Raw genomic sequence first — 174,941 nt, forward strand, 5'->3', positions numbered from 1 at the left:
GAGAGAGACGTCTTCTCGAAGCGGAGGGCCTCGGCGTGAGGCGTGCGGAGGGCCTGGGCCTCGAAGAGGGAGTGGAGGGTGGCGTCCTCGGGGTAGCGGACGTGCTCGCCCTGGAAGTCGGAGAGCAACTGGACGTGCTCATCCTGGGTGAGCAACGGCAGCTCGGACAGACGGGTGTCCGGGTTGGCGGCCACCGCGCCGAGCAGCGTGTAGAAGTGCCCACGCAGCCGCTGGACCGTCGTCACGTCGAAGAGGTCAGTGTTGTACTCGAGCCAGCCGAAGATCTCGTCCGGTCGGTCCTCGCGCAGCTCCAGCAGCAGGTCGAACTTGGCCGAGCCCGGGTCCACGAGCAGATACGTGGACTGCAGCCCCGGCATGGACAGGTCCTGGCGCGGGGTGTTCTGGAAGCTGAACATCACCTGGAACAGCGGGTGACGGCTCAAATCGCGAGGGGGCTGCAGCTCCTCGACGAGCTTCTCGAAGGGCAGCTCCTGGTGCGCGTACGCCGCCATGCACACGTCCTTCGCGCGGCGCAGCAGCTCGCGGAAGGTGGGGTTGCCGCCCAGGTCATTGCGCAGCACCAGCGTGTTGACGAAGAAGCCGATCAACGACTCCAGCTCCGGCACGTTGCGGCCGGCGATGGGTGAGCCGACGGTGATGTCCGTCTGCCGCGAGTGACGGTGCATCAGCGTCTGGAACGTCGCCAGCAACGTCATGAAGAGGGTGGCGCCCTCCTGCTGGCTCACTTCCTTCAACGCGCGCGTGAGCGCCACCGGGAGCGTGACGAACTGACGCGAGCCCCGGTACGTCTGACGCACGGGACGCGGCCTGTCGGTGGGCAGCTCCAACGGCGCGGGCAGCGTCTTCAGGTGCTGCTTCCAGAAGTCGAGCTCGACGCGCAGCCGCTCGCCCTGCATCCGCTCGCGCTGCCACTCCGCGAAGTCGGAGTACTGGATGGCGAGCTCGGGAATCGCGGGCGACTGCCCGGTGACTTCCGCGGCGTAGAACGCCATCAGCTCGCGCACGAAGACGCCCAGCGACCAGCGGTCCGTCACCAGGTGGTGCATGGTGACGAGCGCCACGTGGTTGTCGGGCCCCAGGCGCAGCACCTTGCCTCGCAGCAGCGGGCCCTTCGCCAGGTCGAACAGGCGCTGGGACTCCTCGCTGGTGCGGCGCTCCACCTCCGCGTCCTGCTCCTCCTTGGCCAGCGCGGAGATGTCCTCCACGGGGATGGTCAGCGTCAGCTCCGGCAGGACGACCTGCACGGGGAGCCCATCGTCGCGCGCGGCGAACACCGTGCGCAGCGACTCGTGCCGACGCACCACCTCGTTCACGCACCGCTCCAGCAACGGGACGTCCAGCGTGCCAGTGAACTGCACGGTGATGTGGACGTTGTAGGCGAACGCCTGACCGCCCTCGAGCTGGTCCACCACCCACAGTCGCTGCTGCGGGAAGGACGCGGGCGCGGGCTCGGTGCCGGCGCGACGCGGAATGGTCCGCTCGAGCGCCTGGGCCGACGAGGCCTGCAGCTGGCCCTTCTTCTCCTTGAGGAGCAACTCGTAGAGCGCGCGCTGCTTGGGAGTGAGCTTGTCGAGGTTCTTGGAACTACCGCTCATTGCTGGACTCCGGGTCCTCCGGCCGCTGGGGATGGCCCAGGGCGGAGGGAAGTTCGAGGGGGCCGGGCGAGCAGGGCTCGCCGGTCCATGAAAGGTTCAGGGCCGGCTAGCGCGAGCGACGCGCGAGCTCGGCTTCGATTTCTTCGTCACTGAGGTTGGCCAGCTCATCGAGCGCGGCCTGACTGGCGGCCTCTTCCAGCGCCGCCTGATGGTCCGCCACCAGCTTCGCCAGCGAGGCCACCGTGGCGGCCTCGAAGAGCTTTGCCAGGGGAATGTCGAGGTCGAACTGGGTGCGCAGCCGCCCCGCCACGCGCGTGGCCAGGAGCGAGTGTCCACCCAGGTCGAAGAAGTTGTCGTTGAGGCCCACGGAGTCGACGCCGAGGATCTCCTGCCAGAGCGCCGCGAGCTGCTTCTCCAGCTCCGACGCGGGCGCGACGAAGGGCGTCTTCGAACGCCGTGGTTTGCCGGCCGCGCGTGCTCCCGCGACGGGCTGCGACGTCTCGCGCTGAATCCACAGCCGCCAGCGCTGCGCCAGGTCCCCGGTGGCGACCACCACCTGGCCATCCACCCCGAGCGTCACCAGCCGGCGCACTGCCTCCGCGCCCTCCGCGGGCGTCATGGCGTATTGGTCCATGCTGGTGCGCACGTTGGTGTGCTTCGTCTCCTCGGGCCACGGGTCCCACGACGCGCTCACCCAGCGCGTCCCCACCCGGCCCGCGCGCGCCTGCGCGAATGCATCCATGAAGAGGTTCGACGACGCGTACGTCAGGTAGCCCAGGCCGCCGAGCACCGCGGCGTTGGACGAGAAGAGCAGCACGAAGTCCGCCGAGCGGCGGCTCAGCACCTGCTCCAGCGCATACGTGCCATGGACCTTGGGACCGAACTGCGTCTCGGATTCGCTCCGGCCGATGTCCGTCAGCGGGTTGTAGAGCGACGGACCCTGCGTGACGCCCGCGCAGTGGAGCACGCCATTCAACGCACCGAAGCGGGCCTCCACCTTGGCGACGGCCGCCTCCAGTTGCGCCGCGTCCGCGACGTCCGCGTGGACCACCATCACCTGCGCGCCCGCCTGCTCCAGCTCCCGCACGCGGAGGATGCGGCGCGCCACGGCGTCGTCCTCGGGGTGCGTGGCCAGGTAGCCGTCCCACTCGGAAGGCGCGGGCAGCGCCGTGCGACCCAGCAGCGCGATGCGCGCGTGGAGCGTGCGCGCCAGGTGGTCGGCCAGCATCAAGCCGACGCCGCCCAGGCCGCCGGTGATGAGGTACACGCCCTGCTCACGCAGCGGCGTGGGGGCCTCGCCCGCGGGCTCAAGGCGCAGCGGCGAGTGCGTCTGCGCGTAACGGAGGCTGCCGCGCCATGCGACCACGGCGTCACGCGAGCGTTGGCTCAACTCCGCGAGCAATCGCTCCGCGAGCTTCTCCACCGCGGCGCTCCCGGGCGCGGGGGCGACCACGTCGAGGCAGCGCGTGGAGACGTGCTCCTGCTCCTGCGGAATCACCTTGCAGGGACCCAGCAGCGTGGCCTTCTCGGGGAGAGCCGTGCCCTCGCCCGCGACGTCCCGCACGCGGTCCGTCACCACTTCGACGCGCACCGGGCGCGACGTGTCGCCCTTCGCGAGCGCCTGTCCCAGGTGCAACAGGCTGTAGTAGCCCGTGTCCTGGACCTTGCGGAACAGCTCGGGGCTGGACGCCTCCTCGCCCGAGGAGCCCAGGCTCCACAGATGCACGACCACGGAGGGACTCAGGTCCTGGTCGGCCAGGTCCTTCCACAGCGTCGCGTAGTCACCACGCAGCCGGGCATCCAACGCGTATCGCTTCGCCGCGTCGCGCATGAAGGCGCCACCCTGGCGCACGCGCACCACGTCCTGTCCTGCCTCCTCCAGTCGACGGGCCAGCGCCTCTCCGACGCCCAGACCATCGACGAAGAGCACCCAGCAGCGGCGCTCCGACAGCGCCTTGCGGTCCAGTGCGATGGGCGCCGTGCGGTGCCACGCGGGGACATGGAACCAGTCCGCGACGTCCGTGAGCTTTCCTTGCGGCGCCTGGGCCGACACGGCCTGAGTGGCCTCGACGCGCGCGGCGGGCGCCACCCAGTAGCGCTGGCGCTCGAAGGGGTAGGTGGGCAGCGGCACGCGGCGAAGGCCACGGTCCTCGTTCACGTCGTCCCAGTCCACCTCCACGCCATCCAGCCAGAGCTGGCCCAGCGTGCTCAGCACGGAGGCCAGCGCGGGCTGAGCGTCCGCGAGGCTGGCCCTGACCGCGCGCGTGCCGGTGGTGCCGGCCAACGCGCGAGCGCGCTCGACGAGTGCTCCCGCGGTGCCCATCGCGAGGACGACGCGGGTGGACTCCTTCACCAGCTCGCGCAGCGCATCGTCCAGGCGGGACGTGTTGCCCGCCGCGTCCAACCAGGTCTCCGGGCGCACGGCCTCGGCGTCCGTCACGAAGGCGCCCGTCGCGGCGGAGAGCAGCGGCACCTCGGGAGACTTCAGATTCGAGCCCGTCAACCCTCCACGCTGGCTGCTCGGGTCGCCGAGCAGCGCCATCGTCAGGGCCTTCTCCAGCGTGAGCGCACCCGAGATGCTCGCCGCGACCCACGCGCCGATGCCCTCTCCGAGCACGGATTCGGGCACCAGGCCCCAGGACATCCACAGTCGCGCCAGCGCGTACTGCTCGACGAAGCGCGCCATCGTGCCCAGGGGCGCGGTGAGCGAGGGCCGGCTGCCGTCCTCGGGATACATCGCGGCGCTCAGGTCCAGGTCCAACGGCGAGCGGAGCAGCTTCGCGCAGGCGTCCACCTCCGCGCGGAAGACAGGCTCCGAGCGGTAGAGCGACTCCAGCGGAGCACCGACGCCCGCATCGGAGAAGAGGAACGACACGGGGCGCTGGCTCGTCTCATGCGTCGCCGTGAGGACGCGCTGGGGCTCGGCCATGCGCAGCACGCGCACGGCGTCCTGGACGTCACGGGCGACGACGACCCGGCGGTGCGAGTGCGCCTTGCGGCCCACCTGGAGCGTGTGGGCCACGTCCGCCAGGGACAGCCCGGGCTGGGCCTCCAGATGCTGCGCGAGCCGCGCGGTCGCCGTGTCGAGCGCCGTGTGGCTGCGCGCCGACAGCACGAGCAACTCCCAGGGCCGGCTCGCGGACGACGCGGTTGTGGCGGGCGCCTCCTCGAGGATGACGTGCGCGTTGGTGCCGCCGATGCCGAACGAGCTCACGCCCGCGCGCCGGGGCGTGCGCCCACGGGGCCACGGCTGGAGCGCGGTGTTCACGTAGAAGGGACCGCTGTCGAAGTCGATCTGCGGATTGGGCGACTCGAAGTGGAGGCTGGGCGGGAGCTGCTGGTGCTTCATCGCGAGGATGGCCTTGAGCAGGCTCGCGCTGCCAGCCGCCGCGTCCAGGTGCCCCACGTTCGTCTTCACCGAGCCGATGGGGATGGTGCGCCGCCCCTTCGTCTTGCTGCCGAAGGCCTTCGTCAGCGCGCGCACCTCGATGGGGTCTCCCAGCGCGGTGCCGGTGCCGTGTGCCTCCACGTAGTTGATGCTGTCCGCGGACACCTCGGCGGCGGCGAGCGCGTCCTTGATGACGGTGGCCTGGCCCTGCACGCTGGGCGCGGTGAAGCTGGCCTTCACGGCGCCGTCGTTGTTGATGGCCGAGCCCTTGATGACGGCGTGGATGGTGTCCCCGTCGGCGAGCGCGTCTTCCAGTCGCTTGAGCACGACGAGGCCGATGCCGCTGCCGAAGATGGTGCCCGCGGCCTTCGCGTCGAACGCGCGGCAGTGGCCGTCCGGCGAGGCGATGCCACCGTACTGGTACAGGTATCCCACGTTCTGAGGGACGTTGATGGCCACGCCGCCCGCGACGGCCATCCGGCACTCGTCGGCGAGCAGCGCCTGTCCGGCCAGGTGCAACGCGACCAGCGCGGTGGAGCACGCGGTGTGCACCGAGTACGCGGGGCCGCGCAGGTTGAGTCGGTGCGCCACGCGCGTGGTGAGGAAGGCCAGGTCGTTGCCCAGGCCAATCTCGAACGGGTCCAGTCCACCCAGCGCGGCGGGGTTCGAGAAGAGGTTGAAGACGTACGTGTCCGTGCGCGCGCCGGCGTAGACGCCGATGCGGCCCTTGAAGCGCTCGGTGTCGTAGCCCGCGTTCTCCAGGGCCTCCACGGCGCACTCCAGGAAGACGCGCTGCTGCGGATCCATCACCTCCGCTTCCTTGGGGGTGACGCCGAAGTAGCCCGCGTCGAACAGGTCCGCGTCCTCGAGGACGGCCGCGGCCTTCACGTAGTTCGGGTCCGAGCGCACGGCCGCCGTGTCGAGCGCGCTGGGCTCCAGGTCCGCGTCCTCCAGGAAGCGGATGGACTCCACGCCGTCGCGCAGGTTCCTCCAGAAGGCCTCCAGGTCGCGCGCGCCCGGGAACCGCCCCGCCATGCCGATGACGGCGATCTCCAGTCCGGTGGTGTCCGCGTTGGACGAATCCGTGGCCATGTCTCTCTCCCGAGTCTCGCTCAAGTGTCGACCTTCCTCGCCCGCTGCTGCTTCAGCGCGCTCCTGCGCCGCTGACGCCGCCCCTCGTCTTCCGCGTCCTCATCGCCCTCGTCCCCGCTCACCGGGTCCGAGGCGAGCCCCACCCGACGGACCAGGTCCTCGATGTGGTGACGCGCCTTCGTCGTTCCGTGCTCTTCGCGAAGCTGCTCGCCCAGCCTCGCCGCCGTGGCGCGCGGGCCCGTGTGCTCGTGCGCCGCGCGCAGCGCCGCCGCGAGTCGCTCCACGCTCAGCTCGCCGATGGGAATCGCCGGTCCACCGCAGCCGCGCTCCTGGACGACCTCGCCCCAGGTGAACTGGTCATACGTGTGCGGCACGACGACCTGGGGAACTCCCGCGCGGAACGCCGCGCCCGTGGTCCCCGCGCCGCCGTGGTGCACCACACACGACACCCGCGAGAACAGCCACGAGTGCGGCACCTGTCCGAGCGCGTGCGCCATCGCAGGCAGGGCGCGCTGGCCCAGGCCGCTCCAGCCGTGCTGGATGAGGACCCGTCGACCCGCGCGCTCGGCGGCGGCCACCAGCGTGTCCGTCAGCGCCGCGGAGTCCGTGTGCGTCATGCTGCCGAAGGTGATGCACACCGGCGCCTCGCCCTCCGCCAGGAACGCGGCCAGCTTCGCGTCCGGCGTGAAGTCCGGCTCGTCGAGCAGGCAGTAGCCGACGGTGTGGTGGTGCGCCGGCGCGTCCGACGCGGGCGGGCGCACGTGCCGGCTCAGCGCGGTGAGGACGAGCTGGGGTGACAGTCCATCCACCAGCGGGTTGTCGAGCGGAGGCAGCCGCAGGGACTCGCGCAGCGGGTTCACCAGTCCGCGCACCGCGGCCTGGAAGGCCGGGCTTCCGCCACCGCTGCCGCTGTGCTCCACGAGCACCGTGACGAAGGGCAGGTGCGTGAGGTCGTGCACCATGCGGGCGGCGGGCTGGACGCGTCCACTGACGAGGACGTCGGCGTTTCGGCACGCGGCGCGCAGGTCCTCGAGCATGAGGGGCACGGCCTCGGCGAGCGGTTGGAAGAGCTGGAGCATGCCGCCGGCGGAGTGGGCGACCGCGGGGTTGCCCATCATCGCCTGGGTGATGCCGCTCTGGGCGTCCCGGAGGTCCGGGCCCACGGGCGCGAACTCCAGGCCGTGGTGTCGCGCCAGCGCTTCGTACGAAGGCGCGGCGGCGAGCACCGGCTGGTGGCCGTGTCGCTTGAGCTCGACGGCCAGGGCCACGAAGGGCTGAACGTCACCGAGGGACCCGAAGTTGGTGAGGATGACTCGCATGGTGCGCGGGCAGGGTCGACTTGCGGGCCGACTCAGCCCTCGTCCTCCGCGTCCTCGTCATCGGAGCGCCGACGGGAGCGCTGCCGCTGGACGTTCTGCTTGCGACGCTGCACCGTGGACTCGCGCTCGTCCGTCTCCGACTGCACCGCGCCGGCCTCGGGAGGCTGGAGCAGGGCGGCCAGGGCCTTCACCGTGACGCCTTCGTAGAGGCTGGAGGCGGGCACGCTGATGTCCAGGCGCCGCTTGAGCCGATCACTGAGCTGCACGGCGATGAGCGAGTCGCCGCCCAGCTCGAAGAAGTTGTCCTGGATGCCGATGGGCGCGACGCCGAGCGTCTGCTGCCACAGCTCCGTGAGCGTGCGCTCCATCTCCGTCGTGGGCGCGACGTAGGCGCTGCGCAGGTTCGACGGCCGGGGATGCTGGGTCCGCGCGGCCGGGGTGACGGAGTCCACGGCCTCGACGGCACGGGGCCGCGCCTGTCGCGTCACCGGGTCGTGCGTGGACACCACCCACCAGGCGCCCTCGGTCTGCGCGAGCACGCGTCCGAGTGCTTCGGCGCCTTGCTCGGGAGAGATGGCCAGCCGGTCCAGGGCCTCACCGCGTGCACCTGGGTGCGCGCCGTAGTCCTCCACGCGCACCACGTCCCAATCCAGGCTCACCCAACGCCGACCCGCGCGAGTCGCCGCTTCGGCGAACGTGTCCTGCCATGCGCTCGCCGCCGTGTGCGCGACGGTGGCCATGCCGCCCAGCACGGAGGAGATGGAGGACGCCACCACGCGGAAGTCCAGGGGCCGATCGCCGAGCACCTGGTCGAGCAGCGCCAGTCCCCGCACGCGCGCGTCGAAGTGCCACGCGCTCTCCTCGGGCCCTGTCTCGGAGACGAGTCGTGCCACCTGCTCACGCGGCAGCCAGGCCCCGTACACCGCGCCGTGCAAGGCACCGAAGCGCGCCAGCGTCGTGTCCACCGCTTCGCGCAAGGACTCCTGTCGCGTCACGTCGACGGTGAGGACGACGACCTCGGCGCCCAGGGTCTCCAGCTGACGAGCCCGACGGATGCGCTGCGAGACGGGATGCGCATCGCCGTGCTGGGACAGGTGCGCGTCCCAGTGCTCGCGGGACGGCAGGTCCGCGGGCTCCAGGCACACCAGCTTCGCGCCGGGCGAGATGTTCGCGAGGGCGCGTGCGTTCATCGCGCCCACGCCGCTGAGGCCATGCACCAGCAGGTACACGCCACCCGCGCGCGAGAGGACGTGTGCGCCCGCCGCATCATGCAGCGGCAGCGGCTCCAGCGTACGGACCCACCGGTGGGGGCCGCGCAGCGCGACGACCGTGTCCGAGGCCGTCGAACGAAGCTCGGCGCGCAGGGAGTGGAGGCTCGCGGGGGCCAGCTTGAAGTCCGCGTCCGTCACCACATCGATGTGACGCAGGCGCAGGAAGGGCTGCTCTTGCGAGACGACCTGGCAGGGGCCCAGCACCGTGGCCTTGTCCGGAGCGAGAACCTCATCGCCCGTCACCTCGTGGACGTGGTTCGTCACCACCCAGATGGAGCAGGGGCGCTCGGGGGCATGCTCGACGAGGGCGCGCGCGAGGGCGACGAGTGAGTGGAACCCGCTCGCCTGTGCCTGCGCGAAGGACGTGGGGAGCCCGGGCGTGAGGCCCCACAGGTGCACCACGGCGTCGGGGAGGAGGGCCGCGTCGCGCAGTACACCGAGCAGCGCGCGGAAGTCCGACAGGGAGCCGGGCGCGACCGTGAACTCTGAGTCGCCCGTGCGACTGAAGGCGGTGCCAGGGCGAACGTGGAGGACTCGCCGCTCCTCGCCGGGGGCGGCGGCCAGGAGCGCGTCGGTGGGCGAGGACGCATCCTCGAACACCATCCACACCCGAGGCGTGTTTCCACGAGCGACGAGCGCGGGTGCCAGCGGGGCGCGCTTCCAGGACGGAACATGGAACCAGCGCTCCATCGACTCCTGGACGAGCGCGGTCTCCGGGGTGACGGGCGCGCTCGTCGCTTCGGACGCCGTGCTCCGCGCCTCGGGCTCCACCCAGAAGCGCTGACGCTCGAAGGGATAGGTGGGGAGGGGGAGCCGGTGGCGTCGCTCCTCGCCGTGGAAACCCTTCCAGTCCACGGTGACGCCCGCGAGCCAGAGTCCGCCCAGCGTGGTGTACGCGAGCGGCGGTGTGCCCGGCGCCACGGTGTCCTGCGACGTCGGCATGGACGCGAGCACCGGACGCGCCGCGACGGTGTCGGGGTGCCTCCGCGCGAGCCTGCTGAGCACCTGTCCCGGTCCGCACTCGAGCAGCGCGCGCTTCGGGTCCGACAGCAGGGCGTGGAGCCCATCGGCGAAGCGCACCGCGCCGCGCAGGTGCTGCGCCCAGTAGCGCGGGCTCGTCGCCTGCTCGGTGGTGATCCACGTCCCGGTGACGTTGGAGACGAAGGGCAGGGTGGGCGGCCGCAGCGGCATGGCCGCCGCGCGCGCGGTGAAGGCGTCGAGGATGGGGTCCATCATCGACGAGTGGAACGCATGCGACGTGGCCAGCACGTGGCTGCGCACGCCGGCCTCCTCGAGCTGGCGGCGCACGCGCTCCACCGCTTCATGCGGCCCGGACACGACACACTGCATGGGCGAGTTCACCGCGGCGAGGCTCAGCTCGGTGCCCAGGTAGGGGCGCACCTCGTCCTCGCTCAGCGGCACGGCCAGCATCGCCCCGGACGGGAGCGACTGCATCAGCCGTCCACGCGCCGCCACCAGCTGGAGCGCGTGCTCCAACGTGAAGACACCCGCCAGGCACGCGGCCACGTACTCACCGATGCTGTGGCCGAGCATCGCGGCGGGCTTCACGCCCCAGGACATCCACAGCCGCGCGGTGGCGTACTCGAGCGTGAAGAGCGCGGGCTGGGTGAGCTCCGTCCTCGCCAGCGTGCGCTCGTTCTCCTCGGGCGTGCCAGACTTCGGATACAGCACGTCGCGCAGGTCCTTGCCGCCCAGGTGCGGAACGAGCAGCGTCGCGCACCGGTCCACCTCGGCCCGGAACACGGGCTCTGAGTCGTACAGCGCGCGGCCCATGCCCACGTGCTGCGAGCCCTGACCGGGGAACAGGAACGCCACCGGCCGGTCCACGCTGTCCTGGGCCTCGGGGGCGGACTGCTCGGCGGGAGCCTGGGTCAACGCCTCCACCGCGTCGCCTGCCTCGCGCGCGAGGATGACGCGTCGATGCGAGAAGCGCTGACGCCCGGCCTGGAGCGTCCATGCCACGTCCGCGAGCTTCGCGTCGGGCAGGCTCTTCAGTGCCTCGGCCAGTCGTCGCGAGCTCGCCTCCAACGCGGAGGGCGTGCGGGCAGACAGCGGGAGCACCTGCCACGCCCGGCGCGGCGCCGCGCTGTCCAGCGGACGCGGCGGCTGTTCCAGCACGACGTGTGCGTTGGTGCCGCCCACGCCGAACGAGCTCACCCCGGCGCGGCGAGGCATGGCGGTGGCCGGCCACGGCTTGAGCGTCGCGTTGACGTAGAAGGGGCTGTTGTCGAAGTCGATGGCCGGGTTGGGCCGCTCGTAGTGGAGGCTGGGCGGCAGCTCGCCGTGCTTGACCGCCATCGCCGCCTTGATGAGCCCGGTGACTCCGGCCGCGGCGTCCAGGTGGCCCAGGTTGCCCTTCACCGAGCCGAGCGCGCAGTAGCGCCGACGCTGCGTGGACGCACGGAAGGCGCGCGTGAGCGCCTCCACCTCGATGGGGTCTCCCAGCGGCGTCGCGGTCCCGTGCGCTTCCACGTAGCCGATGTCGTCCGCCTCCAGCCCCGAGGCCGCCAGCGCCTCGGCCACGACCTGGGCCTGCCCCTCGACGCCCGGCGCGGTGTAGCCCGCCTTGAGCGAGCCGTCGTTGTTGATGGCCGAGCCCTTGATGACCGCGTGCACGGTGTCGCCATCGCGCATCGCGGCCTTCAACTTCTTGAGCACCACCACGCCCGCGCCGCTGCCGAACAGCGTGCCCCGCGCCTTCGCATCGAAGGGCCGGCAGCGTCCATCCGGGGACGCCATGCCGCCCTCCACGTGCCGATATCCGTGGAGGAAGCTCACGTTGACGGAGGCGCCGCCCGCGAGCGCCATGTCGCACTCGCCGTTGAGCAGGCTCTGGCAGGCCAGGTGCACCGCCACCAGCGACGTCGAGCACGCGCTCTGCACCGCGTGGCTCGCGCCCCGGAGGTTCAGCTTGTACGAGACGCGGGTGGCCAGGAAGTCCGTGCCGTTGCCGATGTTCACCTGCACCGGCTCCACCGACTCCAGCACACGCGGGTTGCGCGCCAGGTTCATCAGCAGATACGTGTTGAGCGTGGCGCCGCCGTACACCGAGACGGCGCCCGGGAAGTCGCGCGGCGAGTAGCCCGCGTGCTCCATCGCCTCCCAGCAGACCTCCAGGAAGACGCGGTGCTGCGGGTCGGTCAGCTCCGCCTCACGCGGTGGCATGTCGAAGAACGCGGCGTCGAAGGCCTCGGGCTCGGGCATCACCGCGGAGGCGCGCACGAAGTCCGGGTCCTCCACCTGCTCCGGAGCGACGCCGGCGGCGAGGCTCTCCTCGGGCGTGAAGAAGCGGATGGACTCCACGCCGCCGCGCAGGTTCGCCCACAGCTCGGCCGTGCTCCGCGCGCCGGGAAAGCGCCCGGACATGCCGATGATGGCGAGGTCCGCGTCGTCGATGTCTGACGGCTGCTTCACGTCCACGGCGTCCGCTCCTTCAATCCATCACTCACGGCGGCTGCGCCGCTCGCGTCGCGCGGCTCCACGGTTCTGACTCGACTCGAAGCCGGGCGGATCCGACGGGGCGTTGAGCGCGCCCAGCTTCTTCGCCAGCGCGGCCACGGTGGGCGCCTCGAAGACGGAGGTGAGGGGAACCTCGCGCCCCAGCTCCCGCTTCAGTCGTCCGACAATCTTGAGCCACAAGAGCGAGTTGCCGCCCAGGTCGAAGAAGTTGTCGTGGATGCCCAACCGCGCCAGCCCGAGCTGCTCCTGCCACACCTTCGTCAGCGCCAGCTCCAGGTCATCGGTGGGCGCCACGTACTCGGTGCCCAGCTGCGGCCGCTCGTGCGTCGCGCCACCCGAGGTGTCCTGGCTCTTCTGAACGCCCTCGCCCTTCAACCAGCGCGCCACGCGCGCCTCCAGGTCGCCGGTGGAGACGACCACCTGTCCCCCCAGCGAGGACTCCGCGACGCGGCGGAACGCCTCCACCGCCTCGGCCTCCGTCATGGCGAAGGTGTCCAGGCTCGTCTTGGTCTCCCGCGACTCCTCGTCCACCGAGGGCCACCCGTCCCAGTTCGTGCTCACCCAGCGCGTCAGCCCCTGCTTCGAGCGCGAGGTCGCGAACGCGTCCAGGAAGGCATTCGCCGCGCCGTAGGCCGCGAGCCCCAGACCGCCGAGCACCGAGGCGTTGGACGAGACCAGCATCACGAAGTCGAGCTCACGACCCGCGAGCGCGAGCTCCAGCGCGTACGTGCCATGCACCTTCGCGCGGAAGTGGGGCTCGCACGCGGCGGCGTCCAAGCCGGAGAGCAGCGCCACGGCGCCTTCGCCCGCGAGGCCCGCGGCGTGGATGACGCCGTGCACCTCGCCGAACTGCATCGCGCCCTGGGTGATGGCGACGCGGAGCAGGATGTCATCCGCCACGTCCGCGCGAGCCAGCAGCACCTCGGCGCCCGCCGCTTCCAGCTCCTTCACCGCGCGGCGCTTGTGGCCGCTACGGTCCATCTCCAGACCCCACCGGCTCACCAGCACGAGCCGCGCCTGATGCTGGCGCGCCAGGTAGCGGGCGATCATCAAGCCCACGCCGCCCAGGCCACCGGTGATGACGTAGACGCCGCGCGTGCGGAAGGGACGCGCGGGCTGGGTGTCCGCCTCCAGGCGCACGGGCTCGTGTGTCTGCACCAGTCGATTCGTCCCGCGCCAGGCGACGACAGGCTCACGAGTCCCGGGGGCCGTGCTCGTCATCTCCTGCACCAGCGCCCGCGTGTCGAGCGCGACGGGACCGCGGCCAAGGTCCACGTAGCGGCAGGAGAGGAAGTCGTGCTCCTGCGGGATGACCTTGCACAGGGCGGGCAGCGTGGCGCGCTCGGGAGCGACTTCATCCGAGCTCTCCACGTCGAGCGCCTGCCGACCGACGACCGTCAGCTCCACGGGGCCAGGCAGCTCCGCCTCCGTGAGCGCCCGCGTCAGGCGGAGCAGCGGATGGAACCCACGCGCCTGGGCCTGGTCGAAGCGCTCGTTGCCGAACGCGTCCTGCTCGCCTTCGCGCGAATCCAGGCTCCACAGGTGGACGATGCGCTCCACCTTGAAGTCCTTCGACTTCAGCGCGAGCAGCAGGAAGCCCGGCTCGTCGGCATCCGCCGGGTCCAGGCTGAAGTGGTTCTCGCCCCGCTCCTCGAGCCGCGCGCCTGGAGTCACCCGCGCGACGCGGTGGCCTCGCTCCTCCAGCTCCGTCGCCAGGGCCGAGCCCACGCCGGTGGAGTCGACGAACACGACCCAGTCCTTCGGCGTGACGGCGCCAGCGCGCGGCGGCGCCAGCGGGGCGCGCTTCCAGGAGGGCAGATAGAACCAGCTCGAGACATCGGCGCTCTTGTTCGCCGCGGAACGACGCCGTGCGGACGGGGCCTCGGGCGCGAGCCAGTAGTCCTGTCCCTCGAAGGGGTACGTCGGCAGCGGGACGCGCAGCCGCCGCGCCTGGCCTCGCACGGCCGTCCAGCCCACTTCGACGCCCGCGGCCCAGAGCTTCCCGAGCGTCGCGGTGAGGTGCTCCTCGTCCGTGACGGGGTCCTGAGGATGGCGCAGGGAGGAGAGCACCGCCGGCGCGGAAGGTCCGTTGACCTGGAGCCGCGCGAGCGTGCTGAGCGTCCGGCCCGGACCGACCTCCAGATAGACGTGCGCGGGGTCCTTGGCCAGCTCGCGGATGCCGTCCCCGAAGCGCACCGTCTGCCTCAGATGCCGCACCCAGTACGACGGGTCCATGGCGTCATCGAGGTCGATCCACGTGCCGGTGAGGTTGGAGAGGAACTGCACGTTCGTCGGCGGGTTGAGCTTGATGGTGCGGATGAAGTCGCTGAAGCGGTCCAGGATCGGGTTCACCACGTACGAGTGCGCGGCGACGTCGATGGGGATGTGACGGAACTCCACCTCGCGGCGCGTCAGCTCCGCGGCCAGGGCCTCCACGGCCTCCACGGTGCCCGCGACGACACACTGCGCGGGGCCATTCACCGCCGCCAGGGACAGCGTCTCCCCGAGCAGCGGACGGACCTCCGACTCGGGCAACGGCACGCTGAGCATGCCGCCACCGGGCAGCTCCTCGAAGAGCTTGCCGCGCATCACCACCAACGCGAGCGCGTCCTCCAGCGAGAAGATGCCCGCGAGGTGCGCCGCCATGTACTCACCCAGGCTGTGGCCGATGACCGCTTCCGGCTTCACACCCCAGGACTCCCACAGCTTCACCGTCGCGTACTCGATGGTGAACAGCGCCGGCAGCGCCAGGGAGGTGCGCTTGAGGCGCTGTCCCGCGCTCGCCGCCGAGTCCGCGTCCGGGTACATCACGGGCTTCAGGTCGAAGCCCAGCCTGGGCCGCAAGAGCTTGCAGCAGTGGTCCACCGCCTCGCGGAACGCGGGCTCGGCGTCATAGAGGCCGCGGCCCATGTCCGGATACTGCGCGCCGCCCCCGGGGAACATGAACACCAGCGACGCCGTCGTCGTGCGGGGCGAGAGCGTGAAGAGCCGCTGCGGATCCCGCGTCTCCAGGACCCGCACCGCGTCCTCGCGGTCCTTGCACACGATGACCCGACGTAGGTCCAGGTGCTTGCGGCCGGTCTGCAGCGTCCACGCCACGTCCGCGAGCTGCTGCTCGGGGTGCGCCTTCAGGTGCGCGAGCAGCGCCGAGGTCTGCGCCTCCAGCGCCGTCTGCGTCCGCGCGGAGAGCACGAGCGGCTGCCAGGCGCGAGACGCGTCGCCCGGCTCACTGAACGGCGGCTCCTCCACGATGAGGTGCGCGTTGGTGCCGCCGATGCCGAAAGAGCTCACGCCCGCGCGGCGCGGCGTCGGACCCTCGGGCCAGGGCGCGAGCTTCGTGTTGACGTAGAAGGGGCTGTTCGCGAAGTCGATGCGCGGATTGGGCTTCTCGTAGTGGAGGCTCGCGGGCAGCTCCGCGTTCTCCAGCGCGAGCACCGTCTTCACGAGGCCCGTCACGCCGGCCGCCGCGTCCAGGTGTCCGACGTTCGTCTTCACCGAGCCCAGCCCGCAGAAGCCGCGCTTGTCGGTGCCTCGGCGGAACACCATGTCGAGCGCCTGCACCTCGATGGGGTCGCCCAGCGGCGTGGCCGTGCCGTGCGCTTCCACGTAGGTGATGGAGTCCGGCGGCGTCTCCGCGAGGCTCTGCGCCCGGGCGATGACCTCGGCTTGTCCGCTCTGGCTCGGCGCGGTGAAGCCGACCTTGAGGGCGCCATCGTTGTTGATGGCCGAGCCCCGGATGACCCCGTGGATGGTGTCACCGTCCGCGAGCGCGTCCGACAGGCGCTTGAGGACCACCGCGCCCGCGCCGCTGCCGAAGAGCGTGCCTTCTCCCCGTTCGTCGAACGCGCGGCAGTGCCCATCCGGCGAGGTGATGCCACCTTCCTGGTAGTGGTAGCCCGTGCGCTGCGGCATGTGCACGGAGACGCCACCGGCGATGGCCATGTCGCACTGGTAGCCGAGCAGCGACTGGCAGGCCAGGTGCGTGGCCACCAGCGAGGTGGAGCAGCCCGTCTGCACCGTCAACGCGGGGCCGCGCAGGTCCAGGTGGTAGGCGACGCGCGTGGCGAGGAAGTCCTTGTCGTTGGCCACCATGGCCGGGAAGGTGTCCTCGGCCCGCTGGAACTCCTCGCGCGACAGCACGTTGAAGAGCAGGTAGCTGCTGAGGCTCGAGCCCGCGAAGACGCCCGTGGAGGTGCCCGGAATCCGTCCCGTGGAGTAACCGGCGTGCTCCATCGCCGTCCACACGCACTCGAGGAAGACGCGGTGCTGCGGGTCCAACAGCTCCGCTTCCCGAGGGGCGTAACCGAACAGCCCCGCGTCGAAGCGGCCCGGGCGCTCCAGCACCGCTCCGGCGCGCACGAAGTTCGGGTTGGCCAGGAAGGAGGGGTCGACCCCGAGGGACCTCAGCGCGTCGTCGGAGAAGAGGGTGATGCCCTCCACACCGTCGCGCAGCATCCGCCAGAACGCATCCACGTCCGCGGCGCCGGGCACACGCACGGCCATGCCGACGATGGCCACCGCCAGCCCCGAGTCACCCTCGTACACCTTGTGACGACCCATGACGGACCTACCCCTGTTTCCTTGCCCGTTGCTGCTGTCGCTTCAGGCTCTCGAGCTGGCGTTTCGCGCGGTCCTGCGCCGTCTCCACCGGGCTCGCCTGCGCGGTGGTCCCCTGGCGCATGTGGCGCGCGAGCGCGCTGACGGTGGGGTACTCCAACAGCTTGAGCAGCGGCAGGTCCCCACCGGGCACTGCCCTGAGCCGCGCGTGGACCTGGACCATGAGCAGTGAGTGCCCACCCAGGTCGAAGAAGTTGTCGTTCACGCCGACCTGCTCGACCTTGAGCACCTGCTTCCAGATGTCGGCGATCTGCTGCTCGAGCTGGCCTTGCGGCGCGACGAAGGCCGCGCGCGAGGTCCGCGCCGCGCTGGGGGCGGGCAGGGCCTTGCGGTCCACCTTGCCGTTCGGCGTGAGCGGCAGCACCGGGAGGTCCACCACCACGGAGGGCACCATGTGCTCGGGAAGCTTCTGCGCCACCGCGTCGCGCAGCGCCGTCCCGTCCACCGTCTGCCCGTCGCGCGCCACCACGTAGGCCACCAGCCGCACGTCGCCCGGTGAGTCCTCGCGGGCCACGACCACGGCCTCGCGCACCTCGGGCCGCGCGCTGAGCACCGCCTCGATTTCGCCCGCCTCGATGCGGAAGCCGCGCACCTTGAGCTGGTGGTCCACGCGGCCCAGGAACTCCACCGTGCCGTCATCGCGCCAGCGGGCCCTGTCTCCGGTGCGGTACAGCCGGGCTCCCGGCTCGGAGGAGAACAGGTCCGGCACGAAGCGCTCGGCCGTCAACTCCGGACGCGACAGGTAGCCGCGCACCACGCCCGCGCCGCCGATGTAGAGCTCGCCCGGTACGCCCACGGGCACGGGCCGCAGCCGCGCGTCGAGCAGGTAGAACCGGGTCCGGAGGAACGGCGTGCCGATGGACACCACCGGCCCCGCCTCGCCGCGCACGTCGTGCGTGGAGGACCAGATGGTCGTCTCGGTGGGGCCGTACATGTTGAGCAGCCGCGCGTCCTCGGGGAGCGCCTGCCGCAGCGACGTCGCCAGGGAGGAGGGGAGGGCCTCGCCGCCCACCATCCACCGCTTCAGGCCGCGCAGCGCCTCGGAGGACTCGGAGTCCGCGAGCAGGGCGCGCGCCAGCGAGGGTGTGCACTGCAGATGCGTCACGGCGTGCTCGCGCAGGTTGAGCGGGATGGAGCGCGCGGTGCGCTGGCGCGCGCCGTCCCGGTCCGCCTGGCACTTCACCTCGTGCAGCAGCGGCAGGCTGGCCAGCACGGTGTCGGCGGGGATGCCGAAGTCGATGAGGCAGCCCACCTCGTCCACGCCCAGGGCGCGCAGCTGCTCCATCCGCTCGCGCACGGAGCGCGGCGTGCCGAAGAGTCCGCTCGTCTCGAAGTAGCGCTCGAAGGCCTGCGCGGCCAGCCGGTCCAGGTCCGCCTCGGTGGCGGTGTCCAGGTCCACGCCCAGCGTCCGGCCCAGTCCGCGCATCAGGTCCGCGGAGCTGCGCAGGTAGTTCCGGAAGGGCTTCTCCACCACCGAGCGCACCGTCGCGGCGTCCTCGCCGATGAACGTGTGCAGCATCAGCGTGACGTGCCCTTCGCCCGCGTGTCCAGCCGCGCGCCAGGCCTCACGGTAGAGGGCCAGCTTCTTCTCCAGGTCCTCCCACGTCTGTCCCAGCAGGTGGGTGAGGACGTTGCAGCCCAGGCGCCCCGCGGAGACGAACGTGTCGGGGTTGCCCGCCGCCGTCAGCCACACCGGCAGCTCCTTCTGCACCGGACGCGGCCGCAGGGTGACGTCCACCTGGGTGCCCGCGCCTCCCGGGAAGCGCAGCGTGTCGCCGCGCCACAGGCGGCGCACCGTCTCCAGGCCCTCCAGCATCAGCTCGCGGCGCTGCTCGTAGCGTTCGGGCGCGAAGACGAAGTCGTTCGCGTGCCAGCCGGAGGCGACGGAGATGCCCACGCGGCCCCGCGACAGGTTGTCCACCAGCGCCCACTCCTCCGCGACGCGCACCGGATGGTGCAGCGGCAGCACCACGCTGCCCGCGCGGATGGCCACGCGCTCCGTCACCGCGGCGATGGCCGCGCCCGCCACGGACGGGCTTGGGTACAGCCCACCGAAGGCGTGGAAGTGACGCTCCGGCGTCCACACCGCCGCGAAGCCGTGACGGTCCGCGAACTTCGCGCCCTCCAGCAGCAGCTTGTAGCGGTCGCCGGCAGAGGCCTCCGCGTCGTCCGCGAAGTAGAAGAGGCTCATCTGCATCGGCGTGGCGCGCGCCGCCGAGGCCCGGGCGGGCGCCTTGATGGACGCGCCCTCGCCCTGCACCACCACCTTGAAGCCGCGCGTGAGCGTCCACAGCAGCTCCAGCACGGAGATGTCGAAGGAGATGCTCGTCACGGCCAGCCACGCGCCCGAGGGCGGATGGCCGATGCGCGTGTCCATGGCCGAGAAGAAGTTGGCCACGCCCCCGTGCGGCACCATGACGCCCTTGGGGCGCCCCGTGGAGCCGGACGTGTAGATGACATACGCGAGGTGCCCCGCGCCCGTGTTCGACGGCGGAGGCGTGTCCCGCTGCGCGCCATCCGTCAGCGAGAGGTCCTCCAACGCGACGACGCGCGCGCTCCCCGTGGGGATGACGCCGCGCAGGTGCGTCTGCGTGAGCAACACCGGAGCGCCCGAGTCCTCCAGCATGTACGCCAGGCGCTCGCGGGGATACTCGGGGTCCAACGGCACGTACGCGCCGCCGGCCTTGAGCACGCCCAGCATCGCCACCACCATCGCGGCCGAGCGCTCCACGCACAGCCCCACGCGCGTCTCGGCGCCGACGCCCTGGGCGCGCAGGTGCCACGCCAGCGCGTTGGAGCGCGCGTCCAGCTCCGCGTAGGTCAACGTCGCGTCGTCACCGGCCACCGCCACCGCGTCCGGCGTCCTGGCCACCTGCGCCCGGAACTGCGCGTGGATGGAGGTGTCCTCGGTGCTCGCGGGCGTGAGGTCATTCCAGTCCACCAGCAGCCGTCGCGTCTCGTCCGCGCCGAGCAGCGGCAGGTCGTCCACCCGCGTCTCCACGGTGTCGACCACCGCGCGCAGCAGCGTCTCCAGGTGGAGGGCCAGCCGCGCCACCGTGGCGGGCGTGAACAAGTCCGTGCGGTACTCGAGCGCGCCGGTGAGCCCGTCCGCGCCCTCCGCGAGCGAGAGCTGGAGGTCGAACTTCGACGTGCCCTCCACCGCGCCATCCGGCACCGGGAGCACCGGCCGCCACTGCATGCCGGGCACCGACAGGTTCGTCGGGGGCAGCGCCTCCAGCAGCAGGGCCGTCTGGAACAGCGGGTTGTCCGCGCCGCCCCTCGGAGCCCGGGCCGCGCCCACCACCTCCTCGAAGGGGAGGTCCGCGTGGGACAGCGCCTCGTGGAAGGTCTGTCGCGTGCGGGAGAGCAGCTCGTGGAAGCTCGGCGCGCCGGAGAGATTCGTGCGCAGCACCAGCGTGTGCGCGAAGAAGCCCACCACGTCGCGCAGCTCCGGGCGCTCGCGGTTCGCCACCACCGTGCCCACGGCGAAGTCGGCCTGTCCGCTGTAACGGTGCAGGAGCGCCGTCCACGCGGCTGTCAGCGTGACGAAGAGCGTGCAGCCCTCACGGCGGCTCAGCGCGCGCAGGGACTCGACGAGCGGGCGCTCCAGCGTGAGGTGATGCAGCGCGCCCTGGAACCCGGGCTCGCGCGGACGCGGGAAGTCGGTGGGCAGCTCCAGCCGGGGCAGGCCCGCCAGCTGCTTGCCCCAGTACGCGCGCTGGGTGTCGAGCAGCGGCCCCAGGCCCTGCTGCCATCGGGCGAAGTCCGTGTACTGGAGCTTCACGGCGGGCAGCTCGGAGGCCTCGCCCGTCAGCTGCGCGCGGTACAGCGCCGCCAGCTCATGCGCCAGCACACCGATGGACCAGCCGTCGGTGGCGATGTGGTGCTGCGTCATCAGCAGCACGTGCTCGTGCTCGCCCAGCGTCACCAGGGACGCGCGCACCGCGGGGCCCTCGACCAGCCGGAAGGGCTCACGCGCCTGCTCCAGCGACAGCCAGCGCAGCTCCGCGTCACGCGCCTCGGGCGCGACGGAGCGCAGGTCCACGACGGGGAATGACAGCTTCACGCCGCCGCGCACCACCAGCCGGGGCTGGCCGTCGACCTCCGGGAACGCCGCGCCCAACACGGGGTGACGCTCGACCAGCGCGTCCAGGCTCCGCGCCAGGGCGCCGGTGTCCAGCGCTCCGGTGAGCCGGAGCTGGAAGTGGAGGTTGTACAGCGCGCTGTCGGGGACCAGGCGGTCCAGGAACCACAGGCGGAGCTGACCGGAGGAGAGGGGATGCTCGCCCTCCCGAGGCCCCGCGCTCAGCGGCGGCGCCACCAGCGAGTGCTCGGGCCGGACGCCGCGCCACGCCTCCAGGAGCCGCAGGGCCGCGGCCTCCAACGTGGGGCTCACCCAGAGGAACGCGGCGGGCAGCGCCACGCCCAGCTCCGACTCCAGCTGACCGTGCACCTCCAGCACCATCAGCGAGTCGAGCCCCAGGCCCGCGAGCTCCGTGTCGCCCGGGAGCGTCGACGCATCCAGCCGCAGCGCCCGCGCCACGGCCCGCCGCAGGAAGTCCTCCACCAGCGCGAGTCGCTGGCTGTCCTCCGCCGTGGCCAGCTGCTCCTTGAGCGGGATGGTGGACTCGGGGACGCTCGGCGAAGGCTCCGCCGCGGCGACCGAGGCCTCGACGATCTCGAGCTCACCCGCGAGCCACGCCGCCTTCGTGGCGCGGCGCTGAATCTTCCCGCTCGACGTCTTCGGGATGCTGCGTGCCTGGAGCAGCACGATGGCGTGCGCGTGCACGGCGTGCTGCTCCGCCAGCGCCTTGCGCACGGCGCCCACGACGACGCTCGCGTCGAAGCCGTCACGCACGTCGACCTCGGCCGCGAGCACCAGCCGCTCCTCGCCCTCCACCTCCACGCTGAAGGCCGCGCAGCAGCCCGCGCGGATGGCGCGATGCGCGCGCTCCGTCTCCAGCTCCAGGTCCTGCGGATACAGGTTGCGGCCGCGGATGATGAGCAGGTCCTTCAGTCGGCCGGTGACGAACAGCTGCCCCGCCTCCGACAGGAAGGCCAGGTCTCCGGTGCGCAGGAACGGGCCCTCGCCCGTCGCGAGCCGCGCGTCGAACGCGTGCGCGCTCTCCTCGGGACGCTCCCAGTAGCCCGTCGCCACGCTGGGGCCGCGCACCCAGACCTCGCCCACCTGGTTCGCGCCGAGCCGCTCGCGCGTCTCCGGCTGGACGATGAGCACCTCCTGGTCCAGCGCGCTCACGCCCGAGCCCACCAGCGTCCGCGCCCGCGTGTCACCGGTCTCCGGCGCCTTGGCGCGACCCTGCTCCAGCGCGTCCGCGGAGAAGTCGCCGTGGACGAACATTTCGCCCTGCGTGCCTCCGGTGACGATGAGCGTGGCCTCCGCCAGACCGTAGCAGGGGTAGAATGCCGTACGCTTGAAACCACAAGGCGCGAAAGCTTCCGCGAAGCGCTCCAACGTCTCTCGCCGCACCGGCTCCGCGCCGTTGAACGCCAGCTCCCAGCTGCCCAGCTTCAGCTTCGCGCGGTCCTCGTCGGTGGCCTTCCGGACGCACAAGTCGTACGCGAAGTTGGGCCCGCCGCTGCACGTCGCCTGGTAGTGGGAGATGGCCTCCAGCCAGCGCAGCGGACGCTGGAGGAACGAGATGGGCGACATCAGCGTGCACGGGAAGCCCAGGTACAGCGGCTGGAGCACCTTCCCGATGAGCCCCATGTCGTGGAACATGGGCAGCCACCCCATCCCCGACGAGCGCGACGCATCCAGGCCGAAGCCCCGGGTGATGAGCGCCTCGTTGTGGAGGATGTTGGCGTGGCTGACCATCACCCCCTTGGGGTTGCCCGTCGAGCCGGAGGTGTACTGGAGGAACGCCGTCGTGCCGCCCTGGAGCTCCGGACGCCGCCAGTCCGCCGCCATCGACTCCGGCACCGCGTCGCTGGCCAGCCACTGCAGCGCCGCGAGCTCCGGCGCCTGCGGCTTGAACAGCTCCGACATCTCCAGGATGAAGCTCGTCGTGAGCACGTAGCGCGCGCCACAGTCCTGCGCGATGGCCCGCAGGCGGGGCAGGGTGCGCTCCAGCCGCGTCGGGTCTGGCGGGTAGCACGGCACCGCGACGACGCCCGCGTACAGGCAGCCCATGAAGCCCGCCACGAACTCCATCCCCGGCGGATACAGCAGCAGCGCACGGTCTCCCGGTGAGCCCGAGGCCCGCAGCAGCGCGCCCAGCGCCCGCGCGCGCGCGTCCAGCCGGGCGTAGCTCCACTCCTCCACCGGGCCATCCACGTCGCCCGTTTCGAGAAAGCGATACAAGAGCGCGTCGCCCTGGGTGCTCGCCCGATGGCACAGCAGGTCCACGAGGTGGTGGAAGTCACCCGCGGACGTCTCATGGTGCTGTTTCATGCGTGCTCCCCGGCGGACGACTCGCGATGGTGGTACGGCGGCCCGGGAGATGGCCGTCCCGGTACCGCCTCACGTCCTGGTGGCTGATGGGGTCCTGGCGTCTAACAGCGACGACACGAAACGCCGCGACGCCTCAGGGGGGACCTTGTCCCGATGCTCCCCTGGAACTGTCGCGAGTGGCCCGCTACCGCACGCCGGCACGGCACCGTCGTCCGGAGCCGTGAGTGAGGAAAATTAGGTCGAAGGTGAAGCATGCCCTCTGCCTTCATCCCTTGTTTTATCTGGAATGTCTAGTCAGCCACGAACCGCTCTAACTCCTTGGTTTGTCAGGGGGTCAGGCTCTTCTGATAAACTGGAGAACTTCGCTCGCGAGACCTCATGGCATCGACTCCAGCACCTTCGTCCGCCCCCGGCCCCCGCGGTCTCCCCATCTGGCTCAACGTCCTACGTCAGGAACACGACCCATTGGGTTACTTCACCCAGGGTTTCCGCAAGTATGGCGACGTGGTCCGCTTCGACATGGGCGCCTCGGCGACCTACATGGTGAGTCACCCGGACTCCATCCGGTACTTCCTCACCGAGAACGCGGGCAACTACTCGAAGGAGGCGCTGTCGGAGGACCCCTTCCTGGGCAACGGGCTCTTCGTGAGCGAGGGGAACTACTGGCGGCGCCAGCGGCGGCTCGTCCAGCCCTCTTTCCACCGGGACCGCCTGGCGGGCCTGCTGGGCGGCATGGTGGACCTGATCCAGCGCACGCTCGGCGCGTGGGACGCGGACGCCACCTCGCGGCCGTTCGACATGGCGGCCCAGATGGGGAGCCTGTCGCTGCGGATGACGACGCGGGCGGTCTACTCGGAGGAGCCGGACGCGGCGGCGGCGGCGGCCGTCGGGCGGATGATGGGCATCATGAACGACCGGGGGACGTTCGTGTCGCGGCTGCTGCGGCTGGAGCGGCTGCCCATCTACAAGAAGAAGTGGGCGGACTTCTTCGGCACCCTCCGGATGCTCAACGCCAAGGCGAAGGAGGTCATCGCCCAGCGCAAGGCCGGCGGCCCCCAGGACGACATCATGGCCATGCTGGTGGCGGCCAAGGACCGCGACACCGGCGAGTCGATGACGGACAAGGAGCTGCGCGACGAGTTCATGAACCTGTTCTCCGGCCACGAGGGGCCGGGCGTGGCGCTCACCTGGGCGTGGCACCTGTTGTCCCAGAACCCGGACGTCGAGGCGCGGCTCGCGTCGGAGTGCGCCGCGGTGCTCGGGGGGCGTGCTCCGACGCTCGAGGACCTGCCCCGGCTGCGCTACGCGACGCAGGTGTTCGAGGAGTCCATCCGCCTGTATCCCCCGGCGTGGCGGCTCTTGCGCATGGCGAAGGACGCGGACACGCTGGGCGGTTACCCGGTGGAGCCGGGCTCGGCCGTGCTCGCCGTGCCCTACGTGCTGCACCGGCACCCGGAGTTCTGGCCCCGTCCGGAGGTGTTCGACCCGGACCGCTTCACGCCGGAGCAGAAGGCCGCGCGGCACAAGTTCGCCTACCTGCCGTTCGGCGCGGGCCAGCACATCTGCATCGGCAACAACCTGGCGATGATGTTCGGCGCGCTGGTGCTGGCCATGGTCTCCCAGCGCTACCGCTTCCACGCCATCCCCGGCCGGCGCGTGGACATCTACCCGGGCATCGCCCTGCTGCCCAAGGGCGGCATGCCCATGCGTCCGGAGCGGCGCGGCTGAGACGGCTCGACGGGGCGCCGCGCGTGGCTCAACCCACGGCGCGCGTGGCGTCCTGCTCCTTGGCGGCGTAGAGCGCCTGGATGTTGGCGCCGCCGAAGCCGCGCGCCTGGTGGCGCTGGATGACCTCGAAGAACAGCGTGCGCCGCGCGTGCTGCGAGCGGGTGAAGACCTGGAGCAGCAGGCCCCACGCGTCGCGGTCCATCAGGATGTTGCGCGACTGGAGCTGCTCGCGGCGGAAGGGCCCCAACGAGCCGAGCCGCGCCTCCAGCGCCTCGTAGTAGCCCCGGGGCGCGTCGAGCAGGCCCACGCCGCGCTGCCCCAGCGAGTCCACCGCGTGGACGATGTCGTCCGCCAGGAAGGCCAGGTGCTGCACGCCCGCGCCGCCATGGGCGTCCACGAAGTCCTCCAACTGCCCCCGCCGCGTGCCGTTGACGGGCTCCTGCAAGGGGAAGCAGATGCGTCCGCCGGCCGCCTGCACCACGCGCGAGCTCATGCCGCTGTACTCGGTGCGCACGTCCTCCTGGTGGGTCTGCTCGAAGCCGAGCACGTCCACGTAGAAGGCCACCGTGTCCAGCAGCGTGCCCGCCCGCAGCGCGAAGGCGAAGTGGTCCACGTCGCGAAACAGCGCCGCGCCGCCAGACGGCCCCGCGTCCACGGGCAGATAGAAGCCCGGGAGGAACGCACCCGAGGGCGTGTCCCGCTGGATGAGCGAGTGCACCCAGCCTCCGGGCCCGGCGAGCGTGGCCTTCACCACGCGCTGTCCGTCCGCCTCGAAGACCGCGGGCTCGGCCACCGGACTCGCGCCCCGGCGCACCGCCTCCTCGAACGTGGCGACGACGTCGGGGGTGCCCAGCGCGATGTCGCGCACGCTGTCACCGTGTTCCCGGACGTACGCCGCCACCTCGCCCTCGGAGCCCAGCGCCGAGGTGACGACGAGCCTCGCCGCGCCTTGCTCCAACACGAAGGAGCGCCGTCCCTGGAGCCCCGACTCCGGCCCGCCGCTCGCCACCATCCGGAAGCCCAGCGCATGGCAGAAGTAGTAGGCCGACAGGACGGCATCGCCCACATACAGCTCCGCATGCTCCACGTTCGTGAGCACCACTCGCAGAACCTCGATTCAGGGGGCCGAGCAAACGGTGCTCAGCCCGGTGCACGCGCCAGGTGGTTACTCCGTTACAAAAACCATTATCACGGATTGCCGATGAACGCGTGACACTCCGGTATCCGAGTGAAGTGTCGGAGTCTGTATCACCGTGTGTTCACGCGGGCACGGCCGTCATCAGGGGCGCGGAGGAGGGCACGAGCTGCCCGGCCTCGAGCTTGAGCACACGGTCCGCCAGGTGGAAGTAACGGTCGTCGTGGCTGATGACGAAGACGAGCTTGCCCTGGTCCCTGAGCGCCGGGAGCATCTCGCGGTAGAACAGCTCGCGGAACACCGGGTCCTGGTCCGCGGCCCACTCGTCGAAGACGTAGATGGGGCGGTCCTCCAGGAACGAGGTGAGCAGGGCCAGGCGCTTGCGCTGCCCCTGTGACAGCGCCACGGTGGACAGCTTGCCGTCCTCCACCCGGACCTTCCGCTCGAGCTGCAGGCGGCTGAGGTACTCGCGCGCCTTGTCCTCCATGCCGGGGTGGTCCAGGCCGAGCATCCGCTCGAAGAGGTGGAAGTCGAAGAAGACGGCGGAGAACAGCTGACGGTAGGCGCGTCGGGTGGCGGCGGTGACGGGGACGCCGTCCACGCGCAGCTCGCCCTGCTCGGGTGCGTAGAGTCCGGTGAAGAGCTTGGCCAGCGTCGTCTTGCCGCTGCCGTTGCCGCCCACCAGGAACACCAGCTCCCCGCGCCGCAGCGTCGCGTCGATGGGGCCCAGCGTGAAGCTGGCGCCGTCGAGCTCGCGTCGGTAGGTGTGGCTGAGGCCGACCAGCTCGATGCGCTGGAAGTCGCGCGGCAGGCTGTCGTCCAGCGCGGGGGGCTCGGGGTCCGCCAGGGACAGGCCCAGCTTCTCCAGCTTCTTCATCGCCACGTGGCTGCGCGACAGGTTGGGCCACTGGTTCATCAGCCCGTCGAGCGGCTGCTGCAGGTACAGCACCACCAGCGCGTACGCCGCCAGGGTGGACATCTCCACCTCCTGGAAGCGCGGCACGCCGAAGAGGATGAAGCCGATGACGGCCATCACCATGAAGCCGCCCCAGCTGCCGGTGATGATGAAGAGCTTGCTCGTCGTCAGGGAGATCTTCGAGACCTCCTCCGCCGTCGGCTTGAGGTCCCGATTGAAGAAGTCCTCGCTGCGCGCGTGGTGGAGCTGCAGCTCCTTCGAGCCGTCGATGAGCGTGCGAAAGCCGCTGTACATCGCGTCGTGGGTCTCACGCCGCTTGAAGAACTGCGCGTAGGCATAGCGGTTGGGCAGCGCCACGCTCGCCATCACCACCGCGATGACGCCCAGGATGAGCCCCAGCAGCGGCCCGGACAGCCACGCCAGATACATGAGACATCCGACGAGCGTCGCCAGACAGATGATGACGCCGGGGATGACGGCGATGGTGCTGTTGATGACGCCGATGTCCTCGGTCAGCGCGGCCAGCAGCTTGTGTTGCCCGGCCTCCTCCAGCTTGCGCAGGGGCGCCTCGAGGATGCGACGACACAGCGACAGCCGCAGCTCCAGCAGCGCCTCCTGCTGCATGGAGGCCAGCTGGAGCTGGGAGATGATTCGCAGCACGAGCACGGCCACCGCCAGCCCCACGAAGACGGGCATCAGCGGCATCGCGTCCGCCACCGTCCGGGACGTCAGGGCCTGATTCATCGCCGCGACGAGCGCCGCGCTACAGGCGCCCGTGAGGATGCCCAGCAACGCGGCGAGGATGATGGGCAGCTTCGACTTCTTGAAGAGCAGGGCGAGCAATGACACGACGGCTCCAGGAGACCCGGAGGGCTCTGATAACCGAGCCCTCCCGGCTCTCATATGTCATCGCCGCGCGAAGTGATACCCGGGGGCAGGCGGCTTCTCCGGAGAACCGGGTGGACCCGACGGCCAGGGTGGCGGTGGACGGCGGGGCGAGGAATACTGGGGACATGCGATTCTCCTCGGGGGCCTTCAACGTCATCACCGCGCTCGTCGTCCTGGGCGGCACCGGCTGGGCCGCGCTCGCGCTCGCGCTGACGGGGGCCGGACCGGAGGGGCCGCATTGGGTGCGGGCCCTGGGGGCGCTGGTGGTGGCGGGGCTGGCCCTCTTCGCCTGGAAGGAGGGCTCCCGGCTGGGCGCGGTGGGTGTGGTGGTGGCGGCGAGCGCGGGCCTGCACTTCTGGGCCTTCTCCCACGCGCCGTCCAACCAGCGGGAGTGGGCGCCGGACCTGGCGCGGATGGCCCGGGCGGACGTGGAGGGCACCCGCGTGACGATTCACGACGTGCGCGACTTCCGCTACCGCAGCACGACGGACTGGGATGCGTCCTGGTACACGGCCACCTACGACGCGAAGGAGCTGACGGGGGCCTGGTTCATCGTCGAGCCGTTCTCCGGCTTCTACGGCGCCGCGCACACCATGGTGAGCTTCGGCTTCTCGGACGGGCGCTACGTCGTCTTCTCCGTGGAGGTGCGCCGCGAGAAGGGCGAGACGTTCTCCGCCGTGGGCGGCCTGTTCCGCCAGTTCGAGCTGGTCTACGTGGTGGGGGACGAGCGTGATTTGGTCCAGCTGCGCTCCAACCACCGCAAGGACGACGTGTATCTCTACCCGGTGAACGCGTCGAAGGAGCGCATCTCCGACTTCTTCCTGGACATGGTGGCGCGGATGAACGCGCTGCACGAGCACCCGGAGTTCTACAACTCCGTCTACAACAACTGCACCACCAACCTGGTGGGTCACTTCGAGAAGGTGAGCGCGCTGAAGGTGCCGTACGACCACCGCACGCTCCTGCCCGCCTTCTCCGACGAGCTCGCGTACGAGCTGGACCTCATCGACCGCGACGCGCCCCTGGCGGACGTGCGCGCCCGGCACCTCATCAACGCCCGGGCCCTGGAGGCCGCGGGGCAGGCCGACTTCTCGCAGCGCATCCGCGAGGGCGCGGCCCGCGCGAACTCAAGCCCCTGAGGCGGCCTTCATCTCCGGGGGCGGGGCGGGCGTCGTCAGGTGGCGCGCGTAGTGCGCCTCCAGCGTCGTGAAGTAGCCGCGCTCCTCCCAGAGGATGGCGAGCAGGCGCTCCGACAGCGACTTCACCTCGGTGCCCTCGCCCGGCTCGGGCGTGCGCGGACCGACGTCGCCGGGGTTTCGGAACACGCGCGTGGCCTCGGCCAGCAACACGCGGCTGCTCGCGAAGAGCCGGCGCAGGGCCTGGTTGATGGGCCGGGCGTCCACCTCCGCGCAGGCCGCCAGGATCGCCGCGTGCACCGCCACGGGCCGGTCGCCCTGCAGGCTCAGCGCGTCCAGGTCTCCCCGCTCCAGCGCGTGGTGCAGCAGGTAGCCGTGGTGCAGGGACACCGAGGCCACGTCCACGCAGTCCTTCACCCACAGCACGAAGAAGACCTTGCGGAACACCTTCTTCACCGGCAGCAGCATCAAGCCCTTGAGGTAGCTGGCCAGCCGTCCGCCCAACGTCCGCCCCAGGCTGGAGCCCGCCAGCGCCTCCACGGCCTGGGTCGACGCGCGCAGGCCGCGCTCCTCCAGGAGCGAGCGCACCAGCTGCTCGCGCACCTGGTAGAGCGCGTAGTCATCCAGGAATGGCACCGGGATGAGGGGCGTGAGCCCCGCGGCGACGGCGTGGAGCGCCACGCGCCCCAGGGGAGGCGACGACGGGGCACCGGGCGGTAGACGGGGGTTCGGCTCGCTCATCGCTCTCCTCTATGCGCGAAAGGGCGAATCATTGCATCCGGGCCGGTCACCGCGCCTGCTCGCCCGGGGGGCTGGCGGGATTTCAGCTCCGACGCGTGCCCTTCGCGTGCGGCAGCAACACGGAATACAGGGTGCTCATCACCGGGGTGGGGACGCCGAGCGCATGGCCTCGCCGCGCGACCGTGCCCTGCAGGTACTCGACCTCCAGCGGCTTGCCCGCGTCGAAGTCCACCATCATCGAGGGACGTACCTCCGGGGGGACGCCGTCCATGTAGTTCAGCACGTCGTCCGGCCGCGTGGTCGTGGACACACCCTCGGCGGCGGCGACGCGCAGCACCTCGGCGGCGGCCTCGCGGAACGTCTCCCGGAAGAAGGGGCCCTCTCTCAGCGGCCCCACCGTGCTCCTCGCGGCGGTACAGAAGCCCGCCATGGGGGCCAGGAACGCGAGCTTCTCCCAGAGCGGCGCGCGCGCGTCCGCTACCGCCTCCGCGTTGAGCCCCGCCTGGGCGAGCACGTCCCGCACGGCCTGCACCCGCCGAGAGACGCGCGACGTGTCGCCGAAGGCCTCGCCCAGCACGATGCGGTGCTGCGTGCCCGTCTGCTTGATGACGCCCGGCTCGCTGATGGCGGTGGAGATGTACGTGGTGCCGCCGATGACCGCCGCCTCGCCCACGGCCGCGGCGACCTCGGACGGACTGTCCACGCCGTTCTGCAGCGTGACGACCACCGCGGTGGCGCCCCCCAGCGCGGGCTCCTGGGACGCGGCCAGCAGCGTCTTCACCTGGGGCAGCACGCTGGCGACGTCGTAGTTCTTCACGCCCAGGATGACCACGTCCACGGGACCCAGGCGGGCGGCGTCCTCCTCGGCGCGCACGGGGACGGTGAAGTCCCCCTCGGGGCTGAGGATGGTCAGGCCCTTCCGCCGCAGGGCGGCCAGGTGCGCCCCCCGCGCGAGGAAGCCCACCTCATGGTCCGCGCGAACCAGCCGCGCGCCGTAGTAGCCGCCCACTCCTCCCGAACCGACGATGGCGAATCGCATGGTCCGGGAGGATAGCGAAGGCCCGCGCCCGCGCCACGACGCTTTCTGGGCGTCGCTCAGCCCGCCAGCGGCCGGATGCGCGTGCCCGTGTCCCAGCCCAGCGCGCCCGTGGCCGCCAGCACCTCGGCGCTCGGACGGCCCGCGTTCATCACGAACTCCGCGGTGGCCTCGGGAGAGGCGCACGCGCCCAGGATGCGCTCGGGAATCATGAACGCGGTGGCGATGGCGTCCGCCACGCGGCTGTCGCGGCTGCCCGCCACCAGCAGGTCGATGACGTGCGGCGGAGGCGGCTCGAGCAGCGCGTTGGTCCATGTCGTGGCCGGCGCCACGGCGGTCCACATCCGGGCCTCGGTGTCTCGGCAGAACGTCTCGTCGAAGGGGCGCTCCGACAACAGCGTGTCGTGGATGGCCACCGCCAGCGTGAAGGCGGACGCGGAGGCCGCGTTGGCGCCCTGGCCCGCGATGGGATCATTCGTCACGTGCGTGTCGCCCACCGCCATCACATAGCGGCCCTCGCCCAGCTCGGCCCACGCGCGGCGCACCGTCGGCGTGAAGCCGCCCTGCAGGAAGTCCAACGGACCGCGCACGCCGAACTCCGTCGGGTCGATGCGCTCGTACGTCGCGGGCGCGTGGCGGCGCATGATGTCCAGCAGGCCCACGTCGAACGCGGCCGGGTCGTCGTCGCGCTTGCGGGAGATGAGCGCCGCCAGCTCCGTGCCGGGAATCGCCTCGATGAGCGTGCTGGGCACGCGGCCCTGTCGGGTGATCATCTGCGACTCGAAGACCTCGCCCTGGCCGGGCACCAGGTTGGCGTGCATTCCGAGCGGCTCCGGCATGCGCAGGCCCTTGAGGATGGCCGCGAACAACACCCGCGGAGGCTTCGTGTGCGGGGACAGCTCCGGCACGCGCGGGAACAGCGCGTTGAGGCCGTGGCGCCCGGTGGCCACCACCACCAGCGTGTGCCGCCTCGACAGCGCCTCCAGCTCCTTGGCGTCCACCGGGCGGACCTCCAGGTGGCCCCCGCGCTCCACGAAGGCCTCGGCGAGGCGCGGCTGGTACAGCCGGTAGTCCACGCACAGGCTGGGCTCGGCCACCCGGCCCCACAGGCTGATGAGCTGGGGCCCGTGCACGTGGATGGCGCAGCGGTTCATCGCCAGCTCCGGCGCGCCCCAGAAGTCCACCCACATCTCCCGCTCGCGCGTCCGCGTGGGCGCGTGGTGCGTCACCGTGTTCATCAGGCGACCCGCGCGCAGCGCGTCCGGCTCCTGCTCCGCGTAGATGCTGACCGAGATGCCCTGCGAGAGAAGCTTCAGACCCAGGTGCAGACCGGCAGTGCCGGCGCCGACGATACCGATGCTCGCCATCTGTCTCTCCTTCACTTTTCCCGAGCCGGAAAAATCAGGGTCGGGAAGGCCCCCCCAGGGGATGTGGGGTTCCCCGGGTGTTCCGAGGTACGCAGGGCTCCATATCACAATGCGAATGGAGTTCTTCAGATTGGACATACCCAGAGTCTTAGAGTTGAGGGGGTCCGGGTGGCCTCGTTGGCGAATGGACCGTTGGGTCGGACTTTGGGCCAGCCCGCCCGGAGCCCTACAGTCCGAGGGATGAGCGCGGCTCTCGACGTGGTGCTGGAAGTGGGGGACGTCACCGAGGCGACGGCCGACGTCGTCTTGTTCAAATTTGCACAGAGGTTGTACGGCGCGGCGGGAGTGGCGGCGCGGCGGCTGGAGGTGGTGGGCGTGCCGCCGGCGCAGGTGGAGGTGATGCCCGGGGAGCACCGCTTCCTGGAGTCGCACGGCGCCCTGGGCTCGCCGCTGGCGCTCTTCATCGGCACGGTGCGGCTGGGCGAGTTCGGCTACCACGAGATCCGCCAGTTCGCGCCGCGCGCGCTCAAGGCCCTGGAGTCCAAGCCCGGGATCAAGCACGTGGCGAGCACGGTGCACGGCCCCAACTACGGGCTGGACGAGGACGAGGCGGTGCTCGCCTTCGTGGGCGGGCTCATCGAGGCGTTCCAGCGAGGCTCGGGGCCCAAGGGACTGGAGCGCTTCACGGTGGTGGAGCAGGACGAGCGGCGCGCGCTGCGGCTGCGCAGAGCGCTGGAGCGCGGGCTGGGTGGCACGCCCGGGGTGGAGCCGCTGCCCGGTGGAGGCTTCCGGGTGCGCCGGGAGCGCGGCTTCGTGCAGGCGCCCCCCATGGCGAGCGCGGGCATGGTGTCCATGACGAAGCCGCACGCCTTCGTGGCGATGCCCTTCACTCCGGAGCTGGAGGACACGTTCCACTACGGCATCCAGGGGCCGGTGAAGGCCGCGGGCATGCTGTGCGAGCGCGTGGACCAGGCCGTGTTCGACGGGCCCATCATCCAGCGCATCAAGGAGCGCATCGACACGGCGAAGGTCGTCATCGCGGACCTGTCGCTGGCCAACCCCAACGTGTACCTGGAGGTCGGCTACGCGTGGGGCAAGGGGCGGCCCACGCTGCTGCTGGTGCGCGACGTGCGCGAGCTGCGCTTCGATGTCGCGTCGTACCGCTGCATCGTCTACCGGAACATCCGCGAGCTGGAGACGCTGCTGACGCGGGAGCTGGAGCGGCTGGACGCGGTGCGCGTGACGGGCTGATTCACCAGCCTCGCGCGGCGACCTCCCAGGTCTCCGTCACGGTGTCCCCGCGCAGGACGTGCAGCCGCTCGTGCAGGTTGACGGCGGCGCAGACGTGGTTGGGCACCACGCGCACGCGCTCGCCCACGCGCGGTCGCCAGGGCGTGGACGAGACGTCGAGCAGGCCGTGCTCCTCGGAGACGGAGCGCACCACCAGCTCCGGCTTGTCCAGCAGCGCGCCGTAGCCTCCCGAGGGCGCGAGCCCCTCCTCCTTGGCCAGGGCCTTGGAGCCCGCGTCGATCACCACCTGTCCGGGCACGGCGGTGCTCACCACGGTGGCGAGCACTGAGAAGGCGCAGTCGCGCCACGCGCACGCGCCCAGCGAGGCGGTGTTGCGGTCATTGAGCACGTTGATGCCGGGGCGTATCTCCGTCAGGCCCGGCACCTCGTGCGAGCGCCACAGCATGGGCGTGGAGCCGCCGCTGACCACCTCGGGCTTCAGCCCCACGGCCGACAGCGCGTCCAGGAAGGCGCCCAGCCGCGCGCGCTGGTCCGCGAGCGCCGCGTCCTGCTGCTCCACCGGCGCGCGCACGTGGCCCGGATAGAAGATGACGCCGCGATACGCTACGGACGTCGTGTCCGCCACCGCGCGCGCCAGCGTCACCGCGTCCGCCGGCGTCTGCACGCCCACGCGCCGCATGCCCAGGTCCAACTCCACCAGCACGCCCACGGTGCGCCCGGCCTCTCGTGCCGCGCGGCCGAGTCCGTCGAGCGCCTCGGTGGAGTCGAGCGCCACGGTGAGGCGCGTGCGCGCGGGCAGGGCCATCAGCCGCGACAGACGCGCGGGGCCCACGGGCGGGTAGGCGAGGAGCACGTCGTCGGCGACGGTGGCCATGACCTCGGCCTCTCGCACGGTGGCCACGGTGGCGCCCATGGCCCCCGAGGCGAGCTGCAGCCGCGCGAGCTCCACCGTCTTGTGCGTCTTCGTGTGCGGCCGCCAGTGGAGCGCGTGCCCGCGCGTGTAGTCCGCCACGCGGCGCAGGTTGGCTTCCACGCGGTCCAGGTCCACGAGGGCGGCGGGCGTGGTGAGGGCTTCGAGCGGGGTGGGGGACATGCCGCGCATGGTGACACGCGCCGCCGGGGCCACTCCAGGCGCGCGTGTCCCCCGGACGTGACGAGGCCCGCGCACGTGTCCGGGAGGACAATCCCGGACCCGCGGCGGGCCCCGTGTGTGACGACGCAGGGGTTACTGCGGCTTCGGCGCGGCCACCTTCTTCGCGGGCGGCAGGTACCTCACGCCCAGCTGGCTGAAGATGAACGAGTACGCGTCCACCTCCTCCTCGATGCGCGCGTTGAGCGGCGTGCCGGCGCCGTGGCCCGTCTCCGCGTCCGCGCGCAGCAGGATGGGGTTCTTCGTCGACGTGGCCGTCTGCATCCGCGCCACCATCTTGCGCGAGTGGAACGGGTCCACGCGCGGATCATTGGCGCCGGAGGTGAAGAGCACGGACGGGTACTTCGCGCCGTCCTTCACGTTGTGCACCGGCGAGTAGGCCAGGAGCGCCTTGAACTGCTCGGGGTCCTTCACCGAGCCGTACTCGGTGACGTTGAACTGGCCGTTGGACGTGCGCTCCGAGCGCAGCATGTCGTAGAGGCCCACGCGGGCCACCACGGCGCCGTACGCCTCCGGGTGCTGCGTGACGACGGCGCCCATGAGCAGGCCGCCGTTGCTGCCGCCCTGGATGGCCAGCTTCTTGGGCTGCGTGTACTTCTGGTCCACCAGCAGCTTCGCGCACGCGTAGAAGTCGTCGAACACGTTCTGCTTCTTCGTCAGCGAGCCCTCGGCGTGCCACTTCTCGCCGAACTCCGAGCCGCCGCGCAGGTTGGCCACCGCGAAGACGCCGCCCTGCTCCAGCCACAGGCCCGCCAGCGCGTTGAAGCCCGGGGAGATGGAGATGTTGAAGCCGCCGTAGCCGGTGAGCAGCGTCGGGTTCTTCCCGTCCAGCTTCGTGCCCTTCTTCTTCAGGATGGAGAGCGGGACCTTGGTGCCGTCCTTGGACGTGGCCTCGGTGCGCACCACCTCCACGTCGCTCATGTCCAGCGGGGACGTCTTCGCGAGCGCCGTCTTCGTCACCTGGCCGTCCTTGGCGGAGAAGCGGTACCAGGCCTGCGGCTGCACGAAGCTGACGTTGCTGAAGTACACGTCGTCACCCCCCGCGCTCACCAAGCCGCCGGTGGAGGACACGGGAGGCGTGGGCACCAGGCCCAGGTCCTTGCCCTTCAGGTCGACGATGCGGACCTGCGACGGGCCACCCAACTGCTCGTTGATGTACAGGCGCGTCTTCGCGGGGAAGAAGCCCTGGATGCTGGCTTCGCCCTCGGGCACCAGCACCGTGGCCTTGTCCAGCGTCGGCGTGGCCAGCGGCAGGCGCAGCACCTTGCCGCGCGGCGCGTCCTGGCGACTGAGCAGGTACAGGGCGCCGTCGTGGCCGAAGCGGCTGCGGATGACCTTGTCCGCGAACTTCGTCACCTGCGCCCACTTCCCGTCGGGGCCGTGCAGGTAGAGCATGTACTCGCCGCCGTCGCCGTTGGCGACCATGGCCGCGATGTGCTTGCCGTCCGGAGACGTCTCCAGCTCCGTCATGGCGATGCGCGGGAAGTCCTTGCCCAGCGCGTACGTGTCCTGCTCGGTGGGCGTGCCCAGCTTGTGGAAGTAGACCTGCTGGAAGAAGTCGCGGTCCTCGGCCGGGCGCTCCTCGCCGCGCGGATAGCGCGTGTAGAAGAAGCCCGTCCCGTCCGCGTTCCACGCGAGCCCGCCGCCGGCCGTGCCGCCATTCACGCGCGGCACCACCTCGTTGGGCACGGGCTTGCCGGTGGCCACGTCATAGACGGAGACGTCGCCGCTCTCCGTGCCGTTCTTCGACAGCGACACCGCCAGCTTCTTGCCGTCCAGCGTGGGCTCGAAGAAGTCGATGGTGGTGTGGCCCTTGGGGTCCAGCACCATGGGGTCCAGGAGCACGCGCTCCTTCGACGGGTCGTCCACGGAGCCGAGCACCGCCAGGTACGGCTGCTGCCGCGGCGGCTGGAACTTGATGACGAAGAGCGTGCCACCCGCCTCGGTCAGCGCGCCGTAGCCCGGGGACCTCCACCCGAGCAGCTCGGTGATGCGCTGGCGCAGCGGCTCACGGCCGGGCAGCTTGTCGAGGATGGCGCGCGTGTGGGCGTTCTGCCCGTCGTTCCACTGCTTCACCTTCGCGTCGTCGGTGGCCTCCAGCCACTGGTACGGGTCCTTGACCTCCGTGCCGTGGTAGGTGTCGACGACGTCCTTCTTCTCCGTGGCGGGCGGCTTGGAGGGGCCCTTGGCCGCGGCCAGGGACGCCAGGGGCAGCATCAGCGCCGCCGCGGCCATCGCGGTTCTCAGCTTCATGTTCACACCTCGGAAGGGGGATTTGGCGGGGCGCAGCCTGCCATGTCCTCCCACCTCCTGGGGCGGGTTCCCGACAGGGGAATGCCGCGAGGGGCCGGGTGTTGCCTCGGATTGCCTCCAGGCGCGCGGCGCGTCAAGCGCGCCGGGAATATCCGCGCAGCCTGTCTTCTACGGCGCGCGCAGGGGCAGCTCCACGAGGGCCGCGGCGAAGCGGTCGAACGCCTCGTTGGCGGGCAGCGCGGTGGCCTCGTCCATGTTGCCCAGCATCAGCGCGAAGACGACGCGCGGGTGCTCGGCATCTCCGGGCCGGTCCACCACGCCCGCGAAGCACTTCTGTCCGGACAGCGTGCCCGTCTTGGCGCGGATGCGGCCCGCGGTGATGGGCGTCACCGGGCGGTTGGCGAGGGTGCCGTCGACGCCCGCCACGGGCAGGCTGTCCACCAACGCCGCGCCATAGGGCTCGCGCAGGCTGGTGAAGAGCACGCGCGCCAGTCCTCGCGCGGTGGCCAGGTTGTAGCGCGACAGGCCGCTGCCATCGACGGGGCGCAAGTCGCGGGCGGGGATGCCTCGGCGGGTGAGCTCCTCGGCGAGCGCGGTGCGCAGGTTCGCGTAGCCCTCCACGCCGCCGCGCTCACGGGCGAAGCGCAGGCCCAGCCGCTCCGCGTAGAGGTTGAGTGACTCCTTGTTGGTGACCTTCACCAGCTCGGACAGGGGCGGGCTCGCCAGGGTGACGAGCGGCTCGGGGATGGGCGGACGCAAGGGGGCGGGGGCCTCCAGCGTGGAGGGCAGGCGCGGCACGCCTCGCTTGAGCAGGGCCTCCTCGACGCACGCGGCGAACAGCACCTGGGGCTCGTCCACGGAGAGCCGCACGTTGGCCGTGCGCGGACACTGGTTGACGGGCGAGCGCCACACACAGCGCACGCCGGGCGCGCCGCGCTGACGGGTGCAGGAGAGGTTGGCGCGCTCGGCGTTCGGGTCCACGCGGACGACGGTGGAGAGCGTGGCGAAGGCGGGCGTGAGCTGGACGTGGGGCGGGAGCGCGCAGTCCGCGCCCTCGGGGCGGGAGAGCGCGAGGTCCACCACGTTCTCGCGGAAGACGAAGGGCGTGGGCGCCGCGCTGTAGGCGTACGCGACATCATCCCAGGCCCAGCCGGGGCCGAAGGGCACGTCGTCGTCGATGCCGCGCACGCGCACCTGGCCCTTCCACTGGCGCACACCCTTCGCCTGGAGCGCGTCGGCCACCTGCTCACACGCGAGCGCCGTCTCGGGGAAGCGCCACGAGCCCAGGGACGGGTCTCCCGACGAGTCCACCACGAGGTCGCCGAGGAACAGCCCGTTGGTCAGCGTCCCCTCCAGCGTCACCGGGGTCTGGAAGCGATAGTCCGCGCCCAGGGCGGAGAGGACGGACGCGGTGGAGACGACCTTCATCGTCGACGCGGGCAACAGCCGCACGTGCTCCCGGTGGGCATACAGCGGCTCGCCCGTGGTCGCGTCCAACACGAAGGCGCTCGCCAGCGCGCCCTCGTCCTCCAGCGTGGCGAACAGCGAAGTCGCCACCGAATTCACGGTGGGCGTCGCGGGGTGTTGGGCGTGACGACAGCCGACGGGCAGGGCGGCGGCGGCCAGGACGAGACAGAGGGAGAGTGCGCGGCTCATCACGGGCGCCACGCTAACGCCCACGACCTGGGGTGTCATGTGGCGCGAGGGCTCGCGCGGGTGGATGCGGCACCCCGGTCGTCCGGTATGCGACCCGGCCCGGTGACCTGTCGGGTTCCCATCGGGCGGGCGTCTCCGGGGGGCGCCGTGGACCCGCCGGAGGGCGTGCGCGCGGGATGTCGTGGACAGGTTACGCTCGGGCGCTCGACCCCCGACGGTGCCCACGCTCATGTCCTCCGCCCTGTTGCTGTCGCTGCTCCTGTCCCAGACGGAAGTGCCCACGCTCAGCTACACCGCGACCCAGCAGGAGGAGAGCAAGCCGCGAGAGCTCGAGCAGTTCGAGTTCACGACCTTCGCGCCCTCGAAGAAGGCGGACCTCTTCGTGGGCGTGGATGAGGCGAACCTGCGCAAGTCGCCCTCGTCGGACGCGGCGGTGGTGACCACGCTACCCCTGGGCGCGGCCGTGCGCGTGCTCGCGCGTGGCGAGGAGCGGCTCAAGGTGGGCGAGTACGTCAACCACTGGTACTCGGTGGAGTACCGGGACGCGAAGGGCGGTGACGCCGTCCAGGGGTGGCTCTTCGGCAACACGCTGACGCCATTCCGCTTCGAGGAGGACTTCGACGGCGATGGCGAGAAGGAGATCGCCACCGTGGTGATGAGCAACGACTTCAAGATTCGCGTCCGCATCCTGGAGCCGGGCGTGAAGCCGCCTCGTCGCGTCAGCAGCGCGGATGCGCGTACGGCGGGTGGTGCGTACCTGAGCGTGGACGGCGGCCCGGCGCAGGTGCGCCTCATCCCCTCGAAGACGGCGGGCCTGGTCCTGCTCCAGGTGGACTCCAGGCCCGAGGCCTGTGGCGACTACCTCATGTCGTACGTGAGCTATACGGTGCCCGGGAACAAGAAGGGGGTCCTCGGCAAGGCGAAGCTGGCGTTCGAGGCGGCGGGGCTCTCCGACCCGCCGGTGCACTCGTCGATCGAGGTCTCCTTCCAGCCGCGAAAGAAGGAACTCACCCTCACGCGCACCAACTCCGATGAGGGCGAGGACGGCGCCGAGCAGTCGACGAAGGAGGTCACCCGCTACCGGCTCGAGGACGGCGTCTACGCCGAGCAGAAGCCGGTGGGTGCCGCCGCCGCGTCCGAGTGACTACTTCGAGGCCGGCCAGGGCGACAGCTTCTCCGCCTCGTACTTCGTGAGCAGCGCTTGCGTCTGGCGCGCGGCGGACTCGACCTCCTCGGGTGAGAGCCCGGGGGGCAGCTTCGGGACCAGCGTGGGGAACGGGCCGTCGAAGACGAGCAGGTTCTCCAGCTCCAGCGCGTCGTTCTGCAGGTCGTACAGCTCCCACTGGTCCGCGTGCTCGCCCGACGGGTCGAACGTCCGCGACAGCTTCCAGCGCGGCGTGCGCACGCAGCGCACATGGTTGGGCTGGCACACCGGCCCCGGCGCGAGCCACGGCAGGTGCCCCGCGCGCGTGGTGCCGTCCCTCAGCGCCTCCACCGAGCGCACGAACACCGAGTAGATGGCCTCGTCGTGCAGCTGGTGCGGGTCGCCGGTGCGCGGCAGGGGCTCGGTGATTTCGTCATCCGTGATGAAGAGCACGCCCTGGCGAGGCGTCCCGTCCTGCTCCGTCACCGTGTCCGCCTGGCCCTGCACCAGCGGGCTCAGGTCCGCGCCGACGAACGGCGGCACCGGGTGATGCAGGCGCAGGTCCGTGCGGATGGCGTCGATCTCACCCGAGGACAGGCCCGCGAGGCCCAGCAGCGTGGGCAACACGTCCACGTGGCTGGTGAGCGCCTCGTGCTGCCGCGTCTGGGGGCGCTCCTTCTCCACGGGCATCCGCACGACGAGCGGCACGTGCAGCGCCTCCTGATAGGCGGTGTGCCACTTCTCCATCATGTAGCCGTGGGAGCCGGCGTACTCGCCGTGGTCCGAGAGGAAGACGACGATGGTGCTCTTCGCCAGCCCGCATTCGTCGAGCGTGCGCAGGACGCGCTCGATGTGGCCGTCCACCAGGTGGATGAGCCAGGTGTAATACTGGTTGAAGCGCAGCGTGGACACGTCCGGCGCGGCGGTGAGCTGGAAGGGGATGCCCGAGTTGAGCGTGACGGCGACGGGGTCGATGCCCTCCTTCGCCTGGTGCATGGCGAGCCCCGTCTTCGCCGCCAGCGCGAGCCCCATCTTGTACGCGTAGTCGCGCTGACAGCTCGGCTTGTTCGCGAGCGAGTCGTGCACGTTGGGCGGCAGGTGCGAGTTCTCTTGCGGGAAGCCCATCGGATTGAGCGGGAGCGTCCAACTGCCCGCGATGGGCGTCGCGGATTGGCTGTGTTGACCGGGCACGAGCAGGGGCCCCAGGGGCCGCGCGTCCGGGTCCATCTGTCGGGGGAGGATGGGATACGTCGCGATGTCGTGCGGGTTGGTGAACGACGCGACGGCGAACCATGGCTGCGGCGTCGTGGACGGGCCGTCGGCCAGCGGCGCCGCATAGGCCTGCTCGGACAGCGCGCGGTTGTAGGGCTGACCCAGGCCCATCCTGCGAAGGAAGGTGCACGCGAGGTCGGCGAAGCCCACGTCGCGGAAGGTGCCCAGGTTGTTGACCGAGGAGCCGTGGGGCTCCGGATACGACAGCTCCCAGTCGTCGAAGCCGAGCCGCTTCAGCGAGTGCTCGGGCGGATTGGCGAAGTGACACTTGCCGAAGTAGTGCGTGTGATAGCCGGCCTTCTGGAACCAGTGGCCGATGGTGGGGATCCCCTCCGGCACCAGCCACGGGAAGGCCGCCGCGTCGCCGCTCTTGAACAGGCCGTCCGTCTGGGTGACGCCGGTGCGGGTGCCGTACTGCCCTGTGTAGATGGCGGCGCGGCTGGGGATGCAGGCCGAGGCGGCGATGGTGTGGTTGCGGAAGATGGACGCGTTGCGCCGCAGCGCCGCGAAGCCCGGGAAGAACTTCCGATAGGGATTGTCCTCGCCGCCTTCGTCGATGAACCCCAGGAGGTCCTTGATGGCTGGAAGGAATCCTCCGCCCGGGCCGTACGCGAAGCGCGGGAACATGAGCTGGTCCACCGTCAGCAGCAGGATGTTGGGGCGTGTGGGCTGGTCCATCCCGACAGGGATTGCAGCCACCGTGCCCGGTTGTCCGGGCGCACGTGTCTTCTCGGGGAGGCCGCCGCGTCGAAGCACCGCCGCGCGTGGCGATGGAACGCGTCTGCGTTCACCACGGACGCGGAGGGCATGTCTGGGGTGGGGATGACCTCTGGAGGATCCAGGAGTCGGAGCCGCGTCGTGCCTCGACTCCTGGGCCGTGCGTCATGTCCGCGTCACGGCGAGCGCGTCATCTCGAAGCCGATGTCGACCTGGAGGACCTCTGGCTGACACAAGAAGTCACGCGTGTTGAGCGACGCCTGCCAGCACAGGCTGCGCCCTCCGAATGGCGAGACGTCCACGACCGCCTCCGACGCGCCATCGGCCAGGGGGACCTGAATCCAGGTGGGCGTGGGGTTGGGGAAGCAGAGGCCCGCCGTGCATATCTCGCAGTCGGACGCGATGGCGTAGCGGGTGGAGGCCTCGCTCGTGGGGGAGCAGATGGGGCCCGTCAACTCCTGCCGGGCCACCCGCACGCGAGAGAAGGTGCAACGCGGGTCCAGGTCCGGATGCATTCCAGGCAGTGGCGCCGTGCGCGCGAGCCCCGAGGGGTCTGTCTGCAACAGGAACACGACGTCGGAGAAGTCGCGGTCTCCGCCACCGTTGAGGTCCTCCCAGCCCAGCAGCCAGCGGTTGGGGTGGTCGGGTGACGACGCCACGGCCAGGTGCGGCGTGGCGCCATGGGACGAGGGGGGCACCCGGAGGGGCGCGTCAGGCAGCGTGATGGCGCCGTAATCGGGCCGCGCCAGCTGGGCCTGCGCCGTGGCATCCAGCCAGCCACATCGCTGCTGGGTGCTTCCTGGCAGGGTGCACGCTCCGCCCCCTTCGGGGTAGGCGTGATCGCAGACGTCGCGGTAGGCACAGCCCTGGTGGAACTCGGCGACGGTGCCTCGCGTGTCGATGTCCAGGTTCCAGGCGGACTTGGAGAAGAACACGGAGATGGGCGTCTGGAGGAAGAGGGTGCACTGGCCACTCGTCGACCGCTTCAGACAGGGGAAGGTCACACCGCTCGATGCGGGACTGTGAACGCTCGGGTTGTAGGTGACGAGGAAGAAGATGACCTCTCGCTGCCCGTCGATGGCGCCCACCGTCACCCTCCGGTCCCGGAGCGTGATGCCGGGGTCGGGGTTCAGCGGGTTCGGAAGGCCCTGGGGCGTGTAGGCAGAGACGTCGTAGTCGAGGATGCCGTCCGGCGCGGCGGTGCGCGTGTCCGAGACGGGTCCCATCATGAGGAAGGTGTTGAAGTCCGTGTCGTCGTCGGTGATGAGGACGGGGAGTCTGCCCAGCCCCTTGAAGTTGTTCTCCGCGACCGCCGGCTCGAGCAGGTTGGGGATGTACGGGAAGCGTCCCCGGTCCGAGTGGTGGATCGAGGAGTAGGTGCCGTAGAGCTTGCCCACGATGTCCGAGGGGTAGAGGGTGCCCGCCCTGCCCGGACGGGGATCCGCCACGTTCTCGCGACGGAAGGCGGACTGGCAACTCGAGTCCATCCCGAGGTCGGGGGTGCTGTACATGAGGCCCCCGGAGGTGAAGGGCCGCGAGCACCGTCGTGACAGTCCGATGTAGGGCCGGGCCTGCGCACCCGCCGTGGGCGCGAGGTTGTAGAGGTCCTCGTGCAGGTCCGCGATGCCATTGCGGTTCGAGTCGAGCAGCACGTCGTTGGCCCCGACGTAGCCGCGCGCCACGAGCTCATCGTGGTACATCCACCCCAGCGTGTGGCCGGCGTCGGCGCTCGTGCGCACCAGCTGGAGCGACAGGAACACCGGCTCCTCGAAGATGATGCGCTCGGCGTTCAGCGTCGTGGGGGTCGGCGCGAGTCGCAGGGTCGCACCTGCCGAGACGGTGACGTCGCGCAGGTCGCTGAACTGTGGGAGCGCGAACGGCTGCTGATGGTTGAGGTGCAGGTTGCTGACCTCGAAGGTGAAGGCCGCCTCCGTGGTGAGGCCCTGTGCGTTGGTGACGACCACCTTCACTGGCGCGCTCTGGGGAGGAAGGCAGTCCGGTGCGGTCCAGACAATCTGGCTGCTGTCGGGGCCGTGGATGGGCGGGGACAGGGAGCCGTCGGTGGCGGTCCACGTGAAGCTGAGCGGCGAGCCCTGTGGGTCGCTCGCGGTGACGAAGAGCTCGGATGAAGCACGCCACGGCAGTCGGGGAGCGGATGGGTGGGTGCTCTCGATGCGAGGTGGCAGCGGCGGCGCGGAGTTCGCGGCGGAGGTGAACAGCAGACAGCCCAAAGACATCCACTTCAGGAAGGGGCGGGTTTTCATGTACAGGTGGGTCCTGGGTGGCCGCGTGGTTCGGCTCACGCGGTGGCGGTGCCTCCGGCCGGAACCGGAGGCAGTCCCAGGATGCATGGATTTCGTTAAGAAATTCTTAAGCAGGTCTGGCGGGTCCCCGTCTGGGGAAGACCCGGGAGGCCATGTGCGACCCCCGGGCCATGCTTCACTTTGACGTCACGGCGTGCGCGTCAGCTCGTAGCCGATGTTGACGTTGAGGACCTGAGGTTGGCACAGGAAGTCGCGCGTGCCCATCGCCACCTGCCAGCACAGGCTCTGGCCCTGGAATGCCCTGACATCCATCACCGTCTCGGACATGCCCGGCGCCAAAGGCGCGTTCAACCAGGTGGCGCTGGGGTTGGGGAAACAGGTTCCGTCCGCACAGGAGAGGCACTCCGGGGAGATGGCATAGCGGGCGAAGTTCTCGCTCGTGGGAGTGCACGTGGGGCTGAACACATCCGACTTGCCCACCCTCACGCGCGAGACGAAGCAACGCGGATCCAGGTCCTGAGGCAGCGCAGTGATTGACGTCGAGCGCGCGAACCCGGAGGGCTCGGCCTGCAACAGGAACACGGCATTGGCGAAGTCCCGGTCTCCGCCGCCATTGAGGTCCTCCCAGCCCAAGAGCCACCGCTGCGGGAAGGCGGGCGACGAGGCCACGACCATGTGCGGCATGGCGCCGTTCGACGAGGCCGGGACGAAGAGGCGCTCCGCCGGCAGGACGATGTTCCCGTACTCGGGCCGGCGCAGCATCGTCTGCGCCTGTGCATCCAGCCAGCCACACAGCCGTTGGGTGGTTCCCGGCAGCGAGCAGGAGGTGCCGCTGTTGTTGGGGGCGGCGCGGTTGCAGGTGTCGCGGAAGGTGCAGCCCTGGGCGAACTCGGCCGCGGGGCTGGTGCCACGCACATCCATGTCCATGTTCCACGACGCCTTGGAGAAGAACACGGAGACGGGCGTCTCGAGGAACAGCTCGCACCTGCCATCCGCCGCCTTCTTCAGACAGGGGAACGTGAGGCCCGCGTCGCGGGGATTGTGGATGCCCTCGAAGTAGGTGACGAGGAAGAACACGATTTCACGCCGAGGGTCGATGGTCCCCATCGCCACCTTCCTGTCCCGCGCCGTGATGCCGGGGTCGGGGTTCTGCGAGCGCAGCACGCCCTCCGGCGTGTACGCGGAGACGTCGTAGTCGGGGATGCCATCCGGAGTCGTGAGGCGCATGTCCTGGACCGGCCCCATCTGGTTGTAGGTGGCGCCGTCCTCGTCATCGTCGGTGATGAGGAAGGCGAGCCTGCCCAGGCCCTTGAAGTCGTTCTCCGGCAGGGCGGGCTCCAGCAGGTTGGGGATGCGCGGGTAGCGCCCGAGGTCCGAGAAGCCGTTCGGGTGGGCATCGGGGAGCCCGCGACCCACGACCTCCGTGAGGGTGCGGACACTTCCCTGGCCTGGGCGTGCATCGGCCAGCATCTCGCGGCGGAAGGTCGTCTGGCAGCCGGCGTTCATCGCGAGGCCCGGCTCGCTGTACATGAAGCCCCCCGAGAAGAACGACCGCGGGCAGCGTGGCCACAGGCCGATGTAGGGCCGTGCCTGGGGGCCGCTGGACGGCGCCAGGTTGTAGAGGTCCTCGTGGAGGTCGGCGATGCCATTGCCGTTGGTGTCGAGCAGCTCGTCATTGGGGCCGACGTAGCCACGCGCCACCAGCTCGTCGCGGTACATCCACCCCAACGTGTGGGTGCCACCCGCGTTCTTGCGCACCAGTTGGAGCGAGAGGGACACCGGCTCCTCGAAGACGATGCGCTCGGCGTTCAGGGGGATCTGCTTCGGCGTCAGCCACAGGGATTGGGGCGAGACGGAGATGCCGTGGAGCTCGCTGAACTGCGAGGGCTCGAACGGCTTCTGGTAGTCGACGTACAGGTCACCGCCGACGTTGAACGTGAAGGCCACCTCGGACGTGAGGCCGAATGCGTTGGTGACAGCCACCTTCACCGGCGCGCTGCTGGGAGGAAGGCAATCCGGCGCGGTCCAGGTGACCTCGCTCGTGGTGGCGCCGTGGACGGGCGGCGCCAGGACGCCCTCGGTGGAGGTCCACGTGAAGGTGAGCGGTGCGCCCTGTGGGTCGCTCGCCGTCACGCCGAGGACCGACGTGCTTCGCGACGGCACGTGCTCGGCGGATTGGGCGGTGCTCTCGATTCGAGGGGGGAGCAGCGCGAGCGAGGCCGGGTCCGCGTGGGCGCTCGTCGCGGCGAGGGACAACAGGCAGCCCAAGGCCATCCACCTTGGGAGCGGGCGTGATTGACGTGTCATGTGTGTCCTATGGGGAGGCGTGGATCGCCAGGGGCCGTCCACGCGTTGGGGCTGTCACTACCAGACAGGGGTGACAGCCCCCTGACGCGGGCATGGTCAGGAAATTCTGGAAATCGTGACCAATCCGAGGGCGCGCCCACCGTCAAGACGCGGTGGAAGTCCAGCGTTTCGCGAGCGTGGCGCGGGTGGAGGCCCGTCCGAGGGGAGCACCAGGAGTGCCTTGACGATGTGGCCCGAGCCCCCCATCCTGCCGCGCCCCATGCCAGTCCTACGTGGTGCCGTCACCTTCTCGCGCTTCCGGGTCGAACCGTCGACGGAAGCGTCTTCCGACATCAAGCGTTCGCTCCCGCGGGGCCTCAAGGCGAACGCGTTCGAGCCCATCGACCGCCGCTCCGAGGATGACCGGGCCGCGGGCTTCGTGGAGCTGGAGAACGCGGACGCCGTCGACTTCTCCGTCGGGCGGGTCTTCTATGGCGAGTACGCGCTGTTCTCGTTCCGCATCGACTCGCTCAAGGTCCCCGCCGCCGCGATGAAGGCGGAGCTGGCGAAGTGGACCACCCAGTTCGAGGCGGAGAACGACCGGCCCGCGTCGCGCGCGGAGAAGACGCAGGCGAAGGCGCAGATCAAGCAGATGCTGCGCACGCGCACCACGCCGCGCACCAACGTGCTGGACGTGAGCTGGAACCAGAAGACGCAGCAGCTGCAGGTCTGGGCCGCGTCGCGCAAGGTGGTGGAGGAGATCCTCATCGCGCTGGAGAACGCGCTCGGGCTGAAGATGGTGGCCCTGACGCCGGCGGCGATTGCGCAGGCGTCGGGCATCGACGAGGGAGCCCTGGGGCCCACCGCGGAGCTCATCGGGATGGATCTGCCGGCGGGTGCCGGGGCGGAGGTGGTGCATGGCGAAGCGTGAGCAGGCGCGGGCGGATGCCGCCTTCGCGCGAGGGGACATCGGCGTCGACGGAGCCTCCACCGAGGAGACCAAGGACGTCGCCGAGGTGGAGAAGGGCCAGGCGCGCGAGCAGCTCCTGCGGGGCCGGGCGTACCTGGGCCGCGAGCTGCTGACGTGGATGCTCTGGCGTTCGGAGTCGGGTGACGCGTTGGTGGAGCTGGAGGGCACGGGTGTCAACGTGCTCTTCATGGGCCGCATCATCCTGCGCGGCGTGGCGGGCGACGTCACGGAGTTGAGCGCGAAGGGCACGCTGGCGCCGTACTCGGAGCAGGTGAAGCACGCGTTGGACAAGGGCCTGCTGGTGGCCCAGGCGCGCATCCGCTTCACCCATGGCGAGAAGGAGTACGAGGCCACCATCGATTCGGAGTTCCTCGACATCCGCGCCGCGAAGCTGCCCGCGCTGATGAGCGAGGAGGAGGATGACCAGCTCAGCGAGCGGTTGTTCCTCACCGAGCAGCTCTCCGCGATGGTCGACGCGCTGGTGAACGACTTCCTCAAGGTCCGCGTCGGCAAGACGTGGAGCAAGCAGGTCGTCCCGGCGATGAAGGAGTGGATGCGCGGGGACGAGCAGGGCGCGGACGCGCTCTCCAAGGCCGCGCGGGCCCGGGGCCGAGAGGCCCGTGCGGCCCGGCACTGAGGTTGTGTGAAGTCGGCTTCGTGAGCTCGCCCCGGACAGGCGGGCTCACGGAGCGGGCGGCGCGAGCGCGCGGAAGCCCTCCGCCAGCGCCAGCCCGATGTTCCCCATCAAATCCTGTCGCGCGTTGACGACGTACAGGTGTGGCGTGAGCGCCCACACCTCGCGGACGACGCGGCGGGGTGGGGGAGGCGGCTGGACGCTCAGCTCCGCTTGCAGCAGCGGCAGCACCTTGTCGGAGAGCCGCAGCGCGGTGTCCATGACGAAGACGCTGACGTGAGGGCGCAGGGCGCGGACGCGGCGGAAGAACGCGCCCACCTCGTCGGGTGCCAGGTGCTTGGGCGGCGAGGATTTCATCTCCAGGTAGACGAGGCGGCCCTCCGCGGTCGCCACCACGTCCAGGTCGCCGCCGACGTCGGGCGCGTGGAACTTCACGCCCGCGGCCACGTCGAAGCGCAGCCGCTCACGCAGCTCGTGCGCGACGTACCACTCCAGCGTGCCGCCGAAGCTCTGGGCGGGGTGGGTGAGTCGGTAGCGGCCGGCCTCCTCGCGCGTGGCGAGGTCCAGGGCCACCAGGTCCTCGGCGAAGGCGGTGGCGCGGTCCTCCTCGAGGTAGCGCGTGGCCTCCAGGGGCGTGAAGCTGCCGCGACGGAGGATGGCGCCTCGCAGGAAGAGGCGGAACGCGTAGTGGCCCAGTCGCTCCACCAGTCGCTCCGCGCGGTTCGCGTCCAGGTCGGCGGGGAAGGGCAGGTCGAGTGGCGCGACAGTGGCCTGGAAGCCTCGGCGCGCGAGCATGGCGAGCGGCTCGTTGCCTGCGGGGAGCAGCAAGCGAGACGTGGGCGTGGCGCTGGCCTCGTCCTGCTCCAGCTCACGGGCCGTGGGAAGCTCATCCTCGGAGGGGGGCTGCACCGTCATGCCGCCACCCTAGCCCGTATCGGGGCCGCAGGTGACCCGCGACACAGGGAATGGGGCATGGCGTGCGAGCTCCGGTTCCAAAGGCTGCGCCACCAAACGCTGTGCCCACGTCCTTGGCGCGATTGCGCGAACGGAGCAACCGAATCGCTCCACGCGTGAACTGGAGGGGGGAGCTGCGCTGGTCGCGCCACCGAGGCGAGCCAGGCTCGCGGTCGCGAGGTGGAGCCCATGGGCACAGGCAAGGCTGGGCTGGTCGCGCCACCGAGGCGAGCCATGCTCGCAGTCGCGAGGTGGAGTCCATGGGCACAGGCAAGGCTGGGCTGGTTGCGCCACCGAGGCGAGCCATGTGCTCGCGGTCGCAAGGTGGAGTCCATGGGCACAGGCAAGGCTGGGCTGGTTGCGCTACCGAGGCGAGCCAGGCTCGCGGTCGCGAGGTGGAGCCCATGGGCACAGGCAAGGCTTCACCATGTGCGCTACGGGTTTCGCCGCCAAGGTGCTCCATTCGAGCGGTCGCGCAGCGGCCTACTGCACGGGCACGGGGCAGTAACGCAGGAACTCCGTCACCGGAGGTTGGCAGAGCTGGAGCAGGCGCGCGTCGTCGCCGAAGCTCTTGCCTCGCGCCTGGAGGTAGCACGCTGCCGGGTCGTCCTCTGCCGTGGCGAACTGGCAGAGCTGGAGCGCCTGGGCCTGCGTCAGCGAGCCCTGGTCCTGGACCCGCAGGAAGCACTTCGCGGGCGCCGAGGAGCGCGCGCCACGACACAACTGGGTGGCCGCGTAGTCGTCCGTCAGCCCGCCCTGACTCGCGGCCGTGTAACAGGCGACCTGGGGCGCCACCGCATCCTCGTCATCATCGTCGTCCTGCGCCAGCCCGCTCGTGGGGGCGAGGGTGAGCAGCCATGCCACCAGGCCACCCAGGCCAGCGAGCGTGCGGACGAAACGGAACCGGGAGTGGGCTGGTGTCATCGCGTGTCCTCTCGGCCCTCAATCTAGGGAGTGCTCGCGTCGCGCGGTCCTGCTGACGCTCCTGGCCGCTCCAGGACAGTGCGAGCGACGGGGCGCCACGCGCCACGCACGCAGACGCGGATTCGATAGAATGGCCCGCGCACGCGACAGCGATGGGGGCATGGTGGACGTCGCTTCATCCAGCCTGGATCCAGAATGGCGGGCGTGGCTCGCGGAGAACGTCGTGCGGGGCGTGGCCGCGACGCGACTGGTGGACACCCTGGTGTCCGCTGGAGTGCCGCTGTCCGAAGCACACGCTCACGTCGAGGCCATCCGTCAGCACCCCGCGGTGTCGATGGGGCGGGGTCACCTCGCCCGACATGAAGACGTCCTCTCGCTCCTCGACACCCGCGTCTCGCTCCACCGTCAATCCGGCCGACACCAGCACCTGGCGCGTCACGCGGACCTCTCCTTGCGCGCGCTGATGGAGCGCCACTACCTGGCCCACGAGCCCGTGCACCTCCAGGGCTTCATGCGCGACTGGCCCTTGATGGAGCATTGGCGTCCCGCGGCCCTGGCCCGCGACTACGGCCACGTCGACGTGGAGGTCATGGCCGGCCGGGAGGCGCGCGTGGATCACGACCTGGACCCGGACACGTGCCGCGCGGTGATGCGCTTCGATGCGTTCCTCCGTCGCCTGCAGGAGGGGGGGCCGTCGAACGACCTCTACCTCACGGCGCGCAACTTCGCCCTCGAGCGCGAGGAGCTGCGCGGGCTGCTCGACGACGTGCGCTACCCGTCAGGCCTCCTGCGCGCATGCGACCGGCCGGGCGCGGTGAAGCTCTGGGTCGGCCCCGCCGGCACGCTGACGCAGCTGCATCACGACCTGGGCACCGTCCTGTTCGGCCAGGTGCACGGACGCAAGCGCTTCCGCCTCATCCCCTCGTTCCACACCCACCACGTCTACAGCCACCGGGAGGTGTGGAGTCAGGTCGACGCCGAGCGCCCCGACCTCGCGCGCTTCCCCCTGTATCGCGAGGCCGACGTGCTCGAGGTCGTGGTGGAGCCCGGCGACATGCTGCTGATTCCCGCGGGCTGGTGGCACTGGGTGCACGCGCTCGACGTCAGCGTGTCCGTCACCTTCCAGGAGTTCGACGTCCCGGGAGGCAACACGTGGTGGAGGCTCGGATGAGACCCGCGGGCGTCGTCACTTCTTCAGCGGCGGCGTGGTCGGCGGCTCGGTGGGCGTCGTCTTCTCCACCGAGGGCACGGAATGCCCTCCCGGATTGGGGACGATGCGCGGCGCCTGCCGCGTGGCCGGGTTGGGCGGAGGATTCGGAACGATTCTTGGAGCAGGTTCCTTGGACGTCGTCATGCCATCCCCAGTGCAACGTGGTTGCCTTCGTGGGTGGTATATCGCACCGCGCGAAACATGACTCGTGACGACAGCGAGACCCTGCCGGCGTCCCTGTGTTCCTGGCTCGCGGAAAACTTGACCGCGGGGGTGGGGCCCGCCCGGCTCGTCGAGGTGCTGCTCTCGCTGGGACTGCCCGAGCCCCGAGCCCGAGAGGCCGTGCGCACCATCGCCGAGCACCCCGCGGTGCGTCACGGGCAGCGCTCCGCGCCCTTGCGCGACGAGCTGGAGGCCTTGTTGACGGCCCGCGCCGCGCTGCACGCCCAGCGCCACCCAGGCCCCGCGCCGGTGGCCGTGGCGCGGCGCCAGGGGCTCTCGGCCGAGGACTTCTTCGCGCGCTACTACGCACGCAACCAGCCCGTCATCATCGAGGGGCTCCTGGCGGACTGGCCCGCACGGACGCGGTGGACGCCGGAGTGGCTGGCGGAGCGCTTCGGTGACGAGCAGGTCGAGGTGATGGCGGGCCGCGACGCGGAGGCGGACCCGGACTTCCACGCCGAGCGCCTTCGCCGCACGTGGCGCTTGCGCGAGCTGGTGACGCACGTGCAGGGGACGCGGGGCTCCGACGACGTGTACCTGGTGGCGCGCAACAGCCTGCTCCTGCGTCCCGCGTTCCGCCCGTTGCTCGAGGACCTGCGCCCTCCCGCGGGCTACATCCATCCGGACCTGAGCGCTCCGGACAGCGTGCACCTGTGGTTCGGTCCCGCGGGCACGGTGTCCAACCTCCACCACGACCACCTCAACGTCCTCTTCTGCCAGGTGCTGGGGCGCAAGCGCTTCTGGCTGCTGCCCCCCTGCGAGACGCCCCGCCTCTACAACGACCGGGGTCTCTACAGCGCGGTGGACATCCGCGCCCCGGACCTGGAGCGCTACCCCGGCTTCGCGCGCGCCACGTTGCACACGTGTGTGGTGGGGCCGGGAGACACGCTGTTGATTCCGGTGGGCTGGTGGCACGCGGTGGAGGCGCTGGACGTCAGCATGTCGGTGACGTTCGTCAGCTTCGACAGACCCCAGCGCAACGTGGAGTGGCGCGACTACTGGATCGGCCCCAGGCCGGAGAGGGTTCCACGATGACGGATGCAGGCAAGCCGGACGTGCTCGCGCCGGAGTGGCGACGCTGGGTGGTGGAGAACCTGCTGCGAGGCTCCGAGGTCGAGGACCTGGTGGCCGTGCTCTCGCGCGCCGGAGTCGACGCGGAGCTCGCGCGGGCCGCGGTGCATGCGGAGGCGGAGGACCCCTGCTTCCAGGGCGCCGCGCGGGCCGTCGCCATGCAGCGCAAGCTGGAGGGATTGCTCGACCTCTACGGCGACCTCCATCGGCAGTCGGAGGGACACGCGCGCATCGCCCGACCCGAGCACCTGTCGCCCGAGGACTTCTTCGAGCGCTACTACTTCCAGAACCTCCCGGTGGTGACGCGCTCGCCCGAGGGCCTGGTTCCGCCGGGGACACCCGCGCTCCCATGGCGGGACGCGCCGGGCGCCGCGCGCGCGTTGACGCCCGTGCGCCGCAACACCTTGCTGTGTCAGGTTCAGGGGCGCGCATGTCTGGAGTTGGTCCCCGCGTATGCGTTGCACCGGGTGCTGGGCGCCGCGTCGGTGCCCGAAGGGGTGCCTCGCCTCGAAGTGGAGCTGCGGCCTGGCGAGGTGCTGCTGTTGCCGGTGGGCTGGTGGTTCACCCATCGCTCGCCGGAGGGCGGTGCCGCCATCGTCCACGAGTCCTTCGCCGTGCCCGGGCCGGACGTGTCGTGGACTCCCCGGCCGGAGTCCCGTGAGCCTACGCCGGTTCCTCTCCATCGACCCGCTGGAGCAGCCGCCGCGCCATCGCCTTCAGGGCCGGTGAGCCGGGCTCGCGATTGAGCCGCTCCAGCACGTCCTGAACGCGGTCGAGTCGTCCCGCCTGCTCGAGGATCTTCAACGCCTTGAGCTGGACCAGCTCCTCCGGAGGCATCGAGTGGGTCGCCGGGGTCTGTCCTCGCATGGGCAGGCGGCCCCTCTGGTTCAGCAGCTCCACCAGCACGCTCACGTCCTCGCCCTCCAGGGGCGCCGCCGCGAGGGGCTTCGCGGCGTCCTCCAGCTCCTCCAGTGCCTCCATCAGCTCTCCCCAGGCGAAGCCTCGCGTCGGGACGTCGCGCTCCGTCACCATCCGCCTGAGCTGCTCGCGTATCGTCGGCATGACAACTCCTAGCGTGTCCACATGATGTCTATCTCTGGGACCTGCTCCGTCCCGACGGTGATGCCGAACGCGTTGCGCTCCAGGTCCACCTCCCAGAGCCGCCCATGGGCTCGCAGCGTCCCCATCAGGAACGGCAGCGTGGGGTGCAGGTAGCGACGACGGAGCGAGGAGTCCTTCCCCAGTCGGACGGGCCTGCCGTCCGGGGGCGGCAGCGGCATGTCCAGCTCCACCGCCTCGCCGCGGAAGCAGGCGTCGTAGAGGTAGAGCCGCCCGGAGTCCTCCAGGAAGTTCAGACAGTGGCCGTCGTCCCAGCCCGCCATGAAGGCATAGCGGGACTCCACGCGGCCGAGCAGTTCCACCGGCTCGTCCGGCGCGAAGGGATAGTGCGCGCAGTCCTGGAAGCGGCCGTGCAACCGCGTCAGCCGACTGGGCTCGGGTTGGTTGATGCCCGGCGCCACCGCGACCAAAGCCTCCCAGCGCACCTCGTCCGTGCGCGCGTCCTCGCGAGGCATCAGGTGCAGCGTGCGGCCCTCCAGCGTGACACCCTGGATGTTGGCGAGCTGCTGGAACAGCTGATACCAGCCGCCACACATGCCGCCGCCGACCGCCAGCATGTGCCGCACCGTCCACGCCGGCACGCCGTAGCGGAGCCCCGTCTCCGGGAGTCCTCGGAGCACGGCGTCGCAGATGTCCTTGCGGGACTCCAGCCCCGCGCACCAGCGCGAGGACCAGCGCACCAGCGGCGCGTAGGCGCCCGAGACAGGCGCACCCGTTTCTCCGTGGCGCATCGGCGCGCCCGTGGTGAAGAGCTCGTGCTGACTGTCACCGAGGAAGAGGGTGCGCGGGCTGCCATCCGCGTCCGTCCACTCCGCCACCCACTGGAGCTCCAGCGCGTGCGTGCCGATGTGGTTGGGCAGCGGCCGGTTGAAGGGCACCGGCTGCGCGAGCGTGCTCCAGCCCGCGGTGCGCTCCAGGTTGACCGGATGAGGACCGAGCCAGCGGATGCGCGTGCCCGGACTGCTCGGCGTGGAGAGCGAGGGCCCGAAGGCGCTCAGCTCGAAGGAGGAGGGGACGAAGTGGTTGGCGAGCAAGGCCACGCGGACGGAGGGGCGCGTGCCTCGCACGTAGGCGATGGGCTCGGCGCGATGGCCCCGAATCCACTCCGGCAGCTCGCCCAATCGGGTGTCCGTGACGGGATTCCAGAGTGGAACCGTGCCGCTGTCCGCGTCCCCCCGATCGAAATGCAGGCTGTAGATGGCCAGCGGTTCCGCGTGGTGCATGTCCACCTCCCCCTCGCGCGTGCCGTCAGGCACGGCTTTGCTTCACGAGCACCCACGGCCTCCCCGAAGGCCTTGGGTGGCGCTACTCGTACAACAAGACCTGGCTCACCCAGGGCGCGCCCTTGACCTCGCGCAGCCAGCGCAGTCGCTCCGCGCGCAGGGCCACCGCGGGCGTGGCGCCGCCGTGGATGCGCTCGCGCACGCCCTGGAAGAAGCGCCCCGCCGAGTCCGGGATGTCCACCGTCGCCGCGAACACCGCGCGCGCTCCGGCGCCCACGAAGGCCTGCGGCAGCGAGGACGTCTGATGCAGCAGCGGAGGCAGTCGCGCCGCGCTGCACGCGCCCAGCAGCACCACGGGCGAGCCCTCCAGCTTCACCTGTCGCAGCGCCTCCGAGGTGAGCGCGTAGCGCCCGTCGTACTCGGGGGCCAACGCGATGACCGGCGCCTCCGACAAGCTGCGGTCCACCACGCCATGGGCGTGGAACTCGATGTCGGTGGCGCGCGCCATGGCCTCCAGCACGCGCGACGGCGTGGCCTGCGCGCCCGACAGCTCCATCGACTGGCCGACGGGCGCGGGCGTCGACTCCCACGAGGACAGGCGCGCGAGCCCCAGCCCCGTGGGGGTCTCCACGTTGGCCACCACCACGTGCAGCGCGGGCGGAGGCTTCCTGTCCGGCGCCATCGCGCTCCGCGTGGCCACGCGGTAGCTCCACGCCATCTCGGGCGGCAACAACCCGGCGCGGCTGTCGAGTGGCGGCGCCGCGAGCACGTCCACCTGGGGGCAGGGCCGCAGCAGGGCCAGGAGCGGCTCCGGCACCAGCCCCGACAGGTCCTCGCCCAGCGGCTCCTTGCGCGAGGCATCCAGATGTCCCAGCACCTGGCCCCGGGGCCCCAGCGCCACCGCCACGGTGCGCTCGGCCTCCATCGCGGCGATGAGCGCGCACTGCCGCGGCCGCGTGACGGCGAGCTGCTTCGCCACCACGTCGGGCACCTCGGTGAAGGCGCCGGCCTCGCCCGCGGTGACGGCCATCGTCTGATAGGCCACCGCCTCCGCGTCACGCGCGTCCGCGTCGGTGGTGAGATACGGCTGCGCGTCTCGAATGACGGCGGCGAGCTTCTCGTTGCCGACGCTCCGGTTCAGGAGCAGCTCGAAGCGCGCCTCGACGAGCCGGGCCAGGATGCGACGCCCGGGGGTCTCCCGCGTGGCCAGGGCCCGGGCCAGCTCCTTGCGAATCTGTTGTTCGTCCTCGGGCTTGCGGTCCAACCGCATCAGGTCCGTGAGCGTCCACACGCCGACGAGGCCGACGGTCGGTCCACACTCCTGCGCGCGCGTCAGGGCGCGTCGCGCCTCCTGGGGCCGCAACCGCATCAGCTCCAGCGCCGCCACGTTGCGGTGGACGTAGTTCTTCACGTCACAGGTGTCGGGCGCCCGGGCCAGGTACTCGGCGAGATAGGCGCGAGCGGCGGCCGCGCGGAACTGGAAGCGCGCGGACTGGGAGAGCGCACGCAGCGCGGCGGACTCCAGCTCCCACTCACCCATGGACTGCGCCTCGCGCCAGCTGGCGCGCGCCGTCTCGTCGGCCTCCAGCAGGCGATTGGCGGCCGTGGCCCGGTGGCTCACCTTGCGCAGCAGGTCCGCGCAGCGCGGGCGCAGTCGCTTCTCCCGGCACATCGTCAGCGCGGCCTTGAGCCGTTGGTCCGCCTGCCACGTCTGACCCTCGAGGCCCTCCTGCATCGCGAGCGCGTCCTGGACGAGCAGCTCCACCCAGGGGTCGTTCCACTTCCTGGCCAGTGACTCCCATTCATCGGGAGGGCTCGGCGCCTCGGACGAGCGCAGCATCGCGCCGAGCAGCAGGTCGGACTCACCCGACGCTCGCAGCTTCGTGAGGAACTCCGTGGAGGCGGGAGCGCGCGCCACGAGGAGCCGGGCGTACTCGGCGGCCAGCGGCGCGCGCCGCGTGAAGTCCCGTGCGGCGATGGCGCGCGTGTACTCGGTCAGCGCCGTGCCGCCGTGGATGCCATCGAGCAGCTCGGCCAGGGGCAGCAGCGCCGTCACTCGCGCGGAGGAAGGGGCCGTGCGGACGGCGTCGTAGAACAGCCCGCGCGCGATGCCGGGGTGCTGGCGCGCCTCCTCCAACGGCACGGGCGCCCGCGGGTCCGTGGTCAGGCGCGTCATGGCCGCGTGGGTGCGCTTCCAGGCCTCCATTCGCTGCGTCACGGAGCGACGGAGGGCCTCCGCCTGCTCACGGGCCTCCTTGCTCCAGCCCGCTTCGCCCAGTGTGGCCACCTCGTCGAAGACCGAGGCCGACACCAGGTGTAGCCCCATCTCCCGCAGGACGAGGGCCCGGTTCCACAACGCCTGGGGATGACGTGGAGACGCCTCCAGCAGGGCGTCGAGTCGCTCCAGCGCGTCGTCGTGCCGCCCGAGCAGGAACAGGGCGACGGCCTGGTCATTGTCCCGGTTCAGCGACGGCTTCGCGTGCTGCAGGTGCGCGAGCCCCTGCTGCGGGTCGCCATGCACCAGATAGGACGCGGCGATGCCGGCGCGGTCCGCCTTCTCCTCCAGCCGCGCCAGCTCTCGCAGCGGCACGGCGACCGAGGCGCGCTCCTCGCGTGGGCGCGAGTAGGGACGGTGCACATCCGCGGCGGGGACGGAGAGGCGGGCTTCCAGCGGCCGTGTGCGCGCGTCGGTGAGCCAGAGCAATTCCTGGCGGCGGTTGGACAGCGGCCCCGAGCGGGCGATGAGGATGGCCGGGAACACGAGCAGCGGGATGAGGTGCCACGCACGCAGGCGAGGGGCGCGTCGCCCTCGAGTGGACTTCCCTGGTGCATCCAGCTCGGCGGCCATCCGCTGGACCCTCCCCGTCACTTCGCGTCCCGGGGCGCGAAGCCAGCACTGCGTTCGTGTGTCTTAAGCCAAAGACGCGGATGTCGACAAACCGTGGAAAATAGAGGCGCGAATCGCACACCGGCTCGGAGATGACGCTGCGGGTCAACCCTGATGCGCCACGCGCGCTAGGCTGGGTCCCATGTTCATCGTCGTCCTGGGTGGTGGTGTGTCAGGTCTGACCTGCGGCATCCGCTTGCTGGAGGCGGGGCACACCGTCGAGGTGTGGGCGCGGGAGGTGTCACCCCACACGACGTCGGATGTCGCCGCGGCCGTCTGGTATCCCTATCGCGCCTGGCCGCAGGAGCGCGTCAACGCCTGGGCCAAGAGGACATACACCGTGCTGGCCTCGCTTGCGCACGAACAGCCCGAGGCGGGCATCCTGCAAGTCTCCGGCGTCGAGCTGTTCCGTCGTCCCGTGGAGGACCCATGGTGGCGCGACAGCGTGCCTGACTTCCGTCGCGCGAGGCCGGAGGAGCTCCCACCGGGTTTGTTGGAGGGTTATCACTTCACCGCGCCCGTCATCGAGATGCCGCGCTACCTGCCGTTCCTGGGGGCGAGGTTGCGCGCGTTGGGCGGGACGCTGAGCCAGCGCGAGGTGCGCTCGCTCGACGAGGCGTGGGAGCGTGCGTCGATGGTGGTCAACTGCACGGGGTTGGGGGCGCGCGAGGTCGTGGGAGACTCGACGCTGTACCCGGTGCGAGGCGAGGTGCTGCGTGTGTCGCCGCCGCCCACGGACCGCTTCCTCTTCGATGACGAACACGAGGACGGCATCACCTACGTGATTCCGCGCTCGGGCGACTGCATCCTCGGAGGCACGGTGGAGGAGGGGAACGCCTCACTCACTCCGGACCCGGACGCGGCGCGCGGCATCCTGGCTCGCACCGCGCCGCTGTTGCCGCCGGGCGCGGTGTTCGACGTGGTGGAGCACAAGGTGGGGCTGCGCCCCGGACGACCCACCGTGAGGCTGGAGGCGGAGGTCATCGCGGGGCGCGTCGTGGTGCACGACTATGGACATGGGGGCGCGGGGGTCACGCTCTCCTGGGGCTGCGCGGAGGAGGTGGTGCAACTCGTCCACGCTCACCAGACGCAGGTGAGGTAGCCCTTCTTGCCGTTGGTGACCTTGAGGTCGGTCCAGCCCGTGTCCTCGTTCTTGATGAGCGATACGCCGTCCTGATAGCCGCCGGTGAAGTCCCCGAAGATGCCGCGCAGCAGGCCCACGGTGACGGGGCCGTTGCACATCGGCACGGTGGCGTTGCCCTCCCAGGCGCCGTCCGCCGCGCCGCCACCGGGGAAGTCCACGCAGTGCGCGGTGCCGCCCATGTTGGCCGCCTCGCTGGCGTCGTCGGAGGACCAGCCCTTGAGCACCCAGGCGTCGTAGGAGGCCCCGCCGTTGGGCGGGAAGATGGTCTGCTTGCTGACGAGCAGCCCGGGCTTGGAGTCGCCCTGGTAGTGGAACGTCATGCCGGCACGAGACCAGATGCTGGTGAGGAAGCAGCGGCGGTTCTCGTTCACGGGCACGTAGGGGAAGGAGCAGTTGACCGACGTGCACTCGGACCAGCTCATGGACACGCGGTTGGCGGTGTTGGCGATGCAGGTCGCCTCGCCCAACACACCCGTGCCGATGCCATCACGCGTCCGGAGCTTCCACCGGCCGCCCTCGTTGTAGACGCCCACGCTGGAGATGGGGGAGTGAGGGCTCGCCGACTGGCCCTTGAGGTTGCCGCGCACGCCCGTGAGGAAGCACGTCTGCGTGTCGGAGGGCCCCAGGTCCAGGTCGGCGCCGTTGTTGCCCGGCGTGCCCCAGCCCGCGCGCGCCGTGACGACGAGGCCGCTCTTCACCTCGCCCACCACCTCCGCCGCTGGGGGGCTCTCGGGTGTCTGCGCTTCCATCTCCTCGCCGCACGCCACGGCGAGCAGGGTGAACGGCAGGGCCCACAGTCGCTTCATTCCACGCGTCATCATTGTCAGCGCCTTTCCATCGAGTCCCACGCGGGGGGCGTCCCCGGTGTCTCTCGATGGAACGGAGCTGTCCGCGGATATTCCCGCGGGATGTCAGGCGTTGGCGCGGAGCACTCGGCCGAAGCCGCGCTCGTAGTCTCGTGCTCCTGCGCCCGGGTCGTGCTCCTGCATCCACCCTGAGCTCGTGCAAACACCCCGCATTCCCGGTCTACAGACAGCTACCCGCGTTGGCGAAGTCCGGGTAGCACTGCGCCCCGAACATGCGGACCGCGGTGAATGACACGTACCGCCGCCACTCGGGCCGCTGCCGCATCCGGATCTCGAGTCTCACCTCAATGTTCGGTGGCAGCATCGCCTCCACCTCACCGTAGAAGAAGACGGCCAGCGGCAGGTTCCGGACCGCGGCGTCAGTCCATGCCGTGCCGTTGAAGGTCTGCAGTGCGAGCACGACCTCGTCCTGGATCCCGGGCCGCAGGTCTCCAGGGCCCATCTCGAACTGCACCGAGCCGCGCACCTTCCCATTTTGGATGTTCGCGAAGAATCCGGTGACGTGGCCCAGGACTTGGTAGCCCGTGCCTTGCGCAAGCACCGAGTCGAGATAGGGAACGTGAGACTCCAGGATGTTGTACAGTGCGTTGCCGCCGCCCCAGTTCATCGTGGCGGGGCTCGACCCACTCCTCGACCGAATGAGCCAGCCAATGTCCGGGGGCGAATAGGTCTCCCAGTTGGAAGGCACGAAGGCAAGGTTCCAGATGGGCAGCTCGATTTCGTACCCATGGGTGCCCGGCACGTTCGCGGTCTGCTCCACGACGGAGATAGGCTCCGCCGTCCCGTCGGCCGACGGCAGTCCCTCTCCACAACCCAACAGCGACAATGCACACAGCAGCGATACGACCTGTCTCACGTCCCAGCTCCTTCCCACAAATCAAGCATAGCTAATCTCTTGCCACGACAAGTGGCGCCAATAAATCAGACATCCTAGGATAGAACTCTTCCGCGGGAGCGCTGCCGAATGGAATCCAATGACGATGCGGAAGTCTAATGTCATTTCATGAAGCAACTCTCACGCGCCGCGACGCCAGCGCATAGGCATACTCATACGCCAGGATCCCCTGCGACACCACCAACGGAGCGCCTGCCCCGACTTCACTTGTGAGTGCGTGACGGCAGTATGGAATTACGTTTCAACACCCCACAACCCCACTTGCGCCGAGCCCTCGCCCCAGGCGATAAACCGCCCGTCCGGGGAGAAGACTGCGGCACTTGCCTGCGAATCATCCTCGTCCGAATGGGCGTAGAGGCGCATGCCCTCGTCAGTCCTCAGCACGACGAATGCGCCCGTATCAGCACCGACCGCGAGCAGAGAGCCGTCGAAATTGAAGCTCAAGCGCCAGGCTCCAGCGGGCGGGCCTTTGCGGGTTCCCACAACCTGCATGCTCGTCACGTCAATCAGGACGATCTCTCCCGTCGACGTCCCTGCGGCGAGCAGGTTGCCCGTCGGAGCAAAGGCCACTGCCCAGACATAGGAGGCCTGCACGGAGATGGCCCCGCGCGAGGCCCCGGTTCTCACGTCCCAGAGGCGAATCGAGCCCTGGGTGCCGTTCTCGCCCCGGTCATCCGCCGCACCTGCGGCAGCCAGAGTCGCATCGGGCGAAAGGGCGCAGCCGTAGAGCAGCGTGGGGACAGGCTCTAGGTCCCGGAGGGGCCGCCAGTGGGTAACGTCCCAGAGGCGAAGGTCTCCAATCGCCCCTGCTACCAGCAGGAGGTTTCCCTGGCGCGACAGGTCGATCCCCTGGGTGGTCAGTCCAAGCGGGGCCGAGCGCAGCGCCCTACCGTCGGCCGCCGACCATGCCTGGAGTTGCCCTCCGATGGTGACCGACATGACTGTCTGGGCATCCGGGAGGACCACCGCCGCGAGCCCGCCCGGAAGGTACTGGACGGCTCGAGGATGCGGAGATTCGTCCTGGAGGTCCCACCAACGGAGTCGCCCCTCGCCGCCCTGCTCCATGGAGACGAGCAGGCGTGACTTGGCGTCGAAGGCCAGCAACTGCCCCCGATAGGTCGGATGGAGGATCCGCTCTCCCAGTTGTCGCAGCCGAGTCAGTTGCTTCGCGTTCTGGGGGGTCACAATTCGAGGAGACATGGTCGCAAAGCCCGGGCCGGCTGAAAGCCGGACCGGGTCCATCAAGAGGCACAGCGGAAACTACGGGATGATCTCAATATGCACAGCGTAGCTCCAGGGCCTGATCAGGGCCTCAAGCTCTTCTCTCATCTCCCCGACCTGGAGGACGTGAATGCCCGTCTGCTTGCTGAACCACTGCGCCATATAGTTCTTGGCCTCGTTCGGGCCTAGCGGAGACAGCATGCCGTCGTCCGCGATCTTCACCACCGTGTCGCCGTTGCCATACGTCCCCTGGCTCTCGACGATCTCTTTCTTGACCTGCGGGTACGGATTCTTGGGAGTGCCCACCATGTCGATGCGGATAAGGGAGTGGTCCGGGTGCATCCAGATCTCCTGCCCGCGATCGAGCACTGGTACGTTGCTCCACCCGACAATCTTATCGTCCATGTCGCGAACGGGAGAGCCAAACCCGCTGGACCGCAGTATTTCCTGAACCTCCGCCCGGCTCCGCTTGTAGACGGAAGGCAGTCCCTGAGCGGCAAGTCCCTTGGTCTTCGCCAACTCCACCCACGTGGCGTCCACCTTGAGCATCGTCCGCTCCGAGGCGGCCTGGAGCCCGCGCCCCTTGAGATATGGCGCGAGCTTCTTCACGGCGTCGTCCTTCATCGTCCTGTCCAGCAGCTTGAGGATCTGCTGGCCGGTGATGCCATCCAGGTGCTCGAGGACTCCCTCGCTCAGTCTTGCGACCAGGGCCTGCCGCTGCTCCTTGGTGAGGTCGGAGCAGGTGTCGATGAAGCCGCCAATCTTGGCCATGGGGACCGCGCCCAGGCCGATGCCTACTGTGTTCCCGACGATCCGCCAGAACTGCCCGCTGCCGATGATTAGCCCCATGCCCGACGCCATGCGGTCACTCACCGAGAGGTCGGCGCCCCACGGATTGCAGAGCTCCTTGCCGGTGACGACTTCGCACAGGTCCACGAAGTCTCCCGCTGGGCTGAGCGAGATGGCGACGGTGGCCGCAACCTTCGCAGCCGTGGCGGCGCCATCCAGCAGGCGGTTGAGCGTGGTGGGAATGGTCGGGTCTTCCATCGCGACGCCCTCGTCCATTGCCCGGTAGCCGCCGTGGAGCGCTTCCATGCTGTCGAGCACCAGGTTCTGCTGTGCGTTCGCAGTGCCCTGCCAAAGGTTGAGGTTGTTCTTGAGCGCGTATGCCTGGGCGGACGTGTCACCGCGCTGCTCCAGCATTGCGACGAAAGCCTTGGTGCTCTCTCGCACGGGGGTGTCGCGGAACCAGTCGCCCTCCCCCATGTACACTTGAATCTCCGCCAGCACGGACTGCTGGGCGGTGAGGAAGGCACCCCACTCCTCCGTGGACACACCCACTCGCGACTTCAGCCCCCGCTCGAAGACGTCCTGGTTGAAGCGCCACAGGCGCACCACGGACAGGAAGCCCTGACGGTCCACCACCACGCTACTGCTGACCGTCCGGTGCAACTCCACGATGATCTGGTCCGCGAATGCCCGGTACGGGTCGTTGCTCGGGTCGAACGGGTCTCCAGAGCTGACGTCCGGCGCCTCCACCTCGCTCACCTGCTCATCGTTCAGGTCCGGTGAGTAGGTGTCCGGGTCGTCCAGATCCACGCCGCTGGTGGGCTGTGTAGGCAGGGTGTAGCGGTCCAGCAGGTCTACCTGTCCGCGGAACTCCGCGACGATGCGGTCAATCTCCGCGCGCAGCTCGCTGATGCTCGTCTTCAGGTCCTTGAGGAACTGGACCAGTCGCTCACGGACTGACGAGGGGACCGTGTTGTACTTCTCCAGGAGTGTCCGCAGTTCGGTATCGGTGATGGAGTCCAGCGAGCGGCTCATCAACTGCTTGAGCTCATCCTGGAGGGCCGTGAGTTGGGCGGCCTGCGCCCGTGCCGAGTCGAGGGAGTCGCTGAGGCGACTCAGCCGGTCCAACTCGCGGGTCAGCTCCACCTCGAGCGAGGCTAGGCTGGCGGCCAGGGTGGGGTTGATCTCGCTCAGCTGCAGCGCGACGTTGGCCACGCCGGTGAAGGGCTTGCCATCACGGACGATGTAGAAGAGGCGCCGCTCCTGCAAGCCATCCGAGTTTAGGTTGACGATGTTCTCGGCGAGGGTGCAGTAGTCGTTGCCGCCCTGGGTGTAGACGTTGAAGAAGAAGTCGTTGGATCCCCAGCGCAGCAGGCTGCCGCCGAATTCTGCCCGGAAGCGGTTGGACTCGTCCCTGTTCGGCCGGCGGACGAAGGCACCCGCGACGGTGTATGTCGGGATGGGGATGCCATTGACCTGGAAGAAGGCGTCTCCCTCGTTGACGATCGATGCGGTGGCACAGCTCTGCTGACTGACGTACGACACCGCCTGCCAGTCGATGCGGTACTGTCGTGCCAGGCTTTGCGCCGAGGCTTGCCATGGCGTGACTCCAAACGCGGCCACAACGAGGGTCGCGCACAAGGTCCAGATGCGTTTCATGAAATGGGTTCTCCAGAGGCTTTGGATCGGATGGGGAAGGCTTACAGAGCCTCGGATGAGCGGACCGCCACGTCATGGGCCGTTACGGCAGCGCGCAGGTTGTTGGCGGCGAGGTGCTGCTCGACCTCTGTGAGCATCGCGCCATCGACTCCGGCGTTTCTCATCATCGAGATGTTGAGCCGGAGGGTGTTGGGGATGGTGCTGGTGACGTAGGTGCGTGACTTGGAGTACTGCAGCGTCAGCGCATTGCAGCCCGTGCCCATCCAGGGCGTGGAGGTGATGCGGGCGCAGACGGGCTGGAGCTGCAGGACACCTTCGTGCTCCAGAAGCTTGCCAGCCATGTAGTACAGACGGAGCTTCGTGCTGCGCGGGGGCAGCTTGCCGACTTGGGTGACGCGGGCGTTCATCTCGGCGAGGAACTTCTGCGATGCGTCCAGGGTCGCCGCGTCCGTCATCGTCCGGCGGGTGGCGGCGTCAGCCGCCTGGGCTACCAGCGCCTCCCGGCGGCGCGTCATGCCGGTGAGGGTCTTCTGGACGATGTCGCTCACGCGTTGATAGCGGGAGTCCGCATAGGACACCACGCTCTCCAGGACACGGACGGACGTGGTGACGAGTTGGGGGCGCGCGAGTGTGTTCGCCTGCATGAATGCGACATAGGGGCGCAGTTCCTCTTCCAGGACGGAGTCCTCGTGGGCGAACTGGCGGGACATCCGGACGGCGTCGAGCCGCATCTGCTGGGGGGCGGTGCTCTCCGCGCGGCTGAGCTGCACCAGCTCCATCTGCACATCACCTAGCGTCACCAGGGTGGCCACCGAGGCCCGCTGCACCAGCCCTTGGAGCTGCGCCAGGATGACCGGCTCGTTCGTCCGGTATGCGGCGAACTGCTGCACCAGGACGGCATAGGCGGGCTGGAGCGCATCTACCCGTGCTTTGTGTGCGTCCAGGGTCTGCTGGACCTTGGCGAGCATCTCCCGTGAGTCGGCCGCCGCGGCCTCAGCGCCCCGGTTCTCCTCGGCCGCCTTGACCTTCAAGATGTCGGACAGGCCAGTGTCCAGGACCTGTTTGTTGCTCTTGCGCAGCGCCTCCAGGTCATCGGAGTTGTCGAGCCACGCGGCCCCAGAGACGTTCTTCATCTTCTGGATGCTCAGCTCGTAGGAGCGCATGGTGACATCCGGGGAGCTGGCCGTTCGGTAGAACGTCATGATGCGCTCGGTTTGGGCCCGGTACTCCGCCTGGTTGTCGATGGAGGTGGCTTCGGCCCACAGCACTGGGGGCCATCCCATGCAGCTCTGCCAGGAGGTAGGCGTGACGATGGTGCACTTGTTCTTAATCTGCTCCACCAGTATTTTGTTGTAGATGCTGGCGACGTCCTCGGCCGTCTGACAGACGATAGCGCTGTCGGGGTTCTCGTGGCGCTTGCCGCAGAGTCGCACCGCGCCGAGTGGCTGGCGCTGCGTGGTGGTGGGCAGGGCCTCGACGCTGGCTGTCGGCTCACCGACTGGGATTTGTGCCGGACTGCAGGCGCCCAGCAGCAGCGCCGTGGCGGCGGCAAGACCGGAGCTTCGGATGGGATTGCGTCTGGACATCATGGGAATGGGATGCCTCACGGGTCGACATTCGCCGGCCCGGCTCGGGATGGGTTGTGATTGAACGAGGTCGCGCGGGGGCCGCCGTCAGGGCGTGAGCCACGGGGCCAGCTGCGTCCGGCCCAGGTTCAGCTTCGCCTCGGCTGCGGCGTACTGCTGGGCTGCCACCTGGTAGTCGGCCTGATACTGGGCCTGGGCGCCCGCGTCGGAGCGCGCCGCCAGCTTGTCGATAATGGGCTTTGCCTCGGCTCCGAGGAAGTCCCGCAGCGTCTTGGGCGTACCGTCCGGGTTCGTGTAGTCACCTGCATCGCCGAGCGTTCCCAGGGCGAAGTAAAAGTTGGCGAGCGTCTCCCGCTCCGCGTCGTTCAGCGTGTCATCACAGCCCATGGTCGCCTTGAAAATGATAGGCGCCGCGTCCTTCGCCTGCGCGCGCAGGTCATTCATGGACTCGGTGGTGAGCGCGGTGAAGAAGAGGTTGGACAGTTCCTGCATGAAATCGAAGGCGGCGCTGTACTCGACGAGGTCGGCGAGGTTGTCCCGAGTGACCTTCCTTGCATTCGCCTCGTCCTGGAGTTGCTGGAGGAGCGCATTGGCTTGTGCGGTGCTGTCCACGTCCACTTGGTTCCACTGGATGTCCAGGGAGATGCGGCAAGTCTCATTGAACGCGGCGTACTGAGTCCACGTGGAAGAGTCCTTCAGTTCGATGGAGTTGAGGTGCTGGCGAGCCAGCCCCCGGACCACATGCTGTGGCGTGGACATGAAGACATACTTCTGGCCGGCCTCGTCCTTCGGGGTCAGCGTCACCTCAAGCGGGTATTGCGTGGAGCAGTTTCCCGTCATCATGCGATTGAATGCGGTGCGCATGGGGACGGCGGTCTCGAAGGTGTCACCGACGAGCGTCTGGGCAGGAATCACACAGCGCGTGAGCCGCCCCGAAGCAAGGGTGCATCGGGCAGGCGAGACGAGGTCCACAGTGGTGCTGGAGGCAAAGGCGGAGCCTCCCCCCAATGAACAGGCAAGGAGCGTTCCGATCAATGCTGGTCGAGTCATGGTATTTGTCTTTCGATGCGTTGGGCAGGGCCTATCCCTCGCGCCGGGTGAACAGTCCCGTAACGTTGGATGAGGAGGTTTTTCGGGCGTGGAGGCGCAATGTCAGGCAGCGCCCTGGATGGAGTGGCTCAGGCGTAGAACAGTCAAAGAGTCCGGGAGCCTCTAACGGGGGACGAGCGGGTCAGGCTTGGGGAGGGGGCAGGCCTCAGCCCCTTCACGGGTGCAGTCGAGGGGTGGGCGGCTTTCAGGCCGGCTGCGCCGCCTCTGTTGGGATGGTGAGGAATACGACCCGACAAGCGGGGCGACGCCCTTTCCTCGTCGCGGAATGGGAGGCTCGAGGCATGGTGAGCTTTCGTGGCTGGAGAGGACATCGTCTCGCGAACCGCCTGGCTGTTGGCCGAACCTGCCCGGCTCTTGCCGGTAGAGGACTCAGCCGTCGCCAGATGCGCTTGCGGTGTCCAGGTGTTTGCAATGGACGGGCCGAGCACTCCTGAGGGGCGCCTTCCACGTCACCGGCGAACAGTCCGTCCACGGGGTGGGACGTACATCCTGCCGGCCAGATGTGGGCGCAGCCTCACGCTGACTTCTGCAGGCCAATTTGGACGCGAACTGCTCACCACGTTCGTTGCGCGGCACGCAGGCTGTAGGGAGAGCCGCTGTATGGGCGGGCGTCGTAACAGGTCCCCGCGATGGCTTTCTGCTCGGCGAAGCGGAGGTTTCTGTAGACGATCAGCCCCGCGACGCGTGCTGCCGCCAGTTCGGAACGAAGGGAGTTCCGAGGCCTGCGGCATGGTCTCGACGTGGCTGTCCCTTCGTTGTGCACGGTAGGCTGATCGTTGAGGGGGCCTGTCGCCGCGATTTGGCAGGAGGTGTCAGGCGTTGGCGCGGAGCACGCCGCCAAAGCCTCGCTCGCGGCCGAGCGCGGGGGACACGGTGCCGTCGCTCACCGCCTCGCGTCCGGAGATGAGCACGCTCTTCACCGCGGCGTCGTTGCGGCGCACCAGGCGCACGAAGCCGCCGAAGTTCTCCATGGGCGCCTCGGCGATTTCGTCGAGCTTCGCGTCCAGTCCGTCGGGATTGACGATGACCAGGTCCGCGCGCTTGCCCTCGGCGAGCACGCCCGCGTCCATGCCCAGCCACTCGCCAATCTCTCCCGTGAGCCGGTGCACCGCGCGCTCCACCGTCATGAACGACTCGCCGCGCTTGTCGGCCTCGCGCACCAGTCGCAGGAGGCGCAGCGGGAAGTTGTAGTGCGCCATGTTTCGCAGGTGCGCGCCCGCATCCGAGAAGCCGATGAGGATGTCCGGGTGCTTGCAGATGTACTCGAGCTCCTGGAGCCGATCATTCGCCATCACCGTGTACCAGCGCAGCGCGTCCCCGTGCGTGGCGATGAGGTCCAGGAACACGTCCACGGCGTCACGGCCCTGCTCCTTCGCCACCTGCGCGAAGGACTTGCCCACCACGCTCTTGTCCGGGCACTCGAGGATCTGCGATTGATTGAAGTCGCGGTGGAAGGCGCGCGGCAGGAAGCGGTTGGTCCACTGGCTGCGGAACCGTGAGCGGTAGACGGGGTCCTTGAGCAGGCCCGCGCGCGAGGCGGCGTCCTGAAGATGCAGCGCCGCGGCGCCCGCGCCGAACTCCTCGAAGACGACCAGGTCGATGCCGTCCGCCCAGAGGTCGAAGATCTCGGGCAGGGCCTGCCAGCGGAAGTTGGCGCCGAGCAGCGTGTTGGCCGCGCGCGAGAGCACGCCGATGAGCCGGTGGATGCCTCGGCTGGCGCGCGGGTCCATCATGGAGATGACCGTGGTCTTCAGCGTCTTGCGCCACAGGCCCATGCTCTCGAGCAGGAACAGCACCACGTTCACCTTGGTGCTGATGTTGGGCACGCCCTGGAAGACGCGGCCGCGCTCGCGCAGGAGCCTGGTGAGCCGGCGGTACTCGCTCCAGCGCGCGTAGGTGGAGGGCAGGGGACGGCTGCGGATGTCGCGCGAGCCGCCCATCTTGTCCCACTTGAGCGTCATGATGGACAGGCCCAGGTAGCCCAGGTCCAGGCCGTCGCTCACCAGCGACTCCATGCGCCGCAGCTCGTCCTCGCTGGGGCGCACGGTGGCGTCCAGGCTGCGGTGCAGTCCCATGGCGTGCGCTCGCAGCGCGGAGTGTCCCAGGAAGGACGCGACGTGGGGGCCCAGCGGGAGCTGGTCCAGGTGCTCCATGTAGCCGCCCAGCGTGTCCCACGACTTGCGCTCCTCGAGCAGCGAGCGGACGGTGTCGTACGGGATGGCCTCGACGCGGCAGAACATGTCCGCCAGGTCCTCGGGCTTGCCCACCGCGAGGCTCAGCGAGCAGCTGCCCACCACGACGGTGGTGACGCCGTGGCGCACGGACTCGGAGAGGGAGGGGGCCAGCTCGACTTCGGCGTCGTAGTGGGTATGGAAGTCGATGAAGCCCGGTGTCACCCAGTGCCCGGAGGCGTCGATGACCCGCGTGCCCGGGCCACGCTCGATGGGGCCCTCGGAGAGGCGCGCCACCTTGCCTGCCTGGATGCCCACGTGGAGCTTGCGGGGTGGGTTGCCCAGCCCATCGAACACGAGTCCGTTCTCGACGATGAGGTCCATGCCGGGAGCCTAGGTCCGCCGTTCTGTCGAGTTCCAGGAAGAAGCCGCGCCCCGGATGTATGTGCTTGCGCGCGGGCGCAGTGCGTCATGGCGACGGATTGCCCCTGGGACGAGGGGGAGGGGGCTCGGTCGAGTGCCCGCTCTGACGTGGATGGGTGCCTAGCTTGGTCGGCGGAAGAAACGAACGCGACGAGCACGGGAGGCGAGATGGCACGGACACGATGGCAGTGGCTCACGCTGCTGGGCTTGGGGACGTCCCTGGTGGCCTTCGCGGGCTGCGAGGACGGCGAGGTGCGCGAGAACTCGCGACAGGTGGGGCGTGAAGTGGGGAAGGCCGCGAAGGACGTGCGTGAGGGCACGCGCGAGGCGGCGAAGGACATGAAGACCGCCGCGGAGGAGGCCTCGCAGGGCTTCAAGGAAGGCATGGGCGGCGCGGGGGAGGCAGGTGAGGTGGAAGAGACTCCGGACGCGCGTGAACGTTCGCTGGAGGACCACGAGCTGCCATCGCAAACGCCTCCTCGCTGACGTTGAGGGAGGCTCGGTGGCGTCCTGGCTTCGCGGGGTGACAGGATGTGCCCCGCGGCCACGAGCTGGCGCGCGGGTGTCCCATGAGCGAAGTCGAGTTGGGCAAGGTGTTGCGTCGGGGGGAGGAGTCCCCGGGTGTCCGGCGCATCCAGGAGTGGCTGACGTTGAGCGGGTTCGCGGTCGCCATCGACGGTGACTTCGGGCCGGCGACGGAGGCCGCGCTCAAGCGCTTCCAGGCGAAGGTGGGGCTGCCCGTCTCCGGTGTGGCGGATGCGGCGACCTTCGAGCGGCTGACGGGACCGTTGCGCGCGGCGCTGGCCACGATTCCGCCCGCGGGGCGCACGTTGGGGACGCTCACGGTGGCGTACGCGGCGCAGCACCTGCGGCAGATGCCGCGCGAAGTGGGCGGGCGCAACCGGGGACCGTGGGTGCGGCTGTACCTGGACGGGAACGAGGGCGCGTCCTTCTGCTGGTCCGCGGGGTTCGCGACCTTCTGCCTGAACCAGGCCGCGAGGACGCTCGGGACGCCGATGCCGCTGGAGCGCACGTTTTCCAGTGACTTGCTGGCGGCGCAGGGCAGGGCGCGTGAGCGCTTCGTGTCGAGTCTGAGCGCTCCGCCGGACCGCGCGCGCATCCGACCTGGCAGCCTGTTCTTGCGAAGGCGGACGCCTGGGGACTGGTCCCACGCGGGCATCGTCACCGAGGTGGATGAGGAGACGTTCCAGACCATCGAGGCGAACACCAACGACGAAGGCGCGCACGAGGGCTACGAGGTCTGCGCGCGCACCCGGGGCTTCAAGAACGTGGACTTCGTCGTGGTTTGAAGAGGGCTGGCCACAATCCCTTGCGGTTAGCCCGCATTGTGGCGCTTCTGGCATGCACAGTACGTTGGCGCGGCTTCCGCCGATGCCCGATGTCTGTCTTTCGTTGGTGGCCGCTGCATCCTCACGAAAGGTGTCTTCGCCATGAAGAAGCGCGTCTCTTACTTCGAGCTCCTCTCGAAGGTCCGTCCCGCCCAGTCCGCGGAGCGGGCCCTGGAGTCCAATCGCCTGTTCGCGGAGAGCCCTCGCAAGCACCCCAAGGAACTCGCGCCGTCGGTGCAGGCCTTGGTGGAGTTCGTGAAGCGTCCGGAGAACGACTTCCTCCGCATCTACATCGGGAGCATGTTGGACGAGGCCAACCAGAAGAACCCGCTCAACATCAAGACGCCGGCGGACTTCTTCCAGCAGCTGGACAACGCGCTCTACAGCCTCCCGAAATACGACGCGGACTTCATGGCCGCGCTGCCGTTCTACACGGTCCTGCAGCCCTTCATGGAGAACGGCCCCGGTTGGGCTTTCTTCACCACCCAATCCATCCGTCCCTACTTCGCGGCGATCCTGAAAGCCTATCATGACAAGCTGGAGACGCCGGCCTCTCTGGCCTACATGAACGACTCGTATGGGAACTGGCTCAGCGCGGACGCCCGGGAGTACCTGAGCCTGGACGACTACGTCTATTCCCCCTCCGAGCCGCACGGAGGCTTCAAGTCCTGGAACGAGTTCTTCATCCGCAAGTTCAAGGACCTCGACGCCAGCCGCCCCATCGCGCCGGACCCGTCGGGCAAGGCGATCATCAGCCCCGTGGACGGGCAGGTCTTCAAGATCTCCAAGCAGGTGCAGCGCGAGTCTACCTTCGACATCAAGGGTGAGCAGTACTACCTCACGGACCTCCTCAACGAGCCCGCGGACAGCCCCCTGTTGAAGCCCTTCATCAACGGGCTGGCGGTGCAGATCGTCCTGATGCCCTTCAACTACCACCGGTGGCACTCGCCGGTGACGGGGAAGATCAAGAAGGTGCGGACGGTCCCCGGCTTCTTCTTCGCGCAGCCGGCTCCGGATCAGGACTACGCGGCGTCGTTCCCGTTCCTCAGCCACGTCAACACCCGGACGGTGCTCTTCATCGAGTCCGCGAATCCGGCCATCGGCGAGGTCGCCATGGTCTTCGTGGGCCTGACGGAGGTGTCCTCGTGCGTGGCGACGGTCAAGGAGGGCGACCAGGTGCAACGGGGAGACGAGATCGGTCACTTCGCGTTCGGCGGATCGACCTGCTGCACCCTGTTCGACCGCTCGAAGATCGCGTCTCTCAGCATCACGGACAGCCCCGTGCTGGGCGACGGCGGCGGCGGTTCTGGCGAGCAGCTCGATAACATCGTGATGGTGCGGCAGAACATCGGGGCCGCGCTGTAATCACGTTCGCGTTCAGGTTTCGCGTGCCTGGACGAACCTCCATGCAAAGTGGGTGAGCCCCCCGGCGATGAGCGCCTTGAGCACTCCGCCGGGGAGGAAGGGAACGAAGCCCTTCTGGAAGGCCGCGGCGAGGTCGAGTGACTTCGCCACGCTCAGCCAGCCGACGCCGATGACGAGGACGAGCAGCTGCCCCGCGAGGAACAGGGGCACCGCGGTCCACAGCCGCCGGTCGTAGCCGCGCCGGGCCGCGAGTCCGATGAGGAAGGCCGCGGGGAGGAAGCCCACCAGATAGCCGCCCGTCGGCCCGAGCAGGGTCGCCCAGCCGCTCGCCGCCTTGGCGAAGAAGGGCAGTCCCACCGCCCCCAGCAGCAAGTATGCGAGCTGTCCCAGCAGCCCGCGTCGAGGCCCGAGCGCGGCGGCGGTGAGGACCACCGCGAGCGTCTGTCCCGTGACGGGCACCGGTGAACCCGGCACGGAGATGGCGACCTGCGCGAACAACGCCGTGCAGAGCGCCGCGCCGAGGATGAGCGCGACCTCCTGGGCTCGCGTCCGCACGAAGAGGTCCGCGAGGACGTGACGCGACGGGCGGTTGGGACTCACCGTGGACCTGCCCACGCGCAGTGCGTGTGGCGTGATGACCTGGAGGGGCGTGAAGACACGGCCGGATGCTCGGCGAGGAGGCTCATTGTTGCAAGGTGATGACGAACGCCCTGGAGTGGCGCCGGGCGCGGGTATCATCGGGCCATGGGAAAGGACTCCGAGTTTCGCGTCGTCGGGTACTCCAAGGGCCGCGCCATCATCAAGAGCAAGGACGTCGACGATGCGCGGCTCTACATCCTTCCCGAGGGCTCGCGCCCTCTCGACTTCTCCGCGAAGCTGACCGGGGTCCGCGTTGGAGCACAGGGCGTGCAACTCACCCGGAAGGGCGGCCCTCCGAACGAGCCGGTGGACCTCGGGCTCGCGTCGTCCTATCCCGAGTCCAGCGGTCTTCCTCCCTCGGTGGTCAACCCCGCGGAGAACGCGCGGCAGTGGGATGAACTGGCGAGGCAGAAGATCTCTGGACGGGAAGTGAGGCTGACGCTTCCCGAGAGCGCGGAGTCACTCCAGGCCCTGCTGGTGTCGGGCCTGGTCGTCATCTCGCTGAAGAAGGTCGATGCCACCCAGCTGATCCTCACCCGGCGCGCGCTCCACTGGCCGGATGCCTCCGACGGAACCCATCCACCGAACGGGTGGTATCGGATGTCCGCGTCGCTGGTGTCCTGCAATCCCGAGGAGCCGAACGACGCGTTCGTGGGAGAGGAGGACCCACCCTCTCCCTTCGCCCTGGTGCTGCGACTGCCCGCATCCGCCATCTGCGCGGCGGCGCCGGATGACATCGAGTCACCTCGCGGCTCACGCGACGCGGAGGTCACGGGCCTCATCAAGGGCGTGAGGGCCACCAGCGACGCCATCGCGGAGGGGTTCGACCGTCAGTGGATCGACGGTGAATGGAAGCCGTTCCTCCCGGTCGACAACTACGGCGACAAGCGTCGGCCTTTCCGGAACACCGAGTCCTATCGCATCGTGAAGTCCAGGTCGCGAATGGCCCGGAGCGAGGACGAACACCGCGAGGCGAAAGGGCGGGTCGGGAGCTTCAAGAGCTTCGCGCTCCCTCACTTCGACCGGGACGATGGTGCTGGCTTGAGAGGAAACGAGGTCGGCGGTGGCGGGGGTTCCGGAAAGAAGACCGCCCACTACTTCCAGTCGCTCAAGTCCCCCGAGGAGCTGCTCAGGAGCGTCCCGGCCGGCTCCTACAACGAAATCGTGGTGGACACCCACGACGCCAGACTCGACATCGCGGGGCTGGCCATCTTGATGGACAACCTGCCGGGCGATGGGACTGAGCTGGAGCTGGCGTCGCTCTTGAGTCCGGATCAGGAGGACAACATGGAGTCCATCCTCGAGGTCCTGGCGACGTTCAAGAAGAACCGCGGAGCGTGGAGCACGCCTCAGCACGGAGTGCCCCAGCTCTTCCTCATCAACCGCTGAGCTTGCTTCGCGGAGGCCAGGCGTCGCGAGCCCAAAGACTAGTCGTTCGTGACGGGGCAGCAGTCCCTGGGGCAGGTGGCTCGCTCATTCCCATCGCAGCTCCCGTCGCCGCACTGGTAGTAGAGCTCCTCGCCCTGGGGGAGCTCACGCGGGGTCGAGAGTGACATGGGACACCAGCCACAATCTTGAGGGCACGTGGAGCTGTTCTCGCTCGACTCGCAAGCGCCGTTACCGCAGACCGGGCCGCCGTACCCACAGTCCGTCGGACAGGTCGAAGCATTCTCATAGGGGGCGCAGTAGCCGTCGCCGCACAGCCCCACGCAGTCCCTGGGACAGGTGTCGGGCTCGTTCCCATCACAACTCCCATCGCCGCACTGATAGTAGAAGTCCGCCTTCGCGGAGTTCAGCGCGTCGCCAGGGGTCGCGGACTCCGGTGACGCTCCTCCGCACGCCAGCAGGACCAGCGCAGCCACGACAGAAGCCGTCACACCACTCCAACGCTTGCTCATACAGCCTCCCAGGAAAGGAGCCGGAGAGTGTAGCCGTTGAGGTTGGGGCAATGTCTGACGAACTCGCGAGTCCCCTGTGCCCCTGTGGCTTCCCCGTAGAAAGGGGATGCGGAAAAATGACAGGACAGCCATCGCCGCGTTCGCCGCGCGCGCTGTGGCTGGCCCGGCCCGCGGAGGGCAGCCCGCAGGCGTCTGTGTTAAGACCTCCCTCGTGAATCATCCGCTCTCATCCGGAATGGCGCCCTCTCCGCCGTCGCCGTCTGCGGCATGGCCTGTGGCGAGTTCGATCCCGAGGCCGCCCGGACCCTCTCCCAGGGCGTCTATGGGCTCACCGAATCTGTCGATGATGTGTGCGCCTCTTCCTGCGACCCCGAGCCACGGTCCATGGCGTTGAACATCCGCACGCAGTCCGAGCGTGAGCCGGTGGCCTCGGTGAGGTCGGACGACGACGGGTTCTACGAGGTCGAGCTCGCGGCGGGTGACCATGTCATCTGCACTTCGTTCGAGCGCTGCACGGATTTCCGGGTCGAGCCCGAACAAACAGTTCGTCTCGACTACGCGATGTCGGTGGGGCCGGGCTGGAAGAAATAGGTCCGCGACGGGTCCCCACGTGGCGGGTAAGGTGGTCGCATGGCTCTCACCTCCCACCTGCGCGTCGTGCTGCATCAGACCCAGGGCCCGGACAACCTCGGCGCCGTGGCGCGCCTGGCCGCGAACTTCGGTGTGGCGGAGCTCGTGCTCTCCGACCCTCAGCTCCAGGAGATGGACGGCGCGCGGCGCATGGCCGTACACGCCGGTCACATCCTCGAGTCCGCGCGCATCTACCCCACGCTCCCCGAGGCGCTCGAGGACGTGGTCTTCGCCATGGGCACCACCTCGCGCCAGAACCTGCGCGGCATGTCGACCCTGTCCCCCGAGGACGCCATCGCCCTGCTGTCCCAGCACTCGCAGCGGGGCAAGGTGGCCCTGGTGCTCGGCGGCGAGAAGCGCGGCATGTCCGATGAGGACCTGACCCACTGCCAGCAGGCCCTGGTCATCCCCACGCGCCCCGAGCAGCCCTCCATGAACCTGGCGCAGGCCGCCGCCGTCCTCCTCTACCTCTGCGCGCGAGAGCAGGTGGAGCAGACCACGCCCGGCGCCGTGGACGGTGCCCCGCTGCGGCTGGTGCAGGCCCTCCAGGCCTGGATGCGACAGGTCTTCCTGAAGGTGGGCTTCCTCAACACGCAGGCCCCGGACGCGCTGCTCGCGGAGATGATGCACTCGCTCACCCGCTCGGCGCTGTCCCGGCGCGAGGTGGAGATGTGGCTCACCGCCTTCAAACACCTCTCCCGAAGCGTCGGGCTCCCGAAGCTCGATTCAGATTCCAAGAAGGGGAGTTGAGCACACGTCTGTGAATGCGGTGAGCCGGGGCTCGTCGGAAGCGGCCCGGGGGTACTGGAAAACCCCCTGAAGGGCGCCTAGAAGCACGCCCCTCATTCACGACGAGGCTCACCCACCGTATGAATCGAAAGAACGCGTTCGGCACCCTGCTCGCGCTGGGCCTGCTGACCACCCTGACCGCTCACGCCGAGGTGGTGTTCGCCCAGGCCAACCTCCTGCTCAACAAGAACCAGCTCTCCGCGGTGAACTACCGGGGCAAGGGGTTGTCGCTGCCGGTGGGGACGAAGGTGCAGGTCCTCGAGCGGGATGACGACGAGGTCCGCTGCCGCGTGGTCGATTCCGGCGCCGAGTTCCGGTTCGTCTCGCACAAGAGCCTGGGCAAGACGGCGCTGGCGCTGTTCCCCGGCTTCTTCTCCGCCAAGGACCCCGCGGCGCGCATCGCGGCGCTCTCGCCGGAGGAGCAGAAGCAGGTCAAGGCGGGCACGCTCGCCAAGGGCATGTCGCGGGACGCGGTGCTGCTGACGGTGGGCCCGCCGCCGCCGCACCGGACGCTGTCGCTCGAGAGCACGAAGTGGACGTACTGGAGCTCGAAGTTCTCCACCTTCGAGGTGGTCTTCGACGCGGACGGCAGGGTCGTCTCGTACGGCGGTGAGCCCGAGCCCGAGCCCGCGCCGGCCGCCGAGCCGGCTCCCGCGCCGGCGCCGAAGTTCTTCCACGCGACGGCGAACTTCCACTTCCAGGACGACACGGTGTCGTGGGTGAACTACCTCAAGGGCCCCATCCTCCCGTTCAACTCGAAGGTGGAGGTGTTGGACAAGGGCAGCTCGAAGGTGAAGTTCAAGGTCGTGGAGACGGGCAAGGAGTTCGTGTTCGAGAACGACTCGCGCTCCGGCGCGGACACGTGGGCGCTGTTCCAGGCCTCGTTCGCCGCCGAGGACCAGGCCGGGAAGCTCGCCGAGCTGTCTGCGGAGGACCGCAAGAAGGTCTCCGCGTCGGAGGTGGTGATTGGGATGTCGCGCGCCGCGGTGCGCATGGCGTGGGGCCCGCCGCCTCCGCACGAGACGGCGTCCTTCGACTCCACCATCTGGACCTACTGGAAGTCGTCGCTCGCCAAGGTGCGCGTGACGTTCGACCAGGACGACAAGGTCAAGTCCATCGACTAGCGGTTCGCCGTGACGACGGCTGTCCTGGTGGAGACGCGTTCCCGGGACAGCCGCGCGTCACCCGCCGAGCCGCAGCGCGGGCGGGAGCGGGGCCTGGAACTGGAGCCGCTCACCCGAGCCAGGGTGCGTGAAGGCGAGGGACTCGGCGTGCAGCAGGTAGCCGCCGTCTCCGGGCAGGCCCGGGTGCTCCGCGTGCGGAAGTCCCCCTGAGACGAAGAGCGGGTCTCCCACGAGCGGGTGGCCGATGAAGGCCAGGTGGATGCGGATCTGCTCGGAGCGCCCCGTGTGGATGTCGACCTCGAAGAGGGTGTCCTCCGCGCGTCGCTCCAACACCCTGGCCGTGCTGTGTGAGGGTTTGCCCGTCACACAGGCGCCATGCACCTCGCCCAGTCTCGGGTGGGGCACCAGCCCGATGGGCGCGCGGATGTCGTAGGACTCCTCCACGGCGAGGCCCTGGGCGAGCGCGCGATAGCGCTTGTTCACGCGGCCCTCGCGCCAGTCGCTCGACAGGCGCACGGCGGCGTCGCGCGTCCGGGTGAAGAGCACCAGGCCCGAGGTCGCGCGTCCCAACCGATGCATCGGCGCGGCCTGGGGCCAGCGCGCCTGGACGAGGGAGAGCAGGGTGTTCTTGAGGAAGCCTCCCGATGGCAGGGTCGGCAGTCCGCTCGGCTTCACCACGATGACCAGCTCCGCGTCCTCGTGCACCAGGTCGAACGACCGCGGCGCGTCCGGCTCCTCCCAGGGTGGGCGGTGCCAGCACAGCCATTGCCCCGCCTTCAGCGGCTCCGAGCCATCGGCGACGCGGTCATCCAGGCGCACCTCTCCCCGCGCGAAGCGTCCGCGCCACTCCTCCTCCGTCGAGTGGCGGTACTTGTTCGTGAGGTGGGCGAGCGCGCTGCCGCCGGGCTGGCGCCCGAGCTTCTCGCGGTACACATAGCCATCGTTGAGCAGCACCCGGGCACCCTATACCGCGCGAGCCCGAGGCGGGAGCCGCGTGTCCGTGAGCGCCGGCCGGGCGAGGGACCGGACGTGGTGCGAAATCCCGCGGAAATCCTCGCTGTAACCGTGTGGGTGCTTCTGGCGAAGAAGGGGTGTCTGTCCCTCATTGCGCTCGGAAGGAAGTGACCCGTGAACATGCTGAGCAAGGTGGAGAATCGCTCGTCGGTGCGGCAGCAGCAGGGCCCGAAGACGGATGACGCGCAGCGCGCAAGCGAGGCGCACAAGCGGGCGGAGGCGGAGATTCGCGCCGCGAAGGCGGCGAAGGAGGCGGAGAAGCAGGCCCATCGAGAGGCAGAGGCCGCCCAGAAGTTCGAAGCGGAGGCCTCTCGTGCGCGTGAGGAGGCGGAGAAGAAGGCGGAGGCCCCCGGACAGACGCCCGAGCAGCAGGAACTGTCGCGACAGGCGCTGAAGGAAGCCCAGGCCGTGGAGAAGGCCGCCGAGGCGACGCTGACCGACGCGAAGAAGAAGCTCCAGGCCGCCTCCGCGAAGACGACCGACGCCACGCGTCGCGCCGAGGAGGCCAAGAAGAAGGCGAACGACGCGGCCGAGCGGGCCGGGCAGACGCCGCCGTATGGCAAGCAGCAGGCCATGGCCAATGAGAAGTCGACCTTCGAGGACGGTCAGCCGAACCAGGCGCTGGAGAAGATGATGGGCCGCACCCAGCCCGCGAGCGGCATGTCGTCCATGCCCACCTCGGACATGCCCATGATGAAGCCCTCGGAGGGCATGCGCTCGATGAGCGTCTGAGTCCGGCTCCGCATTCCCACGTCCTCGACGCGCACGCTATGGTCGCCGCGCGGGCAACGGGGGACATGAGCCATGGCGCAGATAGAGCAACTCCTCGCGAAGGGTGACTTCCAGGCGGCACTCCAGTTGATCGACGCGGAGCTGTCGTCCGCGCCATCGGCGGACCGATGGCTGATGGCGTTCAACGTGCGAGTGCGCCTGGAGGACTTCGACGGGGCCCTGCGTGCCCTCGATGCCCTGTTGAAGCTGGACCCTGGCATCTCCGATGGAGTGACCTTCCTGCGCCACTGCGCGGACCTCGAGCGTCTGCACTCCCTGCGCAGGAAGGACGCCGCACTGGCCAACGAGCGCGGCGCGTTGCAGGCACCGCAGCCGTTCTCCCGCGCCTACCTTCAGGCGGCGATCTCCCACGCGAAGGGTGAGTTCCCCGACGCCGCCCGCGCCCTGGAGGAGGGCAGACGCACCGCCCCCAAGGCCCCGGGAACGCTGACGCGCACCAACGGCGCCCACGTGCGCTTCACCGATGTGTTCGACTCGGATGACCTGACCGGGCCGCACCTGCCGTGCTTCCAGGCTGGCACCGTGCTGGACATCCCTTACAGCGAGCTCGCGTCCATCCAGTTCGAGCAGCCGCGCAGCTCCATGGACGCCGTCTGGGTGCCCGCCGTCTTCCAGACGCTGAGCGGTCAGCAGTTCGAGACCCGCGTGCCCTCGCGCTATCCAGGCTCGGGCCTGCACGGCAACGCGGCCGTCCGCCTGGGCGAGATGTCCGTGTGGGAGCACGAGCCCCACGGGTACGCCGTGGGCTTCGGTCAGCGCGACTTCAAGCTGGCGCACGAGAATGGCGGCTTCGGCCTGGTGGGGCTCCTCCAGGTGGCGCGCATCGACTTCGACGCGGGCGGAAGGCCCACGGCCGAAGAGCCTCGGCCGAAGGAGAAGAAGTCCTTCTGGTCGAAGCTCTTCGGGTGAGCCCGGGCGCGGCTACTCCAGCGTCAGGGCGCTCGGATGCGCGAAGCCCTTCTTCAGCGGCGCGGTGGGGCCACCGTTGAGGATGCACTCGCCGGAGCGCTGCGAGACGATGTTGTCACAGCCCGCCTTGTCATTGCCCCAGTCCGACGTGATGTTGAGCCACGCCAGGGAGCCGGTGAACGTCCCCATCGGCTGCCAGTGGAAGATGACCGGCCGGTCCCACGCGTTCCAGCTCACGCCGTGGCCCGTCATGTCATCCAGCGTGCCGTTGTTGGGGAGATACTCGTACGTGTGCTTTCCCGGGGTGGCGTAGAGCGCATGCGAGCCCTGCGCCGCGTAGGCCGTCGGACGGAAGCCCGCCAGCGCCATGTCCTTGTGCCCGAACTCGAAGAGGCCGCCGTGCGAGTGCTGGCTCATGTAGACATACGCCGGGCGCCCGTCGATGAACCGCACGGTGAGGTGCTCCCAATCCCCGACGTGGTTGCCGAAGGTGGACCTGCCCACGCCCAGACAGCCGCCCCCGGTGTCGTAGCCGATGCAGACCTCCTTGCCCGCGTTGTACGGGTAGAACGTCCAGTAGATGATGTCGGTGATGTTCGTGGGCATCCCCAGCGAGGTGCGACGGACCTTCTGGATGTAGACGGGCACGTGCGTCTGGTCCGGCCGCTGACCGTCGAGGAACACGGGGTCCGTACACGAAGGGCACCCGAGCGACTGGTTCGTCTTCAGGTGCTGTCCGGTGTCGTGCACGTTCGCGAGGAAGAACTCCACCGAGGAGGGCATGTAGTACTCGCCCGGGTGGAGGTAGATGCTCGGCGCGTACTGGAGCGCGGCCAGCTCGTCCACCAGCCCGCCTTGCAGCTCCGGATTGGCGAGCATGCTCTTGTTGAGCGCCCAGAAGCGCGAGGCGTCCGCGCCGCCGTAGCCCATGTGTCCCACCATGACGGGGACGGTCAGCGCGCGGTGGTCCACGCCCCCCGCCTGGAAGACGGAGCCGTCGTTGTGTCCCCCCGAGCCCTGGTCGTTCCAGATCCAGCTCGAGGTGCCGGGAAGGACATACTCCGAGCGGACGCAGCGGATGAGGTCGGTGGAGGGCTTGTCATAACCCAGCTGGGCCACTGAACCCAGACACGTGTAGCCCGGCGGCGCCACGGGGTGCCAGAAGCCGACGTCGTGGCTGCCGCCCGTGCCTCGGTCATCCCAGACGAACGTGTAGTCGACCGGTCGCGCCAGCACGTCTCCCTCGCCCTTGACCACGAAGGTCATCCTCGGAGCGGGGTCATGGTCGGGCATGGCGACGTCGCCCAGGGAGTAGTAGCCGGGCAGCTGGCTGAGCTTGGGCCGCCAGACGGAGACGTCGTTGTCGGCGTGGGTTCCGAAGTCGTCGTAGATCCAATCGAATCCACGGGTCGCCTGCACCCAGAGCCGGAGCGGGGCTCGCAGGCGCGCCTTGTCGGAGCGGAGCGTGAACTCTCCGGCGCGTCCCACCAGCGTCGTCGCGGCGACCAGCTTGTACGTGCCAGGGTTCAGGAAATACGAGATGCGCGCGACGGGGCCGCCGTCCCGGTTGTTGACCTCCGCGAGCACCCGGTTGCCGCTGTCCAGCAGGTAGAGATACGGGCCGACGTTGGCCTCCAGCTCGAACGTCACGACGTCCGGCGTCCCGGCGTAGTCGACGATGAACTGCCGGTTGTCGCGGCTGTTCGGGAACTGCCCGCCGGACGGCGTCCAGCGACCATGCACCAGGTTGTGGTCGTTCCGCTCGGTGGTGGACTCGACGATGATGCTCGACGTCTGCGCCTGGAACGGCTGCCCGGAGAGGTCCGTGTCCTGGGTGAGCACGAGCTGTTCGCCCTGGAACCCGCCGTGCCAGAAGAGGGTGACGCGGTAGCCCTCGGGCACGCGGATGGAGCGCAGCGTGTCGTTGCCGATGGTCAGCTGGCCCAGGTCGTAGCGGCCCGCGAGCAGCGTCTGCTGCGCCCCCTGGAACTGATTCCCCGTGTAGAGGATGACCGGCGCCTCCACCTTGAGGCTCGATGCCTTCAAATCGATGGCCTGGCCCGTCAGGTCCGTGTCCGACGTGAGGGTGGCCGGCGTGCCCTTGAAGGCCCGGTCCGGATAGAGCGTGAGCAGCCAGCCTCGCGGCACGCGCACCGAGTGGATGGCGTCCTCGCCCACCGACAGCTCGGCGGCGTCGTAGAACCCGGGCTGGAGCGTCTGGGGCAGGGCGGTGGACGTGCTCGCGGGGTAGACGCCGACCGTGGGCGTCCACGCCGTCGCGGCGCCAGCGTAGAACAGGGGGAGGCTTCCGCCGTCGAACCCGTTCGAGTCCGCGGGGCCGATCCAGCCGCAGTAGCCACCGCCTCGCAGCGCGACGACCTGGTCTCCCCATGAGTAGACGCTCGCGCCGTGCTGGGCGTAGCCCTTCACCGCGAAGGCCTCGGTGGCCACCTTGAACGCGGTGCCCCGGAGGTCGATGTTGGCCCGGCCCGAGTCCGCCCAATCGCAGGACATCGCGTTGGCGAACGGCATGGATGTGACGGGCTGGCCACCATGGAAGAGCTGTCCGGTGGAGGTCGCGAACGTCCTGTCCGTCGTGTCCACGCGCAGGGTGAGCGGGTCGATGCGCAGCCTTGCGTAGACGGTGCGAACCGTGGTGCCAGGGGTCGCGCCTCCCGCGGTGTACTGGGCGAAGTTGGCGAGCTGTCCCTGCTCACGCGGCGTGAGGTACTCGCGCGGCGTCCCCGCCATGTCATGACACCAGGCCATCCACGGCCGGGCGGGGTCTCCCATGAAGTGCAGGGCGTACTCGCCGTCCCCCGCGGTGGGCCGGGCCGCGCGAATCTCCTGACAGGACTTCTCCCTCACGGGCCCCAGCGGCTGCTCCACCACTTGCAGCGCGTCCAGCTCCCCGGGCCCTGGCGCCTCCGGGGACACCTCATCCGGTGACACCGGCTGACAACCGATACAGAGCACGACGAGGGCGCTCCACCGCTTCCATCCAAGACGCCGAGGCATTCTTGCAAGTCCGTCCTTTCATCCCAGGAGTGATGTCTCCTTCGACGAAAGGACGGCGGGGGGGCGCGCGTGTTATTTCCGGCGACTATTGCATCGACAGGCTGCCCGGCTGGGTGAACGGCCGGGCCATGGGGGCCTTGGGGCCCGGGTTGAGGATGCAGTCGCTCACGTAGATCAGGTTCGGGTTGCCGCAGCCGACCTTGTCATTTCCCCAGTCCACGGTGAGGTTGAACCGCTCCAGTCCGGGCGTGGTGTACGTCCCCGCTGGCTGCCAGGGGAAGATGACGGCGTTGCTCCAGCCATCCCAGGCGAGGCCTCGCCCCGTGTCATCGTGGTAGGACTCGCTGTAGTTGACCTGGGCGTAGGTGTATCGGCCGGGGGCCGGATACAGGCCATGGGAGCCTTGGGCCGCGTAGACCTCGGGGTGGAGGTCCACCAGGGCCAGGTCCTTGCTGGCGAAGTGGGTAGGAGGACGCCCCGTGCGCTGGCTCATGGCCAGCTGGGTCGGCCGGCCGTCGACGAACCGCAGGGTGACGTGCTCCCAATCCCCCACGTGGTTGTCGAACGTCGTGTATTGCTGACAGACGCGCGGGAGGGGGGCCCACCCCGTGCAGATGGGCTTGCCGCGGTTGTAGGGGTAGAAGAGCCAGTAGACGACGTCCGTGGTGTTCGTGGGCAGGCCCGCCTGGGTGCGCGGGATGATCTGGGCGTAGACGGGGACGCTGTGCTGGTCCGGGCGCTTGCCCTGGAGGAACGGCAGGTTCGTGCACTCGGGGCAGGCGAGCGCGTCTCGCGTCTTCAGTCGCACGCCGTCGTCCACCATGTTCTGCACGAAGTCATTCATCCCGGAGGGGAAGTACGTCTCGTTCGGGTGGAGCCGGATGCGCGGGGCGTAGCGGAGCACCGTGAGGTCGTCGACGAAGCCGCCCTGCAGCTCCGGGTTGGCGAGCGCGCTGTTGTTGAGGGCCCAGAACCGCGAGCCATCCGGGCCGTCGTAGTTGCCCTGGCCCACGAAGGTGGACGTCGCCAGCGTGCGGTGGTCCCTGGGGTCCGCCTGCCACAGCGCGATGTCTCCATTCTTGCCGGAGCCCTTGTCGTTCCAGACCCAGCTGGCACCCGCGGGCAGCACGTACTCATCCTTGACGCAGCGGATGCGGTCCGTGGGAGGCGCGTCGTAGCCCAGCTCCACGACGGACCCCAGACACGTGTAGCCAGGGGGAGGCACGGGCTGCCAGAAGGCGGCGTCGTGGTTGCCTCCCGTTCCGCCGTCCTCCCATATCTGGGTGTAATAGAGCGGCTTGGCGAGCACGTCTCCCTCACCGGCGACCGCGAACGTCATCCGGGGTGTCTGTCCATGGCCGGGCATGGCGATGTCTCCCAGCGAGAAGTAGCCGGGGTGCTGGCCGAGGTCGGGACGCCAGACGGAGACATCGTCATGGGAGCCCGTGCCGCTGTCGTCGTAGGCCCACGTGAAGGAGTTCACCGTCCTCACCCAGAGCTTCTGGGGAAGGCTCAGGCGCGCCTTGTCGGAGCGGACCGTGAAGTCCGCCGTACGATCTGCCTGGGCGGTGGCGGCCACCAGCTTGTACGTGCCGGGGCTCAGGAAGTACGCGAGGCGCGCGCGGCCGTCGCCCAGCGTCTCCCCGCCCTCCAGGAGCACCTGCCCGTTGGCGTCCAGGAGGTAGAGGTAGGGGTCGACGCCGGCCGCCAGCTCGAAGCTCACGACGTCGGGGCGGCCCGTGTACTCCACTGTGAAGGCGCGGTTGCGCGTGCTGCTCTTGTCCTGTCCTCCCGAGGAGAGCCAGCGGCCGTGGACGACGTTGTTGTGCCGGGCGGTGGTGGACTCGACGACGATGCTGGAGGTCTGCGCGTCGAACTCGTGGCCGGCGAGGTCGGTGTTCTCGGTGAGGATGAGCCGCCCGCCCTGGAAGCCTCCATGCCAGTAGAGGGTGACCTGGAAGCCCTCCGGCACCTCGATTGAGCGCAGGGCGTCGTTGCCGAGGGTGAGCTGCGACAGATCGTAGCGTCCGGCGCGCAGCGTCTGCCTGGCGCCTTGATATCCGTGGCCGGCGTGGAGCGTGACCTCGGCCTTCACCTCGATGGCGCGAGCCTGGCGGTACCAGGGGTTGCCGACGATCTCGATGTCGCCGCCGAGGAAGTGCCTGGTGCCCGTGAAGCCCGGGCCGGCATGGAGCACGACGCTCCAGCCGCGTGGGACATGGACGGCGCCGAGGCCCTGGGGGCCCAGGTTCAGGTCCTGGGTGAGGTAGTAGCCGGGCTGCAGCGGCTTCGCGGTGGCCTCCGAGCCGTCCACGGGATAGACGCGGGCGACGGGCGTCCAGGGGCTGTCGGCCTGGGTGTAGAACAGGGGCAACTTCCCGCCGGTGAGCCCGTCGGCGTTGAGCGGGGCGTTCGAGCCGCAGTAACCGCCGCCCTTCAGGGAGACGACCTGGTCGGCGAAGCTGTAGACCTGGGAGCCGACCTGTCCCCAGCCGGTGACGACGAACGCCTCCGGGGCGACCCGGAACGGCGTGCCGCGCAGGTCGATGTTGGCCCGGCCCGAGTCAGCCCAATCGCAGGACATCGCCGTGGCGAAGGGCATCGAGGTGACAGGCACGCCGGCGTGGGCGAGTTCACCGGAGCTGGTCGCGAAGGTCGTGTCGGAGGTGTCCACCTCCAGGGTGTAGGGATTGATGCGGAGCCGGGAGTACCGGCTGCGGACGGTGGTGCCCGGTGAGGCGACGCCGGCGGTGTACTGGGAGAAGTTGGAGAAGAGGGTGCGCTCCTGGAGGGGCAGGTACTCCTTCGGTACTCCTGTCATCCCATGGCAATAGACGCGCCATGGCCAGGCGGGGTCTCCCAGCACATACAACGTGTACTCCCCATCCGGGGCCGCGGGCCGGGTTTGCAGGATATCCAGACACGACTCCTCTCTGGGGGAGGCGAGCTCTTGCTGGAGGGATGCAAGGCTGAATTCCGTTTCTTCCGGGACCTCACCCTGGCATCCCATCGCGAGCGTTGTGAGGCATCCCAGCAGCTTCCTTCCAATGCGAACCATTGCGTTGCTCTCTCCCCGCGTGAATTCCGCGAGCAGGAGACGGGGCGAGGGGCGGGGTTGTTATTTCGCGCGGCACTTTCTGAATATTTGGGGCGCGGTGTCCATCTCCTATCAGGGGCCGGGAAGATGAGGTGCGTGTCGTGATGACGTACTTGCACGAAGTGGTGTTGTTCCTGGATGGGGTGAACCCAGACGGAGCGGAGGGCGTCCTCCAGGAGCCGCTCGACCTTCGAGAAGAAGTGCCATCCAATTGGGTCGGGCGGTATTTCTATGCGCCGGGGGATGCGCAGCTGCCCCGGCCGGACCCGAAGGCCTTCGGTCTCCGGGACTTCTGCCTGGACATCTCCAGACTCAACATGGCCGGCTACCAGCCCTCGCGGCTGACCCTCGTGGCCCGGGGCGGGCCTGGACGCATTGGCGTCAATGTCAGACGCGGCTCCTCGGGGTATGACGGCCGGGAGCTGGCGCGCAAGCTGCGGGCCTGGGGGCTGGAGGGGGTGACGCACATCCGCGTCGTCGCCTGGCACGAGGGGGCCCGCGGGGACGAGGCCTCTGGCTCGCACCTGGGCTCGTTCGAGCAGGACTTCCACCTGGCACTCGCGGATGAGCGGATCCAGGGGCCACCGGTGCGCACCGAAGTCTCGACGCGGGTTGTGGGCGCGATGCCCCGCTCACCGGGGCTGGGAGCTCATGGTCGGCTGAGTGAGCGGGGGATGCCATGACGCGGTTCGTGCACGACGTGGTGCTGCTCGTTGACGTGTCGACGAAGGAGACGGTCAACGGTGTGCTCGAGCCCGACGGCCCCCGTGATGACCTGAGGAAGATCCGCCTGAAGTCGCCCGCCGCGAACGTTCGTCGCTACATCTACAGACCCGAACAGCAACTGACACCGGAGCAGAAGGGGACGATCAAGGAGTACCCCGCCGACGATTCTCCGAAACCGGATGCCTCAACGCCCGCCGCGGATTCGTTCTTCGCGGAACTCCATCGGCTCGCCAACCACCAGCCTTCGCGGTTGACCCTCCTGGCGCACGGGCTCCCGGGCGTCATCGGGAAATATCCCAAGTATGGCTACCCAGGCCTGGATGGGCGCACGATGGCGACGAGACTCCGGAGCTGGGGACTCAGGGGCGTGACACATATCAGTGTGGTTGCCTGTCACGCCGCCGTCAAAGAGAAGATCTACTTCACGGAGGACGAGCTGCCCAAGGACATCACTGACGACGAGAGGAGGGTTCACAAGGCTCGGCGGGAGAAACAGCACTTCGGTCATGCCATTGCGGCGCCCCACACCAATCTTTTCCAGACACCGTCGCCGGGGGCGGAGCTGGCCGAAGAGGTCAAGCTCCTCCAGGGTTCCTTCGCGCAAGAATTCCACCAGGCGCTCGGTGATCCGCTGCTCCCCCGCGGGGCGGTCAAGACCGAGGTCTCAGCGCGGGTCATGCGCGTGGTGACCACCGCGACGGGGCAGACTCTCGTGGAGTCTCCTTACTACATGCTGTCTCACGGCAGGCCCGAGGTGCAGAAAGGCCTGGTGACGAGTCACGCGCCCGGGTCGAAATTCATCTTCTACTGGGAGGGCAACAGGCAGGCTGTCCGGGTGGCGCCGTATGTGTCGAACAACAGCGCGCTCAGCAATTCGGATGAGCAAGAGCAGGAGACCGGATTCGTCTTCCAGTTCGAGAACGGCGGCGGGATGGAGGACGAGGACGAGTAGCGGGCTTCCACCCCCTGAGGGATTCCCAGGGGCTGGAAGGCGAGCCGCCCGCGAATCCCTTACGAGCCCTTCGGGGGCACCGGCTTCCCATTCTGGCTCTTCGCCGGACGCGGCGTGTAGTGCGCCACGACGGGCTGGTGGTCCGAGGACTCCGTGCTCCGGTCCACCTCGAAGAGGACGGGCTCCAGCTCCGGGCTCGCATAGAAGTTGTCGAAGCGCTTGCCCGTGGCGGGCACCACGCCGGACTCGTCCGGTAGGGACGTGAGCGTCGCGCTGTCCGCGATGTCCTGCAGTCGCAGCCAGTGCTCGCTGCCGCGCTGCACCTTCCCCGAGCGCAGCTCCGCGCACGCCTGCTTCGGCGTCATCATCGCTCCGCCGGGCAGGCGCACCCGCGTCACGGCCGCGTGGGCAATCGTCTCCGGCAACCCCTGCTCGAGCATGTGCAGCTCGTGCCGCAGTCGCGGGTCCGCGATGTTGCCCACGCCCCTGTCGCCCACGCTCGCGTTCGGCTCGCCGTAGCGCACGGCGTACTCCTCCACCGTGTCCGTGTCGTCGTAGGTCCTCAGGTGCGCCATCAGCCAGGAGCCGCCCGTCTTGATGGCGGTGTTGGCGTTGAAGTCACCCAGGGCCACCGCGTGGGGCACCTCCCGGTGACGCACCAACAGATTCAGCTGCCGCATGTTGTGCGCGTTGATGCCGGAGTCCCCCAACGTGTGGTGCACGTTGTAGAGGACGACGGGCAGCCCCGCGACCTCCAGCCGGACCATGAGCGCGCCCCGGTCCTCGGGAATCTCACACGGGTCTCCGCCTCGGCGCTGGATGGCGGCGGCGCGCTCGGCGTCGGAGATGACGTAGGTGAAGTGGGCCGCGTCCGCGAGCGGATGCCGGGTGAGGAAGGCCTTGCCGTTGACCAGCCGCGTGCCGTTGAGCCCGTCGCTGCCGTGGTACGTCAGGTGGAAGCCGTAGCGCGACGCCAGCAGCACGGAGATGGGGACGTTGGCCTCCTGCAACCCGATGACGTCGGGCATGCGGCCCTCGGCCTCCAGCTCGTCGAAGTACGCCAGCAGCGCGGCGCGGCGCTGGCCCCCGAGCAGGATGTTGTACGTCATCACCGTGAGCCCCGGGCCCGTGGTGGGGCGGGGCTCCGGGTGACGGATGATGATGGCGCGCCCGTCGCCCAGCTGGCGCTCCGTGGAGGGCAGCTTGAGGGCATCGAGCGTCGCCAGGACGAGCGTCGAGTCCCTCCGCGGATGCGGCTCATCAATCGGGGTGGCCATCCGGCCGAGCAGGGGGCCCACGCCGGGCAGGTGCTCCAGGACCTCGGGCACCTTCATACGGCCTCCCGGGACGCGCGCGGGGCGCGGGGCAGCGAGTCGAGCTGACGAGCGACGGTATCCACCAATCCTCCTGAGTGCCCCTCAAGTTCGGTGCGGATCCTCCGACTGGCCAGGGGCAATCCCCCCCGAAACGCGGGGTTGTCTTCCTCGCCGGGACGGAGAGCAGACAGGCAGGAGGGCCCTGCCTTTCTTCCCGGGTCACAGGGCAGGGGACTGGGAACACGTCCTCAGCAGCAGGTGCGACGACAGGAGCGCAGGCGCGAGGTGCACACCGCCTGGCAGTCGGACTCGCCCTCGCAGGCGTCCCAGCAGGTGCCGAAGGTGCCGTCGCAGTCATCGCAGCACGCGGCCGCGAGCCGCTCCATCTGCTCCACCTCGACGCGAGGCGGCGCGTCCTCGGCCGCCACGGCGGCTCCGGCCCCACAGCAGACTCCGACGAACAGCGCCACGAGCATCGCTCTCATGTGTCCCCCCACGGCCTGGACTCGACTCGGACCGTCGTTGTCCCACACCCACGACGCGTCGACCCCTGAGGAGACGGCGCTTGTCCGATATCTTCGGTCGCCTCGTACCGCGGGGCAGGTGCGCGACGCCTGGGAGACGCCGCTCAGCGAAGCCAACCGAAGGCGCGCTCGAGCTGGGGCAAAGCCTCATCGAGATAGCTGCGCCCATGACCCACCACGACGCGCTGGGGCCGCCACGCGAGCATGCGCTGGTAGCAGGCCCGCGCGTCGGCCTTGCGTCCCCAGGTGGTGAGCTGGACCTCCCGGGGCGTCTGGCCCGGCCACATGGCTCCGCCCAGCGTGAGCATCCAGCGCAAGCGCGGCTGGACGCGCTCGTGCTCCAGCGCGAGGACCATGTCCGCGACGAGCAGCGTCGACGCGCCACGGTGGAAGAACACGACCTCTTCGATGTAGCGGCTGCCTCGGAAGATGAGCTGGTCGATGTCCCCCGCCCAGGCCTCCGGCGCGCCGTCGGCCAGGTCCGCGTCGAACGGGGCCTCGAGCTTCTGCGAGCGCGCTCGCTCACGAACCCCCGGTGACGCCCAGGCCGTCGCGCGGGCGTAGCGCGCCTTCCACGCCGCGATGGAGACGTAGTGGAGCCGGTTGGGCGAGACCAGGTGCTCGACGGGGCCGAGCGCGTCGACCTCCGCGAACAGCTCGGGCGTGGGGGCGATGGGAGACCACAGCCAGAGTCCTCCCGAGCGCAGGCGGATGATGACCATGCGCGTGGGGAAGGGCAGGGTGATGGGCCCCACCTTCATCTCGATGACGGGCCCGTCCACGCACCAGAGCCCCTCCGCCACCGGCTTGAGCGTGCACAGCGGCGCATAGGGCCGGATTCCGTGGGACCACGCCCCCTGCTCGTCGGCTCGCTCGCCCGTTCCCGAGGTCATGGCCGCCGAGCCTACAGCCCGAGGCCCGGAGCGTCGAAGCCGCTCAGCGTCCGCGCACCGTGCACGAGGTCTTGATGAAGTCCACGTCGTCGTAATAGGCGCAGGTGAAGGACACGTTGACGCTGGCCGTCTCGGAGCAGTCCTGGCGCCCCGTCTGCGCGGTGAGGTCCGTGTCCAGGTTCACGCACTCGCAGCTGTTGCAGCCCGCCTTCTTCTTCAGGCACACGTGGCTCGTCGTCGCGGTGACGATGGTGCCGCAGTACTCCGTGGCGCGCTTGCAGCGCGTATCGCCACACTCGACGGTCTCCGGGAACGACGTGTCGCCCCCGTCCGGGTCCCCACCGTCTCCCTTCGAGTCGCTGCCACAGCCCACCACCAGCATGGAGAGAAGCACCGCGTACCGCGCCGTCGCCTTCATGTCGTCCTCCCGAGGAGTCATGGGGGCACTGAACGCACCCCTCCTGTCGGGAGGAGACAGGCCGCGAGTCACCGTTGCAGGAAATCGTCCGTCCCCGCCTGCTCGGAGGCCATACCGCCTCATCGGAATATTCGTTATGTTCCGAACATGATGCGGTGGCGGCTGCTGCTGATGTGTCTCTTCGGGATGACTGCGTGCGCGACGACACCGACGGCCCCTCCGGCGCGCCCCTCGTGCGAGCCGGGGGCGTTGCTGCCTTGCGCGGAGTGGGGCGAGAAGCTCCTGCGCGAGGGAGACCGCTATCGCGCCACCGAGGCCTTCGCCAAGGCCTGTGAGGAAGGCAACCTGTCCGCGTGCATGACGGAGGGCGAGCTGCGCAAGGAGGCCGGTGACTACAACGGCGCCGAGCGTCCCCTGCGCAAGGTCTACGACACGGGGCAGGAGTCCGCGGCCATCGCGCTGGCGGAGGTGCACGAGGCCCGCGGCAACCCGACGGACCTCCAGCTCGCGGCGGGCTACCGCCACGAGGCCCTCGCGCTGAACAAGCCGGACACGGAGTTCGTCTTCGCCCTCCGCGTGACGACCGAGGCGGGCGCCGCGACGGAGCTGTCCTTCAACCTGCAGCCCATGGCCTTCAATGACCGTCGCCTGGGCTTCGGTCTGAACACCGTCCTGGGCCCTCCCGACCTCTTCGAACTCAACGTCTTCGGCGCCTACCAGCACTATGTGTCGTCCTGGTTCGTCCCCTACGCGCGGATGATGATGGGCGCTCGCTCGGTGCCCGGGGGCAGCGGGCTGAACGTCGGCGGCGAGGCCGGGGCCAAGGTGGCCTGGGAGGACATCGGCCACATCAACGTGGCCACGGGCGTCTCCATGGCCAGCGGTGGTTACTTCTCCGTGGGCCTGGGCCTCAATGGCCTCATCGTCCTCGCGCTCCTCTTGCAGGTCCGCTGAAGCGAGGCCCGCTCACGTCGTGGGCATCCCCAGCACGTAGGAGAGGGTCGCCTTGCCCGGCGCCTTCACCTCGCCGACCTCCCACGTGTAGCCGTCCTTCGCCAGGGCGTCGGTCATCGCCGCGAGCTCGCGGGGATGGTGCACCCGCAGCGCCGACACCAGCCCGTCCCAGAAGATGAGCAGCGGCGCCACCGGCACCACGTACGTGAGCACCAGGCGCAGCGGCGTCACCGGCCGCACCCACGGCGTGAACAGCAGCACCAGCACGGGCACCAGCAGCATGGAGAGCACCCCCGCGGGTGTGCGCCGCACCGTCTCGAACGCGGCGATGGGGACTCCTCTCGCCTGCGCGTCCGCGAGCACCTGCCGGGCCTCCTCGGGGCGGAAGTGGTGCAGCGCGCTGAACAACGTCCGCATGCCGCGCAGGTCCGACGGCACCTTCAGCGCGTCCACCGAGCGCTCCAGGTAGGTGACGCCCTCGCGCCGCGCCCGCTCGGCGGCCTGGGTGTTGGGGTACTTGTCCGACAGGAGCACGCGTGGGTCCACGCCGTGTTTCTCCGCGAGCAGGCGCTTGAGCCGGGGCAGGGGCCCGCGTCCCCCCGAGCCCAGGTCCAACAGCGCGTCGCTCCCGGACGCCTCCAGGCCGCGCGCGAGCACGTCCGCGGCGCCGTCGAAGAGGCCCAGCCGCGAGCTGACGGTGTGCAGATAGTCGGTCGCCAGGTCCCTCAGGGCGCGAGGGAACCAGTCCTGGTCGATGAACTCGAAGAGGTGCAGCCGGGGCACCAAGGCGCGAGCGGTGACGGTGTCGTTCATGTCCCAAGCGTGTCGTCGGCGGTGTCCGTCCGCAGTGACTGCCCGCGCCAGAACGGCTTGCCGCGCGCGCCAACCGACCACTACCCTCCGCCGCCGTGCCGAAGCCGTCCACCCCTGGCGTGCCGTCACTCTCCGCCCGACTGGCGCGCCAGGCCCTGCGCATCGCGAGCAGGCTCGGGCTGCCCGTGGAGACGCTCCTCCAGCGCGCGGTGGGCCTGCGCCTGGAGGACCTGGACGACCCGGAGCTGCGTGTCCCCTACGCGGTCCTCGACGACCTGCTGGAGCAGATGGCGTCCTTGTCCGGTGACGCCAACCTGGGCCTGCACCTCGCCCGTGTGGACATGGTGGACCTGGACGACCCGGCCACCTTCGTGGTGCTCACCAGCGCCACGCTGCGCGACTCGATGGAGCGTGGCGTGCGCTACCAGCGCGTGTGGGGCGACGGCGAGCGCTTCCGGATGGAGGACACCGAGCGCGGCGTGCGCATGCGCTTCACCCCCGTGGGCGCGTGGCGGCCCGCGCACCGTCACCTGGTGGAGGCCGCGCTGAGCCAGTTCGTCACCGGCGTTCGCGCCTTCACCGGCGAGGACGTGCACCCGTTGCGCGTGCGCTTCGTCCACCCGGCACCCAAGGACGTGTCCGAGCACCAGGCCCTGTTCCAGGCGCCGCTGGAGTTCGACGCGCCCTTCAGCGACATCGAGTTCTCCCACGAGGACGCCAGCCGCCCCTTCGTCCACGCCGACACGCTGCTGCACGCCATGTTCGAGCGGCTGGCCCAACGCGCCCTGGAGAAGCTCCCGGCACTGAGCACCACGGCGGACCGCGTGCGCGAGCACGTGCGCCAGGCCCTCTCGGGTGGGGACGCGTCCTTCCAGGCCGTGGCCCGGGCGCTGCGCGTCCCACCCCGCACCCTCCAGCGGCGTCTGGCCGAGGAGGGCCAGTCATACGCGGGCATCGTCGACACACTGCGACGTGAGCTGTCTGGCATCTACCTGCGACGTCGGATGTCCATCGCCGAGGTCTCCTTCCTGCTGGGCTACGCCGAGCCCGCGGCCTTCCACCGCGCCTTCAAGCGCTGGTGGGGGCAGAGCCCCGAGCGCTTCCGCCGCGAGCAACAGGGCTCCTCTTCTTCCTGATTTACACGTGTTACAGCGTGTCAACGGGTCCGACGCGACTGCGCTCGGCATGTCTGGGAATGCTCGAGCGGGCGGGCGGACAAGGACCGTTTGACTCGCTTGGCGGCGCGTTCCTAGCATCCGGGGATATCGCAGCGGGGGACTTTCCACTCACATGCCGGCTTTGACTGAGTCACCTGGGTTTCTGACCCAGGGCGAGGACTCGCTCTATTACGTCCACCATCGGGCTCGCGCGGAGCGGCGCGCGGCGGTGTTGCTCGCGGGGCCGTTGGGATTGGAGCGCGCGCATGGGTACGTGGTGTGGGTGCGGTGGGCCCGCTATCTGGCGGAGCGGGGCGTGGAGGTGCTGCGATTGGACTACCGGGGCTCGGGGGAGAGCACGGGCCGCTTCGACGAGATGACCTTCCCGCGCTGGGAGGAGGACGTGCGCACGGGCCTGGAGTACCTGCGCGCGGCGAGCCCCGGGGTGCCGGTGTTCGTGCATGGCCTGCGACTCGGCGCGTTGCTGGCGGCGCGGGTGTTCCGGACGGACGCGGTGAATGGGTTGTTGATGTGGGAGCCGCCGGAGTCGGGGCGGGCGCACCTGATGGAGGTGCTGCGCCGCAAGGTGGCGGCGGACAACCTGGAGGGGACGGGGGGCACGGCGCGCTCGCGTGAGGATTACGTGGCGCGGCTGGAGGCGGGGCAGGCGGTGGAGGTGGAGGGGTTGCCCTGGTCGCGGGCGCTGTGGCGCAGCGCGGAGGGCTACGAGCTGACATTGCCGGAGGCGCACGAGGCCCGGCCGTGGCGGGTGGTGCACCTGGATGGCAGGCCGGCGGAGCGGTTCCTCGCGCCGGGGCGCAGCGGCTCGGTGCGTGCGCCGCGGCCGTTCTTCTGGACCACCAGCAACCGGCTGCTGCCGGAGCTGGGGGAGTTGTACGCGGATGGCATGGGCTTCATCGCGGGCGGCGGGGCGCGCGCGGAGGTGCGGTCATGAGGGAGCTGGTGCAGTTGGACGTGAAGGGCCATCGGCTCTGGGGGACGTACCACCCGCCCGCGGCGGGCGCGCGGCGCTCGGTGGGGGTGCTCTTCCTGAATCCGGGGCATGTGCCGCGCTCGGGGCACGGTGGGTTGTCGGTGCTCGCGGCGGACCGGCTCGCGGCGAAGGGGTTCCCGTGCTTCCGCGTGGACCTGCCGGGGTTGGGGGACTCGGCGGGGGCGCTGCCGGAGACGACGGCGGAGCTGTACCAGCACGTGTGCCAGGGTGGCTTCGTGGAGGTCGCCAGCGCGGTGCGCGAGGAGCTGCAGCGCCGGTTCGCGTTGCGCGGTCTGTTGATGGGCGGGCTGTGTGGCGCGGCGACGACGGCGCTCTACCTGGCGGACCAGGAGCCCGAGGCTGTGCCGGGGCTGTTCATGTTCGAGCCGGAGTTCTACCTGTCCGAGCAGGAGGCGAGCGCGGTGGGGGAGGGGGCCGTGACGGAGGCGCCCCAGGGGCGGCTCAAGCGGATGACATCGAAGCTGTTCTCGTACTGGGGATGGATGCGGATGCTGACGCGCGAGAACGAGTACGCGCGCCTGTTCAAGTACGTGCCGTTCCCGCGTCAGAAGTTGTTGGACCTGTTGATGGACTGGGATTCGTTGCCGGCGGTGGCGAACGTGCCGCTGGTGCGAGCGTGGCAGCGCGTGGTGCGGCGCGGGCAGCCGGTGTTGGTGATGACGGCGGAGGGCAAGCTGCGCGACGTGTTCTTCGACCGCATCCACCGCTCGTCGCTGGCGGACCTGCCGCATCCGAATCTGTCGCGCGTCCGGCTGCAGGGCACCAATCACATCTTCACGACGGGCGGCGCCATCGAGGCGTGTGTGGCGGAGCTGGCCCGGTGGGCCAGTGTGAGCTTCCCCGAGTCCACCGCGGCTCCCGACGGCGCGCGGCCGGGACTGGAGCGCGTGGCGGGTTGAAGTGCCCTGGAGTGGACGACGCTGTCTGTTGATTGGGTGACCCCTCGCCCGCCGATTTGAGCGCCGCCCGCGCCCTGCGCGATGCTGTGGTTGCCCATGGCCGGTGGTCCGCCCTGGCGCGCCATGCTGACGCAAAGGCTGGCATCACGGGGGACATGTCATGAAAGACCATGAGCTGCTCGAGCCGCGCCCGGAGCCGACGACCGCTCCTTCTCCAGGAGGGCTGCGCGGCTGGTGGTCGCGGTGGCGCGCGGAACGGCGTGCGCCGAAGCGCGCCGCCCCGAAGAAGCCCGGAGTGGTCCGTCGTGGCTGGACGCGGCACGTGGCGGGCGTCGTGGACGTGGCGCTGGTCTTCCTCGCGCTCGCCATCGTCGCCGTGGCGGGACAGCACGCCGCGGCCAATGCCTCGAACGTTCCGGGCGGGTGGCGGCTCCCGGTGTTCCTCATCCTGTTGCCGTTCGGGTTGACCTACACGTCGCTGCTCTCGGCGCGCTCGCGGTTGACGCGGACGCGCTTCGAGCTGGCGCATCCTCCGGGCAACTACAGTCCGAAGGACCAGCGCATCCTCTTGAGCGTCCAGAAGTCGTGGAGCTACGAGCGGCTGCTCTTCCGGGCCGCGCTGGGCAAGGTGGGGCTCCACGCTCAAATCTATGGGCTGGTCACCACGCTGACGCTCGGGCTCACCTATCTCATCTGCTTCCCGCTCCCGACGCCGACGGCGGATGGGTACGGGATGGTTCCCCTCGTCGCGGTGGCCGCCGCGTCCGCCGCGACGGTGTCATTCGCGGTCCACTTCGGGCGCATCGTCGTGCGGCTGGCGAGCCAGGACTTCAACGCGCGGATGTACTCGTGGGCGACCCGTTCGATGCTGCTCTCGCTGTGCGCGACCGTGGTGGCGGCCATGTTCCTGACGCCCAGGGCAGGCTCTGGGGCGCCGCTGGTGCAGTGGTTCGACCGGGCGGTGCTGCTGGGGGCCACCGTGGCGGCGCTCGGGGACCAGGTGCTCGAGTTCGTGGTGGCCAAGGCGGCGTCGCTGTTCGGCATCGCGGTGCGCAACCCCGCGGGCTCGGCGGACCTGGGGGAGATCGCCGGGCTCACCCCGGACGACGTGGCCCGGCTCGCGGAAGAGGGCATCGAGTCGACGCATGGGCTCGCGTATGTGCCCACGGCGCGGCTGTTCTTCTCGACCAATCACAGCCTGCAGCGACTGGTGGACTGGCAGGACCAGGCCTTGCTGCTCCAGTGGGTGGGGAGCGCGCGGGCGAAGGCGCTCGCGGACCGGCTGCTGGTGCGTGGGGCCATCGACCTGTGGGGGACGGTGGTGAACCTGGACGAGGCGCCGGATGACTCGCGTCGCGTGGCCCTGGCGCAGGCGTTGGGGATGGACGAGTCGCAGGTGTCGTCCATCGTGAAGCTGGTCGAGAACGACCAGGTGGTGCGGCGGCTCCATGCGCACTACGTGTCCACCGCGTGGGTGAATCCCGGGACGGAGCCCGTGCCCGTGCTGAACGTGACCCTGATGAACGGGGTGGGGCCCGAGGACCTGGAGCGCATCGTCGCGAACGCGCTGGTGCAGCGGCCAGGGCTCACCGAGGCCGACGAGGCCCGGGTGCGCGCCGTCGTCGAACAGGCGCTCCAGTTCGTGGCGGACAGCCGCCCGGGGCTCTTCGCGCGGCCGGAGTTCGGGCAGGTGATGACGGAGTGTCTCAAGGATGCGCTCGCGCAGCAGCCGCCCTCGGCGCTGGTGGACATGGAGGCGCTCGCTCGTCTCCTCCAGGAGTCGGTGCGGAAGGCTCCGGTGGATGTGCTTCCCTCCCAGGGCTGAGCCCTGGTTCGCTCGACGCACCTTTCCGGCTGCCATATGGTGGGCAGTCTCGATGAGGCGAAAGCAGCCGGACCTCAAGGCGACGTCGGTGCATCCGGAGGGGCTCGGCTCCTCGCTGATGCATACCGTCCGCGTCTGGCAGGTCACTCCGCTCCACACCCGATGGACCGCCATGCTGCCCGTCCGGGCAGGACGCGAGGACGAGGCACGGCGTTGGGTGACGGAGGCGCTGGCGCGGAACCCGGACATGGGTGGGGGACCTCCGCGCAACGCCATCGGGCTGTTCGAGCCGGGCGCTGGCCGTCGTGGGCCGCGCTTCCTGCCGGGTGACAGCGCCCCGCGACTGTCTGCCGCGCTCTACCTCGAGTTCATGCCGGCCGGCGCTGACATGGTGTACGCGCAGTACGAACTGGCGCATCGCATCCTCGAGCGTGTCGCGTCGTTGCTCGAAGATGCGCGCTGGTACGCCATCCTGACGCAGAGCGAGGACATCCTCGACTGCTGGGAGCTCGCGGCGGGGCGGCTTCGGTACGAGCGGCACCTGACGGAGGAGGAGCAGGCTCGGGAGATGCTGCAACAGTTCGAGCCCTCGCTCCGAGGCCGCCTGGATTGAAGCCCGTCGTCCACCGAAGGGGGCGAGTGGATTGATTCTCCCGAGGAGGACGCTGGTGGGTACGGTCCTCCCGGGCGGAGCCGACCTCAGTCAGGTGACCTGAGGCCGGTCTCGACGCGCTCCCCGCGAATCGAGTGAGGGGAGATCCTGAATCACGTGCAAATCGTGGGCACGGCGGCCTGGATGAACTGGAACGAGGAGTTCAGGTACTCGGACACGCCTGCCAGGGGATTGAGTACGCCGCCAACTCCTCCTGAGAGCACGAATTGCAAGAGACTGATGGTGGCATTGAGCTGGGCTGCCGTCGCGAGGACTCGGTTGCTGATCTGGGTTGCTACGACAGGCCCAAGCTCATTGGCCATTCCTTGCACTGCCTGGTTCAGGAGTTGGAGGTCGGTGACGATGGATGCGAGGGTCGAGGCCACGAATTGTATTTGGGCGAGGGTAGGAATTCCTCCCTGCGAGAGCACGGGGCCCAGTGATTGGATTTTCTGGGCAATCTGGGCCAGTTGCTGGTTGATGGCCGTCACCGCGATTCCGGCCGGCGTGTTGATGTCCACGCATGTGGCCTGCGCGTGGGCACGGCCCGGGGCCAGGGACAGAGCCATCGCGAAGGCGGCGGCGTAGAAGCAATTCATTCGGGTGCTCATCGAGTGCTCCTGATGCAACAGCCTCCATCCGCCCCCGGCGAATCCAGGATGGGGCCCCTCTGTGTGGAAGAGGTGGTGTGCTGCGCTGTCTCAACAAGCGGGCGCCGGCGGGCGAGACAAATCCTCCCAGTCATGTCGAGCACTCGAAATTGGCCTTGAGTACAACGGTGATACACATGCGGGCCGCGCCCCGTCCACGGTGCGGGGAGGGGCCCCTTCGCCTCACTTGGAGTGTTGAGGTCCGTAGTACGCGATATCACCCTTGAACGCCTTGTTGAGCACGGACTCGAACTTCTTGTCAGGGCGTTCTTCGGGACCCTCGATGATCTCCATGAGCCACCCCGAGTTGAACGCCATGTTTCGGGGAGCGAGGAGCTTCGACAGTTTCTGACGGGTTTCGCTCGTCAGGAGATTCGGGCCCAGGTAGGTCAGCGGCAGGAAGTAGGACGGCAACTTCGATGTCCCCGCGTCGAGCCCGGTCGGGTGGGAGAAGGAGCCTTCCGACGCCATCGAGGCGCTGTTCATGAACGCCAGGCTCGGATTCAACTTCTTGACGAGGAGCTCCAGGTGCTTCCGGCCAAACTGCCATTGGTGGCTCAGTTGCTCTGGGATGCCCGTGAAGTAGAGGTGTATCTGCAGCAGGTCCAACCCCTTCTTCGGCGTGCCCGACCTGATCATCTTCAAGGCGTAAGGGAACTCGACACTGGCATGCTTGAGTCTGACCTGGATTCCCGATGCCCGGCTCTCGATGACGTCGCTGTCTTTCGTTGAGCCGGGTTCAAAAGACTTCCTCTTGAACTTGGGAAGGGAGCGCGCGGCCGTTCTCAGCGCTTCGTCAGAGGTCACGGCGTCGTTGTTCTCGAGGTAGAACCACAGGTCGACACAGGAGTCCGGCTCCTTCTTGTCCTTGGAGATCTTGTTGTTTTTCATCGGGGCCTCGACGCGCGAAGGTCTGCGCGCATCATGCCGCAACGCGGCCGTCCTCTGCCTTGTCTCCTGACAGGCGCTTCTGGATGGCCAGGAACAACGCCTCGTGCGTCGCGGGGGCGGCGAGTTCCACATCTCCCCCCGGCTGTCCGAACGCACCCACAGCGTCGCGCAGGGCCTCGCGCACCGACAGCGCGAGCATTAGCGGCGGCTCGCCCACGGCCTTGCTGCCGTGGATGGTGTTGTGCTGCGTGGCCCGCTCCAACAGCTTCACCCGGAAGTCCACGGGCGCGTCGCTGAACGCCGGCACCGGGTACGTGCTGGCCGAGTGCGTGAGCAGCCGGCCCTTCGCGTCCCACCGCAAATCCTCGCCGGTCAGCCACCCCAGCCCCTGCACGAAGCCGCCCTCGATCTGTCCCCGGTCCACGCCCGGGTTGAGCGAGTCGCCCACGTCCTCCAGCACGTCCACCCGGAGCACGCGCTTCATGCCGGTGAGGCCGTCCACCTCCACCTCCGTCACCGCCGCGCCATACGCGAAGTAGAGGAACGGCTTGCCCTTGCCCTTCGCCTTGTCGTAGCCGATGCCTGGCGTCCGGTAGTACCCCGTCACGGACAGGCCCACACGCGCCAGATACGCCGCGTCCACCACAGCCGCGAACGCCGCCGACACCTCGGGCGCGCCCTTCACGCCCACGCGGCCTCCCTCGAACACCAGGGACTCCGGCGCCACCCCGCGCCCGTGCTTCTCCGACAGGAGCTTCGCCGCCACCGGCACCAGTCGCTCGCGGATGCTCACGCACGCCTCGCGCACCGCCGCGCCGTTCAAGTCCGAGCCACTCGACGCCGCCGTCGCGGAGGTGTTGGGCACCTTGTCCGTCACCGTCTTCGCCAACCGGATGGCGTCCGAGGGCAGGCCCAGCTCACGCATGGCCACGCCCTGAATCTTCGTGTGCAGGCCCTGGCCCATCTCCGTGCCGCCGTGCGACACCATCACCGAGCCGTCCCGGTACACGTGCACCAGCGCGCCCGCTTGGTTCAGGAACGTCGCGGTGAACGAGATGCCGAACTTCATCGGCGTCATCGCGAGCCCCCGCTTGATGTTCGGTGAGCGGGCGTTGAACGCGTCCACCTCCGCGCGCCGACGCGACAGCTCCGAGGACTCCTTCAGCTCACGCCACAGCCCTGGCAGTCGCTCGTCCTCCAGCTCCTGGCCGTAGTGCGTGGTGTTCGTCTCACCGGTGCCCCGGTAGAAGTTGCGCTCGCGCACGTCCTCCGCGGACAGGCCCAGCGCGCGCGCCACCCTCGCCAGGACCTCCTCGCCCACCAGCATGCCCTGTGGACCGCCGAAGCCCCGGAACGCCGTGTTGGAGACCAGGTGCGTCTTCGCCACCCGCCCCGTGTAGCTCGTCGCCGGGATGTAATAGGCGTTGTCCAGGTGGAAGAGGGCGCGGTCCGTGATCGACTCGGACAAGTCCAACGACCAGCCGCCGTTCGACACCAGCACGGCCTTCAGGGCCAGCAGCTTGCCCTGCTCGTCGAAGCCCACTTCGTACGTGGCATGGAACGGATGGCGCTTGCCCGTCACCGCCATGTCCACGTCCCGGTCCAGCATCCACCGCACCGGGCGGCCCGTGTGCCAGGACGCCAGCGCCACCAGCGCGGCCGGCGCGTTGCCTTGCGTCTCCTTGCCGCCGAAGCCGCCGCCCATGCGCGGTGACTGCACCACCACGCGGCTGCGCGGCAGGTGCAGCACGTGCGAAATCACCGCCTGCACCTCGGACGGGTGCTGCGTGGAGGACACCACGGTGATGTCGCCGTCGTCGCCCTTCTCGGCGTAGGCCGCCTGGGTCTCCAGGTAGAAGTGCTCCTGGCCGCCAATCGACACGGTGCCGGACAGTCGGCGCGGGCTCGCCGCGAGCGCCGCGTCCACGTCACCCCGACGGATGATGTGCGGCTCCGAGTGGTAGCTGCCCTGGGCGATGGCGTCCTCCACCGTGAGGACGGCGGGCAGGGGCTCGTACTCCACCACGACCTGGCGCGCGGCCTCGCGGCACGCGTCCACGGACTCGCCCACCACCACGGCGACGATCTGCCCGTGGAACAGCACCTCGTCCTTCGCGAGCAGCGGCTCGTCGTGGCGGATGGGCCCGGTGTCGTTCATCCCCGGGATGTCCTCGGCCATGAGCACCGTCACCACGCCGGGCAGCGCCCGAGCGGCCGTCGCGTCCCGGCGCAGGATTCGCGCGTGCGCGTGCGGCGAGCACACCGGCCACAGCTCCAGCATCGGCCGCGACTGCGCCACGTCGTCCACGTACCGCGCCGCGCCCGTGACATGACCCAGCGCGCTCTCGTGGCGCAGCACGCGCGTGGCGTCCGTGGACACCTCACCGTCACCCCCGACGAAGCCCGGCGCCGCGTCCAACGAGGGGCTGCGCTCGCCCGTGAAGAACTTCTCGAACAGGCTCACGATGAGCCCACGCCGATACTCCGCGCTCCCGCGCAAATCGCTGATGGGGGACAGCTCCGCGCCGAGCACCGGCAGCACCTGGTCCACCGTCTCCCGCGTCCAGGGCTTGCCGACCAGGAGCTCCTCGGTGCGACGCGCGCGAATCGGCGTGGCCGCGACGCCGCCGTACCCGAGCCGCGCCGTGCGCACCACGCCGCCCGGGTCCACGTCCACGCAGAAGCCCGCCGCGACGATGCTGATGTCCAGCTCGCGCCGCTTGGACACCTTGAAGGAGTCCGACAGTCGCTTCAGCCCGCTGTCCGCCGAAGGGCCGTGGGGGATGACGATGGCGCGCACCACCTCGTCCGGCTGGAGCGCCGTCTTGCGGTACGCGAGGAAGAACTCCGACAGCGCCACCGTCCGCTTGCCGCGCACCGAGACCAGCACCAGCCGCGCATCCAGCGAGAGCAGCACCGGCGCCAGGTCGCCGATGGGCGACGCCGTCACCAGGTTGCCGGAGAGCGTGGCCCGCTGGCGGATCTGCCGCGAGGCGAAGACGTTGAGCATCTTCGTCACCTCGGGCAGCGCCGTGCCGAGCGCGTCCTCCAGGTCGACGAGCGTCGCAGCCCCGCCCACGTGCCACCCATCCTGTTCCCGACGGATGTCGCGCAGGTCGTCCACCGCCTCCGTGGAGAGGAGGAACGGGTAGCGCCTGGACTTCTTGGTGATGTCCACGCCCAGCTCGGTGGCGCCCGCGACGAGCATCGCCTCCGGGTGCGCGGCCTTCAGCGCGAGCAGCTCCTCCCACGAGTCGGGCCGCAGGAACCTCTGGCCCTTCGCCTCATAACTCACGGGCGACAGGGCGGCCGCGGGACCGCCGAGCGGCGTGCCAGGAATCGCGCTCAACCCCACCGCGGCGTCGCGCGCGGCGAGCGCCTCCATCATCGCGTCGCGAATGGGCCGGTAGCCGGTGCAGCGACAGATGTTCCCACACAGCTGGTCCGCCACCGTCTCCGGGGTACAGACGGCCGGACGCGAGTACGCCTCCGCCATGGAGACGACGAAGCCCGGCGTGCAGAAGCCACATTGCGAGCCGTAGTGCTTCACCATGGCCTGCTGCACGGGGTGGGGCTTCTCCCTCGAGCCCACCCCCTCCACGGTGACGATTTCACGGCCGGCCACCATGGGGACCAGGGTGATGCAGGCGTTGAACGCGCGCAGGTTCCGGTTCCCCTGGGCATCGCGGTCCACCATGGCCACCGTGCACGCGCCGCAGTCGCCCTCGGCGCAGCCCTGCTTCGTCCCCGTGGCGCCCCGGGCGCGCAGGAAGTCGAGCAGCGTGGTGTTGGGAGACACGTCCTGGACGCGGACGACGCTCCCGTTGAGCCGGAACTCGAACATGGTGCTCATTCTCCAGACGAAACCCCGCGCAGGCGGGGCGGCTCCGAGACGGATGACTCGGGGCGGGTTTCGACGAAAGGCTGGTGGTGGAGCTGGAGCAGGCCCGCGGCGATGCTCACCGCGACCTCCTGGGGCGACTTGCCGCCCAGCTCCAACCCCATGGGGCACTGCACCCGGCTCAACAGGCTCGCGGGCACGCCGCGCGCCTCCAGGCGCTGACGGAACCGGGCCCACTTCGTCTTGCTGCCGATGAGGCCCAGGTAGCGCGCGGGCTTCTCCATCGCGGCGGCGACGATGTCCTGGTCCAGATCATGCCGGTGCGTCATCACCGCGACATAGGTGCGCTTCGCGTCCCAGGCGGCCTGGGCGAAGAAGTCCTCCCAAGGCTCGTCGTGGCGCGTCACGGACGGTGGGATGCGCTCGCCCTGGAGCCACTCGGGGCGCTCGTCCACCAGGTGCACGCGGAAGGGGGTGCCCTCGAGGATGCGGCACACCGCCTGGCCCACATGGCCGGCGCCGAAGAGGTACAGCCGAGGCCCGTGGTTGACGGGCTCCACGAAGACATCCACCACGCCTCCACAGCACTGGCCGAGCTTCGCGCCCAGGGGATAGCGGTACGAGCGGGACTCGCCGCGCTCCAGACACGCCCGGGCGTCGGCGAGCACCAGCTGCTCCAGGTGTCCGCCGCCCACGGTGCCGTGGAACACGCCGTCGCCGCGCACCAGCAGCTTCGCGCCGGGCTCGGCGGGGGTGCTTCCCTGACAGGTTGTGACGGTGGCCACGGCGAACGGCGCACCCTCGCGCGCCCACTCGCCCAACTGGCGGACCCAATCCCACATGGTCCCCCAGAGTCTGCCACACCCTGTGTCCGGCGGGGATGGGTCTACATGTCACCGGTGTGGAATGGACGCCGGCCCTGCGGGCGAGGGGCCCTGGGAGTCTCAAGTCTCGAACAGGTGCGCCGCCATGAAGTCCACGAACACCCGCAGCTTGGGGGACAGGTAGCGGCTGGAGGGCCACAGCATCCGGAACGTGCCCTGGTGGTGGAGGTGGCTGTCGAGCACCTTCACCAATGTGCCCTGCGCGAGCTGACGGCGCAGGGCGAAGTCCGGCAGGCAGGTGATGCCCAGGCCCTGCTCGGCCATGTAGATGAGCGGCTCGATGGTGCTCGCCACCACCGTGGTGGGCAGCTCCACCTCCTTGCGGCCCTTGCGGAACGGCCAGCGCTCCAGCTTGCCGGTGGTGGCGAAGCGGTGGTGCAGACACGCGTGTTGCTTCAGGTCCTCGGGCTTGCGAGGAGTGCCGCGGCGCGCGAGATAGTCCGGCGAGGCGACGAGGATGAGCCGGAACGTCCCCAGCACCCGCGCCATCAGCCGCGAGTCGCTGATGTCTCCGGCGCGCACCACGCCATCGAAGCCCTCGTCGATGATGTCGACGAGCCGGTCCGAGAAGTCCAGATCCAGCTCGATGTCTGGATACGCGCGCATGAACGCGCTCAGCGTCGGCATCATCAACATGCCGACCAGGGGCATGCTGATGCGCAGCTTGCCGCGGGGCGCCTCCTGCGTTTGCGCGAGCTCCAGCTCCGCGGCTTCGATTTCACAGAAGATGCGCCGGCAGCGCTCGAGGAAGAGCGAGCCCTCCGGCGTCAGGGTGATGGTGCGCGTCGAGCGGTGGAAGAGCCGCACCCCGAGCCGCTCCTCCAGCCGCGCCACCGCCTTGCCGATGGCCGACGACGACACCCCGAGCTGCCGCCCCGCGAGGGTGAAGCTGCGCGCCTCCGCCGCCTGAACGAAGGCCTGGAGTGAGCCGAGACTGTCCATCCACCGCGCTCCGATTCCGGACATCCCTGTCCGATGTGTTCCGAACTCTAGCGTGATGGTCCGCGAGCGCGCCCGGAATTACCTTGCCCGTCAACACCTCACCGTCGTCGCGCACGGGCGCTCCTCGCCGCTCTCGGCACGAGGGCACCCGTGTGTCGACCTCATCCCCACGGGCCATGACCTCCTCCTCGCTCCCTGTCGACGCCACCGCGCGGGCCGAACCCGCGCTCCCACTCGGAGGGCTCCTCGCGCTGGCGATGGCGGCCTTCATCACCGTCCTCACCGAGGCGCTCCCCGCGGGGCTGTTGCCGCGGATGAGCGTGGACCTCGGCGTGTCGGAATCCATGGCCGGACAGCTCGTCACGTTGTACGCGCTCGGCACGCTGCTGACGGCAATTCCCCTCACGGCGGCGACGCAGGGCTGGCGTCGCAGGCCGCTGCTCATCGGCGCCATCCTGGGCTTCGCCGTCGTCAACACCGTCACGGCCGTGTCCTCCAGCTTCGCGTGGACGCTCGCGGCGCGCTTCCTGGCGGGGGTGTTCGCGGGGCTGCTCTGGGCGCTCGTCGCCAGCTACGCGGCGCGCATGGTGTCCGAGCGACAGAAGGGCCGGGCGATGGCCATCGCGATGGTGGGCATCCCGCTCGCGCTGTCCCTGGGGATTCCGGCGGGCACGTTCCTGGGCGCGGCCGTCGGCTGGCGCGTCGCCTTCGGCATCATGAGCGGCCTGACGCTGGTGCTGGTGGGCTGGGTGCTCGCGTGTGTGCCGGACTTCCCCGGGCAGCCCGAGGACCAGCGCCTGTCGCTGGCCCGCGTGTTCCTGATGCCCGGCATCCGCCCCGTGCTGTTCGTCACGCTGGCGTTCGTGCTCGCGCACAACGTGCTCTACACGTACATCGCCCCGTTCCTCGCAGCCGAGGGCCTGGCGGGGGACGTCGACGTGGTGCTGCTCGTCTTCGGCGTGGCGGCGCTCGCCTCCATCTGGGGCGTGGGTGTGCTCATCGACCGGTGGCTGCGGGAGCTGGTGCTGCTGAGCACGGCGCTCTTCATCGGCGTGGCGGTGGTGCTGGCGCTGTCGAGCGGGCTCCCCGCCGCGGTCCACGTGAGCGTCGCCATCTGGGGGCTGGCCTACGGCGGCGTGGCCACGCTCTTCCAGACGGCCTCGGCGAAGACGGCCGGGGAGGCGTCCGATGTGGCGCAGTCCATGGTCGTCACGGTGTGGAACATCGCCATCGCGGGAGGAGGGCTCGCGGGCGGCGTGCTGCTCGACACGCTGGGGACGCGCTCGTTCCCGTGGATGCTGATGCTCCTCCTGGTGCCCACGCTGCTCGTGGCCTGGAGGGCGCGGGAGCACGGCTTCCCGCCCGTGCCCCGGCGCTGAGTCCCGGCGCGCCCGCGAGGCTTCGTGTCACACGCCTCGCGGGCGGATTCAGGGGCTCAGGCAGCGACCGCCGCGCCGGCGGCCCCGGTGATTTTGCGCATCGGCTGGGCCTTGCCGTACGTCAGCGAGCGCCACACCCACTCCATGGGACCGAAGCGGAAGCGCGACAGCCACACGTGGCTGAAGACGATCTGCACGGAGAAGACGCCCAGGCAGTACAGGATGGACATGCTGGGAGACAGCTTCCCGAACAGCCCCAGGCCGTAGCCGTAGAACACGAGCACGCTGATGACGGACTGGCTCAGGTAGTTCGTCAGGGCCATGCGGCCCACGGGCGCCAGCACCGACAGGACGCGCTGGAAGAATGCGCGCTGGAAGAGCAGGGTGATGGACAGCACGTACGTCGCCGCGAAGCCCAGCTCGCCCATCGTCCGGATGGGGGCCATCGCGAACGGCAGCCACGCGGGCAGCGCGTCCGGGTCCAGTATCTTCCGCAACACCAGCTGCTGCACCACGGCGCCCACCCCTCCGCCCACCACTCCCATCGCCAGCGCCGCGTAGAGCAACCGGCGGAAGAGCGGCAGGTGCGACGCGGCGTCATGGAAGAGTCGCCGACGGCCCGCATAGAAGCCCAGGAGGAAGCGGCCGAGGAGCCCCACCGAGTGGAGCACCATGATGTGCAGGAACTCGACGCGGTGGAACGTCGCACCCGCCTTGACCACATCCCACCAGCTCCCGTCCGTGAAGCTGGGGAACAGGGCGACCTTCAACGCCGCCGAACGTTCGCTCTGGGCCTTCGCCAGCGCGGTGGCGGCCTCGGGGGTGTCGGCGAGCAGCTGTGGGAGCTTGAGGACGAAGGTGGTGAGCAGGGGCCCCACCACCAGCAGCGCCAGCGCCCATCCCAGGACCGTGCGCTCATCCCGCTTCCGGAACAACAACAGCCAGAAGCCGAGCAGCGCGTAGTTGCTCAGGATGTCTCCGTACCAGATGAGGTACAGGTGGCTGAGGCCCAGCGCCAGCATCACCACGAGCCGGCGGAGGTAGAGCCGGGTGATGTCCGTTCCCCGAGCGTCCGCGCGCCCCATCTGCACCGCGAAGCCCAGGCCGAACAGGAACGAGAAGATGGTGATGAACCGGCCGCCCACCAGGATGCCGAACGCCGGCATGATGATGCGGTCGATGAGCGAGCCTTGCGTGAATTGCGCCTCGAGCTGCTCCTTGGGGAGGAACGCGCGGCCGCTGAACCACATGAAGGTATTGGAGATGAACACGCCGCAGAGCGCGAAGCCTCGCAGCGTGTCGAGCAACGCCAGTCGCTCGCCTGAGTCTACCGGGCGGGCGTCGGCGGGGGTGGCCGACGAAGGAGCAGGGGTCATGTCTTGCGTAGATACGCTCGAACCCCCGTTTCATTGTCTGTATTCCGTGCTTGCGGCGGATACGGCGCCGACCCGGCAAGGCGGGTGGGCCTATACGCCGATGCGTGGGCAGATGTCCTTCACGATGCACGTCTCACATCTGGGATTCTTGGCGGTGCAGGTGTAGCGGCCGTGCAGGACGGTGGCGGGGCCGAAGAAGGTCCAGGTGTCCTGGGGGACGAGCTTCATCAGGTCCTGCTCGATGGCCTCGGGCTTGTCGTGCTTCGTCAGGCCCAGGCGCTGGCTGACGCGGGCGACGTGGGTGTCGACGATGATGCCGGAGGGGATGTCGAACGCGGTGTTGAGCACCACGTTGGCCGTCTTCCGGGCCACGCCGGGCAGCTTCACCAGCGCCTCCACGGTGCGGGGCACCTCGCCGCCGAACTGCTCCAGGAGGGCCCGGCTCATGGCCTGCACGGATTGGGTCTTCTGCTTGTAGAAGCCGGTGGGCTTGAGGTCCTCCTCCAACTGGGCGGTGTCCGCGTCGGCGAAGGCCTGGGGGCCGGGGTACTTGGGGAAGACGGTGGCGGTGACGCGGTTGACGCGCTCGTCGGTGCATTGGGCCGCGAGGATGGTGGCGACCAGCAGCTCGAAGGGGGTGGACCAGTCAAGCTCGTAGCGTGCGTCGGGGTGCTGCTCGCGCAGGCGCTCGAGGAGGAGGGTGGCTTTCTCGGCGGGGTTCATGGGGTGTGTGAGCGCCACCCTACCTGAGGCGTCTGACATCCGGGGCTTCAGCCATTGAAGGTGCGCGGGGGGACGGGGGCGGGGGTGGAGCGCCCGCGCTCCACGGCGTCCAGGCGGGCCATGGTCTGCGCGTAGAGGTGGTCCAGCTTGGTGTGCAGGTGCGTCACCTCCAGGCCGGCGCGGATGTTGGCCTCGTACTCGACGTCCGAGCGGATGCGGTCCTTGGCGGCCTGGCGGCTCTGGCTGATGAGGACGAAGCAGGACAGGAAGATGGCCTCCAGGCTGACCACCATGGTGAGCAGGCCGAAGGGGAACGGGTCGAACGCGTGGAACCCGGGGATGAAGTCCAGGTTGATGGAGATCCACACCGCGAACCAGGCGGCGTGCAGGAGCATGAAGGTGAAGGTGCCGCTGAAGGCGGACAGGCCGTCCGCGAGCCGCTGGATGGTGGTGAGGCGCTCCTCCACCGTCTCGTTGGGGCTCATGGTCGGGCGGCTGTGGAGCATCTTGTCCGCCTCCCGCAGGCGCCGGCCGATGGCGGTGAGGACGTCCATGGCGCTGGAGGGGTGGCGTTGGAAGAGCTGCTGGAGGTCGGCGCGGTCGACCTTGAGGGCGTGGGTGTCCTGGATGGCGCGGGCGTCGGCGCTGCGAGGGTCGCCGTCGAGCAGGGACAGCTCGCCGAAGAAGTCACCGCGGCGGGCGGTCTCGAAGACGATGACCTGGCCGGTGGTGTCCTCGACCGATATCTGCACCTCGCCGGCGCTGACGATGTAGATGGCGCCGCCGGGGTCTCCTCGGGAGAAGACCTTCTCTCCGGCGGACAGGCGGACCTCCTCGAGCTGGGCGGCGAGCAGCTCGCGCTCCTCGTCGTCGAGGGCGGCGAAGAGGGGGACTTCCTTGAGCAGGGCGACGTCGGCGGGCATGACGCGGAGGTCCTCGCGGCAGGGATGCGTCCCGTACGCTGGCACCTTCCGGGCCCGCCGCCCAGCGTTCCCGTGTCACGGGGGCGTCGAGCCGGGCCTGTGACGGGGCGCTCGCGGAGGCCGGTCTCTCCATGCCCCTCGTCTGGCGACCCATACGAACGCTCGATGCTTGACCTCTAGAGAACCCAACGGAGGTGAAAAGGCGTGGCGGGTCCTCGGAAATCCGAGGGAAGGCAGGACGAGGACAAGGCCAAACATCCGAAGTTCCAGGCCCGCGCCACGTGCATGGCCTTTGCTTTCGGAGCCGGCCCGTCTCTCTTCAGAAAGGTCTGGCTCATGGCTTCATCGATGTCCCTGAAAGCTTGCATGTTCGCGGTGGTGTGGGGATTGGCGGGCTGCCATTCCGACGCGCAATCCCCCGCCGAGCGGGAGCCTCCTCCGCCGGGGACGCTCGTCACATCGGAGAAGGACCGGGTGAAGTCGCCCTCCGTCTCCGACACGGACTTCGCCGCGCTGGTCTCCGGTAACACCGACTTCGGCGTGGCGCTCTACCGTCGGGTCACCGAGCCTGGAAAGAACGCCGCGGTGTCTCCCCTCAGCGTCACACGGGCCTTCAGCCTGGTGTACGCCGGAGCACGCGGCGACACCCAGTCGCAGATGGCACGGGTGCTGGGCTTCACGCTGCCCGCGGAGCACTTGCACCCGGCGCTCAATCGGCTGGACCTGGCGCTCCAGGAGCAGGTGGGGCAGGCCCATGGCGACGAGGGGCCGGCGCCGACGTTCCGCGCGGTGAATGCCCTCTGGGGACAGCAGGGCTATCGCTTCGAGCCCTCCTACCTGGACGTGCTCGCCGAGCACCACGGCGCGGGCTTGCGCTCGGTGGACTTCACAGTGGACCCGGACGGCGTATGCCGCGCCATCAACGACTGGGTCTCCGGCGTGACGGCTGACCGCATCCAGGACCTGATCCCCCAGGGGGAGGTGCGCGCCGACACGCGATTGGTCCTGGCCAATGCCCTCTACTTCAAGGGGGCCTGGCGTACGCCGTTCCAGGCCCAGGCCACGAGCCCGAAGACCTTCCATGGCCTGACGGGTGGCACGACGCAGGTCCCGATGATGCACACCTCGTGGTCGTTCCCCTTCACGCATGGAGAGGGCTATGACGCCATCGCGCTTCCCTATGTGGGCCGCGCCTTTCGGATGCTCGTCATCGTCCCCGACGCGGGTCGCTTCCAGGAGGTGGAGCAGCGTTTGTCCGCCGCGTTCCTGGACTCCGTGCGCGCGAACCTGAGCGAGCAGCCGATGCTGCTGCGCTTTCCTCGCTTCGAGGTGAAGCAGTCGGCCGCCCTGGTGGATGCGCTGCGCTCCCTGGGAATGGAGGATGCCTTCTCCGACCGCGCGGACCTGTCTGGCATCACCCGCCAGGAGCAGCTGATGCTCAGTGGCGCGCAACATCAGGCCTTCGTCGCCGTGGACGAGGCGGGCACCGAGGCCGCTGCCGCGACCGCCATCGAGGGCGTGCCCGCGTCGCTTCCTCCCGAAGTCCACGTGGACCGCCCGTTCGTGTTCGTCATTGAGGAGGTGGCGACGAAGAGCGTGCTCTTCCTGGGGCGGGTCGTGAGCCCCTGATGCAACGAGGCGCACCGGCCCGACCCATCCGATGACACACGACGGGCTCCGGGATGAACCTCCGGAGCCCGCATCGGGACGGGTCTTCTCGCTCCAAAGCAGACTGCTTCAACAGCCAGCTAGCGGACCTTCGCCAGTCGTATCCGCGTATCCGTACCCATGGTGATGATGGGCACCACGTGGTTGTAGATGCTGTGTGGGTCGGTATAGCTGTTCCTGTTGCCGTCGTCCTCGTCATCCGTCTTGAGCACCCCCGTCGCGAGGGCGCGGCTGAAGTCAGCCGCGGCAAGGACTCCGTAGCTGAAGCCCAGTCGGGGCATCTCGCTCATGGTGCTGCCGGTGGTGCCCGCCGCCAGGAACACACAGAACACGAGGCTGGTGTTCTTGTCCGCCGAGCTGGGTCTCCAATCGAAGTGGACGCGGACGTAGTTGGCATTGCTCTTGTCCTCGTTGTCGAAGTATCGGGAGAAGCGGTACGACCCCGCGGGGCACGAGTCTCCCAGCATCAGCACCGCGTAGTGATTCTGGCGGATGCTGTCCTTCGACAGGGGCTTGAACTTCGCTGCGTCCACCCGACAGAACCGAAGCGTGGTGTTCCTGTCGCTGGTGATGCCACCCAGCCAGCCACTGCTGGTGCTCTGGGACTTGTGATCATCGTCGTCCATGTGGACGACGAGGAGGTCGGACTGCTGCGGGCATGTCTGGGCCTCCGGGATGACGCCCACGAACTTCTCTGGCGGCGGGAACGTGTTCGGATGGCAATCTGGGAGCTCCTTGATCAACCACCGCTGACGCACGGGGTCCCAGACGAGCATGCGGGCGCACAGGAGGAGGCTGGTGTCCGCTTCCTGCTCGGCTTCCATCGTGAATTCGACGGCGCTGGACGTGGTGTCTCCCAACGTCCACCGGGTGCCGTTCGCGCTGGTGACGACCCACTGGTAGAGGTCCGCGCCCGAGCCCGCCTCGGCGCGCAGCAGCACGCCCGTCTCCGTCCTGGAGACGAGATCGATCTGGAGGCTGCCCCGGTTCACCACCGGCTGGGGCGCGGTGTCCGGGGCCTGGTTCGCAAGGACCTGCATCGGCAGGGGCAGCTGTGCGCCGTCGTCCAGGATCGTGGCGACCACCTGTGTGGCGGCAAGGGGCTCATCGCACTTTCCTTCGCACGGCGTCTGCGGCCGGACGCCCAACAAGCGCTGCGGCTCCAGCGCGAGGACAGGGTGGACCTCCACCTCGCTCCCCTCGAGGAACAACTCCGCCAGCGTTCCGGCCGGCAGCACGAGGACGAGCTGGTGCACGAGCGGCTTGGCGTCGTCGCCGGTCATATTGCTGGGGCGCAGCCGGTCCACGTCAGGGCCGAGCAGCTGACGGAGGACGTCGGTCAGGGCAACGCCTTCATCCACCTGGAGGGCGGTGCCTTCATCCGCATCCACCACCAACAGGTCCAAGCCATCCAAGGCCCCGGTGGACAGTGTCTCCTGCCAGAGGGCCTCGGAGGTCGGGAGCAGGGAAACGCCCTGTGAGTATTGGTAGCGCGTGAGGAACCCCGCTTCCGCCTCCGCGTCCAGCGCACTCCATGCGCCGCTGGAGATGCGGACTGCTCGCCCCACGCCTCCCTCCTCCTGCGCGACCGCGGGACTTCCCGCCAGGAGGGCCAGGGTCATGAGCACCCGGCACAAGACATCCTTCTGCTTCCACATGAGTCACCTGCCGTGTCTGGAGAAAGCTCCTCGCAGGCATAGGCAGAAGCGTCAGGAATGTAAATGTGTGGCAATTCCTGGGGCGGGCTTTCTCGAGGCGCGAGAGATTGGGTGTCTTTGCCTTGTGGCGAAGCAGGTCACGCCCTGGCTGTCTTGTAGCGTGACGCGCCACAGAGAGCGCAGGCACGACCGGCGACCGCGGGCCTTGCGGTGGCGACGCCGGTGCGTGCCCGGAAGCTCCTTGAAGCGCGGCGCGCAACGTCAGCAGCAGTTGCTCGGCTTCTGCGCGATGACGGCGATGAGGACGGCGATGTTGATGAGCAGCTGCGCCAGCACGACGGCCAGGTAGGCGCCTCCGGACGTGAAGAGGCCCACGACCATGAGGATGAGCGACGCGCAGTTGAGGGCGATGGAGACCCAGTTCCCCGTCAGCATGTCACCCACCACCTTGCCCAGCGTCCCCGCGACGTAGAGCGCCTTGATGACCTGGATGACGGTGCTGCCGCTGGTGGCGCCCTTGGCCGCCTCGCCGATGGCCTTGAGCAGGGGCGTGCTCTCCCCGACGACCTTGCTCAAGGCGGACACTGCCCGGCTCGCGGAGAAGCCCAGGCCCACGACCGTGAGGAGCAGGCACAGGGACGTCGCGGCGACCGAGACGACCCAGCCGATGCACTCCGTGTTGACGGTCAACTCCATCCGTCCGCACTCGACGGGGCCCTTGGCGGTGTGGTGGTAGAAGACATACGCGGCGCCCTCCACCTTGCCGGCGATGGCGCCCACCGGCATGCCTCCGGGGCCGTTGCCCTTCGACAGGCCGAGGTAGAGGTTGTTGCGGAACAGCGAACGCAGGCGGTCCTTCAGCGCCCCGGGGACCGACGCGAGCACCGGCTCGTACTCGGCGATGATGGCTTCGACCTGGTCGGGCGAGAGCGGGCTGTTCGCGGGATAGGGCACCTCCTCGCGGGACCAGCGGACCGCGGGTTCGAGCCGCGCGGACGGAGGCTCCACGGCCAGCTGGGTATAGGTGGTCCCTGGCGGAGGCGTGGACTCCGACGGAGGGGTGCTCACCGTGGCGGGGAAGGCCGTGTTGAGAAGCACTGGCGGATTCCCTGTCACCTGGTTGGTGAGCAGGATGCTGCTCCAGGCGTAGTACGCGACGCAGCCCTCCGCGTCCGCGGGGGATTGCGACATGTACTGCTGGACCTCGTTGGCGGAGATGGCGCGGGACCAGAGCGCGACCGCCTGGAGGGAGCCCTGGAGGTCGTTGTCGATGGACCCCGCGATGTCCGGCTTGTACGTCGCGCCGAACAGCCACACCGGGTTCGCGACCACCGGCAGGGTGCACGGGATGGTCAGATCATGCGTGCCGTCGAGGTAGATGAGGACCGTGGAGTTGCTGTACGTGGCCGCCAGGTGATGCCAGGAGCCCGGGGGCAATTGGATGCTGTTCCCCCAGCCGCTGGAGCCTCCCGCGGTATCCAGCTTGAGTTCCAGGTTGAAGCCTCCGCCATTCCACTGCACGCCCAGGGAGCAGCCGTAACCGGTGTCGCGGTCCCTGCATGAGAACAGGGTCCGGGACGTCGCCTGGAAGGGGGAGGGCGCGTCGAGGTTGAACCAGCCCTGCACGCTGAAGGGGGCCCCGTCCGCCACCACGGTGAGCGCGTCGCGCGGCGAGGGTTGGACTCCGGTGTTGAGCAGGCGCAGCGCGGGGGCGACCATCACGACCTGGGCGCCGCCCAAGAAGGTCGCCGCGTTGCGGTGGTTGCCGGAGACGTCGTTGCTCGAGCCGTCGACGAAGCTGTAACACGCGGCGAGGCTGATGCTCGGCGAGGGGATGTCCCACGTGGGGAACCGCTCGCCCTCGGGCAGCGCCGTGGACCAGAACGCGACGTTGATGAACTGCGCGTCCACCGTGCTGCCCAGGCTGAACAAGGTGTTGGTCGTGGTGAGTCCGCTGATGGAACCTTCGAGGACCGGTGTGCCATTGGCCCACAGGGTGTACGTGCCCTGGTGGGAGCCCTGGGACTCGAAGATGAACAGGAGGTACTGCCACTGGTTCGGCAGCAGCTCGACCTCCGAGCGCAGCGGCGCGCTCATCCCCGGGAGCTCGAGCGTGGGGAAGAGGCCGTGCAGTCCGATGGCGCAGGACGCGCCGGCTTGCAGCAGGACCCCGTCGTAGGCGGGCGCGCGTGGGTTCAGCCAGAACCCGATGGAGTAGGAGCTGCTCCCGCTCAGGTCGATGGGGCTCGACGTGCCGAGTTCGATGCTCTGTCCAAAGTGAACGTCTGCGGCGCCATACTGGTAGGTGGGTCTCATGGGGCGCGGCGCACAGCAATTGGTGCGCCAGTCCGGTCCATTGAGGTTCACATCCGGTGAGGCCCGGGTTCGGGCGCGGGTGGATCCACCGGGTGCGTCCCAACGCAACGCGGTTGCGTCACACTGGACCGCAATCCGCACGAGAGGGCGTCAGGTGGGTGGCTGCTCGTCGCTGGTGTTCGCCGAGCGCGAGTCCGTGTCGTGTCACGGAAATGCAGTGGCATGGGGCGCTGCATGCGTGGCTCTTCTGGGTGGGCTGTCGCGGCACGCCGTGCTCCGGCTCAGGTGAGTCGAGTGCGCAGCCGGCCTTCGTAATCACGCTTGCCGATCGGCACACCGCGTGAGCGGAGGATGTCGTAGGCCGTGACGGCGTGGAAATGGAAGTTCGGCAGGGAGAACGAGAGGATGAACGTCTCCGACGTGAAGGCGAGCCTCCGCGGCCCGATCTGGAGGTCCAACTCCTTGCCCGCGCACCGGTCGATCTCATCGGGCGTGAACGCCTCCAGCGAGGCCTCCGCTCTGCCCATCATCGCCTGGAGGTCGGAGAACGGGACCGGTCCGACCAAGGGCGGCGGGGCGAACACCCCGGTTTTGAGGGCATCCACCCCCCACACGGAATGGTGCCATGTGGCTTCGACCTGAAAGTGGAAGGGCGCCATGTCGGCGAAGAGACGCGCGTTCACGAAGTCGTTCGGATCCGCGCCCGTCTCCGCGCAGTGCCTGGCCGCACGGTCGAGAAAGCCCGCGACGGCCCTCACTGTCTGCAAGAAGGTGGGCACGCTGAGCTCGTAGAGTGACATCGCCATGGGCTTCTCCCTGTACTTCGGCGCTCGTGATTCCGCTTTTTCAGCATGCGTCTGGACGACTACGGCAGCAAGCACCGGGCGTTGGACGCCGTCCGAGGTTTGGCGCGTTCGTTCAAGCCCGGGCGAGTGCTCCTCCCTATCCTGGTGATGAAGCTGTCACCAGGAGGGCTTGCATGAATGTGTTTCGTGGGTCGCGCGCGGGGCTCGTGCTCGTCACGCTGATGAGCGTCGTGGGATGTTGGGGTTGTGCTTCATCTCCGACCCGGAGCGTGGTCTTCCCCGCCGAGCCACTCGCTCCGGCGGAGGTCCGCGCTCCGGGTGCTGTCTTGATGGTCCTCTCGGCGGCCTCCGAGCAGAAGCTCGCGGATGGGAGTGTTCGGCAGACGGGGGTCTTCCTGAACGAGTTCTACGAGCCCTACCAGGCGCTCGTTGAGGGGGGATACCAGGTCGTGCTCGCGACGCCCGGTGGACGTGTGCCTTCGTTCGACCCGGAGGGGATGAATCCGAAGTATTGGAAGGAACACCCCGAGGCGCTCGATGCCGCCAAGGCGATGGTGTCGCGACTGGAGGCGCCGGTCTCCATCTCCGACGTCCGGGCCCGGGCGGAGGAGTTCCAGGCGCTCCTCGTGCCAGGAGGGCAGGGCGTGATGGTGGACCTGCTCCACGATGCGGATTTGCACGGGCTGCTGGTCGACTTCGGCGCAACGGGTCGGCCCGTGGGGCTGGTCTGCCATGCCCCGGCACTGCTCTCACGCTTGCCTCCGGGCGCGAGTCCCTTCGCGGGCCGACGCGTCACCTCGGTGTCGGGGTTCGAGGAGTGGTACATCGAGACCTTCGTCATGGGGGCTCGCGCGGAGGTTCGCGGGATTGGCGACCAGCTCGACGACGCGGGCTATCTCCACGAGACGGCGTTTCCGGGCCGCTCGCGGGCCGTGCGCGATTGCAACCTGGTGACGAGCCAGAACCCGTTCTCCGGAACGGACTTCAATTCGAGCTTCCTGGCGGCGCTCGGTGATTGGCGCAACGGGGGCCGTTGTGCGCAAGAATCCGGCGGGGAGCAGAAAGCCACCCGCTGACGAGGGCTCGCGGACCATGGAGGACCAAGGCGTCATGACGAGCCCTGCCTTGCGCCGGGTGCTAGAGGCCACGGTGGCCCGCACCTACCCGGAGATCGCCACCGGTGGGCGTGACAAGGTCGCCATCCTCCAGGCCGTCCTCGACGCGCATGGCTGGCGCCCGGTGCTGGAGCTGGGGCTCACACTTCGGACCCTGTCCGCGCATCCCGTGCTGCGAGCGCTCGGAGCCGGAGCGACGCCCTGGCACACCATGGAGCGTTGGCAGACGCTCGAGCGCTTCCTGCATTCGCGCCATCGGACCCGGTTCCTCGCACGTGACGTGAGCCTCACGCGGATGACCCTCCAGCACGTGGCCATCGATGGGGGGCGGATTCGCGCGGTCAATGACCTGTTCATCTGGGGCGTGCTGATTGCAGTCCTGGAGTCGGCGGGCTTCACGGGGCTCACCGTGTCGCTCGCGTCGACGGAGGGTCGGTCCGCCGTCATCCATGGCGGGCGAGGACCCAAGGTGCTACCGGCGAAGACCGACGTGGCGACCTTCACCTGGAAGAGCGGACGGCATGTTCCTGTCACGGAGCGCCAAGCTCCGGGCGAGGACTCGCGCGCTGTTCGGGACAGGCTCCAGCAGCTCATGCGCTTGGACCTGCTGCACCCTTGGACCCTGGAAGAGAGCGCACAGCGGCTCATCCTCTCCCGGCGAGGACTGCAGCGTGCCTTGCAGACCGAAGGGACGACGTTCTCCGCCACCCTGCAGCGCACGCGGGTCGAGGCCGCGCATGCGCTGCTCGGTGAGCCGGAGCTGACATTGACGGATGTGGCGTTCTGCACGGGCTTCGCCGACCAGGCCCATTTCTCGCGCACGTTCCGCAAGTTCAATGAGGTTCCGCCGTCCGCGCTGAGGGGGCTCCTTCGAGAGCACTCGTCCGTCGCACCGTCGGTTCGGGTGTTATTTCAGCACGAGGGCAGTCTTCCTTTTAAATCAAGCAAAACAGGTGTACGCTCCCAGTCACTCGAGGAGTCGCCGCGCCTCTCCTGGCGTGGGTCATCGAGAGGGGGAAGACCATGAATCGGATGCTGCGTTCGGCGTCGCTGGCTGGGGTGTGCGTCGCGGTCCTGTCGGGCTGTGGCGGGATGGAGGAGCAGGTTCGAGATGAGCTGGAGTTGGGGCAGGTCGAGTCGGGCCTGACGCTCACGGGGTTCACCGTTTCACTGGGGACTCACGGAGGCACGGGAGGGACGGCCGTCACCCTGGGGTGCCCGGCGGGTTACGTGGCCGTGGGTATCTTCGGGCGCGAGGCAGACAACATCGACCAACTGGGTCTCCGGTGTGCCTATCTGTATTCGACGGGAGCCCTCGGCGCGTCGGCCAACACGGGAACGGCGGGTGGCATGGGCGGCTCTTCCTTCGCGCTCAACTGCCCGCTGGGGCAGGCGGTGGTGGGCTTCCATGGGCGCGACGCGGCGCGTGTCGACGCGTTGGGGCTCTATTGCTCCACGCCCACGAACTGGCTCAGCACGAACTCGCCCCAGTACACCACCGTGGCCGTGGGTGGCACGGGTGGGATTGCCTTCGCGGATGCGCCCATCCGGAGTCATCTGGTGACGGCCATCCAGGCCCGCGCCGGGGCGAGGGTGGACCAGATTCGTGGCATCGTGTCCCTGGTCAACCCCTGACGTCGATGACCTGCGCCCGGCGGGCCTTGTCACGGGCTCGCCGGGGCGTGTCTGTTCGCGACGTCAGCCCTGGTCGCCGCGGAAGCCGATGGGCCCTTCGCCGTGATAGGTCATGGTCCCCGTGAGGGATTGACCGCCGTTGGGGGAGGTCAGGTCCAGGTTGATGACGTTCTGCCCCTGGCGCGAGCCGAGGACGAAGGTGCCGCCCGGATTCCACGGGGCGTTCGGCCCGCCCCACTGGTTCTCCACCATGTAGTTGTTCGGACTGGTGAGGTTGGCGCGGAAGCCGATGGGGCCCTCGCCATTGTACGTCATGGTCCCCGTCAGCGTCTTGCCTCCATCACTGGAGGAGACCTTCATGGCGACGACGTTCTGCTTCTCACGACCACCGATCGTCCACGTGCCACCCGGATTCCAAGGGGCCGACGAGCCACCCCATTGGTTCTGCACCTTGTATGAAGACATACCTGGCACTCCTGTGTTTGTGGGTTGAGGGCCCGAAGACAGGCTTTCATCCAACGTCAGTCCAAGTCGGCGGCGCCTGGAGCCGTCTCTGGGTGCGCGGAGGATAAACAGGTCGCATTTGGGGATGATGTGAAAATCACCAAGTGTGGATGGGTCATCACTGAGTATGCGATTGGGACTAGCCCTGCGGTACCGGGTCTCTGGGCGGAATGTGGCAGCTGCATCGAGGGCGTCAGTCGACAGGGGTCGGTGATGCGGGCTACGGCTCCTGCTCGATGCGTCCTGACTCGAACCCCCGGTTGTCCGACAGGCAAAGACAAATATTGGTGGAGTCCGCGGAAGACCAGGTGACGTACAGTTTCGTCGCTTGGCCGTACACCCATGCGACCGAGGGCCTTTCCGATGAGGAAGTCCGTACGCTCGCGCTGGGGGATCTGGAGAAGCTCATCCTGGCTGGGCTGATCATTCCCGGAGAGGGCAATGCGAAAGGGGGCGTGGACCCCTGGCCTGTCGACCCGCTGGAGGCATTCACGCGCATCAAGGCGGCCTGGCTGTCGCTGGGGCGGCTCCCGTCTCTCGTTGATGACGCCGTGCGATTCGTCGCGACCGCGCAGGGGCGTGAACTCGCGAACCGGCTGCGCGGAACGGGACATCCGCATCCCGGAGGACGAGTCGGTGGAACCTTGGATGGACGCTCCCATCGGCCCGGCGTAGGGTCCGCGCCGGTTCCACCCTTTCTCCCGAGTGAGCACCCATGGTCTCGGCCATCTTCAATCCGGCCCGCTGGAAGCCCGTCGAGGGCCCCAAGTTCAAGGACATCACCTTCCACCGCGCGGTGGACCAGGGCACCGTCCGCATCGCGTTCAACCGCCCCGAGGTGCGCAACGCCTTCCGCCCCCGCACCGTCGACGAGCTGTCCCGCGCCCTCGAAGCCACCCGCTTCATGACCGACGTCGGCTGCGTCCTCATCACCGGCAACGGCCCGTCCCCCAAGGACGGTGGCTGGGCGTTCTGCTCCGGCGGTGACCAGCGCATCCGCGGCAAGGACGGCTACAAGTACGAAGGCGAAGAGGGCGAGTCCGACCCCGCCCGCCTCGGCCGCCTCCACATCCTCGAGGTCCAACGGCAGATCCGCTTCCTCCCCAAGGCCGTCATCGCCGTCGTCCCCGGCTGGGCCGTCGGCGGCGGACACAGCCTCCATGTCGTCTGCGACATGACCATCGCCAGCCAGGAACACGCCGTCTTCAAGCAGACCGACGCGGACGTCGCCAGCTTCGACGGTGGTTACGGCTCCGCGCTGCTCGCGCGCCAGATCGGCCAGAAGCGCGCCCGGGAGATCTTCTTCGTCGGAGCCAACTACTCCGCCCAGGAGGCCTTCCAGATGGGCATGGTCAACGCCGTGGTCCCCCACGAGAAGCTGGAGGACTTCGCGCTCGAGTGGGCCGCGGAGATCAACACCAAGAGCCCCACCGCCATCAAGATGCTCAAGTACGCCTTCAACCTGCCCGATGACGGCATGGTCGGCCAACAGCTCTTCGCCGGCGAGGCCACCCGCCTGGCCTACGGCACCGACGAAGCCCAGGAGGGCCGCGACGCCTTCGTCCAGAAGCGCAAGCGCGACTTCAAGCGCTTCCCCTGGTCCTACTGAAGCCCCGCGTCCCGACCCGCTTCGGTGTCTCCCGGAGCGGGTCGCGACACTTCCACGCCCTACGCGTCGATGACCACCGAGTCGGCGGAGCGCTTCGAGGGACCGTGGAACACGGCCTCGATGTTGTTGCCATCCGGGTCCAGCATGAACGCCGCGTAGTAGCCCGGGTGGTACGGCCGCTCACCCGGCGCGCCGTTGTCCTTCCCGCCCGCGGCGAGCGCCGCCTCGTGGATGCGGTGCACCGTCTCGCGGTCCTTCGCCTGGAAGGCCAGGTGGATGCTGGAGGTCTTCGTCGTGCCCGGATCCACCGGCGACACGAACAGCTCGTCCGCGAAGAAGTGCCCCGGTCCGTGCGCGCCGATGGGGATGCCCAGCACACCCAGGATGGCCTGATAGAACCGCCGGCTGGCCTCCAAATCCCGGGTGCGCAGGTGCACGTGGTCGATCATCCGGCCGCGATGGAATTCCATGGTTGCTCTCCGCCGATTTGTGCACCCCTAATGGGGCACGCGTGTGAGGAGGCGCGAGGCTGCCATGAAACCCCACTTCCTGACGTTCTTCTGTGAGCTGGCACCGGGTCCGCTCGGCGAACTGTTCGACACTGAAGGCGTCCTCGAGGACCTGCGCGAGATGCGCGCGGGCGTGAGCCTGGGGCTCGTGGACCTGACGGGCGAGCGCGCCCAGGTCGTCCGCCGCCTCAACCGCGAGGGCATCCCCGTCACCGCGTGGCTCCTGCTCCCTCCCGAGCAGGGCTACTGGTTCCACGCCGGCAACATCGTGCAGGCCCGCGCGCGCTACGAGGCCTTCCGCACCTGGTCCGCCCAACATGACCTGAAGTGGTCGAGCGTGGGCCTGGACATCGAGCCCGACATCGAGGAGCTGCGCCGCTGGGCGCGCGCGCCCCTGCGCAGCCTCCCGGGCCTGCTGTCGCGACTGCTCCTGCGAGGCGGCCGCTCGCGCGACGCCAAGACGGGCTACCGCGCGCTCGTCGAGCGCATCCGCGCGGATGGCCACAAGGTGGACACGTACCAGTTCCCCTTCATCGTCGACGAGCGCCAGGCGCGCTCCTCCGTCCTGCGCCGCGTGGCGGGCATGCTCGACGTGCCCACGGACCGCGAGGTGCTGATGCTCTACACCAGCTTCGTGCGCCCCCAGGGGCCGGCGCTGCTGTGGAGCTACGCGCCCGGCTCCACCTCCATCGCCGTGGGCAGCACGGGCGGCGGCGTGGAGCTGCCGGGGCTGCTCGCGTCGCCCCCGCTGGATTGGACGGAGCTGTCGAGAGACTTGCGCCTGGCGGTGCGGTGGACGCATGACCTGCACGTGTTCAGCCTGGAGGGCTGCGTGAAGCAGGGCTTCCTGCCCCGGCTGCGCGACTTCAACTGGGATGCGCCCGTGGAGCCGCCCTGGGTGGACTCCCGGCGCGTGGACGCCATGCGCCGGGCCGCTCGGAGCGTGCTCGGCGTGTCGGGCCGCCTGCTGCGCTGAAGCGAGCAGGGCAGCGCACATCTGGCGGGAGGGAAGGCGCCTCGCGTCAATGTGATGCTTTGGACGGGAAGGGTTGACGCTCGGGGCGCACGGCAGTGTCATGCGCCCCGACTCTCCGAGCTGAATCCCCGCCTGCTCGGAATGGGAACGCCATGACCGACTCCTGTCTGACGTCGAAGCTCCTCGGCGCGCTCGTGCTCTCCACGAGCCTGCTCACGGCCGCCCCCGCCGTGGCCGCCGCGCCCGTCAACTCCACCTCCGTGCCGAATGGAGGCTTCGAGACCGCGGGCGGCGCCTCGTCCGTGCCCGCCTTCTGGACAGCCCGGGGCGCGGGCAAGGTGTCCACGAGCAGCACGCGCAAGGCGGAGGGCTCGCGTGGCCTGCTCATCGAGAGCCCGCAAGGCGGAGGAGAGACCACCGTCGAGTCCGGCGAGCTGCGGCTCCAGGTGGGCCAGCTCTACCGGCTGAGCGCGTGGGTGCGCACCCAGGACGTCCAGGCGGACCCGCTCGCGCGCTATCCCACGCCCCACGGCGCGTGCGTCTCGATGAAGAGCTTCCCATTCACCAACTGCACGCCCGCGACCAGCGCGGACGCGGGGGGCCGCGCCTCGGTCGTCTTCTTCGCCACCCAGGCCACGGACCGCGTGCAGCTCCACCTGGGCCGCAACGGCAAGGCCACCGGCTCCGTCTGGTACGACGACGTGCGCGTCGAGCCCGTGGAGGACATCAACGCGTACGTGCCCCTGGAGTCCGTGCGCTGGGCGGGCAAGGGCTTCCGCTACGACGACGGCGGGTGGATCTACGTCCACATCGAGGGCGACCCGTACGAGCGCGGCCACCAGTTCGGTGAGCTCGTGCCGCAGGAGATCGTCCGCTACATGGAGAAGCTCGGCGTCCAGAAGGACAAGGCCGACCCGGCGAAGGGCTGGAGCCACCAGCGGCTGCTCGCGGACTCGCTCTTCCTGCGCAAGTTCGACCCCGAGTACCTGGAGGAGATGAAGGGCATCGCCGACGGCGCGAACAAGGCCGGGGCCAAGTTCAAGGATCGCTCGCTGGACCTGCTCGACATCGTCACGCTCAACACCGCCGTGGACGCGGGCCAGCTCGAGGAGGCCAACCGCGCCACGTCCACCTCGCTGTCCGGCCGCACCTTCCTCAAGGCCGACGACGAGGCCGAGCGCGGAGGGAAGGGGGACCACTGCTCGTCCTTCGTCGCCACCAAGTCCGCCACCAAGGATGGCCGCGCCATCATGGGGCAGATCTTCATGTGGAACGGCTACACCGGCGTCCACTGGGACGTGGTGCTGGACGTGCAGCCCACGCGCGGCCATCGCTTCGTGATGCAGACCTTCCCGGGCGGCATCCACAGCGGCGCGGACTGGTTCATCAACGCCGCGGGCATCGTCATCGGCGAGACGACGGTGGGCCAGACGCCGTTCGACCCGAACGGCACGCCGCAGAGCAACCGCATCCGCAAGGCCGCGCAGTACGCGTCCTCCATCGACGACGTCGCGCGCATCATGAAGGACCAGAACAACGGCCTGTACACCAACGACTGGACGCTCGCGGACACGAAGACGGATGAGGGCGCGTGCCTGTTGCTCGGCACGAAGAAGACGCGGCTGTGGCGCACCGGCAGCAAGGGCAACACGGCCGACACGCCGGGCAACCTCAAGGACTTCATCTGGGCGAACAACAACAACCGCGATCTGGACGTCCGCAAGGAGTCCGTCTCCAACCCGGACAACGCCCCCGCGGACCTGGCCTTCAACACGTGGAACCGCGACATCGCCTTCTGGGAGTACTACCAGCAGCACGGCAAGAAGGGCTTCGACCTGGACTCGGCCATCCGCATGCTGGCCTCCAGCCCCATCAACCGGCCCCACGCGTGTGATGGCAAGGTCACCACGTCCGAGATGGCCGAGAAGATGATGTTCCTGGCCCACTACGGGAAGACGACGCTGCGCGAGAAGATGATCGGCAGCCGCTTCATGCCGGACCTGCCCGGCGCCACGCCGCACCTGTCCCTGGGCTACACGACGTTCAGCCCCCTCTACGTCTCCGCCAAGCTCAAGCAGGCCCAGAAGACGTGGAAGGCGCCCGAGGAGCCGCAGGCCCTCAAGCGTGACTACTCCCGCGTGAAGGACGCGGTCGGCTTCGACGACAAGCTCCTGTGGTCCAACACGCTCTTCCCCGCGACGGACGGGGAGAACTGGCTGGTGAGTGGCACGGCCGCGTACTGGAAGCTGCTCAAGGACGTCTCCGGGCAGGAGGGCAAGCAGGACAAGGCGTTCGAGACGCAGCGGGACGTGCTCGCGGACCTCAATGACCGCTTCCTCTTCACCACCTCGCGTGAGGCGGACGTCGCGCCGGCCTCCGCGAAGACGGAGTACGGGCGCTATGGCACGTACCTGGTGCCGCGCATCAAGGGCACCTTCGCGCTGCACCAGCTCCGGCTGCTCGTGGGCAACGAGGGCTTCTCCAAGGTGATGAACGCCGTGCACGCGAAGTACGCGAACAAGGACATCACCAGCGCGGACTTCAAGCGCCTCGCGCAGGAGGCGTCGGGCAAGGACGTGGGCGCCTTCGTCGGCCAGTGGCTGGAGCGCACGGGGCTGCCCCAGCCGCGCTTCAAGGCCAGCGCGGCGCAGGTGAAGGACGGCTACGAGGTGACGCTGAAGGTGGAGCAGCCGGGCCCCAAGCCCTGGCACTTCGTCACCCTGGTGGAGGTGCGGACCGCGAAGGGCTCCACGCTGGAGCGCATCGAGGTGAAGGCCGCCGCGAACGAGACCTTCGTGCTGAAGACGGCGGAGGCGCCGGTGCGCGTGGTGTTCAACGCGGGCAACGACGTACCTGTGGTGCGCGAGCGCTTCCAGGTGCTGGGCAACCAGACGGACGCGTGGGAGCGGCTGCTGCTGGTGCACGGCACCGCGCGCCAGACGGAGTCCATGCGCACGCTGGCGCTGGGCTACCGCGAGGTGCTCGCGGATGTGTTCACCGAGCGGCTGGTCCCCATCGCACCGGACGCGGAGGTGACGGACGCGCAGCTCGCGGAGCGGGACCTGGTCCTCTTCGGCGGCGCGGAGGACAACGCGCTGATGGCCCGGCTGGCGTCCGAGAAGAAGCTGCCCGTGGAGCTGGGCCGCCGCTTCTTCCGCTGGCAGGGGAAGACGTATGGACGCCCGGATGACGGCATCGCGATGGCGCTGCCCAACCCGTGGAACCCGAAGCGCGCGATGTACCTCTACGTCGCGAACAGCGGGCTCCAGCTGTGGCAGATGACGCGGACCTATCAGCGCAACCTCCAGGGCTGGGCCGTGTTCCGGGGCGGGGACGTGGCCTCGAAGGGCTTCCATGACCTGGATGCCTTGTCCCAGGACGTCGCGGTGACGCCGGCTCCGGCCGCGCCCGCGACACCGGCACCCGCGACTCCCGCGCCCGTGCCGGCCCCGGTGATGGGTCAGCGTTGAATCGCCGACCGCGCGGCGAGCCCTGGTGAGGGGCTCGTCGTCGTGGCGGACGCTTCAAGAAACGTCTCGGCGTGAGGGGCAGGGGGGCCTCTTGCCCTCGTGGCGGACCGTGAGGCGATCCCGGCGAAGGGGACTTCCTGGAGGGTCTCCCTGGACGCCATGGATGGGTGAGGGGCTCATGCCGATGACGTCACGGTGAGTCTCCTTTCCGCTGCACTGACCGAGGGCGGGCGCTCACGCTCGGAGCGACCTTTGGGGGGCTCGCGGGGCCGCTCCGACGGAGCCCTTCGTGACAGTCAGGGAAGCGTGGAATGACCCGGACGGCACGACCCGAGGAATAGGGTGGCCGCCCGTGTGTTTTTCCCGCCTGCCTGGATGGACGCCGGCCCTTCGGGTCCGGCAGATTCCGGCGTCCCCCAATTCTCTCGGAGCCTCATGAGCCCCAAGAAGTTCATTGCCCACCGAGCCTGGGCCACCAGCGCCCTCGGCACTCTCCTTTTGACTGGCTGCGCCAGCGCGCCCCAGCCCGCGCCCACCGCCGAGACGCCTCCGGCCGTCGAGGCCGCGCCCACCACCCCCGAGGCGCCCGCCGCTCCGGCCGAGGCTCCCGTCGCCGAGGCTCCCGCTCCGGTGGCCGAGGCGCCCGCCGCGCCCGTCGTCGAGGAGGTGTCCGAGGAGGCCGTGCGCCGGCTGGGCGTGGAGCTGAAGAACCTGGACCGCGCCGTCCGCCCGCAGGACGACTTCTACCAGTTCGTCAACGGCACCTGGCTGAAGACCACGCCCATCCCCGCGGACCGCGCTCGCTACGGCACGTTCATCGAGCTGGCGGACAAGTCCGAGCTGGCGATGCGCGCGATCATCGAGGAGTCCGCCGCCGCGAAGGCTCGCCCCTCCGGCTCCACGCCGCAGAAGGTGGGTGACCTCTACAACAGCTTCATGGACACCGCGCGCATCGAGAAGCTGGGCATCAAGCCCGTCGCCTCGGAGCTCGCGCGCGTCAAGGCGCTGAAGAGCAAGGCGGGCTTGCCAGAGCTCTTCGCGGAGATGCAGCGCAACGGCCTGCAGACGCCGTTCGTGATGTACGTGGGGCAGGATCAGAAGCAGGCCACGCGCTACATCGCGCAGGTCAGCCAGAGCGGCCTGGGTCTGCCGGACCGCGACTACTACACGAAGACGGAGCAGCGCTTCGTCGACATCCGCGCCGCGTACCTGACGTACATCGAGAAGCTGCTCACGCTGGCGGGTGAGAAGGACGCGAAGAAGGCGGCCGAGGACATCTTCGCGCTCGAGGCGAAGCTGGCCGAGAAGAGCTGGGACCGGGTGAAGAACCGGGACCGCGAGGCCACGTACAACCTGAAGACGGTCAAGGAGCTGGACGCGCTGACGCCCGGGTTCTCGTGGGCGCGCTTCCTGAAGGCCACTGGCGCGCAGAAGTCGCCGGGTGTCATCGTCCGTCAGCCCGACTTCCTCCAGGCGCTGGCGCAGACGGTGGAGGCCACGCCGCTGCCCGTGCTCAAGCAGTACCTGAGCTACAAGGTGCTGTCCGGCCGCGCGCCGATGCTGTCGTCGGCCTTCGAGCAGGCGTCGTTCGAGTTCTACGGCAAGACGCTGCAGGGCCTGCAGGAGAACCGCCCGCGTTGGAAGCGCGCGGTGACGGCGGTGGAGGGCTCGCTGGGCGAGGCCGTGGGCCAGCTCTACGTGGAGCGGCACTTCTCGCCGTCGTCCAAGCAGCGCATGCAGGAGCTGGTGTCGAACCTGCGCGAGGCGTTCCGTCAGGGCATCGACGGGCTGGACTGGATGAGCGCCGAGACGAAGGCGCAGGCCCAGGCGAAGCTGTCGAAGTTCAACGTGAAGATCGGCTACCCGGACAAGTGGCGTGACTACTCGCGCCTGAAGATCGTCCCTGGCGAGCTGGTGGCGAACGTGCGCCGCAGCGAGGTGTTCGACCACGCGTTCATGGTGAGCAAGCTGGGCAAGCCCATCGACCGTCAGGAGTGGGGCATGACGCCGCAGACGGTGAATGCCTACTACAGCTCCACGATGAACGAGATCGTCTTCCCGGCCGCGATCCTGCAGCCGCCGTTCTTCAACCCGGACGCGGACGACGCGACGAACTACGGCGCCATCGGCGCCGTGATTGGCCACGAGTTCAGCCACGGCTTCGACGACCAGGGCAGCCGCTCGGATGGTGACGGCAACCTGCGCAACTGGTGGACGGAGCAGGACCAGGCGGGCTTCAAGCAGCGCACGGCGGTGCTGGTGGAGCAGTACTCGGGCTTCAGCCCGCTGGAGGCCATGAAGGTCAACGGTGAGCTGACGCTGGGCGAGAACATCGGCGACCTGAGCGGGCTCGCGGTGGCGTACAAGGCCTACACGCTGTCGTTGCAGGGCAAGGACGCGCCCGCCATCGCCGGCTTCACGGGCCCGCAGCGCTTCTTCCTCGGCTGGGGGCAGATCTGGCGTGGGCTGTACCGCGACGATGCGATGCGCCAGATGCTGTTGACGGACCCCCACTCGCCGCCGCAGTACCGCGTCAACGGCGTGGTGCGGAACATGTCGGAGTTCTACGAGGCGTTCGGCGTGAAGGAAGGCGACGCCGCGTACCTCGCTCCCGAGAAGCGCGTGAAGATCTGGTAGTGCGTGCCCATGCCCCACGGTCCGACCTGGACGGTGGGGCGTGGACGTGAGGGCGTGCCGGGGTCGGGTGGACAGGGGCTCGCGGATGTTTAGGCTGGGGAACTCCCGTCCCCGAGGTCTCGCTCCGTGAGCCCCATCCTGCTTCGGCTCGTCTGTGGTCTGCTGTTCTCCGCGCTGGTGCTGGGCACGGTGGTGCACCCACCGGAGAACCTCACCCAAGGGCTGGGCATGTTGCTGCCCGCCAGCATGCTGCTGGGCGTGGCCCTCAAGGGCCCCCGGCGCAACCTCATCCCCAAGAAGAAGGCCGCGCCGGTGTCACCCTCGCTGCCGGACGTCTGACGTTGCAGCCGCCAGACGTCGGCGCGAGGTGACTCAGCCCTTCTTCGCCGTGGGCTTGTTGATGTTGGCGAAGAAGTCGTTGCCCTTGTCATCCACCACGATGAACGCCGGGAAGTCGACGACCTCGATCTTCCACACGGCCTCCATGCCCAGCTCCTCGTACTCCAGGACCTCCACCTTGGTGATGCAGTCCTTGGCCAGCCGCGCCGCCGGACCGCCGATGGAGCCCAGGTAGAAGCCACCGTGCTTCTTGCACGCGTCGGTGACTGCCTGCGAGCGGTTGCCCTTCGCCAACATCACGAAGCTGCCACCCTCGGCCTGGAACTGGTCCACGTACGCGTCCATGCGCCCCGCCGTCGTCGGACCGAACGAACCGGACGCGTAGCCCTCCGGCGTCTTCGCCGGACCCGCGTAGTACACCATGCGGTCCTTCAGGTACTGCGGCATGCCCTCGCCCCGGTCCAACCGCTCCTTGAGCTTCGCGTGCGCGATGTCGCGTGCCACCACCATGGGCCCCGACAGCGACAGGCGCGTCTTGATGGGGTAGCGCGACAGCTCCGCGCGCAGCTCGCTCATCGGCCGGTTCAGGTCCAGCTTCACCACCTCGCCGCCCAGGTCGGACTCCGTCGTCTCCGGCAGGTACTTCGCCGGGTCCGCCTCCAGCTGCTCCAGGTAGACGCCGTCCCGGGTGATCTTCCCCAGAATCTGCCGGTCCGCCGAGCACGACACCGCGATGGCCACCGGACACGAAGCGCCGTGACGCGGCAGGCGGATGACCCGCACGTCGTGACAGAAGTACTTGCCGCCGAACTGCGCGCCGATGCCCATGCGCTGCGTGAGCTCCAGCACCTTCTGCTCCAGCTCCACGTCCCGGAAGCCCCGGCCCAACGCGTTGCCTTCGGTGGGCAGCGTGTCCAGGTAGCGCGCGGAGGCGTACTTCGCCGTCTTCAGCGCGAACTCCGCGGACGTGCCACCCACCACGATGGCCAGGTGGTACGGCGGACACGCCGCCGTGCCCAGCGAGCGGATCTTCGCGTCCAGGAACGCCAGCAGGCTCTGCGGGTTCAGGACCGCCTTGGTCTCCTGGTACAGGTAGCTCTTGTTCGCCGAGCCACCGCCCTTGGCCATGAACAGGAACTTGTAGGCGTCACCCGCCGTCGCGTAGAGTTCGATCTGCGCGGGCAGGTTGTTGCCGGTGTTGACCTCCTTGTACATGTCCAGCGGCGCCATCTGCGAGTAGCGCAGGTTGGACGTGCGGTACGTGTCGAACACGCCCCGGGAGATGGCCTCCTCGTCGCGCCCGTCCGTGAGGACGTGCTGGCCCTTCTTGCCCATCACGATGGCGGTGCCCGTGTCCTGGCAGGACGGCAGCACGCCACCAGCGGCGATGTTCGCGTTCTTCAGCAGCTCCAGCGCCACGAAGCGATCATTCGAGGACGCCTCGGGGTCCTTCAGGATGTTCGACAGCTGGCCCAGGTGCCCGGGACGCAGCAGGTGGGCGATGTCGCGCATCGCCTCACGCGTCAACAGGGAGATGGCCTCCGGCGCCACCTGGATGAAGGACCGCCCGGCGGCCTCGATGGGCGTGACGTGGTCCTTCGTGAGCAGGCGGTAGGGCGTCTCGTCCTTGCCCAGCGGAAGCATTTCCTGGAACTGAAAGTCGGTCATCTCACGGCCTTTTCGAGGAGTCTCCGGCGCCGAGGAGTAGCCCCCCGTGGCTCAGTCGTCCAGGGGTTCGAAGGAGGACTTCGGAGACATGCAATCCGGGCACATCCAGTCGTCCGGGAGGTCTTCGAAGGCCGTCCCCGGGGCGATGCCGGTGTCGGGGTCGCCCAGAGCGGGATCATAGATGTGCTCACACGTGACGCAGCGGTAGCGCTTGGCCTTGGACATGGAGTGAGGATAGCGCGGCCTGGGAGGGGAGGGGGCCCGACGGTCGTCTGGTGGTCAGCTTGCCCGGCTGACAACTCGCGGAGGGCCCAGGTTGTGCGATGCTGTGGACCCCCGTGGCTTCCTCTTCCGTCCAAGCACTGTGGCTCGGCATCCTGGCTCTCGCGAGCGCCACGGCGCACGCGGCCGAGCCTTCCACCGTCGAGCAGCGCGCCCGCGAAGACCTGGACCGTCAGCTCCAGGCGCTGGTCAAGACGCCTCCGCCCGAAATCGTCATCACCTACGAGGGCCTCCCCGGCGCCGGCAGCGCGCGGGCCTACAAGCTGCTCGAGGTGGACTTCATCCTCAACGGCCAGCCGCTGGCGGTGCCCGGGCTGGACGTCCTCAGTGGCCCCGGCATCCACCGGCTCGCCGCGCTCAAGGTGGACGAGGGCTCGTACACGCTGGTGTCGCGCGTCACCTACACCAACAACGACACGTGGAACCTCTTCAGCGAGGAGAGTGGCTTCCTCTGGAAGATGACGGCGTCCGTCACGTTCCAGGCGCAGAAGGGCCTGCGCATGAAGGTGCGGGTGCTCCCCGGCATCAACCCCACGGCGCCGGACCCCCGCCTCAAGCTGAAGCTCGGCCATGACGTGTCGGCGGAGATGACCGCGCAGCTCGCGGACGCCTCGTTGGCGGAGGACGCGGGCACGCCCGCCGTGGTCGCCAGGGCGCCGGTGACGCTGCCGTTGCCGCCGCCGCCGCCCGTGACGCCGCCGCCCACGACGCAGCCGCTCGCGATGGCGCCGCCCCCCGTGGCGCCTCCCAAGGAGACGCCGGAGCTGGGGCCGGTGGCTCCCGGCAAGCTGCTGTTGAAGGTGCTGTCGGGCAAGAAGCCCGTGGCGGCCACCGCGTATGTCCGGGGCAAGGGCGCGCCTCGGCAGGTCATCCTCGAGAAGAACGCGAAGAAGCCCGCGCCGGTGATGCTGCCTCCGGGCGAGTACACCGTGGACGTGCTGGCCCAGGGCTTCCTCGCCCAGACGCGTCAGGTGAAGGTGACCCGCGAGCGCGAGGCCACGTTGTCCTTCACGCTGGCGAAGGCGCCCGCGAAGAAGACGGCGCAGGCCAGTGTGAAGAACGAGCGGGTGGAGCTGCCCAAGCCGCCGCGCTTCGCGGAGAAGCAGGCCGCGCCGCGCAAGGGCTCCACGGCTGGCATCGCCCTGTTGGTGGACATGCTGGTGCGCGACGAGTCGCTGAAGCTGCGGCTGGAGGGGCACACGGACAACCGCGAGGCGCCCGCGACGGCCCGGCAGGCGCTCTCCGAGGCGCGCGCGAAGGCCCTGGCGGACGCGCTGGTGCGCGAGGGGTTGAATCCGACGCGCATCGAGACCTCGGGCCTGGGCGACTCCCGTCCCAAGGCGCCCAACCTGATTCCTCGCGGCCGTGAGCTGAACCGCCGCGTGGACATCGTGCTGGTGCGCGGCAAGTAGCGCGGGCCGCGCCCGTTTCCCGGGATGGGCTAGTGTCTCCCTCGAAGGGGGGAGTCCATGCGTGCCATCTGCTTCATGGGAGTGCTGCTGTTCAGCGGTGCGGGCCTCGTCACGTCGTGCACCGGAGCCGAGCCGGAGGACCCAGCGACGGTCTCCAGTCAGGGGCTCGAGGCGTACCGGGAGCCCGATTCGGAGGTGTACGTCGTCGAGGGCGACCTGGCTTTCGATGGGGAGTCAGCGCTCCAGGAGTACCTGGCGCCCGCGGAGGAGCAGGGCCTCGCGGTGGCGTGTCCCCAGGGGGTCATCATCAAGTGGATGCCCGACGAGGCGCGTGACCTGCGCTACTGCGTCAGCACGGCGTTCGGTGCGCGGCACGCGGCGGTGGTGAGCGCGTTGAACCAGGCGGCGGCCTCATGGGAGGCGGTGGCCAACGTGGACTTCATCCATGCGTCCAGCTTCGACGGCGCGTGCACGGCATCGCAGTCGGGCGTCGTCTTCGATGTCCGTCCCGTCACCGGCGCGGCCTATCTCGCGCGGGCGTTCTTCCCGAACGCGGGTCGCTCGGCGCGCAACCTCCTCCTCGACAGCACGGCCTTCGGCAGCATCGCGCCGTTGACGCTGGCGGGCCTGCTGCGGCACGAGCTGGGACACGTGCTGGGCTTCCTGCACGAGCCGAACGCCACGTGTCCCGACCAGGCCAACACCTGCGCGCTGACGGACCCGGACCCGAACTCGGTGATGCTCTATTGGGGGTGCGGACGGCGCGCGGGCGACCTGTTCCTGAGTCGGTTGGACGCCCAGGCCGCGGGCTTCTTGTACCCGTAGGCGTCAGCGGCCCGCGGCGCGAGGCTTCGGGACGGGCGTCACGCGGTAGTCGCCCGTCTTCGCGTCGATGCTCGTGCGAGGCACCTGACGACTCTCCTCGAAGAGGGTGTACGCGGGCGCGAGGCTCCGCCAGAGGGCGACGAGCTTCGCGTCCGTCCCCGCTGTGTCCTCGAGCGCCTTCATCCCCGCCGCGTCGAGCCTGCGCGGGAAGATGTGGATGGTCGGGTCCTTCTTCGTGTGCGCGCGCGTGTCGAGGGCCATCAAGTACAGCTCCTCGATGGGCCCATCCTCGATGGCGATGCACCCGATGCTCACGCAGTCCCCGTGCACGTAGATGTCGCCTCCGAGCGAGACGCCGGGCGTCTGATGGTGCTTGTCGGCCGCGTTCGGGTAGCTGACCCGCATGGACAGGTGGTAGCTGCTCACCGGGTTGAAGAGGTCGATGGCGTAGAAGCCCTCGGGGACCTGCAGGTCTCCCTGCCTCCGCTTGGGGCCCAGCTCACCGGACGCGGCACAGAAGGGATAGGTCCGCACCTTCACCAGGGGCCCATCCTTCGGGCCTGCCCAGACCTCCAGCTCGCGCTCGTGCTTGAAGGCCCGCACGTAGAGCTGCTCGGTGGGCCACGGGGTCTTCGCCGCGGCGAAGAGGGCCGTGACGTCCTTCATGCGGTTCTGGCGCGCCGTGGCGACGCGGTCCTTGGCCTGCGCGCTCAGCGCGACGAGGACGCCCAGGAGGCTGACGATTCGGAAGAGGGGAGTGCTCATCGCGGCTTGGACACCTCGTGCCCCGGCATCGTTCCCAGGCGTTTCGTCAGAGTGCGTGACGTTCCCGGCGCAAGGGCCGCCATCGGTACGCGCACTCGGTAAGGTGGAGCACCGAGTCCAGTCGCGCTCCCGGGGCGAGCGGACCGTCCTCGAAGTACTCGCAGTACAGCTCCACGGGCGTGCAGAAGCGCGCGTTCCACGGCTCACGGTCGATGGTGAGCACATACACGAAGTCGCCCGAGACTCCGAGCGCGTCGTAGCACTCGACCAAAGGCTCGTGCAGGTCCTCCAGTCCCGTCCACACGCTGCCGACGGGTGGCTCGTTCCTGGGGCGCGTGTCGAACACCGCCACCAGTCGTCCTCCGGCGAAGCGCTCCTCCGGGTCCACCGCCAGGGTGAGCAGGTCGCCCTCGCGGGCCATCACCATGTGGGCCTCGCCGAACTCGTGGAAGCGGAACTCGTCCAGCGTGTTGCCCACCCGGCGCATCACCGGGTCATTCGTCTCGCTGCGCACGAAGTAGCCGCCGCGCCGCCACTCGCCTCGCGCGTTGCGGTAGCGCGCCGCGGCCCGGTAGCTCACCTGGTAGAAGCACACGCCGAGCAGCGGGGACACCCCCTGGGGGCGCATGTCGCGCAGCGAGGACATCAGCACCTGCACCCACGCCGTGCCCCGGTGGAGCTCGGGCACCAGGGGCGCGGGCAGGAGGCGCGCCAGTCGCTCCGGGTCCACGGCGTAGTTGAGCGACACGGCCTCCACCCAGTGCGTTTGCACCTGCGTGAGCCAGGGCACCGAGGGACACTCCTCCATGTCCGGAGAGCTGGGGCTCGGGTCCTGACTGGCCGTGAGCAGGCTCTCTGCATGTCTGAGCGCCTCATGTCCGGAGGGTGTCGGTGTCCAGCGGCGTCGCTCCTGGCGAACGAGCCCGGCGCTCGAGAGGGCTCGCAGCGCGGAGGCTGGGTCCCTCACCCCCGCGAGCGAGAGGCGCGCATGGAGCTCCTGCTCGTCCATGCCCCAGGGCTCGGCCGCGAGGGCCACCAGCGCGGCGAGCGACTCCGGCTTCATACCAGCCGCGCCTCGGGGCGCTGTGACGCGAGCCTGCGCAGGCGGGCCCGGTGGAGCGTGAGCCCGGCGCCGAACTGCACCAGGAACCACACGCCCGCCAGCATGCTGAAGGCGAGCTGCGGAAGACAGGCCATCACCAGTGACATGACCGCGAGGAACGCGGCCACGATGAACCAGATGCGGCCCATCAGCGCCCCCATCATCGAGAACGCGGTGGCGAGCAGGATGCACGAGACGGTCGGCATGAACAGCCGGTCCAGTCCGAGCAGCCAGTTGCAGAAGGCGGCCAGCACCATTCCACCGACGAGGGTGGTCCAGATGGCCCAGATCTGCCGCTCGATGAAGGAGCGGGCGCCCGCCGTCTGGCCTCGCTTGAAGAGGAAGATGGTGACCATGTTGATGCAGAGGATGATGGCCCAGAGCACCGCGTAGGCGTGGGGCGTGCGGTGCCCGGCGGACCACAGCCACTGCGTGCCGGCGAAGCCCGTGGTGTTGGTGACGCCGTGGAACATCCAGATGGCGCCCCAGTTCTGGAGCGACGAGTCGTCACGCGCCTGGGAGACGACGCGGCGGATGAGCTCGAGGGCCTGGTTCGCTTCTTCGCGGTTCATCGTGGCTCCGACTCTACGCGACCCGTTGTGGCTCGCGGAGGGGGTGCCCCCGCGAGGAACACCTCCAAATCCTCCAGCCGGGGGCTCCGGGGCTCGGGGGTGGGCGCCACGGCGTCTCGGGCCGAGAGCGCCAGGGCCCGGGCCCGCTCGGGTTCCACGCCTGCTCGTCGCAGCGCCCGGGCCAGGGCGAAGCGTGTCTCCGCGAGCATGAACGCGCTGGCCCCCTCCTTGTCCCAGTCCACCAGGGCCTGTTCGAGGAGGCCGCGGGCCTGCTGTGCGTCTCCCTTCGCCAGCAGCACCTGTCCCAGGATGGAGCGTGCCTCCGCGAGGTCCTCGGGCAGGGAGGACCTGGCGCGCTCTCGCAGCGTCACAGCCTCCCGGGCCACGCGCTCCGCGTCCACGAGTCGCGCCGAACCCAGCAGGGCCATCGCCAGCCGGCACAGCGGCGTGGCGCGCGCGTCGTTTGCTCCCAGCTCACCCAGGAGGGTGGCGGCCGCGCGAGCGTGGGTGGCGGCCTGCTCGAAGCGCCGCGCCTTCAGGAAGATCTCCGCCATGCGGGTCTGGAGCTCGGCGTGGCGTTGGCTGCGCCGGCCCTCGGCTTGGGCGGCGTCCAGCTCCGCGCGCAGGGACTCCACGCGAGCGAGCGCGTCGTCCACCTTCCCGAGCCCCGCGAGGACCACCGCGAGGTTCCCCGCGATGACGGCCCGGTCCGGATGGCCCGGAGGTCGATGCTCGCTGGCGAGTGTCCAGGCGCGCTCCAGCGACTCACGCGCCGGCGCATAGCGTCCCCGCGAGGCCTCCACCGCGCCGATGTTCCCGTGCAGGCTCATGAGGTAGCTGGCCGGCTGTCCTGGGCCATGGATGCGCTCGAACAGGCGGATGCTCTCGTCGAAGGTCGCGAGCCCTTCGTCGTAGCGGCGCAGCTTGATGAGCGTGCCCGCGACGTTGTTGAGCGTCATCGCCACGAAGGGATGCTCGGCGCCCACGTGCCGCACCAGCAGCGCCCGGGTGCGCTGCTGCGTGGCCAGGGCCTCTTCGAGGCGCCCCACGCCACGTTGCGCGGTCCCCAGCGCGAGCAGGGCATCGAGGAGGACATACGCGTCCTTGCCCTGCGTCCGCTCGCGGATGGCGATGCACCGCTCGAGCTGGACGATGGCCTCCGCATGGCGGCCCTGTCGGGTGAGCACCAGGCCGTGGGCGAAGGTGAGGTTCGATTCGAGCTGTTCGTCGCCGCCGATGCGCTCCAGCTGGGACTGCGCCAGGTCCCGCCACAAGTCGGCGTGCTCGGGGCGCTCGGCCAGCTCTCCCTCGACCTGGACCAGGAGCGTCATCTCCTCGATGACCCGGTCGTCGTCGCGCCCCGCCTGGGAGGCCAGCACGGCCTGTCGCAGGAGCCTCGCCGCCGCCTCCTCGTCCCGCTCGTGCAGCTTCACGCGGCCCTGCGCGAGCAGCGCCTCGCCGAGCAGTGGCTTGTAGCCCACCGCGCGCGCCGAACGCTCCACCGTGGCGGCGAGTGCCTGGACTTCGTTCCAGCGTCCCGCGATGTCGCGCGCCTTCGCGTCCGCGAGCGTTTCATAGGCCACGCGCACCTTCTCCACATCGGGGCCCTTCGAGGGAGGCGGCACCGGCCTCGCGAGCGCCACGGCGTCGTCGCAGCTCGAGACGTCACTCAGCCCTCGCGCCATCTGGGGCGCACCGGAGACCTCGTTCGCGTTGGCGGTTCGCAGCACGTCCCCCAGGGCGCGCAGCTCGCGCCTGACGCGCTCCAGGCAGTTCATGCGCAGGTCCATCGCCGCCTCGGACTGCTCATGGCGGACGTGGGTGTCCTCGCAGGCGTCGCGATGGGCATCGGTCCACGCACCGGCATGCGCATCGAGGGACTGACTCATGGCGTCGTACGCGGCCTGCGCGTCGGGAGCCTTCGTCGCGAGGAAGGCCTCTCGCAGGGCCGCCTTGCGAGGCGCATCCCAGACACCGACGAGCCGCGAGGCGCTGTCCATACACGGCCGAGGACCCCGCGTGACGAAGATGGCGGTGAGGATCGCGGCCAGTCCCACCGACACTCCCGCGGCGCCCAGCCACCGCGACGTCCTGGGGAAGGCCGCGCGCTCCAGGGCGTCCAGGAGCACGTCCATCGACGGGTATCGCTCGGCGGGCGCAGGGGAGAGCCCGCGTTGCACCACGGCGAGCAGCGCGCGAGGGACCGAGGCACGAGCCAGGGCCTCGCGTGCCTCCGGTGTGCCGGGCTTCACCCCGGACAGCCCCTCGAAGAGCGAGACGCAGAAGCTGAACTGGTCCGAGCGCGCATCCACGCGTCCGCCCGCAAGCACCTCCGGCGCGATGTAGCCCGGAGTGCCGGCCGCGGCCGTGGAGGCGATGTGCGGTGCCTGTTCGATGGCCGTCGAGGGGCGCGTGGGCTGCGACTCCACGGGCGCGGTGAGGCGCGCGAGTCCGAAGTCCGTCACCTTCGCGCGTCCCGTGCGATCCACCAGGACGTTGTCGGGTTTGAAGTCGCGGTGGATGACCCCGGCCGCGTGCGCGGCGGCGAGCCCGTGACCGGCTTGCAGGTACAGGCGTGTCACCCCTCGCCAGTCCGGACGCGTGGTGCCCAGGTGTTGGCGCAGCGTGCCGCCTTCGACCAGCTCCATGGCGATGAAGACCCGATCGTCGACCCTGCCCACGTCGTGCACGGCGACGACGGAGGGATGCTGGGTTCGCGCGGCGGCACGCGCCTCGCTGAGCACCTGGTCCGTGGCCGCCACCAGCTTGAGCCCGACGCGTCGGTCGATGCTCGGGTCATAGGCCGCGTAGACGACGCCCATGCCCCCGGCGCCGATGCGCTCCAGCACCACGTAGCGTCCCAGCAGGGTGCCTCGCTCCAGGGCGGACAGGGGCCTCCGTCGCGACGACAGCGGGGCCTCGAGCAGCGTGGTGGGCGTCCGCGCCGCATCCGTCTGGGTGTCCGGCGTCGACGGCGCACGCGCACGCAGGAAGCCCGCGAGCCGCGCATGACAATCAGGACAGTGGTCCAGGTGCGTGTCCGCCCGGGCACGCAGCTCCCGTGACGCCACGCCGTCCGCGAGGTCGAGGAGCTGGGGTTCATCCAGGCACGCGGTGTCGGAAGACGGCGTCATGTCGCTCACCCTTCATCGAGCAGTGAGGAGAGGCTCACCGCGAGGCTCGCGTCCATCACCCGCAGCAGGCTGTCGAGCTGCGCCGTGTCCAAACTCAGCCGCCGGGAGAGTCCTTCTCGAGTGCCCTCGAGCAGTGCCTGCCGAGCCCGAGCCAACCAGCGCGACACGGTGGAGGCATGCACCTGATGCAGCGTCCCGAGTGACTCCACGCCGAGGCCTTGCACCAGGCTCATCCGCAGCAGGTTCCTGTCGCGAGGCGACAACAGGGCGAGGGCCTCCGCGAACGCGGCGCGGAAGGCGGGTCGGTAGCGTTGCTGGATGAGCGCGAGCTCGGGGTCCGCGCCGTGCAAATCGGTGACGAGGGGCGCATCGTCCAGGGACGTCGTGCGGACCGGGGCGCGCTTGAGGGACAGGGCCAGGCCCACGGCGATGGCCTCCACCCAGCGGAGCAGCGCGCCTCGCCCCTCGTATTCGGCCAGTCGAGGACCCTGCCGCGTGCTGCCCACGAGCAGTCGCATCCGCGTGAGCTGGAGCACCTCGTCCGCGAAGGACTCGGAGCGGTCCACGCGTCGGATGGCGCGGGTGACGGGCTGGAGGATGGCGCGCTGGAGGGCCTCGAGCGCGGGACGCTCTCCCTCCAGACAGGCGCGTGCGAGGTAGAGGTCCTCGAGCCTCAAGGAGTCCAGGCCTTCGGCCAGCGTCATTCGGGGAGGGATGCGCTCGCCGAGGTGCCTCGCGAAGACGTCGCCGGACACGGTGATCTCCGGCCACGCCTCTCGGCAGCGGACCATGGCTTCCCCCAATCGCCGGGCCAGGGCGTGTGACTCGTCTGGCCCACACGGACGCAAGGCGCCCGCGAGAAACGACAGCACGAGCTCCATCGTACCCGGGAGTCTAGCGAAGCTGTTCGCGCGCGCGAAGAGGGCCTCCCTTTCCACTCGGACCCCCAACGGATTCACCGCGTCACCTTGCGTTTCCCGACCGCGGGGTAGGGAAGTGCTCGCGGGAATGAGCGCGCGGTGTACTCACGTGCAGGGGGATACGGCGACTGGCGCGTTCGCATGGGACCCCCATGCGATGGTGGGTGATACCCACCCGTGTTACCTGCTCGCCCCTCATGAAGACACCTTCTCGATTCCTGTCGACGGCCCGTTGTGTGTTCGCATGCCTGTCATTGTTCGTGTTCGCTTGTTCGGAGGACGCCTCCTCGTCGCGCCCCGGTGCTGGTGGCGTCGAGGACGCTGGATTGGGCGCGGACAGTGGTCCTCCACGTGAGGAGGATGGCGGAGAGCTCGGGCGTGAAGACGCGGGCCCCGTGAAGGACGACGCGGGCGTTCCTGGGAAGGAGGACGCGGGCCCCGTGAAGGACGACGCGGGTGTTCCTGGGAAGGAGGACGCGGGCCCCGTGAAGGACGACGCGGGCGTTCCTGGGAAGGACGACGCGGGTACGGATGCCGGCGAGCCCGTGGACGCGGGTCGCCCGGATGCGGGTCGTCCCGACGCGGGGACGGACGCGGGTGTGGACGGAGGCGAGGTGGGCACCGTCATCACGGGGACGCTCTCCGGGACGCTGACCGAGGCGGGCTCGCCCTATACGGTCATCGGCAATGCGCAGGGCGTCGTCACGATTCCGAAGGGCCAGGTGCTCACGGTGCAGCCGGGCGTCGTCCTCGACTTCAAGGGACGCCCCGAGGTGACCCAGGCCGACGTGAACTCCGGCTCCGTCGACGACGTGATGAACTACCACAAGGGTCGCGTGGAGCTCCGCGTCTACGGCGGCATCCTGGTGCGCGGCACCGCGCAGAAGAAGGTCACCTTCACCTCCTCCAATCCGTATGGCTGGTGGGGCATGAACTTCTACGGCGCCAACTCCGTGGGCAATGGGCACCCCGTGTTCGAGCACATGGTCTTCGAGCGGGTGCGCAAGAACGACTACAACGGTGAGCGGGATTGGACGCGCGCCGCGCTGTGGGCCTACTACCCGGGGCCGGTGACCATCCTGAACTCCCTGTTCCGGGACAACGAGTCCTCGGCCAAGTGCGGCGCGTTGGACTTGATGTTCACCAACGGCTCGCGCGTGGAGAACACCACGTTCGAGAACAACCGCACGCTCGACATCGACCGCTTCGGTCAGGCGGGCACGTCCTCCATGGCGGGCGGCGGCGCGATGTGCGTCACCCACGGTCAGAACTCCGTGCTGCGCGGCAACACGTTCCGCGCCAATTCGCTGGTGGCCTTCCGGGGCAGCCTGTGGAGCACCCTCGTCGTGCGTCCGTTCCTGACCTGGCCCAATGCGCAGGGCACCTATGACCTGGGCGGCGGCGCCGCGTTGCACTACTTCCAGCCGAACAACGACCTCCTCGAGGACAACCTCTTCGAGAGCAACTCGGTGACGCAGGGCCCTGGCGCGGCCATCTACCTGGAGGACCTGGGCACGCGCGCCGTCACCCTCCGGCGCAACCGCTTCCTCTACAACCAGGCAGGGGCGGGCGGCGTCGTGGTCTGCAACCGGGGGAGCGGCGCGGTGGAGCTGGTGCTGACGTCGGACAATGTCTTCACCGGCAACACGGTGAACAACAATCCGGCGCCCACCGTGACGGGGGATTGCACCGTCGGCGCCCTGTAGTCGGCGTTCATCCCACCTTGGCGCCGCGAGGGGAGTGGGTCGGCCTCGAATAAATCGGGGCCGGGGGCGTCCGAAGCCCTGAACACGCAAGCGAGCTTCGTGCTCCCGAGGACCCCTCCCCATGAACGCCTTCTCTTCCGCCCTGCTCGCTGGACTCCTCTTCGCGGGCAGCGCCGAGGCGCAGTTCCGCGCGAATCAGCCCGAGCGCATGCAGAACCACCAGGAGCAGCGCGAGAACCGGCGCGAGCTCAAGGACGACCGCCTGGATGTGGCCGAGCTGAAGTCGGTGCTCGGCCGCTTCGACCGGGCCTGGAGCCGCAACGACGAACGTGAGATGCGCGCGGTGGAGCTCCGCCTCCGTCAGTTGATGCGCATGGAGTTGCAGGAGAGCCGCGTCGAGCTCGCGTCGGCCAGCACGGAGGCCCACCGCAGTCACCGCGAGGCGCGCGCGGAGGCGTGGGAGGTCCGGGACGATGCGGCCTGGGGCCGCCGCTCCGATGCGCGCAGGGACCTCCGGGATGACCGGCGCGACGCCCGCGACGACAAGCGGGACGTGAAGGCGGAGCTGGCCGCCCTGCGCTCGCGGCAGTCCATCGCGAAGGACCTGGCGGAGCTGGAGGGCCGGCGCGGGGGTGGAGCCCTGCACCGCAAGCGCGACCTCATCCAGGAGCTCATCCGCCTGGGCGAGCGCGAGGTTCGCGAGGGCCACCAGGAGATGCGTGAGGACCGGTCGGAGCGTCGCGAGGATCGCCGTGAGCGCCGCGAGGACCGGCGCTGGTAGGCGATTCGCTCGGCGGGTGACAGTTGCCCGGGGCCCGCCGACATCCGTGCTTCCCGAAGGCTCGCGAGTCGGCGTTGACTGCCGGCCGTGGGAATCTGGTCGAAGAAGAGCCTGGTGAGGCTCCAGGGCGAGGACGGCGAGGGACATCAGCTCCACCGCACCCTCAATGGGTTCCAGCTCACGTTGCTGGGCATCGGCGCCATCATCGGCGCCGGCATCTTCGTGGTGACGGGGACGGCGGCGGCGCAGCACTCGGGCCCGGCCATCGTCCTGTCCTTCGTGCTGGCGGGCTTTGGCTGTCTGCTCGCCGGGCTGTGCTACGCGGAGTTCGCGTCGATGATTCCCGTCGCGGGCAGCGCGTACACGTACGGCTACGCGACGCTCGGCGAGCTGGTGGCGTGGATCATCGGCTGGGACCTGATGCTGGAGTACCTCTTCGCGTCGTCGGCGGTGGCGGTGGGGTGGTCCGGTTACTTCACCGCCTTCCTGCGCGACTACGTGGGGTGGGAGCTGCCCGCGGCCCTGTCCAACGCGCCCTTCGGGACGACCGCCGGCTCGCTCATCCCGCACGCCACCGGGGCCCTCATCAACCTGCCCGCGGTGGTGCTGGTGGGCGTGCTCACCGCGCTGCTCGTCGTGGGCATCCACGAGTCCGCGCGCGTCAACAACATCATCGTCTTCCTGAAGGTGGGCATCGTCCTGCTGGTCATCGTCTTCGGGGCCTTCCACGTCGAGCGCGAGCACTGGACGCCCTTCATCCCGCCCAACAAGGGCGAGTTCGGCCAGTTCGGCTGGAGCGGGGTGCTGGCGGGCGCGGGCGTCATCTTCTTCGCGTACATCGGCTTCGACGCGGTCTCCACCGCCGCGCAGGAGACGAAGAACCCGAAGAAGGATTTGCCCAGGGGCATCCTCGGCTCGCTGGTGGTGTGCACCGTGCTCTACGTCCTGATGGCGGGCGTGATGACGGGGCTCGCGCCCTACCAGGAACTCGATGTCGCCGAGCCCGTCTACGTGGCCATCTCCAAGGGCGGCCCCGCGCTGGCGTGGCTTCGTCCCATCGTCGGCCTGGGGGCCATCGCGGGCCTCGCGTCGGTGGTGCTGGTGATGTTGATGGGCCAGCCCCGCGTCTTCTTCGCCATGGCGCGCGACGGCCTGCTGCCGGACTTCTTCGGCCGCATCCACCCGCGCTTCCGCACGCCCTATGTCTCCACGCTCATCACCGGGGTCGTGGCCATGGTGGTCGCGGGGCTGTTCCCCATCGGCCTCCTGGGGCACCTGGTGTCCATCGGCACGCTGTTCGCGTTCATGGTGGTCTGCGCCGGCATCCTGGTGCTGCGCTACACGCAGCCGGACCTGCCCCGGCCGTTCCGCACGCCGTTCGTCCCCGTGGTCCCCGTCCTGGGCATCCTCACCTGCGGCGCGTTGATGCTGGGGTTGGGCGTGGAGACCTGGCTCCGGCTGGTGCTCTGGCTGGGGCTGGGGCTGGTCATCTACTTCGGCTACGGGCGTCGCCACTCGCGCGTGGCCCGGGAGGAGGCGTCGCGGCCGGACGCGGGTTGAGCCGCCCGGCGGGCGGGGAGGCGGGCGCCAGCGTGGACGTCCGGGCTGCTGGCGAGGTGGCCAGAGTCAGGGAGGCCCGTTAGAAGAAGCCGCATGGGTTCTTCCAGACGGGATTGTGGGCCTTCGGGCCCGAGGCTCGAGCGGATGCGCGCCTCACAGCGGTACGAGGATGGCCGGTTTCGCAACACCGCCCCGGTGGGGCCCGGCCTCCAGGGCAATCCGCTCCCGCTGCTCGGCGAGTACTTCTTCGGCGGCACCCAGCGCACACCGCCCGGTGTCCTCCCGCTGGAGAGCCCGCTCGAGGCGTGGGCCCGGCGGCCCGACTCCGGCCTGCGCGTGACGTGGCTGGGGCACAGCACGATGCTGCTGGAGCTGGACGGCGCGCGCATCCTCACCGACCCCGTCTTCGGCGAGCGCGCCTCGCCCATGTCGTTCGCGGGCCCTCGTCGCTTCCACCCGGTGCCGGTGTCCCTGGAGACACTCCCCGAGCTGGACGCGGTGCTGGTGTCGCATGACCACTACGACCACCTGTGCCGTGCCACCATCACCGCGCTCGCGAAGCGGCGGGTCCCGTTCATCACCGCGCTGGGTGTGGGGATGCACCTGGAGGCCTATGGCGTGGCGCCGGAGCTCATCACCGAGCTGGACTGGTGGGAGAAGCACTTGGTGGGGCCGGTGACTTTCACGGCGACGCCCTCGCAGCACTTCTCGGGGCGCGGGCTGGCGGACAGGAACCGGACGCTGTGGGCCTCCTGGGTGCTCGAGGGGGAGCGGCATCGGCTCTTCTTCAGCGGCGATACGGGGCTGACGGAGGAGTTCCGCGAGGTGGGCCGGCTGCATGGCCCGTTCGACCTGGTGATGCTGGAGGTCGGCGCGTTCCATCAGAGCTGGGGTGGCATCCACCTGGGGCCGGAGAACGCGCTCAAGGTCCACGAGATGCTGGGCGGGGGACGGCTGATGCCGGTGCACTGGGGCACGTTCAACCTCGCGCTGCATGCGTGGGACGAGCCCGCGGAGACGCTCGTCCGACTGGCCTCGGAGCAGCAGGTGCGCTTGTTCACGCCCCGCTTGGGGGCCGCGAGCGAGCCGACGCGCGTCGAGGTGGCCACGCCCTGGTGGCGCGAGGTTTCTTCCCCGGAGTTGGCCCCGCGTCCCGTGCTGGGCGGGTAGGCGGCCGTGCGGGCCGCTGATAGTCCCTGGCTATCAGCCTCATCCAAACGATGTCTTGGAACGGGGCACTCGCGATGGGCATCTTTCCCCGCACAGGTGGAAGGAGCCTTGACGATGCCTCTCATCGCGCTCGCGGGTGTTGGTTCGGGTGCGCTGCACGCGCTGGCGGGACCGGACCATCTGCTGAGCCTCGCGCCGCTGTCCGTCGGACGGCGTCAGGGGGCCTGGCGGGTGGGGTTGATGTGGGGGCTCGGCCATGGGCTCGGCACCCTGGTCGCCGCGGGTGTGTTGATGGTCGTCCTGTCCGCGGTGCACCTGGAGTTCGTCGACCAGTGGGCCGAGCGCATCGCGGGGTTCGCGCTGGTGAGCATGGGCGTCTGGGGCCTGAAGCGGCGCGTGGTGACGGGCGATGAGGCGCGGCAGTCGCGCGGTGTCGTCGCGGTGGGGCTGGTCCACGGACTGACGGGCGCGTCCGCGCTGCTGTTGATACTTCCCGTGACGGTCGCGGGGACGGGGCTGGAGCAGGCCCTGTTCCTCGGGGGCTTCTCGGTGGGCAGCACCCTGGCGATGTCCGCGCTCACCGCTGGCATCGCCGCCTTCTCCCGCGCGAAGCGGGTGTCCTCGAAGGTGGCCACCCACGTGCCCCGCGTGGCCTCCACGCTCTCCATCCTCCTGGGTGGGGCGTGGATGGCGGGGAGCTTCTGACGGCGCGGGGCTCAGCGACCGCGCGAACGCGCGGGCGGGGCGTCGGGGTAGTGCTCGCGGAGCACGGCGGACAGTTCGCGCAGCGCGCTCGCGAGGGGCGTGCTGCGTCGCCACACCAGCGCGAGTGTCCTGTGGGGCGTGGGGGCGGCGATGGGGCGGATGTCCAGGTCCGCGCGTCGGCTCTCCGTCGGCAGGGCCAGCGCGGGCAGCAGGGTGACTCCCGCGCCGCCCGCCACCATCTGCGCGAGCGTGGAGAGGCTGGTGGCGCGGAACTCCTGCTCGTGGGTCCTGGCGCGTGAGCAGAAGGAGAGGGCCTGGGCGCGCAGACAGTGGCCCTCGTCCAGGAGGAGCACCTTCGCGTCGCGCAGCTCCGAGGGCGTCACCGGCGTGCCCTTCGCGCCAAGCGGGTGTCCCTTCGGCGTGACGAGGAAGAACACGTCCCGGGCGATGATGTCCCGCTCCAGGTCCCCGATGTCCGCCTCCAGCGCGAGCAGCGCCGCGTCCAGCGTGCCCGCCTCCAGCTCGCGGGTCAGGACCTCCGTCTTGTCCTCCACCCACGCCACCGTCAGGCGCGCGAAGCGGCGGCGCAGCGCGGGCGTGAGCGAGGGGAGCAGGTAGGGCGAGACGGTGGGGATGATGCCGATGCGCAGCGTGCCGTCGAGCGGATTGCCCACGCGCCGGGCCTCCTCCTGGAGGTCATCCGCCTCCAGCAACAGGCGGCGGGCGCGCTCCACCAGCCGCTGGCCCGCGGCGGTGGGCAGCACGCGCTTCTTGTCCCGCTCGAAGAGTCGGACCCCGAGCGCCTCCTCGAGCTGCGCCAGCTGCGCGCTCAGCGAGGGCTGGGAGACGTGGCAGAGCGCCGCGGCCTTGCGGAAGCTCAGGCTGTCCGCGACGGCGACGGCGTACTGGAGCTGCCGCAACGTGAAGGGGTGGGGCTGGAGGCGCACGGTGCCCGTTGTATCGCGTCCAGGTTCACGCCTTCGCAAGCACATCGCACTGCCGACCGGGCTTCCGACGTCCGGGAGCGTGCGCCTCAGTGTCCGCGCGCCCTCGTGCGATGACAGGACACCCGGCACGACGAGCACCCGTCTCCCTCCTCGCCGTATCTGCGCGGCGCTGCCGCCTCGTGGCGAGGATGCGTCGCCCCGGGCTCGACTTCGCCAGGGCATGTCTCAGCGCGGCGCTGCTGCCTCGTGACGCGCTCGTGATGGTCGGCCGCCCGCCAGTGCAGGGGAGCAGTTGGAGGGTTGCTCCAACTCAGCTCGGACACTCAGTCGCGGATGACCCGAGGGTGGACCGCGCATAGGGTAGGGCGCATGGGGCCAGCACGACGGGATGGGGTGAAGCGACGCGACGAGCTGCTGGACGCGGCGTTGCAGTGCTTCACGGAGCGGGGTGTCCTCGGCACGGGCATCGAGGAGATTCGCAAGGCCGCGAAGGCGAGCCCCTCCAGCGTCTACCACCTGTTCGACGGATTGCCGGACCTGACGCTGGCGCTGCTCCTGCGCACCTTCGAGCGGCTCTTCTCGCACCAGACCGAGCGCGTGCTGGCCACGTCCACGGCGGAGGAGGCGGTCCTCGCGCTGGTGGACGGACACCTCGAGTGGGTCCTGGCCCATCCGGACGAGGGGCGCTTCATGTACCAGGCCATCGCGATGGAGCTGCGTGCGGGCGCCGCGGAGGTGTTGCTGGCGCGAAAGATGGAACTGCTCGGGCCCATCATCCATCACACGGCGCGCTTCATCGCCGAGGACGGGGTGCCCGTGTGGACGCCCCTGCAACTGGACGTCGTGTTGCTCGGCCCCAGTCACGAGGCGTGTCGGCGCTACCTGGGCGGCGCGGCGTTGGACCCGACGTGGATGCGCTCACGCCTGCCGAGGCTCGCGTGGCGGAGCATCCAGGCCGAGCTCCCGCGCTCCTCCTGATTCTCTTCAGCCGCCGGTCACCACCGCGCGCAGCCACGCGAGGTACGTGCCCACGCTCGGCGTCACCTGGGCCTGCGTCCAGCGCAGCTTGCGCACGTGCCGTGGGCCCTTCGCCTCGGCCTCGAGCGGCGCGAGCATCTCCAGCGCTTCGTCCCGCTGCTGCTGCTTCGCGAGCTGGAGCGCCAGGTCCAGCTTCACCTCGAACAGCGACGCCTCCAGCGCGAGCGTCTCGCGCAAGAGCAAGATGGCGCTGCCTCGCTCCGAGGCGCGGGAGAACTGGAGCCGTCCGCGCAGCAGCGACTTCACCGCCTCCGCGCGATGTCCCTTCTGTACGTGCAGCCGCGCCACCTCGCGCCACAGGTCCAGCTCGCGCGGGAACAGCTCCGTCGCCTGCGCGTACACCGCGAGCGCCTTGTCGGCGAAGCCCTTGTCCAGGTGCGCCTGGGCCGCCGCGCGGAAGCTCTCCAGCGCGGCCTCCGGCTGCTTCGTCTTCGCCAGCAGCGGCGCGAGCTTGCCCAGCACCACCGCGTCCTTGGGCTCCAGCTCCAGCGCCTTGCGGTAGCCGGAGATGGCCTTGTTCAGCCGACCCTTGGAGCGCGCGAGGTCCGCGTCGGTGACGAGCTGGGAACGGGAGGGGGGCGTCTTGCTTCCGAACAGCATCGACTCCGCATTGAAGGCGCCCCGCGAGTCAGGGGCAACCCCACCCGCCCTGTCGCGCTGCACCGTGGACGCTCAGCGCCCGATACTCGACAGCCCGGATGGAAGATTCCCAAAAAAAGTGGGCCCGATCAGGGTGTCCTCCTGACCGGGCCCGGGGTGCTGCCATGTTGGAGTCCGCACGTTTAAGTCTTCGCCTCAGGATGAGGCCTCGTGTCCTGCGATTGAACGACCGCCGCGCGAAGGGTGAGACAAGCGGCGGGCTGGAATTGAACCAGCATCTCGAGGAGAAGGGCGAGGACGGTTGATCGGACCCACGACAGCGAATGTTGAGTTTGGAGTGAGAGTCTGAAACTGGGGTGCTTCGCGGGCCCGGTATTTGTCGCTCGCCTCTACCATTTGGGCTACCCCGCCACAGGGTTGGCGGGGGCAGGGCTCGAACCTGCACTGGAAGACGACCCGGGAACGCTCGGCGTCAACTTGCTGCTGAGTTTGAGTTTGTACTCCGTAGGACTGCGTGCGCGAGCCTAGCTGAAGAGGTAGCCGAGGAGAACATCCCCGGCCTTCATCTCCTCCGCCGCGACGGCGTTGGCTTCCTCGCGCGCGAACTTGACCGCTTGCTGGAGCTTCTCCACGCGCTCCAACAGCTCATTGACCCGGACGGCCGGCAGGGCGCCCGAGTACTTCACCGTCTTCCAGTAACCGACGACGATGTCCTCGTAATAGACCTCCACCTGGGCGGGGTGCTTCTCGGTGGCCTCGGCCTTCACGTGGTTGCGGGGGACCTTCTTCGTCTTCGCCGTCTGCACGGACTCGGTGGCCCACAGGCCCTGCGCCGGGTCCGGAACCCAGGACTCCGACGGGTCCAACGTGGGCAGCTTCTTGACGAAGGTGTGCAGGTCCACCAGCTGCTTCTCGAGGAAGAGCAGGTACGTCGCGGGCACGCCCTTGAGCAGGACGCGGCCGTCCACGCTCACGTCGGCCTTCGCGCGACAGTTGGTGAGGTCCTTGGTGGCGGTGACGTCGAAGAGGCGGGTGAGGATTTCCTTCGTCTTCTTCAACACGTCGTCGGTGCGCACCTGCACGCGCGTGGACTCGGGGGGGAAGCGCTCACCCTCTTCGTCCCGGGGCTGATAGGTGCGGGAGATGCCGTTGAGCAGCTGCGGCTTCTGCAAGTCGTGGTGCGCCTGGGTCAGCTCCTGCTGGGAGCGGTTCTTGACGCCCTTCTCGACGGCGATGATCTGATTGAGCTTGGTCACGATGTCGTTCTCTTGAATTTGAGTTGCGGCGCTCGACGTGTCGTCGCGAGTCTACCTGACGGCGACGACGCGTTCTTCAGTGCGGCCGGCCGTAGCCGAGGAGCGCGTCATCCTCGAATTCCGCGACCCATCCCACCGGCAGCGCGAGCGCGGACAGCAGGGCGGGGCGGCGATGGAGCAGGGCGTAGAGGGGGAGCGACTCCGGCTCCTGTCCGGTGGCGGCGCCCGGGGGGATGATGAGCCAGCCGGAGTCGGTGGCCTCGGGGGCGCGGATGCGCGCGACGGCGAGCCGCGCGCTGGACTCCCAGCCGGGCAGGGCGTCGACCCTGTCGCCATAGCGGGGGAAGAGCGGATCGGTGCCCACCGTCTGGGTCGTCTCCAGCATGCGGCCCTGGACCCGCAGCGTCACGGTGATGTCGTCGCGCCAGCCCGTCATCGGGTCGCCGGCGAAGTCGGGCTCGGTCACCACGAGCGAGGTGCCGCGCGGGTCGAGTCTCAGGCTGGACCAGCCGAAGCGCAGCGTGCGGCCGGGGAGCAGGCCCCCCGGCGGGAGGCGGGTGAGCACACCGAGCACCCACTCGGCCTGCTCCTCCGCGTCGTCCTCGCAGTGCAGCACGACGTGGACGCCGTGGAGGTGTCGTTCCAATCGAAGAGGGGCCATGTGCTCACGCTCCTTCTGGCTAGCGCCCGTGGAACACAGGGGGCCTGCGGGCCGCGGCGGCCGCGAGCCCCTCGCCCAGGTCGGCGCTGCCGTAGCTCTCCGCCTGGAGCCGGGCCTCTTCCTCCAACGCACGGCGCAGGGCCGCGCGGTCCAGGCCGAGCCGTTGCTTGAGCCCTCGGGTCGCGAGCGGCGCGTTGGACGCGATGGTGCGGGCGAGCGCCAGGGCGCGGGGGCGCGTCTGGTCCGCGGGCGTGGCCTCCAGGGCGAGGCCGAGCCGGGCGGCCTCGCGGCCATCGAAGCGGCGTCCGGTGAGCAGCAGCTCCGCGGCGCGCTGGGGACCTGCTCGCAGCGGGACGAGGAAGGTGGCGCCCATGCCGGGGTGCAGGCCGAGCTGCACGAAGTTGAGCGCGAGCTTCGCGTCCTCGGAGGCGATGACCAGGTCGCACGCGAGGGCCACGCACAGGCCCGCGCCGATGGCGGCGCCCTCGACGGCGGCGACGGTGGGCACGGGCAGGTCGAGGAGGCAGAGGTAGCGCGAGTAGAACTCGAGCATGAAGAGGCGGGCCTCCTCGAAGGGCAGCTGGCGCAGGCGCTCCAGCATCTGGAGGTCCCCGCCGGCGGAGAACGTCCCGCCCGCGCCGGTGAGGAGCACGGCGCGCACGTCGTCGCGTCCCCGCAGCGCCTCGACGCGCTCGCGCAGCGCGATTCCCAGTTCGGGGGTCATCGCGTTGCGGCGGGCCGCATCGTTCATCGTGAGGGTGGCGACGCCATCCTCCACCTCCAGCAGTACGTTCATGGACTGGACAGTCATGGGCGGACTGTAGCCGCCTGATTGTCCCCGTCCACCTCGTCCGGAGGCCCCGCGCGCGGGCTCAGTAGAGCGTGAGGCTGATGTCCTCGCCCGGCTGGACGGCGATCTCCTGCTCGCTCTCGAAGCGGCGCTCGCTGCCGATGTTCCTGCTGCCGAACGTGCCGATGATCTCCACCCCGAAGCGCACGCGGTCCGTGACTCCCACCAGGTCCGGGGGCAGCACGAAGCTGCGCGTGGACATCCCCGGCACCGTGCCCAGCCGCACCCTCCGCGCCCCGTTGAGGGCGTAGAGGTTCACGTCCACCGTCTTGCGGCTCTCCACCTGGACCGTCGTCTTGGGCCGGGGAGGCTTGTCGGCGTCCGCCGCCTGCGTGCTGGCGCAAGCGCAGGCGAGGGCGCCGAGGAGCAGCAACACGACCGACAGCGTGGCACGGGTGGGCATGGGAGCTCGCTTCGTGAGAGGGACCTCGTTCAGCGATGCGCGGTGACGTGCGTGGCGCTCTCCGTCCGGAGCGACTGGGTGGCCAGGCCCGACATGCTCTCCGCCAGCGACTGCACGGAGCGCGTGGCCTCCTGGGTCTCCTGCACCGTCTTCAGCGTGCGCTGCATCTGGCCGGAGAGCTCCTGGATGGCCAGGGCCATCTGCTGGGTGCCCGCGTCCTGCGCGCTCACCGCGGCGGTGATCTGCCGCATGCTGGCGCTGGAGTCGCCAATCAGCACCGCCAGCTCCTGGAACTGCGCGCTGGAGGTGCGCACCGCGTCCAGGCTCTGGCGCACGCGCTCGTCGCCCTTCTCGCTGAACTGGGCCGCCTCGCGCATGCTCGCGCTCACGCCGTTGAGCACCTCGCGGATGCGGTGCGTGGCGCGGATGGACTGGTCGGCGAGGCCGCGCATCTCGCGCGCCACCACGCCGAAGCCCCGGCCGCTCTCTCCGCTGCGCGCCGCCTCGATGGCCGCGTTGATGGCGAGCATGTTGGACTGGTCCGCCAGGTCCTTCACCGAGTCGACGATGCCGGACACCTCGCGCGTGCGCTCGTCGAGCGCGAGGATGCGCCGGGCCATCTCCGACACCTCGTTGCGGATGGCGGCCAGGTCTCCCAACGTGCGCTCCAGCGCGGCGCTGCCCTCGCGGCCCACCTGCTCGGCGCCCTCGGCGGACGCCGCCAGCGAGCTGGCCTTCTCCGCCGTCATCTGCGACGAGCGGCGGATCTCCTTCACCGTCTGCTCCGCCTCCTGCAGCGCCGCGGCCTGACGGCTGACACCCTCGGTCTGCTGATCGCTCGTGGAGCGCAGCTGCTGCACCACGGTGGCCAGCTCCCCGGCGCCCGTGCCCATGCGCTCGGCGAGGTTGCGGACCTCCGCCTGCCGCTCCTCGAGCTGCCGGGTGTGGGCCTCCAACGAGCGCACCACCTCGATGGAGCGCCGCGCGACGATGCCCAGCAGCGACAGCGTCAGCGCCAGGTAGCCCCAGTGCGACACATTGCCGAACGACACGCTCAACACGCCGATGACCGGCAGCACCGTGAGCGCCAGGAACAGCACCAGGCCCCCCAGGCCGCCCATGAAGATGCGCGCGTCGGGGTTGCCGCGCCACGCCTCCATCGCCGCCACGATGAAGCACACCAGCAGGATGGTGAAGGAGAAGGGCAGGAAGGGCACCAGGATGCGCTGCGCCGTCCCCAGGTCGACGAAGACGGTGAGCGCCGCTACCGCGCACAGCGCCGTGTAGCCCATGGCGCCCAGCCGGAACCACCTCCGCTGGTTGTCCAGGATGGCGTCCGACACGAACTCGATGAGTCCGGACACGAGCAGGAAGATGCCCAGCACCGTGAAGCGCGTGGCGGTGATGGGCGCGTCCCAGAGCGCGTTGGGCATGCCGCTCAGGCCCAGCAGCACGAAGCCGCCGCTGGCGGAGAAGACCGCCAGGCCCGCGAGCATCCGCCGCCGCCAGTGCATCAGGAACGCACCGCCCGAGCCCAGCGCCACCGACAACAGCAGCATGCCCATGACGAACGGCGCCTGGCCGTCGCGCGTCACCAACGCGAGCAGCTGGTGGCGTGAGCCCACCTGCGCGCCCTGCGCCACGCCGATGTTCGGGTTGCTCGACTGCACGCGCAGCAGCAGGTGTCCCCCCAGCGCCGAGCGAGGCACCGGCACCAGGTGCCAGGCCATGTTGTCGGACAGCTCCGCGCCCGACGTGTTCAGCTTGCCGCTGACGTAGACGCGTTGGCCGTTGGCGTACGCCTCCACGGCGTTGGTCACCTCGCCGAGCATCACCGCGGGCTCCGCCCACGGGCCTTCCGGCAAGGGGATGCTCAGCCACAGGAACGTGTTGGTGCCGCGTCCCGGTGGCGGCTTGTTCGCCTCCACCGCGCGCCAGTCATCGGCGACGTTGGCCGTCTGGGCCCACAACGGAATGCCATCCGTTCCGGGAGGAGAGTCTCCCCAGCGATAGCGCCAGCCTTCCTTCAACTGGACGGGAGCGCCTGCCTCCGCGGCGGCGCTCGCTGTCGGCGCGTGCAGGAGCGCCACGAACAACGCGCAGCCCATCAGGGCCAGCTGCGCGGCTCGGCGCGATGGGTTGTGAAGCCTCACGGAACATGCGTGTGAGGCAAGGCTGTCGAAAGTTGTCGGGGTAGGGCGGTGGGCAGCCATGAGGGCCCCAATGCTCGACCGCTCGATGCATGCCTGTAAATAGGTCTGCATCCCCTGACATGTAGGAAAGGTTTGGGAGGGCTTTTCGGGAGGGGCTTTTGCGACCCGGGTTCAAATGCCACTGGGCATCCGATGCTGGAAAATGACGCAATGTACCGTGTCCCGGGAACATTCGGCCGAGGCTTCTCACGCCGTCGTGGTCCCCGCCGCGAGCCCCCTCCAGGTCGCGTGGGACTTCTTGGCGAACGACGCGGCACGCCGGAGCCGCTCCCCACCTTCTTCGACGTCAGCGGGTGAGGGGCTCCGGTCCAACGCGCGCGAGGCGTGCTTCAGAATGCGCGGAAGATGCCTCGCACGCCGAGGGTGAAGAGCGCGTGGAAGCCATCATCGACGGCGCTGACGGCGCTGGTCTGCGAGGGCAGGCCGGTCACCGTCACCGTCTGTTCGCCGGTGCGCACGGTGTAGCTGCCCACCGACGCGGTGAGGATGGGCCCCAGCGCCAGGTAGTGGGTGACGCGCACGTCGCCGCCCACGCTGATGCGCGCGTAGGTGGGGCCGCGGTCCTCCACCCGCGTGTCGATGCGCGCCGGCGCGAAGCCACCCGTGGGCAGGGGCACCTGCGTGTCACCCTTCACGTGGCTCTTGAGGAACTCCATGCCCACCGACAGGCCCACCCACGGGTCGAAGCCCGACGCCGGGTTGATGTGGTAGCGGACCTCCGGCCCGAAGCGCCATTGATAGTTGTTGCAGTCGAAGCCCTCGGGACAGGAGATGTCGTTCGTCTTGGTGAAGACCTTCTCCCACGAACCCCAGACACCCACGTAGAAGCGCGGGTTGAGCCGATAGCCCACCTCCGCCATCAGCGGCAGCGAGGCATTCGCCGCGTCGGTGATCTTCAGGTCCTCGCGCGAGCCGGTGCGCGACGTGCCGTCCTTGTACACGTGGCCCGCGCCCAGGCCCAGGTTGACGCCCAGCGCCACCTGCGGCCCGGACATCCCATGCGCCGCGCGAACGTCCATCTCCACCGCGCCCGACTCGGCTGTCTGTGGTTCCTGTGCCCATGCCGTCCCGGACACTCCCAGGCTGGCGATGACTGCCAGCGTCCAGCGGTGCTTCTTGGCCATGCGTGCTGCCCTCCAACGTGACTCGTGGGGTTTCACGGAGGTGGCTCCTCGGGGTGGACCCCGTGAACCGGACCCGAGGGCCAAGCGTCCGGCGCCGACACATGGCGCTCCGGGATGTCCACCGCGAAGCACCCGCCTGTCCGGAAGGAGGCGGGGTGGGGAGCGCCGGGCCCCCCGCGTCCGGCGCCTCCGCGCCATCGCGCGCCCGTCCGCTCACACGTCCTGCCTGGAGCGGGGCGTCCTCACCATGTCCTCGGACCCCGGAGGGAGGACCGCGAGCGCATGACGAAGCCGACGCGGGCGAGGAGCTCCCGGAAGCCAGCCGGGTGGAGCTGGACGGACCTGTTGCTCGGCCGTCCGCTCACCAGCGCCCAGGCCTCCCACGAGCAGGTGGGCGTGCTCGCGGGCGTGGCGCTCCTCGGGTTGGATGCGCTGTCCTCCGCGGCCTATGGCCCCGAGGCCGCGCTCACCGTGCTGCGTCCCTTGGGCAGCGCGGGCGTGGGGGTGCTGCTGCCCATCACCCTGTGCATCGTGGGGCTGCTGGTGGTGGTGGCCTCCTCCTATCGGCAGACCATCGCCGCCTATCCGCGCGGCGGCGGGGCCTACACCGTGGCGCGCGAGAACCTGGGGCGGCGCGTGGGGCTGCTCGCCGCGTCCGCGTTGCTGTTGGACTACCTGCTCAACGTGGCGGTGGGCATCTCCGCGGGCGTGGGGGCCATCACCTCCGCCTTCCCCGCGCTCCGCCCGCACACGCTCGGGCTCGCGCTGGGGCTGCTCGGCCTGCTCACCCTGGTCAACCTGCGCGGCGCCCGCGAGGCCGGCGCCCTGTTCCTGTTGCCCACCGTGCTGTTCATCGGCTCGCTCGTCGCGCTGCTCGCGGTGGGGACCTTCCGCGCGGTGGCGGCCGGAGGCGCGCCCGTGCCCGTGGTGGCGCCGCCCGCGCTGCCGCCGGCCTCCACGGGGCTGGGCGTGTGGCTCCTCCTGCGGACCTTCGCCAGCGGCTGCACGGCCATGACGGGCGTGGAGGCGGTGAGCAACGCGGTGCCGGTGTTCCGCGCGCCCTCGGTCCGCCTCGCGCGCGTCACGCTGTCGCTCATCATCCTGGTGCTCGTGGTGCTGCTGGTGGGCGTGGCCGTGCTGTGCCGGTTCTATGGCGTGGGGGCGACGGTGCCGGATGGCCCCGGCTACCAGAGCGTGTTGTCGCAGCTGCTGGCGGCGGTGACGGGGCGGGGCGTCTTCTACTACGTGGCCATGACGTCCATCCTCGGGGTGCTCGCGCTCTCCGCCAACACCAGCTTCGCGGGCTTCCCGCGCGTGTGCTGGCTCCTGGCGATGGACCGCTACCTGCCGGTGGCCTTCGTGCACCGCGGCCGGCGGCTGGCGTACTCGCGGGGCATCCTGCTGCTGGCGGTGCTCGCGGGCGCCCTCATCCTCGCCTCGGGCGCCGTCACGGACCGGCTCATCCCGCTGTTCGCCATCGGCGCGCTGCTGGCCTTCACGCTCTCCCAGGCGGGGATGGTGGTGTATTGGACGCGCCACCCGTCGGAGGGGTGGCGATGGCGCCGGGCGCTCAATGGTCTGGGCGCGGCGATGACGGGCCTGGCGCTGGCCATCGTCTGCGTCGCCAAGTTCACGCATGGGGGCTGGGCCGCCGTCGTGCTCATCCCGCTGGGCGTGCTCCTGTTCAGTCGCGTCCACGCCGCCTACCTGCGCATGCGCCGGGAGACGGGCCTGTCGCGCCCGCTGCGCCTGGACACGCGCGAGAGCCTGGTGGCGGTGGTGCCGGTGAGCCGCTGGTCCCACGCATCGGAGACGGCGCTGCGCTTCGCGCTGGGGTTGTGCCAGGACGTCCGCGCGGTGCACGTGTGCACGGACGACGATGATGTCGTGCCCGGGACGCTGTCGCGCGAGTGGGCCCGCTTCGTCGAGGAGCCCGCGGTGCGGGCCCGACTGCGCCCACCCCGGCTGGAGCAGCTGCCCTCGCCGTACCGAGGCCTGGTGCAGCCGCTGCTCGACTACGTGGACGGGCTCCTGGCCGAGGACGCGCACCGCACCGTGGCCGTCGTCCTGCCGGAGCTGCTCGAGCGCCAGTGGTATCGCGCCGTCATGTATGGCCGCCGCGCGGAGCTGCTGCGCAGCACGCTGCTGTTGTCCGGGGCCCGGCGCGTCGTCGTCATCAGCGTGCCGTGGTACCTGCGCTCGGACCTGGAGTCCCGGGGACACGCCCCGCTGGAGCCCGGCGCGCCGAGCGCTCCCCACTGAGCGCTCCGCGACTGCAATTGTTTCCGCTCCCCCGGGTCAAGACTTTCCGGTTCCGCCGCGCGTCGCGTCGCGCCTCCCCGCACGTCGGATGCCCCGGGGGATGAAACACCTTTTCATCACAGGTCACCGCGGCGGTCTCGGGCCACCAGCGTTCGAGAATGTCCAAGGTTCGCCGCCCGGTGATGAATAGGCATTCACGACCGCGAGGCGTGTCCGCTGGCGCCGTGGAGATGCCTGGTGATGCAGGGGACTCCGGGCACCTTCCGTGCAGGGTCCGCGGCGCCCCTTGTCACCAGTGTCCCCCAGGGGGCGTGGAGGCCTCAATTGAATCGCAGATGGTTGGGAATGCTGCTGGGCGCGGCAGTCTGGGCGCCTGCTGTCCAGGCACATGATTTCCGAGCGGAGAAGCTCGTGAACGGCGCGAAGCTGGCGGCGGTCAATGTCTATCCGACGACGCTGACCTTCACCTTCAGCGCCACGAACATCCACCCGACGCTGGAGTCCATCCTGCTATCGGCGATGGACCCCCTGTTGACCTCGTGCACGATGACGCCGGCGCCGCCGCTGACGGTGCCCGTGGGTGGCAACGTCACCTATACCTGTGAGTACACCATCAACGACTATGACCAGTGCGTGGCGCTGGGACTCCTCGACACGAACCCCAACACGCCGGACTTCGACGCGACCTTCACCAACGTCTTCAGCATCGGTTGGGACAACGGCTCCGCCCAGGACGCCGTCAACGTCATCTGCGCGAACTGGAGCATCCTCTCCTGCGACGACAGCATCTACGTCTCCACGGCGTCGTCGTCCACGGGCGGGCTCCCGATGGGGCCCTCGAAGCTCTACGTCTTCGACCCCGCGAGCGCCTCGCTGTCGCTCCAGGGTGAGAGCGCCGTGCCGTACAACGGCCTCGCCTTCAACCACGTCGACGGGTTGCTGTATGCCATCTCCTCCGATGGCGTGGGCGCCGCGGACCTGGTCCGCGTGTCCGCCAATGGCTCCACGACCATCGTCGCGCCGATAGCGACGGGCGCCGCGGAGTCGGCGGCCTGGGCCTCGGGGGCCGTCCTGGAGAACGGGGACTATCTGGGGTTCGAGATCGACACCAACCACCTGGTCCGCATCAACACCGCGAACGGTGGGACGCTGGCGGACTTCGTCGTCGGTACCCCCGCGACGTTCCGGGTGGCGGACTTCGCCGTGAGCCCCGTCAACGGTCTGTTGTATGGCTTCAACAGCGCCACCCAGCGGGTGACGGTCATCAACCCGTCGACGGGGACCTTCCAGGACTACGCGTCCCAGTCGCTCATCGACGGCGCGAAGTCCGTGGGCAACTCCATGGTGTCCGCGTTCTTCACGGCGACGGGGCAGTTGTTCTTCTACGGCTCCACGAACCTCAATGGCAATCTGGCCAATACCTTCTACTCGGTGGACCTGTCGACGGGGGCGCTGACCACCATCTCCACGGGGCCAGCCACCCAGTTCGCCGATGGCGCGACGTGTGCCTTCAAGGACGGAGGCACGCCGTCGCCCATGCTCACGCGGGACCACGGCTTCTTCGGCTCCAGCGAGGTCGCGTTGAAGGAGTGTCTGGCCTCAGGCCCCGTCTCGCTGGGGAACCTGGGCGTGGTGGGCACGGAGGAGGGCGCGCTGGGGGTGCTCTGGGCGAACCCCGCGATCGCGCAGAGCGGCGCGGTCCGCACGCCGATGGAGTCGCTCAAGGCTCGCGCGGCGCGCGAGTTGCTGACGGCCACGTGCAACGCACGCTTCTTCGGCACGCCGCTGCCGGAGACGAAGGGGCTGGAGGCGTGGATGGCGCCCAACGCGATGCTGATGCAGAAGGCGCTGGGCACCCTGGAGAAGCACAACCGCTCCGGGATGCGGACGGCGGTGCCGTTGAGCAAGAAGGCCTGGAAGCTGGATCCGCTGAAGGGACAGGAGCGGGCCGTGGAGCCGCAGTACTGAGAGGGGGATGACATGTCGACGAATCCAAACTGGAAGATCCTGTCCGGAGTGTTCCTGGCGCTGTCCTTGACCGCGTGTGACGGCGGCGACACGGTGCCCATCGAGGTCCCCGAGGGAGACCGCTTCGAGCTGCGCCTGCTGGGGCAGGACGCCGAGGACTACGAGAAGTTGATGCTGGGCGTGGGGCGCGTGGAGGTGATGGTGCAGGGCCGGCGGGTGCCGTTCCAGCTGTCCTCCGCGGCCCGGGCCATGGACCTGGCGCGCACGGACCACGCGTATCTGCTGGGGTATTTCTACCTGCCGGCGGAGGCGGACTCGGCGGACGTCCGGGTGCACTTCGATGACGTGGGCGCGTTCCGGGAGTCGGGCGTGTCGGGCCTCATCAACGCGCGCTCAGGCTCGCTGCTGTTCACGACCCGGCGCGCGGAGCTGGAGAAGCGCAAGCACGTCGTCGTCCAGCTGCACCTGAACGACAGCTTCTTCCAGGGACGTGGCTCGAGGGTGCTGTTGCCCTCGACGTTCGTCGTCCACTGAAAGAGCGGTGGGGGGAGGGGGGCTGCTCGCTGGTGGCCGAGAGGTCTCCAGCGGGCAGCGGTTTTTTCGGGCTAGAGCCCGAGCGCCACACCCACCACGATTCCCACGAGCGTGGCGCCGACGACCAGGAGGTTGTCGCGCCAGGGGGAGCGTCGCTGGACGGGCGGCGCGGGGACGGGGGCGGGGGCGGGCTTCGGCTCGGGCTCGGCGCTGACCTGCGAGTCCAGGGGCGCCGGGTCGAACTGCGTGACCTCGTCATCCTCGTCGTAGAGACCCATGGCCGCCGGCGCGGGCACCGGTTCGGGCTCGGGCGGGCGCTCCACGAGCCGCAGCGTGGGGGCCTTCTCCACCTGGGCCCAGGGCCGCAGCGCGTCCGCCATCTCCTCCGCCGTCGCGAAGCGCTCGGCGGGGTCCTTGTGCAAGGCGCGGGCGATGAGGCGCGCGAAGTCCTCCGGCACGTCGGGGCGCAGCTCCGACGCCAGGGGCGGCACCCGCTCGATGATGGCGGAGAAGAGCGCCACGGTGTCCGCCACGTCGATGGGCTGCTTGCCTGTCACCATCTGGAACAGGCAGGCGCCCAGCGCGTAGACGTCCCCGCGCGCGTCCACCGGCAGGCAGCGAACTTGCTCGGGGGGCATGAAGGAGGGCGTGCCCACCCACGCGCCGGCCTCGGCGCCCACCGATTGGGCGTCATCCTCGTGGAGCAGCCGGGCCACGCCGAAGTCCAGCACCTTCACCTGGTCGCCGGTGACGATGAAGAGGTTGTCCGGCTTGATGTCCCGGTGGATGACGCCCGCCTTGTGCGCGGTGTCGAGCGCGGACAGCGTCTGGAGCGCCAGCGTCGCGGCCCTCGCCACGGGCAGGGGGCCCTGCTCCTTGAGCACCAGCCGCAGCGTCTGGCCCCGGAGCAGCTCCATCACCATGAAGGGCGGCTCGTCCTCGTTGCACTGGAAGTCCTTCACCTGGACCAGGTGAGGGTGGATCAGCCGCGCGGTGGCGTGTGCCTCCCGCCGGAACCGCGCGAGCACCGCTTCATCGTCCATCAGGTGCTGCTGGAGCACCTTGATGGCCACCACGTCGTCCGCGTCCACCGGCGCCGCCTCGTAGACGATGCCCATGGCCCCCACGCCGATTCGCTGACGCAGCTGATACCTCTGACCCAGCAAAGTTCCAACGCGAGCTGACGAGCGACTCATGAATCAACCGGTATACCCAAGTGGCGCACATGGCGAGGGGGTATCCGCCTGATGACGTATGTTTCAGTCGTTGATACCTCGAAAGCCTTGATGAGCCGGACAGGATGTGCAGGTCGCGGCCGTGACGGTCTCGCCACGTGAAAGGCCCTTCTCGGGCCCCGAGAGCGAAACCGCCCGCGAATACCGCGACACTGGATTCAGAACAGGAAGCCGATGCGAACCAGGTCCATGTCCACGTCGAGGATGGCCCGGTCACCCCGCGCCACCACGTCGTGGCTGTTGCGGATGAAGGCGTACTGCGCGCCGATGTCCACGCTGTCGCGGCGCTGGTTGAAGCTGTAGCCCACGCCGAGGCCGACGATGGGCTCGAAGAAGAAGGCCTGGCCGCGCGTCACCGCCCGGTAGCCCACGTCCAGGCCGAGCGTGAGCTGGAAGCCCTGCTCGTCCTCGTACTGCAGCGAGTAGTTCCTGCCGTTGGGCCGGTAGCGCAGCGTCTCCCGGCTCCAGGTGCCCGACAGCCTCGGCTGCAGGAAGATGCCCTGGCCTCGTGGCCGCGGCGAGGGCTTCCAGGCCACGCCCAGCGTCATCTTCAACTGCCGCATCTTGGAGCAGCGCGACGGCTCGAAGTCACACCGGTTGGCCGTCATCATGGGCGTGATTTCGAGCACGCCCGTGGTGCTCTCCGAGAAGCGCCGCCCGAAGCCGACGGGGAGGGCGACGTGCAGCCGCTCCGTCATGGGCCCCGCCAGCAGCAGCGACAGGTGCGTCACCGGCGACAGCCAGAGCGCGTTCTTCGGGGAGGCGTCGTCCTCCCCCTGCGCATGCACCGCGGGCGCGAGGAGGAGCAGCACGGCGAGGGCAATCCGTTTCAGGGTGTCGCTCCTGTTGCTGGGTGGCGATTGTCTCCAAGCAACACCCATGCCTCGCGTCATCCCCATCGGCACCGCCCGTGTGTCCCGGCGGTGGAGGGGCTCTTTTCGCGACAGGATTGTCAGGACCGGGCCCCGAGCCCACGGACGGCGCTGTCGCGGTCTCCGGCGCGCCGGGGGCGCCAAAGACAGACGGGGCTGGACGGTGAGTGCCGTCCAACCCCGTGGCTCAGCGCCGCGTGAAGCGAGCGCCTAGAAGTCCTTGATGCGGTCCGCCAGGCTGGCGTTGTCGATGAAGGCGTTGCTGTTGCCCTGGATGTTGGAGACGCGGCGGTTGCGCTCGATCTCCGCGGCGTCCACGGCGTCCAGCTTGTTCCACGCCTTGAGGGCCGCTTCCTCGTCGTTGGGGATGGGCTTGTTGTACGTGGAGGAGAAGTAGAACATCGCGCGCGCCACGTTGCCCTTGTGGGAGTCGGGCGGCTCGAAGACGGTGTTGCCCTTGCTGTCCGTGCCCAGCTTGGCGCCGTTGTGGCTCCACTTGACGTTGACCACCTCGCCGAAGGGGAAGCTGCTGCGGCGGGAGTTGGCCTTGCTGTCGGTGGGGAACAGGTGGTGCAGGTCGCTCTTGGCCGCGCCCGTGGCGCCCTTGGACTGGGGCCAGGTGTGCTCCACGTTCATCACCGTGTTGTTCGGAATCTTGCCGCCCTTGGTCTCCAGGCCGGTGTAGACGCACTCCACGTTGCCCGCGGCGTTCACGTCCAGGCTGGTGAAGATGAGGCGGCGCGCCTCGTTGTAGCTGACGACCTTCTTGTCGGAGGACGACTCGCGCACGGCGCGCAGCAGCGCGTCGTCACGCAGCCCGTCGAAGGGATCATCCGACGGCTCGGGGTCCGGCTCGGGCGCCTTCGTCTCCGGGACGATGTTCAGCCCCCACTGCTTCAGCGTGCCCGTGTCGCCCTTGGCCTGGTCCTGCACCTCCAGCGTCCAGGTCCCCTTCGTGGACTCGCCAGCGAAGGCGCTCAGGTCGAAGCTGCCCTTGAGGTCATCCGCGGAGCCACCCTGGCGGCTGGACACCACCGCGCTCTTGCCGGAGGGGGCCGTCAGCTTCACCGTCAAATCGCCGCGGTACGTGTGGGCGATGTCCAGGTCGAGCTTGAGCGACTCCACCTTGGCGTCGTCGGGGACGTTCAGGGTGCTGGTGACGGTGGAGTTGTCCTTGATGGCCGCGTTGGGGCTGGTGGTGTGGACCAGCGGGGCGGCCTGGGCGCTGGCGCCGGCCTTCAGGCCCTCGGTGGCCGCGTTCGACACGGTGGGCTTCACCGGGACGAAGACCGCGCCGAGCTTGGTCATCAGGGAGGGAGACAGGCCCGCGAGTCCGGAGCGCGAGGGCTCGAACTCGTTGCGAGCCACCGACGGTGTCCGGGCGGCGGACGTCTCACGGGTGGTCTCAGTTTCAGTCGGGCGGGCGGGGAGGGGCGAGCGACGGGGGCCGACGACACTGGTCATGCAGGCATTATCGGCGGCGGCGCGTCCCAGGTTGTCCCGTCTCCGTGTCTTTTTTGATGACGCCGGAAAACTGGGGATTTCCCGGCGACGCCTGCGTCTTTTCCGGGGTTTGGCGGCGCGGTGGGATGTGACGGGCTCAGTTCCGCAGGAGTTCGGTCTGCGTCCGGCCGTCGGCGCTGACGCCATCCAGTCGGACGAAGTCGATGGAGAAGGGCCAGGAGGTCTTCACGAAGATGTGGAGCAGCTGGGCGGTGCCGGCGCCGAACTTCGTCCAGGCCTGCACCGCGCACCCGCCTCCTTGGACCTGGGTGGTGGTGAGGTCGATGGGGCGATCCGCGAAGGCCTTCAAGCGGATGCGAATCCGGCCGCCGTCGGGCGTGAGCTCCACCTGCTGCGAGTCCGCCAGGCCGTAGGCGGGTTGCTCGACGCCGAGCAGGTCCTCCACCTCCGCCTCGCCGCGCTCCAGCATGCGCCAGTAGACGCGCACGGGTTTGGTGCCCACCGGATGGCAGGCCTCGTCGAGCCGCACGGCGTAGTGGACCTGGTTGCGGTTCTCACTCCGGGACAGGAAGAAGGCGGACGGCTCGTGGGGCGACGGCTCCGCGAGGGCCCGCGCGGGGAGGAGTGCCAGCGCGGCGGTGACGATGGTCCTGAGCCAGACGTTGCGGTGCACGACGGTTCCCCCCTCACACGGCGGAGTGACGCGGACGGCGATGCTGGGACGGTGAACACCCCAGGCGCCGACTTCTGTCACCCGGCCAGAGCCTTTCGGCCGGGCGGTGCCTAGCATGGAAGGCGTCCCGGGTCTGCTTTCGCGCGGGCCCGAGTGTCCTGCCGTGGGCGTCACGCGCGTGGCCTGACTTAACCCCGGCCCCTGGCGGCCGCATGACGAACCGCCAGGGAGGGATTGCGCCGGAGCCCGGGTGGCGTGTGCCCCGGGCCCTGGCGGTCCATCACGGCGTGGTGAAGAAGGAGCTGATGGCCTCGGCGCTGTGGAAGGGCAGCTTCTCGAGCGACGTGAAGGGCTCGCTCAGGTCGAAACCCGGCGACACGATGGAGGCCACGCGCAGGTAGTAGATGCTGTCGGGCTGCAGCGTGCCCGGGGGCAGGCGAAGCTGGGTGGTGGAGCCGGGGGCGTAGATGCTGCCGGCGGGCCGCAGGAACCGCAGCTCCGAGTCATACCGGTAGATCGACACCCGGTAGGCGTGGGGCGTGCCAAGCGTGGGCGGCGTCCAGGCGAGGACGGGGCTGTTGGTGCCCACCTCGCGCTGCACGCTCGCGGGGACGCCGTCGATGGTCAACGCGCGGGGCGGAGACACCCGCGGCTGCACGGGGCCGGCGATGAGGTTGTCGAACACGTCGTACGAATAGAGACGACCCGACAGGTACATGGAGATGCCCGAGTCATCCGGCACCGGGGACAGGACGCGGAACGGATAGCTGTGGATGCCGACCAGCCCCCAGCTCGAGGGGAAGGGATTGCCGAACTTCAGGCGGCTGGTGAAGTTGAACGACGCGCTCCGGGGGAGGAACAGGTTGAGCAGCTCTCCGGAGTAGCCCACCCAGCGCCCGCCGGTGTTGTGCGCGTTGGGGAGGACCTCGAAGAGGGGCGTGGAGCCGGTGGCCTGCGGGTGCACGTCCGTGGCGAACTGGGTGTAGACGGGCAGACGCCACTCGATGGGGAACTCGCGCATCGGCGTGGGCTGCAGGTAGCCCGACACGGCCAGCGGGGTGATTCCGTCCGGCACGTAGTCGAACGCGCCCATCTGCACGGAGCGCTCCACCGCGGCGTAGCCCAGCGCCGTCCCGTCCGGTGCCGTCCCGGCGCTGAACTGGCTGAGCTGATTGACGTACATCCGGTCGCCCTTGGACGCGTCGAAGATGGGCAGGTTGTAGCCGCTGCTCAGGCCGAGGTCGGCCTGGTTGGTGAGCAGCGTCGTCTGGCCGTCGGGAATCTGGTCGAAGATGTTCACGTACCCGAACAGGTCCACTTCACCGGAGGTGAGCTGGAGGCTGGAGCCGGGCTGCAGGCTGCTCCAGGTGTTCTGCCACGGCGCCAGGTTGAGCAGGTTGATCTGCAGCGCGGTGAGGTAGCTGTTCGAGTACTCGGCGTCCATCCGCCCCAGGCGGTTGCTGCCGATGTCGATGTGGCGCGCGTCGGTGATGACCTGCGTGGAGCCGGTGCGCAGGTAGTACGGGCCGGAGGGCACGTTGTTGAAGCGCCAGCCGCCGGGCACCGCGGAGCCGAGGATGATTTGGAAGGTGGAGCCCTGCTGCACGAGGATTTCGGGCGGATGGGCGGACAGGTCATTGACCTGCTCGGCGATGCCCACCGACGTGTAGAAGCGCGTGGTGTTGGTCACCAGCACCGCATCGGACGGAGGACCCGCGTCGGGCGAGGGGCCCCCATCGGTGGGGGAGGCGTTCTCCGTTCCCGGGTCGATATGCGACTGCCCATCATCCAGTTCCTGCTCATGCCTGGGTGCTTCGCCACACCCCACCAACCAGACCACGCATGCCGAGCCGAGTACCGCGGAGAGACGAACCAGCTTCACGAAGACCTCCTGATTGAAATGCCGCGGACACAATACGCGCGGGCACCTCGGCTCTGGCTGTCTGGGTGGATTTGTTCCTCATCGGGAAATCATCTGCCTGTGTTTTGCGCAATCCGTGCGCGTCGGGTGTGGTGCTTCCAAAGCCCTGCCCGGACATCGGGAGTGCCCGCCGCGCGTCTGTTCATGGGGTGCTGATGCCGGGCTCAGGTGTCGTCGCAGTCCCGGAGCGGGATGAACCACACCTGGAATGAGCCGGTGTCGTCGATGGCGCGAAAATAGATGCGGTCGCCGACGCGCGTGAAGCCTTCCGGGAGCGAGCTCTTCCCTCGGGTCGCGATGTCCGCCAGGGGGAGGGTCGAGGCGACGGTGCCGTGCGTGAACCAGGGCTCGAGCCCTTCGCCCGGCGCCGTGGCGGCGAAGAGGGCGGCGCCCTGGCCCACCGGGAACAGGGGGGAGGCGTACTCGTCACTCAGGCTGAGCGCTTCCGACAGGGGTTGAGTGCCCGCCGTGGTGCCGTCGGACGTCCAGAGCGTCGCGGCTCGCGGTGCGGGACCGGGGCTCGCGATGGCCACGGAGAAGAAGAGCCGCCCTCCCGAGACGGTGTATTGTTGAAGATAGGGATAAGCGGCCTCCTCGCCCGCATGGGGGTTGGGGAGGGTGGCGACCGAGCCCTTTCCGCCGCCACTCAACGACAGTCGCTGGATGCGCATCCGCATGCTCGAGGCGTCGATCGAGGCCAGGTAGGCATTGCCTTTCAATGTGCCGAGCAGGGTGACGCCCTTGCTGAAGGCATCCACCCGTCGGGTCCCCGCCGTGGTGCCATCGGTCCTCCACACCTCCGTGTTCGCGCCGTCCGCGAACAGGAAGAGCCCCACGTCCCCGGCCTGCCCCGTGCCGACGATGGGGACGGGCTGGGCATCCACCTTCTTGACGAGGGACGTGCCGGCGGCGGTGCCATCCGTGCGCCACAGCGCGGTGCCCTGCGCGGCCGAGGACAGGAAGAAGAGCTGGTAGGGGCCCACGCGCAGCGACATGTTCCCGAGCGCCGACTCCGGGCCGAAGCGCGCGAAGCGCAGCGTGCCCTCGGGTGTTCCATCGGTGTGCCACAACTCCAGCTCCGGTGCGCCGGGCGTGGGGCTCCATTGGCGCATGAAGGTGAGCTTCCCGTTCTGGGCCGCGACGAAGTTGAGGTGGGTGCCTTCAGGGCCCGGGGTCAGATCCTCGACCCGGTGCGTGCCCGCCTCGGTGCCGTCGCTGACCCACAGCTCGCCGCCTGTCGCGGGCTCGTCGAGTTGGAAGAACACCCGCGGGCCCACGGGCATCAGGTTGCGCAGCGCGGGGATGCCCACCGGGGCCGCGGGGAAGGACTTCACCCGGGTCGTCCCCGCCTGTGTGCCATTGCTGCGCCAGAGCGCGGCGCTGCCGTCGGACAGGTTGGTGGCGAAGTAGAGCGTGCCTTGGACGTCGGCGAACGACTCCGGGTAGGGGCCGTTGAGCGTGGCCCCGGAGCCGGGCGGGATGACGACCGCGAGGCGCGCGGGGAGCCCCGGGCAGACCTGCTCGGTGAGCGCCTGGCTCGCCGTGGCTCCCCGGAAGCCTGGCATGGAGCGGGCGGCGGGCGCGATGCCCGCTCCTCGAAGCTCCAAGCGGGTGGGGCCGCCGCAGCCGGCGAACACCAGGCCCATCAGCAGATACACATGTCTCGGTTGCATGTCCCTCTCCTCCGTGTCGACCACCGACGGAGGATGGGATGGGCGGAAGGGATTCCCCTATCCGGCAGCGAGGCGAGCCCCTATTCACGGACGGACAGGTGCCCTCCCTCGCAAGGGAGGACACCTGCACGGGATTACTGGGCGAAGGCCGAGCAGGCCCAGATGCCGAACGAGCAGAAGCAGTCCCCCGTGAGCTGTTCGCCCAGGCAGCAGTCCCGCGTGCGTCCATTGGGCGAGCACGCCTTGCCCGCGATGTTGCCGCAGTGATTGGCGAGCAGCAGGCACTCGGGGGCGGGGCTCGGGGTGAGCGGGCAGTGCTGGTAGAGGCCGTCGCACTCGACATACGCCCCGTCGGAGGCGGAGCAGGTGTTGCCCTGACACGACAGCGTCCCGGTGGCGCACGTCGTCGCACAGGTGACGAGCGCGCTCGACTCCGTCCCGAGTGCCTCGGCGGGCTCCTCGACGCCAGTTCCTCCACAAGCCACCAGGCCCGAGACAGCGAGCGCGGCCAGCAGCGCCAGATGATTCTTCATCGGATGGTCTCTCTTTCAGGCGGATACAGGATGACGGACACCCGGATGGCGGGCGCCGCTGACGTCGAATCGAAGCACAGGGCATGGCGATATCGCCATGGAGTTGTTCTTGAATCAGGGTGGCTGATTCCTGGCGGTCCGCGGGGTGGGGCGGGGTCCGGGTGAAGGGGGCTTCTGAGTTCCCCTCGGCGCGTCACCGGGCGCTATAAGGCTGCCAGGACAGCTCGAGGAGAACTCGTGGGAATCATCCGGCTCGTGGGAGTGATGCTCGCCGTGGCGGGCGGCGTGTTGCTGTGGACGGGGCTCAATGCGCGGGAGTCGCTCACCGAGCGCGCCACGCAGGCCTTCACCGGCAAGTACACGGAGCAGACCACGCTGTACCTGGCGGGCGGCGGCGCCGCGCTCGCGGGAGGCCTCCTGCTGGTGGCGTTCGGCGGCGGTCGCGGCAAGCGTCGCTAGTCACTCGGGTGTGGAGGGCTGCCTCCTCGCGCCGTCTCGGCGCGAGTGGGCCTTGCCTCGTCTGGGGCGCTCGATGGCGCAGGCGTGCGTCCATCGCCCCCGCTCCGCGTGCCCCCGGACAATGTCTGCCTCCGGGGCCGCGCGTCAGGGCGCGAGCACGCTCGGCTCGTCTGGGGCGCTCGATGGAGCAGGAGTGGTCCATTGCCCCCGCTCCGCGCCACCCGGACGAGGTCCGTCTCCGGCGCCGCGCGTCAGGGCGTGAGCAGGGGGCTCAGGTGGGGCGCACCGGCGCTTCATGCGCGGGGTCGCCGACGGCGTGCAGCCGGGACCAGCCGCGCTCCCGCAGCAACCGGTGGATGGGCTCCCGCAGCGAGGCCCGCAGTCGCTGCTCCGCGTCCGGTGTCCCCTCGCCGCTCGTGGACACCCGCCAGACGGCCGCGCCTTCGCCCGAGGGCAGGGCCTCGCCCTCCAGCACCAGCCGGATGACCATCGGCGGCGGCCCCAGGGCCTCGGGCATGCTCACGCCCGCGTCCAGCGTGGCCCGTGCACGGTCCGGGGCGCACAGGCCGTTGAACACGGCGACGGCCTGCTCGGCCACGGCGCGGTGGGAGCACTCGAAGATGACGCGCCAGGGCCGGTGCGTGGGCTTCGCCGTCGGCGTCATCAGCCACCGGAACAGGCACACCGCGAGCGTCGCGCCGAGCATCTGCGCGGCGACGATGGATTCGACGTCCCAGGCGTGCAGGGCGCTGGTGCGGGTGCTCACCGCGCGGGCGAGGATGAGCGCCGGATTGGCCAGCGAGCGCGAGTCGGTGAACCACACCGTCGCCGCGGCATACCCGGCCACGACGAAGTGCGTGGCGGAGGGCCGGGTGCGCACGCAGCCACGCACCACGATGAGCAGGCCGAATGTCGCCACCAGCTCCGTGAGGAACTGCGCCGAGCTGGCCGAGGGCGCCCGCGTCGCGATGAGCAGCGGCTCCCCACACATGAGGTGGGCCACCAGCCGTCCCGCGAGCCCTCCGCCCAGCTGGGCCATCACGTAGCGCGGCACGTCCCGCCACGGTGTCCCGTCCTCCAGCGCGTCCGCGAAGGTGAGGGCGGGGTTGAAGTGCGCGCCCGACAGCGGCTGGAGCACCCACGTGAGGCACGCGAGCACGACGCCGGCCGCCAGGGACATGAAGAGGCGGTTGTCGGTGGCGCTCACGCCCAGGTGCTCGGCGCCGTGGTGCGCGCCTTCCAAGGCCACCACGAGCAGTCCGCAGCCGAGCGCCTCCACGGCGAGCCGCCGCGGGCGATTGAGCCGCCCGGCGCTGGCGGAGGTCATGGATGCATCTGCGCTCGTCATCGCGGGGCCCTCCTGCGGCGCTCCCACCCTATGCCTGGGGGAATGGGCCGTCAAAGCCGACGCGAGCGCCTGCCGGCGCGACTATTCGAAGGTCAGCGAGGAGCCCCCGGAGAGCTTCTTCTCGAGCACCTCGGGGCGGCCGAGGACGCGCACGCGGCTGCCTCCCGAGGCGCTCACGCGCAAGGTGTCGGACACTCGCAGCGCGGCCGCGCCACCTCCGCTGGACTCCAGCCGTGCCTCGCGCGAGGCGAGCCCACCGGCGTACACCTCGCTCCCGCCCGACAGGTCCATGCGCACCTGGCGCGTCTCGCCCTCGAGCGTCGCGTGCGAGCCACCGCTCAGGGAGAGCGTCACCACATCCGCGCGCAGCCCTCGCACCCGGACCGAGCCACCGCCGCTGCCGGACACGGTGAAGTGATTCGCGTCGACCACGCCCGACACGTCCATCAGCCCGTCACCCGAGCGCTCCAACGCCTCCAGGCTCGGCACCACCACCTCGACGTGCAGCGGGTTGGGCGAATCCCAGCTCACCGCACCGTGCTCGCCGAAGTGCACCCGCAGCCGGTCCCCGGCGTGGTCCGTCCGCATGTGGGCGACGAGGTTGTCATCGCCGATGAGGAGGACCGAGTGGGGCCGCGTCGGGTCCACCAGGACGCGGGCGGGGATGCCATCCTCCACGTCCAGCCGGTCGAACACGGGCATCGTCCGCGACTCCTCCACCGAGTGCCCGCTGCCCTCCAGGTGCTGCCCGCAGCCCGACAGCCACGCCGCCGCCAGCAGCGCGAGCCCCGCGCCTTGCTCCCGTGCTCCCAGTCGCATCGTCCCGCTCCCGTGTCCGACAGGTCCGGGCACTGGAACACCGAGGGGGCCGGGGCGTGTCACCCAGACCCCCTCGGAAGCTCGCGACAGAGGGCTACGCGTTCAGCGCCGCGGCGTGGTGCCGCAGGTGGTCCTCCATGAACGTGGAGACGAAGTAGTAGCCGTGGTCGTACCCCTCGTGGATGCGCAGGGTGAGCGGCTGTCCCGTGGCGGCACAGGCCTCGCGCAGCAGCTCCGGCTTGAGCTGCTCCTGGAGGAACTTGTCGCCCGTGCCCTGGTCCACCAGCAGCGCGGGCAGGTGCTGCTTCGCGGCGCGAATCAGCTCCGTGGCGTCGTACTCGCGCCACGCCTGTGTGTCCTCGCCCAGGTAGCCCTTGAAGGCCTTCTGTCCCCACGGCACGCGCATGGGCGCGACGATGGGGGCGAACGCGGACACGGAGCGGTAGCGCCCCGGCTGCCGCAGCGCCGACACGAGCGCGCCATGGCCTCCCATGGAGTGGCCGAAGATGCCCTCCCGGTCCTCGCGGGCCGGGAAGTGTCCGGCGATGAGCGCGGGCAGCTCCTTCGTGACGTACGTGCCCATCCGGTAGCGCGCGGACCAGGGCGCCTGGGTGGCGTCCAGGTAGAAGCCCGCACCGACGCCGAAGTCCCACGACGCGTCCTCGCCCGGATAGCCCGCGCCCCGGGGGCTGGTGTCCGGCGCCACCAGCATCACCCCCAGCTCCGCCGCCACACGCTGCGCGCCGCCCTTCGTCAGGAAGGTCTCCTCCGTGCACGTGAGGCCGGCGAGGTAGTAGAGCACCGGCACCTTGCGCTCCCGCGCCTGCGGCGGGACGAAGACGCCGAAGCGCATCTCGCCCCCGCAGGCCTCGGACACGTGCTTGTAGAAGCCCTGCGTGCCGTCGAAGCAGCGGTGCTGGCTGATGAGCGTGGGCGCCGCCGTCATGAGTACTTCACCACGCTGCGGATGGACTCGCCCTTGTGCATCAGGTCGAAGCCCTGGTTGATGTCCTCCAGCTTCAGCGTGTGCGTGATGAGATCGTCGACGTTGATCTTCCCGTTCATGTACCAGTCGACGATCTGCGGCACGTCGGTGCGGCCGCGCGCGCCGCCGAAGGCGCTGCCCTTCCACACGCGCCCCGTGACGAGCTGGAACGGCCGCGTCTTGATCTCCTGGCCCGCGCCCGCCACGCCGATGACGATGCTCTCACCCCAGCCTCGGTGGCAGCACTCGAGCGCCTGGCGCATCGTGTTCACGTTGCCGATGCACTCGAAGCTGTAGTCCGCGCCGCCGTTCGTCAGGTTGACCAGGTAGGGGACGAGGTCACCCTCGACTTCCTTCGGGTTGACGAAGTGGGTGAGGCCGAACTTCTCCGCCATGGCCTTGCGCGCCGGGTTGATGTCCACGCCGACGATCTGGTCCGCGCCCACCATGCGGGCCGCCTGCACCACGTTGAGGCCGATGCCGCCCAGGCCGAAGACGACGACGCGCGCGCCGGCCTCCACCTTGGCCGTGTACACGACGGCGCCGATGCCCGTCGTCACGCCGCAGCCGATGTAGCAGACCTTGTCGAACGGGGCGTCCTCGCGAATCTTCGCGAGGGCGATCTCCGGCAGCACCGTGTACTGCGCGAAGGTGGACGTGCCCATGTAGTGGTGCACGGCCTGCTTGCCCAGGCGGAAGCGGCTGGTGCCGTCCGGCATCAGGCCCTTGCCCTGCGTGGCGCGGATGGCCGTACACAGGTTCGTCTTGCGCGACAGGCACGACTTACACTGCCGGCACTCGGGCGTGTAGAGCGGGATGACGTGGTCGCCCTTGCGCAGCGACGTCACGCCCGGCCCCACGTCCACCACCACGCCCGCGCCCTCGTGGCCGAGGATGGCGGGGAAGAGCCCCTCCGGGTCCGCCCCGGAGAGCGTGAACTGGTCCGTGTGGCAGATGCCGGTGGCCTTCAGCTCCACGAGCACCTCGCCCGCCTTGGGTCCCTCCAGGTGCACCGTCTCGATGACCAACGGCTTTCCTGCCTCGAGCGCCACCGCCGCGCGCACGTCCATGCCCGAACCTCCCTGTGAAGAAATGAAGGGCGGCAGCGTAATGCGCGGTGGGCGGGCGTCGCACGACGGATTCGCTGGCTGACGCCTGGCGGACGCTTCCGGTGCTTATCGACAAATGAAGAAGGGCCTGGAGCCGACGCGCGGTTCCAGGCCCTTCGGGCAAGGCAGGGCAGGGACTACGGCGTGCCCGCGGCGGCCTGGGCCTTGGCGGCCTTCTGCGCCTCGCTGAACTTCTTGGTCATCTCCGCGAACTGCCCCTGGTACTCGTCCATCTTCTTCTGGTGCTCGGCGGCGCGGGCGTTGGCCTCGTCGACGATGGTCTTGTCCTTGGCGTTCTCGGCGGCCTCGGACAGCGCCATGTCCTTCTGCTGCCGCTCGTACTCCATGAGGCGGCCCATCACGACGCGCTTGTTGAGGTACGTGTTCGCGGAGTTCGGGTTGATGGCGATGACCTGGTCATAGACGCTGAGCGACTTCTCCAGGTCCGCCTTGACGATGGGGGCCGCCATGGAGCGCGCGCCGCCCTTCTGCGCGTAGATTTCGGCGATCCACCCGAGGGAGGCCTCGTCCTTGGGCTCGATCTTGAGCGCCTCGTTGAAGAACTTCTCCGCGTCCTCCAGCGTGCCGCCCTTCATGTGCATGCTGGCCAGGGTGCGGTAGGTCTCGGCCTTGTCCGCGGGCGTGGTCTTCATCTCGAGGATCTTCAGGACGGCCTCGCTGGCCTTGTCCATCTGTCCGAGCTCGAGGTGGGCGAAGGCCTTCTTCTCCCAGACCTTCTCCTGCTTGGGGTCCGCCTGGAGCGACAGGGCGTAGGCCTCGGTGGCCTCCTTGTACTCCTTCTTCGCCAGGTGGTTGGTGCCCTTGACGCGGTTCTGCTTGGCGACGTCGTTCTCCTCGCTACAGGCCACCGTGCCACCCAGGGCGAGAACTCCGACCATCAGACCGACTCGTGCCAGTCGCTTCATGTGTGTGAACCTCTCGAGCGGGCCTGGGGAGTCGACCCCGGCCCAGTCCATCCTGCTGTTCGCTCAGCGTGGGATCCGCCCTCACGCGGATCCGAAATCGAGGGCGAGCATACCCGAAGTCACGCTCCCGCCACCCAGGAGCAGCGCGCGCCTGCCTCCCTGCCTTCCGGGCACCCCCTCTTGGGGCCCCGGTCCGTCCGACGAGGGGGCGCCTCCGGGCACCCGGGGTGTGGGCATGGGCCTGGAACGGACAGTGGCTGTGAGATTCACGTGGCGGCGCGAAGGGCGCTGTCCGTGTCCAGCGCAAAGCGAGGTCTTCCTCTGCAGCCTCAGCTGCACCTTATTTTCTGGGATAGCATGGAATCAATGTTCATGCGAATGGCCTTGAGCGTCGGCAGTGCCCTCGTGTTCTTGGCGTGCGGCTCCGCGACGGTTGGCGCTGTCGGCCCGCCAGCTACGGCCAAATGGGAAGGCCCACCTGTTACGACGCCAGGCGGTGGGACGGTGCGGTACGCTATCTATTACGGACCCTGGTTATGCTCTGCGCGCTGGATGAGTCAGTGCGAGCGGCGTTGCGCTGCTGAGGGCCATTCCTTGATGGGGTGCATCTGGCTTGCGGACATCAAGGGTGATTGGGTTGGCCGATGGGCCTACCTGCCAGCCGAGGCTGGTACTCGCTACGCCCTCACGCACTGCTGCTGCGATTACGCCGTGATATCCCCAGAGAGGGGACGGCAGCAATGGGACAACGCTCGGGATGGATATCGCCGCGACTGGATAGCAGAGTTCGGGGCATGGCCCGCGACGAGCGGTCGCAATTGGCCCGGACACCACATTCGCGACCTCGCTCACGGTGGGCATCCCACGGACGCTCGAAACGTGTTCCCGATTCCTGATCCGGTGCATACCGTTGTCAATAGCGCATACCTCCAGTGTTACACTCGGGGGAATCGATGGATGAGCATTGGCCCAGATCGCCCCTATAGTGATTGACACCATGAATGCGACGCTTGAGCAGATCCTCGATATTGTGTTGCGTGAGCACCATCCCCACCCTCCCGCCACGGAGCGCGAGATAGCCGACTTCGAAGCGCGCGCCGGTTGGCGTCTAGGCCCTGAGTTACGTGCGCTCTATTCTCGCTGCAATGGGGTGGAACTTTTCGTCCCGCTACCTGACGCGCGCTACAGCATTCTCTCGCTGGCTGAACTACAGCGTGCCCGAGTGCGCATCTTAGGTATCGACGACGACACAATGGGGTCCGCGTCTTGGTGGACCCTTGTGGATTGCCAGGACTCTGACTTTGTGCTTGTTGATACCGCTGGGCCTGCGCCGTACCCGATGCTCGACGCCTATCATGGCACCTATCCGCAGGTGCGGAAGATTGCGTCGTCCTTGCGGGAATTCTTGGCGCGATCACTGGAGAGCAAGAATCGCCTCTTCTGGCTCAATGAATAGTGTGGCGAACTCGAATATGGAAATTTCGGGCACCCGGGTCTAAACCGAGGTTCGTCATCGGCGATCCCTTTACGGACCCGATGGGAGTAGCGGGACCAATCTACGGAAGGAGTCCTCTCGGTGGATGTCGAGCGTTCGCACTTCCGAGAGAACCTCCTCCATGAAAAGCCGTAGGAGA

129 protein-coding genes and 1 pseudogene are annotated in these 174,941 nt (G+C 69.4%); 50 read left to right on the top strand and 80 right to left on the bottom strand.

Features of this window, described 5'->3' with window-relative positions; translation table 11 throughout:
• The 6 genes from LXT21_RS39690 to LXT21_RS39715 form a co-directional block, all read right to left on the bottom strand.
• A partial coding sequence (locus LXT21_RS39690) for a condensation domain-containing protein (protein WP_254043451.1) occupies nt 1–1,616 on the bottom strand: 1,616 nt, incomplete at its 3' end.
• Nucleotides 1,617–1,722: 106 nt separating this feature from the next.
• Complete coding sequence (locus tag LXT21_RS39695; RefSeq protein WP_254043452.1) at nt 1,723–6,096, bottom strand: type I polyketide synthase; 4,374 nt, start codon at nt 6,094–6,096, stop codon at nt 1,723–1,725.
• A 20-nt stretch (nt 6,097–6,116) separates the two neighbouring features.
• Complete coding sequence (locus LXT21_RS39700; RefSeq protein ID WP_254043453.1) at nt 6,117–7,415, bottom strand: glycosyltransferase; 1,299 nt, start codon at nt 7,413–7,415, stop codon at nt 6,117–6,119.
• Between the two features lie 32 nt (nt 7,416–7,447).
• Nucleotides 7,448–12,073, bottom strand: a complete 4,626-nt coding sequence (locus tag LXT21_RS39705) for a type I polyketide synthase (protein ID WP_407667096.1) — start codon at nt 12,071–12,073, stop codon at nt 7,448–7,450.
• A gap of 75 nt (nt 12,074–12,148) precedes the next feature.
• Entirely contained in the window at nt 12,149–16,726 is a 4,578-nt protein-coding gene (locus LXT21_RS39710) for a type I polyketide synthase (RefSeq protein WP_254043455.1), read from the bottom strand.
• A 7-nt stretch (nt 16,727–16,733) separates the two neighbouring features.
• Nucleotides 16,734–23,195: a MupA/Atu3671 family FMN-dependent luciferase-like monooxygenase gene (locus LXT21_RS39715; protein WP_254043456.1), complete on the bottom strand. Its 6,462-nt coding sequence runs from the start codon at nt 23,193–23,195 to the stop codon at nt 16,734–16,736.
• Between the two features lie 378 nt (nt 23,196–23,573).
• Between LXT21_RS39715 and LXT21_RS39720 the strand changes: the two genes are divergently transcribed.
• Nucleotides 23,574–24,923: a cytochrome P450 gene (locus LXT21_RS39720; protein ID WP_256572382.1), complete on the top strand. Its 1,350-nt coding sequence runs from the start codon at nt 23,574–23,576 to the stop codon at nt 24,921–24,923.
• 28 nt (nt 24,924–24,951) lie between these two features.
• Here LXT21_RS39720 and hppD read toward each other — a convergent pair whose 3' ends face one another.
• Nucleotides 24,952–26,025: a 4-hydroxyphenylpyruvate dioxygenase gene (hppD, locus tag LXT21_RS39725; protein ID WP_254043458.1), complete on the bottom strand. Its 1,074-nt coding sequence runs from the start codon at nt 26,023–26,025 to the stop codon at nt 24,952–24,954.
• A 157-nt stretch (nt 26,026–26,182) separates the two neighbouring features.
• Complete coding sequence (locus tag LXT21_RS39730; protein WP_254043459.1) at nt 26,183–27,823, bottom strand: cyclic peptide export ABC transporter; 1,641 nt, start codon at nt 27,821–27,823, stop codon at nt 26,183–26,185.
• Between the two features lie 164 nt (nt 27,824–27,987).
• Between LXT21_RS39730 and LXT21_RS39735 the strand changes: the two genes are divergently transcribed.
• Nucleotides 27,988–29,001, top strand: coding sequence for an Lnb N-terminal periplasmic domain-containing protein (locus LXT21_RS39735; RefSeq protein ID WP_256572384.1), 1,014 nt, complete (start codon nt 27,988–27,990; stop codon nt 28,999–29,001).
• On the opposite strand, the gene LXT21_RS39740 is transcribed toward LXT21_RS39735, so the two are convergent.
• The 3 genes from LXT21_RS39740 to LXT21_RS39750 form a co-directional block, all read right to left on the bottom strand.
• Nucleotides 28,990–29,739: a hypothetical protein gene (locus tag LXT21_RS39740; protein WP_254043460.1), complete on the bottom strand. Its 750-nt coding sequence runs from the start codon at nt 29,737–29,739 to the stop codon at nt 28,990–28,992. The genes LXT21_RS39735 and LXT21_RS39740 overlap by 12 nt on opposite strands.
• Nucleotides 29,740–29,821: 82 nt before the next feature.
• A complete protein-coding gene (locus LXT21_RS39745; protein ID WP_254043461.1) occupies nt 29,822–30,778 on the bottom strand; it encodes a ketopantoate reductase family protein in 957 nt (318 codons plus the stop codon).
• A 56-nt stretch (nt 30,779–30,834) separates the two neighbouring features.
• Nucleotides 30,835–32,142, bottom strand: a complete 1,308-nt coding sequence (locus tag LXT21_RS39750; protein WP_254043462.1) for a styrene monooxygenase/indole monooxygenase family protein — start codon at nt 32,140–32,142, stop codon at nt 30,835–30,837.
• 240 nt (nt 32,143–32,382) lie between these two features.
• On the opposite strand from LXT21_RS39750, the gene LXT21_RS39755 reads away from it, so the two are divergent.
• Entirely contained in the window at nt 32,383–33,393 is a 1,011-nt protein-coding gene (locus LXT21_RS39755; RefSeq protein WP_254043463.1) for a nucleoside 2-deoxyribosyltransferase, read from the top strand.
• 1 nt (nt 33,394) lies between these two features.
• On the opposite strand, the gene LXT21_RS39760 is transcribed toward LXT21_RS39755, so the two are convergent.
• From LXT21_RS39760 to dacB, 3 genes are all read right to left on the bottom strand, one after another.
• Nucleotides 33,395–34,495, bottom strand: coding sequence for a D-TA family PLP-dependent enzyme (locus tag LXT21_RS39760; protein WP_254043464.1), 1,101 nt, complete (start codon nt 34,493–34,495; stop codon nt 33,395–33,397).
• A gap of 123 nt (nt 34,496–34,618) precedes the next feature.
• On the bottom strand, nt 34,619–36,796 hold the full coding sequence (locus LXT21_RS39765) for a prolyl oligopeptidase family serine peptidase (RefSeq protein WP_254043465.1): 2,178 nt from the start codon (nt 36,794–36,796) through the stop codon (nt 34,619–34,621).
• 168 nt (nt 36,797–36,964) lie between these two features.
• Nucleotides 36,965–38,452, bottom strand: a complete 1,488-nt coding sequence (gene dacB, locus LXT21_RS39770) for a D-alanyl-D-alanine carboxypeptidase/D-alanyl-D-alanine endopeptidase (protein WP_254043466.1) — start codon at nt 38,450–38,452, stop codon at nt 36,965–36,967.
• Between the two features lie 229 nt (nt 38,453–38,681).
• Between dacB and LXT21_RS39775 the strand changes: the two genes are divergently transcribed.
• Nucleotides 38,682–39,596 carry an SH3 domain-containing protein gene (locus tag LXT21_RS39775; RefSeq protein ID WP_254043467.1) on the top strand — a complete coding sequence of 305 codons (915 nt, stop codon included), beginning with the start codon at nt 38,682–38,684 and terminating at the stop codon, nt 39,594–39,596.
• On the opposite strand, the gene LXT21_RS39780 is transcribed toward LXT21_RS39775, so the two are convergent.
• From LXT21_RS39780 to LXT21_RS39790, 3 genes are all read right to left on the bottom strand, one after another.
• Nucleotides 39,597–41,546, bottom strand: a complete 1,950-nt coding sequence (locus tag LXT21_RS39780; RefSeq protein ID WP_254043468.1) for a sulfatase-like hydrolase/transferase — start codon at nt 41,544–41,546, stop codon at nt 39,597–39,599.
• A gap of 215 nt (nt 41,547–41,761) precedes the next feature.
• Complete coding sequence (locus tag LXT21_RS39785) at nt 41,762–43,849, bottom strand: DUF4114 domain-containing protein (protein ID WP_254043469.1); 2,088 nt, start codon at nt 43,847–43,849, stop codon at nt 41,762–41,764.
• A gap of 186 nt (nt 43,850–44,035) precedes the next feature.
• A complete protein-coding gene (locus tag LXT21_RS39790; RefSeq protein ID WP_254043470.1) occupies nt 44,036–46,117 on the bottom strand; it encodes a DUF4114 domain-containing protein in 2,082 nt (693 codons plus the stop codon).
• Nucleotides 46,118–46,415: 298 nt separating this feature from the next.
• Here LXT21_RS39790 and rdgC point away from each other — a divergent pair, with 298 nt between their 5' ends.
• Nucleotides 46,416–47,066 carry a recombination-associated protein RdgC gene (gene rdgC / locus LXT21_RS39795; RefSeq protein ID WP_254043574.1) on the top strand — a complete coding sequence of 217 codons (651 nt, stop codon included), beginning with the start codon at nt 46,416–46,418 and terminating at the stop codon, nt 47,064–47,066.
• Nucleotides 47,053–47,742: a hypothetical protein gene (locus LXT21_RS39800; protein ID WP_254043471.1), complete on the top strand. Its 690-nt coding sequence runs from the start codon at nt 47,053–47,055 to the stop codon at nt 47,740–47,742. Before rdgC ends, LXT21_RS39800 begins: the two co-directional genes overlap by 14 nt.
• Before the next feature lie 45 nt (nt 47,743–47,787).
• Here the strand turns inward: LXT21_RS39800 and LXT21_RS39805 are convergent, their stop codons facing one another.
• Nucleotides 47,788–48,654, bottom strand: a complete 867-nt coding sequence (locus LXT21_RS39805; protein WP_254043472.1) for a hypothetical protein — start codon at nt 48,652–48,654, stop codon at nt 47,788–47,790.
• Nucleotides 48,655–49,176: 522 nt separating this feature from the next.
• Nucleotides 49,177–49,617, bottom strand: a complete 441-nt coding sequence (locus tag LXT21_RS39810; protein WP_254043473.1) for a hypothetical protein — start codon at nt 49,615–49,617, stop codon at nt 49,177–49,179.
• A gap of 130 nt (nt 49,618–49,747) precedes the next feature.
• Here LXT21_RS39810 and LXT21_RS39815 point away from each other — a divergent pair, with 130 nt between their 5' ends.
• Nucleotides 49,748–50,788 carry a cupin-like domain-containing protein gene (locus LXT21_RS39815; protein ID WP_254043474.1) on the top strand — a complete coding sequence of 347 codons (1,041 nt, stop codon included), beginning with the start codon at nt 49,748–49,750 and terminating at the stop codon, nt 50,786–50,788.
• A gap of 15 nt (nt 50,789–50,803) precedes the next feature.
• Here LXT21_RS39815 and LXT21_RS39820 read toward each other — a convergent pair whose 3' ends face one another.
• On the bottom strand, nt 50,804–50,971 hold the full coding sequence (locus tag LXT21_RS39820; RefSeq protein WP_254043475.1) for a hypothetical protein: 168 nt from the start codon (nt 50,969–50,971) through the stop codon (nt 50,804–50,806).
• A gap of 117 nt (nt 50,972–51,088) precedes the next feature.
• On the opposite strand from LXT21_RS39820, the gene LXT21_RS39825 reads away from it, so the two are divergent.
• Both LXT21_RS39825 and LXT21_RS39830 read left to right on the top strand, forming a co-directional pair.
• On the top strand, nt 51,089–52,084 hold the full coding sequence (locus tag LXT21_RS39825) for a cupin-like domain-containing protein (protein WP_254043476.1): 996 nt from the start codon (nt 51,089–51,091) through the stop codon (nt 52,082–52,084).
• On the top strand, nt 52,081–52,866 hold the full coding sequence (locus LXT21_RS39830) for a cupin-like domain-containing protein (RefSeq protein WP_254043477.1): 786 nt from the start codon (nt 52,081–52,083) through the stop codon (nt 52,864–52,866). The genes LXT21_RS39825 and LXT21_RS39830 overlap by 4 nt, the downstream gene beginning before the upstream one ends.
• Here the strand turns inward: LXT21_RS39830 and LXT21_RS39835 are convergent.
• From LXT21_RS39835 to LXT21_RS39845, 3 genes are all read right to left on the bottom strand, one after another.
• Nucleotides 52,784–53,182, bottom strand: a complete 399-nt coding sequence (locus tag LXT21_RS39835; RefSeq protein ID WP_254043478.1) for a hypothetical protein — start codon at nt 53,180–53,182, stop codon at nt 52,784–52,786. The two genes, LXT21_RS39830 and LXT21_RS39835, sit on opposite strands and share 83 nt — an antisense overlap.
• An 8-nt stretch (nt 53,183–53,190) precedes the next feature.
• Entirely contained in the window at nt 53,191–54,462 is a 1,272-nt protein-coding gene (locus LXT21_RS39840) for a hypothetical protein (protein WP_254043479.1), read from the bottom strand.
• 82 nt (nt 54,463–54,544) lie between these two features.
• Complete coding sequence (locus tag LXT21_RS39845) at nt 54,545–57,310, bottom strand: CHAT domain-containing protein (protein ID WP_254043480.1); 2,766 nt, start codon at nt 57,308–57,310, stop codon at nt 54,545–54,547.
• 181 nt (nt 57,311–57,491) lie between these two features.
• On the opposite strand from LXT21_RS39845, the gene LXT21_RS39850 reads away from it, so the two are divergent.
• On the top strand, nt 57,492–58,451 hold the full coding sequence (locus tag LXT21_RS39850; RefSeq protein ID WP_254043481.1) for an FAD-dependent oxidoreductase: 960 nt from the start codon (nt 57,492–57,494) through the stop codon (nt 58,449–58,451).
• Here LXT21_RS39850 and LXT21_RS39855 read toward each other — a convergent pair.
• From LXT21_RS39855 to LXT21_RS39885, 7 genes are all read right to left on the bottom strand, one after another.
• The gene (locus LXT21_RS39855) at nt 58,430–59,299 is read right to left on the bottom strand and encodes a hypothetical protein (protein ID WP_254043482.1); all 870 of its coding nucleotides are present in this window, start codon (nt 59,297–59,299) and stop codon (nt 58,430–58,432) included. The genes LXT21_RS39850 and LXT21_RS39855 overlap by 22 nt on opposite strands.
• 220 nt (nt 59,300–59,519) lie before the next feature.
• The gene (locus LXT21_RS39860) at nt 59,520–60,215 is read right to left on the bottom strand and encodes a hypothetical protein (RefSeq protein WP_254043483.1); all 696 of its coding nucleotides are present in this window, start codon (nt 60,213–60,215) and stop codon (nt 59,520–59,522) included.
• Between the two features lie 273 nt (nt 60,216–60,488).
• Nucleotides 60,489–61,454, bottom strand: coding sequence for a WD40 repeat domain-containing protein (locus tag LXT21_RS39865; protein WP_254043484.1), 966 nt, complete (start codon nt 61,452–61,454; stop codon nt 60,489–60,491).
• Nucleotides 61,455–61,514: 60 nt separating this feature from the next.
• The gene (locus tag LXT21_RS39870) at nt 61,515–63,923 is read right to left on the bottom strand and encodes a DUF4164 domain-containing protein (protein ID WP_254043485.1); all 2,409 of its coding nucleotides are present in this window, start codon (nt 63,921–63,923) and stop codon (nt 61,515–61,517) included.
• A gap of 41 nt (nt 63,924–63,964) precedes the next feature.
• On the bottom strand, nt 63,965–65,512 hold the full coding sequence (locus LXT21_RS39875; protein ID WP_254043486.1) for a hypothetical protein: 1,548 nt from the start codon (nt 65,510–65,512) through the stop codon (nt 63,965–63,967).
• A gap of 84 nt (nt 65,513–65,596) precedes the next feature.
• Nucleotides 65,597–66,373 carry a hypothetical protein gene (locus LXT21_RS39880; protein WP_254043487.1) on the bottom strand — a complete coding sequence of 259 codons (777 nt, stop codon included), beginning with the start codon at nt 66,371–66,373 and terminating at the stop codon, nt 65,597–65,599.
• 1,058 nt (nt 66,374–67,431) lie between these two features.
• Nucleotides 67,432–69,174, bottom strand: coding sequence for an N-acyl-D-amino-acid deacylase family protein (locus tag LXT21_RS39885; RefSeq protein ID WP_254043488.1), 1,743 nt, complete (start codon nt 69,172–69,174; stop codon nt 67,432–67,434).
• A gap of 207 nt (nt 69,175–69,381) precedes the next feature.
• Here LXT21_RS39885 and LXT21_RS39890 point away from each other — a divergent pair, with 207 nt between their 5' ends.
• The 3 genes from LXT21_RS39890 (at nt 69,382) to LXT21_RS39900 (ending at nt 71,927) form a co-directional block, all read left to right on the top strand.
• Nucleotides 69,382–69,699 carry a hypothetical protein gene (locus LXT21_RS39890; protein WP_254043489.1) on the top strand — a complete coding sequence of 106 codons (318 nt, stop codon included), beginning with the start codon at nt 69,382–69,384 and terminating at the stop codon, nt 69,697–69,699.
• An 83-nt stretch (nt 69,700–69,782) separates the two neighbouring features.
• Complete coding sequence (locus LXT21_RS39895) at nt 69,783–70,523, top strand: peptidoglycan-binding domain-containing protein (protein WP_254043490.1); 741 nt, start codon at nt 69,783–69,785, stop codon at nt 70,521–70,523.
• Nucleotides 70,524–70,664: 141 nt separating this feature from the next.
• Nucleotides 70,665–71,927, top strand: a complete 1,263-nt coding sequence (locus tag LXT21_RS39900) for a phosphatidylserine decarboxylase family protein (RefSeq protein WP_254043491.1) — start codon at nt 70,665–70,667, stop codon at nt 71,925–71,927.
• A gap of 12 nt (nt 71,928–71,939) precedes the next feature.
• Here LXT21_RS39900 and LXT21_RS39905 read toward each other — a convergent pair whose 3' ends face one another.
• On the bottom strand, nt 71,940–72,527 hold the full coding sequence (locus tag LXT21_RS39905; RefSeq protein ID WP_254043492.1) for a biotin transporter BioY: 588 nt from the start codon (nt 72,525–72,527) through the stop codon (nt 71,940–71,942).
• Between the two features lie 144 nt (nt 72,528–72,671).
• Here LXT21_RS39905 and LXT21_RS39910 point away from each other — a divergent pair, with 144 nt between their 5' ends.
• Entirely contained in the window at nt 72,672–73,955 is a 1,284-nt protein-coding gene (locus tag LXT21_RS39910; RefSeq protein WP_254043493.1) for a hypothetical protein, read from the top strand.
• 38 nt (nt 73,956–73,993) lie between these two features.
• On the opposite strand, the gene LXT21_RS45050 is transcribed toward LXT21_RS39910, so the two are convergent.
• On the bottom strand, nt 73,994–74,122 hold the full coding sequence (locus LXT21_RS45050) for a hypothetical protein (protein WP_256572385.1): 129 nt from the start codon (nt 74,120–74,122) through the stop codon (nt 73,994–73,996).
• Nucleotides 74,123–74,848: 726 nt separating this feature from the next.
• On the opposite strand from LXT21_RS45050, the gene LXT21_RS39915 reads away from it, so the two are divergent.
• From LXT21_RS39915 to LXT21_RS39925, 3 genes are all read left to right on the top strand, one after another.
• Nucleotides 74,849–75,055: a carboxypeptidase regulatory-like domain-containing protein gene (locus LXT21_RS39915; RefSeq protein WP_254043494.1), complete on the top strand. Its 207-nt coding sequence runs from the start codon at nt 74,849–74,851 to the stop codon at nt 75,053–75,055.
• 39 nt (nt 75,056–75,094) lie between these two features.
• Nucleotides 75,095–75,844: an RNA methyltransferase gene (locus LXT21_RS39920; protein WP_254043495.1), complete on the top strand. Its 750-nt coding sequence runs from the start codon at nt 75,095–75,097 to the stop codon at nt 75,842–75,844.
• A 119-nt stretch (nt 75,845–75,963) separates the two neighbouring features.
• Nucleotides 75,964–77,007, top strand: a complete 1,044-nt coding sequence (locus tag LXT21_RS39925) for a PH domain-containing protein (protein WP_254043496.1) — start codon at nt 75,964–75,966, stop codon at nt 77,005–77,007.
• A 57-nt stretch (nt 77,008–77,064) separates the two neighbouring features.
• Here LXT21_RS39925 and LXT21_RS39930 read toward each other — a convergent pair whose 3' ends face one another.
• The gene (locus LXT21_RS39930) at nt 77,065–77,961 is read right to left on the bottom strand and encodes an RluA family pseudouridine synthase (RefSeq protein ID WP_254043497.1); all 897 of its coding nucleotides are present in this window, start codon (nt 77,959–77,961) and stop codon (nt 77,065–77,067) included.
• A 174-nt stretch (nt 77,962–78,135) separates the two neighbouring features.
• On the opposite strand from LXT21_RS39930, the gene LXT21_RS39935 reads away from it, so the two are divergent.
• Together LXT21_RS39935 and LXT21_RS39940 are read left to right on the top strand one after the other, a co-directional pair.
• A complete protein-coding gene (locus LXT21_RS39935; protein WP_254043498.1) occupies nt 78,136–78,753 on the top strand; it encodes a hypothetical protein in 618 nt (205 codons plus the stop codon).
• 72 nt (nt 78,754–78,825) lie between these two features.
• A complete protein-coding gene (locus LXT21_RS39940; RefSeq protein ID WP_254043499.1) occupies nt 78,826–79,722 on the top strand; it encodes a type VI secretion system accessory protein TagJ in 897 nt (298 codons plus the stop codon).
• A 12-nt stretch (nt 79,723–79,734) separates the two neighbouring features.
• On the opposite strand, the gene LXT21_RS39945 is transcribed toward LXT21_RS39940, so the two are convergent.
• Together LXT21_RS39945 and LXT21_RS39950 are read right to left on the bottom strand one after the other, a co-directional pair.
• Nucleotides 79,735–82,698, bottom strand: coding sequence for a Vps62-related protein (locus tag LXT21_RS39945; protein ID WP_254043500.1), 2,964 nt, complete (start codon nt 82,696–82,698; stop codon nt 79,735–79,737).
• Nucleotides 82,699–82,825: 127 nt separating this feature from the next.
• Complete coding sequence (locus tag LXT21_RS39950; protein WP_323395617.1) at nt 82,826–85,798, bottom strand: Vps62-related protein; 2,973 nt, start codon at nt 85,796–85,798, stop codon at nt 82,826–82,828.
• A gap of 140 nt (nt 85,799–85,938) precedes the next feature.
• On the opposite strand from LXT21_RS39950, the gene LXT21_RS39955 reads away from it, so the two are divergent.
• On the top strand, nt 85,939–86,520 hold the full coding sequence (locus tag LXT21_RS39955) for a hypothetical protein (protein ID WP_254043501.1): 582 nt from the start codon (nt 85,939–85,941) through the stop codon (nt 86,518–86,520).
• Nucleotides 86,517–87,515, top strand: a complete 999-nt coding sequence (locus LXT21_RS39960; protein WP_254043502.1) for a hypothetical protein — start codon at nt 86,517–86,519, stop codon at nt 87,513–87,515. The genes LXT21_RS39955 and LXT21_RS39960 overlap by 4 nt, the downstream gene beginning before the upstream one ends.
• Nucleotides 87,516–87,574: 59 nt before the next feature.
• Here the strand turns inward: LXT21_RS39960 and LXT21_RS39965 are convergent, their stop codons facing one another.
• From LXT21_RS39965 to LXT21_RS39980, 4 genes are all read right to left on the bottom strand, one after another.
• On the bottom strand, nt 87,575–88,849 hold the full coding sequence (locus LXT21_RS39965; protein ID WP_254043503.1) for an endonuclease/exonuclease/phosphatase family protein: 1,275 nt from the start codon (nt 88,847–88,849) through the stop codon (nt 87,575–87,577).
• A 230-nt stretch (nt 88,850–89,079) separates the two neighbouring features.
• On the bottom strand, nt 89,080–89,316 hold the full coding sequence (locus tag LXT21_RS39970; protein ID WP_254043504.1) for a hypothetical protein: 237 nt from the start codon (nt 89,314–89,316) through the stop codon (nt 89,080–89,082).
• A 143-nt stretch (nt 89,317–89,459) separates the two neighbouring features.
• Complete coding sequence (locus LXT21_RS39975) at nt 89,460–90,248, bottom strand: DUF4336 domain-containing protein (protein WP_254043505.1); 789 nt, start codon at nt 90,246–90,248, stop codon at nt 89,460–89,462.
• A 43-nt stretch (nt 90,249–90,291) separates the two neighbouring features.
• Entirely contained in the window at nt 90,292–90,666 is a 375-nt protein-coding gene (locus LXT21_RS39980; RefSeq protein ID WP_254043506.1) for a hypothetical protein, read from the bottom strand.
• A 147-nt stretch (nt 90,667–90,813) separates the two neighbouring features.
• Between LXT21_RS39980 and LXT21_RS39985 the strand changes: the two genes are divergently transcribed.
• Nucleotides 90,814–91,620 carry a tetratricopeptide repeat protein gene (locus tag LXT21_RS39985; protein WP_254043507.1) on the top strand — a complete coding sequence of 269 codons (807 nt, stop codon included), beginning with the start codon at nt 90,814–90,816 and terminating at the stop codon, nt 91,618–91,620.
• Nucleotides 91,621–91,632: 12 nt separating this feature from the next.
• Here the strand turns inward: LXT21_RS39985 and LXT21_RS39990 are convergent, their stop codons facing one another.
• Nucleotides 91,633–92,433: a class I SAM-dependent methyltransferase gene (locus LXT21_RS39990; protein ID WP_254043508.1), complete on the bottom strand. Its 801-nt coding sequence runs from the start codon at nt 92,431–92,433 to the stop codon at nt 91,633–91,635.
• A 119-nt stretch (nt 92,434–92,552) separates the two neighbouring features.
• Between LXT21_RS39990 and LXT21_RS39995 the strand changes: the two genes are divergently transcribed.
• From LXT21_RS39995 to LXT21_RS40015, 5 genes are all read left to right on the top strand, one after another.
• The gene (locus LXT21_RS39995; protein WP_254043509.1) at nt 92,553–93,569 is read left to right on the top strand and encodes an AraC family transcriptional regulator; all 1,017 of its coding nucleotides are present in this window, start codon (nt 92,553–92,555) and stop codon (nt 93,567–93,569) included.
• A 154-nt stretch (nt 93,570–93,723) separates the two neighbouring features.
• The gene (locus tag LXT21_RS40000; protein ID WP_254043510.1) at nt 93,724–94,545 is read left to right on the top strand and encodes a serine aminopeptidase domain-containing protein; all 822 of its coding nucleotides are present in this window, start codon (nt 93,724–93,726) and stop codon (nt 94,543–94,545) included.
• Nucleotides 94,542–95,504 carry an alpha/beta hydrolase family protein gene (locus LXT21_RS40005; RefSeq protein WP_254043511.1) on the top strand — a complete coding sequence of 321 codons (963 nt, stop codon included), beginning with the start codon at nt 94,542–94,544 and terminating at the stop codon, nt 95,502–95,504. The genes LXT21_RS40000 and LXT21_RS40005 overlap by 4 nt, the downstream gene beginning before the upstream one ends.
• A gap of 160 nt (nt 95,505–95,664) precedes the next feature.
• Complete coding sequence (locus LXT21_RS40010) at nt 95,665–97,329, top strand: hypothetical protein (RefSeq protein WP_254043512.1); 1,665 nt, start codon at nt 95,665–95,667, stop codon at nt 97,327–97,329.
• A 52-nt stretch (nt 97,330–97,381) separates the two neighbouring features.
• A complete protein-coding gene (locus LXT21_RS40015) occupies nt 97,382–97,942 on the top strand; it encodes a hypothetical protein (RefSeq protein WP_254043513.1) in 561 nt (186 codons plus the stop codon).
• 152 nt (nt 97,943–98,094) lie between these two features.
• Here the strand turns inward: LXT21_RS40015 and LXT21_RS40020 are convergent, their stop codons facing one another.
• The 5 genes from LXT21_RS40020 to LXT21_RS40040 form a co-directional block, all read right to left on the bottom strand.
• A complete protein-coding gene (locus LXT21_RS40020) occupies nt 98,095–98,592 on the bottom strand; it encodes a hypothetical protein (RefSeq protein ID WP_254043514.1) in 498 nt (165 codons plus the stop codon).
• 222 nt (nt 98,593–98,814) lie between these two features.
• Entirely contained in the window at nt 98,815–99,522 is a 708-nt protein-coding gene (locus tag LXT21_RS40025; RefSeq protein ID WP_254043515.1) for a hypothetical protein, read from the bottom strand.
• Nucleotides 99,523–99,553: 31 nt separating this feature from the next.
• On the bottom strand, nt 99,554–103,366 hold the full coding sequence (gene xdhB, locus LXT21_RS40030) for a xanthine dehydrogenase molybdopterin binding subunit (protein WP_254043516.1): 3,813 nt from the start codon (nt 103,364–103,366) through the stop codon (nt 99,554–99,556).
• Nucleotides 103,367–103,371: 5 nt separating this feature from the next.
• On the bottom strand, nt 103,372–104,205 hold the full coding sequence (gene xdhC / locus LXT21_RS40035) for a xanthine dehydrogenase accessory protein XdhC (protein ID WP_254043517.1): 834 nt from the start codon (nt 104,203–104,205) through the stop codon (nt 103,372–103,374).
• 102 nt (nt 104,206–104,307) lie between these two features.
• Nucleotides 104,308–105,189, bottom strand: coding sequence for a LysR family transcriptional regulator (locus LXT21_RS40040; RefSeq protein ID WP_254043518.1), 882 nt, complete (start codon nt 105,187–105,189; stop codon nt 104,308–104,310).
• Between the two features lie 176 nt (nt 105,190–105,365).
• On the opposite strand from LXT21_RS40040, the gene LXT21_RS40045 reads away from it, so the two are divergent.
• Entirely contained in the window at nt 105,366–106,568 is a 1,203-nt protein-coding gene (locus LXT21_RS40045) for an MFS transporter (RefSeq protein WP_254043519.1), read from the top strand.
• Between the two features lie 56 nt (nt 106,569–106,624).
• On the opposite strand, the gene LXT21_RS40050 is transcribed toward LXT21_RS40045, so the two are convergent.
• From LXT21_RS40050 to LXT21_RS40060, 3 genes are all read right to left on the bottom strand, one after another.
• Nucleotides 106,625–107,944, bottom strand: coding sequence for a DUF418 domain-containing protein (locus LXT21_RS40050; protein WP_254043520.1), 1,320 nt, complete (start codon nt 107,942–107,944; stop codon nt 106,625–106,627).
• Between the two features lie 90 nt (nt 107,945–108,034).
• Complete coding sequence (gene nth / locus LXT21_RS40055) at nt 108,035–108,667, bottom strand: endonuclease III (RefSeq protein ID WP_254043521.1); 633 nt, start codon at nt 108,665–108,667, stop codon at nt 108,035–108,037.
• A 47-nt stretch (nt 108,668–108,714) separates the two neighbouring features.
• A complete protein-coding gene (locus tag LXT21_RS40060; RefSeq protein ID WP_254043522.1) occupies nt 108,715–109,590 on the bottom strand; it encodes a DUF1003 domain-containing protein in 876 nt (291 codons plus the stop codon).
• Between the two features lie 348 nt (nt 109,591–109,938).
• On the opposite strand from LXT21_RS40060, the gene LXT21_RS40065 reads away from it, so the two are divergent.
• Nucleotides 109,939–111,219, top strand: a complete 1,281-nt coding sequence (locus tag LXT21_RS40065) for a serpin family protein (protein WP_254043523.1) — start codon at nt 109,939–109,941, stop codon at nt 111,217–111,219.
• 119 nt (nt 111,220–111,338) lie between these two features.
• Here the strand turns inward: LXT21_RS40065 and LXT21_RS40070 are convergent, their stop codons facing one another.
• The 3 genes from LXT21_RS40070 to LXT21_RS40080 all read right to left on the bottom strand — a co-directional run bounded on the left by LXT21_RS40070 (nt 111,339) and on the right by LXT21_RS40080 (nt 116,038).
• Nucleotides 111,339–112,826, bottom strand: coding sequence for a hypothetical protein (locus tag LXT21_RS40070; protein ID WP_254043524.1), 1,488 nt, complete (start codon nt 112,824–112,826; stop codon nt 111,339–111,341).
• A gap of 351 nt (nt 112,827–113,177) precedes the next feature.
• Complete coding sequence (locus tag LXT21_RS40075; protein WP_254043525.1) at nt 113,178–115,232, bottom strand: LamG domain-containing protein; 2,055 nt, start codon at nt 115,230–115,232, stop codon at nt 113,178–113,180.
• Nucleotides 115,233–115,513: 281 nt separating this feature from the next.
• Nucleotides 115,514–116,038, bottom strand: a complete 525-nt coding sequence (locus LXT21_RS40080) for a DUF1993 domain-containing protein (protein ID WP_254043526.1) — start codon at nt 116,036–116,038, stop codon at nt 115,514–115,516.
• A 173-nt stretch (nt 116,039–116,211) separates the two neighbouring features.
• Here LXT21_RS40080 and LXT21_RS40085 point away from each other — a divergent pair, with 173 nt between their 5' ends.
• Genes LXT21_RS40085 through LXT21_RS40095 form a run of 3 tightly spaced genes read left to right on the top strand, consistent with a single transcriptional unit; the run spans nt 116,212 to nt 118,788 of the window.
• Nucleotides 116,212–117,114 (top strand): type 1 glutamine amidotransferase domain-containing protein, encoded by a 903-nt coding sequence (locus LXT21_RS40085; protein WP_254043527.1) that lies wholly within the window; start codon nt 116,212–116,214, stop codon nt 117,112–117,114.
• Between the two features lie 34 nt (nt 117,115–117,148).
• Nucleotides 117,149–118,180, top strand: coding sequence for a helix-turn-helix transcriptional regulator (locus LXT21_RS40090; RefSeq protein ID WP_254043528.1), 1,032 nt, complete (start codon nt 117,149–117,151; stop codon nt 118,178–118,180).
• A complete protein-coding gene (locus LXT21_RS40095) occupies nt 118,177–118,788 on the top strand; it encodes a jacalin family lectin (protein ID WP_254043529.1) in 612 nt (203 codons plus the stop codon). The genes LXT21_RS40090 and LXT21_RS40095 overlap by 4 nt, the downstream gene beginning before the upstream one ends.
• A 63-nt stretch (nt 118,789–118,851) precedes the next feature.
• On the opposite strand, the pseudogene LXT21_RS40100 reads toward LXT21_RS40095, so the two are convergent.
• A pseudogene (locus LXT21_RS40100) lies at nt 118,852–119,286 on the bottom strand (lectin OAA family protein); the annotation flags it as partial.
• 721 nt (nt 119,287–120,007) lie between these two features.
• Between LXT21_RS40100 and LXT21_RS40105 the strand changes: the two are divergent.
• A complete protein-coding gene (locus LXT21_RS40105) occupies nt 120,008–120,901 on the top strand; it encodes a 1,4-dihydroxy-2-naphthoyl-CoA synthase (RefSeq protein WP_046713424.1) in 894 nt (297 codons plus the stop codon).
• Between the two features lie 59 nt (nt 120,902–120,960).
• On the opposite strand, the gene LXT21_RS40110 is transcribed toward LXT21_RS40105, so the two are convergent.
• Nucleotides 120,961–121,371 carry a VOC family protein gene (locus LXT21_RS40110; protein ID WP_254043531.1) on the bottom strand — a complete coding sequence of 137 codons (411 nt, stop codon included), beginning with the start codon at nt 121,369–121,371 and terminating at the stop codon, nt 120,961–120,963.
• A gap of 64 nt (nt 121,372–121,435) precedes the next feature.
• On the opposite strand from LXT21_RS40110, the gene LXT21_RS40115 reads away from it, so the two are divergent.
• The 4 genes from LXT21_RS40115 (at nt 121,436) to LXT21_RS40130 (ending at nt 128,832) form a co-directional block, all read left to right on the top strand.
• Nucleotides 121,436–122,386, top strand: coding sequence for a hypothetical protein (locus LXT21_RS40115; protein ID WP_254043532.1), 951 nt, complete (start codon nt 121,436–121,438; stop codon nt 122,384–122,386).
• Nucleotides 122,387–122,538: 152 nt separating this feature from the next.
• Nucleotides 122,539–125,856 carry a C45 family autoproteolytic acyltransferase/hydolase gene (locus LXT21_RS40120; protein ID WP_254043533.1) on the top strand — a complete coding sequence of 1,106 codons (3,318 nt, stop codon included), beginning with the start codon at nt 122,539–122,541 and terminating at the stop codon, nt 125,854–125,856.
• Between the two features lie 435 nt (nt 125,857–126,291).
• Nucleotides 126,292–128,493, top strand: coding sequence for a M13 family metallopeptidase (locus LXT21_RS40125; protein WP_254043534.1), 2,202 nt, complete (start codon nt 126,292–126,294; stop codon nt 128,491–128,493).
• 126 nt (nt 128,494–128,619) lie between these two features.
• Nucleotides 128,620–128,832: a hypothetical protein gene (locus LXT21_RS40130; RefSeq protein ID WP_254043535.1), complete on the top strand. Its 213-nt coding sequence runs from the start codon at nt 128,620–128,622 to the stop codon at nt 128,830–128,832.
• 33 nt (nt 128,833–128,865) lie between these two features.
• Here LXT21_RS40130 and LXT21_RS40135 read toward each other — a convergent pair whose 3' ends face one another.
• A complete protein-coding gene (locus LXT21_RS40135; RefSeq protein WP_254043536.1) occupies nt 128,866–130,500 on the bottom strand; it encodes a fumarate hydratase in 1,635 nt (544 codons plus the stop codon).
• Between the two features lie 51 nt (nt 130,501–130,551).
• A complete protein-coding gene (gene rd / locus LXT21_RS40140) occupies nt 130,552–130,725 on the bottom strand; it encodes a rubredoxin (protein ID WP_254043537.1) in 174 nt (57 codons plus the stop codon).
• 113 nt (nt 130,726–130,838) lie between these two features.
• On the opposite strand from rd, the gene LXT21_RS40145 reads away from it, so the two are divergent.
• Both LXT21_RS40145 and LXT21_RS40150 read left to right on the top strand, forming a co-directional pair.
• Nucleotides 130,839–132,194, top strand: coding sequence for an OmpA family protein (locus LXT21_RS40145; protein WP_254043538.1), 1,356 nt, complete (start codon nt 130,839–130,841; stop codon nt 132,192–132,194).
• Nucleotides 132,195–132,251: 57 nt separating this feature from the next.
• Nucleotides 132,252–133,019 carry a zinc metalloprotease gene (locus LXT21_RS40150; protein ID WP_254043539.1) on the top strand — a complete coding sequence of 256 codons (768 nt, stop codon included), beginning with the start codon at nt 132,252–132,254 and terminating at the stop codon, nt 133,017–133,019.
• Nucleotides 133,020–133,022: 3 nt separating this feature from the next.
• Here LXT21_RS40150 and LXT21_RS40155 read toward each other — a convergent pair whose 3' ends face one another.
• From LXT21_RS40155 to LXT21_RS40175, 5 genes are read right to left on the bottom strand one after another with little or no spacing between them, the layout of a single operon-like run.
• Nucleotides 133,023–133,784: a L,D-transpeptidase family protein gene (locus LXT21_RS40155; RefSeq protein ID WP_254043540.1), complete on the bottom strand. Its 762-nt coding sequence runs from the start codon at nt 133,782–133,784 to the stop codon at nt 133,023–133,025.
• A gap of 46 nt (nt 133,785–133,830) precedes the next feature.
• On the bottom strand, nt 133,831–134,847 hold the full coding sequence (locus LXT21_RS40160; RefSeq protein WP_254043541.1) for a DUF2071 domain-containing protein: 1,017 nt from the start codon (nt 134,845–134,847) through the stop codon (nt 133,831–133,833).
• Nucleotides 134,844–135,458 carry a hypothetical protein gene (locus tag LXT21_RS40165; protein WP_254043542.1) on the bottom strand — a complete coding sequence of 205 codons (615 nt, stop codon included), beginning with the start codon at nt 135,456–135,458 and terminating at the stop codon, nt 134,844–134,846. The genes LXT21_RS40160 and LXT21_RS40165 overlap by 4 nt, the downstream gene beginning before the upstream one ends.
• Complete coding sequence (locus tag LXT21_RS40170; protein WP_254043543.1) at nt 135,455–138,592, bottom strand: protein kinase domain-containing protein; 3,138 nt, start codon at nt 138,590–138,592, stop codon at nt 135,455–135,457. The genes LXT21_RS40165 and LXT21_RS40170 overlap by 4 nt, the downstream gene beginning before the upstream one ends.
• A 5-nt stretch (nt 138,593–138,597) precedes the next feature.
• Entirely contained in the window at nt 138,598–139,383 is a 786-nt protein-coding gene (locus tag LXT21_RS40175) for a sigma-70 family RNA polymerase sigma factor (protein WP_254043544.1), read from the bottom strand.
• A 524-nt stretch (nt 139,384–139,907) separates the two neighbouring features.
• Here LXT21_RS40175 and LXT21_RS40180 point away from each other — a divergent pair.
• From LXT21_RS40180 to LXT21_RS40200, 5 genes are all read left to right on the top strand, one after another.
• Nucleotides 139,908–141,218 (top strand): right-handed parallel beta-helix repeat-containing protein, encoded by a 1,311-nt coding sequence (locus LXT21_RS40180; protein WP_254043545.1) that lies wholly within the window; start codon nt 139,908–139,910, stop codon nt 141,216–141,218.
• A gap of 121 nt (nt 141,219–141,339) precedes the next feature.
• Nucleotides 141,340–141,999, top strand: coding sequence for a hypothetical protein (locus LXT21_RS40185; RefSeq protein ID WP_254043546.1), 660 nt, complete (start codon nt 141,340–141,342; stop codon nt 141,997–141,999).
• An 87-nt stretch (nt 142,000–142,086) separates the two neighbouring features.
• A complete protein-coding gene (locus LXT21_RS40190) occupies nt 142,087–143,559 on the top strand; it encodes an amino acid permease (protein WP_254043547.1) in 1,473 nt (490 codons plus the stop codon).
• 144 nt (nt 143,560–143,703) lie between these two features.
• A complete protein-coding gene (locus tag LXT21_RS40195) occupies nt 143,704–144,729 on the top strand; it encodes an MBL fold metallo-hydrolase (protein WP_407667095.1) in 1,026 nt (341 codons plus the stop codon).
• A gap of 114 nt (nt 144,730–144,843) precedes the next feature.
• Nucleotides 144,844–145,434, top strand: a complete 591-nt coding sequence (locus LXT21_RS40200) for a HupE/UreJ family protein (RefSeq protein WP_254043576.1) — start codon at nt 144,844–144,846, stop codon at nt 145,432–145,434.
• Between the two features lie 11 nt (nt 145,435–145,445).
• Here the strand turns inward: LXT21_RS40200 and LXT21_RS40205 are convergent, their stop codons facing one another.
• Nucleotides 145,446–146,381 carry a LysR substrate-binding domain-containing protein gene (locus tag LXT21_RS40205; RefSeq protein WP_254043549.1) on the bottom strand — a complete coding sequence of 312 codons (936 nt, stop codon included), beginning with the start codon at nt 146,379–146,381 and terminating at the stop codon, nt 145,446–145,448.
• Between the two features lie 393 nt (nt 146,382–146,774).
• Here LXT21_RS40205 and LXT21_RS40210 point away from each other — a divergent pair, with 393 nt between their 5' ends.
• Nucleotides 146,775–147,359 (top strand): TetR/AcrR family transcriptional regulator, encoded by a 585-nt coding sequence (locus LXT21_RS40210; RefSeq protein WP_254043550.1) that lies wholly within the window; start codon nt 146,775–146,777, stop codon nt 147,357–147,359.
• Between the two features lie 6 nt (nt 147,360–147,365).
• On the opposite strand, the gene LXT21_RS40215 is transcribed toward LXT21_RS40210, so the two are convergent.
• The 7 genes from LXT21_RS40215 to LXT21_RS40245 form a co-directional block, all read right to left on the bottom strand.
• Nucleotides 147,366–148,019, bottom strand: a complete 654-nt coding sequence (locus tag LXT21_RS40215; RefSeq protein WP_254043551.1) for a tetratricopeptide repeat protein — start codon at nt 148,017–148,019, stop codon at nt 147,366–147,368.
• 524 nt (nt 148,020–148,543) lie between these two features.
• Complete coding sequence (locus LXT21_RS40220) at nt 148,544–149,275, bottom strand: DUF7873 family protein (protein ID WP_254043552.1); 732 nt, start codon at nt 149,273–149,275, stop codon at nt 148,544–148,546.
• A 76-nt stretch (nt 149,276–149,351) separates the two neighbouring features.
• A complete protein-coding gene (locus tag LXT21_RS40225) occupies nt 149,352–149,936 on the bottom strand; it encodes a hypothetical protein (protein WP_254043553.1) in 585 nt (194 codons plus the stop codon).
• 19 nt (nt 149,937–149,955) lie between these two features.
• On the bottom strand, nt 149,956–150,732 hold the full coding sequence (locus tag LXT21_RS40230; RefSeq protein ID WP_254043554.1) for an enoyl-CoA hydratase/isomerase family protein: 777 nt from the start codon (nt 150,730–150,732) through the stop codon (nt 149,956–149,958).
• A gap of 76 nt (nt 150,733–150,808) precedes the next feature.
• A complete protein-coding gene (locus tag LXT21_RS40235) occupies nt 150,809–151,189 on the bottom strand; it encodes a hypothetical protein (RefSeq protein ID WP_254043555.1) in 381 nt (126 codons plus the stop codon).
• 29 nt (nt 151,190–151,218) lie between these two features.
• Nucleotides 151,219–153,297, bottom strand: coding sequence for a methyl-accepting chemotaxis protein (locus LXT21_RS40240; RefSeq protein WP_254043577.1), 2,079 nt, complete (start codon nt 153,295–153,297; stop codon nt 151,219–151,221).
• Nucleotides 153,298–153,731: 434 nt separating this feature from the next.
• Nucleotides 153,732–154,526, bottom strand: a complete 795-nt coding sequence (locus tag LXT21_RS40245) for a hypothetical protein (RefSeq protein ID WP_254043556.1) — start codon at nt 154,524–154,526, stop codon at nt 153,732–153,734.
• A 282-nt stretch (nt 154,527–154,808) separates the two neighbouring features.
• On the opposite strand from LXT21_RS40245, the gene LXT21_RS40250 reads away from it, so the two are divergent.
• From LXT21_RS40250 to LXT21_RS40260, 3 genes are all read left to right on the top strand, one after another.
• On the top strand, nt 154,809–156,788 hold the full coding sequence (locus tag LXT21_RS40250) for an APC family permease (protein ID WP_254043557.1): 1,980 nt from the start codon (nt 154,809–154,811) through the stop codon (nt 156,786–156,788).
• A 411-nt stretch (nt 156,789–157,199) separates the two neighbouring features.
• On the top strand, nt 157,200–158,756 hold the full coding sequence (locus LXT21_RS40255) for a YncE family protein (RefSeq protein WP_254043558.1): 1,557 nt from the start codon (nt 157,200–157,202) through the stop codon (nt 158,754–158,756).
• A 12-nt stretch (nt 158,757–158,768) separates the two neighbouring features.
• Nucleotides 158,769–159,290, top strand: a complete 522-nt coding sequence (locus tag LXT21_RS40260; RefSeq protein ID WP_254043559.1) for a hypothetical protein — start codon at nt 158,769–158,771, stop codon at nt 159,288–159,290.
• A 71-nt stretch (nt 159,291–159,361) separates the two neighbouring features.
• On the opposite strand, the gene LXT21_RS40265 is transcribed toward LXT21_RS40260, so the two are convergent.
• The 7 genes from LXT21_RS40265 to LXT21_RS40295 form a co-directional block, all read right to left on the bottom strand.
• A complete protein-coding gene (locus tag LXT21_RS40265; RefSeq protein ID WP_254043560.1) occupies nt 159,362–160,456 on the bottom strand; it encodes a serine/threonine-protein kinase in 1,095 nt (364 codons plus the stop codon).
• Nucleotides 160,457–160,683: 227 nt separating this feature from the next.
• Nucleotides 160,684–161,337 (bottom strand): hypothetical protein, encoded by a 654-nt coding sequence (locus tag LXT21_RS40270; RefSeq protein WP_254043561.1) that lies wholly within the window; start codon nt 161,335–161,337, stop codon nt 160,684–160,686.
• 270 nt (nt 161,338–161,607) lie between these two features.
• On the bottom strand, nt 161,608–162,765 hold the full coding sequence (locus tag LXT21_RS40275; protein WP_254043562.1) for an endonuclease: 1,158 nt from the start codon (nt 162,763–162,765) through the stop codon (nt 161,608–161,610).
• A 232-nt stretch (nt 162,766–162,997) separates the two neighbouring features.
• Nucleotides 162,998–163,534, bottom strand: a complete 537-nt coding sequence (locus tag LXT21_RS40280; RefSeq protein ID WP_254043563.1) for a DUF4833 domain-containing protein — start codon at nt 163,532–163,534, stop codon at nt 162,998–163,000.
• A 280-nt stretch (nt 163,535–163,814) separates the two neighbouring features.
• Nucleotides 163,815–165,416, bottom strand: a complete 1,602-nt coding sequence (locus LXT21_RS40285) for a hypothetical protein (protein WP_254043564.1) — start codon at nt 165,414–165,416, stop codon at nt 163,815–163,817.
• Between the two features lie 203 nt (nt 165,417–165,619).
• Nucleotides 165,620–167,128 (bottom strand): hypothetical protein, encoded by a 1,509-nt coding sequence (locus tag LXT21_RS40290; RefSeq protein ID WP_254043565.1) that lies wholly within the window; start codon nt 167,126–167,128, stop codon nt 165,620–165,622.
• A gap of 134 nt (nt 167,129–167,262) precedes the next feature.
• On the bottom strand, nt 167,263–167,661 hold the full coding sequence (locus LXT21_RS40295; RefSeq protein ID WP_254043566.1) for a hypothetical protein: 399 nt from the start codon (nt 167,659–167,661) through the stop codon (nt 167,263–167,265).
• Nucleotides 167,662–167,898: 237 nt separating this feature from the next.
• Here LXT21_RS40295 and LXT21_RS40300 point away from each other — a divergent pair, with 237 nt between their 5' ends.
• Nucleotides 167,899–168,120, top strand: coding sequence for a DUF3185 family protein (locus LXT21_RS40300; RefSeq protein ID WP_254043567.1), 222 nt, complete (start codon nt 167,899–167,901; stop codon nt 168,118–168,120).
• A 271-nt stretch (nt 168,121–168,391) separates the two neighbouring features.
• Here LXT21_RS40300 and LXT21_RS40305 read toward each other — a convergent pair whose 3' ends face one another.
• From LXT21_RS40305 to LXT21_RS40325, 5 genes are all read right to left on the bottom strand, one after another.
• Complete coding sequence (locus tag LXT21_RS40305) at nt 168,392–169,468, bottom strand: aquaporin (protein WP_254043568.1); 1,077 nt, start codon at nt 169,466–169,468, stop codon at nt 168,392–168,394.
• Between the two features lie 81 nt (nt 169,469–169,549).
• A complete protein-coding gene (locus tag LXT21_RS40310; RefSeq protein WP_254043569.1) occupies nt 169,550–170,287 on the bottom strand; it encodes a head GIN domain-containing protein in 738 nt (245 codons plus the stop codon).
• Nucleotides 170,288–170,381: 94 nt separating this feature from the next.
• The gene (fghA, locus tag LXT21_RS40315) at nt 170,382–171,233 is read right to left on the bottom strand and encodes an S-formylglutathione hydrolase (protein WP_254043570.1); all 852 of its coding nucleotides are present in this window, start codon (nt 171,231–171,233) and stop codon (nt 170,382–170,384) included.
• Entirely contained in the window at nt 171,230–172,342 is a 1,113-nt protein-coding gene (locus tag LXT21_RS40320; RefSeq protein ID WP_254043571.1) for an S-(hydroxymethyl)glutathione dehydrogenase/class III alcohol dehydrogenase, read from the bottom strand. The genes fghA and LXT21_RS40320 overlap by 4 nt, the downstream gene beginning before the upstream one ends.
• 176 nt (nt 172,343–172,518) lie before the next feature.
• Entirely contained in the window at nt 172,519–173,307 is a 789-nt protein-coding gene (locus LXT21_RS40325) for a tetratricopeptide repeat protein (RefSeq protein WP_254043572.1), read from the bottom strand.
• A 964-nt stretch (nt 173,308–174,271) separates the two neighbouring features.
• On the opposite strand from LXT21_RS40325, the gene LXT21_RS40330 reads away from it, so the two are divergent.
• Nucleotides 174,272–174,763, top strand: coding sequence for an SMI1/KNR4 family protein (locus tag LXT21_RS40330; protein ID WP_323395633.1), 492 nt, complete (start codon nt 174,272–174,274; stop codon nt 174,761–174,763).
• The last annotated feature ends 178 nt before the right edge of the window (nt 174,764–174,941 follow it).

The organism is Myxococcus guangdongensis (assembly GCF_024198255.1).
Classification (GTDB): Bacteria; Myxococcota; Myxococcia; order Myxococcales; family Myxococcaceae; genus Myxococcus; species Myxococcus guangdongensis.

What these genes read in the sequence shown, in the direction of transcription:
- LXT21_RS39695 (WP_254043452.1), bottom strand. Translation starts at nt 6,096, where the DNA reads ATGGCCACGGATTCGTCCAACGCGGACACCACCGGACTGGAGATCGCC.
- LXT21_RS39700 (WP_254043453.1), bottom strand. Translation starts at nt 7,415, where the DNA reads ATGCGAGTCATCCTCACCAACTTCGGGTCCCTCGGTGACGTTCAGCCC.
- LXT21_RS39705 (WP_407667096.1), bottom strand. Translation starts at nt 12,073, where the DNA reads ATGTCCGGGCGCTTTCCCGGCGCGCGGAGCACGGCCGAGCTGTGGGCG.
- LXT21_RS39710 (WP_254043455.1), bottom strand. Translation starts at nt 16,726, where the DNA reads ATGGGTCGTCACAAGGTGTACGAGGGTGACTCGGGGCTGGCGGTGGCC.
- LXT21_RS39715 (WP_254043456.1), bottom strand. Translation starts at nt 23,195, where the DNA reads ATGAAACAGCACCATGAGACGTCCGCGGGTGACTTCCACCACCTCGTG.
- LXT21_RS39720 (WP_256572382.1), top strand. Translation starts at nt 23,574, where the DNA reads ATGGCATCGACTCCAGCACCTTCGTCCGCCCCCGGCCCCCGCGGTCTC.
- LXT21_RS39735 (WP_256572384.1), top strand. Translation starts at nt 27,988, where the DNA reads ATGCGATTCTCCTCGGGGGCCTTCAACGTCATCACCGCGCTCGTCGTC.
- LXT21_RS39740 (WP_254043460.1), bottom strand. Translation starts at nt 29,739, where the DNA reads ATGAGCGAGCCGAACCCCCGTCTACCGCCCGGTGCCCCGTCGTCGCCT.
- LXT21_RS39745 (WP_254043461.1), bottom strand. Translation starts at nt 30,778, where the DNA reads ATGCGATTCGCCATCGTCGGTTCGGGAGGAGTGGGCGGCTACTACGGC.
- LXT21_RS39750 (WP_254043462.1), bottom strand. Translation starts at nt 32,142, where the DNA reads ATGGCGAGCATCGGTATCGTCGGCGCCGGCACTGCCGGTCTGCACCTG.
- LXT21_RS39755 (WP_254043463.1), top strand. Translation starts at nt 32,383, where the DNA reads ATGAGCGCGGCTCTCGACGTGGTGCTGGAAGTGGGGGACGTCACCGAG.
- LXT21_RS39760 (WP_254043464.1), bottom strand. Translation starts at nt 34,495, where the DNA reads ATGCGCGGCATGTCCCCCACCCCGCTCGAAGCCCTCACCACGCCCGCC.
- LXT21_RS39765 (WP_254043465.1), bottom strand. Translation starts at nt 36,796, where the DNA reads ATGAAGCTGAGAACCGCGATGGCCGCGGCGGCGCTGATGCTGCCCCTG.
- dacB (WP_254043466.1), bottom strand. Translation starts at nt 38,452, where the DNA reads ATGAGCCGCGCACTCTCCCTCTGTCTCGTCCTGGCCGCCGCCGCCCTG.
- LXT21_RS39775 (WP_254043467.1), top strand. Translation starts at nt 38,682, where the DNA reads ATGTCCTCCGCCCTGTTGCTGTCGCTGCTCCTGTCCCAGACGGAAGTG.
- LXT21_RS39780 (WP_254043468.1), bottom strand. Translation starts at nt 41,546, where the DNA reads ATGGACCAGCCCACACGCCCCAACATCCTGCTGCTGACGGTGGACCAG.
- LXT21_RS39785 (WP_254043469.1), bottom strand. Translation starts at nt 43,849, where the DNA reads ATGAAAACCCGCCCCTTCCTGAAGTGGATGTCTTTGGGCTGTCTGCTG.
- rdgC (WP_254043574.1), top strand. Translation starts at nt 46,416, where the DNA reads ATGCCAGTCCTACGTGGTGCCGTCACCTTCTCGCGCTTCCGGGTCGAA.
- LXT21_RS39800 (WP_254043471.1), top strand. Translation starts at nt 47,053, where the DNA reads ATGGCGAAGCGTGAGCAGGCGCGGGCGGATGCCGCCTTCGCGCGAGGG.
- LXT21_RS39805 (WP_254043472.1), bottom strand. Translation starts at nt 48,654, where the DNA reads ATGACGGTGCAGCCCCCCTCCGAGGATGAGCTTCCCACGGCCCGTGAG.
- LXT21_RS39810 (WP_254043473.1), bottom strand. Translation starts at nt 49,617, where the DNA reads ATGACACCAGCCCACTCCCGGTTCCGTTTCGTCCGCACGCTCGCTGGC.
- LXT21_RS39815 (WP_254043474.1), top strand. Translation starts at nt 49,748, where the DNA reads ATGGCCCGCGCACGCGACAGCGATGGGGGCATGGTGGACGTCGCTTCA.
- LXT21_RS39820 (WP_254043475.1), bottom strand. Translation starts at nt 50,971, where the DNA reads ATGACGACGTCCAAGGAACCTGCTCCAAGAATCGTTCCGAATCCTCCG.
- LXT21_RS39830 (WP_254043477.1), top strand. Translation starts at nt 52,081, where the DNA reads ATGACGGATGCAGGCAAGCCGGACGTGCTCGCGCCGGAGTGGCGACGC.
- LXT21_RS39835 (WP_254043478.1), bottom strand. Translation starts at nt 53,182, where the DNA reads ATGCCGACGATACGCGAGCAGCTCAGGCGGATGGTGACGGAGCGCGAC.
- LXT21_RS39840 (WP_254043479.1), bottom strand. Translation starts at nt 54,462, where the DNA reads ATGCACCACGCGGAACCGCTGGCCATCTACAGCCTGCATTTCGATCGG.
- LXT21_RS39845 (WP_254043480.1), bottom strand. Translation starts at nt 57,310, where the DNA reads ATGGCCGCCGAGCTGGATGCACCAGGGAAGTCCACTCGAGGGCGACGC.
- LXT21_RS39850 (WP_254043481.1), top strand. Translation starts at nt 57,492, where the DNA reads ATGTTCATCGTCGTCCTGGGTGGTGGTGTGTCAGGTCTGACCTGCGGC.
- LXT21_RS39855 (WP_254043482.1), bottom strand. Translation starts at nt 59,299, where the DNA reads ATGAAGCGACTGTGGGCCCTGCCGTTCACCCTGCTCGCCGTGGCGTGC.
- LXT21_RS39865 (WP_254043484.1), bottom strand. Translation starts at nt 61,454, where the DNA reads ATGTCTCCTCGAATTGTGACCCCCCAGAACGCGAAGCAACTGACTCGG.
- LXT21_RS39870 (WP_254043485.1), bottom strand. Translation starts at nt 63,923, where the DNA reads ATGAAACGCATCTGGACCTTGTGCGCGACCCTCGTTGTGGCCGCGTTT.
- LXT21_RS39875 (WP_254043486.1), bottom strand. Translation starts at nt 65,512, where the DNA reads ATGATGTCCAGACGCAATCCCATCCGAAGCTCCGGTCTTGCCGCCGCC.
- LXT21_RS39880 (WP_254043487.1), bottom strand. Translation starts at nt 66,373, where the DNA reads ATGCGCACCGCATTCAATCGCATGATGACGGGAAACTGCTCCACGCAA.
- LXT21_RS39885 (WP_254043488.1), bottom strand. Translation starts at nt 69,174, where the DNA reads ATGGACCTCATCGTCGAGAACGGACTCGTGTTCGATGGGCTGGGCAAC.
- LXT21_RS39890 (WP_254043489.1), top strand. Translation starts at nt 69,382, where the DNA reads ATGGCACGGACACGATGGCAGTGGCTCACGCTGCTGGGCTTGGGGACG.
- LXT21_RS39895 (WP_254043490.1), top strand. Translation starts at nt 69,783, where the DNA reads ATGAGCGAAGTCGAGTTGGGCAAGGTGTTGCGTCGGGGGGAGGAGTCC.
- LXT21_RS39900 (WP_254043491.1), top strand. Translation starts at nt 70,665, where the DNA reads ATGAAGAAGCGCGTCTCTTACTTCGAGCTCCTCTCGAAGGTCCGTCCC.
- LXT21_RS39910 (WP_254043493.1), top strand. Translation starts at nt 72,672, where the DNA reads ATGGGAAAGGACTCCGAGTTTCGCGTCGTCGGGTACTCCAAGGGCCGC.
- LXT21_RS45050 (WP_256572385.1), bottom strand. Translation starts at nt 74,122, where the DNA reads ATGTCACTCTCGACCCCGCGTGAGCTCCCCCAGGGCGAGGAGCTCTAC.
- LXT21_RS39915 (WP_254043494.1), top strand. Translation starts at nt 74,849, where the DNA reads ATGGCGTTGAACATCCGCACGCAGTCCGAGCGTGAGCCGGTGGCCTCG.
- LXT21_RS39920 (WP_254043495.1), top strand. Translation starts at nt 75,095, where the DNA reads ATGGCTCTCACCTCCCACCTGCGCGTCGTGCTGCATCAGACCCAGGGC.
- LXT21_RS39925 (WP_254043496.1), top strand. Translation starts at nt 75,964, where the DNA reads ATGAATCGAAAGAACGCGTTCGGCACCCTGCTCGCGCTGGGCCTGCTG.
- LXT21_RS39940 (WP_254043499.1), top strand. Translation starts at nt 78,826, where the DNA reads ATGGCGCAGATAGAGCAACTCCTCGCGAAGGGTGACTTCCAGGCGGCA.
- LXT21_RS39950 (WP_323395617.1), bottom strand. Translation starts at nt 85,798, where the DNA reads ATGGTTCGCATTGGAAGGAAGCTGCTGGGATGCCTCACAACGCTCGCG.
- LXT21_RS39960 (WP_254043502.1), top strand. Translation starts at nt 86,517, where the DNA reads ATGACGCGGTTCGTGCACGACGTGGTGCTGCTCGTTGACGTGTCGACG.
- LXT21_RS39965 (WP_254043503.1), bottom strand. Translation starts at nt 88,849, where the DNA reads ATGAAGGTGCCCGAGGTCCTGGAGCACCTGCCCGGCGTGGGCCCCCTG.
- LXT21_RS39970 (WP_254043504.1), bottom strand. Translation starts at nt 89,316, where the DNA reads ATGAGAGCGATGCTCGTGGCGCTGTTCGTCGGAGTCTGCTGTGGGGCC.
- LXT21_RS39975 (WP_254043505.1), bottom strand. Translation starts at nt 90,248, where the DNA reads ATGACCTCGGGAACGGGCGAGCGAGCCGACGAGCAGGGGGCGTGGTCC.
- LXT21_RS39980 (WP_254043506.1), bottom strand. Translation starts at nt 90,666, where the DNA reads ATGAAGGCGACGGCGCGGTACGCGGTGCTTCTCTCCATGCTGGTGGTG.
- LXT21_RS39985 (WP_254043507.1), top strand. Translation starts at nt 90,814, where the DNA reads ATGATGCGGTGGCGGCTGCTGCTGATGTGTCTCTTCGGGATGACTGCG.
- LXT21_RS39990 (WP_254043508.1), bottom strand. Translation starts at nt 92,433, where the DNA reads ATGAACGACACCGTCACCGCTCGCGCCTTGGTGCCCCGGCTGCACCTC.
- LXT21_RS40000 (WP_254043510.1), top strand. Translation starts at nt 93,724, where the DNA reads ATGCCGGCTTTGACTGAGTCACCTGGGTTTCTGACCCAGGGCGAGGAC.
- LXT21_RS40005 (WP_254043511.1), top strand. Translation starts at nt 94,542, where the DNA reads ATGAGGGAGCTGGTGCAGTTGGACGTGAAGGGCCATCGGCTCTGGGGG.
- LXT21_RS40010 (WP_254043512.1), top strand. Translation starts at nt 95,665, where the DNA reads ATGAAAGACCATGAGCTGCTCGAGCCGCGCCCGGAGCCGACGACCGCT.
- LXT21_RS40015 (WP_254043513.1), top strand. Translation starts at nt 97,382, where the DNA reads ATGAGGCGAAAGCAGCCGGACCTCAAGGCGACGTCGGTGCATCCGGAG.
- LXT21_RS40020 (WP_254043514.1), bottom strand. Translation starts at nt 98,592, where the DNA reads ATGAGCACCCGAATGAATTGCTTCTACGCCGCCGCCTTCGCGATGGCT.
- LXT21_RS40025 (WP_254043515.1), bottom strand. Translation starts at nt 99,522, where the DNA reads ATGAAAAACAACAAGATCTCCAAGGACAAGAAGGAGCCGGACTCCTGT.
- xdhB (WP_254043516.1), bottom strand. Translation starts at nt 103,366, where the DNA reads ATGTTCGAGTTCCGGCTCAACGGGAGCGTCGTCCGCGTCCAGGACGTG.
- xdhC (WP_254043517.1), bottom strand. Translation starts at nt 104,205, where the DNA reads ATGTGGGATTGGGTCCGCCAGTTGGGCGAGTGGGCGCGCGAGGGTGCG.
- LXT21_RS40040 (WP_254043518.1), bottom strand. Translation starts at nt 105,189, where the DNA reads ATGGACAGTCTCGGCTCACTCCAGGCCTTCGTTCAGGCGGCGGAGGCG.
- LXT21_RS40045 (WP_254043519.1), top strand. Translation starts at nt 105,366, where the DNA reads ATGACCTCCTCCTCGCTCCCTGTCGACGCCACCGCGCGGGCCGAACCC.
- LXT21_RS40050 (WP_254043520.1), bottom strand. Translation starts at nt 107,944, where the DNA reads ATGACCCCTGCTCCTTCGTCGGCCACCCCCGCCGACGCCCGCCCGGTA.
- nth (WP_254043521.1), bottom strand. Translation starts at nt 108,667, where the DNA reads ATGAACCCCGCCGAGAAAGCCACCCTCCTCCTCGAGCGCCTGCGCGAG.
- LXT21_RS40060 (WP_254043522.1), bottom strand. Translation starts at nt 109,590, where the DNA reads ATGCCCGCCGACGTCGCCCTGCTCAAGGAAGTCCCCCTCTTCGCCGCC.
- LXT21_RS40065 (WP_254043523.1), top strand. Translation starts at nt 109,939, where the DNA reads ATGTCCCTGAAAGCTTGCATGTTCGCGGTGGTGTGGGGATTGGCGGGC.
- LXT21_RS40075 (WP_254043525.1), bottom strand. Translation starts at nt 115,232, where the DNA reads ATGAGACCCACCTACCAGTATGGCGCCGCAGACGTTCACTTTGGACAG.
- LXT21_RS40080 (WP_254043526.1), bottom strand. Translation starts at nt 116,038, where the DNA reads ATGGCGATGTCACTCTACGAGCTCAGCGTGCCCACCTTCTTGCAGACA.
- LXT21_RS40085 (WP_254043527.1), top strand. Translation starts at nt 116,212, where the DNA reads ATGAATGTGTTTCGTGGGTCGCGCGCGGGGCTCGTGCTCGTCACGCTG.
- LXT21_RS40090 (WP_254043528.1), top strand. Translation starts at nt 117,149, where the DNA reads ATGACGAGCCCTGCCTTGCGCCGGGTGCTAGAGGCCACGGTGGCCCGC.
- LXT21_RS40095 (WP_254043529.1), top strand. Translation starts at nt 118,177, where the DNA reads ATGAATCGGATGCTGCGTTCGGCGTCGCTGGCTGGGGTGTGCGTCGCG.
- LXT21_RS40105 (WP_046713424.1), top strand. Translation starts at nt 120,008, where the DNA reads ATGGTCTCGGCCATCTTCAATCCGGCCCGCTGGAAGCCCGTCGAGGGC.
- LXT21_RS40110 (WP_254043531.1), bottom strand. Translation starts at nt 121,371, where the DNA reads ATGGAATTCCATCGCGGCCGGATGATCGACCACGTGCACCTGCGCACC.
- LXT21_RS40115 (WP_254043532.1), top strand. Translation starts at nt 121,436, where the DNA reads ATGAAACCCCACTTCCTGACGTTCTTCTGTGAGCTGGCACCGGGTCCG.
- LXT21_RS40120 (WP_254043533.1), top strand. Translation starts at nt 122,539, where the DNA reads ATGACCGACTCCTGTCTGACGTCGAAGCTCCTCGGCGCGCTCGTGCTC.
- LXT21_RS40125 (WP_254043534.1), top strand. Translation starts at nt 126,292, where the DNA reads ATGAGCCCCAAGAAGTTCATTGCCCACCGAGCCTGGGCCACCAGCGCC.
- LXT21_RS40135 (WP_254043536.1), bottom strand. Translation starts at nt 130,500, where the DNA reads ATGACCGACTTTCAGTTCCAGGAAATGCTTCCGCTGGGCAAGGACGAG.
- rd (WP_254043537.1), bottom strand. Translation starts at nt 130,725, where the DNA reads ATGTCCAAGGCCAAGCGCTACCGCTGCGTCACGTGTGAGCACATCTAT.
- LXT21_RS40150 (WP_254043539.1), top strand. Translation starts at nt 132,252, where the DNA reads ATGCGTGCCATCTGCTTCATGGGAGTGCTGCTGTTCAGCGGTGCGGGC.
- LXT21_RS40155 (WP_254043540.1), bottom strand. Translation starts at nt 133,784, where the DNA reads ATGAGCACTCCCCTCTTCCGAATCGTCAGCCTCCTGGGCGTCCTCGTC.
- LXT21_RS40160 (WP_254043541.1), bottom strand. Translation starts at nt 134,847, where the DNA reads ATGAAGCCGGAGTCGCTCGCCGCGCTGGTGGCCCTCGCGGCCGAGCCC.
- LXT21_RS40165 (WP_254043542.1), bottom strand. Translation starts at nt 135,458, where the DNA reads ATGAACCGCGAAGAAGCGAACCAGGCCCTCGAGCTCATCCGCCGCGTC.
- LXT21_RS40170 (WP_254043543.1), bottom strand. Translation starts at nt 138,592, where the DNA reads ATGACGCCGTCTTCCGACACCGCGTGCCTGGATGAACCCCAGCTCCTC.
- LXT21_RS40175 (WP_254043544.1), bottom strand. Translation starts at nt 139,383, where the DNA reads ATGGTCCGCTGCCGAGAGGCGTGGCCGGAGATCACCGTGTCCGGCGAC.
- LXT21_RS40185 (WP_254043546.1), top strand. Translation starts at nt 141,340, where the DNA reads ATGAACGCCTTCTCTTCCGCCCTGCTCGCTGGACTCCTCTTCGCGGGC.
- LXT21_RS40195 (WP_407667095.1), top strand. Translation starts at nt 143,704, where the DNA reads ATGCGCGCCTCACAGCGGTACGAGGATGGCCGGTTTCGCAACACCGCC.
- LXT21_RS40200 (WP_254043576.1), top strand. Translation starts at nt 144,844, where the DNA reads ATGCCTCTCATCGCGCTCGCGGGTGTTGGTTCGGGTGCGCTGCACGCG.
- LXT21_RS40215 (WP_254043551.1), bottom strand. Translation starts at nt 148,019, where the DNA reads ATGCTGTTCGGAAGCAAGACGCCCCCCTCCCGTTCCCAGCTCGTCACC.
- LXT21_RS40225 (WP_254043553.1), bottom strand. Translation starts at nt 149,936, where the DNA reads ATGGCCCCTCTTCGATTGGAACGACACCTCCACGGCGTCCACGTCGTG.
- LXT21_RS40230 (WP_254043554.1), bottom strand. Translation starts at nt 150,732, where the DNA reads ATGAACGTACTGCTGGAGGTGGAGGATGGCGTCGCCACCCTCACGATG.
- LXT21_RS40235 (WP_254043555.1), bottom strand. Translation starts at nt 151,189, where the DNA reads ATGCCCACCCGTGCCACGCTGTCGGTCGTGTTGCTGCTCCTCGGCGCC.
- LXT21_RS40240 (WP_254043577.1), bottom strand. Translation starts at nt 153,297, where the DNA reads ATGGGCTGCGCGTTGTTCGTGGCGCTCCTGCACGCGCCGACAGCGAGC.
- LXT21_RS40245 (WP_254043556.1), bottom strand. Translation starts at nt 154,526, where the DNA reads ATGGCCAAGAAGCACCGCTGGACGCTGGCAGTCATCGCCAGCCTGGGA.
- LXT21_RS40250 (WP_254043557.1), top strand. Translation starts at nt 154,809, where the DNA reads ATGACGAAGCCGACGCGGGCGAGGAGCTCCCGGAAGCCAGCCGGGTGG.
- LXT21_RS40260 (WP_254043559.1), top strand. Translation starts at nt 158,769, where the DNA reads ATGTCGACGAATCCAAACTGGAAGATCCTGTCCGGAGTGTTCCTGGCG.
- LXT21_RS40290 (WP_254043565.1), bottom strand. Translation starts at nt 167,128, where the DNA reads ATGCAACCGAGACATGTGTATCTGCTGATGGGCCTGGTGTTCGCCGGC.
- LXT21_RS40295 (WP_254043566.1), bottom strand. Translation starts at nt 167,661, where the DNA reads ATGAAGAATCATCTGGCGCTGCTGGCCGCGCTCGCTGTCTCGGGCCTG.
- LXT21_RS40305 (WP_254043568.1), bottom strand. Translation starts at nt 169,468, where the DNA reads ATGACGAGCGCAGATGCATCCATGACCTCCGCCAGCGCCGGGCGGCTC.
- LXT21_RS40310 (WP_254043569.1), bottom strand. Translation starts at nt 170,287, where the DNA reads ATGCGACTGGGAGCACGGGAGCAAGGCGCGGGGCTCGCGCTGCTGGCG.
- fghA (WP_254043570.1), bottom strand. Translation starts at nt 171,233, where the DNA reads ATGACGGCGGCGCCCACGCTCATCAGCCAGCACCGCTGCTTCGACGGC.
- LXT21_RS40320 (WP_254043571.1), bottom strand. Translation starts at nt 172,342, where the DNA reads ATGGACGTGCGCGCGGCGGTGGCGCTCGAGGCAGGAAAGCCGTTGGTC.
- LXT21_RS40325 (WP_254043572.1), bottom strand. Translation starts at nt 173,307, where the DNA reads ATGAAGCGACTGGCACGAGTCGGTCTGATGGTCGGAGTTCTCGCCCTG.